The 225,205-nt window shown below is 60.4% G+C and carries 222 protein-coding genes and 2 tRNA genes (1 of these 224 cut by a window edge); 111 read left to right on the plus strand and 113 right to left on the minus strand.

Annotation, left to right across the window (positions count from 1 at the left end; all coding sequences use genetic code 11):
• Nucleotides 1–482: 482 nt before the first annotated feature.
• Complete coding sequence (locus ACTHND_RS11525; RefSeq protein WP_090650174.1) at nt 483–914, minus strand: CBS domain-containing protein; 432 nt, start codon at nt 912–914, stop codon at nt 483–485.
• Between the two features lie 93 nt (nt 915–1,007).
• Nucleotides 1,008–1,703: a rhomboid family intramembrane serine protease gene (locus ACTHND_RS11530; RefSeq protein WP_440178094.1), complete on the minus strand. Its 696-nt coding sequence runs from the start codon at nt 1,701–1,703 to the stop codon at nt 1,008–1,010.
• A gap of 245 nt (nt 1,704–1,948) precedes the next feature.
• Here ACTHND_RS11530 and hfaA point away from each other — a divergent pair, with 245 nt between their 5' ends.
• Genes hfaA through hfaD form a run of 3 tightly spaced genes read left to right on the plus strand, consistent with a single transcriptional unit; the run spans nt 1,949 to nt 4,627 of the window.
• The gene (hfaA, locus tag ACTHND_RS11535; RefSeq protein WP_440178095.1) at nt 1,949–2,401 is read left to right on the plus strand and encodes a holdfast anchoring protein HfaA; all 453 of its coding nucleotides are present in this window, start codon (nt 1,949–1,951) and stop codon (nt 2,399–2,401) included.
• Nucleotides 2,402–2,409: 8 nt separating this feature from the next.
• Nucleotides 2,410–3,456, plus strand: a complete 1,047-nt coding sequence (gene hfaB, locus ACTHND_RS11540) for a holdfast anchoring protein HfaB (protein WP_440178096.1) — start codon at nt 2,410–2,412, stop codon at nt 3,454–3,456.
• Nucleotides 3,362–4,627 carry a holdfast anchor protein HfaD gene (gene hfaD / locus ACTHND_RS11545; RefSeq protein ID WP_440178097.1) on the plus strand — a complete coding sequence of 422 codons (1,266 nt, stop codon included), beginning with the start codon at nt 3,362–3,364 and terminating at the stop codon, nt 4,625–4,627. Before hfaB ends, hfaD begins: the two co-directional genes overlap by 95 nt.
• 313 nt (nt 4,628–4,940) lie before the next feature.
• Here the strand turns inward: hfaD and ACTHND_RS11550 are convergent, their stop codons facing one another.
• Entirely contained in the window at nt 4,941–5,879 is a 939-nt protein-coding gene (locus tag ACTHND_RS11550; protein WP_440178098.1) for an intradiol ring-cleavage dioxygenase, read from the minus strand.
• 151 nt (nt 5,880–6,030) lie between these two features.
• Here ACTHND_RS11550 and ACTHND_RS11555 point away from each other — a divergent pair, with 151 nt between their 5' ends.
• The gene (locus ACTHND_RS11555; RefSeq protein ID WP_440178099.1) at nt 6,031–6,897 is read left to right on the plus strand and encodes a CPBP family glutamic-type intramembrane protease; all 867 of its coding nucleotides are present in this window, start codon (nt 6,031–6,033) and stop codon (nt 6,895–6,897) included.
• On the opposite strand, the gene virB11 is transcribed toward ACTHND_RS11555, so the two are convergent.
• From virB11 to ACTHND_RS11610, 11 genes are all read right to left on the minus strand, one after another.
• Nucleotides 6,866–7,840, minus strand: coding sequence for a P-type DNA transfer ATPase VirB11 (gene virB11, locus ACTHND_RS11560; protein WP_440178100.1), 975 nt, complete (start codon nt 7,838–7,840; stop codon nt 6,866–6,868). The genes ACTHND_RS11555 and virB11 overlap by 32 nt on opposite strands.
• Nucleotides 7,841–7,850: 10 nt before the next feature.
• On the minus strand, nt 7,851–8,945 hold the full coding sequence (virB10, locus tag ACTHND_RS11565) for a type IV secretion system protein VirB10 (protein WP_440178101.1): 1,095 nt from the start codon (nt 8,943–8,945) through the stop codon (nt 7,851–7,853).
• Entirely contained in the window at nt 8,945–9,727 is a 783-nt protein-coding gene (locus tag ACTHND_RS11570; RefSeq protein ID WP_440178102.1) for a TrbG/VirB9 family P-type conjugative transfer protein, read from the minus strand. Before ACTHND_RS11570 ends, virB10 begins: the two co-directional genes overlap by 1 nt.
• On the minus strand, nt 9,724–10,995 hold the full coding sequence (locus tag ACTHND_RS11575; protein ID WP_440178338.1) for a type IV secretion system protein: 1,272 nt from the start codon (nt 10,993–10,995) through the stop codon (nt 9,724–9,726). Before ACTHND_RS11575 ends, ACTHND_RS11570 begins: the two co-directional genes overlap by 4 nt.
• Nucleotides 10,995–13,424: a VirB4 family type IV secretion/conjugal transfer ATPase gene (locus ACTHND_RS11580; protein WP_440178103.1), complete on the minus strand. Its 2,430-nt coding sequence runs from the start codon at nt 13,422–13,424 to the stop codon at nt 10,995–10,997. Before ACTHND_RS11580 ends, ACTHND_RS11575 begins: the two co-directional genes overlap by 1 nt.
• Nucleotides 13,425–13,432: 8 nt before the next feature.
• Nucleotides 13,433–13,717, minus strand: a complete 285-nt coding sequence (locus ACTHND_RS11585) for a type IV secretion system protein VirB3 (RefSeq protein ID WP_440178104.1) — start codon at nt 13,715–13,717, stop codon at nt 13,433–13,435.
• Between the two features lie 3 nt (nt 13,718–13,720).
• Nucleotides 13,721–14,023, minus strand: coding sequence for a TrbC/VirB2 family protein (locus tag ACTHND_RS11590; protein WP_090650196.1), 303 nt, complete (start codon nt 14,021–14,023; stop codon nt 13,721–13,723).
• Between the two features lie 220 nt (nt 14,024–14,243).
• The gene (locus tag ACTHND_RS11595; RefSeq protein ID WP_440178105.1) at nt 14,244–14,465 is read right to left on the minus strand and encodes a hypothetical protein; all 222 of its coding nucleotides are present in this window, start codon (nt 14,463–14,465) and stop codon (nt 14,244–14,246) included.
• 49 nt (nt 14,466–14,514) lie between these two features.
• Nucleotides 14,515–17,073, minus strand: coding sequence for a DNA ligase D (gene ligD / locus ACTHND_RS11600; RefSeq protein ID WP_440178106.1), 2,559 nt, complete (start codon nt 17,071–17,073; stop codon nt 14,515–14,517).
• The gene (ku, locus tag ACTHND_RS11605) at nt 17,074–17,973 is read right to left on the minus strand and encodes a non-homologous end joining protein Ku (protein WP_440178107.1); all 900 of its coding nucleotides are present in this window, start codon (nt 17,971–17,973) and stop codon (nt 17,074–17,076) included.
• 86 nt (nt 17,974–18,059) lie between these two features.
• Nucleotides 18,060–18,959, minus strand: a complete 900-nt coding sequence (locus tag ACTHND_RS11610; protein WP_440178108.1) for a dienelactone hydrolase family protein — start codon at nt 18,957–18,959, stop codon at nt 18,060–18,062.
• 38 nt (nt 18,960–18,997) lie between these two features.
• On the opposite strand from ACTHND_RS11610, the gene ACTHND_RS11615 reads away from it, so the two are divergent.
• Together ACTHND_RS11615 and ACTHND_RS11620 are read left to right on the plus strand one after the other, a co-directional pair.
• Nucleotides 18,998–20,155, plus strand: coding sequence for a DNA topoisomerase IB (locus ACTHND_RS11615; RefSeq protein WP_440178109.1), 1,158 nt, complete (start codon nt 18,998–19,000; stop codon nt 20,153–20,155).
• A 63-nt stretch (nt 20,156–20,218) separates the two neighbouring features.
• The gene (locus ACTHND_RS11620) at nt 20,219–20,770 is read left to right on the plus strand and encodes an NADPH-dependent FMN reductase (protein WP_440178110.1); all 552 of its coding nucleotides are present in this window, start codon (nt 20,219–20,221) and stop codon (nt 20,768–20,770) included.
• 31 nt (nt 20,771–20,801) lie between these two features.
• Here the strand turns inward: ACTHND_RS11620 and ACTHND_RS11625 are convergent, their stop codons facing one another.
• Together ACTHND_RS11625 and ACTHND_RS11630 are read right to left on the minus strand one after the other, a co-directional pair.
• Nucleotides 20,802–21,233, minus strand: coding sequence for a RidA family protein (locus ACTHND_RS11625; RefSeq protein WP_440178111.1), 432 nt, complete (start codon nt 21,231–21,233; stop codon nt 20,802–20,804).
• Between the two features lie 65 nt (nt 21,234–21,298).
• Nucleotides 21,299–23,338 carry an OPT family oligopeptide transporter gene (locus ACTHND_RS11630; protein WP_440178112.1) on the minus strand — a complete coding sequence of 680 codons (2,040 nt, stop codon included), beginning with the start codon at nt 23,336–23,338 and terminating at the stop codon, nt 21,299–21,301.
• A 263-nt stretch (nt 23,339–23,601) separates the two neighbouring features.
• Between ACTHND_RS11630 and ACTHND_RS11635 the strand changes: the two genes are divergently transcribed.
• Nucleotides 23,602–23,880: a hypothetical protein gene (locus tag ACTHND_RS11635; RefSeq protein ID WP_440178113.1), complete on the plus strand. Its 279-nt coding sequence runs from the start codon at nt 23,602–23,604 to the stop codon at nt 23,878–23,880.
• Here the strand turns inward: ACTHND_RS11635 and ACTHND_RS11640 are convergent, their stop codons facing one another.
• The 7 genes from ACTHND_RS11640 to ACTHND_RS11670 form a co-directional block, all read right to left on the minus strand.
• On the minus strand, nt 23,881–24,309 hold the full coding sequence (locus ACTHND_RS11640; RefSeq protein WP_440178114.1) for a hypothetical protein: 429 nt from the start codon (nt 24,307–24,309) through the stop codon (nt 23,881–23,883). It lies immediately after the preceding gene.
• Nucleotides 24,310–24,426: 117 nt separating this feature from the next.
• On the minus strand, nt 24,427–24,795 hold the full coding sequence (locus ACTHND_RS11645) for a hypothetical protein (RefSeq protein WP_440178115.1): 369 nt from the start codon (nt 24,793–24,795) through the stop codon (nt 24,427–24,429).
• An 83-nt stretch (nt 24,796–24,878) separates the two neighbouring features.
• On the minus strand, nt 24,879–26,363 hold the full coding sequence (gatA, locus tag ACTHND_RS11650) for an Asp-tRNA(Asn)/Glu-tRNA(Gln) amidotransferase subunit GatA (RefSeq protein WP_440178116.1): 1,485 nt from the start codon (nt 26,361–26,363) through the stop codon (nt 24,879–24,881).
• Complete coding sequence (gene gatC / locus ACTHND_RS11655; protein WP_303829781.1) at nt 26,364–26,651, minus strand: Asp-tRNA(Asn)/Glu-tRNA(Gln) amidotransferase subunit GatC; 288 nt, start codon at nt 26,649–26,651, stop codon at nt 26,364–26,366.
• A 122-nt stretch (nt 26,652–26,773) separates the two neighbouring features.
• Nucleotides 26,774–27,151, minus strand: a complete 378-nt coding sequence (locus ACTHND_RS11660) for a UrcA family protein (RefSeq protein ID WP_440178117.1) — start codon at nt 27,149–27,151, stop codon at nt 26,774–26,776.
• A 222-nt stretch (nt 27,152–27,373) separates the two neighbouring features.
• Nucleotides 27,374–27,724 carry a UrcA family protein gene (locus tag ACTHND_RS11665; protein WP_440178118.1) on the minus strand — a complete coding sequence of 117 codons (351 nt, stop codon included), beginning with the start codon at nt 27,722–27,724 and terminating at the stop codon, nt 27,374–27,376.
• Between the two features lie 19 nt (nt 27,725–27,743).
• On the minus strand, nt 27,744–28,097 hold the full coding sequence (locus ACTHND_RS11670) for a UrcA family protein (RefSeq protein ID WP_440178119.1): 354 nt from the start codon (nt 28,095–28,097) through the stop codon (nt 27,744–27,746).
• A gap of 268 nt (nt 28,098–28,365) precedes the next feature.
• On the opposite strand from ACTHND_RS11670, the gene ruvX reads away from it, so the two are divergent.
• Nucleotides 28,366–28,842 carry a Holliday junction resolvase RuvX gene (ruvX, locus tag ACTHND_RS11675; RefSeq protein ID WP_440178120.1) on the plus strand — a complete coding sequence of 159 codons (477 nt, stop codon included), beginning with the start codon at nt 28,366–28,368 and terminating at the stop codon, nt 28,840–28,842.
• Nucleotides 28,843–29,022: 180 nt separating this feature from the next.
• The gene (locus ACTHND_RS11680; protein ID WP_440178121.1) at nt 29,023–29,961 is read left to right on the plus strand and encodes an AEC family transporter; all 939 of its coding nucleotides are present in this window, start codon (nt 29,023–29,025) and stop codon (nt 29,959–29,961) included.
• Between the two features lie 158 nt (nt 29,962–30,119).
• On the opposite strand, the gene ACTHND_RS11685 is transcribed toward ACTHND_RS11680, so the two are convergent.
• The gene (locus tag ACTHND_RS11685; RefSeq protein ID WP_440178122.1) at nt 30,120–30,932 is read right to left on the minus strand and encodes an isocitrate lyase/PEP mutase family protein; all 813 of its coding nucleotides are present in this window, start codon (nt 30,930–30,932) and stop codon (nt 30,120–30,122) included.
• Nucleotides 30,933–31,068: 136 nt separating this feature from the next.
• On the opposite strand from ACTHND_RS11685, the gene ACTHND_RS11690 reads away from it, so the two are divergent.
• The 4 genes from ACTHND_RS11690 (at nt 31,069) to ACTHND_RS11705 (ending at nt 34,665) form a co-directional block, all read left to right on the plus strand.
• Nucleotides 31,069–32,040, plus strand: coding sequence for an aspartate carbamoyltransferase catalytic subunit (locus tag ACTHND_RS11690; protein WP_440178123.1), 972 nt, complete (start codon nt 31,069–31,071; stop codon nt 32,038–32,040).
• A 130-nt stretch (nt 32,041–32,170) separates the two neighbouring features.
• Nucleotides 32,171–33,469, plus strand: coding sequence for a dihydroorotase (gene pyrC, locus ACTHND_RS11695; protein ID WP_440178124.1), 1,299 nt, complete (start codon nt 32,171–32,173; stop codon nt 33,467–33,469).
• Between the two features lie 134 nt (nt 33,470–33,603).
• Complete coding sequence (gene plsY, locus ACTHND_RS11700; protein ID WP_440178125.1) at nt 33,604–34,236, plus strand: glycerol-3-phosphate 1-O-acyltransferase PlsY; 633 nt, start codon at nt 33,604–33,606, stop codon at nt 34,234–34,236.
• A gap of 63 nt (nt 34,237–34,299) precedes the next feature.
• The gene (locus ACTHND_RS11705; RefSeq protein WP_440178126.1) at nt 34,300–34,665 is read left to right on the plus strand and encodes an endonuclease domain-containing protein; all 366 of its coding nucleotides are present in this window, start codon (nt 34,300–34,302) and stop codon (nt 34,663–34,665) included.
• A gap of 62 nt (nt 34,666–34,727) precedes the next feature.
• Here the strand turns inward: ACTHND_RS11705 and ACTHND_RS11710 are convergent, their stop codons facing one another.
• Nucleotides 34,728–35,171 (minus strand): Lrp/AsnC family transcriptional regulator, encoded by a 444-nt coding sequence (locus ACTHND_RS11710; RefSeq protein WP_440178127.1) that lies wholly within the window; start codon nt 35,169–35,171, stop codon nt 34,728–34,730.
• Nucleotides 35,172–35,291: 120 nt separating this feature from the next.
• On the opposite strand from ACTHND_RS11710, the gene ACTHND_RS11715 reads away from it, so the two are divergent.
• Nucleotides 35,292–36,032: a tryptophan 2,3-dioxygenase family protein gene (locus tag ACTHND_RS11715; protein WP_440178128.1), complete on the plus strand. Its 741-nt coding sequence runs from the start codon at nt 35,292–35,294 to the stop codon at nt 36,030–36,032.
• Entirely contained in the window at nt 36,029–37,081 is a 1,053-nt protein-coding gene (locus ACTHND_RS11720) for an aminotransferase class V-fold PLP-dependent enzyme (RefSeq protein ID WP_440178129.1), read from the plus strand. The genes ACTHND_RS11715 and ACTHND_RS11720 overlap by 4 nt, the downstream gene beginning before the upstream one ends.
• Nucleotides 37,082–37,120: 39 nt before the next feature.
• Here the strand turns inward: ACTHND_RS11720 and ACTHND_RS11725 are convergent, their stop codons facing one another.
• On the minus strand, nt 37,121–37,447 hold the full coding sequence (locus tag ACTHND_RS11725) for a cell division protein ZapA (RefSeq protein ID WP_090645799.1): 327 nt from the start codon (nt 37,445–37,447) through the stop codon (nt 37,121–37,123).
• Nucleotides 37,447–37,734 carry a hypothetical protein gene (locus tag ACTHND_RS11730; protein WP_440178130.1) on the minus strand — a complete coding sequence of 96 codons (288 nt, stop codon included), beginning with the start codon at nt 37,732–37,734 and terminating at the stop codon, nt 37,447–37,449. The genes ACTHND_RS11725 and ACTHND_RS11730 overlap by 1 nt, the downstream gene beginning before the upstream one ends.
• 168 nt (nt 37,735–37,902) lie before the next feature.
• Between ACTHND_RS11730 and tkt the strand changes: the two genes are divergently transcribed.
• Nucleotides 37,903–39,897, plus strand: a complete 1,995-nt coding sequence (tkt, locus tag ACTHND_RS11735) for a transketolase (protein ID WP_440178131.1) — start codon at nt 37,903–37,905, stop codon at nt 39,895–39,897.
• Between the two features lie 340 nt (nt 39,898–40,237).
• Here the strand turns inward: tkt and ACTHND_RS11740 are convergent, their stop codons facing one another.
• Nucleotides 40,238–40,705 carry an EF-hand domain-containing protein gene (locus tag ACTHND_RS11740; protein ID WP_440178132.1) on the minus strand — a complete coding sequence of 156 codons (468 nt, stop codon included), beginning with the start codon at nt 40,703–40,705 and terminating at the stop codon, nt 40,238–40,240.
• A gap of 254 nt (nt 40,706–40,959) precedes the next feature.
• A complete protein-coding gene (locus tag ACTHND_RS11745; RefSeq protein ID WP_440178133.1) occupies nt 40,960–41,418 on the minus strand; it encodes an EF-hand domain-containing protein in 459 nt (152 codons plus the stop codon).
• Between the two features lie 246 nt (nt 41,419–41,664).
• Between ACTHND_RS11745 and ACTHND_RS11750 the strand changes: the two genes are divergently transcribed.
• The 5 genes from ACTHND_RS11750 (at nt 41,665) to fba (ending at nt 48,240) form a co-directional block, all read left to right on the plus strand.
• Nucleotides 41,665–42,381 carry a response regulator gene (locus ACTHND_RS11750; protein ID WP_440178134.1) on the plus strand — a complete coding sequence of 239 codons (717 nt, stop codon included), beginning with the start codon at nt 41,665–41,667 and terminating at the stop codon, nt 42,379–42,381.
• Nucleotides 42,382–42,404: 23 nt separating this feature from the next.
• Nucleotides 42,405–43,988 carry a HAMP domain-containing sensor histidine kinase gene (locus ACTHND_RS11755; protein WP_440178135.1) on the plus strand — a complete coding sequence of 528 codons (1,584 nt, stop codon included), beginning with the start codon at nt 42,405–42,407 and terminating at the stop codon, nt 43,986–43,988.
• A 189-nt stretch (nt 43,989–44,177) separates the two neighbouring features.
• Nucleotides 44,178–45,200, plus strand: coding sequence for a type I glyceraldehyde-3-phosphate dehydrogenase (gap, locus tag ACTHND_RS11760; RefSeq protein WP_440178136.1), 1,023 nt, complete (start codon nt 44,178–44,180; stop codon nt 45,198–45,200).
• A gap of 536 nt (nt 45,201–45,736) precedes the next feature.
• Nucleotides 45,737–46,936, plus strand: coding sequence for a phosphoglycerate kinase (locus ACTHND_RS11765; RefSeq protein ID WP_440178137.1), 1,200 nt, complete (start codon nt 45,737–45,739; stop codon nt 46,934–46,936).
• A gap of 266 nt (nt 46,937–47,202) precedes the next feature.
• The gene (gene fba / locus ACTHND_RS11770; protein WP_440178138.1) at nt 47,203–48,240 is read left to right on the plus strand and encodes a class II fructose-bisphosphate aldolase; all 1,038 of its coding nucleotides are present in this window, start codon (nt 47,203–47,205) and stop codon (nt 48,238–48,240) included.
• Nucleotides 48,241–48,302: 62 nt separating this feature from the next.
• Here fba and ACTHND_RS11775 read toward each other — a convergent pair whose 3' ends face one another.
• From ACTHND_RS11775 to ACTHND_RS11785, 3 genes are read right to left on the minus strand one after another with little or no spacing between them, the layout of a single operon-like run.
• Nucleotides 48,303–48,797, minus strand: coding sequence for a hypothetical protein (locus tag ACTHND_RS11775; protein WP_440178139.1), 495 nt, complete (start codon nt 48,795–48,797; stop codon nt 48,303–48,305).
• Nucleotides 48,794–49,156, minus strand: a complete 363-nt coding sequence (locus tag ACTHND_RS11780) for an STAS-like domain-containing protein (protein WP_440178140.1) — start codon at nt 49,154–49,156, stop codon at nt 48,794–48,796. Before ACTHND_RS11780 ends, ACTHND_RS11775 begins: the two co-directional genes overlap by 4 nt.
• Nucleotides 49,140–49,838, minus strand: a complete 699-nt coding sequence (locus ACTHND_RS11785) for a hypothetical protein (RefSeq protein WP_440178141.1) — start codon at nt 49,836–49,838, stop codon at nt 49,140–49,142. The genes ACTHND_RS11780 and ACTHND_RS11785 overlap by 17 nt, the downstream gene beginning before the upstream one ends.
• A gap of 113 nt (nt 49,839–49,951) precedes the next feature.
• On the opposite strand from ACTHND_RS11785, the gene ACTHND_RS11790 reads away from it, so the two are divergent.
• From ACTHND_RS11790 to folB, 6 genes are all read left to right on the plus strand, one after another.
• Nucleotides 49,952–50,230: an antitoxin of toxin-antitoxin stability system gene (locus ACTHND_RS11790; protein ID WP_440178142.1), complete on the plus strand. Its 279-nt coding sequence runs from the start codon at nt 49,952–49,954 to the stop codon at nt 50,228–50,230.
• The gene (locus ACTHND_RS11795) at nt 50,227–50,505 is read left to right on the plus strand and encodes a type II toxin-antitoxin system RelE/ParE family toxin (RefSeq protein ID WP_440178143.1); all 279 of its coding nucleotides are present in this window, start codon (nt 50,227–50,229) and stop codon (nt 50,503–50,505) included. The genes ACTHND_RS11790 and ACTHND_RS11795 overlap by 4 nt, the downstream gene beginning before the upstream one ends.
• A gap of 45 nt (nt 50,506–50,550) precedes the next feature.
• Complete coding sequence (locus tag ACTHND_RS11800) at nt 50,551–51,093, plus strand: hypothetical protein (RefSeq protein WP_440178144.1); 543 nt, start codon at nt 50,551–50,553, stop codon at nt 51,091–51,093.
• A 117-nt stretch (nt 51,094–51,210) separates the two neighbouring features.
• Complete coding sequence (locus ACTHND_RS11805; protein ID WP_440178145.1) at nt 51,211–52,272, plus strand: class I SAM-dependent methyltransferase; 1,062 nt, start codon at nt 51,211–51,213, stop codon at nt 52,270–52,272.
• A gap of 65 nt (nt 52,273–52,337) precedes the next feature.
• Nucleotides 52,338–52,886 carry a 6-carboxytetrahydropterin synthase gene (locus tag ACTHND_RS11810; protein WP_440178146.1) on the plus strand — a complete coding sequence of 183 codons (549 nt, stop codon included), beginning with the start codon at nt 52,338–52,340 and terminating at the stop codon, nt 52,884–52,886.
• Nucleotides 52,883–53,236, plus strand: a complete 354-nt coding sequence (gene folB / locus ACTHND_RS11815; RefSeq protein WP_440178147.1) for a dihydroneopterin aldolase — start codon at nt 52,883–52,885, stop codon at nt 53,234–53,236. Before ACTHND_RS11810 ends, folB begins: the two co-directional genes overlap by 4 nt.
• Here the strand turns inward: folB and ACTHND_RS11820 are convergent.
• Nucleotides 53,233–53,577: a hypothetical protein gene (locus ACTHND_RS11820; RefSeq protein WP_440178148.1), complete on the minus strand. Its 345-nt coding sequence runs from the start codon at nt 53,575–53,577 to the stop codon at nt 53,233–53,235. The two genes, folB and ACTHND_RS11820, sit on opposite strands and share 4 nt — an antisense overlap.
• A 133-nt stretch (nt 53,578–53,710) precedes the next feature.
• On the opposite strand from ACTHND_RS11820, the gene ACTHND_RS11825 reads away from it, so the two are divergent.
• From ACTHND_RS11825 to ACTHND_RS11835, 3 genes are all read left to right on the plus strand, one after another.
• A complete protein-coding gene (locus ACTHND_RS11825; protein WP_440178149.1) occupies nt 53,711–54,262 on the plus strand; it encodes a hypothetical protein in 552 nt (183 codons plus the stop codon).
• Nucleotides 54,263–54,302: 40 nt separating this feature from the next.
• Entirely contained in the window at nt 54,303–54,839 is a 537-nt protein-coding gene (locus ACTHND_RS11830) for a DinB family protein (RefSeq protein ID WP_440178150.1), read from the plus strand.
• A gap of 65 nt (nt 54,840–54,904) precedes the next feature.
• On the plus strand, nt 54,905–55,324 hold the full coding sequence (locus ACTHND_RS11835; RefSeq protein WP_440178151.1) for a hypothetical protein: 420 nt from the start codon (nt 54,905–54,907) through the stop codon (nt 55,322–55,324).
• Nucleotides 55,325–55,328: 4 nt separating this feature from the next.
• On the opposite strand, the gene ACTHND_RS11840 is transcribed toward ACTHND_RS11835, so the two are convergent.
• The 3 genes from ACTHND_RS11840 to uvrB all read right to left on the minus strand — a co-directional run bounded on the left by ACTHND_RS11840 (nt 55,329) and on the right by uvrB (nt 58,980).
• On the minus strand, nt 55,329–55,967 hold the full coding sequence (locus tag ACTHND_RS11840) for a DUF3617 domain-containing protein (RefSeq protein WP_440178152.1): 639 nt from the start codon (nt 55,965–55,967) through the stop codon (nt 55,329–55,331).
• Between the two features lie 167 nt (nt 55,968–56,134).
• Entirely contained in the window at nt 56,135–56,539 is a 405-nt protein-coding gene (locus ACTHND_RS11845) for a hypothetical protein (protein ID WP_303831013.1), read from the minus strand.
• 284 nt (nt 56,540–56,823) lie between these two features.
• On the minus strand, nt 56,824–58,980 hold the full coding sequence (gene uvrB, locus ACTHND_RS11850) for an excinuclease ABC subunit UvrB (RefSeq protein WP_440178153.1): 2,157 nt from the start codon (nt 58,978–58,980) through the stop codon (nt 56,824–56,826).
• 646 nt (nt 58,981–59,626) lie between these two features.
• On the opposite strand from uvrB, the gene ACTHND_RS11855 reads away from it, so the two are divergent.
• The 4 genes from ACTHND_RS11855 (at nt 59,627) to ACTHND_RS11870 (ending at nt 63,927) form a co-directional block, all read left to right on the plus strand.
• Nucleotides 59,627–60,736 (plus strand): cell wall hydrolase, encoded by a 1,110-nt coding sequence (locus ACTHND_RS11855; protein ID WP_440178154.1) that lies wholly within the window; start codon nt 59,627–59,629, stop codon nt 60,734–60,736.
• Nucleotides 60,737–60,980: 244 nt separating this feature from the next.
• On the plus strand, nt 60,981–62,705 hold the full coding sequence (locus tag ACTHND_RS11860) for a methyl-accepting chemotaxis protein (protein ID WP_440178155.1): 1,725 nt from the start codon (nt 60,981–60,983) through the stop codon (nt 62,703–62,705).
• Nucleotides 62,706–62,924: 219 nt separating this feature from the next.
• Complete coding sequence (locus ACTHND_RS11865) at nt 62,925–63,308, plus strand: hypothetical protein (RefSeq protein ID WP_090645850.1); 384 nt, start codon at nt 62,925–62,927, stop codon at nt 63,306–63,308.
• 244 nt (nt 63,309–63,552) lie between these two features.
• A complete protein-coding gene (locus tag ACTHND_RS11870; protein ID WP_440178156.1) occupies nt 63,553–63,927 on the plus strand; it encodes a hypothetical protein in 375 nt (124 codons plus the stop codon).
• A 108-nt stretch (nt 63,928–64,035) separates the two neighbouring features.
• Here ACTHND_RS11870 and ACTHND_RS11875 read toward each other — a convergent pair whose 3' ends face one another.
• On the minus strand, nt 64,036–64,170 hold the full coding sequence (locus ACTHND_RS11875; RefSeq protein WP_281187214.1) for a hypothetical protein: 135 nt from the start codon (nt 64,168–64,170) through the stop codon (nt 64,036–64,038).
• A gap of 346 nt (nt 64,171–64,516) precedes the next feature.
• Between ACTHND_RS11875 and ACTHND_RS11880 the strand changes: the two genes are divergently transcribed.
• Entirely contained in the window at nt 64,517–65,035 is a 519-nt protein-coding gene (locus ACTHND_RS11880) for a TIGR02281 family clan AA aspartic protease (RefSeq protein WP_440178157.1), read from the plus strand.
• On the opposite strand, the gene dusA is transcribed toward ACTHND_RS11880, so the two are convergent.
• Entirely contained in the window at nt 65,019–66,071 is a 1,053-nt protein-coding gene (dusA, locus tag ACTHND_RS11885) for a tRNA dihydrouridine(20/20a) synthase DusA (protein WP_440178158.1), read from the minus strand. The two genes, ACTHND_RS11880 and dusA, sit on opposite strands and share 17 nt — an antisense overlap.
• 159 nt (nt 66,072–66,230) lie before the next feature.
• On the opposite strand from dusA, the gene ACTHND_RS11890 reads away from it, so the two are divergent.
• Nucleotides 66,231–67,340 (plus strand): site-specific integrase, encoded by a 1,110-nt coding sequence (locus ACTHND_RS11890; protein WP_440178159.1) that lies wholly within the window; start codon nt 66,231–66,233, stop codon nt 67,338–67,340.
• A 165-nt stretch (nt 67,341–67,505) separates the two neighbouring features.
• Here the strand turns inward: ACTHND_RS11890 and ACTHND_RS11895 are convergent, their stop codons facing one another.
• A complete protein-coding gene (locus tag ACTHND_RS11895; RefSeq protein WP_440178160.1) occupies nt 67,506–73,373 on the minus strand; it encodes a DEAD/DEAH box helicase in 5,868 nt (1,955 codons plus the stop codon).
• A gap of 64 nt (nt 73,374–73,437) precedes the next feature.
• Between ACTHND_RS11895 and ACTHND_RS11900 the strand changes: the two genes are divergently transcribed.
• The 7 genes from ACTHND_RS11900 to ACTHND_RS11930 all read left to right on the plus strand — a co-directional run bounded on the left by ACTHND_RS11900 (nt 73,438) and on the right by ACTHND_RS11930 (nt 79,516).
• Nucleotides 73,438–74,199: an autoinducer binding domain-containing protein gene (locus ACTHND_RS11900; protein ID WP_440178161.1), complete on the plus strand. Its 762-nt coding sequence runs from the start codon at nt 73,438–73,440 to the stop codon at nt 74,197–74,199.
• A gap of 54 nt (nt 74,200–74,253) precedes the next feature.
• On the plus strand, nt 74,254–74,889 hold the full coding sequence (locus ACTHND_RS11905) for an acyl-homoserine-lactone synthase (RefSeq protein WP_440178162.1): 636 nt from the start codon (nt 74,254–74,256) through the stop codon (nt 74,887–74,889).
• Nucleotides 74,879–75,106 (plus strand): hypothetical protein, encoded by a 228-nt coding sequence (locus ACTHND_RS11910; protein ID WP_440178163.1) that lies wholly within the window; start codon nt 74,879–74,881, stop codon nt 75,104–75,106. Before ACTHND_RS11905 ends, ACTHND_RS11910 begins: the two co-directional genes overlap by 11 nt.
• Before the next feature lie 110 nt (nt 75,107–75,216).
• Nucleotides 75,217–77,196, plus strand: coding sequence for a conjugal transfer protein TraG (locus ACTHND_RS11915; RefSeq protein ID WP_440178164.1), 1,980 nt, complete (start codon nt 75,217–75,219; stop codon nt 77,194–77,196).
• 7 nt (nt 77,197–77,203) lie between these two features.
• Entirely contained in the window at nt 77,204–77,608 is a 405-nt protein-coding gene (locus ACTHND_RS11920) for a CopG family transcriptional regulator (protein ID WP_440178165.1), read from the plus strand.
• 176 nt (nt 77,609–77,784) lie between these two features.
• On the plus strand, nt 77,785–78,558 hold the full coding sequence (locus ACTHND_RS11925; protein ID WP_440178166.1) for a type IV toxin-antitoxin system AbiEi family antitoxin domain-containing protein: 774 nt from the start codon (nt 77,785–77,787) through the stop codon (nt 78,556–78,558).
• Nucleotides 78,548–79,516 (plus strand): nucleotidyl transferase AbiEii/AbiGii toxin family protein, encoded by a 969-nt coding sequence (locus ACTHND_RS11930; protein ID WP_440178167.1) that lies wholly within the window; start codon nt 78,548–78,550, stop codon nt 79,514–79,516. Before ACTHND_RS11925 ends, ACTHND_RS11930 begins: the two co-directional genes overlap by 11 nt.
• 71 nt (nt 79,517–79,587) lie before the next feature.
• On the opposite strand, the gene ACTHND_RS11935 is transcribed toward ACTHND_RS11930, so the two are convergent.
• The 3 genes from ACTHND_RS11935 to ACTHND_RS11945 are packed head-to-tail and all read right to left on the minus strand — an operon-like array spanning nt 79,588 to nt 81,729.
• Nucleotides 79,588–80,445 carry a hypothetical protein gene (locus tag ACTHND_RS11935; protein ID WP_440178168.1) on the minus strand — a complete coding sequence of 286 codons (858 nt, stop codon included), beginning with the start codon at nt 80,443–80,445 and terminating at the stop codon, nt 79,588–79,590.
• The gene (locus ACTHND_RS11940) at nt 80,445–81,149 is read right to left on the minus strand and encodes a hypothetical protein (protein ID WP_440178169.1); all 705 of its coding nucleotides are present in this window, start codon (nt 81,147–81,149) and stop codon (nt 80,445–80,447) included. Before ACTHND_RS11940 ends, ACTHND_RS11935 begins: the two co-directional genes overlap by 1 nt.
• Nucleotides 81,079–81,729, minus strand: coding sequence for a response regulator (locus ACTHND_RS11945; protein WP_440178170.1), 651 nt, complete (start codon nt 81,727–81,729; stop codon nt 81,079–81,081). Before ACTHND_RS11945 ends, ACTHND_RS11940 begins: the two co-directional genes overlap by 71 nt.
• Nucleotides 81,730–82,353: 624 nt before the next feature.
• On the opposite strand from ACTHND_RS11945, the gene trbB reads away from it, so the two are divergent.
• The 12 genes from trbB (at nt 82,354) to ACTHND_RS12005 (ending at nt 92,078) form a co-directional block, all read left to right on the plus strand.
• On the plus strand, nt 82,354–83,319 hold the full coding sequence (trbB, locus tag ACTHND_RS11950) for a P-type conjugative transfer ATPase TrbB (protein ID WP_440178171.1): 966 nt from the start codon (nt 82,354–82,356) through the stop codon (nt 83,317–83,319).
• 24 nt (nt 83,320–83,343) lie between these two features.
• Nucleotides 83,344–83,667: a TrbC/VirB2 family protein gene (locus tag ACTHND_RS11955; RefSeq protein ID WP_440178172.1), complete on the plus strand. Its 324-nt coding sequence runs from the start codon at nt 83,344–83,346 to the stop codon at nt 83,665–83,667.
• Nucleotides 83,667–83,951, plus strand: a complete 285-nt coding sequence (locus tag ACTHND_RS11960) for a VirB3 family type IV secretion system protein (protein ID WP_440178173.1) — start codon at nt 83,667–83,669, stop codon at nt 83,949–83,951. Before ACTHND_RS11955 ends, ACTHND_RS11960 begins: the two co-directional genes overlap by 1 nt.
• Nucleotides 83,952–83,959: 8 nt before the next feature.
• Nucleotides 83,960–86,392 (plus strand): conjugal transfer protein TrbE, encoded by a 2,433-nt coding sequence (trbE, locus tag ACTHND_RS11965; RefSeq protein ID WP_440178174.1) that lies wholly within the window; start codon nt 83,960–83,962, stop codon nt 86,390–86,392.
• Complete coding sequence (gene trbJ / locus ACTHND_RS11970; RefSeq protein WP_440178175.1) at nt 86,379–87,131, plus strand: P-type conjugative transfer protein TrbJ; 753 nt, start codon at nt 86,379–86,381, stop codon at nt 87,129–87,131. Before trbE ends, trbJ begins: the two co-directional genes overlap by 14 nt.
• Before the next feature lie 2 nt (nt 87,132–87,133).
• On the plus strand, nt 87,134–88,471 hold the full coding sequence (gene trbL / locus ACTHND_RS11975; RefSeq protein ID WP_440178176.1) for a P-type conjugative transfer protein TrbL: 1,338 nt from the start codon (nt 87,134–87,136) through the stop codon (nt 88,469–88,471).
• A 2-nt stretch (nt 88,472–88,473) separates the two neighbouring features.
• Nucleotides 88,474–89,160 (plus strand): conjugal transfer protein TrbF, encoded by a 687-nt coding sequence (gene trbF, locus ACTHND_RS11980; protein WP_440178177.1) that lies wholly within the window; start codon nt 88,474–88,476, stop codon nt 89,158–89,160.
• Nucleotides 89,157–90,035: a P-type conjugative transfer protein TrbG gene (gene trbG / locus ACTHND_RS11985; RefSeq protein WP_440178178.1), complete on the plus strand. Its 879-nt coding sequence runs from the start codon at nt 89,157–89,159 to the stop codon at nt 90,033–90,035. Before trbF ends, trbG begins: the two co-directional genes overlap by 4 nt.
• Nucleotides 90,032–91,258 carry a TrbI/VirB10 family protein gene (locus tag ACTHND_RS11990; RefSeq protein ID WP_440178179.1) on the plus strand — a complete coding sequence of 409 codons (1,227 nt, stop codon included), beginning with the start codon at nt 90,032–90,034 and terminating at the stop codon, nt 91,256–91,258. The genes trbG and ACTHND_RS11990 overlap by 4 nt, the downstream gene beginning before the upstream one ends.
• Nucleotides 91,246–91,470, plus strand: coding sequence for a DUF2274 domain-containing protein (locus ACTHND_RS11995; protein ID WP_440178180.1), 225 nt, complete (start codon nt 91,246–91,248; stop codon nt 91,468–91,470). The genes ACTHND_RS11990 and ACTHND_RS11995 overlap by 13 nt, the downstream gene beginning before the upstream one ends.
• 11 nt (nt 91,471–91,481) lie before the next feature.
• Nucleotides 91,482–91,763 carry a pyocin activator PrtN family protein gene (locus ACTHND_RS12000; RefSeq protein ID WP_440178181.1) on the plus strand — a complete coding sequence of 94 codons (282 nt, stop codon included), beginning with the start codon at nt 91,482–91,484 and terminating at the stop codon, nt 91,761–91,763.
• Nucleotides 91,764–91,862: 99 nt separating this feature from the next.
• Nucleotides 91,863–92,078 carry a hypothetical protein gene (locus ACTHND_RS12005; RefSeq protein ID WP_440178182.1) on the plus strand — a complete coding sequence of 72 codons (216 nt, stop codon included), beginning with the start codon at nt 91,863–91,865 and terminating at the stop codon, nt 92,076–92,078.
• 247 nt (nt 92,079–92,325) lie between these two features.
• Here ACTHND_RS12005 and ACTHND_RS12010 read toward each other — a convergent pair whose 3' ends face one another.
• The 3 genes from ACTHND_RS12010 to ACTHND_RS12020 all read right to left on the minus strand — a co-directional run bounded on the left by ACTHND_RS12010 (nt 92,326) and on the right by ACTHND_RS12020 (nt 94,383).
• On the minus strand, nt 92,326–92,730 hold the full coding sequence (locus ACTHND_RS12010) for a helix-turn-helix domain-containing protein (RefSeq protein WP_440178183.1): 405 nt from the start codon (nt 92,728–92,730) through the stop codon (nt 92,326–92,328).
• A gap of 151 nt (nt 92,731–92,881) precedes the next feature.
• Nucleotides 92,882–94,111 carry a type II toxin-antitoxin system HipA family toxin gene (locus ACTHND_RS12015; protein WP_440178184.1) on the minus strand — a complete coding sequence of 410 codons (1,230 nt, stop codon included), beginning with the start codon at nt 94,109–94,111 and terminating at the stop codon, nt 92,882–92,884.
• Nucleotides 94,108–94,383 (minus strand): helix-turn-helix domain-containing protein, encoded by a 276-nt coding sequence (locus ACTHND_RS12020; RefSeq protein WP_440178185.1) that lies wholly within the window; start codon nt 94,381–94,383, stop codon nt 94,108–94,110. Before ACTHND_RS12020 ends, ACTHND_RS12015 begins: the two co-directional genes overlap by 4 nt.
• Nucleotides 94,384–94,729: 346 nt before the next feature.
• On the opposite strand from ACTHND_RS12020, the gene ACTHND_RS12025 reads away from it, so the two are divergent.
• The 8 genes from ACTHND_RS12025 (at nt 94,730) to ACTHND_RS12060 (ending at nt 103,417) form a co-directional block, all read left to right on the plus strand.
• The gene (locus ACTHND_RS12025; RefSeq protein WP_440178186.1) at nt 94,730–95,023 is read left to right on the plus strand and encodes a metal-sensitive transcriptional regulator; all 294 of its coding nucleotides are present in this window, start codon (nt 94,730–94,732) and stop codon (nt 95,021–95,023) included.
• A 9-nt stretch (nt 95,024–95,032) separates the two neighbouring features.
• On the plus strand, nt 95,033–97,471 hold the full coding sequence (locus ACTHND_RS12030) for a copper-transporting P-type ATPase (RefSeq protein ID WP_440178187.1): 2,439 nt from the start codon (nt 95,033–95,035) through the stop codon (nt 97,469–97,471).
• 86 nt (nt 97,472–97,557) lie between these two features.
• The gene (locus ACTHND_RS12035) at nt 97,558–97,947 is read left to right on the plus strand and encodes a hypothetical protein (protein ID WP_440178188.1); all 390 of its coding nucleotides are present in this window, start codon (nt 97,558–97,560) and stop codon (nt 97,945–97,947) included.
• A 70-nt stretch (nt 97,948–98,017) separates the two neighbouring features.
• A complete protein-coding gene (locus ACTHND_RS12040) occupies nt 98,018–100,084 on the plus strand; it encodes a multicopper oxidase domain-containing protein (protein ID WP_440178189.1) in 2,067 nt (688 codons plus the stop codon).
• Nucleotides 100,074–100,832, plus strand: coding sequence for a copper resistance protein B (locus ACTHND_RS12045; RefSeq protein ID WP_440178190.1), 759 nt, complete (start codon nt 100,074–100,076; stop codon nt 100,830–100,832). The genes ACTHND_RS12040 and ACTHND_RS12045 overlap by 11 nt, the downstream gene beginning before the upstream one ends.
• Before the next feature lie 26 nt (nt 100,833–100,858).
• Entirely contained in the window at nt 100,859–101,221 is a 363-nt protein-coding gene (gene copC, locus ACTHND_RS12050; RefSeq protein WP_440178191.1) for a copper homeostasis periplasmic binding protein CopC, read from the plus strand.
• 5 nt (nt 101,222–101,226) lie between these two features.
• A complete protein-coding gene (copD, locus tag ACTHND_RS12055) occupies nt 101,227–102,168 on the plus strand; it encodes a copper homeostasis membrane protein CopD (protein ID WP_440178192.1) in 942 nt (313 codons plus the stop codon).
• A 118-nt stretch (nt 102,169–102,286) separates the two neighbouring features.
• Nucleotides 102,287–103,417, plus strand: a complete 1,131-nt coding sequence (locus ACTHND_RS12060) for an acyltransferase family protein (protein ID WP_440178193.1) — start codon at nt 102,287–102,289, stop codon at nt 103,415–103,417.
• 4 nt (nt 103,418–103,421) lie between these two features.
• On the opposite strand, the gene ACTHND_RS12065 is transcribed toward ACTHND_RS12060, so the two are convergent.
• From ACTHND_RS12065 to ACTHND_RS12080, 4 genes are all read right to left on the minus strand, one after another.
• Entirely contained in the window at nt 103,422–103,928 is a 507-nt protein-coding gene (locus ACTHND_RS12065; RefSeq protein ID WP_440178194.1) for a DUF305 domain-containing protein, read from the minus strand.
• Between the two features lie 149 nt (nt 103,929–104,077).
• Nucleotides 104,078–104,686 (minus strand): cation transporter, encoded by a 609-nt coding sequence (locus tag ACTHND_RS12070; RefSeq protein WP_440178195.1) that lies wholly within the window; start codon nt 104,684–104,686, stop codon nt 104,078–104,080.
• Nucleotides 104,686–105,828, minus strand: coding sequence for a nickel/cobalt efflux transporter (locus ACTHND_RS12075; protein WP_440178196.1), 1,143 nt, complete (start codon nt 105,826–105,828; stop codon nt 104,686–104,688). The genes ACTHND_RS12070 and ACTHND_RS12075 overlap by 1 nt, the downstream gene beginning before the upstream one ends.
• Before the next feature lie 3 nt (nt 105,829–105,831).
• On the minus strand, nt 105,832–106,083 hold the full coding sequence (locus ACTHND_RS12080) for a metal/formaldehyde-sensitive transcriptional repressor (RefSeq protein WP_440178197.1): 252 nt from the start codon (nt 106,081–106,083) through the stop codon (nt 105,832–105,834).
• A gap of 749 nt (nt 106,084–106,832) precedes the next feature.
• On the opposite strand from ACTHND_RS12080, the gene ACTHND_RS12085 reads away from it, so the two are divergent.
• The 7 genes from ACTHND_RS12085 (at nt 106,833) to ACTHND_RS12115 (ending at nt 116,433) form a co-directional block, all read left to right on the plus strand.
• Complete coding sequence (locus ACTHND_RS12085; RefSeq protein ID WP_440178198.1) at nt 106,833–108,086, plus strand: TolC family protein; 1,254 nt, start codon at nt 106,833–106,835, stop codon at nt 108,084–108,086.
• Nucleotides 108,086–109,264 (plus strand): efflux RND transporter periplasmic adaptor subunit, encoded by a 1,179-nt coding sequence (locus tag ACTHND_RS12090; protein ID WP_440178199.1) that lies wholly within the window; start codon nt 108,086–108,088, stop codon nt 109,262–109,264. The genes ACTHND_RS12085 and ACTHND_RS12090 overlap by 1 nt, the downstream gene beginning before the upstream one ends.
• 1 nt (nt 109,265) lies before the next feature.
• Complete coding sequence (locus ACTHND_RS12095; protein ID WP_440178200.1) at nt 109,266–112,499, plus strand: efflux RND transporter permease subunit; 3,234 nt, start codon at nt 109,266–109,268, stop codon at nt 112,497–112,499.
• A 55-nt stretch (nt 112,500–112,554) separates the two neighbouring features.
• Nucleotides 112,555–112,872: a DUF190 domain-containing protein gene (locus ACTHND_RS12100; RefSeq protein WP_440178201.1), complete on the plus strand. Its 318-nt coding sequence runs from the start codon at nt 112,555–112,557 to the stop codon at nt 112,870–112,872.
• Nucleotides 112,869–113,297 (plus strand): hypothetical protein, encoded by a 429-nt coding sequence (locus ACTHND_RS12105; RefSeq protein WP_440178202.1) that lies wholly within the window; start codon nt 112,869–112,871, stop codon nt 113,295–113,297. Before ACTHND_RS12100 ends, ACTHND_RS12105 begins: the two co-directional genes overlap by 4 nt.
• Before the next feature lie 45 nt (nt 113,298–113,342).
• Nucleotides 113,343–114,311, plus strand: coding sequence for a cation diffusion facilitator family transporter (locus ACTHND_RS12110; RefSeq protein ID WP_440178203.1), 969 nt, complete (start codon nt 113,343–113,345; stop codon nt 114,309–114,311).
• Nucleotides 114,312–114,411: 100 nt separating this feature from the next.
• On the plus strand, nt 114,412–116,433 hold the full coding sequence (locus ACTHND_RS12115; RefSeq protein ID WP_440178204.1) for a heavy metal translocating P-type ATPase: 2,022 nt from the start codon (nt 114,412–114,414) through the stop codon (nt 116,431–116,433).
• Nucleotides 116,434–117,012: 579 nt separating this feature from the next.
• Here ACTHND_RS12115 and ACTHND_RS12120 read toward each other — a convergent pair.
• Together ACTHND_RS12120 and ACTHND_RS12125 are read right to left on the minus strand one after the other, a co-directional pair.
• Nucleotides 117,013–123,105 carry a DEAD/DEAH box helicase gene (locus ACTHND_RS12120; RefSeq protein WP_440178205.1) on the minus strand — a complete coding sequence of 2,031 codons (6,093 nt, stop codon included), beginning with the start codon at nt 123,103–123,105 and terminating at the stop codon, nt 117,013–117,015.
• A 5-nt stretch (nt 123,106–123,110) separates the two neighbouring features.
• A complete protein-coding gene (locus ACTHND_RS12125) occupies nt 123,111–126,488 on the minus strand; it encodes an STY4851/ECs_5259 family protein (protein ID WP_440178206.1) in 3,378 nt (1,125 codons plus the stop codon).
• Between the two features lie 203 nt (nt 126,489–126,691).
• Between ACTHND_RS12125 and ACTHND_RS12130 the strand changes: the two genes are divergently transcribed.
• Genes ACTHND_RS12130 through ACTHND_RS12140 form a run of 3 tightly spaced genes read left to right on the plus strand, consistent with a single transcriptional unit; the run spans nt 126,692 to nt 130,210 of the window.
• On the plus strand, nt 126,692–127,522 hold the full coding sequence (locus tag ACTHND_RS12130; RefSeq protein ID WP_440178207.1) for a WYL domain-containing protein: 831 nt from the start codon (nt 126,692–126,694) through the stop codon (nt 127,520–127,522).
• A 31-nt stretch (nt 127,523–127,553) separates the two neighbouring features.
• On the plus strand, nt 127,554–129,089 hold the full coding sequence (locus tag ACTHND_RS12135) for a type I restriction-modification system subunit M (RefSeq protein ID WP_440178208.1): 1,536 nt from the start codon (nt 127,554–127,556) through the stop codon (nt 129,087–129,089).
• On the plus strand, nt 129,086–130,210 hold the full coding sequence (locus ACTHND_RS12140) for a restriction endonuclease subunit S (protein WP_440178209.1): 1,125 nt from the start codon (nt 129,086–129,088) through the stop codon (nt 130,208–130,210). Before ACTHND_RS12135 ends, ACTHND_RS12140 begins: the two co-directional genes overlap by 4 nt.
• A gap of 1 nt (nt 130,211) precedes the next feature.
• Here ACTHND_RS12140 and ACTHND_RS12145 read toward each other — a convergent pair whose 3' ends face one another.
• A complete protein-coding gene (locus ACTHND_RS12145; protein ID WP_440178210.1) occupies nt 130,212–131,006 on the minus strand; it encodes a DUF3037 domain-containing protein in 795 nt (264 codons plus the stop codon).
• Nucleotides 130,996–131,841 carry a HipA family kinase gene (locus tag ACTHND_RS12150; RefSeq protein ID WP_440178211.1) on the minus strand — a complete coding sequence of 282 codons (846 nt, stop codon included), beginning with the start codon at nt 131,839–131,841 and terminating at the stop codon, nt 130,996–130,998. The genes ACTHND_RS12145 and ACTHND_RS12150 overlap by 11 nt, the downstream gene beginning before the upstream one ends.
• 92 nt (nt 131,842–131,933) lie before the next feature.
• Between ACTHND_RS12150 and ACTHND_RS12155 the strand changes: the two genes are divergently transcribed.
• Complete coding sequence (locus ACTHND_RS12155; protein ID WP_440178212.1) at nt 131,934–135,314, plus strand: DEAD/DEAH box helicase family protein; 3,381 nt, start codon at nt 131,934–131,936, stop codon at nt 135,312–135,314.
• Between the two features lie 18 nt (nt 135,315–135,332).
• Here ACTHND_RS12155 and ACTHND_RS12160 read toward each other — a convergent pair whose 3' ends face one another.
• From ACTHND_RS12160 to ACTHND_RS12170, 3 genes are all read right to left on the minus strand, one after another.
• Complete coding sequence (locus ACTHND_RS12160; RefSeq protein ID WP_440178213.1) at nt 135,333–136,019, minus strand: anaerobic ribonucleoside-triphosphate reductase activating protein; 687 nt, start codon at nt 136,017–136,019, stop codon at nt 135,333–135,335.
• A 4-nt stretch (nt 136,020–136,023) separates the two neighbouring features.
• On the minus strand, nt 136,024–138,015 hold the full coding sequence (locus tag ACTHND_RS12165) for a ribonucleoside triphosphate reductase (RefSeq protein WP_440178214.1): 1,992 nt from the start codon (nt 138,013–138,015) through the stop codon (nt 136,024–136,026).
• A gap of 217 nt (nt 138,016–138,232) precedes the next feature.
• Nucleotides 138,233–138,937 carry an alternative oxidase gene (locus ACTHND_RS12170; protein ID WP_440178215.1) on the minus strand — a complete coding sequence of 235 codons (705 nt, stop codon included), beginning with the start codon at nt 138,935–138,937 and terminating at the stop codon, nt 138,233–138,235.
• A 420-nt stretch (nt 138,938–139,357) separates the two neighbouring features.
• Between ACTHND_RS12170 and ACTHND_RS12175 the strand changes: the two genes are divergently transcribed.
• Nucleotides 139,358–139,606 (plus strand): MoaD/ThiS family protein, encoded by a 249-nt coding sequence (locus ACTHND_RS12175; protein WP_440178216.1) that lies wholly within the window; start codon nt 139,358–139,360, stop codon nt 139,604–139,606.
• Nucleotides 139,607–139,614: 8 nt separating this feature from the next.
• Here the strand turns inward: ACTHND_RS12175 and ACTHND_RS12180 are convergent, their stop codons facing one another.
• From ACTHND_RS12180 to ACTHND_RS12220, 9 genes are read right to left on the minus strand one after another with little or no spacing between them, the layout of a single operon-like run.
• A complete protein-coding gene (locus ACTHND_RS12180) occupies nt 139,615–140,259 on the minus strand; it encodes a carbonic anhydrase (RefSeq protein WP_440178217.1) in 645 nt (214 codons plus the stop codon).
• Complete coding sequence (locus tag ACTHND_RS12185; RefSeq protein ID WP_440178218.1) at nt 140,256–140,807, minus strand: hemerythrin domain-containing protein; 552 nt, start codon at nt 140,805–140,807, stop codon at nt 140,256–140,258. Before ACTHND_RS12185 ends, ACTHND_RS12180 begins: the two co-directional genes overlap by 4 nt.
• A gap of 41 nt (nt 140,808–140,848) precedes the next feature.
• Complete coding sequence (locus tag ACTHND_RS12190; RefSeq protein WP_440178219.1) at nt 140,849–141,928, minus strand: peptidylprolyl isomerase; 1,080 nt, start codon at nt 141,926–141,928, stop codon at nt 140,849–140,851.
• Nucleotides 141,929–141,932: 4 nt separating this feature from the next.
• Nucleotides 141,933–142,640 (minus strand): respiratory nitrate reductase subunit gamma, encoded by a 708-nt coding sequence (gene narI, locus ACTHND_RS12195; RefSeq protein WP_440178220.1) that lies wholly within the window; start codon nt 142,638–142,640, stop codon nt 141,933–141,935.
• Nucleotides 142,641–142,642: 2 nt separating this feature from the next.
• A complete protein-coding gene (gene narJ, locus ACTHND_RS12200; protein ID WP_440178221.1) occupies nt 142,643–143,341 on the minus strand; it encodes a nitrate reductase molybdenum cofactor assembly chaperone in 699 nt (232 codons plus the stop codon).
• A gap of 3 nt (nt 143,342–143,344) precedes the next feature.
• On the minus strand, nt 143,345–144,868 hold the full coding sequence (narH, locus tag ACTHND_RS12205; RefSeq protein ID WP_440178222.1) for a nitrate reductase subunit beta: 1,524 nt from the start codon (nt 144,866–144,868) through the stop codon (nt 143,345–143,347).
• Nucleotides 144,865–148,596 carry a nitrate reductase subunit alpha gene (locus ACTHND_RS12210; protein WP_440178223.1) on the minus strand — a complete coding sequence of 1,244 codons (3,732 nt, stop codon included), beginning with the start codon at nt 148,594–148,596 and terminating at the stop codon, nt 144,865–144,867. The genes narH and ACTHND_RS12210 overlap by 4 nt, the downstream gene beginning before the upstream one ends.
• A gap of 3 nt (nt 148,597–148,599) precedes the next feature.
• Entirely contained in the window at nt 148,600–150,009 is a 1,410-nt protein-coding gene (locus ACTHND_RS12215; RefSeq protein WP_440178224.1) for an MFS transporter, read from the minus strand.
• A gap of 11 nt (nt 150,010–150,020) precedes the next feature.
• Entirely contained in the window at nt 150,021–151,346 is a 1,326-nt protein-coding gene (locus tag ACTHND_RS12220; protein WP_440178225.1) for an MFS transporter, read from the minus strand.
• Between the two features lie 334 nt (nt 151,347–151,680).
• Here ACTHND_RS12220 and ACTHND_RS12225 point away from each other — a divergent pair, with 334 nt between their 5' ends.
• Complete coding sequence (locus ACTHND_RS12225; protein ID WP_440178226.1) at nt 151,681–152,457, plus strand: cyclic nucleotide-binding domain-containing protein; 777 nt, start codon at nt 151,681–151,683, stop codon at nt 152,455–152,457.
• Here ACTHND_RS12225 and moaA read toward each other — a convergent pair.
• From moaA to ubiT, 5 genes are all read right to left on the minus strand, one after another.
• Nucleotides 152,454–153,446: a GTP 3',8-cyclase MoaA gene (moaA, locus tag ACTHND_RS12230; RefSeq protein ID WP_440178227.1), complete on the minus strand. Its 993-nt coding sequence runs from the start codon at nt 153,444–153,446 to the stop codon at nt 152,454–152,456. The two genes, ACTHND_RS12225 and moaA, sit on opposite strands and share 4 nt — an antisense overlap.
• A gap of 193 nt (nt 153,447–153,639) precedes the next feature.
• On the minus strand, nt 153,640–154,824 hold the full coding sequence (locus tag ACTHND_RS12235; RefSeq protein WP_440178228.1) for an NnrS family protein: 1,185 nt from the start codon (nt 154,822–154,824) through the stop codon (nt 153,640–153,642).
• Nucleotides 154,825–154,889: 65 nt separating this feature from the next.
• On the minus strand, nt 154,890–155,789 hold the full coding sequence (ubiV, locus tag ACTHND_RS12240; RefSeq protein ID WP_440178229.1) for a ubiquinone anaerobic biosynthesis protein UbiV: 900 nt from the start codon (nt 155,787–155,789) through the stop codon (nt 154,890–154,892).
• On the minus strand, nt 155,780–156,784 hold the full coding sequence (gene ubiU / locus ACTHND_RS12245) for a ubiquinone anaerobic biosynthesis protein UbiU (RefSeq protein ID WP_440178230.1): 1,005 nt from the start codon (nt 156,782–156,784) through the stop codon (nt 155,780–155,782). The genes ubiV and ubiU overlap by 10 nt, the downstream gene beginning before the upstream one ends.
• Nucleotides 156,771–157,292 carry a ubiquinone anaerobic biosynthesis accessory factor UbiT gene (gene ubiT / locus ACTHND_RS12250; RefSeq protein ID WP_440178231.1) on the minus strand — a complete coding sequence of 174 codons (522 nt, stop codon included), beginning with the start codon at nt 157,290–157,292 and terminating at the stop codon, nt 156,771–156,773. The genes ubiU and ubiT overlap by 14 nt, the downstream gene beginning before the upstream one ends.
• A 194-nt stretch (nt 157,293–157,486) precedes the next feature.
• On the opposite strand from ubiT, the gene ACTHND_RS12255 reads away from it, so the two are divergent.
• Nucleotides 157,487–158,179: a DUF542 domain-containing protein gene (locus ACTHND_RS12255; protein ID WP_440178232.1), complete on the plus strand. Its 693-nt coding sequence runs from the start codon at nt 157,487–157,489 to the stop codon at nt 158,177–158,179.
• A gap of 9 nt (nt 158,180–158,188) precedes the next feature.
• Nucleotides 158,189–158,725 carry a molybdenum cofactor biosynthesis protein B gene (gene moaB / locus ACTHND_RS12260; RefSeq protein WP_440178233.1) on the plus strand — a complete coding sequence of 179 codons (537 nt, stop codon included), beginning with the start codon at nt 158,189–158,191 and terminating at the stop codon, nt 158,723–158,725.
• A gap of 42 nt (nt 158,726–158,767) precedes the next feature.
• Here the strand turns inward: moaB and ACTHND_RS12265 are convergent, their stop codons facing one another.
• From ACTHND_RS12265 to ACTHND_RS12290, 6 genes are all read right to left on the minus strand, one after another.
• A complete protein-coding gene (locus ACTHND_RS12265) occupies nt 158,768–159,379 on the minus strand; it encodes a TetR/AcrR family transcriptional regulator (protein ID WP_440178234.1) in 612 nt (203 codons plus the stop codon).
• A gap of 95 nt (nt 159,380–159,474) precedes the next feature.
• Nucleotides 159,475–159,927: a hypothetical protein gene (locus tag ACTHND_RS12270; RefSeq protein WP_440178235.1), complete on the minus strand. Its 453-nt coding sequence runs from the start codon at nt 159,925–159,927 to the stop codon at nt 159,475–159,477.
• 24 nt (nt 159,928–159,951) lie between these two features.
• On the minus strand, nt 159,952–160,833 hold the full coding sequence (aguB, locus tag ACTHND_RS12275; protein ID WP_440178236.1) for an N-carbamoylputrescine amidase: 882 nt from the start codon (nt 160,831–160,833) through the stop codon (nt 159,952–159,954).
• A 115-nt stretch (nt 160,834–160,948) separates the two neighbouring features.
• Nucleotides 160,949–161,980, minus strand: a complete 1,032-nt coding sequence (locus tag ACTHND_RS12280) for an agmatine deiminase family protein (protein ID WP_440178237.1) — start codon at nt 161,978–161,980, stop codon at nt 160,949–160,951.
• A 221-nt stretch (nt 161,981–162,201) separates the two neighbouring features.
• Nucleotides 162,202–164,571: a TonB-dependent receptor gene (locus ACTHND_RS12285; protein ID WP_440178238.1), complete on the minus strand. Its 2,370-nt coding sequence runs from the start codon at nt 164,569–164,571 to the stop codon at nt 162,202–162,204.
• Between the two features lie 343 nt (nt 164,572–164,914).
• Nucleotides 164,915–166,135 carry an OmpA family protein gene (locus tag ACTHND_RS12290; protein ID WP_440178239.1) on the minus strand — a complete coding sequence of 407 codons (1,221 nt, stop codon included), beginning with the start codon at nt 166,133–166,135 and terminating at the stop codon, nt 164,915–164,917.
• Between the two features lie 406 nt (nt 166,136–166,541).
• Here ACTHND_RS12290 and ACTHND_RS12295 point away from each other — a divergent pair.
• Nucleotides 166,542–166,631 (plus strand) — tRNA-Ser (locus ACTHND_RS12295).
• A 282-nt stretch (nt 166,632–166,913) separates the two neighbouring features.
• Here ACTHND_RS12295 and ACTHND_RS12300 read toward each other — a convergent pair.
• Genes ACTHND_RS12300 through ACTHND_RS12310 form a run of 3 tightly spaced genes read right to left on the minus strand, consistent with a single transcriptional unit; the run spans nt 166,914 to nt 171,198 of the window.
• Nucleotides 166,914–168,167, minus strand: a complete 1,254-nt coding sequence (locus tag ACTHND_RS12300; RefSeq protein WP_440178240.1) for a hypothetical protein — start codon at nt 168,165–168,167, stop codon at nt 166,914–166,916.
• 25 nt (nt 168,168–168,192) lie between these two features.
• A complete protein-coding gene (locus ACTHND_RS12305) occupies nt 168,193–170,565 on the minus strand; it encodes a putative bifunctional diguanylate cyclase/phosphodiesterase (RefSeq protein WP_440178241.1) in 2,373 nt (790 codons plus the stop codon).
• Between the two features lie 3 nt (nt 170,566–170,568).
• On the minus strand, nt 170,569–171,198 hold the full coding sequence (locus tag ACTHND_RS12310) for a hypothetical protein (RefSeq protein WP_440178242.1): 630 nt from the start codon (nt 171,196–171,198) through the stop codon (nt 170,569–170,571).
• 140 nt (nt 171,199–171,338) lie between these two features.
• Between ACTHND_RS12310 and ACTHND_RS12315 the strand changes: the two genes are divergently transcribed.
• The 3 genes from ACTHND_RS12315 (at nt 171,339) to ybaK (ending at nt 173,287) form a co-directional block, all read left to right on the plus strand.
• Complete coding sequence (locus ACTHND_RS12315) at nt 171,339–171,641, plus strand: putative quinol monooxygenase (RefSeq protein ID WP_440178243.1); 303 nt, start codon at nt 171,339–171,341, stop codon at nt 171,639–171,641.
• Between the two features lie 60 nt (nt 171,642–171,701).
• Complete coding sequence (locus ACTHND_RS12320) at nt 171,702–172,718, plus strand: threonine aldolase family protein (protein WP_440178244.1); 1,017 nt, start codon at nt 171,702–171,704, stop codon at nt 172,716–172,718.
• A 95-nt stretch (nt 172,719–172,813) separates the two neighbouring features.
• Nucleotides 172,814–173,287, plus strand: a complete 474-nt coding sequence (ybaK, locus tag ACTHND_RS12325; RefSeq protein WP_440178245.1) for a Cys-tRNA(Pro) deacylase — start codon at nt 172,814–172,816, stop codon at nt 173,285–173,287.
• Nucleotides 173,288–173,328: 41 nt separating this feature from the next.
• Here the strand turns inward: ybaK and ACTHND_RS12330 are convergent, their stop codons facing one another.
• Nucleotides 173,329–174,093, minus strand: coding sequence for a molybdopterin-dependent oxidoreductase (locus tag ACTHND_RS12330; RefSeq protein WP_440178246.1), 765 nt, complete (start codon nt 174,091–174,093; stop codon nt 173,329–173,331).
• 1 nt (nt 174,094) lies between these two features.
• Entirely contained in the window at nt 174,095–174,712 is a 618-nt protein-coding gene (locus ACTHND_RS12335) for a cytochrome b/b6 domain-containing protein (RefSeq protein ID WP_440178247.1), read from the minus strand.
• A 127-nt stretch (nt 174,713–174,839) separates the two neighbouring features.
• Here ACTHND_RS12335 and ACTHND_RS12340 point away from each other — a divergent pair, with 127 nt between their 5' ends.
• Nucleotides 174,840–175,304, plus strand: a complete 465-nt coding sequence (locus ACTHND_RS12340) for a DUF4442 domain-containing protein (protein ID WP_440178248.1) — start codon at nt 174,840–174,842, stop codon at nt 175,302–175,304.
• Here the strand turns inward: ACTHND_RS12340 and ACTHND_RS12345 are convergent.
• The gene (locus ACTHND_RS12345; RefSeq protein WP_440178249.1) at nt 175,301–175,930 is read right to left on the minus strand and encodes a glutathione S-transferase N-terminal domain-containing protein; all 630 of its coding nucleotides are present in this window, start codon (nt 175,928–175,930) and stop codon (nt 175,301–175,303) included. The two genes, ACTHND_RS12340 and ACTHND_RS12345, sit on opposite strands and share 4 nt — an antisense overlap.
• Nucleotides 175,931–175,988: 58 nt before the next feature.
• On the minus strand, nt 175,989–176,453 hold the full coding sequence (locus ACTHND_RS12350) for a DUF2269 family protein (RefSeq protein WP_440178250.1): 465 nt from the start codon (nt 176,451–176,453) through the stop codon (nt 175,989–175,991).
• A gap of 53 nt (nt 176,454–176,506) precedes the next feature.
• On the opposite strand from ACTHND_RS12350, the gene ACTHND_RS12355 reads away from it, so the two are divergent.
• Genes ACTHND_RS12355 through ACTHND_RS12365 form a run of 3 tightly spaced genes read left to right on the plus strand, consistent with a single transcriptional unit; the run spans nt 176,507 to nt 178,597 of the window.
• Nucleotides 176,507–176,902, plus strand: a complete 396-nt coding sequence (locus ACTHND_RS12355) for a DCC1-like thiol-disulfide oxidoreductase family protein (RefSeq protein ID WP_440178251.1) — start codon at nt 176,507–176,509, stop codon at nt 176,900–176,902.
• Nucleotides 176,899–177,519 (plus strand): DUF4166 domain-containing protein, encoded by a 621-nt coding sequence (locus ACTHND_RS12360; protein WP_440178252.1) that lies wholly within the window; start codon nt 176,899–176,901, stop codon nt 177,517–177,519. The genes ACTHND_RS12355 and ACTHND_RS12360 overlap by 4 nt, the downstream gene beginning before the upstream one ends.
• The gene (locus ACTHND_RS12365; protein WP_440178253.1) at nt 177,512–178,597 is read left to right on the plus strand and encodes a saccharopine dehydrogenase NADP-binding domain-containing protein; all 1,086 of its coding nucleotides are present in this window, start codon (nt 177,512–177,514) and stop codon (nt 178,595–178,597) included. Before ACTHND_RS12360 ends, ACTHND_RS12365 begins: the two co-directional genes overlap by 8 nt.
• Here the strand turns inward: ACTHND_RS12365 and ACTHND_RS12370 are convergent.
• Both ACTHND_RS12370 and ACTHND_RS12375 read right to left on the minus strand, forming a co-directional pair.
• Entirely contained in the window at nt 178,594–179,109 is a 516-nt protein-coding gene (locus ACTHND_RS12370) for a DUF1993 domain-containing protein (protein WP_440178254.1), read from the minus strand. The two genes, ACTHND_RS12365 and ACTHND_RS12370, sit on opposite strands and share 4 nt — an antisense overlap.
• Nucleotides 179,110–179,151: 42 nt before the next feature.
• The gene (locus ACTHND_RS12375; RefSeq protein ID WP_440178255.1) at nt 179,152–179,928 is read right to left on the minus strand and encodes a tetratricopeptide repeat protein; all 777 of its coding nucleotides are present in this window, start codon (nt 179,926–179,928) and stop codon (nt 179,152–179,154) included.
• A 207-nt stretch (nt 179,929–180,135) separates the two neighbouring features.
• Between ACTHND_RS12375 and ACTHND_RS12380 the strand changes: the two genes are divergently transcribed.
• The 3 genes from ACTHND_RS12380 (at nt 180,136) to ACTHND_RS12390 (ending at nt 182,158) form a co-directional block, all read left to right on the plus strand.
• On the plus strand, nt 180,136–180,720 hold the full coding sequence (locus ACTHND_RS12380; protein WP_440178256.1) for a YceI family protein: 585 nt from the start codon (nt 180,136–180,138) through the stop codon (nt 180,718–180,720).
• 15 nt (nt 180,721–180,735) lie between these two features.
• On the plus strand, nt 180,736–181,299 hold the full coding sequence (locus tag ACTHND_RS12385) for a YceI family protein (RefSeq protein WP_440178257.1): 564 nt from the start codon (nt 180,736–180,738) through the stop codon (nt 181,297–181,299).
• Nucleotides 181,300–181,360: 61 nt separating this feature from the next.
• Nucleotides 181,361–182,158, plus strand: coding sequence for a DODA-type extradiol aromatic ring-opening family dioxygenase (locus tag ACTHND_RS12390; protein WP_440178258.1), 798 nt, complete (start codon nt 181,361–181,363; stop codon nt 182,156–182,158).
• Between the two features lie 164 nt (nt 182,159–182,322).
• Here the strand turns inward: ACTHND_RS12390 and cysK are convergent, their stop codons facing one another.
• Nucleotides 182,323–183,294 carry a cysteine synthase A gene (gene cysK, locus ACTHND_RS12395; protein ID WP_440178259.1) on the minus strand — a complete coding sequence of 324 codons (972 nt, stop codon included), beginning with the start codon at nt 183,292–183,294 and terminating at the stop codon, nt 182,323–182,325.
• Between the two features lie 215 nt (nt 183,295–183,509).
• Between cysK and chpT the strand changes: the two genes are divergently transcribed.
• Complete coding sequence (gene chpT, locus ACTHND_RS12400; RefSeq protein ID WP_440178260.1) at nt 183,510–184,268, plus strand: histidine phosphotransferase ChpT; 759 nt, start codon at nt 183,510–183,512, stop codon at nt 184,266–184,268.
• A 153-nt stretch (nt 184,269–184,421) separates the two neighbouring features.
• On the opposite strand, the gene trhA is transcribed toward chpT, so the two are convergent.
• Nucleotides 184,422–185,093: a PAQR family membrane homeostasis protein TrhA gene (trhA, locus tag ACTHND_RS12405; RefSeq protein WP_440178261.1), complete on the minus strand. Its 672-nt coding sequence runs from the start codon at nt 185,091–185,093 to the stop codon at nt 184,422–184,424.
• Nucleotides 185,094–185,303: 210 nt separating this feature from the next.
• Between trhA and ACTHND_RS12410 the strand changes: the two genes are divergently transcribed.
• Nucleotides 185,304–186,473, plus strand: a complete 1,170-nt coding sequence (locus ACTHND_RS12410) for an MFS transporter (protein ID WP_440178262.1) — start codon at nt 185,304–185,306, stop codon at nt 186,471–186,473.
• A 111-nt stretch (nt 186,474–186,584) separates the two neighbouring features.
• Here the strand turns inward: ACTHND_RS12410 and ACTHND_RS12415 are convergent, their stop codons facing one another.
• Nucleotides 186,585–187,541, minus strand: a complete 957-nt coding sequence (locus ACTHND_RS12415; protein ID WP_440178263.1) for a cation diffusion facilitator family transporter — start codon at nt 187,539–187,541, stop codon at nt 186,585–186,587.
• 169 nt (nt 187,542–187,710) lie between these two features.
• Between ACTHND_RS12415 and ACTHND_RS12420 the strand changes: the two genes are divergently transcribed.
• Complete coding sequence (locus tag ACTHND_RS12420) at nt 187,711–188,946, plus strand: SGNH/GDSL hydrolase family protein (RefSeq protein WP_440178264.1); 1,236 nt, start codon at nt 187,711–187,713, stop codon at nt 188,944–188,946.
• Complete coding sequence (locus ACTHND_RS12425; RefSeq protein WP_440178265.1) at nt 188,943–190,019, plus strand: NAD(P)H-dependent flavin oxidoreductase; 1,077 nt, start codon at nt 188,943–188,945, stop codon at nt 190,017–190,019. The genes ACTHND_RS12420 and ACTHND_RS12425 overlap by 4 nt, the downstream gene beginning before the upstream one ends.
• Before the next feature lie 91 nt (nt 190,020–190,110).
• Here ACTHND_RS12425 and ACTHND_RS12430 read toward each other — a convergent pair whose 3' ends face one another.
• Nucleotides 190,111–190,491 (minus strand): hypothetical protein, encoded by a 381-nt coding sequence (locus ACTHND_RS12430; RefSeq protein ID WP_440178266.1) that lies wholly within the window; start codon nt 190,489–190,491, stop codon nt 190,111–190,113.
• Nucleotides 190,492–190,569: 78 nt separating this feature from the next.
• The gene (locus ACTHND_RS12435) at nt 190,570–190,908 is read right to left on the minus strand and encodes a DUF1491 family protein (RefSeq protein ID WP_440178267.1); all 339 of its coding nucleotides are present in this window, start codon (nt 190,906–190,908) and stop codon (nt 190,570–190,572) included.
• Between the two features lie 90 nt (nt 190,909–190,998).
• Here ACTHND_RS12435 and ACTHND_RS12440 point away from each other — a divergent pair, with 90 nt between their 5' ends.
• The 6 genes from ACTHND_RS12440 to ACTHND_RS12465 all read left to right on the plus strand — a co-directional run bounded on the left by ACTHND_RS12440 (nt 190,999) and on the right by ACTHND_RS12465 (nt 193,851).
• A complete protein-coding gene (locus ACTHND_RS12440; protein ID WP_440178268.1) occupies nt 190,999–191,976 on the plus strand; it encodes a hypothetical protein in 978 nt (325 codons plus the stop codon).
• Nucleotides 191,977–192,038: 62 nt separating this feature from the next.
• Entirely contained in the window at nt 192,039–192,362 is a 324-nt protein-coding gene (locus ACTHND_RS12445) for an ArsR/SmtB family transcription factor (RefSeq protein ID WP_440178269.1), read from the plus strand.
• On the plus strand, nt 192,359–192,595 hold the full coding sequence (locus ACTHND_RS12450) for a hypothetical protein (protein ID WP_440178270.1): 237 nt from the start codon (nt 192,359–192,361) through the stop codon (nt 192,593–192,595). Before ACTHND_RS12445 ends, ACTHND_RS12450 begins: the two co-directional genes overlap by 4 nt.
• A gap of 2 nt (nt 192,596–192,597) precedes the next feature.
• A complete protein-coding gene (locus ACTHND_RS12455; RefSeq protein ID WP_440178271.1) occupies nt 192,598–193,008 on the plus strand; it encodes a DUF1801 domain-containing protein in 411 nt (136 codons plus the stop codon).
• Nucleotides 193,009–193,018: 10 nt separating this feature from the next.
• Nucleotides 193,019–193,426: a DUF1801 domain-containing protein gene (locus ACTHND_RS12460; RefSeq protein ID WP_440178272.1), complete on the plus strand. Its 408-nt coding sequence runs from the start codon at nt 193,019–193,021 to the stop codon at nt 193,424–193,426.
• Nucleotides 193,426–193,851 (plus strand): SRPBCC family protein, encoded by a 426-nt coding sequence (locus ACTHND_RS12465; protein ID WP_440178273.1) that lies wholly within the window; start codon nt 193,426–193,428, stop codon nt 193,849–193,851. The genes ACTHND_RS12460 and ACTHND_RS12465 overlap by 1 nt, the downstream gene beginning before the upstream one ends.
• On the opposite strand, the gene ACTHND_RS12470 is transcribed toward ACTHND_RS12465, so the two are convergent.
• Nucleotides 193,848–195,692, minus strand: a complete 1,845-nt coding sequence (locus ACTHND_RS12470) for an ATP-binding protein (RefSeq protein WP_440178274.1) — start codon at nt 195,690–195,692, stop codon at nt 193,848–193,850. The two genes, ACTHND_RS12465 and ACTHND_RS12470, sit on opposite strands and share 4 nt — an antisense overlap.
• A gap of 247 nt (nt 195,693–195,939) precedes the next feature.
• On the opposite strand from ACTHND_RS12470, the gene ACTHND_RS12475 reads away from it, so the two are divergent.
• Entirely contained in the window at nt 195,940–196,722 is a 783-nt protein-coding gene (locus ACTHND_RS12475) for a sensor histidine kinase (protein ID WP_440178275.1), read from the plus strand.
• Nucleotides 196,723–196,818: 96 nt separating this feature from the next.
• The gene (locus ACTHND_RS12480; RefSeq protein ID WP_440178276.1) at nt 196,819–197,229 is read left to right on the plus strand and encodes a SufE family protein; all 411 of its coding nucleotides are present in this window, start codon (nt 196,819–196,821) and stop codon (nt 197,227–197,229) included.
• A 27-nt stretch (nt 197,230–197,256) separates the two neighbouring features.
• Here the strand turns inward: ACTHND_RS12480 and ACTHND_RS12485 are convergent, their stop codons facing one another.
• The 4 genes from ACTHND_RS12485 to ACTHND_RS12500 form a co-directional block, all read right to left on the minus strand.
• Nucleotides 197,257–197,646, minus strand: a complete 390-nt coding sequence (locus ACTHND_RS12485; protein ID WP_440178277.1) for a helix-turn-helix domain-containing protein — start codon at nt 197,644–197,646, stop codon at nt 197,257–197,259.
• 307 nt (nt 197,647–197,953) lie between these two features.
• Complete coding sequence (gene mopJ / locus ACTHND_RS12490; RefSeq protein WP_440178278.1) at nt 197,954–198,460, minus strand: motility/cell cycle regulatory protein MopJ; 507 nt, start codon at nt 198,458–198,460, stop codon at nt 197,954–197,956.
• Nucleotides 198,461–198,898: 438 nt separating this feature from the next.
• Nucleotides 198,899–199,330, minus strand: a complete 432-nt coding sequence (locus ACTHND_RS12495; protein WP_090650868.1) for a MucR family transcriptional regulator — start codon at nt 199,328–199,330, stop codon at nt 198,899–198,901.
• Nucleotides 199,331–199,619: 289 nt separating this feature from the next.
• Complete coding sequence (locus tag ACTHND_RS12500) at nt 199,620–200,927, minus strand: DUF2336 domain-containing protein (RefSeq protein WP_440178279.1); 1,308 nt, start codon at nt 200,925–200,927, stop codon at nt 199,620–199,622.
• A gap of 155 nt (nt 200,928–201,082) precedes the next feature.
• On the opposite strand from ACTHND_RS12500, the gene ACTHND_RS12505 reads away from it, so the two are divergent.
• A complete protein-coding gene (locus tag ACTHND_RS12505; RefSeq protein WP_440178280.1) occupies nt 201,083–201,778 on the plus strand; it encodes a glutathione S-transferase family protein in 696 nt (231 codons plus the stop codon).
• 104 nt (nt 201,779–201,882) lie between these two features.
• On the opposite strand, the gene ACTHND_RS12510 is transcribed toward ACTHND_RS12505, so the two are convergent.
• Together ACTHND_RS12510 and ACTHND_RS12515 are read right to left on the minus strand one after the other, a co-directional pair.
• Nucleotides 201,883–203,343 carry a methyl-accepting chemotaxis protein gene (locus tag ACTHND_RS12510; RefSeq protein ID WP_440178281.1) on the minus strand — a complete coding sequence of 487 codons (1,461 nt, stop codon included), beginning with the start codon at nt 203,341–203,343 and terminating at the stop codon, nt 201,883–201,885.
• Between the two features lie 2 nt (nt 203,344–203,345).
• Nucleotides 203,346–203,615, minus strand: coding sequence for a hypothetical protein (locus tag ACTHND_RS12515; RefSeq protein ID WP_440178282.1), 270 nt, complete (start codon nt 203,613–203,615; stop codon nt 203,346–203,348).
• A gap of 304 nt (nt 203,616–203,919) precedes the next feature.
• Here ACTHND_RS12515 and ACTHND_RS12520 point away from each other — a divergent pair, with 304 nt between their 5' ends.
• The 4 genes from ACTHND_RS12520 to ACTHND_RS12535 all read left to right on the plus strand — a co-directional run bounded on the left by ACTHND_RS12520 (nt 203,920) and on the right by ACTHND_RS12535 (nt 207,559).
• Nucleotides 203,920–205,137, plus strand: coding sequence for a multidrug effflux MFS transporter (locus ACTHND_RS12520; protein WP_440178283.1), 1,218 nt, complete (start codon nt 203,920–203,922; stop codon nt 205,135–205,137).
• Nucleotides 205,138–205,214: 77 nt separating this feature from the next.
• On the plus strand, nt 205,215–205,571 hold the full coding sequence (locus ACTHND_RS12525; RefSeq protein ID WP_090650874.1) for a PadR family transcriptional regulator: 357 nt from the start codon (nt 205,215–205,217) through the stop codon (nt 205,569–205,571).
• Between the two features lies 1 nt (nt 205,572).
• Entirely contained in the window at nt 205,573–206,100 is a 528-nt protein-coding gene (locus ACTHND_RS12530; protein ID WP_440178284.1) for a DUF1700 domain-containing protein, read from the plus strand.
• 70 nt (nt 206,101–206,170) lie between these two features.
• Entirely contained in the window at nt 206,171–207,559 is a 1,389-nt protein-coding gene (locus ACTHND_RS12535; protein ID WP_440178285.1) for an alpha/beta hydrolase family protein, read from the plus strand.
• Here ACTHND_RS12535 and ACTHND_RS12540 read toward each other — a convergent pair.
• The 5 genes from ACTHND_RS12540 to ACTHND_RS12560 all read right to left on the minus strand — a co-directional run bounded on the left by ACTHND_RS12540 (nt 207,528) and on the right by ACTHND_RS12560 (nt 211,327).
• Nucleotides 207,528–207,953, minus strand: coding sequence for a metallopeptidase family protein (locus ACTHND_RS12540; protein ID WP_440178286.1), 426 nt, complete (start codon nt 207,951–207,953; stop codon nt 207,528–207,530). The genes ACTHND_RS12535 and ACTHND_RS12540 overlap by 32 nt on opposite strands.
• A gap of 112 nt (nt 207,954–208,065) precedes the next feature.
• Nucleotides 208,066–208,881 (minus strand): enoyl-ACP reductase FabI, encoded by an 816-nt coding sequence (locus ACTHND_RS12545; RefSeq protein WP_440178287.1) that lies wholly within the window; start codon nt 208,879–208,881, stop codon nt 208,066–208,068.
• A gap of 10 nt (nt 208,882–208,891) precedes the next feature.
• Nucleotides 208,892–210,115, minus strand: a complete 1,224-nt coding sequence (fabB, locus tag ACTHND_RS12550) for a beta-ketoacyl-ACP synthase I (protein ID WP_440178288.1) — start codon at nt 210,113–210,115, stop codon at nt 208,892–208,894.
• A gap of 56 nt (nt 210,116–210,171) precedes the next feature.
• Nucleotides 210,172–210,690 (minus strand): 3-hydroxyacyl-[acyl-carrier-protein] dehydratase FabA, encoded by a 519-nt coding sequence (gene fabA, locus ACTHND_RS12555; protein ID WP_440178289.1) that lies wholly within the window; start codon nt 210,688–210,690, stop codon nt 210,172–210,174.
• A gap of 148 nt (nt 210,691–210,838) precedes the next feature.
• Nucleotides 210,839–211,327: an SH3 domain-containing protein gene (locus ACTHND_RS12560; protein WP_440178290.1), complete on the minus strand. Its 489-nt coding sequence runs from the start codon at nt 211,325–211,327 to the stop codon at nt 210,839–210,841.
• Between the two features lie 332 nt (nt 211,328–211,659).
• Here ACTHND_RS12560 and ACTHND_RS12565 point away from each other — a divergent pair, with 332 nt between their 5' ends.
• Nucleotides 211,660–212,646 (plus strand): 2-hydroxyacid dehydrogenase, encoded by a 987-nt coding sequence (locus ACTHND_RS12565; protein ID WP_440178291.1) that lies wholly within the window; start codon nt 211,660–211,662, stop codon nt 212,644–212,646.
• A 122-nt stretch (nt 212,647–212,768) separates the two neighbouring features.
• Nucleotides 212,769–212,843, plus strand: a tRNA-Gly gene (locus ACTHND_RS12570).
• A 120-nt stretch (nt 212,844–212,963) separates the two neighbouring features.
• Here the strand turns inward: ACTHND_RS12570 and ACTHND_RS12575 are convergent.
• The 8 genes from ACTHND_RS12575 to ACTHND_RS12610 form a co-directional block, all read right to left on the minus strand.
• Entirely contained in the window at nt 212,964–213,524 is a 561-nt protein-coding gene (locus ACTHND_RS12575) for an HK97-gp10 family putative phage morphogenesis protein (RefSeq protein WP_440178292.1), read from the minus strand.
• On the minus strand, nt 213,517–213,879 hold the full coding sequence (locus ACTHND_RS12580; RefSeq protein WP_440178293.1) for a phage head closure protein: 363 nt from the start codon (nt 213,877–213,879) through the stop codon (nt 213,517–213,519). The genes ACTHND_RS12575 and ACTHND_RS12580 overlap by 8 nt, the downstream gene beginning before the upstream one ends.
• A complete protein-coding gene (locus tag ACTHND_RS12585; protein WP_440178294.1) occupies nt 213,861–214,391 on the minus strand; it encodes a hypothetical protein in 531 nt (176 codons plus the stop codon). The genes ACTHND_RS12580 and ACTHND_RS12585 overlap by 19 nt, the downstream gene beginning before the upstream one ends.
• A gap of 33 nt (nt 214,392–214,424) precedes the next feature.
• A complete protein-coding gene (locus ACTHND_RS12590) occupies nt 214,425–214,763 on the minus strand; it encodes a hypothetical protein (RefSeq protein WP_440178295.1) in 339 nt (112 codons plus the stop codon).
• A gap of 35 nt (nt 214,764–214,798) precedes the next feature.
• Complete coding sequence (locus ACTHND_RS12595) at nt 214,799–215,440, minus strand: HK97 family phage prohead protease (protein ID WP_440178296.1); 642 nt, start codon at nt 215,438–215,440, stop codon at nt 214,799–214,801.
• A 10-nt stretch (nt 215,441–215,450) separates the two neighbouring features.
• Entirely contained in the window at nt 215,451–216,686 is a 1,236-nt protein-coding gene (locus ACTHND_RS12600) for a phage portal protein (RefSeq protein ID WP_440178297.1), read from the minus strand.
• The gene (locus ACTHND_RS12605) at nt 216,683–218,452 is read right to left on the minus strand and encodes a terminase large subunit (RefSeq protein ID WP_440178298.1); all 1,770 of its coding nucleotides are present in this window, start codon (nt 218,450–218,452) and stop codon (nt 216,683–216,685) included. The genes ACTHND_RS12600 and ACTHND_RS12605 overlap by 4 nt, the downstream gene beginning before the upstream one ends.
• Before the next feature lie 1,002 nt (nt 218,453–219,454).
• The gene (locus ACTHND_RS12610; RefSeq protein WP_440178299.1) at nt 219,455–219,589 is read right to left on the minus strand and encodes a hypothetical protein; all 135 of its coding nucleotides are present in this window, start codon (nt 219,587–219,589) and stop codon (nt 219,455–219,457) included.
• 39 nt (nt 219,590–219,628) lie between these two features.
• On the opposite strand from ACTHND_RS12610, the gene ACTHND_RS12615 reads away from it, so the two are divergent.
• Complete coding sequence (locus tag ACTHND_RS12615) at nt 219,629–219,937, plus strand: hypothetical protein (RefSeq protein WP_440178300.1); 309 nt, start codon at nt 219,629–219,631, stop codon at nt 219,935–219,937.
• 908 nt (nt 219,938–220,845) lie between these two features.
• On the opposite strand, the gene ACTHND_RS12620 is transcribed toward ACTHND_RS12615, so the two are convergent.
• The 3 genes from ACTHND_RS12620 to ACTHND_RS12630 all read right to left on the minus strand — a co-directional run bounded on the left by ACTHND_RS12620 (nt 220,846) and on the right by ACTHND_RS12630 (nt 222,494).
• The gene (locus tag ACTHND_RS12620; RefSeq protein WP_440178301.1) at nt 220,846–221,268 is read right to left on the minus strand and encodes a hypothetical protein; all 423 of its coding nucleotides are present in this window, start codon (nt 221,266–221,268) and stop codon (nt 220,846–220,848) included.
• A 188-nt stretch (nt 221,269–221,456) separates the two neighbouring features.
• Nucleotides 221,457–221,951, minus strand: coding sequence for a hypothetical protein (locus ACTHND_RS12625; protein WP_440178302.1), 495 nt, complete (start codon nt 221,949–221,951; stop codon nt 221,457–221,459).
• A 225-nt stretch (nt 221,952–222,176) separates the two neighbouring features.
• Nucleotides 222,177–222,494, minus strand: coding sequence for a hypothetical protein (locus tag ACTHND_RS12630; RefSeq protein ID WP_440178303.1), 318 nt, complete (start codon nt 222,492–222,494; stop codon nt 222,177–222,179).
• A gap of 364 nt (nt 222,495–222,858) precedes the next feature.
• Between ACTHND_RS12630 and ACTHND_RS12635 the strand changes: the two genes are divergently transcribed.
• Nucleotides 222,859–224,076, plus strand: a complete 1,218-nt coding sequence (locus tag ACTHND_RS12635; protein WP_440178304.1) for a TadE/TadG family type IV pilus assembly protein — start codon at nt 222,859–222,861, stop codon at nt 224,074–224,076.
• A 153-nt stretch (nt 224,077–224,229) separates the two neighbouring features.
• Nucleotides 224,230–225,205, plus strand: the 5' portion of a protein-coding gene (locus ACTHND_RS12640) for a calcium:proton antiporter (RefSeq protein ID WP_440178305.1). 107 nt of this gene lie beyond the right edge of the window; 976 of the gene's 1,083 nt are visible here — the first part of the coding sequence; the start codon lies at nt 224,230–224,232; the stop codon falls past the right edge of the window.

Raw genomic sequence — 225,205 nt, forward strand, 5'->3', positions numbered from 1 at the left:
GCCCTTATTTTTAAAATGTTTTAAAAACAAAAACCAAACCAGAAACACCTCGGAAACCCGAAAGCTCCCTCAGCAGGAGCGGCGCTTCTAAAGGAAGTGTTCGCTCCGTGTCAACCGAGATTTTCTCTTTTTCAACAGCACCGTTTCCGGCCCCATCAGAAGCAGAGAAAACGCATCCCCAATGGACAATTCCGAAGAACAATCCCTGTCAGACATGCGAGACTTAGAAGAAGCGCTGTTCTAACTCCATTTCAAATTGGCATCAAGCGTTAATTGAATTTTTACAAACCCAAAATGAATCAACTAAACTGGCCAATTCCGCCTTCGTCGCAATCTGTAAAGGACCGTAACAGCGAGGCGCGGTATCTACAGATACGATCTCGGAGTCGCAACCCCCTAATGCGTACAAAGTGAGTCTTTTCCACACCTTGCGAAAGCGGCCGTCAAAACCACACTTCTATACGCAGATGAAAAACGACGCCCTAACCGGCTGTAATATAGGCTTTCAAGGTCTGGGCCTCATATTCTGTCGCCGCGATCTTGGCCTTGACCAGGTCACCAATCGAAACGATACCAACAAGCCGCTCGCCCTCCATGACCGGCAGATGGCGAATGCGACGGTCGGTCATATGGCCCAGCAGCGCATCTATGGTTTCGCCTGGGTCGGCCGAAAAGACTTCGCGCGTCATGATATTGCTGACCGGCTGGCCCAGGGACTGACCGCCCGACGTGGCGATGGCGCGGATGATATCGCGCTCAGACACAATGCCGACAACCCGATCCGAGCGATCCAGCACGACAAAGGCGCCGACCTTGCGGGTATAAAGGAGCGCCGCGACCGAGGCGAGGCTGTCATCAGGCGTGACCGTAAAGACTTCGCGGCCTTTTGTACTCAGCAACTGGTTTATGAGCATGAAAACCACCCTCCCCGGATGATAACTGGCATTTAGACGCCTTGTGGCGTTCGCGTTAAAGGGAGACTGAGGGTGCGCTCACCCTGTGGAAAATCAATTCAAATTTCTCGTGAAGAAGTGAGGATGAAACGCCTTGAGCCAGTGGCCGATCACCAGCACACCGAACAGATAGCCGGCGACATGCGCCTGCCAGGCAATGACCACGCCCTGTCCGCCGGGCAGAAATGGCAGCAGGGCCGTGGCCAGGTTGATGCCTATCCACACGGCACCGGAACTGAGCACGCGCGAATTGGTCAGCGGCACAATGCCGCCTGAAATGCCGCGTTGCCCGGCGATGCGGCTGGACGCGCCGATCAGGCCATAGATGGCGCCCGAAGCGCCGACGACCGGAACGCTCGAAGACAGGTTGAGCAGGCAGAAGCCAAGCCCCGCCGCCATCCCGCATAGAAAGAAAAAGGCAAAGAAGGACAGAGTGGCGCCAATGCCCTTGCCGAAGGCGCGAATGACCGGCGTAGCGAAGATCAGGCAGGCCGCCGCATTGAAAAGCACATGCGTCCAACTCCCATGAAGGAAGATATGCGTAAACAGCAGTTCGAAATTGCCCTGCCGCAGCAAAAGAGGCGTCAGACCAAAACTGGCGACCAGCAACGCATTGACATCAGGCCCGTTGGAAATCTGCAGGGCATAGCAGCCGATAATCAGCAAGGGCAAAACCACGGCCATCAGCGGCGCGTTAAAGGCGGGCTCCTTGCGGGGCGCCAGGTCAGGCCGTTCGGCGTCGTCTGTCATATTTCGGGACTTCTCGGCTAATACGCAATGAAAACGGTTCATTTTGGTTATATATGACCCTGCTTTTCCCCTTTTGACAGGGGTGCGGCGATCAGCCCGGCACCAAAAAACCCATAAAATTGAATTTAATGCGTCAATTCCGGAAAAAATACACCTAATTTTTAGGGTTCCCTCCCAAAGTGGCATCCGAATTGCTGGCCATGGCTGCGTCTGCGGCGATATCGCCTCAGGCCCGGAGCGCACGAATGACTATACTGAAGACCCTGCTCATAACCAGCGCGCTGGGTGCCGCCGCTCTTTCAGGCGCGGCTCAGGCCCAGAGCATGAGCACCAGTTCGGCCTCATTCCAGGCGGGCTATGGCCTCAGCCTGCACCAGATGCAAACGGCGGTCGATCCCTCGACCCGCGACGCCAATGGCAACCGCGTCCTGGTCGACGGTATGATCGTCACCGGCACCGACAACAGCGTCTATGCCTATTCAAAGACACTCGGCGCGGGCGATGCCTATTCCGGTGCCGGTGCGCTCGGCGGAGCGACGGCGATCGGCAACAGCCTCTCGGTCGTGGTCAACGGCAGCTACAACACAGTCATCGTACACAATAACCAAACCAACAACGGCAATGTCACCGCCAATGCCAACGGCTCAACGGCCACGGGCGCGAAGGGCACGGACATCACTGGGGATCTGCAATTCTAATGGCTCACATGACACACACGAAAACCGGCAAAAAGCTGGTCGCAACGATCGCCAGCCTGGCCGCCCTCAGCGTCGCCCTCACCGGCTGCATGACCACGCCGAGCGTCAACGCTTCCGGCAATTACAAAAACCCGATCGGCAAGGCGCCGGTCACCGCCAACCCGACGGCCTATTCGGATGCCCTGGTCTGCCTGGGTTCCTACGCCCGTTCGCACCGCCTGGCCTCGCCGCGTCTCGCCGTCGGCCGCATTTCAGATTACACCGGTCGCGCCTCTCTGGACGGCGGCCGAGAAATCACCCAGGGCGCCTCCCTGATGGCGATGACGGCGCTTGCCAAGGCCGGCGCCCGCCAGGTCGAGCGCTTCGATACCTCGGTCGGCGAACTGGAACTGAAATACGCCAACAACAAGCTGATCACCGATGACGCGGTCGCCAACCCGACCCGTCCGGCCGATTACCGCAAGATCATGGCCGGTCAGGTCGCTGGCTCCGACTTCTTCATCGTCGGCGGCATCACCGAACTGAACAACAATATCCGCTCGTCGGGCGTGGATGCCTATGCCGGCGACACCAAGGACACCGGCCTCAAGGGCATGGCCTATGGCCGCACCCTGGTGATGAACGTGGCGCTGGACCTGCGCCTCGTAGATACCCGCACCCTGGAGGTGGTCGATGTGATCTCCTACCAGAAGCAGATCGTCGGCAAGGAAGTGAAGGCCGGCGTATTCGACGTGCTGAACGGCAATATCTTCGATATCTCGGGCGGCCAGGGTGCGCTGGAGCCGATGCAACTGGCGGTCCGCGCCATGATCGAACGCGCCACGCTGGAATTCATGGCCAATCTCTATGGCGCGCCGGGCCCCGAGGTCTGCCTCGATCCGCAAAACGACTTTCTCTACAATGACACGCTGGGCGCCACGGGTGGCCTGACCCCGGCCTACGACAACCTGGAGACCAACAATGCCGGTACGCGCGCCGATCCTAACCGCTGGCAGAACGTTGCCGCCGGCGAGCCTCGTCATCCTGTGTCTGCTGACGGCGACAGCCGCTACTAGTCAGGAAATCCCCGACGGCCAGATCACCAGCGATCAGACGCAGAACAATCCGATCAGCGCCGTCCAGACCCTGAACGTCGAGCAGAATGACGGCCTGACCGAGGCCGACACCTCGGCGGCCGGCAACAATCTGCAGGTCGGCAATGTCGATTACGACGCCACGCTCTATTCGTTCCAGTTCAACAAGGGACGGATAACGGCCGAGACCCACATCAACGGCGTCAATACTGGCGATGAGGATACCTCGCTCGGCACACCAGTCTACGGCACCAGCCAGGCCATCGCCAACTATGCGGCGGGCGTGACCACAGGCGGTCACCTGACCGCCAGCACAAACCAGCAATCAACCGCCGATCAGGTCATCGCCACCACGGATGTCCAGGCGCCGAACAACGCCATATATGTCAGCGGCGAAGGCGACGCCACGACCGTGGTCAACCACACGGCCTATCAGGTCACCAATGGCCGCCTCGATTCGACCTCGGTGCAGTCATCGACCACCGCCGCCCACTCCAACACCTCGGCGACCGTGCATTACTCGCCCTCGCCCAACGCCTATAACGCCACCGCGACCAACAACTATTACGGCGCCTACAGCGATGACCGCGGCTCGCAGGAACATGACATCACGCAGACGCAGTCAGCCATGACCCAGGCGCGCGCTGAGGTCTATGCCGGCAATGTCTGGAACATGCAGGCCAATGCCGCGGCTACGGGCAATGATGTCAATATCCAGAATGCCGGCGGCTCGATGGTTATCACCAACACCCAGACCCAGGCGGGCGCCGTCCAGTCCCAGGCAGTGATCGAGGCCGACCAGTATGGCGCGGCCTATGCCACCGCCACCGGCATAGGCAACAGCATGGCGGCCGGCAATAACGACAAGTATGTCCGCATCGACAACAATCAGTTGTCTTCCGGCGGCGTCGATGTGCTGGCCTCATTTGACGGCACCACGGGCTGGGACGGCTATGTCACCGCCGATGCCACGGGCAACTCGGCCATCGGCTATGCCTGCGCGGAATGCAAGGCCGACATGGGCGTCGACAATACCCAGATCAACAATTCCGATGTCAACGCCACGGCGACCGCCACGATCGCCAAGGGCCGCACCATTGTTTCGACCGCCCGCGCGGTGGGCAACAGCGCGTCCTATTACGTCGGGAACTGATTCAACGATCATCTGAAATGAAAAGCGCGCCATCAGCCGATGGCGCGCTTAGTGTTTATACCCTCCTCTAAACGCATATCGCTTTCCCCCTCTCCCCATGAACATGGGGAGAGGACGAGAGACGAGCTTGCGAAGTCGATCGGGTGAGGGGCCGTGGCCGCATGAACGGATTAGGAGCCCCTCACCCGGTCACCTGCGCCGCGGAAGCGGCTTGCTTCCCGTCCTCTCCCCGCTGCGCAGGGAGAGGGGGGGAAAATCTCAACATGCGATGCCTCCACGTCCTGGAGGAGAGTATTAGATCCAATCCCACCTCTCACGGCACCGCCACCGACACCGTGCCGGTAAAGCCGCTGCTGTAATCGCCCGTGAGGCTGACCGTCGCGGCCGCCAGTTGTGCCGAGGTGTCATCACTGAAGACATTATCCGACGCGAAACTGATGGCCGTCAGATTACTGACGCTGGCGCTGTAACCGCTGGCATTGTTGTAGACCGTCTCGCAGGTCGAGCGATCAAAGGTCAGTTGGGTGATCTTTACGCTGTTATTGGCGGTCGTGGCGGTCGACAGGCTGGTATAGACCTCGACATGGATGTGCGGCATTCGTCCGCTGTAGCAGGCCGGGAAAATCGTGGTGAAAGTGACCTGGCCATTGGCGTCGGTCACCTGGACACCGCGCAGGTAATTCTGCGCCGTGACACCGGAAGAATAGAGCGAATAGAGGCCGGAGCGATCGCAATGCCATATATAGACGGCATAGCCTTCCAGCGGCGCACAGCCCAGGCTGTAGTCTTCCACCGTAATGGTCAGGGTCAGGGGCACGCCGGCCGCCGTACCGGAATAGCTGCCGAAGCTGGTTGTGATGTCGCTGCGCACCACGCCACTCTCCGTCAGCACATTGGCGATTGCGCCGCTCACCGAATTGGTGCCGTCCGCCGGATAGGGGCCGTTGGTTTCCGTGGCCGCCAGGGTGCATTCACCGCTGGCCGACGATGAAGACGAGGATGACGAGTAAGAACTGCCGGAACTGCCGGAAGCGGCGCTTGAAGTTGAAGATGACGAACTGGAGGCTGTGCTGGAGGTGCTGATAGTTGTACCGCCGGAACCACCGCCGCAGGCTGCCAGGGCGCTGGTGGAAAGAGCGGATGCGCCCAGGAACCACAGGGCTTTTCGACGCGACGGCAGGGCGGACAGGATCAGGTCTTCGAGGCTGCCCTCTTCCTTGTGAGCCGGTTCATGGATGTGATGGTCAGGCATGGTAACTCCCCGGAGTCATTGATGAAGTCCACAGACTTACCGGGGCAATGCGGCAAAAAGATCGAAGCTTTATTACGAGAAAAACACTGTTTTTCGAGGCCGACACATTGCCAGGTTGACAAATGCGCCTGACCGGCCTTCCCTTACCTTTATGACCTATCTCGACATTGCTTCGCGCGGTAAAAACAGCCTCTGGCGCTATATTGTCGCCTGGCCGCTCGCCTTGATCATATGGCTGATCCTGGTGGTCGCCATACTCCTGCCGCTCATACTGACGCACCTGATCACGACGGATCAGTTGCAGGCTGAAGGGGCCGGTGATCACCCGATCATGTTCTTCGCCTTGCAGGGCGTGATCTTCGCCGGCCTGATCGCCGGCTTCACACTGGCGGCCTTCCTGCTCCACCGCAAAACCTTCAAAGACCTGTGCGGCAACTGGGACTGGCGGCTGGTGCAAAACGGCGCGCTGGTCTGGCTGGTGGTTCTGATTCTCTCGACCGCCATCGACTGGGCGCTGGCGCCGAAGGGCTTTACCGGCACGATCGATACGCTCAACCCCGCCATCATCCTGACCACCATTGTCTGCCTGGCCATACAGACCTTCGCCGAGGAATTCATCTTTCGCGGCTACCTGACGCAAAGCCTGCTGTTGGCGACAAAACGCCCGATGGTCGCCGCCGCCATCGCCGCCGTCGCATTCGGTTCGCTGCACATCCCGAACGGCCTACCTCAGGCGGCGAACGCCACGGTGCTGGGCTTTGTTCTGTCACTGATCGCCATTCGCACGGGCGGCCTGGCCTTCGGCTGGGGACTGCATTTTGCCAACAACCTGTTCGGCGCCATTATCGTCGTGTCCGCCAATGATGTTTTCAAAGGCACACCGGCGATCATCACGCAAAATACGCCCGGCCTGATGTGGTGGGACACCGTCTTCGGCATCGCCATCATGGCGGTGCTGGCTCTTTTGGTCCTGAAGGACGGACGGTTTATCGGTTCGGCAGCTCAATATCCGAAATAATGCGCTCGCCGCCGGTACGGGACAATTGCACCACCACATCGACCAGCGACGCGGCATAGGACAGCGTCTCGGCGCGCGTCAGTTGCGTGCCCGACTGCATGACCATCAGCGCGATCTGCTCCAGCGCCCCCTTCGGCGTGTTGGCGTGAACCGTGGTGAAGGAACCGGGGTGGCCGGTATTGATGGCGCGCAGGAAGGTCACCGCCTCCTCACCGCGGATTTCACCAACGATGATCCGGTCCGGCCGCAGGCGAAGACTGGCCTGCAACAGGTCGTTGATCGTCACGCGCGCCTCGCCCATCTCGCCTTTCACCGCTACCAGCCGCAGGGAATTGGCGTGGTTGTCGGCGATTTCCGGCGTGTCCTCGACCAGGATGATGCGCTCATTCGCCGGAATGGTCTTCAGCAGGGCGTTGAGGAAGGTCGTCTTGCCGGAAGACGTGCCGCCGGAGATCAGAATGGTCTTGCGCGCCTGCACCGCCTCCTTCAGGAATTTGACCGGCTCCTTGCGGGCAAAAGCGAGATCGTCGCGTTTGCCCTTGTGGCCGGTATCGGGGATCGGGCCGCGATCATAGGCATCGAGCGACAGGTCGACCATGCGGTGGCGGCGGATGGCCAGGGCCCAGTGCTTCGCCGCCGGCGGACCGACAAGCTGCACCCGCTCGCCGGTCGGCAATGACGCCGCCAGCAGGGGATTTTCGCGGTTGATGCCCTGGTGCGCCACGCGGGCGATCTGCGCCGCCAGGCGGCTCAGAAGCAGGTCGTCGATCTCCGGATTTTCAATCCGCTGCATATGCGGCTGGCCGGATGCCTCGATCCAGATTTCACCCGGCTGGTTGACCAGGATTTCAGTGACATCATCGCGTTCGAGAAAGGGCAGGAACGGCCGCAGATAGGTGCGTAAGTATACGCCATCCAGTGCCACCACGCTGTCTTCGGCCACGGGCATTGTCCTATTGATTGAAATCGAGATCGCGGGCGGCGAAGACCTGGATCGGTGCGCCCTGCGGCACCTTGATCGTCGGCGGGATCTTGATGTCGTTACTCAGCGCCTCGCCGATCACGCCGGAGGCATCGCTGGAGGTGCCGATGACGATGGTAGACGAGCTTTTCCCGCTGGCTATGGTGGAAAGGCCATTGACGATCGACAAAAGCATGGACGAGCCGAAGCGCTTGGCAAAGTGGGTATCGACCTTGCCCGTGGCACCCGCCTGGCCGAGATCATCGGTCGCCGGCGAGGCCAGTTGCACCGACAGGCCGTCCGGGCGGATCAGACGATCCCAGATAATGAAGGCGCGCGTTTCGCCGCTGGTCAGGCCGGACTTATATTGCCCGATGAGGCGCGAACCGCGCGGGATCAGGATATTCGTGCCGTCGAAACTGCGGATATCGCGCGAAACGATGGCGCGCGTATAGCCCGGCAAGTCGGAGTTGATCGCCGTTTCCAGCACCGCCGGAATGACCGCGCCCTGCGGCACCACGCGCGAGGGATCGCCGATCTTCCACGCCTTCTGCGATACATTGGCCGTTTGGGCGGCAAGGAAGGCATCATTGGTGTTGGCGGGCTTGGCCGCCGCCGCCGCGGCCGCCTGCTGTTGCGCCGCCTGCTGGGAGGCGGGCACACTGTTGTCGATAATCAGGGCCGGCGCGCGCGCGCCGCCATCGACAACCGGTGCCGGTGCCTGAGGCTGCGCCACCTGAACCGGCGGCTGCACCAGCAGGGACTGCGGCTCAGGCGTCTCCACCGGATTAACCGAGGGATCGATCGGCGGCAGCACGGAAGGCTGCGGCGCGGGCCGCGTAGCCTGTGGCAGCGGGGCCGGCTGAGGCCGCGGCTTCTGGTCGGACAGGCCGGCCCAGGTCAGGGCGCCCAATGCCAGCACACCGATAACGCCCAGCGCCAGACCGACGCCATCGCCCATGCCCGACGCCTTCGCCACCTGCGGCATGGCCTGGACATTGGCGGCATCGAGTTCGTCGGCATCGATCTTCAGCCGGGGGTCATTGCCCGGCGGCAAGCGCGAGCCAGCATTTTTGCTTTCCGGCATTATTTCGCACTCCCGTTCTTGCCGCGCGGCTTGGGCGACAGGCTGTCCAGCCCCTGCACGGCATAGGTGTCGTTATAAAGCACCGTCTTCAATTCGCCACGGCGCAGGACAAAGGCCGGCGCCACCTGCTCGACGACGAAATAATCACCCCGCGAGGCATAGTTGACAATGCTCTCGGTATTGTCAGAATTCAGGGCATAAACCGCCGGCGCCGTCACGCCCGTGGCCCATTTCATATAGGTCGAGATGCCGTCATCGAACACCCGGATCGGTACCAGGTCGGCCGAACCGCTGAAAGTGTAAGCGGCATTACGCTTTTCCGGCACCGGCAGGAAGGCATTGGGGTCCGGCGGCGAGGCCGGATTGACCGGCGTGCCGCTGCTCTGGGCCGGCGGGTAGCGGAAACGCAGTTCGTAGGTGATGCGGCCATGCGCGCAGTCCGATTCCGAGGCGGTGCGCAGCTCAAAACTGTAGCTGCGCTTGTCGCTGACCACCGACATATTGGTGTAGCCCTTCGGCGCGATGGCCTTGACGAAGATCAGGTTGCCGCGCTTGTTGGGCGTCACCTGCCAGGCGGCGGAATCGCCAACCCCGACATTCTCAACGTGCTCATCGGAAGCGAGCGTGATCATGGTCTGGAAATTCTGGCAGCCTTCCAGCCTGACCACGGCCGCCGGATCGTAGTCGATCGTGCGCAGACGGCTGTCCGGCTCATAGCTTTGCGCCAGGACCTGTACGGGCAGCGCCGCCATTATCATCAAAAGGAATGCTTTTTTCATCATCGCTCAGTCCCTTTGGGGACGGTGGGAGTCGTCAGGTTGGGCGTGGTGGCCGGATTGCGAAAACGCTGACCCAGCCCCTGCACGCGGCTGAAGCGGTCGGCCGAGCCCTGGCGCGCCTGCGGATCGTAAAGACCGAGCATCTCGGAGCGGCTGACCGTCCCACCGGCCACGCCTGCTGCCACATCGGCACTGCGGCTGATCGCCGTCACCATCGGGTCGGTACGGGCATAGGCATCACCGGTCGGCATCACCATCCCGCCACGCGAGGCCGGGTTAGCCGATTGCCAGATTGCCGCCTGGGTGCTTTGCGCGGTCACGGCCGTCATCGGCAGATCACCCGCCGGCTTTTCACGGATCGCCGCCTGCCAGTCACGCACCAGCGAGGCCGCGACCCACATCAGGGTAAAGAGGAAGGCGCAATAGATCACCGATCCCATGAACAGGATGACCATGGGCTGCACCGAGGTCACCGCGGCGATCGGATCATTGCCAATGGCCTCGATCAGCGGCACGAACAGCATGAGCGCCGCCGTACCACCCAGTACCGTCAGCAGAGGTGCCAGGGCAAAAACGAGGGTTGTCCGCAGCCAGCCATTGAACAGGCCCCGCGTCTGCGGAAACAAAGCAAAGATGATGAAGATCGGCCCCAGGATCAGCAGCAGGTACAGCACCAGCCGGGTCAGGATCAGAACGCCGAGCGTCGAGACCAGCAGGCACAGGCCCGACAACCAGAACAGGGTCACCGGCATGGAATGCGGCAGGATCAGCACGGGTTGCGCCGAGGTCGTCGCCACATTGCCGATATTGCGGGCAGCGCTGCCATAGGCCGGATCGAGCCGCTTGGCGATATCGGCAAAATGGACGAACAAATTATCGAGGCTCTGGGCGAAGTTCATCACGGCGCTGCCACGCTGACCGAGCAGCGCCGCCGCCACCTCGTCCGGCCCCCCCATCATCAGGCCGTAAAAAACGGCATGGTAGGCCGGCCAGAACGACACGAAGGTCAGGACCAGCACCATGGTCATGATGCGCGGGCTCATCATCACCACGGTGAGGCGCGTCCGTCCGGTCAGGAAACCGTAGGCGATCAGGCCGACATAGATGATCAGCATGGCGGTCAGGGCATAGCCGAAGGCCCCGCCCGGTCCGAACAAACGGTTATAGCCCGTCTCCACCGCCGCATTGATGTGGCAGTCCATGGCATAGAGCGACCCCGACACCGAGGTTTCGCCGACCAGCGAGATGGCGGGGCAATAACCGATCTGCATCACGCCCGTCCCTTCTTTTTCGGCGCAGTATCTTCGGGCCACGCTGTGCCGGTCAGAGGCTGCCACCAGGCTTCCGGAGCATCACCATACTGGATGCGTAAGTCATCGAGATGACGCACACTGGCTTCACGGCCCGACAATACAGTCAGGATATCGGGCATGGATGACAGATCAAGCCGCGCCACTACTGAATGGTTGCCGTGCTTGACCAGGAAGGCGCGAGCGTGCGGCGGCAAAGCGCGGATCAAGTCGAGTTCGTGCTGAGTCAGGCCGAAGCCGTCGCAATAGTCTTCAGCCTGTGCGCGGGGGTTAGGCATGAAAATCTGCGTCGCCGCCTGCTCGATGATGGCCGATGAAATCCGGCTGTCCAGCGCATCACGCGCCGATTGTGTGCCGAAACCCAGGATGGCGTTGCGCTTGCGCAGGGTCTTCATCCAGTTGCGGATGGCGGCGGCGAACACTTCATCGTCGAGCGCCTTCCAGCCTTCATCAATGATAATGATCGTCGGCGTCCCGTCCAGACGCTCTTCCACGCGCTGGAACAGGTACATCATGCAGGGCGTGCGCAGGGTCGGGTCATTGAGCAGCAGGGTCATGTCGAAGCCCAGGGTGCGAGCCTCCATGTCCAGCTCATCCTCAGCATTGTCGAACAGCCACGCATGTTCACCTTCGCCAACCCAGGGATTTAATCTTGCCGCCAGATCGCCATGGGTTGGCCGAAGGACGCCGCCCAGCAGTTCGCGGAAGAAGCGCAGCCGGCGGTATTGCGGTTCCTGCTCGAAATTGGCGTCAACCGCTTCCGAAATAATCGCCTCTTCTTCCGAATTAAGCGGCTGGTCCGGGCGATGCAGCAGTTGCGCGATCAGCGAACGCAGGAAGGCGCGATTGCCGGGATTATCCGGCAGTTGCAGCGGATTGAAGCCGGTCGGCTCGCCGGGCCGCAAGGTGGCGTAATGCCCGCCAATGGCGCGGATGAAGATTTCCGCACCGCGGTCCTTGTCGAACAATACGGTGCGCGGCTTGAACTTCTGCGCCTGTGCCGCCAGGAAATTCAGCACCACCGTCTTGCCGGAACCCGATGGCCCGATAACAGTGAAGTTGCCGAGATCAGCCTTGTGGAAATTGAAATAGTAGGGTGTACCCGAAGAAGTCTCGAAGACGCTGACCGCCTGTCCCCAGTGATTGCCTTCCGGCTGGCCGATCGGGAAACCGTGCAGAGACGCAAAAGACGCATAGGCCGCCGTCGAGATCAGCGCCTTGCGGGCGATATAGGGCTCGTTGCCGGGAAACTGCGCCCAGAAGGCGGCTTCGAGATTGATATCCTCACGCACGGCCACGGCGCCCAGATCGGCCAGGGCCGCCAGGGTCTGTGCCACCGCCGGATCGAGCGCGTTCAGCGATTTGGCCCGAACCAGCACGCTCATATGGTGCTCGCCCAGCCCCATCGAGCCGGTGGCGAGATCGTCCTTGGCCGACATCAGCCCCTGGCGCAGCGACATCGCTTCCTCGTCGGCGGCCCGCATCCGGCGCAGGGCCAGATTGATGCGCTCAAGCCCGATCTGGCGATCGACGAAGGCGAAGCTCTCGGTCAGGGTCATCTCGAACGGCAGCCGCAATATGGCGTCGCACATGCCGGGCGTGGCGTGCGGCGGATAGTCCTTCAGCGACAGGATGGCCGAAAAATCCTTGCCGTCGCCAAGGCTCGACTGTTCCAGCGCTTCCAGACCGAAACTGACACGACGATAAGGGACATATTGCCCCAGATCGCTGGCCGGACGCAGCACCGGGCGCATCTCGCCATTATACAGCGCCGACAGCAGTTCCAGCGGCTCCGAACAGCGACCATTGGCCGTTTCATAGCCGCCGAGCACACGAGGTCCATAAGCCTGCAAGGCCGCCTGAAGCGCTTCAGTCGCCGCCTGCAATTCCTTGTGGTCGCGCGCCAGACCGGCGGCCTGGCTGTTTTCGCCCATGCCACGGCCGAACAGATTGGCCACGCTCTCGGCGAAGCCAACCTTGCCCTTGGGATTGCGCCTGACAATGGTGATGAACAGGTCGTTGACAAACAACTGCCGGCTGGACAGCCGGTCCTGCCACTTCTGCTGGATCAGGTTGCAGACCGGGTCATCGAAGCTCGATTGCAGCCCGACACTGACCCGCCGGCGGATGATATGATGATAGAGCACGAACCGCGACGAGCCGATCGCGCGCAGGGCGGCGGCGCGAATGATCTGGCGGTGGTTGACCTCATCGGTATCGGCCGTCTCGAAGGCGAACCCTTCGAGATAAAGCGACTGCATCAGCGAGCCATCGCGCAGCACGATGGTCCGGTCATCGAGCAGACGATCATAAGGCAAACGATCGCCGACGCGCTGTTCCCTGGCGAACCAACTGCCGAAACCACTCAAAGTCTTTGGACCGTCAGCCATACTGTTCTTTACGGATGGTAGGAATTACAACGCCAGAACCGGTAGTTCCGGACACGCGGGCAGCGCGACACCTTTGTCAGCCACAGATCGAAGATGCGCGGCTCACGCAGGCAGGCCAGGTAGCCGACGGCATGGACGCCCAAAGCGACCGCAAACGCCCAGAAGGAGCGCGTGATCAGGAAGGCTTCGGTCGTCACCACCGCATTGATGATGAAATAGCTGTAGGTGACGCCCGCGAACATCTGCGGCTGGGTCAGCGCCTTGAACACCGGAGACTTGATCAGATCAGACATCTATCAGTTCGCCACCGCCTGGATGCCGCCGACGATCGTGGCGGCGCCGAACAGGATGAAGCAGCCGACAATGACCGTGGCGCCGAAACGCCAGTTCATCCGTCCGGTCAGCATCATGAAGCCGACAGCGGCCACGGCGATGACGGCCACGGTGGTCGCCACCTTGCCCATCAGCGTGCCCTGAATCCAGTCAAGCGCGTTGGAGATCGGCGAGGAACCCTGGGGCACCATCTGGGCGTGCGCCTGGGTGGCGAACGCCATCAGAGATGCCGAAACGGCCATCAATGTATGCGAAAGATATTTCATGGACACCTACCCTTATCGACCCTTTATCGCTGCCCCGGCAAATTCGCCTGTCACGCGCCGAAAACGCCGCCAAAGTCACCAGACGGGCGTCACTCTTGCCCAGGATTGCATTGGAATCAAGGTTTTGTATGACTATAGCGTGCGTTTCCGCCGGCATATGGGGAAGCACATATCATAATAGCGCCGTTAGCATGGCGCGGCCATGTCCATGCGGACAAAATCACGCGGCAAAAGTAACCGTAACGCCTTTTTTCTTGAAATAGGACTGCATCAGCTTGCGCCCCTGACGGTTGTTCTGCGCCAGACGGGTCGGTTCCACCACGGCCTCCTTCAGCCCCTCGGCCGCCAGAGCGGCTTTCAGATCCCTGATCGCGGCGTCGAGTTCGAGATTGTCATTGGCGAGCGAGTCATAGATTTTTTCGAGGGCTTCGGCGGTGGTCACAGGGCAGTCTCCATTGAATGCCTCCGCTTAACAACCTCTCCCGCCAAGATCAAGTGATGTCGATCTTCAGCGCCGCCAGGATATCCTCACTGATCGTCTGTTCGGTCGTCAGGAAATCCGCCCACGGATCGCTTTTCACCTGCGCCAGGCGTTCGGTTATGGTGCCGATATTGTAATCGGACGGCTTGAGCTTTACCGACAGTTCGTCCCAGAACAGCGGCGTCGCCACGCCGGCGCCTTCGCGCGCCCTGACCGAATATGGCGCCACGGCGGTGGCGGTCAGGTCATTGCGCAGGTAATCGACAAAGATCTTGCCCTTGCGTGCCGCCTTACTGGCCGTGGCGATATATCGGTCGGGATGATCATGCGCCATGGATTGCGCAATGGCGCGGGTGAAGGGCTTGACCGTGGCCCAGGTGTGTTTCGGCGTCAGGGGCACCACCACATGCAATCCCTTACCACCGGTGGTCTTCAGGAAGGATTTGAGGCGGAATTCATCCAGCCGCGTCTTCACCTCCCGCACGCCTTCGATAACATTTTCCCAGGGCGTTTCGGGGTCGGGATCGAGGTCGAAAATGATCTGGTTGGGCTTGTCCGGCGCATCCGCCATGGCGCCCCACGGGTGGATTTCGATGACGCCCCACTGGATCATGGTGATCAGGCCGGCGCGGTCCCTGATCATGATATAGTCCTCGTCGCGGCCCTTCACCTTCACGCCGGTATCGTAGATGTGCTTCATCTCACCCTTGCCACCAGGACGCGGAATGTGACGCTGAAAAAAACAGGTATCGGAAAGGCCCTCCGGGCAGCGCAGCATCGAGATCGGCCGGTTGATGATATAGGGCAGCATGCGCTCGGCGATGCTGTCATAATATTCCGCCAGTTGCCGCTTGGTGACGCCCAGGGCCGGAAAGATCACCCGATCCGGATGCGAAATGCGAATGCCCGCCACCTCGGCATCTGCTGATTTGGATTTCGTCTTCGGTGCGGGCGGCGGATCGGCTTCCATGCTTTTCTTTGTAACATGCAATGCCCGGTCGCGCCCCACCTCTTGCGCCGGTTTGTCTTCGCGCAATCCCTGGAATGAGGGATGGCGCAGACGGCCATCATCGGTCCATTCGGTAAATTCGACCTCGCAGACCAGTTGCGGCGTCACATAATGCGCGCCCCGCCTGGCATCGGCGGGCAGCTTGTCATCATACGGACTTTTGACCACTTCCAGTTTGTCGAGTGCCTTGCGCAGGGCGACCGAGGTGTCCCGGTCGAAACCCGTGCCGCACTTGCCGGCATAGACGAACTTTTCTTCTTCATAATAGCCCAGCAGGATGGCGCCGATGCCGCGCTCGGCATGGGTCGGTTCGGAAAAGCCGCCGACGACGAATTCCTGGCGCTTATGGCACTTGACCTTGAGCCACGATTTCGCCCGGCCGCTGACATAGGGGGCATCGGCGCGCTTGCAGATCAGCCCCTCCATTTCCATGTCGCAGATCCTGTTGAGGAATCCCTTGTCCGCCTCAAAAAAATGCTCGCTGAAATTGATGCGGCCATCGAAATCCTTGCCTTTCAGCAATTCGGCCAGGCGCGCCTTGCGTTCTAACAAATGCAGGCCGCGCAAATCCTCGCCATCGAGATAGAGCAGGTCGAAGACATAATATTGCAGGTCGGCGCTTTTGCCTGCGGACAGGGCGTTCTTCAGTTCGGTGAAACTCGACCGCCCCTCAGTATTCAGCGCCACAACCTCGCCGTCGATAATGGCGGATTTGACGCTTAAGTCCGCCAGACGGTCGGCCAGGGCCTGGAATTTCGGCGTCCAGTCCAGCCCCTTTCGCGTCAGCATCCGCACGCTATTGCCTTCGATATAGGCAAAGGTGCGGTAGCCATCGAACTTGACCTCGTGCAGCCAGTCCTTACCCGTCGGGATGGCGTCGGCCAGAGTGGCCAGTTCGGGTTCGATAAATTTGAGCGCCGGCGCTTTGGATGCTTTTTTCGTCGGCGTGGTCTTTTCTGCGTGGCTGGATTTCCACACCCTGCCGCCGCACTCGGCGATTTCCTCCATCGTCCGCCCGCTGGCGATGCTGGTCATATTGTCGGTCAGGATATGGTCATCGTCATCTTCAACCACATGCTCATCATGATGCTTGATCAGCAGCCAGTTATTGCGGCCCTTATCCTGCGGGCGCGGCTTCATCCGAACCAGCACCCATTCGCCCTTGAGACGTTTGCCATTGAGACGGAATTTGAAATCGCCCTTTTTGAGCCCTTCGTGGGGATCGCCAATGGGCTCCCATGTCCCCTCATCCCATAGCATCACCGTGCCGCCGCCATACTGGCCTTTCGGGATCGTGCCCTCGAAGCGGCCATAATCGACCGGATGATCCTCGACCTCGACCGCCAGGCGCTTATCGGCCGGATCGAGGCTCGGTCCTTTCGTCACCGCCCAGGATTTCAATGTGCCATCGAGTTCGAGCCGGAAATCATAATGCAGCCGGGTCGCGGCATGTTTCTGGATCAGGTAGCGATGGCCGGCTTTTTTCCTGACGATGCCTTCCGGCTCGGCGGTGATCTTGAAATCGCGCTTCTGGCGATATTTTTCGAGATTGTCAGGCATCTACCCCGCCTTTCGGGTTGGCGTCTTTTTCGGCTTGTCCGATTTCGGCGGCGTGGCCTTGCGCGTGCGTGACCTGACCGGCGCTTTACGGGCCGGCTTCTCTTTGCCAACAGCCGGTTCGTCGCCATCCTTCTCGCGCAGGGACTGCCGCAACGCATCCATCAGATTGATCACCTTGGCGGTCGGCTTGTCTTCCATCACTTCGCGCGGTTCGCGGTGCTCGATGCGGGCATTGATCAGTTCCTGAAGCGCCTCGCGGTAATGGTCATGGAACTGGCCGGCATCGAAACGCCTGGTCTTGCGCTTAATCAGTTCCTGCGCCAGTTCGACCTCCTCGCTGTCTGGCTTGCGGTCGCGGATCTCGTCGAAATACGGGTCTTCCTCGCGCAGTTCCTCTTCATAACGCAGGGTCTCCAGCACCATGCCGCTGCCGAAGGGCCGGATGCGACAAAGGCGTTCGCGGCCGCCGATCGCCAGTTGCCCCACCGCCACCTTCTTCGCCGCGCGCAGGGCATCGCGGATCACCGCAAAGGTCAGGTCATTCCCCTTGCCATCGGGCGCAATGAAATAAGGCGTCTCGATATAGACGTCGTCGATCTCGTCGATACCGACAAATTCGGCGATATCCAGCACCTTGCTGGAGGGAATTTTCAGTTCCTTGATCTCCTCCGGCTCGATCAGGACATATTCGCCCTTTTCGACCTCATAGCCCTTCACCAGGTCATCACGATCAACCTGCTTGTCGCCGGCCATTAGGGCATGATGGACGCGCTCGCCGGTCGGCTTGTAGATTTCATGAAAGGCGATGGTGCGCTGGCGATTGACCGCCAGGTACATATTGACCGGCAGGGAGACCAGCGACAGGCGGATTGTGCCGCTCCAGTAGGGACGCAGGGCCATGAGAACGCTCCTTTGTGTCCGCCCAACCTATCCTTACGCAGGTAAGAATCGCAGGAGGAAAGCCGGGAACGCCCATAAAATTGCCGTTAGGCCCTGAGCGTGCGGTTGAAAAGGTCCAGCGTCCGCGTCCAGGCCAGCTTGGCCGCCTCGGCATTGTAGCGCGGCGTGGTGTCGTTGTTGAAACCGTGCTCGACACCATCATAAACAAAGGCATGGTAGCGGATAGCGGCCGCCTTGAGCGCCGCCTCGTAGGCCGGCCATTGCGCATTGACCCGGTCGTCATTACCGGCAAAGTGCAGCAGCAGTTCGGCCTTGATATCAGGCGCGGCCTCCAGCGGCGGCGGCGCGCCATAAAACGGCACTGCCGATTTCAGTTCCGGGATGCGGGTGGCCAGCAGGTTGGCAATGCCGCCGCCGTAGCAGAAGCCAACCGCGCCCAGCGCGCCATTGCCGCCGTCGACCTTCAGGGCATATCCGGCCGCCGCAACGAAATCCTCGCGCGTCTTCGCCTGATCGAGCCTGGCGAAGGCTTCGCGCGCCTTGTCCTCGTCGCCCGGATAGCCGCCCAGCGGCGTCAGGGCATCGGGCGCAATGGCGATAAAGTTATCGAGCGCCAGACGGCGGGCGATATCCTCGATATGCGGGTTAAGGCCGCGGTTTTCATGCACCACCAGCACCACCGGCAGAGGCTTATCCGCCTTAACCGGTCTTGCCACATAGGCTTTGATCGTGCCGTAACCGTTGGGGGAATCAATTTCGACCCATTCGGTCTTGATGCGCGCATCATCCGGTTTGACCTGCTGGGCGCGGGCGAAGTCAGGCGACAGGGCCGTAAGCGTCGCCGCCGCCCCGGCGGCGCCTGCCGTATAGCGGGCACTGCGATTGAGGAAGGTGCGCCGGTCGATCAGGCCATGCACATACTTATCGAACAGTTTCAGGACTTCCGGCCTGAAATCGCTCGCCTGCGGCATATCGGATTTGGTCATGGTGGCTCCTGTGATATTGCCCCGGGCCGGGCGATACCATGCCACGGGATTTACGCCCCGCCTATAAAATTCCGCGCATCTTCCCATCGCTTTCCGCTGGCGCCTCGCGGCAGCGTATGGACATGAAAACCGCCGCCCTCCTCGATATCGATTTTACCGACTGCGAAGCCCAGGCCCGTGCGCAGGGCCTGCGCTATGTCAGCGACAGCAAGCCCGGTTTTACCCGCAAGCGCTACGGCAAGCAGTTCCATTTCTTCGATACTAGGGGCGAGCGCATCCGCGATGAGGCGGTCATCGCCCGCATCCGCAAGCTGGCCATTCCCCCGGCCTATACGAAGGTCTGGATCTGCCCCCATGCCAATGGTCATATCCAGGCGACCGGCCTCGATGCCAGGGGGCGCAAACAGTACCGTTACCATCCCGACTGGCGATCTATCAGGGACAGCTCGAAATTCAGCCATATCCTGGCCTTCGGCGAGTTCCTGCCGAAGCTCCGCGCCGTCACGGCCGAGCATATGGCGCAGCGCGGCCTGACGCGCGACAACGTGCTGGCCACGGTCGTGACCCTGCTCGAAAAGACCCTGATCCGCGTCGGCAACGGCGAGTATGCCAAACATAACAAGTCCTACGGCCTGACCACCCTGCGCCATCAGCATGTCGATGTCAGCGGCCATACCATTCGCTTTCAGTTCACCGGCAAGTCCGGCAAGGCATGGAACCTGAAACTGACGGATCGCCGCATTGCCCGCGTGGTGCGCGCCTGCGCCGATATCGACGGTCAGGAACTGTTCAAATATATCGATGACGGCGGCGTGGTGCGCGATGTCACCTCCGGCGACGTCAACGCCTACCTCAAATCGATCACCGGCGAGGCTTTCACCGCCAAGGATTTCCGTACCTGGACCGGCACGGTTCTGGCCGCCATGGCGCTGCAGGACTATGCCGTATACGATACCCAGGCACAGGCGAAAAAGAATGTGGTCGCCGCCATCGAGCATGTGGCGAAAAAGCTTGGCAATACGCCGACCGTCTGCCGCAAGTCATATATCCATCCGCAGATTATCGATGCCTATCTCGACGGCAGCCTGATCGAACAGATCACCGGCGAAATCGATAAGACGCTCCAGGCGCAGTATGAACAACTGACGCCGGAGGAGATTCTGGTTCTGGCTTTCCTCAAGCAGCGGCTCGCGTAATCGCTATTTGACGCGGAGCCACGGAGCGCCCCATAACGGATGCACACAACAGGAGCGCTTCTCATGACCGATATTTCCGTCGCCGTTATCGTCGGCAGCCTGCGCAAGGATTCGATCAATCGCAAGGTGGCCCAGGCCGTGACGCGGCTAAATGCGCCGGGTCTGACTTTTTCATTCGTCGAGATCGGCGACCTACCGCTTTATAATGCCGATTTCGAAGCCGCACCGCCGTCGGCCGTGGCGTCATTCCGCCAGCAGATCGCCGCAGCCCAGGCGTTTCTGTTTGTTTCGCCGGAATATAACCGCTCGGTCCCCGGCGTGCTGAAAAATGCCATCGATATCGCCTCGAAACCCAATGACCACAACGGCTGGGGCAACAAGCCCGGCGGCGTGTTCGGCGCCACGCCCGGCGCCATTGGCACCGCGGTCATGCAGTCGCACCTGCGCACCGTCATGGGCGGGGTCGGGGTCACGGTCTTTTCCGGCCCGGAAATCTATCTGACGGTGAAAGACGGCTTCTTTACGGAGAGCGGCGACTTCAATGACAGTACGCAAAAATTCCTGCAGGGCTGGATGGACGGCTATGCAGCGTTTGTGAAGAAGATCGTGGCCTGAAAAAAAACGCCCGCTTTCCAGCGGGCGTTTTTTAAACCTCGGTGCTTACCGGCACATGGGCCCAGAACTCGATCTCGACCGTAGCGTCATAGGCCAGGTTGGTGACACCGAAAGCCGTGCGCACCGGCAGTTGCGCCGGGTGGAAGTAGGGCTTGTAGAGGCGGTTGAACTCGCCCCACTTGGTGATGTCGGTCAGCATGACCGTGGCCTTGAAGATATGCTCCAGGCCCAGGCCGTATTTCTTCAGGATATCCGCCGTATTGCTCATGATGAATTTGACTTCGTTCTCGAAGCCCTCGGCCAGCTTGCCGTTTTCATCGAGCCCGATCATGGCGGACAGATAAAGCACCTGACCCACCTGGACGGCCTCCGAAAAGGGCGAACGCGGATGCGGATGCAGAAAATAGGTGATGCCATCGGCCGGAATGGGGTTGATGACGGGGCGGTCGGCTACATTGCTCATGACGTGGTTTTAGCGATCTTTGAGGAGCGGGAAAAGCGGGTTTTGTGCAAATTTTCGTGCGCGGCCTAAGGTCGGTCGCCGATCTTCTTCGCCTGTCCGGCGGACCACATGTAGAGGGCGACTATGATGACCAGGCCGATGCCCAGCGCCAGCCCCATGCCGAGGGCTTCGGGCGTCGGGGTCGGCATGGCAATGATATCCGGGTTCTTGGTGCCGGCGATCAGGCCGGCATAGACCACATTGAACAGGCTCTCGCCGACGATAAAGCCGGACGCCACCAGCACACCCAGGCGATCGGCGATGTCGTTCGTTTTCATCCGGGCAATCAGCTTGACGAAGATCCAGCCGGCCACCGCGCCGACCACGACCGGCGCCGTCACCGAGGCCGGCAGGTAGATGGCCAGGCCGACGCCGAGCGGGGGCAGGCTGAACTTGCCGGCGGACGACAGGCGCAGACCTTCATCAATGGCGATCAGCAGGATGCCGACCACGCAGCCGATGCCGAGATAGCCCAGCGGCAGATGGCCGCCTATGGCGCCCTTGGCCAGGGTCGAGATCAGCACGGCCTGTGGCGCATTGAGCGTGCCGCCGGCCACATCAATGGCGTGGAAATTCGGATCGCCGGGAAAACCCCAGACATTATTGAGCAGGTTCAGCACCACCGGCACGACGCAGGCGCCGGCCAGCACGCCGATGATCAGGCCGACCTGCTGCTTCCACGGCGTGGCGTCGACCAGTTGGCCGGTCTTGAGGTCCTGCAAATTGTCGTTGCCGATCACCGCCACGGCCAGCACCACGGTGGTCACCATCAGGGTAAAGGCGATCAGCGCCGTTTCCACATTCGGGCCGGTGAACTTGTAACCGATCATGCCGATGATGACGGCGGCGCCCAGCACGGTCAGGATGGCGATGCCGGAGACCGGTGAGTTGGACGAGCCGATCAGCCCGGCCATATAGCCGCAAACCGCCGCCGCCAGCAGGCCCGCCACGATGATGTAAAGCACACCGGCAATCACCAGCGGCAGGGCCAGATCCGTAAGCGGACCACCGGAGAGGAAACCGAACAAAAGCCAGCCTGCCGGCACCATGGAGAGCATTATGACGAGACCGACGATCCACACCGGCAGGTCATGCTCGGAGCGCGGCAGGTCCATCGTGCCGGCCTTGCGGGCGCGGCCGGCTTCGAGCGCCGACATCAAACCGCCCCACACCGGCACGATCAGCTTGCCGATCGTCCAGATGGCGGCCATGCCGATGGCGCCGGCACCGATAAAGCGAATCTGGTCCGCCCGCACCTGTTCGGCATAATCCGCCACCGAAAGCGCCGGATCCGGATGGGCCGCCACGAGGTGCAGTGGCCAGAAACTATCAATCTGATAGGTGGAAAGCACCGGCACACCGACGCCCCAGGCAAGGAACAGGCCGAAGAACATGGCGATGCCGACCGTGATGCCCATCAGGTGGCCTGCGCCAACCAGGGCCAGCGAGGAAGACCCGGCCATGCCGGACACACCCGTGGTCTTGCCGACCTTGAAATAGGTTGAAATTTCCGCCGCCAGAAACTTGGACGCCGCCCCGGCCGCGTAAAGCGCCGAGGTGATTGAGCCCAGAAGCACAGCCCACAGACCGGCCGAGCCTTCCGCCGCACCCTCGCGCGATGAGGTGCCGACCCGCAGGACTTCCGCCGCCGCCACACCTTCCGGATAGGGCAGGGTCGATTGCGACACCAGCGCCCGGCGCAGCGGCATGGTGTACATCACCCCCAGCACGCCGCCGATGGCGCAGGCGCCGAAGGTAATGAAGAACGGTACGTGCTGCCACCAGCCAATGATGATCAGGCCCGGCAGGACAAAGATCACCGAGGCCAGGGTACCCGCCGCCGAGGCAATGGTCTGGACGATATTGTTTTCCTGAATGGTCGCCGTCTTGGCGAACCGCAGCAGGGCCATGGAGATCACTGCCGCCGGAATCGAGGTGGCGAAGGTCAGGCCGACCTTGAGGCCGAGATAGACCTGGGCGGCGGTAAAGATCAGGGTGATCAGCACACCGAGGATAATCCCGCGAACGGTGATTTCCTTCGGATGTGTGGCGGCGGGGGTTGTCATGGCATTCTCCGGTCCCAGGCTTTTTGGCGATAGTGCCCAAAAGCGCGGCGAACACAAGCTTTAGATACAGATTCAACTAAATGCGGCTTAAGGAAACCGTCAGGGCACGGGCGGAAGATGAAAGGAAACCGCAAGCCGCGGCCCTGACCAGTCGCCTATATCCCGAAAATCGAGGGCGCACTGAATTCTTACAGCCGGACGGTTAATCTCTCTCATGACAAGGCGAGGCGGAGCCTTACAGACCTATGGCACAGAGATTAAACATGTTGGACGCAACCCACCCCGGCAGCTATTCGATTTACTGGAACCCGCCGGCCCCTCGCAAACCGGCCCGTGTGCCGGCCTATATAAATGCCCTGACCGTCAGCCTGGCCCTCTTTGCCACAACCCTGATCGGCAGCGGCGTAGCCGTGGCCAGCCAACTGGAAAAACTGCCGACGCCGGATCAGATCGCCGTCATTCCGCCGGGCGCCGAGGGCATGAATGTCTATCCGGTCGTCGAGACCGCCGATGTCTGGCTGGCCCCGCAAGCGGCCCACTAATCAGGAAATCGCGCCCGTATCGGCACTGGCCTGATCGTCGTCCATCAACAGGCTGTCGCACGTCGAATGATATTCATCGAGATTGCCCTGGCCGCTCGAAATGGCGGCCGCCAAAGCCTTGTCGACCCGCGCGATATCATCGTCTGCCGTAGCCTCGTCGCTCTGGCTGGCTTCAATATAGATGGACCGCGCCAGATCGCGGGCATCGGCGGCATCATCCGCCAGCGGACCGGAAGGCTGCTTTGCCAGTACCAGGTCATAGGTCGCCACGCACACCAGCGCCATATTGGCGACATCTGCGTCACTGGGCGCATCTGCAGCAGGATCAGCAGGGGCTGCCGCCGGTGCCTCCTGCGCCAACGTGGCATTGGCGCTCAGCAGGGCAAGCCCCAGCCACCCAACTGATCCGGTCCTGATCATACGCATCATACTTACACCGGGACTCACCCGCTCCTTTAAAGGCATCACGCCCGCGCACAGGGTAAGGCATAATCGGGAATTCCCGCAAGGGTGTGTCTTGCGCCGGTAAAACAATTGCGCCTAGCCCTACTGGCCCACTTCAGAAAAGGCCGCATCGCAATTGGCCCGCAGTTCTTTGAGGCCGGGTTGCGGATTGCGGGCCATGCGTTCCGTCAGCCTGTTGCGCATATCAGTTATATCCTGATTGACCCGCTCCGGCGACAGCCCCGTCGATTGCCGGTAATAGTCGACGGTGCTGGCGCCGCGCACCATGGCCTGGCTGAGGTCATCGCCTTTGGCCGTATCCGCCGCCATCAGATAAACCGCCGCGCACCCTTTTGCGAACTCTTCCAGTTCCTGCTTCGATGACTGCGGGACAGGTGCCGGCGAAACGGCCGTCTGCGCCTGGGCACTGCCAGCCACCAGCATCATCCCCACCACGAAACGCCGGAACATCAAAAAAGCCTCCCGCAATCCGGCGGGAGGCTTGAAAATGACCGGCCGCCATGGGGCAGCGTATCAATATTATCTGTTTTTCGCTACCACCACTTCGACGGTTTGGCTGAAAAATCCGCAGCCTTTTCCAGCACCGAGGCGATGTTCAGTACCGTGCCTTCGTCCAGCGCCTTGCCGATAACCTGCAAACCGAGCGGGAGGCCCTGGCTATCCAGTCCCGCCGGCACCGACAGACCCGGCAGGCCGGCCAGGTTGGTGGTGACGGTAAAGACGTCATTCAGGTACATCTGCACCGGATCGGCGGCCTTGGCCTGGTCGCCCAGCTCGAAGGCGGCTGACGGCGTGGCCGGGGTCAGGATAACGTCGCAAGCTTCGAAAGCTTTCGTGAAATCCTCGGCGATGCGACGGCGGACCTTCAGCGCCTTGACATAGTAGGCATCATAGAAGCCAGCCGACAGCACATAGGTGCCGATCATGATGCGGCGCTTGACCTCCCTGCCGAATCCCTCCGAACGCGACAGTTCGTAGACATCTGTCAGCGACTGCGCCGCATCGGTGCGGTGACCGAAGCGCATACCGTCATAACGGGCGAGGTTGGACGAGGCTTCCGCCGGCGCGATGATGTAGTAGCACGGCAGGGCGTATTTGGTATGCGGCAGGGAGATGCGGACAATCTCGGCGCCGGCATCCTTCAGCCAGGCAATGCCCTGTTCCCACAGGGCGTCGATCTCGGCAGGGATGCCGTCGAGGCGGTACTCATCGGGGATGCCGATACGCAGGCCCTTTACCGACTTGCCGATAAAGGACGAGAAGTCCGGGATGGCCAGGTCGAGCGAAGTCGAATCCTTCACATCATGCGAGCACATGGCCTGCAGCATAAGGGCGGCGTCTTCGACATTCTTGGTGATCGGGCCGGCCTGGTCGAGCGACGAGGCGAAGGCCACCATGCCATAGCGCGAGCAGCGGCCATAGGTCGGCTTGATGCCCACAGTGCCGGTAAAGGCGGCGGGCTGGCGGATCGAGCCGCCGGTATCGGATGCCGTGGCGGCCAGGCACAGATCGGCGGCGACGGCCGAGGCCGAACCACCGGAAGAGCCGCCCGGCGTCAGCTCGGCATTGCTGCCCCGCGATTTCCACGGATTGACGACATTGCCCCACTTCGAGGTCTCGTTCGACGACCCCATGGCGAATTCGTCCATGTTCAGCTTGCCGAGCATGACAGCGCCCTGGTCCCACAGGTTCTGTGTCACGGTCGATTCGTAGGTCGGCACGAAGTTTTCCAGAATGCCCGAACAGGCCGTGGTGCGGACACCGGCGGTGCAATAGAGATCCTTGATGCCGAGCGGCGCGCCTTCCAGGGCTCCTCCCTCGCCTTTCGCCAGTTTGGCATCGGACTCGGCCGCCTGGGCTCGCGCCTTGTCGAAGGTGGTTTCGACATAGGCATTGAGCGCCGGATTGGCGGTCTCAATGGCGCCGATAAAGGCTTCGGTCAGTTCGGTGGAGGAAAAGGTCTTCGCCTTCAGGCCGTCAATCGCGGCCTTCAGCGTCAGTTTCGTGAGTTCAGACATCTATTCAACCACCTTCGGCACGATGAAGAAGCCGTCGACGGTCTTCGGGGCATTGGCAACAATTTCGCGCACCTTGTCACCATCGGTGACAACGTCCTCGCGCATCGGCTGCGGCATTTCGATAGCCGTGGTCATCGGCTCGACGCCACTGACATCGACTTCGTTCAACTGCTCGATCCAGCCGAGAATACCATTCAACTCGCCAGCGAGCGATTGCAGGCGCTCATCGCTTTCCCGCAGGCGGGAGAGCGACGCCACTTTCTTGACGGTTGCCACATCGATGGCCATGACCAGACTCCTTAATTCTCTAAGGCAGTCCGGTTAAAGGCTGAGGACGGATTTGGCAAGAGGGGCCGCGTTCAAAAGCCCCTCTGCCTCATTCTCACCACTTCGGGCTGTTCGCGCCCGCCTTACTGATCCAATCCCGAAACGATAAGCGCCGGCCTGTCGCCACCAGTTGTGTTGCGCGCGATCAGTTCAACGCGAGGCCGCTTGCTCACACTGTTAAGCAAAGGCTTGTCCACCTGGCTTACGGCGGAATTTACCGCGTCGTCCTGGCACGCCTTGTCCGCCATCTGGGTCAGCGGGTCATAGAATTCGCTGGCGCAGACATCATAGGCGGCCGCGGTGAGCTTGGCATAGAAGAACCGCACCTGCTTCACGTCCTGAAAATTCACGCCCCTGGCAGAAACGGTCCGTTGTGCGGTGACAAGGGTCTGCGCATAAACACTTCCGGTCGTCAGGGCGGCGGCGGAAAGCAAGGCAGCATAAAACATCGATCTACGCATGATCTTTTCCTCTCCAATTTTAGTGGATACGCAACTGTGAATGCACGCGGTTTACGCGCATTCACAGTAAATGGAAATACAATTATTATGAATTTTTTGACACTTATTAAAATCATACCTGGATATTAAAATATCAAATGAAACAACAGGTAATATTACCCTTTAATTGTAACAATTATATTTAATAAAGACGTCTTCATAGAAACGATTACACAAGAAACATCAATGCTTCCTCTGCGTAATGTCTGCCAGGACCATCTGAGGGGCACCCGGCGTATAAAGCGCGGTCAATTCAGGCTTGTTCAGTTGCTGCAAGGCGCCCTGCATGGCCTCGTCCTCGCAGGCGCGGTCATCGGCGATCCGCCAGGACGGCCCCTCACCGCCTTCCGTCTGGCAGACATACTGAACCACCTTGTAAAGACGAGCATAGACCGCTTTCGTTTCGGCCGGATCGTCAAGCTGACGCGTCGGGAAAGTGACATCGACCTTAGTGGTGCCCGGTTCCTGGGCAAAAGCGGCCGGGGCGGCGGTCAGGCCCGACAGGAGGGCCAGAGTCAAAGCAATACGAAACATGGGACTTGTCCTTTCCGTTTTAGTTACGGCGCGTGGAGACGCTGCGCTCGGCATAGGCCGGGGCATGATCCGAATGACCGTGAAGCGCGCTCAGTTGCGGGGCGTCGATCTGCCTGACGGCATCAGAGACGGCCTCGCGTTCGCAGGCGGCATCGGCCATGGTGGTCATCGGATCGGAAACCTCGCTGGTGCAGACCTGTTGGGCAGCCGCATTGAGCTTGGCATAGAAGCCGCGGGTTTCGCGGGCATTGTTGAAGTCGACATGCCTGGCGGAGACATGGACCTGAGCGGCCTGGCGTTCCTGGGCGTTGGCAGCGCCGGCAGACAGGGCGGCGAATGACAGGGCGGCGGCGATAAAGATCGAACGAGACATGATGAATTTCCTTTTTGCGATTTAAGCAGATGCTGAATGAATACTCAGAAGAACTGGAGACACATCTACGCTCGTCAAAATGAAATTGAAACATGAATATTATTAAATCGGATCAATGTATTACATGAATTTCATTAATTACATTGCGGTAATTTATTACATAGATTTAATATTCAAATTCCATCGAATATTTGCACATCGAAACCATTTCAACAGCAACCATCAGACCGGGATTGACTCGGACCTTCATAGACGCCAAAGCAGGGTCATGGCTGTTATCGACATTACCGAACTGGCGGGGGCGCTTGCCCCGCGCCGCGCCCTGCTGGGGCTGGACCTGGGGGAGAAGACCATCGGCGTTGCCGTGTCGGATATTTCCCTGACCATCGCCTCGCCTCTGGAACTGATCAGGAAGTCGAAGTTCACGCTGGAGGCCGAGCGCCTGTTCAAACTGATGGCCCTGCGCGAAGCCGATGGCCTGGTGATCGGCCTGCCCGTCAACATGGACGGCACTGAGGGACCGCGCTGCCAGTCGTGCCGCGCCTTTGCGCGAAATATCCTGCGCCTGCGCGATATGCCAATCGCTTTCTGGGATGAGCGCTGGTCGTCTTCGGTGATGAACCGCTTCCTGATCGAGGAAGCCGACCTGACCCGCGCCAAGCGCGCCGAGGTCATCGACCGCTCCGCCGCCGCCTATATATTGCAGGGTGCGCTTGATCGCATGAAAGACGTGGCGAATGGCTAGGCTCTTCAAGCAAGATACCCCACCACCATCTTCGCTGCGCTCGATGGTCCCCCTCCCCGGCATAGCCGGGGAGGTACAAGAAAGGTGCCTCGCCTTATACCTCCCCAACTTGTTGGGGAGGGGAACCGCGCCTGAAAGGCGTGGTGGTGGGGTTTCTTGCTTCCTTCCTCAAATTACGCCATGAGCTGGGTCACAATACTCAACGGCATCGTGCCTGTATTCCTGTTAATCGCCCTCGGCTACAGCCTCAAGAAATCCGGCTTCCTGCCGCTCAATGTCTGGCCGCCGATCGAAAAATTCGCCGTCTACGTCCTCTATCCGGGCTTTCTGATCCCGGCCATCTGGCACGCCAACCTGTCCGGCTTCTCCACCGGCCCGATTACCATTGGCGTCGTCGGCTCGGTCATCATCGGCGCGGCCTTCGGCTTTGCGCTCAGGCCGTTCCTGAAACTCTCCGGGCCCACCTTCACCAGCGTCTTCCAGGGCCTGATCCGTTTCAATTCCTTTGTCTTCGTGCCTGTGGCGGCTTCGATCTTCGGGCCGGATGCCAATAGCCTCTCCGCCGTGGCCATCAGCGCACTTATTCCCGCCAGCAACATGATCAGCATACTGGTGCTGGCGCGCTGGGGTGAACCGGAAGGCGGGATACCCGAGCGCACACCGGTGTGGTTCGTCAAAACCCTGCTAACCAATCCGATTTTTGCCTCCTGCCTGATCGGATTGTTTCTTAATTTCCTGCAGGTGCCGGATATCACCTTCGCCGAAAAGGCGCTGAACATGCTGGGCGAGGCCGCCATCCCCACCGGCCTGATCCTGGCTGGCGCGGGCTTAAGCTTCGGTTATGTCTGGCGTCGGCCGGTCCTGGTCGGGCTGGTGTCGCTGTTCAAGATACTCGTCATGCCAATCCTGGCCTGGTCGATCTGCTGGACGCTGGGCGGCGACCGCATGGCGCAAGGGATTGCCCTGGCTTGCGGCGCGGCGCCTTGCGCAGCCGCGGCCTATGTTCAGGCGCGTCATATGGGTGGCGACGCGACCCTGATGGCAGGTATCGTGGCCCTGACCACGACCCTGAGCGCCGTCACCATGCCGTTGCTGTTGTGGCTGTTTCATCTGGTTTAACTTCTCCTCCCCTGCAAAGCGGGAACTTCGTTCCGAGGGAGGTGGCAGCGCGAAGCCCGCAGGGCTGGTGTCGCTGACGGAGGGGGCAATGCCACCGTCTGTTAGCCCCCTCCACCACTTCGTGGTCCCCCTCCCCCGCTTTGCAGGGGAGGAGAAGGCTAGCCCGCCCCCTCTTTCATCCACTGATCCATCTGCTTTCCACCGATCAGGTCCGACACATAGCCAAACGACTCATCCTGCGCGGCATTGACAAAAGCCGTCATGGCCGCCGAATGCAGCCAGCTCCCCAACGATACCCGCCGCACGCCCAGTTCCGCCAGTTCGCAGACCGACAATGGCTTGGCGCCCAATCCACCCAGCACATTGACCGGCCGATCGACGCTGCGGCAGACCGTGCCAATCTCCTCGGCGGTGGAAATGCCCGGCGCATAGAGCACATCGGCGCCCGCTTCCTGATAGGCTTGCAAACGCGCAATGGTATCGGCCAGATCAGCGCGGCCATGCAGGTAGTTCTCGCAGCGCGCCACCAGCATAAATTTGAACGGCAGGGCCTTCGCTGCTTCCGCCGCCGCCCGGATACGGTCCGCCGCCTCGGCGACCCCATAGATCCCCCGCTCGTCGCCCGTGGCGTCCTCGATCGAGCCGCCGACCAGTCCCGCCTGGCTTCCTAAGCGAATCGTCTCGGCGCAATCTTCCGGACGATGCCCGAATCCGTTTTCCAGATCGGCTGCCAGCGGCAGGTCGGTGGCCGCCGCCATATCTCGCACATGCTCAAGCACATGATCCCGCCCCGCCTGGTAATCACTGACGCCCAGCGAGCGCGCATAGCCGGCGCTGGTCGTGGTCAGCGCCCGAAAGCCCAGTCCGGCCAGCAAACGCGCCGTCCCGCGATCCCACGGATTGGGGATGACGAAACAGCCACGCTCATGCAGGCGCGCGAAATCCGCCGCCTTTTCCGTCTGTGTCTTCATAAATATGTCGCCCTTGTCTCTTGTGCTTTTCGGCATTCTCCGCCAAAACGCGGCAAAGCCCATTCCTGCTTATAGTGACAACCGTGCCGGCCATTTCTGTCAGCATGTCCCTTGGCAGGCATATAAAGACGCCACGATGACAGATGTAAATGACCTGATCCGGACACGGCTTCACGCCTTCCCCAAGCGCCATTTCCTCGGCGCGCAGGATCTCGATCCGCCCGATATCGCCAACCTGCTCGACCTGGCGGATGTGTTCGTCGATCTCAACCGGCAATCGACCAAGAAGCTGGATATCCTGCGCGGCCGCACCCTGGTCAATATGTTCTTCGAGAACTCGACCCGCACGCAATCTAGCTTCGAGCTGGCCGGCAAGCGTCTCGGCGCCGATACCATCAATATGAGCATGAAGACCTCGTCGGTCGCCAAGGGAGAAACCCTGATCGATACGGCCGTCACCCTCAACGCCATGAAGCCTGACCTGCTGGTGGTGCGCCATTCGGCCTCTGGCGCCGCGGCTCTGCTGGCGCAAAAGGTCGGCTGCTCAGTGGTCAATGCCGGCGACGGCCAGCACCAGCACCCTACCCAGGCCCTGCTCGACATGCTGTCCATCCGCCGCGCCTTCGGTCATGTCGACGGCCTGACCATTGCGATTTGCGGCGATGTCACCCATTCCCGCGTGGCGCGCTCCAATGTCATCCTGCTCAATGCCATGGGCGCGAATGTCCGTCTGGTTGGGCCGCCGACGCTGATTCCAGGTGATGCCGACCAGTGGGGCACCGAGGTCTATCACGACATGCGCGAAGGCATTGCCGGCGCCGATGTGGTGATGATGCTGCGCCTCCAGCTCGAGCGCATGGATGGCGCCTTTATCCCCTCCGCCCGCGAATATTATCGCTTCTTCGGCCTCGATCGTGAAAAGCTGGCCGTGGCCGCGAAGAATGTACGTGTCATGCACCCCGGCCCGATGAACCGCGGCATCGAGATCGATTCGGAAATCGCCGATGACCTTTCTGTCTCCCTTATTCAGGATCAGGTCGAAATGGGTGTGGCCGCCCGCATGGCTGTGCTGGCGTCGCTCGCCGCCCGTCTGGAGAACGACCGATGAGCGGCATCGTCCTTAATCTCCTCCCTAGCGAAGCTGGGGAGGTGGCATTTGCGCAGCATATGACGGAGGGGCGCCCCTCCACCACTTCGTGGTCCCCCTCCCCACTGCATAGGGAGGAGAAAGAAATTTAATGACCAAAGAAACCTGCGCCATTGCCTTCGTCAATGCCCGCCTGATCGATCCGGCCACCGAATATGACGGCCCCGGCTCGGTCATCGTCGCCGATGGCGTCATCGCCGATGTCATTCTCGGCCATGGCGCCATCACAGGCCATCCCGGCATCCAGGTCATCGATTGCGACGAAAACGCCCTCCTCCCCGGCCTGATCGACATGCGCGTCAAGACCGGCGAGCCCGGCCACGAACCCGCCGAGACGCTGAAATCCGCCAGCCTGGCCGCCGCCGCCGGTGGCGTCACCTCCTTCGTCGTCCAGCCCGATACCGATCCGTGCATTGACGAGCCGGCCATGGCCGACTTTATCCTCAGGCGAGCGCGCGACATCGAACTGGTCCACGTCTATCCGGCCGGCGCCGCCACCAAAAAGCTTGAAGGCAGGCAGATGGCGGAAATCGGCCTGATGGCCGAGGCCGGCGCGCTCTATTTCACCAATGCCGACGAACCGATCGTCAATTCCAAGATCTTCAGCCGCGTGCTGAACTATGCCAATGGGTTCAACGCCCTGATCGCCCATCGGCCGAAGGAGCCGTGGCTTTCCGAAGGCGCCGTCGCCACCTCCGGCGAAATGGCGGCGCGCATGGGGCTTTCCGGCGTTTCGCCGCTGGCTGAGCGCATCATGATCGAACGCGACTTAGGGCTGGCCGAAATGACCGGCGCGCGCTTTCTGGTCGATCTGATCTCGACCCGTGAGGCGCTCGGCTCGCTGGAACGCGCCAAGGCCAAGGGGCTGGAGGTCTTCGCCTCGGCCTCGATCAACCACCTGATGTTCAACGAAATCGACATCGGCGACTACCGCACCTTCTTCCGCCTCGATCCGCCCCTGCGCGCCGAACGCGACCGCCTGGCCCTGATCGACGCCGTCTCGACCGGTGTGATCGATGTCATCGTCTCCAACCACACGCCGGAACCGGCCGAGCACAAGCGTCTGCCGTTCTCGGAAGCCACGCCCGGCGCGCTCGGCCTGCAAACCCTGCTGGCGGCGCTGATCGGCCTGCACCACGAGAACGATATTCCGCTGATAGATCTGCTGCGTACGGTCACGCAAAACCCGGCGCAACTGCTGGGTCTCGAAGCTGGCCGCATCGCCAGGGGCGCCCCTGCCGACCTGATCCTGGTCGATATCGACTCGCCGTTTGCCTTGCGCGAAAAAGACATACTGTCGAAATCGAAGAACTCGCCCTTTGAAAATCGCACCTTACAGGGCAAGGTGCTGAAAACCCTGGTGGACGGCCGTATCGTCTACGAGAACTAACACACCGCCCTTCCTTCCCCCTCTCCCTTTACAAGGGGAGAGGGGCTTTTCTCTGGCTTCCAAGCCGCCCCTCACCCGGCCTGTCGGCCACCCTCTCCCCGCAAGCAGGGAGAGGGGGAATAACTGGAAACGCCATGTCCACCCTGCCCGATATCGCTATCTATGCACTCGCCCTGATCGGCGGTTATCTGCTCGGTTCGATCCCCTTCGGCTATATCTCTGCGAAAGCCGCCGGCATCGATATCCGCACCGTGGGCTCCGGCAATATCGGCGCCACCAACGTCTTGCGCACCGGCCGCAAGGACCTGGCCGCCATCACCTTTATCGGCGATACCGGAAAGGGCGCTCTGGCCGTCGGACTGGCCTTTGTCCTGCTGCTGCAAACCGACATTGAAACCCGCCGGACCGCCATGGCCTTGGCCGGCGCTGCCGCATTCCTCGGCCATCTGTTTCGGGTGTGGTTGAAATTCAAGGGCGGCAAGGGCGTGGCTACCTTCTTCGGCACCCTGTTCGCCGCCTGCTGGCCGATGGGCCTGATCGCCGCGGCCCTGTGGCTGCTGACCGCCTTTATCTTCCGGATATCATCGCTCGGCGCCCTGGTCGCTGCGGCCCTAGTCGTGCCGGTGGCCTTCCTGCTGCATGTCGCGCCCTACCCGTTCCTCGGCATGGCGTTGTTTATGGCGGTGCTGATCTATATCCGCCACCATGAAAACATCCGCCGCCTGCTCAAGGGCGAGGAACCAAAGATCGGCAAGAAAAAAGAATAATCTCCTCCCCATTTCTTAAATGGGGAGGTGGCGCAAAGCGCCGGAGGGGCGCGACACTGACATATGACCAGACCACCGGCAAAATACGACCTGGCTCGCAAACTGCGACAGCAAATGTCGCCAGCCGAAACGCGCATATGGGTTCGCTTGCGTAATCGTGAAACACTCGGTTTCAATGTGCGCCGATCCTATGCTTTCGGACCGTACATCCTTGATTTTTATTGCGATGATGCAAAGCTCTGCATCGAAGTCGATGGTGCTCAGCACACATTTGACGAGGCGCGGCTTTATGATGAAAAACGGGACGCTTACCTGAAGGCGCATGGAATTGAAACGCTGCGCATTCCCGCCATTCAGGTTATGGAAGATCCGGACGGCGCCTCGCAATATATAGCAGCCGAAATTCGCGTGAGGCTAACGGCGCTGTAGCGCCCCTCCGTCATTTGCTTCGCAAATGCCACCTCCCCATCGAGATGGGGAGGAGATGCTTCTTAAGCTATCAGCCGGCCATTATCCTTGATCGTCCGCATGGCCAGGGTCGTGGTGAAGCGCTCGACGCCCGGCAATCGCCACAGGGTCTGGCGCAGGAAATCGTCAAGCGCCGCCATCGATGGCATGATCACCTGCATCAGGTAGTCTGTTGCGCCGACCGTGGCATGACAGCTCAAAACCGAGGGATGCGCCGCCACGGCCTGCTCGAACGCTTCGTGCCGGTCGAACGCCACCGTCACCTGCACGAAGGCCAGAGTCGACAAACCCAGCGCGGCCGGATCGAGATCGGCACGGTAGCCGCGAATAACGCCGGACGCCTCCAACGCCTGCACTCGCTTCCAGCACGGCGATTTTGACAGGCCGGTACGTTCGCCCAGTTCGGCAAAGGACAGCCGGCCATCGGCTTCCAGTTCGCGCAATATGGCTTCGTCAAAACGATCCATTCGTTTCTCCAGGTACAAATATTTCGACAAATCGTTTCCTTTGTAGCGCAAATTATAAGCACAATAGAAACAATGTTCAGCGAAAAGCGCGCTAGGCTCGCCCCAAAAGGGAGTCACGCCATGAACCGCCAGTCCTACATCGATCAGCTATCCGCGCCCGCGAAACTCGATTACGAGCTCTATCTCAAAACCGATGCCCTGCTGACCTGCCAGAAACCATCCGCCGCGATGGTCAATGCCGATGAACTGCAATTCCAGATCGTCCACCAGGTCGAGGAATTGTGGATGAAGCTGATGGTCCACACCCTGCTCGATATCGATGATCACCTGCGCGACGGCCATGTCCACAAGGCCGTGACCCTGTTTTCCCGCTGCAATATGATCATCCGGCTGATGAGCGAGCAACTCGACCTGCTGGAAACCATGTCGCCGCACGATTACCAGCAGATCCGCCTGCAACTGGGCAATGGTTCCGGTCAGGAATCGCCCGGCTTCCGCACCCTGATGAAGATGCCGCCGGAGCTTTGGGAGACCTATGAGGCCCGCTATCTCACCGGACGCGGCCTGACCGTGCGCGATATCTACGACACGAAATATGCCCATGACGACGCCTATGTGCTGGCCGAATGCCTGATCGAATTCGATGAGCGCATGGGCAAGTTCCGCTCCAACCATATCTTCCTCATCCAGCGTTCCATCGGCATGGGCGCGGCCTCGCTGAAAGGCCGGCCGGTCGAACTGCTCGATGCCGGCGCGCGTCATCGCTTCTTCCCCGAACTATGGGCCGTGCGCCACGAGATGACCGATGCCTGGGGCGGCGCCTATGGCAAGGTCCGGCCCTCACTGAGTGCCGCTGAATGAGGGATATGTTTGAAAAGCCACCCGGTGGTCCCTATTTGCTCAGCCATTCGGCGGGCCTGCTGCCAAAAGCGGCGCGCGGTGATTTCGAGACACATTTCTTTACCCCCTGGACCGCGAACCCCGGCGAAAGCTGGCCCTTATGGATTGATGCCATCGACAATTTCCGCACGGCTTTGGCCGGCCTGCTCGGCGGGCGGATGGCGGATTACTGTCCGCAACCCAATGTTTCGGCGGCCTTGTTCGCCCTTCTCTCCGGCTTGTCTCTGGAAAAGGGCCGCGACCGGATCGTCATGTCGGTGCAGGCTTTTCCGTCATTGGGATTCGTGGCGCAACAGGCCGAACGGCTGGGCTTTCGTTTTGAGATTCTGGAAGGCGACCCTGCCGATATCGCCACCTGGGAAGCGGCGATGGCTCCCGATGTCGCGGTCATCGTGGCCATGCACGTCCATTCCAATACGAGCGTCGTATCTCCGGTGGCGGAAATCGCTTCCCTGGCCCGTGCGCGCGGCATTTTCAGCATTGTCGACGTGGCGCAATCGGCAGGCATATTATCGATCGATGCCATGGCCTGGCAAGCCGATGCCCTGATCGGTTCGTGCCTGAAATGGCTGTGCGGCGGACCGGGCGCCGGTTTTTTATGGTGTCCGCATGACCTGAAGCCGCTGAATGTCGGCTGGTTTTCGCACGAGAATCCGTTCGAATTTAATATCCGCGATTTCCGTTATGCGCCGGATGCCCGCCGGTTCTGGGGTGGCACACCGTCGGTCGCGCCCTATGTGCTGGCCACCACCGGCATTCGGACAATCAGCGATATCGGCGTGGAGACGATCCTCAGGCACAACCGCGCCCTGATCGCACAGATCGATCCGCCGGATCGTTCAGGCAAAGGCGGCACCCTGTGCTACAAACCAATGGATATCGAAAAAACGATGACCGCCCTGACCGCCGCCGGTTGCCGCTTCGACCGTCGCGGCGAGACCTTGCGCCTCTCATTCCATATCTACAACACGGAACAGGACGCCGATATCGTTGCGAGGTGTTTGGCCTAAAAAATCTCCCCCTCTTGGAGGGGGAGAGCAAGGATTACTTTACGCCCCCAGCAGGCGTTCCAGCCGGGCCGCCGCGTCGGTTATGGCGAAGGCCGCCTTGCGCTCCATTTCATGCGCACCGGCATTCATGCGGGCATTGGCCGAATTGGCCTCGTCCAGTTGCAGGCGCAAATCCTGCATTTCATCGATCATCAAAAGCGCCGCCATGAGGAACAGCCGCACCTCCCCAATCGAACCGACATCCGACACCACCATCTCGACATGCTCGTCGAACTTGCGCGCCAGTTCCTGCACACGGCCTTCCTGGCCATCGGCGCAACCGACCGTATAAGGCTTGTTATTGACGCGGACCGTGACCTCTCCCATCAGGCGGCTCCACTGACAAGCTGGCGGATATTGGCGGCGGCAGCGCCCAGGGCGGCATGGGCGGCGGAAGCGGCGGCGGCCAGTTCGGCATTGGAGGTGCGCGCCTCTTCCAGTTCGGCCAGCACCCGCTCATATTCGTCATTGGTGCCGGAGCCGGTAAATTCCGGCAGGGGCTCTCCGGATTGCAGCGCCCGAACGCGGGCTTCCAGGGCCTCCAGCGCCCGGTCCAGTCGATCGACGGCGACATTCAGGCTGCCGCCAGCCGGATGACTCTGAGAATGCTCCATAACCGTTCTCCTCCGATATGCGCCGTGCGCCCTCCGATTCGTCCGTTTCCGGACCAAAACCGGTAAGAATCGCGCGCAAAACGCATTAAATTCTACACTTAGCCGTCAAGTTCGGCTAAAGGCACGGCCAACAACGTACCTCGTTAACACTTTAATAGAGACTCACCCATGTCCACAAGCGCTGTTGCAGCCGCTCCCACAACAAAGCCCTCCGGTGTCCTGATGGCAGACGCTATCCGCGTCCTGTCGATGGAGGCGGTGCATAATGCCAAATCAGGCCACCAGGGGATGCCGATGGGCATGGCCGATGTCGCCACTGTGCTCTGGACCAGGTTCCTGAAGTACGATCCGAAGCAGCCCGACTGGGCCGACCGCGATCGTTTCGTGCTCTCCGCCGGCCACGGCTCGATGCTGCTCTATTCGCTGCTCCACCTGACCGGCTTCAAGTCGGTCTCGATGAAGGACATCGAGAATTTCCGCCAGTGGGGCTCCACCACCGCCGGTCACCCGGAATATGGTCATACCGCCGGTGTCGAATGCACCACCGGCCCGCTCGGCCAGGGCCTCGCCACCGCCGTCGGCATGGCCATGGCCGAACGCCACCTCAACGCCCGCTTCGGTGACGATCTTGTCAACCACAAGACCTGGGTGATCGCCGGTGACGGCTGCCTGATGGAAGGCGTGTCGCACGAAGCCATCTCGCTGGCCGGCCGCCTCAAGCTGAAGAACCTGATCGTCCTGTTCGACGACAACAATGTCACCATCGATGGTTACGCCACCGTGGCCGAAACCGGCGACCAGCTCGCCCGCTTCAAGGCCGCCGGCTGGGCCGTCAAGGCCGTCGACGGTCACGATCACTCGAAGATCGCCGCCGCCCTGCGCTGGGCCACCCAACAGCAGAAGCCGGTCATGATCGCCTGCAGGACCGCCGTTTCGCGCCGCGCCGGCGCCAAGGAAGGCGACAAGCACGGCCACGGCTACAACCTGATGGACGATGAAATCAAGGCCGCTCGTGAGCACATGGACTGGCTGGCCGCGCCCTTCACCCTGCCGGAAAATATCAGCAAGGCCTGGCTCTCGGCTGGCCGTAAGGGCACGAAGGTCCGTAAGGACTGGGAGGCCCGCGCCAAGGCGCATCCGAAGGGCGCCGAACTCGCCACCGCCATGAAGGGCGAATTGCCCGCCAATGCGTTTGAAGCGCTCGATGCCCACATCGCCGATGCCATCGCCACCAAGCCGGCCGACGCCACCCGCTCCTGCTCCGGCAAGGCGCTGGCAACCCTGACGCCAACCATCGACTCCATGATCGGCGGCTCGGCCGACCTCACCGGCTCGGTCAATACGCTGGTGAAAGGCATGACCGCCTTTGACGAACCCGACTATGCCGGCCGCTACGTCCACTATGGCGTGCGCGAATTCGGCATGGCCGCGGCGATGAACGGCATGGCCCTGCATGGCGGTATCCTGCCCTATGCCGGCACCTTCTTCGTGTTTTCGGACTACAGTCGTCCGGCCATCCGCCTCGGCGCGCTGATGGGCGCCAAGGTCGTTCACGTCATGACGCACGATTCGATCGGCGTCGGCGAAGACGGTCCGACCCACCAGCCGGTCGAGCACCTGGCCTCCTATCGCGCCATGCCCGGCCTGCACGTCTTCCGCCCGGCCGACATGGTCGAGGCCGCCGAATGCTGGAAGGCCGCCATCCAGGCCAAGGGCCCATCCATGCTGGTTCTGTCGCGCCAGAAGGTGCCGGCGGTGCGCACACAAGCGGGCGATCTCTCCGCCAAGGGGGCCTACGAACTGGTCGCCGCTTCCGGTGACGCCAGGGCCACCATATTCGCCTCCGGCACGGAAGTCTCGATCGCCGTCGCCGCGCAGAAGCAACTCGAAGCCGATGGCATCCCGACCCGCGTCGTCTCGACCCCTTCGTGGGATGTGTTTGATGCGCAACCGGCCGCCTATCAGGCGCAGGTCATCGGCAAGGCGCCCGTTCGTATCGCCGTCGAAGCCGCCGCCCGCTTCGGCTGGGAACGCTTCATCGGTGAAGACGGCCTGTTTGTCGGCATGTCGAGCTTCGGCGCCTCCGCCCCGGCCGATCGCCTCTATAAGGAGTTCGGCATTACGGCTGAAAACGTGGTCGCCAAGGTCAAGGCAGCGCTGTAACGAGCACCGAATTTAAAATAAAAAAGGCCCGCCTGGTAACAGGCGGGCTTTTTTATTATTCACTTTCCATATGGCGCCGATTGATACCCTCCGAAACAGGGCGACCAGCCGTGTTTCGGCAAGCGCGACCGCGCGCCGCGCACGTTTGCGCGTAATCTCTTATGTAAAAAAGTAAAGAGCCGTGACAGCGGCGGCTGTCACGGCTCCGATCTGTCATGTCCGCTCCGGGGAGATACGGACAGTACAGAAGCTGGTCAAAACTTCGATCTGGATCGAAGTTCTGATTTTTGCTTGTCGCACTTTTTAATCCGAAAAGTGTAAGGCACTTTTCTGAAAGTGCTTAGCGTCCCTGCTGGGGCGCCATATCCGGACGGTGATGTCGCCAGCCCTTATGGCCCTGCGACAGTTCCGTGGCATCAAGGAAGCCATCATGGTTGGCGTCGGCCTTGTCGAAGCGGGCTTTCGCCATGGCTTCGCTTTCGGCCCACGACACCTTGCCGTCCTTGTCGGTATCGATGCGGGCGAGCATTTTGGCCTGGCGTTCGGCGCGATGCGCCTGCCAGCCGGCCTTGAGTTCGTCCTTCGTTACCTTGCCGTCTTTATTGGCGTCGATCTCGTCAAAAGCCTTGGCGAGGCGACCTTTAGCTTCGCTCTTGTCGAGCGCGCCGTCCTTGTTAACATCGAGTGCATCAAAGCGTTGGCCGTGATGCTTATGGTTAGTCGTATCCGTAGCGGTCTGGGCCAACGCGCCGCCCACAAGGGCCGCGCCAAGCGCCATGATAGAAACAAACGTCAGTGTACGTGACATGAGTTGAGTTCCTGAGTGGATAGAACGAACAGTCCCCATTCGTGCCGTTATCCAGTCAAACGGAAGCGGTGATATTTTCCGTCGCAAAAATTTTCGCGGAATTTTTTCATAAAAAAAAGACCGGAGCTTTCGCCCCGGTCAGATGTGCCATCCACGGCATTTCTTCAGCTCAAGCCGCATGGCTCGCGCCATCAGGCGCGGCGCGCGGTCGCGCTTGCCGAAGGGCGTAGAATGCCCTTCGGAGTATTTGGAAGCTACTTCTCCGGCGGTGGCGGACCGTCACCATCCGGCCCACCTTCCGGCGGCGGTGGGGGCGCCTTCAATTCGTTTTCGTCGAGATAACCGTCCTTGTTGGCATCCATCCGGGCAAAATGCGCTTTCATCGGCGCGCTGAATTCCTCGAGACTGATCCTGCCATCCTTGTCGGTATCAAGCCGCTTCAGGTCCGGCCCATGGAAAGGCATGGCCCCCTCCCGGCCATGCGGACCGCCATGTTCGCGGCCGCGCCAGTGATCGCCATCGGGTCTTTTCGGACGGAAAGCGTCGAATTCGGCCTGACTGATCACACCGTCCTTATTGGTATCGATATCGCTGAAGGCCGGCCTTGCCGGGCCATCGGTGGTTTGGGCATCCGTTCCGTCCGCCAGGGCCGGCAGGGCGCATATGCCGGCGAGTGCCAGGGACAGACCCACCCAGTGAGCAGGCTTTAACATGCTGTTTATCCTCGTCATTTCATAAAAGAGCGACACATCAGACGCGCTCTGTGGATCATCAGGATGCGCCCGTCATATTGCCCGCTGATGTCAGGCCGATCTCGGAATCGGGCCAAAATAAGATTTATTATGACAGCGGCGACATCGGAAAGCCGTAAGCCTGCGTCATTGCGGACACAGTTATTTCCCTTATCAGCGCCCGCAATCACGAGTATCGTCGCCATGTCATCAGCCGTACAGTCCGTCATGTCCCAAACCGTCACCGCTGCCCCCACGCGCATCCTTGTCGTCGATGATGACGCTGACCTGCGCGAACTGATCAGCGGCTTCCTCAGCCAGAACGGCTTCGATGTCCAGACGGCGGCGCAGGGACGCGACATGGAAAAGATCCTGGCGCGCGGCGACATCCAACTGATCGTGCTCGATTACATGATGCCCGGCGAGGACGGTCTCTCGATCTGCAAGCGGATCAATGAACAGGGCGGCCCGCCGGTCATCATGCTGTCGGCGCGCGGCGAGGAAATCGACCGCATTGTCGGCCTCGAACTGGGCGCTGATGACTACATGGCCAAGCCGTTCCATCCGCGCGAACTGCTGGCCCGCATCCGCGCTGTCATGCGCCGCCGCGAAGCCCGTAACGGGAATGGGGAAAAGTCACCGATCACGCATTTCTTCAACTGGCAGCTCGACAATATCAAGCGCACCCTTGTCCGCCCCGACGGCATACAGGTGGCGCTTTCCAATGCCGAATTCGAACTGCTGCGCGTCTTCCTCGATCGCCCCGGCCGCGCCCTTTCCCGTGACCAGATCCTCGATTACCTGCACGGCCCCAATACCGACAGCTTCGACCGCGCCATCGACGTGCAGATTTCCCGCCTGCGCAAGAAACTGAGCGATGACGCCAATGAAGACATAATTCGCACTATCCGCGGCATCGGCTACATGTTCAAACCGCTGAAGTAACCCCTGAAATAACCGGAGCCGCCTTGAGTTCGCCGTCCGCCGCCCCTTCGCATAAACAGCTTATCTCCCTGCCGATATTCTGGCAGGTGATGGGCCTTTCAATGGCCGTGCTGGTGCTGGCCCTGGTCATCCCCGTGCTCGTGGTACTCAAGGCGCCAGAACCGCCGCCCTCGGGCTACAGCCTGGCTGAGGTTGTCACCGCGTTCAAGACCGGCGAGGTCCGCCTGCAGAACGGTCACCGGCTGAAGGCTGTGACCGTCTCCGCGCGCCCGGCCTTTATCGACAAGATGCCGCAGGCAACCGACGCCCGCGCCCTGCGGACCTATAATTTCCAGGCCGGTATCGCCCAGAAACTGGCGGCGGAACTGCATGTGCCAGCGGATACGGTCTTCGTGCACGTCCAGCCGCATCGCCGCTTCGATGGCGGCCCAAGAACCTTCGCGTTTCAGCGGGATAACCCGCGTGATAACTTCACTGGCGGCGGTCCGACCGTCATGACGTCACAGGCGCCGCCGAATGACTTCCCGCGCCCGGACCAGGCACCGGATGTACGCGAGGGGCCGGCCAGCGATATGCCGCCCGCCGATCGCACCTTCAATCCGAGCTTTGGCGGCAACCGCGTGGTGACCTTCAACGGTGAGACGCGTGCCGATATCTTCTACCCCGCCTTCAGCGCCGCCTGGCAACTCAAGGACGGCACCTGGCGGGTCATCACCCCGCCCAGGGAATTGATCGCCCCGTGGCAGGAGCGGCTGCTGCTCGGCTTCGTCCTGACCGCCCTGCTGATCCTGCCGCTCGCCTGGTGGCTGTCGCAGCGGCTTTCCCGGCCGATCATCGCCTTTTCCGAAGCTGCCTCCAAGCTGAGCGTGGAAGACAATGCGCCGCCGGTGCTTTCCGTTGGCCCGCGCGAGGTCCGCGCCGCCGCCGAGGTGCTCAATGACATGCAGGCGCGCATCCGCAAGCAGGTAGAAAGCCGCACCATGCTGATGGCCGCCATCGCTCATGACCTCAAGACGCCGCTGGCCCGGATGCGTCTGCGCATCGAGGATGTGCCCGCCCCCTTGCGCGAAAAGCTGAATAACGACATCGCCCACATGGACGGCCTGATCCGCAGCGCCATGAGCTTCACCAGCGCCCACAAGATGAACGAGACCCTGCGGCCGCTGGATTTCTCGGCCCTGGTCGATTCCCTGAGTGACGACCTGTGCGCCGTTTGCGATATGGACCCGGCGCGGATCGAGGACAATATCATGGTCAGGGGCGATGCCGTGGCGCTCAAGCGCATCCTGATCAACCTGGTTGAAAACGCTGGTCGCTATGCCGGCGGCTGCCGCATCGAACTGGCACGGCGCGGCGCGAAGGCGGAACTGCGCGTCATCGATAACGGCCCGGGCCTGCCGCCCGAGGCCCTGGAAACCGTCTTCGAACCTTTCTACCGGCTGGAATCGTCGCGCAACCGCGATACCGGCGGCACGGGCCTGGGCCTTTCTGTGGCGCGCGCCCTGACCGAAGCGCAAGGCGGGACGCTGACCGCCGTAAACCGCTATGAGGGCACCGACATCGCCGGCCTCGAACTGTTGATGGTCCTGCCGATACTGGCGCGATAAATCGTTTCAAATCCGACTATAAAAATGCCGGTGAATTCCAGGATTATAAGGCTCCGGACTGGAATCGCGGTGATAACGTTACCATATACCGATCAGCGCGAAATAAGGCTTGACTTCAAAGCCTTGAGGTTAAAAAACCACCGCGCAATTACAGCGATTGGTGCTGCTATCTCATAAAAGGATTTCCCCATGGCTTTACGTGTCGCCATCAACGGTTTTGGCCGCATCGGCCGTCTGGTTCTGCGCTCGATCATCGAGCACAACCGCACGGACATCGAAGTGGTTGCGATCAACGACCTGGGCCCGGTGGAAACCAATGCGCACCTGCTGCGCTATGACTCAATCCACGGCCGGTTTCCGGCCAAGGTCGCCGTGGAAGGCGACAGCCTGGTCATCACCGCCAACGGCAAGACCTACGCGCCGATCAAGGTGACGGCGATCAAGAACCCGGCCGAACTGCCGCACAAGGATCTGAAGGTCGATATCGCCTTTGAATGCACCGGCATCTTCACCGCGCGCGACAAGGCCGCTGCCCACCTGGAAGCCGGCGCCAAGCGCGTCATTGTCTCGGCCCCGGCCGACGGCGCCGACAAGACGATCGTCTACGGCGTCAACCACGACGTCCTGACCAAGGACGACCTGGTCATCTCCAACGCCTCCTGCACCACCAACTGTCTGGCCCCGGTCGCCAAGGTGCTGCATGACCTGTGCGGCATCGTCAACGGCTACATGACGACGATCCACTCTTACACTAACGATCAGCCGTCGCTCGACCAGATGCACAAGGATCTGTATCGCGCCCGCGCCGCGGCGCTTTCCATGATCCCGACCTCGACCGGCGCCGCCAAGGCTGTCGGCCTCGTCCTGCCGGAACTGAAGGGCAAGCTGGACGGTTCCTCGATCCGCGTGCCTACCCCCAATGTCTCGGCCGTCGACCTGGTGTTCAACGCCGGCCGCGACGTGACGAAGGACGAGATCAATGCCGCCATCAAGGCCGCCGCCGACGGCCCGATGAAGGGCGTTCTGGCCTATACCGACGAGCCGCTGGTCTCCCACGACTTCAACCACGAGCCCGCCTCCTCCACCTTCGCCCTGGCCCAGACCCAGGTCATCGAAGGCAAGCTGGTGCGCATCCTGAGCTGGTATGACAACGAGTGGGGCTTCTCGTCGCGCATGGCCGACACGGCCGTCGCCTTCGGCAAGTTCCTGTAAGCTTTAGATAAGTCGGAATTTCACCCCGCCGGATCGCTCCGGCGGGGTTTTTTCTTGTCCGAAAATCGCGGCGCAAGGGTAGTTTTCATCAAAAACCATGTTATGGTTAATGCGATCGTTGGGCCGTGTATTGGAGGGGAATGCCATGACCGAGGGACCGGTTTGCAGACGGCAGTTCATCCACTTGCCTTATCTTACAGGCCCTGTATTCGCGGGCCTTTTCACCCTTCCACTAAGCTATATTTACGTTCAGTCACTTATTCCTGAAGTCAGACGCACTCTGATCGCCATATCCCTTTTCACACTGGCGTTGAGCGTGGCTATTCACTTTTGGCGTATGCATGAAAATGCGAAAAATGCGCCCAATTGCATAACTATGCCGACTGTTTTCACGGTGATTTTGCTTCAAATCTTGCTGTTTCTGTCCGTCTCCTTGCCGATATGGCACATTTACAACCCGCATTTTCCTCGCTAGGGCTTGAATCCCCCCGCGCCCGGTCCTAAAGCCTTGGCACACACAAGCGGGAGCCCACCATATGCCTTTCAAGACCCTCGACGACCTTACCGCCCCCCTCGGATTAACTGCCGTCGTGCGCGTTGATTTCAACGTACCTATGGAAAATGGGCGTGTCACTGATGACACACGTTTGCGCGTGGCATTGCCTACTATCCGTAAGCTTCAGTCGCTAGGCGCAGAAGGGGTTGTCCTGCTGGCGCACTTTGATCGCCCGAAGGGTAGGCGTGTCGCGGAGATGAGTCTGAAACCTATCGTCGAGCCGCTTTCCGCTTTGTTAGGACAGTCCGTTGGTTTTGCAGAAGATACACCGGACCATCCCGCCTATCTTGATGCCGAAAACCTCAGCGGGGGTGCCGTTTTACTGGTCGAAAATACACGTTTCCATGCAGGCGAAGAAACTAACGATCCCAAGGTGGCTGAGCATTTTGCGCAACTCGGCGATATTTATGTCAATGACGCCTTCTCCGCCGCCCACCGCGCCCATGCCTCGACCGAAGGCGTGGCGCACATCCTGCCCGCCTATGCCGGGGAATCGATGCGCCGCGAACTGACCGCGCTCGATGCCGCCCTGGGCAATCCGCAGCGCCCCACCCTCGGCATTGTCGGCGGCTCCAAGGTCTCGACCAAGCTCGACCTGCTGAAAAATCTGGTCAGCAAGCTCGATTACCTCGCTATCGGCGGTGGCATGGCCAATACCTTCCTGTTCGCGCAAGGTTATGATGTCGGCGGTAGCCTGTGCGAAAAGGATCTGAAGGACACCGCCCTTGAGATCATGGCTGCGGCGGCCCAAGCCGATTGCCGCCTTCTGCTGCCGCTCGATGTGGTGGTGGCCCAGGAATTCAAAGCCAATGCTGCCAACCGTACCGAGGACATCGGCGCACCGCTCACTGATGCAGACAAGATTTTCGACGCCGGCCCCAGGACGGTCGATGAGCTGTGCAAGATCATGGCCTCAGCCAAGACCCTGATCTGGAACGGCCCGCTTGGTGTGTTTGAATTGCCACCGTTCGACGCCGCAACCGTCGCTGCCGCGAAATTTGCTGCGCAGCAAACCAAATCAGGTAAGCTGGTAGCCGTGGCCGGTGGCGGCGATACCGTTGCCGCGCTGAACCACGCGGGCGTGGCCGACGACATGACGTTTGTCTCGACCGCCGGCGGCGCCTTCCTGGAATGGATGGAGGGCAAGGTTCTGCCAGGCGTCGCCGCGCTGGAAGCGTAATCTGGAACAGTAATTGCAGGGTTACTGGCCTATTTAAAATTTATGTCCGGACGGTTCAAAACAGGTCAAAGACCACCCCGTCCGGACAGTTTACCGCCCCGCCACAGGGCCTTTACTACTCACCACAGGTATCGTAGCCGCTGTGGTGAGTCGAAAATGACTGGCTTCCGAGCCTCGCAGCGGAGCGTACTCAAGTACGTGAGCAGAGAAGCGCAGGAAGACGGGCATTTGCAGACCACCACAGCGGCTACGAAAAAGGGAAAATAATGGCTCGCATCAGCTTACGACAACTCCTCGATCACGCCGCCGAAAACAATTACGGCGTGCCGGGCTTCAACATCAACAATATGGAACAGGGCATCGCCATCATGGAGGCGGCGCGCAAAACCGCGTCCCCGGTGATCCTCCAGGCTTCGCGCGGCGCCCGCGCCTACGCCAACGACCTGATGCTGAAGCGCATCATCAATGCGCTGGCCGAAATCTACCCGGAAGTGCCGTTGTGTATGCACCAGGACCACGGCAATTCTCTGGGCACCTGCGCCTCAGCCATCCAGCACGGCTTTACCTCGGTGATGATGGACGGCTCCCTGAAGGCCGACGCCAAGACTCCCGCCGATTACGAATACAATGTCGATATCACCCGCAAGGTGGTCGAGATGGCCCATGCCTGCGGCGTCTCGGTCGAAGGCGAACTGGGCGTGCTGGGCTCGCTGGAAACCGGCATGGGCGAGGCCGAGGATGGCCACGGTGCCGAGGGTGTCCTGTCGCATGACCAGCTCCTGACCGACCCCGACCAAGCCGTCGATTTCGTCGCCAAAACCGGCGTCGATGCGCTCGCCATCGCCATGGGCACCTCGCACGGCGCCTACAAATTCACGCGCAAGCCGGATGGCGAAGTGCTGGCCATGCACGTCATCGAGGCCATCCATAAGCGCCTGCCCAATACCCACCTCGTCATGCACGGTTCATCGTCCGTGCCGCAGGAATTGCAGGACGAGATCAATGCCTATGGCGGCGCCATTCCGCAGACCTGGGGCGTGCCGGTCGAGGAACTGCAAAAGGCCATCAAGATGGGCGTACGCAAGATCAATATCGATACCGACCTGCGCCTGGCCATCACCGCCGGCATCCGCAAGACTATGGCCGAAAACCCCGCCGGCTTCGATCCGCGCAGCTATTTCAAGCCGGCCTACGCCCTGATGCAAAAAGTCTGCGAAGACCGTTTTGAGCAGTTCGGCACCGCCGGCAATGCCCCTAAGATCAAGCCGGTTTCGCTGCAGAATATGGTGCAGTTCTATCTGTAAAGTCTGCTTGCCTTAAGCACACGAAAGGCCACTGCTCGCGGTGGCCTTTTTGATTTAAAACGCTACCTAACACCATGCCCTGGAATAATATTCCATATGCTCCATCTATATCGACACGATGAAGCATAGTCCTTACAGTCATTATAGAGTCTACTGCACGCAAGAGGTATTTCCAAATCCTGCTTATGTCTTTCACGAGAACCAAAATTCCCACCCGTCAAGCATTGATAATATAATTTGAAGTGGTTGAGGAACATAGCTTCATCAAACAGCTTGTTTTGCTCTCGGCTAGCTGCTTTTATAGCGGCATAAATCTCGCTACGCAAATTTACCAAAGCAACGTGATCAGCGGCTTGGTATTGTTCACTAGTCCAATACCTCAGACCCAAGTCATCTGCGCGCTTCAGCAGCGTCAAAATCTCATCGATCTGTTTGTTGTATTGATCCGCGCGCCTTTTTCTACTTTCGATCCAACTTGATTGAAAGGCAGAGGATAAGGCGCCAAACAAGGCTCCTGCTGCTCCCCCTACCGTGGCTGCGAGGGAAGCGTCACTCATGCGGGACGACGCTCTCGTCCATCGGCATCATTAATATATTGCCAGATATCTGAAATATAATATTCAAATCCCGGTTTTGTTTGGATTAATTCCAATTTTTGTTGGAGTTCCCTTGCACTGAAACCACTGCTTCTTACCAGACCGCCAAAACATTCTTCTAAAAAAGAAGAGCCGTAACCGAATACCGTATCAATCACCAAACGAACTTTGTCGTTCGCTCTAAGTGCAGGAACCAAATAATCGTCGCGGAATTCCTGGCCGGAATAAGGGCCATCAAGCTTAACCCGCCCGCCAGGAAAACGGGAAAAATCGTTTCCAACGTCGATCGTTTTCTCGGACATATCAATTACCGGACTCATAGATTTCCCATGTGATCAGAGTGCCACCTATATCGTGCTTGTAAAGGCGTTTAGCAACACTGCCGTCACCGCAGTCGTAAACATAGCTGCCCCTGCCGCTGTCAACGCGCAAAGAGCCTCTCGGAAATTTATCTACCAGATTTCGCATTTCCTTTAACCCCTTTCCTCGATTTTTTTCACCGGTGGCAGACCTCGGTACGTTAAAGGCAGCCTCAATTGCGTCCGCGTCCGAAAATAGTTTGTCCGAAAATAACACTTTTAGTGTCTCAAGGGGCAGACGTCTCAAAGTTGACGGAATACCTTGACCATGGTCGTAGACGATAATGGTAAAACGTCGAAGTTCAACATTATATGATGCTAGAAACCACCACCTATCCCTAATTGTGTCCGGTATTGGAAGGCTCATATCATTATAAGCCCATTGCCTGACATTGGTGATAGCTTCGCTAACCGCTCCGACTAAATTTGGATTTGACCTGACAAACTCTTTGATTGAATCGACTTCAGAAATAAGGCTTTTGAGTGCTTTCTCCATATCGACTTCGGTGGCCGAGCGAATGAGGATACGCTTTAGTGCCTTTTCTGTTCGCTTCCGCGTTACAAGTGCCTGCTTGGCGATGTCTTTTTTCATAAAAATGTCGAAGGCTTCTATTTTTCCCTTAGTAACAACAGACAACCCCAAGATGCAACACCAAGCTTATATAGCCCACTACGAAAAAGTGGTCCGCAGCTCTGATCCTTTGCTTTGCTCGACACTCTAATTCGTATATATAAGTTATATACCGGAGCGTCCCCATGTCCAAGCAAACCCTCTTCACCATGAAGCTTGAGCCCGACTTACATGCGGCTTTCAAGGCCGAGGCTGAGGCAGCGCATCGTTCAGCCTCGCAGGTGGTGCGCGAAATGATGCGCGACTTCGTGACCAAGCAGCGTGAAGCCCGCGATTATGAGGCTTTTCTTCAGCAGAAGGTCAGGGCCGCAAGAGGATCGCTTGCCTCCGGCGAGGGGCTTTCGCACGAAGCCGTGGAGGCCGCCATGGCGGCCAGACGCCGGCAGCTTACGGATGAACGGTGAAACTGGTCTGGGCGCCTGAGGCGCTGGATGACCGTCTCAATATTTTCGATTTTATCGCCGCTGACAGTCCACGCGCGGCTGTGGCCATGGACGAATTGTTTGAGCGCGCTGCAAAAGGTCTGCTCGACTTCCCTCAACAGGGCCGTCCCGGTCTGGTGACGGGAACACGAGAGCTTATTCCCCATGAACACTACCGCCTGATTTACGAAATTCAGGCGGACGAGATTTGGGTACTCGCCCTGGTCAGCACATGGCGGCGATGGCCGCCGGCCTGAATCTATCCCCTCGCGCTTTTCTCGGTGCATTCTGTAGCGATGGCTTTGGATGACCAGACAGCACAGCAACACCTGCCCCCGGAAGAGCGGCGCGGGCTTTTGCGCGCCTTTGCCGACCGGATGCTGTTGAAGATCACCGCCATGGACGATCCCGAAGACCTGCCGGGCGTCGAGCGCGCCGTGCGCGTGGCGGCCGTTATCGAGCGCCTTTACAACCGCTGCGACCGCGCTGAACGCCAGCGCGACCACACACCCGATCCGCGTAAAGCCGAGGCCGAACGCGCCACGCATGAGGAAGCCGCCATCAAGGCCCGCGTCTCCCTGGCCGGTACACTGAAATGGGGCGAAGAGCGCCGCCGTGATCTGGGCCAATGGTGGGACGCTGCTCAAGACATTGGCCAAAATATCGCACAGACCGCACCAGCCTCCCACGCGCCGCTGGCCCATAAGGCCGCGCCCGCCGGTGGCCCCAAGGTTACCTATGTCGATTACACCGAGGCTTTCGAAGCGGCGCGCGCCGAAATGGCCCTGAAAAAAGCCGCCCAATCACCAATCAAACCCGCGCAAAAGCCTCCGCCCCCCATCTGACGTGAACCGAACCCAGCCCGCTTGCCGCGCCTTTCGGACAGGCGTACACTCCGGCAAAAGTTCCGCACTCCCTTTTTGGCGCAGAAACGAAGTGGTCCATTCACAAGGAGCACAGTCATGCGTCAACCCGATCCTCAAAAACTCGATGCACTGGTCGGCCGGATGGTCGGCGAGCTGGGCGCCGCCGTCACCGGCGCCACTGTTCTGCTGGGCGACCAGCTCGGCATCTACAAGGCCATGGCCGATGGTGTGCCCGTCACGCCCGAAAGCCTGGCGCGCAAGACCGGCTACAAGGAGCGCTACCTGCGCGAATGGCTCTCCGCCCAGGCCGCGGCCGAATATATCGATTATAACGACGAAGACGGCACTTTCAGCCTGTCGCCGGAACAGGCCATGGCCTTCGCGGAAGAGGACAGCCCGGCCTTTTTCGGCGGCGCCTTTGAAATCATGCAGTCCATCTGGCTCGATGAACCCAAGATCGCCGAAGCCTTCCGCACCGGCGCCGGCGTCGGCTGGCATGACCACAGCCAGTGCCTCTTCCGCGGCACCGAGCGCTTCTTCCGGCCCGGCTATAATGCCCACCTGATCGAGGAATGGATACCGGCGATCGACGGCCTGAAAGACAAGCTCGAGCATGGCGCCAGGGTGGCCGATGTCGGCTGCGGCCACGGCGCCTCCACCATACTGATGGCCAAGGCGTTTCCGACCGCAAAACTAACCGGCTTCGATTACCACGGCCCCTCCATCGAACGCGCCAGGGCCGCCGCGAAAGAGGCCGGGGTCGATGACCGCGTCACGTTCGAACAGGCATCGGCCAAGGACTTCCCGGCCCGTGACTACGACCTGGTCGCCATGTTCGACTGCCTGCACGATATGGGTGATCCGGTCGGTGCTGGAAAGCATGTCAGGGAAACCCTGGCGCCCGACGGCACCTGGATGATTGTCGAGCCCTTCGCCCACGATACGCTGAAGGAAAACCTCAATCCGGTCGGCCGCATCTTCTACGGCGCCTCCACCATGGTCTGCACGCCGGCCTCGCTGTCGCAGGAAGTCGGCCTCGGCCTGGGAGCACAGGCCGGGGAAATCCGGCTGCGCAAGGTGGCGATGGACGCCGGTTTCTCGCACTTCCGCCGCGCCACAGAAACGCCGTTCAACATGGTTTTCGACGTGCGCGCCTGACGTACCGATTGACTCCGGAGGCTCTATGGGATTTAGCAGGCAGGAGTTTTCCATAGGCCCCTCCCGTGCAGCTTCAGTTCAAACGCCGCTTTTCCATGGCCCATCGCCTGCGCTTCGATGCCAATTCGAAGTGCCTGACGCCGCATGGCCATAATGAATTCGTCGTTGTCAGCCTGCAGGCGAAGGATGCCGGCGCCATGCGCTGGGGTAATGCCAACTATGCCGCCAGCTTCGCCGACCTGAAGCGCCATTGGCACCGCTTTGTCGATGACAGCCTGGACCATGCCTTCCAGCTTGGCCATGACGACCCGATGATCGGCTATTTCCGCCAGCACGAGCCGGAATTGCTGCCGCGCCTGCTGGTCATTGAAGGCGACCCAACCACCGAGGCGGTGGCGGCGGCGCTCTATATGAAGCTGAACGCCATATTGGCCGCGCACCTGCCCGATTTCGAGTGCGTGCGCTTTGAGATCGAGGAAACCCCGACCAACAGCGTGGCGCTTGGGCCCGCCGATATCGCCGCCTGTCCGATCCGGCTGGCCGAGTGGTGCCACCGCGCCGATATGAGCCTGAATGATCTATTATCCCCTGAAGCCTGGGATTGCTTAGCATGAGCCTGACCTCCCGCCGTGTCTTCGTCAAAGGTCTGCGCGTCGAGGCCGCCATCGGCATCTATGATCACGAACATGGCCGCACCCAGCCGCTGATTATCGACGCCGTGTTCGATCTCGACCTGCACGCCATCCACGGCCTGAAGGACACGCTGAATTACGAACTGGTCGGCCAAATTGCGCGTGAATTCATCGACCGCGGCCATATCAAGCTGGTCGAGACCCTGGCCGAGGACATGGCGCGCACGCTTGTGGCCCTGCCGCACGTCCGCCGCGTCGAGGTCTCGGTGATCAAACCGGAAGCCCTGGACGATGCCGACCAGGCCGGCGTCTGCGTGGTGTTTGAGCCTTAACGGCCCGCAGCCGCCGGCATCAGGGCGGGGCATGATTTCGTCGTCGCCAACTGCTGCAAGCGCTCGTTTCGGGCCAACAATGCCTTGACTTCGACCTTTTGCGTGTCCGACAGATCCAGGAACAGAGGGGAAACCAACAATATGCCAATATTGTTGCCGACCTTGTCGGCTGACTCCCCCGTCAACTCAACCCTACGCTTCAGATTATTGTCGTATTCCGCCTTCAGATGATCACAGGTCAGGCTGGAATCGATATCCCTTACCAGTTGGACGGGCTGAGCGATGCGCCCGCCACAGTCCGTCAGCAGCAATAATACCATAACGACAGTTAGTCGCTTCATAACATTCCCCCCAAAGTCACGCCGGATATAATATGTCGACGTCCTCGCTTCTAAACGCAAAGAACCCGGTTGACAATAACCGGAGGTAGTGGAATGTAGTATTTTGTTACCTATAGACCTTTGGGGGGACATCATGAAAAAATTTCTCGGCGCGGCTGCGGCGTGCCTTATCCTTTCGGGCTGCGCGTCGGCATCCAACCCAGGCGCCATGGCCGTGGCCGTCACGCAGCAAAGCCTGATCGACAGCACGTCCTCACTCAATCACGCCATTGCCGCCCCGACCGTGACCGGCGGCAAGACAACCAATCCGATGTGGGTATCCAACGTTTCGAACGAGGATTTCGCCGAGGCCCTGCGCCAAAGCCTGGCGGCTAATACCATGCTGGCCACCGAAAACGCCCGCTTCAATCTTTCGGCACAGCTTGTCCAGCTCAAGCAGCCGATGATGGGCCTGGATATGACCGTCACGGCAACCGTGAAATATACCCTCACAGATACTGCCGGAAACGTGGTCTGGACCAAGGATATCGCCACCCCCTACACCGCCAAGATGAGCGACGCCTTTATGGGGGTGAAGCGCCTGCAACTGGCTAACGAAGGCGCAATCAAGGCCAATATCGAGCAACTCGTCACCGATCTGATCGCCGAAAGCAAGACCAACAGCCATATGGCTGCCCTCAACTAAGCTGTTGCGGCATGGCTCCGGCCTGAGATAGGCTGGAGCCATGCACTATAAAGACCACCTGCGCCTGATGGCGACCTATAGCAGCGTCATGAACCAGCGTCTGATGGATGTCATTGCGCCATTGCCGGATGCCGAACTGCTGGCGCCGCGCGGGGCCTTTTTCGACTCAATCCTCGGTACGCTGAACCATCTGATCGTTGCCGACCTGATGTGGCTCAATCGGTTCCGGCCTCAGCCCTATGGCGAGGTACTGGCGCCGCTCGATGCCCTGCCGAAACCGAAGGTGCTGGCCGACCTGCTCTACCCGACCCTCGCCGAGCTGAAGCCGGTGCGCGAGACCCTGGACGATCTCTACATCCGCTTCATCGATCAGTTGAGCGATGCCGATATCGCCGCGCCGCTCAGCTATCGCAACAGCAGCGGCCAGCCCTTCACGAAAACGGCCGGCCTGCTTCTCAGCCACGTCTTCAACCACCAGACCCACCACCGCGGCCAGATCACCACCCTGCTCAGCCAGATAGGCCTGGATATCGGCGTCACCGACCTGGCGCCGCTGGTGCCGAACATCGAGATTTGAATATTGCATTGCGGGATGATGCCAGCCGTACTAGGCTCCGAGGAAAGCCAGCCGGATAGATCGCCATGACCGCCAAGCCCCCTGCCGAGACGACCCTGAGCGGCCTGAAAGCCTTTCTGGCCGATCCGCGCCTGACCGCCTATCTCAACTATCTGTTGATCCTGTTCACGATCATGACCTTTGGTCTGACCGCACTGTTGGCCATGCTGGTGGCCAATTTCGCCGAGGATAAGGCGCCGGACTGGATCAGGAGCCATTACGAATTCCAGAAGCGCACCTTCTGGTACGGCATAGGCCCGGTCCTGCTGAACGCGGTGACCTATACCTTCGTGCAGAAGAACCATATCACCGCACCGGCGATCACGACTATAATGCTGCTGTTGCTGCTGTTCTGCCTGGGCTATACGGTCGGGCGCGCGGTGATGGGGTTCAACCACCTGCTGCATCAGCGTCCGATCCCCAACCCGAAAGCCTGGCTGGCGTAAAACCTTAATCCACCACATCCGGCGGAGGGGCTTCCGACGCCGGAGCTTTCGCACCACCGCGATCGACGCCGGCCATGCCGAAGAGGTTCATCTTGACGCCATCATTGATGACGTCACCCGGTTTCTGATCGGCGGCACAGGCGCCCAGACGCTTCGAGTTGACCACATAGTTGGTGACCCGGTTCATCTGGCTGCCGCCCGTCGTTTGCGAACGGACAGTCATGTCATAATGGCTGTTGAAATCACCGGTGACTGAACCGGAATATTCGGTCACCACGCCGGCGCCCATGGCGCATTCGGCCAGCACGCCCCAATTGCCCTCGCCTTGCGGACTAAAGGTCTTGGTGGTGCAGGTATCGCCGGACAGATCAGTGCCAAGGACGCCCAAGTGCTGGTCGGTGACAGCATCGATACAGATTTTGAGAACCTGCGGTTTTTCCGGGCTGCCTTCTTCCGAAACGGTCGTCTGCCACAGGCCGGGTTTGCGTGCCGGGGGAGGCGGCGGCGGTTTTGGAGCGGCCACCGGTGCCGGTGCCACCACGGGCGGCGGCGGTGTTTCCGATTTCTTGTGACAACCTGACAGCACGGCCGCGCCCGCCAGCAGGAAGAGACGGCTCATAACGCCTGTATTGACCTGGAACATGTTCCGCTTTCCCGTCCGTCTCGCATGATCGCGCATCGCAATCGTTTCCGCGGGCACGGAACATCAGGTTTCCGCCCGCGGAAGGAGAAAGACTATGGGAAAATAATCCCCGGCACCAGTCTAATAAACGGTGCCAGGGGAATTTTATTCGATGCTTAGCGCTTCTTCTAGCGCTTTCGGGAAATGACCTGGAGCGTCTGCAGTGTACGCGGCAGTTCATCGGCCAAACGCCGGCAGATTTCGCGGGCGCCGATCGAATAGACCTCGCCGCCATCGGCGATTTCGAGCGCCGCCTTGGCGGTGGCGTCGAGCAGGACTTCAAACTCGGCGATCTGTTCGCGGGCCAGCGCGCGCGCTTCTTCCTGCAGACGCCGGACACGCTGGGTGCGGGTTTCACGGACCTGCGCCACGTCTTCGGGAAAATTGGCCTTGTGGGTGACCGGCGTAGGCAAACTCATCACCTTATCGCCATCAATCATCTGACCGAGGGCGATTTCTTTCGGCGCCGGATTTGCCCCTAAAGCGACCTCCTTGGAGACCGGCGGCACCACATTCAATCTAGTCCTACGCATCTCATTAACCCCATTTGACAAACGCAACACGAGTCAGTGTTTAAAGACAACCATATGTCTCAAGCGTCAGGCTGTGCAAGAAGAATGCCAGCCCGAACCGTCCAATATTGCACCAGTCACACCGGCACACTCTGGCAGCCCACATTGAAGGGTCTCTCGAAATCAAATAAAAATCCAGTGGGAATATGGCATGAATGCGTCAAAAGCACATGATTTGTCCACAGGCGTTGCTCTTATATAACGCTATTCAGACCGGACGTTTCCACACTTCCGGGATGAACGAATTACGCGTTATCCAGCATGTCTTTTGCGAATTCCAGATCGAGCGTCTTGAGCCGCTTGATCTCGTCACGCAGCCGCGCCGCGGTCTCGAATTCGAGATTGCCGGCGGCCTCGCGCATCTTCGCTTCAAGGTCACGCAGCGTCGCCTGGAAGTTGGAGCCGAGGAAGGGTTTGGCGTCCTTTTCCGCCACGCCCATGGGCACCTGGACACGATCGGACTTTTCATATGGGCTGTCGAGAATATCGGCGATGCCGCGCTTGACCGATTCCGGCGTGATGCCATGCTCGGCATTATAGGCGAGTTGCTTTTCGCGGCGGCGATTAGTTTCAGCCAGTGCGCGCTCCATCGAGCCCGTCATCTTGTCGGCATAGAGGATGACGCGGCCATCGACATTGCGCGCCGCCCGTCCGATGGTCTGGATCAGCGAGGTTTCCGAGCGCAGGAAGCCTTCCTTGTCGGCGTCGAGAATGGCGACGAAACCGCATTCCGGAATATCTAGCCCTTCGCGCAGCAGGTTGATGCCGACCAGCACATCGAAGGCGCCCAGGCGCAGGTCGCGGATGATCTCGATGCGCTCCAGGGTATCGATGTCGGAGTGCATATAGCGGACGCGAATGCCCTGCTCGTGCATGTAGTCGGTCAGGTTCTCGGCCATCTTCTTGGTCAGAACGGTCACCAGGCTGCGATAGCCTTGTTTGGCCACCTCGCGCACCTCGGCGATGACGTCATCGACCTGGCTGAAATTGTCCTTGTGGACCGGGCGGATCTCGACCGGCGGATCGATCAGGCCGGTAGGCCGGATCACCTGTTCGGCGAAGACGCCCTGGGTGCGCTCCATCTCCCATTTGCCGGGCGTGGCCGACACATAGATGGATTGCGGTCGCATGGCATCCCATTCCTCAAACTTGAGGGGGCGATTATCCATGCACGACGGCAGGCGGAAGCCATACTCCGCCAGGATCGACTTACGCGCGAAGTCGCCGCGATACATGCCGCCGATCTGCGACACCGAGACATGGCTTTCATCGACGAACAGCAGGGCATTTTCCGGCATATATTCGAAGAAGGTCGGCGGCGGCTCGCCCGGCCCGCGTCCGGTCAGGTAACGGCTGTAGTTTTCGATGCCGGCGCAGGCGCCGGTCGCCTCGATCATCTCCAGATCGAAGGTGGTGCGCTGTTCCAGGCGCTGCGCTTCCAGCAGCTTGCCCTCGCCGTGCAACTGCTCCAGCCGCTGCTTCAGTTCGGCCTTGATACGGCTGACCGCCTGATTGAGCGTCGGGCGCGGGGTGACATAGTGGCTGGCGGCATAGACGCGGACCTCCTTCAAATCCTGCATCTTCTTGCCGGTCAGGGGATCGAATTCCTGGATGCTCTCGATCTCATCGCCGAACATGTTGATGCGCCAGGCGCGATCCTCATAGTGGGCGGGGAAGATTTCGATGACATCGCCGCGCCGGCGGAAGGTGCCGCGCTCGAACGCCTGGTCGTTGCGCTTGTATTGCAGGGCCACCAGGTCGGCGCGGAGTTGGCCTTCATCGATCGTCTGGCCGACCGTCAGGTCGAAGGTCATGGCGGTATAGGTCTCGACCGAGCCGATACCGTAGATGCAGGAGACCGAAGCCACCACGATCACATCGTCGCGTTCCAGAATGGCACGCGTAGCCGAGTGGCGCATCCGGTCGATCTGCTCGTTGATCGAGGAATCCTTCTCAATGAAGGTATCGGTACGCGGCACATAGGCTTCCGGCTGGTAATAATCATAGTAGGAGACGAAATACTCGACCGCATTATCCGGGAAGAACGCCTTGAATTCGGAATAGAGCTGGGCGGCCAATGTCTTGTTGTGCGCCATGATCAGGGCCGGCCGCTGGGTCTGTTCGATGATCTTGGCCATGGTGAAGGTCTTGCCGGAGCCGGTCACGCCCAGCAGCACCTGATCGTGCTCGTGAGCATTGATACCTTCCATCAGGTCGGCAATGGCGGTCGGCTGGTCGCCGGCCGGCTCATAGGGCGCGGCCAGGCGGAATTTCCGGCCGCCTTCCGATTTTTCCGGCCGTTCCGGCTTATGCGGCACCCAGGTCACGGGCGTTTGGGCGAAATCGGCAACAAAGGCGCCGGAATTATCGGAAAAACCGGGAGTTTGGGGAGAACGGCTCATGAACGTAACATAAGGGGAGACAAAAAAAATGAAAGGGGCGCATAAAAGTTTTGCGGCGCGTCAAACGCCCTGCTGATAACGATGTTTTGCCATATCAAGGCGTCAAAACTTGTCAGCGGAGTCATCATACAGGCGGCATTTTTTCTGGGATTCCAGCCGGTTATTTTCGCAGCCCATCTTTACGCGGACGGAAAGACGCCCGAAAATCTGTTAAGGCGGGGTTTTAATGTTTCGTTAAATTAAGCTTTTCTGAATATGAATTTGACTATAAAGCAATTCCAAATAATAAAGATTTCATATTACCGATAATCTATCGGAAAACTACTTGGCTTTTCCTGTCAATAAAAAGATTTTAAGCTGCAATCAATTCGCATGATTTTCTTATAACCGCCAAAGCATAACTGTCGCCCCTCAAGCATCCGCACAAAGCGAACACATTTCCGCCACAATTGCCTCCTAGATAGCGGCCTGCCCAGCGGGTCCTATCTGTCCTGCTGGCGTGAGTCTTTGGTCTGTTAATTGCATTGAGTAAGCGTGCATTCCTAACACCACAGGGCTTTCCCGGAGGGCACGTAACGCCCTTGTCACAGAGGACCAGATAGTCTTGATACCCATTTCGATTGCGCGCTATCGTATGCGCGCCCTCATGGCAGCGAGTGCAGTGGGCCTCCTGGTTGGCGCGTCGGTCGGCGCCGCCTGCCTGGGCAGCCACCTGGCACACGACGGCAGCGCGCCCAAGGACGCTGCCCGCCTGATGATGGCGGCACGCGATGGCAAGCTCGATATGCAGACGCTCGATGCGGCCGGAAAGGTCGATCAGAGCGCGCTCAATATCGCCATGCGCTTTTCGCAATATGCCGGCACGGGCACCGATAACAGCCTGCTCGCCCAGAACCTGACCGCCATGCGCATATCCGACGATGCCCGCAACCAGCGCGATCTCCCTGACGCCAAAATCGTCCTGGCCAGCAATATCGCCCCCGCTGCGCCCCTGGATGCCCCGACGGTGAGCGCACCCGCCATCCGTGCCGCAGCGGCCATGAAATTCAAGAACGCCAACCGCAGCGATTCCGATTGCCTGACCCAGGCCGTCTATTATGAGGCGCGCGGCGAAGGCGTTGACGGTATGCGCGCCGTTGCCCAGGTCATCCTGAACCGTGTCCGCCACCCCGCCTACCCCAAAACCATCTGCGGTGTCGTCTATCAGGGTGCTTACCAGCGCACCTCCTGCCAGTTCAGCTTCGTCTGCAACGGCGCCATGGGCGCGCCAGTGGAAAGCTGGGCCTGGCGCCGCGCCAAGACGGTGGCTGACGCCGCACTCAATGGCTATGTCATGACCTCGGTCGGCACCTCGACCAGCTTCCACACCACCGGCGTCAAGCCGGGCTGGGGCAGCACCATGGAACGCGTGGCCCAGATCGGCTCGCATATCTTCTATCAGTTCCGCGGTCGTGGTTCACGCATCGCCAATACGCTCGATGCCGTCCGGCCTTCGGATGCGCCAGCAACAGCCGCAGAAACGCCGCAGGCCAACGCCAAGACCCAGGCACTCGACAGCCAGACCGTGGCCATGCTGAACGCTCAGTCCCTGAATACATCCGCCAAGGCTCAGGCCGATGCCGCCCAGAAGCCGGTGCAGGTTTCGGCGCAGATCCATGGCAAGTCGGCCCAGGAGATCATCGCCGAGGTCGCCAACACCAAGACGCCCACGCCGACAGCTCCCGCCAAGAGCCCCGCAAAGGAAACTGGCCAGTAAAAAAACACTCCAATCTATCCGAAAAGCGCGCCAATCAGAGCGGTTGGCGCGCTTTTTTGTCTTTTCTGTGTTCCCGGACAGGCTGTTAGGATTTCAACAACCTTAATCTGACAGGTTGACGCAAAGGCTCATCTTAACCATGAGTCGCGGTCGGCGTTTGCGCGCCTGTATGCGATGAATGGATGAGACAGTCTGAAAGAAATTCAACGCCTTAATCCTATTCAAAGTTTGTCAGGGGCCAAAAATGACGAAACCCAGTACCGCTAATTCCACCGGCGGATTCAAGCTCTCGAACCTGTCGTTTACCGTAAAATTCATGGCGCCGGCCGCGGTTGCCACCGCCCTGATGGCCGTGCTGGCCTTCGGCGCCATCTATGTCATGAACGGCCAGGGCAAGACCATCGACGACATCAATAACCGCGCCCTGCCGCAGGTTGTCGAACTGGGTGACATCAAGTCCTCGATCAAGGAAGCCAACGGCCAGCTCTATAATGCCCTGACCAAGAAGGCTACCGACCCGACGGCAAATGCCTCGGCCACCGTTACCAAGGTCACCGAGGATCTCGGCAAAATCGAAACCCGCGTCAAGGCTGATGGCGGCAAGGCCACCGATCCGGCGCAGAAGAAGCTGTTGGCCGACCTGGCCAAGGAAGTGAAGACCTACAAGGAAGCCGTCGAATTTGCCGGCTCTGTCATGGATGTCGATTTCGCCTCGGTCGGTCCGATGATGTCTCAGTTCGATGACGGCTACGCCAAGATGTCGGATATCAGCGATCAGTTGATCAAGGCCAATGTCGCCGCCGCCACCAAGGCCGCCACGGACGCCAAGGCCGCCCAGACTGCGGGCATCAGCTTCCTGACCATCTTCGCCGTCATCATGGCCTGCGTCTCCGGCGCCATCGCCTTCGTTTTCTCGCGCGTCACCGTCACCGGCATCAACCGCATCGCCAAGACCACTGAGGAACTGGCCAACGGCAATCTGAATGTTGACATTTCCGCCCTTGCCCGCCGCGACGAACTTAAGTCGGTCGTCGACAGCCTCAACGTCTTCAAGTCGAACGCCGAGGAAAAGGAACGCCTGATGGCCATCGAGGCCGCCACCTCCAAGACACGCGAGGAACGCGCCCGCCAGATGGCTGAACTGGCCGAACGCTTCCGCCACGAAGCCCAGGACATGCTCGACGCGCTCAGCAATGCCGCCTCCGACCTCGACGCCAACGGTCGCACCCTGCTGACCATCGCCCAGGAAAACGAGCGCCGCTCGCAGGACGCCGTCGGATCGATCCGCAACTCGGCCGATAACGTCCAGAACGTCGCCTCGGCCACCACGGAGCTGTCGGCCTCGATCGGCGTCATCGGCGACCAGGCCGTCCGCTCGGTTGAAATCGCCGCTGAAGCCGTTTCGGAAGCCGACCGCACCAACGATTCCATGGCCGAGCTCAGCCGCGCCGCCGACCAGATCGGCGAAGTGGTCGACCTGATTAATGCCATCGCCCAGCAAACTAATCTGCTGGCCCTGAACGCCACGATCGAGTCCGCCCGTGCGGGCGAAGCCGGCAAGGGCTTCGCGGTCGTCGCCTCGGAAGTGAAGTCGCTGGCCCAGCAAACCGCCAAGGCCACCGACGAGATCCGCGAGCGCATCAAGGATATCCAGGCCGCCGCGCAGAACGGCGTCAACGCCATCAAGGGCATCGGCGAGACGATCAAGCACATGAACGAGATCGCCTCGTCCATCGCCGACTCGGTCCACCAGCAGGGCGACGCCACCAACGAAATCGCCCGCAACGTCAACGAAGCCTCGGACGGCACCTCGATGGCCTCGTCCTCGGTCTCGCAGCTTTCCGCTTCCGCCGCCGATACCGAAAAGGCCTCCACGGAAATGCTGGGCGCCGCCAACCAACTGACCCAGCGCACCGAAGCCATGAGCGAGAATATCCGCCGCTTCCTGGCGGAACTGACCGCTGCCTAAACCGCTCCAAAGCCTGCATGGCCCGCAGGCTAGGCGCTGAAAAATAAGACGGAGACACTGAAAAGTGTCTCCGTTTTTTATGAAATTTTAACCATATTGCGATGCGGGACGATTCACGCGATATTAAACCTTCGGTCGTATACAGATGGCACGGGCCTGACAGAACCTCCTCCTGGCCCTTCAGAACCCTGTTGTAAAAACCTGCGTGAAAGTTGCAAAATGCAAACCTCGACCTCCAAGGCCCTCCTGGCCGGCGCCCTCGCTCTCTCCTTCGCCCTCGTCACCACCCAAGCCTTCGCGGACTGCGATGAAGGCCAGGAAACCATGGTCGGCAAGGCCATCGCCACCGCCGCCAGCGCCAAGATCGCCCCGGTCGTGCCGACGCAGACCAAGAAGATGATCAACCTCGAAACCTGCGACGCCGCCGGTGGCGCCCTGGTTTCGGAATTCAAGTTCAACGTCATCGGTTCGGACGGCCTGTACTGGGTCACCGGCACCGCCAAGGTTTCCGGCGGCCAGGTCGCCGACATGAAGTTCAGCGGCCTGAGCCCGAACCTGGCGGCCGCCTCGACCAAGGCCGGCGTCAAGCTTGCCGCCAACTAAGCACAAGTAAGAAGGCTCCAGCCTTCATATTTGCAGAGATGAAAAAGATGCGGATTCATTTCCGCATCTTTTTTTTGTGCCTTTTGGGCCGCCCGCCATTAACTCTTGACCTGTTGGCCTCAAGGCATAGCGGCCACTGCCGTTAAACTTCCTTAAGAAAGCCTTTCCGTCTGATTTAACTGAATGTTTTCCTCTCTCGTATAACATTGGTCTTACCCTGAAGAACCTCAAGGAGAGAAACAAAATGATAAAGAAGACCCTTTTCGCTGCCGCTGCCATCCTGACCCTTTCGGCCGCCGCCGCCCACGCCTCCCCCTGCTCGGATGACCAGGAAGCCACCGCCGGTATGCTGGCTGCCGGCGTCGCCAAGACCGCCGTATCCAAGGTCGTCGCCGTCACCGGCAAGCAGATGGTCAACATCGAATCCTGCGAATTCCGCGCCGGCAGCTACCAGGTCGATTACAAGTATAATTTCCTGGCCGCCGACGGCCTCTACTGGGTTGAACTGTCGGCTAAGTTCGGTGCCGACGGGTCGGGCGCCACCACGAAGGTCAACAAGTCCAGCCCGAACATGGCCGCCGCCGAGGCCAAGGCCGGCGTCAAACTGGCCGCCAACTAAAACCTGGCCAAACGGCCTGAAGACTTTCCGACTTAAGACAAAACCCCTCGTGATGGCTCACGAGGGGTGTTGCATTTCAGACCCGATAAAAGGCGTATCGCCTTTCACCTACTTCCGATTGATCGGCTTAAAGTCCTGCGGGCGACTGACGGCGCGAGATTCCTTGCTGCGCGGACTGCCGAAAAGCCCGCCGAACAGGGCGAAGGAAGTCATGGCGTGTTGCTTCTTGTCTTGGTCTTGCATGATTGCGTCTCCTTTTCCAAATGCATGAATGGACCAGAAGACGCGGCGCAGCTCGCAGGGGTTTTCACCCTCTCAGTCGTCGTCGCGTCGTGAGTTAACTATGTCAGAAAATTATCGCATTGCAAGAACTAATCCGAACACGGAGCAAATTATTTTTACATATTTACATATCTTATTGTTTTTAAAAGTTTTAACTTTGCTTCAGGTAACCAAAATTCATACATTTTAACGGAAATGCTCTTTTCGTTTGATTCATCATAAAGCAACCCTCTTCGGATAGGATGCACACAGGGTCAAAACGACTCTCCGGCCGTTGCAGGCCGGAATGGCGCGGAGTGTCAGTTTCATGTTCAAGTCAGCGATCGTTTTGGGCAGCGCCGTCTTCTGCGCCGTCCTGGCCGGCACGGGGGTTTTGTCGCTCGGCCAACATACGCCGCAAGCCGATTTCACCGCGACCGAAGCCGCCAGCTCTATTGAAACGAACACAACCATCAATACGCATGTGACCGCCATTCCAAAGGCAAAGGATGGCCATTTCTGGGCCAATGCGACGGTCAATACCCGCGCCGTGCGCTTTTTAGTTGATACCGGCGCCACGGTCGTGGCCCTTACTCCGGCCGACGCCCAGCGTCTGGGCTTTGATTCCCAGAGCCTAGTCTATGATCGTGAGGTCACCACCGCCAATGGCAAGACCTATGCCGCAACGGTCAATCTCAGCGTGGTCGGGATTGGTCAGAGCACGGTGCGTAATGTCGACGCCATGGTCGTCAAGGACGGACTAACGACCTCCCTGCTCGGCATGAGCTATCTCGGCCGGCTGTCACGCTTTGAAGCGACGCCGTCCAGTCTTATCCTGCATCCCTGATCTGTTCGTAAGCTTCGCGGCGCGCTTCGACGGCCGCCAGGGCGTCGCGCACCGCGGCGATCGCCCGGTCCAGCACCTCAAGCCCCGCTCCCGGCGCGATCGAATCGACCGTCATGATGCGGCGGAAGGCCCTTGCGCCCGGCAGGCCATGCATGACGCCCAGCATATGGCGCGTCATGTGCGACAGCGGCACGCCGATCGCCAGTTGCCCGGCCATGTAAGGACGGTAAGCTTCCAGGGCCTCGAAGGGGCCAATATCGGCTTCGGCGTCGAAGAACAGACGATCCACCTGCCCCAGCAATGCCGGCTCATGATAGGCCGCGCGGCCGAGCATGACACCGTCAACGCCTTGGGCCAGATGCGCCTGCGCTTCTTCCAGGGTACCGATACCGCCATTGATGGCGATGGTCAGGTGCGGCTTGGCGCGCTTCAGTTCATAGACCAGCTCATAATCGAGCGGCGGCACATCGCGGTTTTCCTTGGGTGACAGGCCCTTGAGCCAGGCCTTGCGCGCGTGGACGGCGAATGAGTTCACGCCAACCTTTTCACACGCCTCCACCAGGGCAAACAGGCTGTCGCGCGGTGCCTGATCATCGACGCCAATGCGGCATTTGACGGTCGCGGGCAGGTCCGTCGCCTCGATCATGGCCTGCATACAATCGGCCACCAGTTGCGGCTCGCGCATCAGACAGGCGCCGAAAGCCCCGGACTGCACCCGGTCCGACGGACAGCCGCAATTGAGATTGACCTCATCATAGCCCCAGTCCTCGGCGATTTTCGCGCACCTCGCCAGCTCATCCGGCTCGGAACCACCAAGCTGTAAAGCCACGGGATGCTCAACTTCACTGTAGCCCAGCAAGCGCTCGCGGTCCCCATGGATCACCGCCTTGGTGGTGACCATTTCCGTATAGAGCAATGCCTGACGCGTCAGGGTGCGATGGAAGGCCCGGCAATGCCGGTCCGTCCAGTCCATCATGGGCGCCACGGAAAATCGGTAAGATTTGTTTTTTATGATTTTATCTTTTTTATCTGACATTTGTAAACTTATCAACAGAATTATTCACACCCATTTTGACCCATTTTCGCTCGTTTTTTAAGGTCGAGTACATCATATATAGACTTTTTGGCTCAATGATGTACCGATATTTGAGCCATGATGTACCGGTCCATGTAGCCTAAAAACGACGAGAATGAAATGGGAACCATTCAAACACGCAATCGAAAGGATGGCACCAAGAGTTATCAGGCTCAGTTGGTGATCAAACGCGACGGCCAGATCATGCTGCGTGAGCAGAAGACTTTTGACCGCAAGCAAGCCGCTGCCGCATGGCTTGAGCGCCGGGAGACCGAGCTCAATCGACCTGGCGGCGTTGCACGGGGCAAGGGTTCGGACCCATTCCTAGGCCAGGCTATCGACCGCTATATTGATGAATCGCTGAAAGCCATCGGGCGAACGAAGGCGCAGGTACTTCGTGCGATTAAGGACTGTGACATCGCCACGAAGCGATGCAGCGAGATCCATAGTTCAGATTTGGTGTCTTTAGCTCGACAGCTCTCACGCACCCGCACGCCGCAGACCGTCGGCAATTATATGTCTCACCTTGGAGCCATATTCTCTATCGCGCGCGCCGCATGGGATTACCCTCTCGACCCTATGACTATGAAAGATGCCCACATCGTATGCAAGCGTATGGGGCTGACAGGTAAAAGCAGGGAGCGCGACCGTCGCCCAACCATAGCCGAACTTAATCTCATAATGACGCATTACCAGGACCGCGAGAAGCGCCGGCCGTCCATGGCTCCGATGACCAAGATCATCCTCTTTGCCATTTTCTCAACGCGACGTCAGGAAGAGATCGTGACGATCCGATGGGCGGACCTCGACGAAACCCACAACCGCGTCCTGGTCCGAGATATGAAAAACCCAGGCGAAAAGATCGGCAACAATGTCTGGTGTGACCTGACGCCCGAAGCCATGAGGGTCGTCAAATCCATGGCGCGCACGGGCGAGCGCATTTTCCCTTTTACCACCGATGCGCTCTCGGCGTCTTTCACGCGGACCTGCCAGTTTCTCGGCATAAAAGACCTCCACTTCCACGACCTTCGGCATGATGGGGTCTCCAGGCTATTCGAAATGGGGAACAGCATCCCTCACGTCGCGGCAAACAGCGGACACCGGTCCTGGCAAAGTTTGAAACGTTACACCCACATCCGACAGGCTGGCGACAAATATGCAGGATGGAAATGGCTGGAGCGGATTTGCAATCAAGGTTCAGCCGATGACGATGTGACATGCGATTACTGAATTGGGGCTAAGAAATCCAACCCAACATCCGACGCGATGGGCCTATTTGTCTCTGCGTTCGTTAAGCGGATCTGCCCGAGACACCGTGATGTGTTGGAAAGCACGTGGCCGAAATGAATAAAATGGAGATGGTTAGTTCACGGGCAATATGATCCGATTAGCCCCCTAGGTTGCTCCTCTGGCCCTCTGAATTGCTTGTAAAGGCCTTCTTGCCAGCTCGAAGGTGTCGATTACCACTGCGTTCATTCCAACATGTAGTAAATCGAGGCATCTGCTACGATTCCAAAGCGGATGGACAACGACTGCCACCGTTCCCCCGCCATCAGACAAAGAAAAGGTTGGAATATCCGGCCTTCCATTGACGTGCGAGACTACGTTTCCCGGAATAAACGTGCTTGTCTGCATGGCCAGTGCCTGCGCAGTTCGGGGCCAATCGGACAATTCGAAAAAAGAACTCCAATTTCCATCCAACCCGCATTGATGGTCGGCGTCTGCCATCGCTCGAAGATATGAAAGACCAAGCCTCCAATCGAGCAATCCATGGAAGTTCCGGTTGTTGTAACGCTGGAGGCACCGATAGCAAGATGCCCCGCATTTCCCGACATGGCCGTCGACCGACAACATGCTTCGAGGCCAGGCCGTGGTTTCGTCCAAGATGCTGTCGATCAATCGCGATAATGGGAGCGAGCTGTTGCTCAGCAGGCGGCGGCAAAAGCCCGAGCCGTTCGGAAGCGCGTCCGCAATCTGCAAGTATGGTAGAACTGCCCCCGCCCGGTTTTGCACGGTGTTCGGGGCGAGAGAGTCGAACTCTTCGGGAGCGATATCGAGATCCAACGCCGCCCTTTGGATGAGAATTTCCGTTGCCGATATCGCCGCCGCCCTGACGCTGGTTTTGTCGGGGCTGCGACGCCCGAGAGAAAGCCCTACATCCATATCAGTCAGCCGCAGGTTTTCGTTGACCCGGCCGGGACCGACTTGCAGGGAATTGGTGATTTTCGGCGAGACGAGCCAACCCTTCGATGAGGCCGTATCGCTACGGAAACGGTTCTCCACATCGTCGCGCAGTACTTCGGAGCTGATCGCTTGGTCGGACAACCTCAACACAGGCTTGTTTTTGAACCAACCTATCCTAAGGGCGTGATTATCGAAGGCAGTTTGAACCTCGAAACCGCTGAATCCCAGGTCCTCCCTGAAACCGGGATTGACCACGAATATCTCCGAACGTTCGGCGAATTTGACTTCAAGGTTCCGGTCGGTTTTCTCGTCATCAGGCTTCCCTAGGCTGGCCAGAACTATCCTTTGCCCGACCTTCGCCTGTACGCTTTCGTCGGTCGGCCGGAAGTCCGTGCGATAGCTGGCCGGCGTCAAGCATTGCTGCGGTTCGTCTTCCAAGGTAGAGCCGCACGCGGAACATTCCGCCGCCACCGCGGCGTTTTTCGACCAGGTGCCGCAAACGCTACAGAACCTTAGGAAAAAGCCTTCCTTCAGCCAGGAATTGAAGGGGGCCAGAGGGAAATCGAGGTCGTCCTTGAAGGCATCCGGAGCCTTCAAGGTCCCTGTGAACCCGACGCACTTGTGGCGTAGCTTCTCGCGAGTTCGGACGTTGCCAGGCGCGAAATCGAAGATCGCCATGTCCTGGTCGCGATCGATCGTGTCCCATTCGGCCTCGTCGTTCTTTTTCTCCAGGCCAAGGTAGAGATCTCGCGATCTGGTCGGCATGCCGAAAACAGGAAACAACCCTCGTTCGGCCAACGCCGACGCGATCCCGATCTGCAGGCTACCATATTCCGTTTCGAGCCCGTCGATTTCGAGGATTACGTTTTCGACGGATACTGCCGTGCGAAGCTCTTCTGCGTCGCAGGCCGCCGCGGATGCCAGGATATTCACGAACGAAGTCCGCTCGGGAAGCGTAGCTTGGAGTGCTGCCCGCAGTTCGTCTCGCCAACTCGCGCCGGGACGGAAATATTCGTCGCAGTAAAGGAACTCGCCGTGGATGTCGCCGGGGATCATCTGATCTCCAGCCCACGCGGCGCTGTGCTGTTCCCTCAAAATCCGAAAAGCCTCGACCAGCCAGAACTTCCTCAGCAGGCGCGAAGGGATGTCGATCAGACCGGTGGTTATAAAGGGAGGCGGTGGCGCCGACCCGGTTATCTCGATCGGATGATGAAAGTAATGGATGTCATGGCTTTTGCTCCGGCAAACGGTGAGTACAGCCGAGAACGCTTGACCGCGCCGGCCCGCCCGGCCGACACGTTGCTGATAGTTGAAGCGTTGCGGCGGCATGTTACCTTGATAGACCGCTTGCAACGATCCGATGTCGACGCCGACTTCCATTGTCGTGGTCACGGACAACAGATCGGCCGTGTCGAACAACTTTCTCGCGGCGAACGTCTCGTCGTTTTCCCCGTCTTCTCTGACGAATACGCCTTTGAACTGTTGAAGTCGTTCCGCGGGGTCGCGTGTCTGCCCTGTAAGCTCCTCGCACTTCAATCTAAACGGGCTCTCGCCCTGCTGGATCGAACGCATAACACGACGACCAAGGAAGTTGGTCTGCGATATTTGGCCCGCCGTTTGCGCCTCGCTCTCGGCGAGATCCTCTCCGCAGCGCGTGCACCGGCCGAAGCCTCGGTGCAAATGGACTCGAGCACACTTTTTGCACCTCAGCGTCCGCGTATCGGCCGAGGAGGTGCGGAAAAACAAACGCGTAATATCGATCGATCCGTCGCCTCGGTCCTGCTTCAGGTCGTTCCGTAGCGTCGCCAGGAAAGCGGTGCACTCGTCGGCAGCGCGCGGGCCGAATATCCGGTCGAGCAGGCGTGCAAGTTTGTTGTCGCCACGGCCCCGCATCGATTGAGCGTCGCTCCAGACGGTGGAGGCATCTTCCTGGAACTGGTTCGGCGTGATGCGGTAGAAGTCGGAGAAAATCCGCAGCCAGGCGTCGTTTCTCGACTTTTCCGGCGTGTAGGCTTCCTGTCCGTAGAAACTCGGCCAGCCCAAACCTGTTTCCTCGAGCGCGAAATAGGTTTTACTGAAGAGGAGATCCGTCGCCTCGGGCGGCTGTTCGTCATTGATCCGATCTTTCGCTCTCTTCAATAGAGCTAAGTTTTGCTCGGTCTCGTCGGTTTTCCACCGATACTGCCCGTCGGGCAGCTTCTCGAAAAACCAATACCAGGGGCGGCCTCTAATTCGGGAGAGCCATGTGTCTACGCCCTCCACGGGCGTCGAGCCCAGGCTTAGAAGCTCCGAAAGAATAGGCCTGACGGATTCCGCCGTCTGTCCACGCATGAATTCGAACAGGCTTTCCAAGGGTACGCTGACGGGATGACCGTGAGCGTCCTTAAGTTTTTTCAACCTTTCAAGCCGGATTGCGAGGTCGGTCACACCGTTGCCCTCCCCGCCCATAAGCATGTCCATCATTTTTTTGCTGATGGCAGCCATCTCCTTTTCGTCGTCTTCGGTAAAGGTTTGATTGGCCGCGATGTGCGTGGCCGCGCCGATGAGTATTTCGCGCCGGAGGTCTCGCTGATGCTGGACCTCTACGTCGATCGCCAAATTGGCGGCGTCTTCACGACTATCGGAAAACGCCACCAACTTTCCGTCTCCACCCTGGGCCTTCAGCGACGCCACGAGTTCCGTCGCCAATAGCTGAGACGTTTTGGCGAAACCGGTCCGGAAGCTTCGGATCGGCGACTTCCGACCATCCCTTTTTGCCGAATTGGCGGCTCTGAATCGGCCGGAATAGTCGGTTCCGCAGCTGGCGCAGCAATAAGGAACTGCCGTCCCGTCGTCGCTTGAGGATCGGTTGTGGAAATCGGTCCTGCCGTTCCAATCCAATAGGTAACCTGGAACAAATCCCACGTCTTCGTCCTCTTGAACGACGCCCGTAGAGGGGTTCAAAAAGCTTTGAAGCCAGCGGTACGGCGATCCGGGTTTGATCTCGGTTTCCGGCGCCGTCCTTCCTGGCCAAAACAGCGCGAACTCCTCAAAGCTCGCATCTTCGAACCGGATCGAAGCCGCGCTCTCGGGTAACCTTTCCAAATCTTGGGGCGCCGGGAGCAGCGAAATACGCTTCCCGCCGGCTTTGCTGGCGTCGCCACGTTTGCCCCCGACGAAGAGTTCTCCGCAAGCTTCGCAGTACAGCAATTCGAAAAGTCGCCGCCGCGTGATCCCCGACGAGTCGACCTCTTCGTGATCCTGACCACGCTCGATGCCGGGATCGCCCCAGGCAAGTTGCCCATCTGCGTCGACAAAGACCGCCGCAAAGAGGCCTTCGACGTTTCTGACGAAGCAATGCATCCTAAAGCCTGGCAGTCGGGTTACCACGTCCTGACTTGGCCGCCAGGCTTGCGGCAATACCGTCGACGGCAGGTCGGGAATGGCTCGGAGAGCCAGCAATCCGCGGGCGATGTCGGCGTCGCCTTTCCCGTACAATTTCTCGGAAATTTCGAGCGTGCCCCGAGGGCTTTTCCCGTTGGGCGCGCCCACCTTCTGAAGGGCGAAATCGATCATTCTCGCTGCGACGGCCGTCGCCTGCTCCAAAGCTTCTTTCTCTGGACGGATTTCGTTGCCGGGGATGGATCGGGCGGCCGACACAAACTTGCTCAAAAGGGCTTCCGGCCTTCCGTCACGGTCGAAGGACGCTAATGCATTTGAAAGATCGCGCAGCGAATCGGCACTCGGCATTTCATCTGGAATTTCCACCTGCACAGGACGTCCGGGCACGACACTATCTTTCCAAGTCTTGTGCTGGTCCGCGGCCCCTGCAGTGCCACCGGGCCCGAACATATCCATAAGGTACTTCACGCTCGTCGGCGCATTCGCGTCGTCTACCGGAAGCGATGCCGACGACGCTAAGATGCGCAGCTTATGGGCGTTGGCAGGCGTGGTAAGTCCAAGTTTTTCGATCAGGATACGGATCAAGCCGGCCATTTCGGCGCCGGCAGACCCCCTGATAAGGTGCAATTCGTCTAGAACGAGGTAGAACCGGGCCTCGGGGTCGCTTTCGAGCCAATCCTTCGTCTGGCGAAGGATCGGATCGTCCACTTCTCTTACCAGCATCGCATTGAGGATCGACTGGTTGGTGACGAGGATGTCGGGTGGACTGGCCTGCATATCCCATCTTGAGACGAGCTCGCCGCCGTCGGTCGTGGGGAACACGTATCTAAGCTCGGGATCGTTTCCGTCCTGGACGAGCCGCTGTTGCACGGCGCGGATACGCTGAAGTTGTTTTTTGAGTTCGGCGCGCGAATTTTGAGACCGCTTTTTCCATGCCGGATCGTTGCTCATCCGTGGATGCATATGGAAGCCGGTGACGGGTGTCTTGCCGGTGTAGCGCCCGAAGAAAATTCTGTTACCGTTGAAATGCCGGTCCATGACCGAGCGCGCATCCGGGGAGTCCAGCGCTTTTCGAAGTCGAACCATCTGGTCTTCGACCAATGCGTTCAATGGATAAAGTATGAGGGCACGAACGGCTTGACGCCGGCCCGGACCTTCATTGCGACGATGAAGCCTGAAGCTGTTGCCCGCGTTCAGCCAGTCGTCATCGTACGGGGCAGACGGGGCGGGCCAGGACGCGGCTTCCTTGGCAAGATGCGCTAAGATCGGCAAAAGAAACGATTCGGTCTTACCCGAGCCGGTACCTGAAGCGACGATACCTGGGGTGCCGTCGGCGGTTCCGCGTCTCAACATTTCGATCTGATGTTCGTAGGGGCGATAGGCCCCGACATACCCCGGCTGTTTGCGGTCGCGATCGAACAATCCCGAAAGCGCCAGTTCAACGAAGGCCGTCCGCTGGGCGGGTGTGAAATTCGGGAGCGTTTTTTCCTTGTCTTCGATTAGCCCTTCCAACCCGTGGAGCCACGTCTCGTATCGGGGAACCGCCTCGAACAGAGGGTCGAGCGCGAGTTGGCCGGCGGACGCGAGCAAGCTTCGCCTCGCCGACGCGACTTTGGGATCTTTGATCCGATACGCGGTGTCGAGGTACGCAAGAAACTGATCGATCATTCTATCGAAGCCGCCGACAGGGTCGAACATCGTCACGCTCCTTTGGTTTGAAACATCTGTGTGCGGGCGTGCCGCGTGCTGAGAGAGGTGCCGCATGCCAGAGACCTTCGCCGCCCGTGGATTCATCGAATTCGCCAACGCCTCCCACGCCGTGGCCACCAAGGAAGCGCTTGCCGATCTACTAATTGCGACTTACCGGAAACTGGGCTTCGCCTACGTCAACATCTCTATGATGCGTGACTACGACCTTCCGAGCGAAATCCTGAAGTTTGCCTGGGCCTCGACCTATCCCGACGATTGGATCGCCTATTACATGACGCGCGATTGCCTGCGCTTCGACCCGGTCGCCCTGTCAGCCCGTGGCGACATAGGCCCTTTCTTCTGGGCAGATCTCAGAAGTCATTTCGCCTTGTCGCCCCTGCAGGTCAACTTCCTGGACATGGCCGAGGAGGCGGGCCTTTATAACGGCATCGGCCTGCCTTTCGTCGGGTCGCGGTCGCGGCAGGGCGGCGTCGCCCTGGCGACGCTCACGCCCACAACCGAACACTGCCGCGACCTCGACGTCCTCTGGTCGATCTCCAACCTCTTCTACAAGCGGTTGTCCGACCTTGTGGCCGGACCGCAGTTGGCGGTACTGCGCCCGATCGACCTGACCTCGCGCGAACTCGACATCCTCAACCTGTCCGTCCGCGGCCAATCCGACCGAGAGGTGGCGGCGGGCCTGGACATCACCGAGAACACCGTCAACAGCCACTTCCGGAAGATCTTTCGGCGCCTTGGCGTCAACAACCGGGTCCAGGCCTTCGTCAAGGCGGCGCGCCAGGGGATTATCGACTTGCCTAACCCGAGCGGGTGATATCGATTCAATTCAACCTATGATGAGCTTAAACCCTTCACTTTGGAGGGTATTATGCTATCGATCATTTCGTACAAGTCCATCTCGACGTCGGCCGATCTCTTCTTCGGGCAGCACCGCCTTCGCCACCAGGAATTCATCGAGCGGCAGAGCTACTCGGTGAAGGTCTTCGACGGGATGGAATTCGACGAATACGACACCCTGGCCTCCCTATATCTCGTCTACTGCGAGGATGGAAAGACCGTACTCGGGTGTAGTCGCCTAACGCCTATTCACCTCGGTTGCATGCTTAAAGATCACTTTTCCTACCTCGTCGATGACCCGTCCATCTACGCCGGTGCCAATACCTGGGAGGGGACGCGCTTCTGCATCGACAGCCGCCTGCCCGCCGACAAGCGTCTGCACATTCTCCGGCAAATCTCCGTCGGCTACCTGGAATGCGCCCTGCATTTCGGCTGGGAGCGCATCATCGGACTCATGCCGACCCTCATCCTGCGATCGGTCTTCGAGCGCAACGGCATCAACCTCACTCGCCTGGGCAAGCCGCAGGCGATCGGTGACCATTCCAAGATCCAGGCGGCCTGTATCGACGTCAGCCTGGACCAGTATCAACGCGCCTGTGTGTCGACCGGAACTTACAGTCCCCTTGGCCTGGTTGGGGCAGAGGAGACGATGAGGCATGTCGCCTGAAGACGAGTTCGCGTTCGAGAAACTGGCAAAAGCCGAGAGAGTCATAAAGGCCCTTGATGTCCTGGCGAAGGAATGCGCGGGCGAAGGCCTCGATGCGTTCGCCGACCGGATCAAGGACTGCGTCGTCCTGTGCCAGAACGACTATGTGACCCTTCATAGGACACTTTATCAACAAAATGCTGGAAGGCCCCCCAAGCCGCCCGGCACCAAGCACTGACGCCGGCCTTTCTAATTCTACGCCAGGCTTTCTAATCCTACGCCCCCCACGCAGGTGCCCTTGCGCGACAGGTCCTGGGGGTCAAGCTATCCCCGTGAAAGGGGAATGCCATGTCCGCGACTAAACTGCTATGGGGCCAGATCCTTGCTGTCCTGCTGACGGCCTTCGTGGCAATCTGGGTCGCGACGGAATGGACCGCCTGGCGGCTGGCCTTCCAGTCGGAACTCGGCACGCCTTGGTTCCGTTTTGCCGGAGTGGGGATCTACCACCCCTATGACTTCTTTCTGTGGTGGTATCATTTCGACGCCTATGCCCCTGCGATCTTCATGGACGGCGCCTATATCGCCGCCAGCGGCGGAATGCTGGCCGTCGTCGTCGCCATCTCGATTTCGATCTGGCGAGCGCGTGAAACAAAAGTTGCGAGCACCTTCGGCTCCGCCGAATGGGCCGGTCCGCAGGCTATCCGCGAGGCAGGACTCCTCGGCGCGGACGGCGTCATGCTCGGAAAATTCGACAACGACTACCTGCGCCACGACGGCCCGGAGCACGTGCTCTGCTTTGCCCCGACCCGGAGCGGCAAGGGCGTCGGTCTCGTCGTTCCCACCCTCCTGACCTGGCCGGGCAGTTGCATCGTCCACGACATCAAGGGCGAGAACTGGCACTTGGCAGCGGGCTTCCGGAGCCGCCATGGCAAGGTCCTGCGGTTCGATCCCACCGATATCAGGTCCGCCGCCTACAACCCCCTCCTCGAAATCCGACAGGGCGAATGGGAGGTCCGCGATGTCCAGAATGTCGCCGATGTTCTGGTCGATCCCGAAGGCAGCCTGGAACGGCGCTCGCATTGGGAAAAGACCAGCCACAGCCTGCTGGTCGGCGCCATCCTGCACGTGCTCTACGCCGAGGCCGACAAGACCCTGGCGGGCGTCGCCAACTTCCTGTCCGATCCGAAGCGGTCGCTGTCGGCGACCATGGCCGCGATGATGACCACGCCCCATCTCGGCGAGGCAGGGCCGCACCCGGTCATCGCCTCGGCCGCGCGGGAACTGCTCAACAAGTCGGAGAACGAACGGTCGGGCGTCCTCAGCACCGCCATGTCGTTCCTCGGTCTTTACCGCGATCCGGTCGTCGCCGCCGTAACGAGCCGGTGCGATTGGCGCATCGCGGATCTGGTCGACGACACGGAACCGGTCTCCCTTTTCCTCGTGGTGCCGCCGTCGGATATCAGCCGCACGAAGCCGCTGATCCGCCTTATGCTCAACCAGATCGGCCGACGACTAACCGAGGACCTGGTCGCACCGAAAAGGCATCGCCTGTTGCTCATGCTTGACGAGTTTCCAGCGCTCGGGCGGTTGGACTTCTTTGAAAGTGCCCTGGCTTTCATGGCCGGCTACAATATCAAGGCCTTCCTGATCGCCCAGAGCCTGAACCAGATCGAGAAGGCCTACGGCAGCAACAACGCAATCCTAGACAACTGCCACGTCAGGGTGTCGTTCGCCACCAACGACGAACGTACGGCCAAGCGGGTCTCGGATGCTCTGGGCACGGCGACCGAATTGCGGGCCATGAAGAACTATGCCGGACATCGTCTCAGTCCCTGGCTCGGCCACGTCATGGTCTCGCGCTCGGAAACACCACGTCCGCTCCTGACGCCCGGCGAAGTCATGCAATTGCCGCCGGCCGACGAAATCGTGATGGTGGCCGGCATCCCGCCCATCCGCGCAAAGAAGGCGCGGTACTACACCGACAAGCGTTTCATGGAGCGCGTCCTGCCGCCTCCAATCACGATTAAATTGCCGCCTCCACGCCAGGACGAATGGTCCAGTCGAGCAGCGATCGAACCCTTGGCGTCGATGGCCATGCCAGCGGCGGCGCGCCCGGACGGTGGCTCGATCGCCGGCCCGGAACGGCGCAAGGTGCCCGAGCTGACGCCGCCACCGAAACCGAAAACGCCCGAAACCATGCCGCTCGATTTCGGGCCGGCGAGTTCAGAACTCGAAGACCGGGTCAAGCGCCTCCAGGGCCAGCAACGCGCGCAACATCAGACAGCCCGGCAGGCAAGCCTCGACCCGAATGACGGCATCGACCTGTGAGGACACCATGAAAAAGATACGCATGACGGTCTATCTCGACCCCAGGACCTACGACCAACTCCGTGCCTATGCCGGATCGCGGCGGCAACCCCTGTCGATCATGGCCGAGGCAGCCGTGGCGGCCTTTGTCGATCCGGAGCAGAAGGAAGCCGGAACCACCCGGCGGTTGGGGCGGATCGAGCGCCAACTCGAGCGCTTGGCACGGGACACCAATATCTCGGTCGAGGCCTTCATGGTCTATGTCTGGTTATGGCTAGGCGCCAATCCGCCCTTGCCCGAACAGGTCGCCGCCGCCGCCCGTGCATCGGCGACGGAACGCTACGACCAGTTCATGGAAACCCTGGGGCAAAGGCTGGCAGCGAATACGAAGACCATATCGCGTCTCGAAGGGGGCGATAAGGTTGCACATTGACAGCAAGGCATTACCCATTTCCCGGCCTCATTCCATGCCGCCACTCGGGCTGGGTCTTGGCTGCAACCTTATTTATTTGGCCAAGGATATACCTAGGGTATATCCACGAGGAGTTTTTCAAGGCTAGGCGCGCCTTCAGACTGGCCTTACATCGAAAAATGTGCTACGGATATACCATGAGTGTATCTGGAAGCGAAAAACTAAGGCTGCTGCTAAGCCAGTGGGAGCCGCGAACCATAGAGACAACCGCGCACCTGAAGGCGCTCGGGATAACGCCCCAGCATGCCCAGAAATATGTTGCCAGCCACTGGCTCGAACGCGTGGGCCCAGGCGCCTTCAAGCGTCCAAACGAGACGCTGGCCTGGACAGGCGCCCTCCACAGCCTCCAAAAGCAACTTGGCTTGCAGGTGCATGTAGGTGGTCCCACAGCCCTGGAGGCGGACGGCTTCAATCACTATGTCCGCATAGGGGCCAACACGGCCTATCTCTATTCGAGTCCGGCCGTTTCCCTGCCAGCATGGTTCACGTCGCGGGACCTGCGCGATTCCGTCGTCCACGTCCAGACTAAGTTGCTACCGGCAGAACTTGGCCTGACGGACACGCCGCTGGATGGGTTTACCCTGACCGGGTCCACGCCGGAGCGCGCAATCCTGGAACTCCTGTATCTGGCACCCCAGCGTTTCGACCTGGTCGAAGCTTTTCAAATCCTCGAAGGCCTGCGAACGCTTCGACCCAAGCTGATGCAATCTCTGCTGGAAGCCTGCACCTCCATCAAGGTCGTGCGTCTCTTCCTCTATATGGCGGAAAGGGCCCAACTGCCGGTCATGTCTCATCTGGACCCAAGCCAGGTGAACCTCGGTTCCGGCGACCGTACCTTGGCCGATGGCGGCGCCTATGTCGCAAAATACCAGTTGATCCTGCCAAGGGAGTTGGTCGCCGATGGACATTAGGCCCCAGTACCAGGACCAGGTGAAACTGCTGCTCGATATCCTGCCTTTCGTCGCGGAGGAACCGTGCTTCGCCCTCAAAGGCGGGACGGCGATCAACCTCTTCGAATGGGACCTGCCGCGCCTGTCCGTCGACATCGACCTGACCTACGTGCCGACGCAGGGCCGCGACGAAGCCTTGGCCACGATTTCGGAAGCCCTTGGCCGCCTCAAGGTTCGGATCGAAGATAAGTTGAAGCCGACGCGCGTTACGCTCGTCCCCCAGAAGGATGGCCTGGAGGCCAAGTTGCACTGCCAGCGGCTTCGCACCCAGATCAAGGTCGAGGTCAACCCCGTTCTCCGCGGCCATCTCCTGCCAGTGCGTTCGATGGCCTGTTCCGAAAGAGTGCAGGACATGTTCGGTCGGTTCGTCGAGACACCGGTCATCAGCCGGGGTGAATTGTTCGGTGGCAAGCTGTGCGCAGCCATGGACCGCCAGCATCCCCGCGACCTTTTCGACGTCAAGCACCTTCTCGACCTGGAAGCGCCGCTGCCCAACGATATCAAGCTCGGAATGATCGCAGGCCTGGTGAGCCATGGCCGGCCCATAGCCGAATTGATAAAACCGCGCATAAAGGACAGGGAACAAAGCTTCACCTCGGAATTCGAAGGCATGTCGTTCGAACCCTTCACTTACGCCGACCACCAGGAGACATTCGAGCGGTTAAGTACTGCGGTCCAGGCTTCACTCGGAGATGCCGACCGGGCATTCCTGCTCAGCTTTGAAACCGGCGATCCGGACTGGAACTTGTTTCCTTTCGAAAGCCTACAAACCCTGGCCGGTCCGCAATGGAAACTGCGCAATTTGCGCTATCTTCGAGATACCGCACACCAGCGTCATGCCGACGGAGTCAAGACGCTGAAGGAGGTGCTTTATCCCGCCGCGAACGAAACGAGAGCCGAAATCGACGCGAAACCCTAAAATTTGATAAGCACGATAACCTAAAATTTGATTCACAGCACAGACGATCAAGCGACGCGCGCTGCCCAAGCTCAATAGTCCGACGGTTTGCTGAGATCAGCGAGTTCGAGAGCAAGCCTGAAAGGCAGAGCGGCCCCGCTGCCACGTTCAGCCATAATGCCGAAGGCCGGCGAGTCTCCCCCATGGTTCGTTGCAGCAGCAAAGCCCAGTGCGAGCAGATCAAAATCGATCATTTCAGCGGGCTGCTGCACGCGAGACCAATGAAACTCATCGGTGCGGGCGGCTTCAATCAAGTCGCGGCGCTGGATCGCCATTCCAGTAAGGCTATCAATAGCCTTGCTGTCAAAATCACCCGTAATCAGTGCATTCAGAACCTTCAGATATTGTGCGAGAGGTGTGCCCGCAGCGCCCAACGGCAAAGTACGGTAGGAAAAAAGTCTGTCCTGCACAAAATACCTGACTTCTGAACCAGTGCCGGACTTTTCCGGGGCGGCCTGAGCCAGACTCAGTAACTGACGTGGTGTCCCCGCAGATGCGATGGCAAATCGTGGCAGTTCTGCAGACGTCCCCCCGTCAGTACCGTGCGGGGTAACCATGGCGCGCTGCATCCAGTCATTAAACCATGATCCAGTTATTTTCTGACCGGAAAGACGCATGAGGAACTGGCCGTAGAAAAGTCCAAGTTGAAGGAGCGCTTCGCCGGCTTCACGAAACATGTCCCGCGCCTCAACAATTTTCCCGAGCAGGAGTGCGATAGAAGCCGCATCGCGCCTGAGTGTAGCAGCACAGGCCCGATGCATATCTGAACGGTCAGGTGTTTGACCGACCAATGCCGCCTTATCCTGTGCCTGTGCACGGATTGTCAGGAACTTAAATCGTTGAGCAAGACGGTCCGGATCAAGACCAAGTTCATCTGCGTGACCAGGCATTAAAACAACTCCCTTGCATTCAGAAGGGGTGTCGGCGCTACGAAACGTGAATTATTGCAAACATCAACAGGCGTATCCTGATGGCCCGTCACAGACAGATCCCACCACTCAACTTTTTCAATCTGATTGGCAGGTATATTGATCTTGGCCGTAATCTCGCCCTCCAGTTGGAAAGGTGACCAGCGATGATAAACATTGAGATCACGAATGCTCTCACCCACGGCGCTCAGCTCGACAGCCGGATTTAAACCGACCGGCAGCCAGCCATAGAACAAAGCCCCCGGATGTCTTCCATCCTCAGTGGCAAACGCGAGTGCCGTGTCAATCGCCGAATAAACATTGTTGCGCCCCAACAGGGCATCCCTTTCCACACAACCTGATGCGACAGAAATGAATGGCGATAGCGAACCAAAACTGGCGTAGTCGTGGACATGCCGGTTGAGATTATCGCTTGTCAGAACTGCTTCAATTTCCGGCGGAGATATCCTGTTACCCGGCTTATTACGCCACCAGTTGGAAACTATGCCGTGCCCAGCCAGGATCAGTCCTTTAGCGTCCGCCCAGGTGAAGACACCCTGACCGCCGGGGCCTGCGCTCGAAATGCCCTTCACAAACCACTGGATATACATTGTCTCACCCTCGCTTCCGGGCCAGCAGGTCCAGAACCAGATGGACCAGTTCATCTGGCCGGTCGGTAATTCCAAAAGTACCTTCCGGCAGCGTCTTCTCCGCTTTGACAGTATAAATAATGACCGGCGGTGATTTCGGATTGCGGGCAAGCTCCTTCGCAAAGTCTGTCCCGGCTGTACTCTCCTCGCCACGGCCTATATCCGAAAGGATCAGGTCATAGCGCGCCCGGCTAAGCATGGCTTTCGCTTCTTCGGTCGAAGTTGTCGTATCGACCTCGCCACCCACTTCCTCAAACAATGCTATCTCACTTGCATTGTTATCAGGATTGTCGTCAATCCACAGAATTCTTGCCCGACTAATCAGATATGCACACTTGACCAGACGTCGGGCAGCCCTCCCAATGGCGATAGCTGGCACTGCTTCCTGACGTTTCTCTGCGGCTTCCCTCAGAGCCTGTCGAAGCTCGACCTCTACGTCGCCAATCTTCACTTTCTGAAGCCTGTCCAGAAAATGAAGGATGCGGTCCCGGCCGATCCACCTCAGAAAAAATACGATGAAAAGAAGCCAGATTACGTGCGGTGTAATCGCTCCTATCGTCTCCCAAGGGATTCCAGCCTTCTCAGAGACCTCCCCCGCCGAAACTAATACATTCATCCGATATACATCCCACGTCCGCGCCGCAAGGGTTCGCGCACCGGATATTAGACACACCTGACATCCCCTCGACAGCCTGACACTACTCTTATATTTTGAACAATCAATGGTTGTTGTTGCGATTTGCTGTGAGGAAATCAATTGGAAGATGTTCAAGCAATGCTAAAGGAATACGCGAGGCACCAGCACAATCTGGACCATGAGGCGGAACTGCCATTCCGCTTGGGACCGGGCCTTGCATACACTCGCGCGCTCAAGATCCTTCAAGAAGCCCGCGTATCTCCCTCTGCCATGAAAGCCGCGACCGCGAAGGAAAAGGAAGGCTGCCCAATCTGTGACGCCGGCAGACACTTTAATACGTTGTCGCCTCGCTCCGAACGACCGTCGTTCATTCGCGTACTCGCCCCGGGATTCCCGCGATAACGCTTTGGACGCAGTCGCTTTACTATGGTCCGAACAGACCCGTATGGTCTCCGAGCCGAAGTTATCTTGTCAGAGACGGCCTATCCATTTTTTTCTATTCCTACGACATGGTACGACGGCGTCGAATTCCTGTTGCGCCCCGTAAAATCCTGGCTTTCTTACTAGACCCCATGAGTTTTCGCATGAATTCACGGGGCCGCCATGTCGCTTCACGCACAACCAGATCCTGCCACCCTCCGCTACACGCGGATGCTGCGGAGCGCCTTCGGCGGCCATATCACGGCCCTGCTGGCCGATGACGGCGTCGTCGAAGTCATGCTCAATCCCGACGGCCGCATCTGGGTCGATCGCCTGAGCACCGGGCTCGCCGATACCGGAGAGCGGCTGACCGCCGAGGACGGCGAACGCATCATCCGATTGGTCGCCCACCATGTTGGTTCCGAAGTCCACGCCACCTCGCCACGCCTGTCTGCCGAGTTGCCGGACACCGGCGAGCGCTTCGAGGGCCTCCTGCCGCCGCTCGTGGCCGGTCCGTCCTTCTCCATCCGCAAGCCCGCTTCGATGGTCTTCTCGCTCGACGACTATGTCACCGCCGGCATCATGTCCGGGGTCGAGGCGGATGCCCTACGCGGGGCCGTTGCCCAGCGCCTCAATATCATCGTCGCCGGCGCCACCTCCTCGGGCAAGACCACCCTGACCAATGCCCTGTTGGCGGAGGTCGCCCGCACCGACGACCGCGTGGTGATGCTGGAAGACACCCGCGAACTGCAATGCGCCGCGCCCAATGTCGTGAGCCTGCGCACCAAGGACGGCGTGGCCACCCTCTCAGATCTCGTGCGCTCCGCCCTCCGCCTGCGCCCCGACCGTATCCTGGTCGGCGAGGTCCGCGGCGCCGAAGCCATCGATCTCCTCAAGGCCTGGGGCACCGGGCATCCCGGCGGCGTCGGCACCCTGCATGCCGGCTCCGCCATAGGCGCGCTCCTGCGCCTGGAACAACTGATCCAAGAAGCCGTCGTCACCGTGCCGCGGCCCCTGATCGCTGAAACCATCGACCTGGTCGTGGTCCTCCACGGACGCGGTGCCCATCGCCGCGTCGCCGAATTGATGCGCGTCACCGGCCTCGCCGCCGACGGCCAGTACCAACTCACTCCCTTCACCCTCAACTGACTTCTCCTCCTGAAAGGACCTCCGATGACCCTCCGCTCGCGCCTGCGCGCCCTCCCCTTTCTCGTCCTGGCCGGATTGGCCACCCTCAGCGCCTCGCCGGCCCTGGCCTCCGGCTCGGGCATGCCATGGGAAACGCCCCTGCAATCCATCTTGTCCTCGATCGAAGGGCCGGTCGCCAAGATCATCGCCGTGATCATCATCATCGTCACCGGACTGACCCTGGCATTCGGCGATACGTCGGGCGGCTTCAAGCGCCTGATCCAGATCGTCTTCGGCCTGTCGATCGCTTTCGCGGCTTCCTCCTTCTTCCTCACTTTCTTCTCGTTCGGCGGCGGGGCGCTTCTCTGATGGCGTTCGACCCCGAGCCCGGCACCGGAGTGCCTCCCGGGTACGCCGCCCCCGTCCACCGCTCCCTCACCGACCCCATCCTGATGGCCGGCGCGCCCCGAGCCGTGGCCATCGTCAACGGGACACTGGCGGCAGCGCTTGGCCTGGGCCTGCGGTTGTGGGTGGCCGGCCTGGTGATCGGGCTCATCGGCCATACCCTTGCCGTCTGGGCGGCGCGCCACGATCCCGACTTCCTCGACGTGGCGCGCCGTCATCTCCGCCTGCCCTCCCATTTCGACGCCTGAGATAAACCATGATGAACCTTGCCGAATACCGGAAACGTCCGGCGGTCCTTTCGGACTACCTGCCCTGGGCCGCTCTGGTCGCCCCCGGTATCGTCCTCAACAAGGACGGGTCCTTCCAAAGAACCGCGAAATTCCGCGGCCCCGACCTCGATAGTTCCGTGCCCGCCGAACTGTCGGCCATTAGCCAACGGCTTTCCAGCGCCTTCCGCCGCCTGGGCGAACGCTGGACGGTCTTCATCGAAGCCCAGCGCCTGCCGGCCCAGTCCTATCCGCTGTCGACCTTCACCGATCCGGCCTCCGCTTTGGTCGAGGCTGAACGCCGGGCCGACTTCGAAGCGGAAGGTGCCCACTTCGAGTCCGCCTACTACCTCACCTTCTCCTACCTGCCGCCGGAGGACACAACCTCGGCATCCGAGGCCTGGCTCTTCGAGGGCACGGGCACCAATGTCCGCCAAGCCTGGGATTTGGTCGACACGTTCCGCGACCAGTCTGACCGCGTCCTCAACCAGTTCGAGGGCTTCATGCCGGACTGCCGCTGGCTCGACGATCCCGAGACTCTAACCTACCTGCACTCGACTGTTTCGACGCGGCGCCATGTCGTGGCCGTCCCGCATACCCCTATGCACCTGGACGCGCTACTGGCCGACGAGCCGTTGACCGGCGGCCTGGCCCCCATTCTCGGCGCCTCGCACCTGCGGGTGCTGACGATCAGCGCGTTTCCGGCCGCCACGATTCCGGGAATCCTGGATGACCTGAACCGGCTCGGCTTCGCTTATCGCTGGTCGACCCGCGCGCTCCTGATGGACAAGACCCGGGCCCAGGGCGTGCTCGGCAAGATCCGCCGGCAATGGTTCGCCAAGCGAAAATCCCTGGGGGCCATCCTGAAGGAGGTGATGACCAACGAACAATCCGCTTTGGTCGACAATGACGCATCCAACAAAGCCGCCGATGCCGATGAGGCTCTGCAGGAACTCGGCGCCGACTATGCCGGCTATGCCTGGGTAACCGCCTCCATCGTGGTGCGGGACGAGGATGCCTCGGTCGCCGACGAGAAGCTCCGCCTGTGCGAGAAAGTCATCCAGTCGCGCGACTTCACCTGCATCAATGAGAGGCTGAACGCAGTCGACGCCTGGCTCGGCACCCTGCCTGGCCAAGTCTACGCCAATGTCCGGCGGCCACCGATCTCGACCCTGAACCTCGCCCATATGATGCCGGCCTCTGCTGTCTGGGCCGGTCCCGATCGCAACCGTCACCTCGACGGCCCGCCCCTGCTGCTCGCCAAGACCGAGGGTACGACACCCTTCCGTCTTTCCCTGCACGTCGGCGATGTCGGCCACACCCTGGTCGTCGGCCCGACCGGCGCCGGCAAGTCCGTGCTGCTGGCCCTCCTGGCGCTGCAGTTTCGCCGCTATGCCGGCGCGCGCATCCTGGCCTTCGACTTCGGTCGTTCCCTGCGCGCCGCCTGCTTTGCCATGGCTGGCGACTGGCATGATCTCGGCGATACAGACAGCGATCGCGTTCACCTTCAACCGCTTCGCCATATCGATGACATGGCCGAACGGTCCTGGGCGGCGGAATGGATCGAAGCGATCCTCGTCCACGAAGGCGTAGTGGCGACGCCGGCCGTCCGCGAACACGTCTGGTCAGCCCTCAATGTACTGGCCTCCGGCCCGTCGGGCGAGCGCACCGTGACCGGCCTCTGCGTCATGTTGCAGTCGCTCGCCCTCAAACAGGCGCTGCAGCCCTATTGCGCCGGTGGCGCGCACAGCGCGCTCCTCGACGCCGAGGTGGAGACCATCGCCCTGTCGGACGTCTCCGTGTTCGAGACACAAGGCCTGGTCGGCACCTCCGCCGCCCCCGCCGTCCTGTCCTATCTCTTCCATCGCATCGAAGGGGAGTTGGACGGCCGGCCGACCCTGATCCTGATCGACGAAGGCTGGCTGGCCCTGGATGACGAGGGCTTTGCCCAGCAACTGAAGCGCTGGCTGAAGACTTTGCGCAAGCACAATGCCAGCGTCATCTTCGCCACCCAGAGCCTGGCCGATATCGGGGCAAGCGCCATTGCCACAGCCCTGATCGAGAGTTGCCCCTCACGCCTCTTCCTGCCCAACGCCAATGCCCTGGAACCCCAGATCGCCGACATCTACCAGCGCTTCGGCCTCAATGGCCGCCAGGTCCAGTTGATCGCCCGCGCCATGCCGAAGCGCGACTACTACCTGCAATCCCCGCGCGGCAACCGGATGTTCGAACTGGGGCTGGGGCAGGTCGCGCTGGCGCTCTGCGCCACCTCTTCCCCCCAGGACCAGACGGCGATCGACCGCCTCTTCGATTCCGAAAACCCGGAAGCCTTCCTCGCCAACTGGCTCAGCCACAAGGGCGTCGCCTGGGCGGCAGACCTCGTTTCCATACAAGCCGAAGGACACACTCATGACCTTACCTGACCGACGCTCCACCCTCCGCCTGCTGCTTGGCGCCGTCACAGCCGTTGGGGCCGCGTCTGCCGTGCCGGCCCGTGCCCAGTTGGCCGTCTTCGACCCGACCAACTATGCGCAGAATGTCCTCCAGGCCGCCCGCGCCCTGCAACAGGTCAACAACCAGATCACGTCCCTCCAGCATGAGGCCCAGTCCCTGATCAACGAGGCGCGCAACCTGACGAGCCTGCCCGTGTCCGTGCTCAACCAAATCCAGCAGACGGTCAACCGGACCCGCGCCCTCATCCAGCAAGCCCAGAACATCGCCTACGATGTCGGCCAGGTCGACCACGCGTTCCAGTCCCTGTACGGCAGCGTGTCGATGAGCGCGTCCGACGCGTCGCTCGTGACCGACGCGCAGAGCCGCTGGCGCAACACCGTCGCCGGCCTGCAGGATGCCATGCGCACCCAAGCGACGGTGCTCGGCAACACTAGCACCTACCAGGCACAGGTCTCGACCCTGGTCACTGCCAGCCAGGGCGCCGATGGCGCGCTAGCCGCCACCCAGGCCGGCAACCAACTGCTGGCCCTCCAGGCCCAGCAACTCAGCGACCTAACCGCACTCCTGGCTTCGCAGGCCCGGGCACAGGACCTCAAGGCTGCCGAAGACGCCACCGCCGCGGCTCAAGGAGCCGAACAGCGCCGCCGTTTCCTGCAAGGCAAGACCGGCTACCAGCCGGGCAACGCCCAGATGTTCTACGGGCACTGACCATGAACAATACCGGCGTCATCGACCATTTCCTGGAGGTCTTCACCCGCTATATCGACAGCGGGTTCGGCCTCCTGCACGGCGACGTCGCCTTCGTCGCCACCACCCTGATCGTCATCGACGTGACCCTGGCCGCCCTCTTCTGGACCTTCGATGGCGGCGGTGATTCCGAGATCATCAGCCGCCTGATCAAGAAGACCCTGTTCGTCGGCGCCTTCGCCTACCTGATCGGCAACTGGAACGGCTTGGCGGCCATCGTCTTCAATTCGTTCGCCGGCCTCGGCCTCAAGGCATCAGGCACGGGCTTTACCGTCGCCGACATGATGCGTCCCGGGAAGCTGGCGCAGACCGGCCTCGATGCCGGTGCGCCCCTGTTGTCCGCAGCCTCCGACCTCATGAACGTCACGGATTTCCTGCACAACCTCCTCCAGATCGCCTGCCTCGGTCTCGCCTGGCTGCTCGTCGTGCTGGCCTTCTTCATCTTGGCCATCCAGATGTTCGTCGTGCTCATCGAGTTCAAGCTGACGACATTGGCTGGCTTCATCCTCATCCCCTTCGGGCTTTTCGGCAAGACCGCCTTCATGGCCGAAAAGGTCCTCGGCAACGTGGTGTCGTCGGGCATCAAGGTCCTCGTCCTGGCCGTCATCACCGGCATCGGCTCGACCCTGTTCAGCACCCTGGTGCAGGACTTCAGTGCCGCCCAGCCGACGATCGAGGACGCTATGTCCGTCGTGCTCGCCGCCCTCACCCTCCTGGGCCTCGGCATCTTCGGCCCGTCCGTCGCCAACGGCCTGGTTTCCGGCGGCCCGCAAATGGGTGCGGGTTCCGCCGTGGGCGCAACGCTCGCCGCCGGCGGTGCCTTGGCCGGTGGCCTGATGGGTGCCGGAATGGCCGCACGCGGTTTGTCGGCCCTGACAGGCGGCGCCATGACTGCCGCGCATTCCGGCGCGTCCATGGCGGGTGCGGCCTCCACCGCCTATTCGCTCGGCGCCATGGGCAAACAGGGCGCTTCGGCCGTAGCGGGCGGTATCGCTAATGTCGCCAAGGCGGCCACGGCGCCCATGAACCGTGCCGCCCAGGCCACGGCCAGCGCCTTCAAGGACAGCTACCAGTCGGGTGTCCGCGGCGCATTTGCCGCGACCGGCGGCGGCTCCACCGAGGGGACCGTCAATGCGTCATCCGCTGGTCCTGTCGCCTCTTCCACTCCTGTTCCGGCCTGGGCCAGCGATCTCAAGCGCAACCAGTCCCTTCACAATGCCGTCGGCACCGCCGTCCACGTCGTGGGCCAAGGCGACGCGGCCGGTGGCGGCCACGCCGTCGATCTCAAGGAAAGCCAATAACCATGCTCAAGCGCGCTTCCACCTCCTACGGGCAGACGCCAGAACCCGAAACCCCCTACCAGCGCGCCGCCAAGGCCTGGGACGACCGTATCGGATCGGCCCGAGTCCAGGCGCGGAACTGGCGGCTGATGGCCTTCGGATGCCTCATCCTGGCCGGCGGCTTCGCCGCTGCCCTCACCTGGCAATCGACGCGTGGGACCATCGTGCCCTGGATCGTCGAGGTCGACAGGCTCGGCCAGACCCAAGCCGTTGCCCCGGCCACCGCCGGCTACCGCCCCAACGACGCCCAGGTCGCCTACCAATTGGCCGAGTTCATCTCGGAGGTCCGCGCCATCCCAAACGATCCCGTCGTGGTGCGGCAGAACTGGCTGAAGGCCTATGACTTCACCACCGACAAGGGCGCGCTGGCGCTCAATGGCTACGCCCAGGCTAGCGACCCGTTCGCAAAGGTCGGCCAGACCCAGGTCGCCGTAGAGGTCCTGAGCGTCATCCGCGCCTCCCCTGACAGTTTCCGCATCACCTGGCTGGAACGCGGCTACACGAACGGGCAACTCGTGACTACCCAGCGCTGGTCGGCCATCGCCTCCCTCGTCATCGATCCGCCGCACGACCCCGAGCGGCTGCGCCGGAACCCGCTCGGCATCTATGTCAACGCCATCAACTGGTCCCAGGAGTTCACCCAATCATGACCCGCAAATCCCTAACCGTCGCAGGCCTGATCCTGGCCACCCTGGTCACCGCGACCGCATCGAAGGCCGCGCCGCGTCCCTACCGTTCGCTGCGCCATGCGCCGCCGGCGCCATCGGCGGCCGACGACGTGCAGAAGGCCAATGCCGCCGCCCGCGTCATGCCGTCGCCGTCCACCTTCGCCAATGCCGAACAGGTCTATGCATTCATGCCGGGCGCGCTCTACCAAGTCTACACGAGCGTGGGCAAGGTCACCGACATCGCCCTGCAAACCGGCGAACGCCTTGTCGGCACGGGGCCGGTCGCCGCCGGCGATACTGCCCGCTGGGTCATCGGCACCACCGAAAGCGGCGCCGGAGACACCCGGCAGGTCCATATCCTGGTCAAGCCGACGCTGCCGACGCTCTCTACCAATCTGGTCATCAATTCTGACAGGCGCACCTATCACATCGAACTTCAGGCCCTACCCGCCACCTACATGGCTTCTGTCTCGTGGCGCTATCCGCAGGACGAACTGGTGGCGATCGCGCAGGCCGCCGACAAGGCACGGGCGCAGGCGCCGATAGCATCCGGCATCGACCCGGCGCGCCTCAACTTCAACTACCGTCTCGACGGCGACAACGTGTCCTGGAAGCCGCTCCGCGTCTTCGACGACGGCGAGAAGGTCTATATTGAGATGTCGCCTGCGACCGCCGGCACCGACCTGCCACCCCTGTTCCTGATAGGCGTCGACGGCAAGGCCGAACTGGTCAATTATCGCGTCCAGAACCAGTTCCTTGTCGTTGACCGCCTCCTTGACCGTGCCGAGCTGCGCCTCGGCGACAAAGGCCACCAGAAGGTGGTACGTATTCGCCGCGTCGGGGGACAGACATCGTGAGCACGCCAACCGATCAAGGCGATCCCGCCGCAGCCATGCGCCTGCGCGCCCAGCCGAAGCCGGTCCTGCGCCTGTCGCGCAAGGTCCTGGTCGGCGGCGGCGCCGTTGCAGCCCTCGCGATTGGGGTGGCGTTGGCTTTCGCCATGTCGCCCGCCAAGCCCAAGGCGGCGACAGACCAAAACGCCGACACCGCGCCCGTACGCACGCCCTCGGCCGGCGAAGCCCTGGCCGGCCTGCCCAAGGACTACACGGGCGTGCCGAAACTCGGACCGCCTTTGCCGGGTGACCTCGGACGCCCTCTTCTGGCCGCCAGCCAGGCGACAGGAGTTGTCGTGCCAGTCGTAGGCGCCGAACCGGTTCCGGCTTCTGCCGGCCCGGGAAATGCGGCTTCCTCGCAAGCGGGCCAACAGGCCGAACAGGCAAGGATCGCCGCGCGCACGAGCCAGGTGTTTTTCGGACAGGCCGGTGGCCATGGCGGCGACGTAGCGACGGTTTCCACAACGGCCCCTTCGCCGCCACTCGGAACCTGGCCCTTGCCGGGACAGCCAGATGCCGTCAAGTCCGACGCCGAGAAGAAGACGGCCTATCTGGACCGCACGCCGGACAGCCAAGTCACCAGTGACGCACGCTTGGTCGATCCCATCTCGCCCTATACCCTGCTGACCGGCAGTGTCGTGCCGGCCGCCCTGATCACCGGCCTGCGGTCGGACATCCCGGGGCAGGTCCTCGCCCAGGTGACCCAGGATGTGCACGACTCCCTGACGGGCCGTTATATCCTGATCCCAAAGGGATCGCGCCTGATTGGACAGTACGACAACTCGATCAGTTTCGGCCAGTCGCGCATTCTCCTGGTCTGGTCGCGCCTGATCCTGCCTAACGGGAAATCCCTCGTTCTGGACAAGGCCTCTGCAGCCGACGCGCGCGGCTTTGCCGGCCTCGCCGACAGCGTCGACAATCATTGGGCCGCCGTCGTCAACGCCGCCGCTCTCTCCACCCTGCTCGGCATGGGGGCCCAGACCGGCGATACCCAGTCCGACAGTGACTTGGTCCGTGCGCTGCGCGACGGCGCCGCTGACAGCATCAATCGCGCCGGCCAGCGCATCGTCGAACGGCAACTCGACGTCCAGCCGACCATCACCATCCGCGCCGGCATGCCCGTCCGCGTCATCCTGTCCCGTGACCTCATCCTGGAACCCTATGGAGACCCACCATGGCCAAACTAAAACTCGGCCCCCTGCTCGACGACAAGCCGGTCAAGGTGACGGCCGACCTGCCCGCCGAGGTCCATCGCGACCTCCTCGCCTACGCTGACGCCCTCTCCAAGGAAACCGGGCATGCCGTCGGGGATCCGGCGAGGCTCATTCCGGTCATGGTCGAACGCTTTATGGCGTCCGACCGGGCCTTCACCAAGTCGTCACGGCGGCCGATGGCCTGAAGGAGGCATCCATGAACACCGCATTCCTGCTGCTGGCCCAATACGATGGAAGAGCCGTGATCCCGATCGAGATGGTGTGCCGGGATTATTTCAGCCACCTGACGCCGGTGAAGCTCATCGCCAAGATATCGAGCGGCGACATCGCCATCCCGCTGGTGCGCATCGAGGGCAGCCAGAAGTGCGCCAAAGGTGTCCATCTCCAGGACCTCGCCTCCTATCTCGATGCACGGACGGAGGCCGCGCGGAAGGAGATGAAAGCCCTGTTTTCGACCGATGGCTATCGCCACCATTAAAGGCGCCGATCATGACTGTCCGTTTCAGTCCACCGTCACCCGCACGGGTGATATGCAGAACGGGGAATCCGTGATCTTCTTAAGCAATTGGAGGCCTGAATGGACGACCGGACTGCCGCATATGCCCTATACAGCCAGATCAAGCGAAAGATCGATCACCTCATCGATGGTAAGCCGAACGCCCTTATCAATGCGGCGCTATCGGAAATCATGGTCGATGTCGCCTTGAGCGGCCAGGTAGGCAAGTCACGGGCGGACGCCATGGAGATGCTTGGCACAACAATGACATTGGCCAGCAGGCAGGCCCGTCAATAGTTTGGGCCAGGTCTTCATTAACGATCCGGGGTCATCGTCCGCGCCTTTTGGGCAAGGAATTGCCTTCCTCTTCGATAGCTTCGCATCGACATAAGGCCTCTGCCGATTACTGTCTCTGGTGTACAGCCTTCCAAATTTCCTTGGCGGCATCGAGATTCGGCCAGGTGGAACCGTCGATCGAAGACCTGGGTGACGAAGCGGTCGTCCAGGACGCCTGAGGCCGCACCCGCATATGCCGCATGGCGCCTCAATCTTCCTCGGAGAGCGCCCGTACGAGGTCGAGGATCTTGCGCCGGTGCTTGGCAGACCTGATCCTGGGGAAGGCCTCGGCCAGTTCGATGCCTTCCGTTGTCATCAGGAAGCCGCGGACGAATTGCTCCGACGCGCTTTCGCTGAACCCGTCGGGCGCCTGTCCGTCGCCGTAACCTTCGAAGAAATAGGCTATGGGCACTTTGAGCGCACTCGAGATTTGATAAAGCTTCGACGCGCTGATGCGGTTCGAGCCCCGCTCGTACTTTTGGACCTGCTGGAAGGTGAGATCGAGATGATCTCCTAATCCTTCCTGGCTAAGGCCAAGGAACTTCCGCCGCATGCGAACACGGCCGCCTACATGCAGGTCGACCGGATTGGGGGCTTTGTCGTCAAACGCCATGTTTTGCTCACCATCTTAAAGGGCACCTAGACCTGTCCAATGAGCAACCTGAAACGGTACATCGAGGAGCCAATATTACGCCTGGGTGCAAAAAATGTACCGTGAAAAGGCGATAGTGCCCACAGCGGCTTGTACGGTCGCCAAGCCGATATCATCGCCCCCCGGTGCCCAGCGACTGGCGCATCCCGGTCTCCCATTGCGCCTCCATCGCGGACGCTACATCAACAAAACTCGGATCGTCACTGGCATAGGCCCGCAAGTCTCTGCGCGCTTCCGACACAGCGGTTCCGACGCGGTCCATGATCTTTGCGACTTCCTTGGGCGAAAGGCCGCAGCGCACGGTGCCGAGTCTGGTCAATTGCTTCAGATCCGGCCAATTCGGCGTACCGTCCAGCGTAAGGGCCATCGTGTCCTTCGGCAGATAGACCGTCGTCGTCACGATGTCATAGACGTCCGCCAACCTCGCCTCGCCCTCGACCTTGTCATAGGTCAAGGCGAAGTTCTTCAGGTGCGCATCGCCATTGCGCACGACGGCGTTGAGAACGAACAAGGTGAACAGCTTTTCGAGTTCGGTGCGCTGCGCTTCGGCAGGAACGAAATCCTTGAGCCGCTTGAAGACCGCCGTCTCGTAGCCGCCCTCATATTTCTTCTCGGTTCCCTTGCCATTCAGGACGCAAAAGTCCTCTATGCCCATATAGCTGCCGTCCGCGCGCAGGTCGAATCGATCCACGACCAGGGCCGACGCGTCTTCGGAAAGGCGACGGCGGGGCACTTTCAAGCCTGCCTTTTCTGCCGCAAGCAAACAGAAATATTCGTTCGCGGCCAGATGCGGATATTCTTTCGGATCCCAGAACTTCACGATGTGGGTCGCGCCCTGGACACTCTGCGACTTTCGTCCGTCCAGGACCTGGGCCGCCTTTTCGTCGCGGATCATGACCTTGGGCTGGACGCCGGCGATTCCCGAATAGGCGGCGAACCGGTCCATCATGTAGTCGAACAACTCGCCGTCGCGCCGACGCTTCAGCACGTCGTCGACGGATTGGAAAGGAACCTGATCATCGAGGGCCGCATCCGGCGCCGTATATCTCAACCGGCCGATTTGGGAGCGTCCGACGATGCTGAGGAGATCCAGGCTGTCGAATGTGCCCGTAGCCTTGGCAAAAGCCAGTCGCAGCTTTTCCTTCAGATATCCTTCGGGCAGGTTCATCTCGAAAATTGGGTGGATGCCGAATTTCTGATCCCAACTGGCCAGGCGGACCGGCATGGTCAATGAAACGGCCCTGGCCGGTGGCGCCTCCGCAGCATAGGCAAACGCAGCGCCATTGGCGCCATGCCGGTCCAGCAAACCCGCATTCAGCGCATCGCTCCAGACGCGGATCATTGCCCGCCCTCCCCCTGCAGGTCTTCCAAGGTCGGCCGTCCAGCGTTCGCTTCGGTCAGATTGAGATCGAGTTTCAGCACCGCCAGGATGCCCATGAGTTTGTTGAACCCCAGTTCTCTCTGGACCCCCGTCTCGAGTGCAGTGATGGTCGCGCGGCTGACACGGGCACGATTGGCCAGTTGCGCTTGCGTCAGGTCGCCCTGCCGCCGCCGCTCGGCTATTGTCTTGCCTATGGTTTCGAGATCCATGACCATGTCCAATATGTTAGGCACAAATTACATTTACTCGCTTTGTGCCTAACATATAAGGCATTGCCAAAATGTCAAATTTATTAGGTAATGACAGTCCAGTCTATCGAAATGACTAATATGTTTTGCATTTCGATGTCTTCGGAGCAGTGGCGGACTTGAACACCCAATGGACTTTCCGCCTGCATCCGCGCCTGTCGTCGCGGCGCCGGCGAGCCACATGACGTCCGCGTGGCGGTGATCCTGATCAAAACAGGACTCTTCTTGCCCCCAAAGGTGCGCGAGAGACAAGTCCACCTAATATGCCATCGACCGCTTGCGTTATACCCCCGGCGGGTATATATACCCCTCACGGGTATATGAGGTTATAATGCAAGTTCCTTCCGCCGAGACCAAACATCCTTCGCACGTCGAGCAGACGCCGCGCCTGAACCGCGCCATCGGCCAGCTTGAAGGCGTCAAGCGCATGATCGCCAAGGGTGAATACTGCGTGGACATCATGACGCAGCTACGTGCCGCACGCAGCGCGCTCAAAACGATCGAGCTGAGTGTACTTGAAACCCATATGCGCTCCTGCCTGTCCCGCACCAGTTGCTGCGACGACGAGAAACTGCGCGATCAGCAGGTGGGCGAAATCCTGACGCTCCTTAAGAAATACGAATAGGTCGAGCCAATGACGATGGAACCGAAGACGCCTGCCCATACCGGTGAGGCGAAGGCCGCGTGCTGCCATAATCATGACGGTCATCACCAGCAACCAGAAGGCTCGGGCAAGGTCTACACCTGCCCGATGCACCCCGACGTCCGACAGGATGGCCCGGGGAAATGCCCGATCTGCCATATGAACCTTGTGCCCGCCGACGACGCGGCAACGGCCTTACCGGATTCCAGGGATACCGCCTCCGCGGACGCCGGCCATTCGTGCAGCCATGCTTCAGGACAAGGTGAGATGGCCGGTCATAGCCACCATGGCCGCGCTAACGGCAGACCCGTTGGATCGCCAGCGCCACAGCCCAAGGCCGGCGAAAAGGTCATCTATACCTGCCCGATGCACCCGGAAATCCGTCAGGAAGGCCCAGGCAGTTGTCCGATCTGCGGCATGGCCCTCGAACCCGAGGTCGTCACGCTCGATGAGACCGAGAACCACGAGTTGAAGGATATGACGCGGCGCATGTGGATCGCCGCCGCGCTCAGCCTGCCCGTCGCCGTCCTCGCCATGGGCGCTCATTTCGGACTGTCGCGTCTGGTTCCGGACACTGTCTCGATTTGGGTGCAACTGCTGCTGTCGACACCCGCCGTCCTGTGGTGCGGCTGGCCGTTCATCGAACGGGGCTGGCAATCGCTTCAGACCCGCAATCCCAACATGTTCACCCTGATCGCGCTGGGCGTGCTGGTGGCCTGGTCCTATTCCGTGGTCGCGACGCTCCTGCCTGATGCCTTTCCGCACATGAGCGGCATGGGGCCGGACGTCTATTTCGAGGCGGCCGCCGTCATCACGACGCTGGCCTTGCTGGGCCAGGTGCTGGAACTGAAGGCGCGGTCGCAGACCGGCGACGCCATACGCGCCCTGCTGCGCCTGGCGCCCGCCACCGCACACCGGCTCCATGGCGACCAGGAAGAGACGGTCCCGCTCGAAAAGGTCGTGGCCGGCGACCTGTTACGTGTGCGTCCCGGAGAAAAGATTCCGACCGACGGCGAGGTCGTCGAAGGATCGAGCCACGTCGACGAATCGATGATCACGGGCGAGCCGATGCCGGTTAAGAAAGTCGCTGGCGACAAGGTTACCGGCGCCACGGTCAACCAGTCCGGCAGCTTCGTCATGAAAGCCACCCGAGTGGGGAATGACACGCTGCTGGCGCAGATCGTCGCCCGCGTCGGCCAGGCCCAGAGGTCTCGCGCACCGGTCCAGCGCGTCGCCGATATCGTCTCCGGCTATTTCGTTCCGGCCGTCGTGCTGGCGGCGGTCGTGACCTTCACCGCCTGGATGGTCTGGGGGCCGGAGCCCAGGCTCGGCCACGCCATCCTGGCCGCCGTCGCCGTACTGATCATCGCCTGTCCATGTGCACTCGGCCTCGCCACGCCGATGTCGATCATGGCGGGCACCGGCCGCGCCGCGCGCGCCGGCATCCTGGTCCGCGACGCCGCCGTGCTGGAGGCTTTCAAGGGCGTCGATACGCTCGTGCTCGACAAGACCGGCACGCTCACCGAGGGCAAACCAAAACTGATCGACGTCCAGACGGTTGCCGAATTCGATACCGGCCGCCTCCTGTCCCTGGCAGCCTCACTGGAGGCCGCAAGCGAACATCCGATCGCGCGTGCCATCGTCGATGGCGCCAAGGAAGAAGGCGTCGCGCTACTGCCGGTCTCCGACTTCGACTCGCCTATTGGCAAGGGCGTGACCGGCACGGTCGACGGCGTCGAAGTCAAGCTCGGCAATGCCACCCTGCTCGGCGATGCGGCCGAACTGGAAGCCTTGGCCGCGCCTTTGCGCGAGAAGGGACAGACGGTCGTTTATGCCTTCATAGGTGGCAAGCCCGCCGGTGTCATCTCTGTCGCCGATCCGGTTAAACCGTCTACGGCCGATGCCTTGAAGGTGCTGAGGGCCGATGGCCTGAAACTCGTCATGCTCACAGGCGACCACGCCGAGACCGCGCGGGCCGTCGCCCAAGCCCTGGGTATCGACGAGGTCAAGGCGAACGTCCTGCCGAACCAGAAGGCCGAGGTCGTCGAAACCCTGATCCGTGCCGGACGCAAGGTCGCCATGGCCGGAGACGGCGTCAACGACGCGCCGGCGCTTGCCGCCGCCACGGTCGGCATCGCCATGGGCAACGGCACCGATATCGCCATGGAAAGCGCGGGCATCACCCTGATCAAGGGCGATCTCGATGGCATCGTCAAGGCAAGGAATTTGAGCAAGGCGGTGATGACGAACATCAAGCAGAACCTCGTATTCGCCTTCGGATATAACCTTATCGGTGTCCCCCTGGCCGCGGGCGTGCTCTATCCCGCCTTCGGACTGCTGCTGTCGCCCATCGTCGCGTCCTTGGCTATGGCCTTGTCGTCGGTTAGCGTCATCGGCAACAGCCTGCGTATTCGCTCCGTGCGTCTTTAGGTCTTGCTGGATTTACCCCACCGGGGTATGCTGGTGGGACTCAAGGTCACATTTCCTTTTAACCCCTGTCTGGTTATATCGCCGTGATGGCAAAGCTCTGGACCCGCATTGTGATGGCGCTGATATTCGTCTTCGTGACGGTATCGTCGCCCCTGCATGCCCAGGCCATGCCCGCACATCCCGTAAAGGCGGCCGCCACGATGGCGATGGACGGGATGAGTGAAGATTGCGCCAAGGCGATGGCCGCCCAATCCGCCAAGGCCATGACCGAAAAGCACAGGTCGAGTGGCCATTCCGGCGGGTGCTGTGCCGATGGCTGCAACTGCCCCTTGAGCCACTGCCCAGCGACGCCGCCGATGCTGGCCGCAGTAATTGCAGCGCCTTTGCACGTCGACTCTACGATAGTTGGCGACCATGAGGGCCAGACACTCGTGTCCTTTCATGCGGACACATTGATCCGACCGCCCAAAGCCTGATCCTTAACCGCAGATCGTGAGCGGGCGCGGCTGCGCCCGCGTTCCTCTGTTTTTCTCCAGGATCAAAGCAATGAAACACCTTCCTTACTGGGTGTTCGCCATGACGACGGTAGCGGCCGCGCCGCTGCTCGCCCATGCCGAAACCCGCGAATATAATCTCACTATAGGCAGCCGGCCCATATCGGTCGGCGGGCATATGACGCCCAAGATCACCATCAACGGCACGATGCCCGGGCCCATCCTGCGTTTCGCCGAAGGCGACGACGCGGTCGTCCATGTCACCAACACGCTGAAGGCTGACACCTCGATCCACTGGCACGGCATGGTCGTGCCGGGCAGCCAGGACGGCGTTCCCGGCTTCAACGGGTTCGACGGCATCAAGCCCGGCCAGACCTTCACCTATCGTTTCCATATCAAGCAGTCGGGTACCTACTGGTACCACGCCCACTCGATCGGCCAGGAACAGGACGGCCTGTTGGGCGGGCTGGTCATCGATCCGGCTGCTGGATCGAAGGACGCCGCGATGACGGTTCCGGCCGACAAGGACTACGTCATCATCCTGTCGGATGAGTCGCCCGAGACCGCAGCGCAGATCCAGGCCCATCTCAAGGGCAATGCCGACTACTACCAGTATCACCGGCGAACCGTCGGCGACTATTTCCATGACGTGAAAACCATGGGCTTCGCCAAGGCAACCCAGATGGCCGGCATGTGGGGAAAGATGAACATGCGCCCCACGGATCTCGCCGATGTCGAAGGCTATACCTTTGAGATCAACGGTCTGTCGCCTCAGGAGAACTGGACCGGTCTCTTCAAGCCCGGTGAAAAGGTCAAGCTGCGCTTCATCAATGCCGGCGCCATGACCATGTTCGATGTCCGCATCCCGGGCCTGAAGATGACGGTTGTCGCCGCCGACGGCCAGCCGGTCGAGCCTGTGACGGTCGACGAATTCCGCATGGGTAACGCCGAAACCTACGACGTCATTGTCGAACCGACCGAAGACAAGGCCTACACGATCGCCGCCGAAAGCCTCGACCGTACAGGCTTCGCGCTGGGCACCCTTGCCCCGCGCGAAGGCATGCGGGGCGACGTGCCGGCGCAGCGTCCACGCGCCATCCTCACCATGTCCGATATGAACATGGCGAAGATGATGAAGGACGATCCGAACATGGACATGTCCCTGATGGATCAGCCGTCCGGCTGGTCCGACGCTCACGCTCCGGCCGGCACCAAAATCCTGGCGTACAGCGATCTGAAGTATGCTGGGGAGCAAGCCGACGCCCGGGAGCCGACGCGCGACATCAAGGTCGTGCTCGACGGCAATATGGAGCGCTACGTCTGGACGATGAACGGCAAGACCTTCGATCCGGCCGAGGGCATTCACGTCGCCTATAATGAGCGTGTCCGCCTGACCTACGTCAACGACAGCATGATGGCGCACCCGATGCACCTGCACGGCATGTTCGTGCAACTCGAGAACGGCCAGCCCGTGGACAAGATGCCGAACAAGCATACGGTCATCGTGCCGCCCGGGCAGACCGTCTCGGTCCTCCTGACGGCGGATAACGAAGGCACTTGGGCCTTCCACTGCCACCTCATGAACCACATGATCTCGGGCATGATGACCGATTTGGTCGTCGAAGAGCCAGGTGCGCCGCCGCCGGCCTCGCCGCCGCACGATACGATGCCCGGCATGGACATGCCCGGGACGAGCATGCCGGGAATGAAGATGGACAAGCCGCAACAGCCGCCGGCTGGCGCGAGCAACGACGCTATGCCGGGAATGACCATGTCCGCCCCGGATGCCGCTGGCCCATCGAACGGGCCGAAGGCGACGGGATCCGTTTCGTCCGACGCGATGCCCGGTATGGATATGAAAGGTGATGATACGACCGCGAACACCAGCGCAAAGGATCATGATCAGCACGACAGCCACGGTCCGAGCATGAACGGAATGGACATGGGGGCCAGTTCCGGTGCGCAGCCAGCGCATCCGAAAAAATCACCTCCGAAGCCCAAGAAGACAGCGCCCGCCAAACCCGCCGCAAAGCACGACATGTCGATGCCCGGAATGGACATGAGCCATATGGACATGGGCCAGACGAATACCGGAAAGGATCAGGGTCATGCGCACTAGAACCGAATGGGCACTCTCTGGAGCCGCACTCGTCTTCGGACTGGCGCTTGCCGGCACCGCTTACGCCGACCAGCCACCGGCGATGGACACGATGGCCGACATGCACAAGGCCGCGACCTATCACAATTTCATCCTGGAGACCGATCTGTCCCGCAGCCACGGCATCGATACCGGAGCATGGGATTTCGACGGCTGGCGCGGTGGCGATATCAACCGGCTCTGGCTGAAAAGCGAGGGCGAGGTCACCGACGGCAAGATCGCCCATGCCGAAGCCTGGGCGATGTACGGACGCAATATCGCTCCCTATTGGGACGCACAGGCCGGTATCCGCTACGACCTCAAACCCGACGTTCCGGGCGGCAAGGCGCACACCTACCTGGTCGGTGGCATTACAGGCCTTGCACCCTACTGGTTCGAGACGGAGGCCCATCTGTTCGTCCGCGACGATGGCGCCGTGAGCGCCCGCCTGCGCCAGGAGAATGAGTGGCTGCTGACGCAGCGGCTGATCCTGAAGCCACGCCTGGAGGTCAACTTCAATACCCGCACGGATCCTATCGCAGGTCTTGGCACCGGCATCACCGATGCGAGCCTCGGCCTCCAGGCCCGCTACGAATTCCGCCGGGAGTTCGCGCCCTATATCGACGTGACCTATCGCCAGACATATGGCGCCACGGCTGACTATGCCCGCGCTCGCGGGGAAAAGCCGGATGAAACGCGCGTCAGCGCCGGCATCCGGTGGATGTTCTAAACAACCCTCAACAGGAGACTATCATCATGAAAACCCTCATTCGTACCCTCGCCGCCGCCGCCATCCTCGCCATGCCGCTGGCGGCCACCGACGCGCTCGCCCATGCCCATCTGCTGAAGTCGATGCCCGCCGAAGGGGCCGTGACCGCCTCGCCCCAGATGATCATGCTGACCTTCAGCGAAAAGCTGACGGACAAGATGTCCGGGTTCGAAGTGGTCAAGGCCGACGGCACCAAGGTCGATGTCCAGGTCGCGATTGCTGACGGCGGCAAGGTCCTGCACGCCATGCCGTCGAAGCCGCTGGCGCCCGGCGCCTACAAGGTCAACTGGGTGGCCGTCACCGATGACGGTCACCGCATGACCGGCACCGTCACCTTCACGGTGAAGTAGGAATCATGCCGATGGACTGGGCAAGCCTGATCGCGGCCGACCTGGCGCGCCTCCTGCAATATGGAGGCGCCGTCATCCTCTTCGGAACCGCCTTGTTCACCCTGATCAGCCTGCCCCGTTCGGGCGAGGCTTCGGCCGGCCAACTGGACTGGCCGGGCCCGCTCTTCCTCGGCGCCGCGATCGCCTTGCTCGCCGGCGCCATCCTTTCGCTGCTGGCGCAGTCGGCGACCATGAACGGACTGCCGCTGGCGAAGCTCGACCTGCCCGCCATCCAAACCGTGCTATTCGACACCCGCTGGAGTCACGCCATCGCCGTGCGCATCGGCCTGGGCGTCCTGGCCTCGCTCGTCGCCTTGCGCCGTCCCGGAAACCTGTCGTTCGCCTTCCATTACCTGGTGGGGCTCCTGGCGCTGGCAAGTTTCGCCTTCACCGGCCACGGTGCCGCCGACGACGGCACGGCCGGTACCGTCCACCTCGTCAACGACATGATCCATTCTATAGCCGCGGGCGTCTGGCTGGGCGCCCTGGCCGGATTTTACGCGCTTCTGAGGCGTCCCACGGCCGTCGTCGAACCCCACCGCAGCGCCATGGCCAAGGCCCTGGCGGATTTCGCAACGACCGGCACACTCATGGTCGCCCTGCTCGTGATCACGGGCCTGGTCAACAGCTACTTCCTGGTCGGCCTGGGCGGTCTGCCACGACTGCTGACCTCCGCCTACGGCAATCTCCTGGCGCTGAAAATTGCCCTTTTCGCCGCGATGCTCGCCTTGGCCGCCAAGAACCGCTTCAGCCTGACGCCGGCCCTCAAAAATGCGACGAACCCCGCCGCTCAGGCCGGCGCCGTCTCGGCCCTGCGCCGGAGCTTGACCATCGAATCCGTCGCGGGAGTGGCCATCCTCCTGCTCGTCGCGGTCTTCGGCATGCTGGAACCGCCTGGCGCCTCATGACCGCTCTCCGCACCCGCCTTACCCGCCGGTTCTTAGGGAAGCGCCCTGGGCCCAATTCTTGCACTTTCGCTCACGAAGCGAAACGACCTCTCGCATTTGACGTATTCTGGGACACGCCATGCCGCAAAACCTGAAGCCCTTGACGGCCCTGCGCATCTTCGCCGCCATCTGGGTGGTGAGCTATCATTTCTGGCCTGACCTCGGTTCGGCCATGCCGGCCTTCGTCAGCAAGGGATATCTCGGCGTCGAACTGTTCTTCGTCCTGTCCGGCTTCATCCTGAGCCATGTCTACCTTGAGCGCTTCCGCGAACGCCGCTTCAGCTACCGGGAATTCCTGTGGGCGCGGCTGGCGCGTATCTATCCGCTGCACCTCGCCATCATGGCGGGCCTGGCGGCCCTCATCCTGTTCCTGTCCCTTGTCGGTGTCCATGCCGGCGACAAACTCATCGTCTGGTCGTCATTGCCCGCGCACCTGACCCTGACTCAAGCCTGGGGCTTGGCCCCGCACGGCGGCTGGAACCATCCGTCGTGGTCGATCTCGGCGGAGTGGTTCGCCTATCTGACCTTTCCCGCCTTCGCCCTTGCCGCCGGTGCACTTTGGAACCGCCCTCGCCTGGCGATCGGGCTCGCGGCCGCTTTGCTGGTTGGACTCTACATCGTGTTTCCGCGTGTTGCCGGCTTCGGCCTCACCAGCGCAACCATCTTCTGGGGCGCCCTGCGCATCGTACCGTGCTTCGCGCTGGGTTGCGCACTCTGGCTCGCCTGGCGTGCGGACGTCCTGAAGACGAAAGCGCAAACCCTGATCCTCGCAGGTGCCTCAGTTCTTGGCCTCGTCGCCTCCACCTCCTTTGGCCTGCCCGATTATGTCTCGGTCGCTGCATGCGCCGGCCTCATCCTTGGGCTCGGCGCCGCCGCCCGCCACGGCGCGACGATTCTGTCGCACAGCGCCCTCGTCTATCTCGGCGAGGTCAGCTTTGCGGTCTACATGGTGTGCATCCCGTGGCAGCTCGTGATCGGCGAGGGGCTGCAGAAGTTTGCGCATATGGCTCCAGGCCATATGCCGCTCCCTGTCTGGCTGGCCATGTTTACCGGCGTCGTTCCCGCCGCCATGGTGATGCATCACCTCGTTGAACGCCCGGCGCGGGACTGGATGCGCCGCCTGACCGCCGGCCGGGGTAAACGCCTCGATGTCAACAAGCGCCTGCGCTGGCCGTCCGGCCCGTCATCGAAGGCCGCGGTTTCCGACTGAGCGCTCAGCGGTCGCGGCCATCTGTCGGCGGACGCAGGTCCGGGGACTGGGAGGACGGCGGATGTTGTTTGAGGTCCTTGATAAGGCCGTTCATTTCCTTGATCTCACGAACCTGGGCATCGATGATGCCGTCGGCGAGCTTGCGCACGCGGGGGTCCTTGATGTGTGCGCGTTCGCTGGTCATGATGGCGATCGAGTGATGCGGGATCATGGCCTGCATGTAACCGACATCGCCCACCGTCGCCTGGCTTCTCACCAGCCATAAGGCAGCAATGAAGGCGATCGCGCCTCCCGCGATAATGGCCGCGTTCGCTTTCTTATTTTTGTACATAGGCCACATGAACAGCATCATAACGACGGCCATCGCCGCGCCCATCAGGACCGCCATCCATAGGCGGGTCTGGCTGAATTCGACATCGCCGAGGACATAGGTATTGAGGAACATCAGGCCGTACATGACGACGGTAGATATTCCGATCATTACGCCGAACCGGCGGTAAGACATCTCCATGTCGATCTCCATTCCCTAAGGATATGGAAATACCGCTATGCCTACTCGTGTAAGTATTCACTTCGGATATGTCTGTTTGCTGTATGAATATGGTCAGTATCAAGGGGGCGGTCAGGCCGAACATACAGATGGGTGAATTTATCCGGCTCCTAAACTTCGGCCGACTGGCGCTCTTTCCTTGCGGTTTCCCATATCTCCTTGGCCGCGTCGAGGTTCATCCACGCAATGCCAAAACCAACGACAAGGTCGGGCCAGGCCGAGTGCCAGACTAGGGTTACCGCTCCGGCAAGCATGATCGCTACATTGGCGATGGCGTCGTTCCGCGCCGACAGAAAAGCCGCCTTTGTCAGGCTGCCTTTATGGTGCCTGAAACGCGCCAGAAGGAAAGCGCAGCCCAGGTTTACAGCGAGGGCCCCGAGTCCAGTCGCCGAAAGAAGCCAGGGCTCAGGCGGTGCGAAAGTGTGGAACTTCTGCCATGCGGTCCAAATAAAAGCGGTGGCCGGAAGGAGCAAGATCAAGGCCATCGCCATGCCGGCCCGTGCCCTGAGACGCTCAGACCAACCCATCGCGACGGCGATCAAGACATTAACCGCCGCGTCCTCGAAAAAATCGACACTATCGGCGAACAGCGATACGGACCCGATATGCCGAGCGACGGTGAACTCGATGCAAAAATAGACGAGGTTAGCGGCCGCCACTACTGCCACGGCCCTGCGGAGGGCTGCGTTCTCCGCGACATCGTCGTTGCTTTGAGCCATCAGATGATCGCCCGAAGGCCGGTCCAGCCAACGTAAAGCGCGACAAACGCAATCAAAACGCCAGACAGATATGGAGCGCGGTTCGCGAGTTTTCCGAACCCTTTGAAGCGTTTGGACATGTGCCGAACGCTGACAGCCGCCAATACGCCTGACGCCACCATAGTCATCGCCAAGCCGATGCTGAAACACAGCACCAGGGTGGCGCCGAGCGCGATCCGTTTGAGCTGCAAACAGAGAAGCAAGACGGTTATCGAGGCCGGACAAGGGATCAATCCGCCGGTCAGTCCAAACATGATGATCTGCGGGGTCGTGACTGCGCGGCCTGCAAAGCGGCGTTCGATATCCTCGGCATGCTCGCGTTCGTGTGCATCCGCATATCCCTCAGCACCGGCGAATCCGGCCGTAACACCACTTGGTTTATATGCGTGGTCAAGATCATGGTCGTGTTCAGCAAAGGTCAGGGCATAGCTATGGCTGTGTCCGACATGGCCAAGCACGAGCCGCGCCGAAAAGGCATGCGGCTCAGGAATGTCGTCGATCGACTCCAGAAAGCCATGCTTCTGAACGAAGGTGAAAACCTGTGCCCTTCCGTCTGGACGCACCGTCTCGACCTGGACCTCGTCGGCTCGCCATGAATCCCCGGCCTCGCGGTAAAGTCGAAATCTCGGCGGCTGGCCTTCTTCGAAGATCTCCAACCTTACCCGCCCATGACCGGTCTCTATCCGTCGTGTCTCGTCATGTCCGTGGCTATGGTGGTGACCATGACCGTGATGATGGTGATGCCCTTTATCGATACGGCTGGACGACCATGTGCGCCAGATCATCCAAATCGCGACGCCGAGCATGATGACCGCTGACGCGACCTGAAAATAGGGTTCGATAGCCTCGCTGTTCCAAGCCTGGCCCATATAGAGGCCGCCGAGCGCAATCAACCAGACGATGGCGGTATGCGAAACCGTCGCGGAGAGCCCCAACAGCACTGCCTGCCAAATCGTTCCACGAACCGCGACGATGAAGGCGGCCATCATAGTCTTGGAATGTCCGGGCTCGAGACCATGCAGCGCTCCGAGCAGAATTGCAGAAGGAATGAACAGCCACGCATTACCTGCGCCTTGCTGCAGCAGATGGGCAAAATCGTTCACGGCTTATTTCTTCACATAGGTGTGGATGACATCGATCAGCGCTTCTTGCGCGTCGGCATCGAGCGCGCCCGGATGCTTGAGATGATCGACCAGATGGTAACGAATATGGTGTTCGATGACCTCTCCCATCAGGCCGGAAATCGCGCCACGGGCGCCGGCGATCAGATGCATGATCTTCTCGCTGTCGGCCTCGGCCTCGAACGCCCGTTCAATAGCCTCGACCTGCCCTCTGATCCTACGGACCCGAGCGAGCATCTTCTGTTTTTCGGATTCAGCGTGTGACATAGTTTGATAAATAGGATAGCCCCCTACCCTATATCAATTTGTTTGATCGTTACGCCAGCTTCCCGACCCTTCGTTTCCCTGCCACGGAAGAAATTACGTTATTAAACCAATCAAAAAGATTTGAAACATAGTAACACTAGCCCGAATGTCGAAACATATTCGTCCAATTTATAGTTTTGTTACTGGTCTTCGCCTATGTTCGTGTGTATTCAAAAGGCTCCCACTGCCTACCGGATCAACGCTTTTGTTCAGGCTGATAACCATCTTTGCCAACATCTGCCACGTGCGAAACGCGCTAGGTGTTCTGTGCGCTATGTTTGGCCTGATGATTTCAATGGCACCCCAAGCGGAAGCGTTTATCGCCCTTCAGCATGAAGCCGCTGGCGAAGTGATGGTCGCAGACGGTGGATGGGCCGACACATGTACTACCAAGACGGTCTGCAATTCAACCGACGTCGAGAGTGGCTTGGCGCATGATAGCATACCGGTTCCGCATCATCATCATTGCGGTGGATGCTTCCAGATGGGAGCGGTCGACAACTATCTGAACATTGCTTTCCCCTCGACGTTTTCCGCGCGCCTTGCGCGTCCAGGTAACGGTCCTCAGCTTGAGCAAGCCGGACCCTCGGATATTGAACAGCCTCCACGAGGCTGAGTGCGCCTGCGTCACCTGGTGACGCGATGAATCCGCACATTTTTCTCAATATCCAGAGGATCTAATGACATTCATGTCCCCAAAGCCGCTCATGGCAGCGGTGGCGGTGGCTTGTCTGTGGGGGCTGTGTTTTAACACGGCGCTCGCCGACACGGCACCGCCGTATAAAGAGTTGCTTGCTCAATCCGCCAACGCCCCTCGTCTGCGCGAAGCCAGCGCCAACGTCGATCAGGCCAACCACCTCCTGACCCAGGCACGGGCGCGGCCAAATCCGTCTTTAAACCTGCAATCGGAAAACTTCGGCGGCCGAGCCTCCTACCGCGACTTCAGGTCGGCCGAGACGACTTTCTCAATCGACCAAACGCTTGAACTGGGCGGAAAGCGATCTGCCCGAATTCAGGCAGGACGTGCGGGTGTTGGCGCCGCGCAAGCCCAGAAGTCCCAGACAGTCGCCGACTACGGTTACGACCTGGCGCTTGCCTATATTCAGGCTGAAGCCGCCGATAAAAGACTTACGCTCGCGACGGACGCCCTCACCCTGACGGAAGAGGACGACCGCCGCGTTACGGCCCTGGTCGATGCGGGCAAGGAAGCGCAATTGCGGCAGGCTCAGGCCCGAGCGGCGACCGAAGCCGCGCGCGCCGAAGTCGACGAAGCCAAGGCTGCGCGTGCCGAAGCCTTCGCCAGGCTCACGGCGATTTCTGGTTCGCCTGTGCCTTTCACGTCGGTTTCGCAAGACATTCTTGCACATGCCGATGTCAATGAAACGCCTCCGGACGTGGACCCGCTGAAGACCCCGTCCTATCTGGCGGCAAAAGCTGACGTCGACAGCGCTCAGGCCCAGATCAACGTCCAAAAAAGCCTGGGCGTTCCGGACGCAACGGTATCCTTAGGCGTCCGCAGACTTCAGGCCGATCGCACGAGCGCACTGGTGGGCGGCGTCAGCATGCCGTTCCCCGTTTTCGATCGCAATCGCGGCAATATCGCCGCCGCAGGGTCGCAACGCGACGCCGCACTGGCCCGACTTGAGCAGGCCCGCCTCGACGCGATCTCGGAAACGAGTTCCGCGATGGCATCCCTATTCGCCGCGCGTACGCACGTCACCGCGACACGCAATGCGCAGGCCACTGCCGAGGAAGCCTACCGGCTGACACGGATTGGCTACGAAAGCGGCAAGATTCCCCTTTCTGAAGTCCTCAACGCCCGCCGCGCCCTGACCGATGCCAGGTCGCAAGCCCTCGACGCTCGCGTCGAACGCCTTAACGCCGAAGCGACGCTCGATCGTCTGCAGGGCGTCGCCCCGTTCGGAGATCTCTGATGCGCAACGAAACCTTCCCGAAGAAAACGACCAACAAAGGTCTGTATGGCGGCGTTGCCGCAGCCGTGATCGTCGCCGCCTTGCTCGGTTTCGGCATCGCCAAGATGACCTCGCCGGCCACGCCAAAACCAGCCGCCGAAGAAGCCGCCGAACCTGCCGCTCCAAAAGCGCTCACGGTTAAGGCAGAGACGATCCAGCAAGCTGGCATCCTCGTCCAGACCGTCGACGCCGGAGGTTTGTCCTCCGAAATCCTGGCCCAGGGGTCCGTCATGTCGGCGCCGTCGGGCCAGGCGGTCATGACAGCCCGCGCCGGCGGCACGGTTACGCAAATATTCAAGCGTCTCGGAGACCCGGTCAAAGCAGGCGAGAGCCTTGCACTGGTTAGCAGCAATGACGCTGCCCAGATCGCCGCCGATCGGCGCTCAGCCGCCGCCAAGGCGACCCTCGCGCAGCAGACCCTCGCCCGCGAAAAGTCTCTGTTCGAGCAAGGCATCACGCCAAAGGCCGAATATGAGCAGGCTGTTGCCGAAGCCGCCGCCGCTCAGGCCGACCAAAGCCGGGCCAATATCGCCGCCAGCAATGCCGGCGTGACCTCGGATGGACGCGGTACGCGTGTGATCAGCCCGATCTCTGGCCGTATCACCGCCGCGACGGCAAGCCTGGGCGCTTTTGTCCAGCCTGAAACCGAACTGTTCCGAGTCTCCGATCCAGCCAAGACCCAGGTCGAAGCTGCGATCAGCGCCGTGGACGCGCCTCGCGTCGCGCCGGGCGACCGCGTCTCGATCGACATGGGTGACGGCCAGACCGTCGAAGGCCGGGTGCGATCGGTTACTCCGGCGCTGGACGCGGCAACGCGTACGGCCACGGCAGTGATCGACGCGCCGGGCGCCCAGCTCGTTCCGGGCCGCAGCGTGCGCGTGCGCATGTTCCTTTCCGGCGCCGCCACCGGCGGCACCTCGGCGATCGTCGTGCCGGAAGAGTCTGTTCAGTCCGTGGACGGCAAGGACGTGGTCTTCGTTCGTACGAAGGACGGCTTCAGGCCTCAGGCGGTCATTACTGGCCAGCGTAGCGGCGGCCGGATTGAGATCGTCTCGGGCCTGCCTTCCGGCTCGGCCATCGCCACGAAGAACGCCTTCCTCCTGAAGGCCGAAATCAGCAAGAGCGCAGAGGAGGAATAGGATGATCGGCAATCTCATCAACCTGTCCGTCCGCGCGCGATGGCTGGTTCTTATCCTGACGGTGCTGATCGGCGCCTTCGGGGCATGGCAGCTCACGAAGCTACCGATCGACGCCGTGCCCGACATCACAAACCGCCAGGTCCAGATCAATACGGTCAGCTCCGGCCTGTCGCCGATCGAAATGGAGAAGCGGGTCACCTTCCCGGTGGAAACGGCCCTGGCCGGTATCCCTGGGCTGGAAACCACCCGTTCCTTGTCGCGTAACGGCTTTTCCCAGGTTACCGCCGTGTTTTCGGACAAGACGGACCTGTACTTCGCCCGCCAGCAGGTCAGCGAACGCCTGACCCAGGCCCGCGACAGCCTCCCGGACGGGGTCCAACCGTCCATCGGACCGGTCACCACGGGGCTCGGCGAAGTCTACATGTATTCCGTCGACTTCACGAACCCCGGCGGCAAAGGCGCCAAGGTCGTCGATGGCCAGCCCGGCTGGCAGTCCGACGGGTCCTTCCTGACACCGGAAGGCGACCGTTTGACAACCGATGTGGCGCGCGCCGCTTATCTGCGAACGGTCCAGCAATGGATCATCGCGCCCCAGCTTCGGACCGTTCAGGGCGTGGCCGGGGTCGACTCCATCGGCGGCTACGAAAAGCAGTTCGTCGTCGAGCCCGATCCGGCGCGCATGACGGCGCTGGGTATCTCCTATTCGGAGTTGGCCAAGGCACTTGAGGCTTCGAACCTCTCGGCAGGCGCCAATTATCTCAACCGCGGCGGCGAGGCCTTCCTAGTCCGCGCCGACGCCCGTATCCGCTCCCAAGAGGAAATCTCGTCCGCCATCGTCGCCACCCGCAACGGCGTCGGTATCCCGGTCCGTGATATCGCCAATGTCTCGGTCGGCGGAGACCTTCGCACCGGCGCGGCCAGCATGAACGGCCACGAAGTCGTTGTCGGCACCACCTTGATGCTGATCGGCGAGAACAGCCGTTCAGTCGCCAAGGCGGTCGGTGAGCGTCTGGACAACGTCAAGAAGTCCCTCCCCGCCGGCATCTCGATCACGACGACCCTCGACCGTTCCAAGCTGGTCAATGCGACGGTTTCGACGGTCGAGCGCAACCTGGTCGAAGGCGCCATCCTCGTCGCCGCAGCCCTTTTCCTGCTGCTGGGCAACTGGCGGGCTTCGCTGATCGCCGTGCTCATCATCCCGTTCTCGTTCCTGATGATGGCCAGCGGCATGAACTATTTCAAGGTGCCAGGCAACCTGATGAGCCTGGGCGCCCTGGACTTCGGCCTGATCGTCGACGGCAGTGTCATCATCATCGAAAACTGTCTGCGGCGATTGGCGGAACGACAGCACCATGAAGGCCGCCTGCTGACGTTGAAGGAACGACTGGAAGAAACCATGGCGGCCGGTCAGGAAATGATCAAGCCGACCATCTTCGGCCAGGCCATCATCTTCCTCGTCTTCGCCCCCCTCTTCACCTTCTCGGGCGTCGAGGGCAAGACCTTCTCGCCGATGGCCATCACCATCATGCTGGCTCTGGCAGCCGCCTTCGTGCTGTCGTTGACCTTCGTGCCGGCTGTCGTCGCCATCCTCATCCGGGGTAAGGTTGCCGAGAAAGACGTCTGGCTTATCCGCAAGACCAAGTCCGTCTACGAGCCTTTCCTCAAGATGGCGGTCGCCAAGCCCTGGCGGTTCATCGCCGGCGGTGCGGCCGTGTTTATCCTGTCCGCCGTCGTTTACACGACGCTCGGTCAGGAATTCATCCCGCAGCTCGACGAGAAGAACGTCGCCCTGTCATCGTCGCGAGTACCATCTACTTCGCTAGAACAGTCGCTCAAGATGCAGCTCGATGTCGAAAAGGCCGTTACGGCCTTGCCGGAAGTCGAACTGATGTTCTCGAAGACCGGTACGGCCGAGGTCGCCACCGACCCCATGCCGCCCAACGTCTCGGACGGCTTCGTCATCCTAAAGGAAAAGGACAAGTGGCCCAAGGGCGTCGAGAACAAGTCTGAGGTGGTCGAGCAGATCGAGAAGGCTGCGAACGCTCAGCTCGGCAATGCCTACGAGCTTAGCCAGCCGATCCAGCTTCGCTTCAACGAACTGATTGCCGGCGTGCGCGGCGACGTCGCCATCAAGCTCTACGGCGACGACCTCGACAAGATGTCGGCCTCGGCCGCGAAGATCGTTTCGGTCTTGCAGTCGATCCCTGGCGCTGCCGACGTCAAGGCCGAACAGACCGGCGGTTCGCCGACGCTCGATGTTAAGTTCGACCGGGCGGCCATAGCGCAATACGGCTTGTCCGTTGAGGACGTCGCCGACACTGTCTCGGCCGCCATGGGCGGGCGTGAGGCTGGCCTCGTGTTCGAAGGCGACCGTCGCTTCCCGATAATGGTCCGGGTTCCTCAACAGACCCGGAACAATCTCGACGAACTGATGGCCCTACCGATTGTCCTTCCAGAGGGCAAGGGCACTATCCCCTTGAGCCAGGTGGCGCGCTTCAGCTTCACGGACGGTCTCAACCAGATCTCCCGCGAAAACGGCAAGCGCCGCGTCGTCATCCAGGCCAACGTGCGTGGTCGTGACGTCGGTTCATTCGTCGCCGAGGCAATGCCGAAGGTCGAAGCCGTGCAAATCCCTGCCGGCTCCTACCTCGAATGGGGCGGCCAGTTCCAGAATCTGAAGGCGGCTTCCGACCGCCTGATGCTGGTCGTGCCGATCTGCTTCCTGGCAATCTTTGGCCTCCTCTACCTGGCGCTTGGCAGCTTCGGACGTGCGATCGCGGTCTTCGCGGCGGTGCCGCTCGGCCTCGCCGGCGGGGTCTTCACCCTGGCGGCAACCGGCATCGCGTTCTCAGTGTCGGCGGCAGTCGGCTTCATCTGTTTGTCAGGTGTGGCGGTGCTCAACGGCCTCGTCGTCATGAGCAACATCCGAAGCCACATCGAGAGTGGCGTGGAACTGAAAACGGCCATCATCAACGGCATGTTCGAGCGGGTCCGCCCGGTCATCATGACCGGCCTGGTCCCGGCCATCGGCTTCATCCCGATGGCCTTGGCCCACGGTACCGGCGCCGAAGTTCAGAAGCCGCTGGCGACCGTCGTCATCGGCGGCCTCGTCGGCGCGACGTTCCTGACCCTTCTGGTTCTTCCGGCGATATCTGCCGTTGTCCTTGGCGCGATGCAAAAGAAGCGCACCAAGTCGGCCGCAGCGGCGCCCACCGAAGTGACCCCCCCCGCATAAGCCACAAGATCTCGGCGCCGTGATGCGCGCCGAGACACCTACAGGAGTGAAATCCATGGACACCAGCAAACTGCTGAGACTCTACACCAGTGAAAACGCCTATTCTGGCTCCACCAAGGTCTTCCAACTGATCTGCGAACGCGCCAGGGACCAAGGCATTGCCGGCGCCACGGTACTCGATGCCCGCCTCGGGTTTGGCCGAACCGCTCACCTGCGCACCAGGCACATCCTGGAAGACGAACGTTCTGTCGTTATCGAAATGATCGACGAGTACGAAAAACTCCAGGCGTTCGTGAACAGTTTGGAAGACATCAACGGCATCGCCCTCATCACCATGGAGGCGATTGCAATCTTAAGGGTGGGTGACAGATGACCCGGCGCCCCCTTCCTTTTGTCGCTGGGTTGGCGGCGATGACGGTGGCGCTTCAAGCATGCGCCACCGTCCCCACGGGTCCGTTTCCGGGTCAAAGCGTCCAGGACCCGAAAGCCCGCAGAACCTTGAGCTTTCGTTGCCAAGCCGAAGCGATCTGGCCTGCACATCAGAACGCGGACTATCGCAACGGCGGCGCCCGCCGCCGCTCCCAGATCGACAACGACCCCGGCGCCGAAGTCAGGGAGATGCGACAGCTCTGCTGGCAGATGGCTAAAGCGAACGACGCAACCGCGCCCGCTCTCATGCAGCAATGCACCGAACGACTGGCGGCGATCTCCCGCAAGTACGGTACGGCCGCCGCCGACCACATCACCCGGCAACGCAATATCTGCCAAAGCCTTACCGGGCAGGCCAGTCCCATTTAACCGGCCTGATCCAGGCAGGTCCTACGACATCGAGGAGTTTACACCGTGGCTCACACTCACGACCATTCCGATCCCAAACACTCGCATCCCCACGACCACGGGCATTCGCATGGTCCAAGTGGTCATAGCCAAACGCCCAGGGATTTCGGCTTCGCGTTCCTGGTAGGCATTCTCCTCAACTCGCTCTTCATCGGCGGAGAAGTCCTGTACGGATTGAAGGCGAATTCGTTGTCGTTGCTCGCCGATGCCGGACACAACGCCTCGGATGTCCTCGGACTGTTCGTCGCGTGGGGCGCCACCATCCTCGCGAAACGCCAGCCTTCGGGAAAATACACCTACGGTTTGCGCAGCGCCTCCATTGTCGCTGCCCTTGCCAACGCGGTTTTCCTCCTCGTGGCGGTTGGCGGTGTTGCCTGGGAGGCCATTCTACGCTTCGAGAACCCTGAGCCTTCGGCCGGCGTCACGGTTATGATCGTCGCCGGGATCGGCATCCTCGTCAACGGCTTCACCGCCCTCCTGTTCATGAGCGGGTCGAAAGGCGACCTCAACGTCCGTGGCGCATTCCTCCACCTCGCCTCGGACGCAGCCGTTTCGGCCGGGGTCGTTATCTCAGGAGCCGTCATGCTCGCTACAGGCTGGCTCTGGCTCGACCCGGTTGTTAGCCTTGTGATCGCTGTCATCATCATGCTCGGCACGTGGGGACTTCTGAAGGATTCCATGAATCTGTCCCTTCACGCCGTTCCGACCGGCGTCGATACGAACAAGGTCCGGAAATTTCTACAAGGTCAGGAAGGCGTCAGCAGCGTTCATGACCTTCACATCTGGGGGCTCAGCACGACTGACACCGCCCTGACCGCGCATATGGTCATGCCAGGCGGACACCCCGGCGACGCCTTCCTTCGTCACCTCGCCCACGAGTTGGAAGAAGACTTCGCCATAAACCACGCAACTGTCCAGATCGAACTGGGGGACACGGGTGATCAATGTGCACTCGAACCGGACACGCGCTTGTAGCACCGACCGGGCGGTGGAGAACCGGCGTCTACTCGAATTCCACGACAGATAATAGCGTCCGAAAATCCGGACGGCCTGATCTCAATCGAAAGTCTATGTCATGGCACACGATCCATTCTGCCCTCCGGACGAGGACAAGAAATTCAAGAAGACCCCTGCGGGAAAGCACGAGGTGCACCCGGAACACCAGCACGAAGACGATGAACTCGAAGGCCTGCACGGGCACGATCACGAGGAGGAAGAAGGTCCGATCTGGAAGACCGCCAAGGCGCGCCTGACGCTGCTTTGTGCCGCTGCTTTCGGAATTGCCTACTTGATCGCCAAGCTATTTCCCCAGACCGCGCCCTGGGGCTACATCGTAGCGATGCTGGTCGGCCTGGTCCCCATCGCCGGGCGCGCCTTCAAGGGCATGACCAAGGGATACCCCTTTACCATCGAAACCTTGATGACGGTCGCCGCGATCGGCGCAATCGTCATCAATGCAGCGGAAGAGGCGGCAGTAGTTATCGTCCTTTTCTTGGTCGGCGAGCTGCTCGAAGGCTTTGCCGCCGGTCGGGCGCGCGCCAGCATCAAGGCGCTGGCCACACTCGTTCCCAAGGAAGCCACGGTCGAGAGAGACGGAAAGCCGGTCAAGGTCGAGGCGTCGGAGCTGAAGCTCGATGACATCGTGATAGTCCGCCCTGGCGATCGCATCCCGGCCGACGGCCAGATCATCGAAGGCGAAAGTGCGATCGACGAAGCCCCGGTAACGGGTGAGTCCGTTCCAAAAAAGAAGGGCGTCGGCGATCAGGTCTACGCGGGCACCATAAATGACGAAGGGGTCCTGAAGGTCCGCATTACGGCAACCGCCGAGGACAACACGATCGCGCGGGTGATCAAGCTCGTTGAAGAGGCCCAGGAGTCCAAGGCCCCCACCGAACGCTTCATCGACCAGTTCGCCAAATATTACACACCTGGCGTGATGGTCTTCGCAGCGATGGTAACGGTGATACCGCCGCTCGCCATGGGCGCCCCCTGGTCGCAATGGGTCTACAAGGGCCTCGCCGTCCTTCTCATCGGCTGCCCCTGTGCGCTTGTCATCTCCACACCGGCAGCGATCGCCGCAGCGCTGTCCGCCGGCGCGAAGCGCGGGCTCCTGATGAAGGGTGGCGCCGTGCTCGAAACCTTCCGAAAGGTTTCATTCGTCGCGATGGACAAAACTGGCACGCTGACCGAGGGCAAGCCCAAGGTGACCGATATCATCGGCAAGGGCATAGACGACGTCGAGCTTCTGAAGCTGGCTGCCGCCCTGGAGTCCGGTTCGAGCCATCCTCTGGCGGTTGCTATCCTGAACGAGGCCAAATCACGAAGTATCGCACACGGGTCGGCTCAGGACGCCAAGGCCATGGGCGGAAAGGGAGTGGTTGGCAAGGTCGACGGCAAGGAAGTGGCATTGTTCTCCCCGAAGGCCGTAGAAGAGAAGGTCAGGCTGGCCCCCGAAGACAAGGAACAAATCGAGAAATTGAACGACGACAGCAAGACGGTTTCGGTCGTGCTGGTAGACGGTGAGATCGTCGGATACTTGGCCATTCGAGACGAGCCGCGTGAAGACGCGATGGCGGGTCTGGACGCGCTTAAGGACCTCGGCATCAAAACTTTGATGCTGACGGGGGACAATAAGCGCACCGGCACTGCGATAGCACAACAACTCGGCATGGATGCCCGCACCGAACTTTTACCGGAAGACAAGCAAGCCATCGTCAAGGAGTTGAAGGAAAAGGGCGAAGTCGTCGCCAAGGTCGGGGACGGAATTAACGACGCACCCGCGCTTGCTGCAGCCGACATCGGGATTGCCATGGGTGGCGGCACAGATGTCGCGCTGGAGACGGCCGACGCCGCTATTCTGCACGGCCGGGTCAAAGACATTGCCGACATGATCCGACTGTCGAAGTCCGCCATGAGCAATATCACGCAAAACATCACGATAGCCCTTGGCCTGAAAGCCGTTTTCCTGGTGACAACGATCATCGGCATCACCGGATTGTGGCCGGCGATCCTGGCGGATACGGGCGCAACAGTGCTCGTCACTCTGAATGCCATGAGGCTGCTGGCCTGGAAAGGATCGGGAAATGCCGAACTCTAGTCCGGCCACGCCCTTATCTAGTGCCGCATTCCGTCTGCAAGGGTTTCACGCGGATTTACGCCCGTTCGTTCCGATTTGCTCCGATTTGCGATGTACTTTCGCCAAATCGGAGATATAATTGTTTTGATTGGCATTTTTGATCGAGAGGTACAGCATTTAGTACATCATAAAATTTATCCACAGACTTATATATCTGTTTTTTAATTATATTTTCTGAAAGTCCGTCCAGTCCATCATGGGGGCGACAGAAAATTTATCTGGATTATCCAATTGATTTAACAGCACAATTTAGGTGATGGTCAAATTTGGCAAACTGATAACATAAAATGCGCAATATCCGAATTTAAATATCATGCAATATTTCAATGCGTTGTGGCTTTTACGGGACGCGATGATTTTCCACCAGATATGCGAAAGCCATCTGATCCAGTTCAGTGAAGTACCGTATTGATGTCCTTCACCGAGCAGAAAAGCGAGGCATGATACCTCTGTTCAATCAGGCGCGCGGCAGGGATTTACGCGTCCAGATGTGGCTGTCATGGCCTGGAAGGTGCGACAACGGACAAACGCCACGGTTCACTATTCCGCCACAGCCACGATATAGGAAAGGCTGTGGCTCTGCCTCTGCACAAGTCCATTGACAGCGCTTAGCTCCACCGCTTGCGTGTCTGGATCTGCCGTAAAACGGAAGCGCTGATCGCTGCCGCGCGGCAAGGACCACGCGCCAAATCCCTGATCCATGACGATCTGCATCTCGCGCCCCTGCGCGGTCCGGAAAAGCATGTAACGGCCATGCGGAACTCTTTGCAACTCCACCGTAAGATCGATACCCAGCCGCCGGGCATAAGCCGTGAGCCCTTCCGCGGCAGCCTCTCCGTTGCTCCATGCATGGGTAATCAGCCAGGGGGAGCCGCGGTCACTCACGGGTACGTCGGTCTTAAGTGTCACCGGGATCTTTGTGCCATTGATATCCTGCAAGGCCGCGACCGTATCCAGGAACAACCGTCCAACCATGGGACTGCGGACATAGGGATCGTAATAGGTCAGTTCTGTGATATTGCCCACCACGGTTACACCGCAGGCTTTGAACTGATCGAGCATATGTCGCGCCATGACCTTTCCCCAGCGGTCGATCATCTGATCCAGTTCAGCGGTTATCGTTTTGAACCGGGCACCTGGCTTGGGCAGCAGTGTATTGAGCACAACCGGCATGGCATCCACCTGCACAGCCAGGGTACCGCAAATGACAGGCGCATTGGGCGCCTGCCCCCAATAGGCGCTGATTTCGACCGCCTGGGCCTCGCGGCAGGCCCAGACCTGGCGGCTGGAAGGCCCCTCCACCACAGCCAGTACCGCGACGCCCTCCAGTGGCGAAGGGCCGCTCGCCAGCGAGATGTTCGATCTGAGCACAAAATCCCTCAGCGTCATGCGACTGGCGACATCCAGGGACTTCAGCCAATCGGGCGGCGCGACCAGGGTGACGGGATAGCCCCTGCGACTCCAGATTGCCAGATCGGATGCCGCCACCCACGCATTCAGTCCGGTCAGATCCGCGTCAGGCGGCAGGTAAACATAAAGACGCCGCGCCTGTGTCTCTGCCCTTAATGCGCGGTCGATTTCATTAAGAACGGATATCGACAACCGGGCATTCGGCACCAGCCGGTCTTCCGGTGCCAATTCCGCCTTATGCAGCAGATAAGCCCGAAGGTAATCCAGAGCTTCGACGCGATCGAGCGCATCTTCACGATCCGGTGCATCCGAGGTCAGCACACAGGCGGCACACGCTTTTACACACCCAGGCGTCCGGCAGTCGAGTATATCTTCGCACCCCTTCAGAACGGATTCGAGATAGTCCTCGATTGATACGGCGAAACCTGCACCACCCGCCGCCTTATCGAACAACAGCAGCGAGGGAGAAACAGCGGCATAGGGCCCAGGCATCATGCGCGTGGCAAACCCCATCTCGTCGGCCTCGATACCTAATTGTCGCGCCAGGCTTTCACGCAAGGCAATGGCCAGGGCATTGGCCGCGCCTTCGCTCATTGTCCGGGCAAGCTGCAACTCGACGACATCCGTGGTGATCTCATGTCCCAGCGCAATGTGACGTTTTATCTTCCAGGCATTGTCATTGCCCAGGCAGCGATCGTGGCTTTCGGTGCGTCCCCAGCGCAGCGGCCTGTGCTCCAGTAAGGGCTGGTGATCGCTGCCTTCCGGCGGTTCGGCTTCCGCCCGTCCGCAATGCAGGCAAAGGGCGTATTTATTCCCTTCCGGACCATGGTTGGCATAGAAGACGCGACCGGTGCGCGACTGACGCATCCGCCCGGTATCCGGCCACGGCAGGGCCCGCCATGGCGCATCGCGCGTGGACACCTCCGGAGGCCGTGCCGGCACATAGCTGATCGTATCCGTGTCTGCATGGTAATTTTCGCGTGGATCGACGGTAAAGCCCGCCGGGCGCAAAAACTCCGTCTGATCCAGGTTTGTCGATCCGCAGGCGGTACAGACATCGGGAAAGCGTTTGGTTGAATCGCTGGCGCCGCAATCGCCGCAGTGCCAGTGAATGCCGAGCGATTGCACCTCGCTCACCTTTTCCTCGGATGCCGGACGTTTCCAGTTGAGCGTGACGCCGGCGCTGCGATGCACCAACCCGTCCAGCACGATTTCGGAACCCGGTGCGTAATCACGAATGGCCAGATCCAGCGAACGTTGCGGCCCGACAGCCCGAAACGACCGCCGACCATCTGTCGCCTCCGGCGAATGCGGCGGCTTTTTCGGGATAAAGGTCACCACATGGTTTGGAAAGCCATGCCCCGGAAGAAAGCCGCGATCCGCCAGGGCACTCAACAGGAAGTCGTCGCAAAGCCGGCTCAGTTCCACGCCCATGCGTGACTGTCTGGCCGCCCCGCCTTCTTCCCTGGCCAGATCCTGAAATCCCTGCCACTCCCGAACAAATCGCGCCTCTACCTCATCGATAGCGGCTTTCGCATCGTCCAGAAGCCCGGTCTCGCCTTCGAGTACGGACCGCGCCACCAGCCCCTGGAGCGCCTCCATATGACGGTTGCGCGTATCAGGCAGCTCCAGCCATTCGCTGAAGCGGCCTACGGGACGCTCCTCCCGCTTCACCCGCGCTTCGCCAATCTGCGGCGCGCAGCCCATGAAGGCCCCGATCTTCATGCGCAGGGCATCACCTGCACGCTCAATCAGGAAGGCGCGCAGAAGACAGGCATTGACGTGCCTTTGCACGATCGGGCGGCTGGACAAGGCTACCTTCGGCGGCGCCATGCCGCGGTCCAGATATTTCAGGGGCGCTGAAAACGCTTCACGATCGAGCGGCCGATCCTTGCAATAGGTGAAAGCCAGAGACATGGCCTGCCCGCGACGACCGGCGCGGCCAACACGCTGACGGTAGTTGGCGATCGAAGGCGGAACATTGGTCATCATCACGGTGGATACCGACCCGATGTCGACCCCCATTTCCATGGTCGTCGAACAGTTGAGTATATTGATCTGGCCGTCCTTGAAGTCTTCTTCGTAACGGCGCAAGACCTTTGACGGCTGCTGCGCCGAATGCTCGGCCGAGCGGGCGTATTGCGCAAAGTGCGCCACACGATCGGTAATATTATTCCACTGCCCACCCTCCCGCAGGGTCTGGATGACAGCATCGGCGGACAACCAGTCGCGGATGGCGTCCGACGCCTCTGCTTCGCTGAATTGCCCGAGTTTCGGCATGGGGTGTGAAGGCATATCCACGGCATCCACCTTGAGCTTTTCCACTTTCGCATCGCCCTGGCCATAGGGCGTCAGGCCGAAAGGTGCGACATCAAGCAGGCGTCGGGTTTCCGGGCAGATACAGGCTTTTGTGACCGGCGCAACAAAAGCCTTTGTGAAATCGAGTCCCCGGCGATCCGGATTGCTGCTAAGCAGCATGGAGATGCGATCCCACGCCGCACGCAGACAATCATCCAGGTCATCACGGTCGCCCGTATTGGTCAGATCAAGCCCCAGTCCGCGCACCAGCATCGCCACGGGACCAGATCGGTTGCCTTTCTGACGGTGAGCGACAGGCCATTTTATGCGCGAGGTGCCGTCAAAACTCTGTCCTGGAGGCAAAAGCCCTTTCAGATATCCGGGCCTTGGCGGTTGCCCCTGCCGCGGCAAAAGCCAGTTACGATGCACATCTGCGAAATCGACACAGCGGTTGTTTCGCACGAAATGAGTCACAATCGCGGAGAGATAATTTTTCCAATCCTGTAGCGACTTTCCATGTCTTAGGAAGACATCCGGCACATGGCCGCACTCATCGATGATCGGGAAACGCAGGCGCGCCAGCCCCAGGGTTTCCACGGAGTTGGCGTGACGGGGACGGCGGGCCAGTTCTCGCAAGATGAGAAATTCTGCCAAACGACGCGGCTGGTTATAATCCGCCTCACGCCCGCCCCATACTTCGGCGATCCATTGGTGCGTCTCGATGCGCTCCGACAGCCTGTCTATCAAATCGTTCCAGGCTATCCCCTGAGTGTTCGCTTGCGTCAGACCAGCCAGCTTGCGCTGTAAGTCTTCGATCATCGCCAGCACCGGTGGAGGTGGCACAGGCACCGTTGCCAAAGCCGCCAACTGGCTGCGTATGTTTTCGGCCTCCGGCGTACTGGCCTGGGTTGCCGTCAGGGAATGCTGTACGCTGTGATAGATGAAGGAACGCACGAAGTTTCGCTCGGCTTCGGCTTGCATCCGGGCCGACATGCGCGCGGTTCCCTGGCGGCTGTCGGTAAAAGACAGCAGCCCACGCCCGCCGTATGGCGCCGAGTTGTCCGTCACTTTCGGGGCCACACCGTCGAGCAGCAGTGGCGCGGCATTACCGATCATGAAGGGCGCGCCGAAACGCAGAGGCCGGATAACGGCGCCGTTGCGGGGATTCGCCCCGCAGCATGGGCAATGGACGTCACCGTCGTTACGCAGTTCCACCCGGAAGGTCCGGATGCCCTCACCCGGCTGACCGACAATACATCCGGTGGCCAGATCGACGTGCTCTATACGCGCTGCCGCGCTGGGCTTGGCCGACATAAGATAGTGCTGACGTGAGGTAACCGGTTCATTCTCAGGCACCTCACCCGGGGACGCTTCATCATCGTCCGCCTCATCAACATCACGGGCCGCCTCCGCCGCGAACTCATCACGGCTCTCCGGGCGGCCGGGCGACACAAGCCGCCCCTGGCGACCTTCCACCGCCGTCAGCATGGGCGTACCACAATCGATACAGCTCAATATCTCCAGAGTTGGCGACCGACAGTCGGGGCATTGATCAGCGCGTTCGCTGAACAGGCGACCAAACGGCCAATCAGGAATGGACGGTCCGCAATCCGGGTTCAGGCAGGCCCATATCCCCGGCACCGAGCGTTCAAAGGCATGGATGCGCAGCGGCAATAATCGCTCGCTTTCACCCGTTGCGGGATGGCTGCGCGCGGCGCGTGAAAGCTGCGCAATAAAATCCTCCGTCTCAGTGCCATAACGCCGGGCCAGGGGCTCAAATGCCGACAAAGGCCGCGCAGCCTTGAGCAACCCTTCGACCAAAGACCAGATATCGGGGTCACTGCCCAGGCCGTCATAAAGTGCCTGCGGCGTCCGGGATGCCAGGTCGGTCAGTCCTCCGCCCCCCAACGGACGACCCGGCAGTTGACGGCCACCTTCGATGACATGAACCTGATCGTCACCTATGCCGCCGATCTCCGCCAGAAACGCCTTCAGCCGCTGAAGCGTATCCACGCCTTCCCCGATGGTGGCCGAGGTCGCCACGAAATGCACCTCCTCCGGCCTGACGTCAAACGCCAGCAGCACCCGACGCAGCAGGAGCGCGATTTCAGCCGCCGCCGCCCCGACGAACGAATGCGCCTCATCGAGGACGATCCATTTCAGCTTGCCCCTGGATTTTTCGATTATCGGCTGATCTTCAATGCGAGCCAGCATATATTCCAGCATGGTGATATTGGTCACCAGTACGGGCGGCGGGGTTTCGCGCAGGGTTTTGCGGTCGGGAACCCGCTCAGGCTCCGCCTGCAGGTTTGACCGACGCAAATCGGCCTTCAGGTCATTGTCCATGTCGCCATTGTACAGGGCATACCGCACCTTGCCATTCAGGGGTCGGGTCCATGCGGACAGACGCAGCCTCTGGCTCTCGATCAGGGCATTGAGTGGATACAGCATCAGCGCCTGCACCCCCTCCAAAGGCGCATTCTGCGCCTGCGCCTGTCGCGTCAGGTCGCTGAGAATGGGAAACAGGAAGCACTCGGTCTTGCCCGAGCCGGTGCCGGACGTCACCAGTACGGATTGCGGCTTTTTGTGATCGCTTAATGTGCGCCAGGCTTCATATTGGTGCCGGAAGGGGCGGCGTTGCCCCGGAAAGCGATATTCATCCTTTTCATCAAGACCCGATACGATCTCTACGAAACGCGGGTGGAGCACATCCGCCGGCACTTCGGCCAGTGTATTTTCCGCCGGTATGTAGGGATGCGCCGCCTCCAGGACCGGCTCCGACATCAGGCGGCCATGGGCGCCGCGAGCCCCTGAGAACAAGGCGCGCAACTCGGCCTTCAGACCGGCGTGGCTAAGGCCTGATTGCGCGATAATCGCTTCGGCCCCACGTTGATTGATGTCTTCAAGTGTCGAAAAAGGCGTCATCTGAATCACCTGTAAAGATTGAAAAAGGCCGCATAGGCCTGCGAAACATAGTCCGGCGCATCCCGCAGAACGCGCCGCAGCAAAAGCGCCTGAGCCGGGGTGATACGAAGCTTTCCCAGAGCACTGGCGGCCAGGACACCGGGGGCACAGAGCCCGCCCCAGTCTTCCAGGCTGAAACGCTCAAGGTCTTTCGGTATGTCGAGCCCCGCCTCGGCCAGTGCTTTTGGCAAGGCCGTCAGACGCAGTTCAGCCGGGTCGGGATGCTCACTGAATCGTGCGATATAGCCGCTGGCTAATGTCCTGATATCCAGCCGCGCCGGCACTGGGGTGAAGGGTATGCTAATATGGTTCAGTGTAGCGGACAGGGCCGGATCACATGCAACGACCCGATCCGCCGCCCCCCGCATCTGATCTTTGACAAGGGTCAGCCGCATCACCGGTTCGACTGCGGAAAGATCATCCAGCCACCGGCCGGCCTCGGCATGAAAGGCGGATCGCCAGGCTTCCACCGGCAAAGCCAGCCACAGAAACGGCAATTCGTTCTGCAGCCTCCATACCGCCTCGGCGCCGACTGAATCCCGTGAATGAACAAGCACTCTCGTGAGCGCTTCCGGCACCTGCCCCAGCAGTTTCAGGGCATCAAAAGCCATAGCCGGCACGCCTTTCAGCGCGGCGATATGAACATTAAAATACTCCAGATCAGCAAAATCAGCCGCCGGGGACGCAAAGCCCCGCATCACCGCACGCAGGGCCTCTTGCCGCCGGTCAAACTGGCTTTCAGTCAGCGCAGTACGCAAATGGCCGGCGGCAGGCGGCAGGTCACCTGCGCCGCTTACGGCCAACGGACGTGACAGAATATCCGGCCCGTCGCGCAGATAGACGAGCGTTGGCCCGGCGCAGGCGTCTGGCAGGATAAACCCGCCTTCTACCGGCGTCAGGGCATATTCATACCTGGGCTGGCAAACCATACGGGCGACGGGTATGCCCGCGGCCGGCAAAACGAGGGGCTTTGCCGCCTCAGGCCGCGGGTATCGATAGCGCTGCACCACCACCGGCGGTCGCGTGTCGCCGACGAATATAAGCCTGACCTGCGCGTCCTGATCGGCCGCGGCCACCAGCATTTCTTCAATGACGCCCCTGAGACTGCCAAGCGGGTATTCGTCACTGAAGTTGAGATTGAATGCCTCGCCCCTTCCCATGCTGGTCGTCGTTATCTGAAGGCGCGCCTTTCCCTGCGACACGAGCCGGGCGCCGCGCAGCTTCGCCAGGTCCAGCATCGCGCCGGGCGGCACAGCGCGCCCATCCCCTCCGATGATCATCGCCTCGCGGGCCTTGACCGGCATAATGATCGGAATGGCCGGCCCCTGCGCGGGCCGAAGCTTCATCCGCACGCGAAAAAACGGCCGCTCATGAAAACACAGGCGTGACTGCGCCGGTGTCAAAGGCTCCAGGTCAAGGCCCGGCTCATCGACGATCAACGACCAGCCCGGCACCCCGTCGAATACCACCAGGGCGTCAGTTTGAGTCTGCAGGGCCGCCCCCATCTTCGCGTCCGGCGGCAGGAGGCAGACGCACTGCTTTTCTATCTGGATGCCCGCCTGCGGATCGCGCCAGGATATCTCAACCAGACCTTCGCACCTCAGATCGTGGGCCAGCGGCTGCCATCGCTCACCCGGCCGGCGCCAGAAGATTTCACCTGATTTTACCGCCCGTTCGCGCCCGTGCGTTTCAATCCTCACTTTCAGAGGCGAATGGGCAAAGGCGATCCGGCTGTCCGCCGCTTCGATATGCGGGCTGATCGCCGGAATGATCAGGCGCTCTTCGCGCGCCGTACTGTCCGGTTCAATCCGGAATCGCGTTTCATCATCTTCCGGCGTAACATAGGCGACGGCGTCCAGCCGGTACAATGTCCCTGGCCGGCGAAGCGGGAACGCCGCGATGGGTGTCACCCCGGCGCCTTCGACCTGCCATTCGTCCGGTGCCCAGACATACAGCGTCTTCGCCGCTGAGCTGTAGGAGCCGCGCGCCTTGAGCACCAGCACGTCCGGCGTCTCACCGCGCCCTTCCCCGGCTTCGAAGACGCACAAATCCGAATTCAGCGCTTCGCCGCCGGGCCATGTCCAGGCGGTGCTTGCACCGCCCTCCACCAGATTGACCGCCACGGCCTGGCTGAATTCAAACCCCGGCAACGGATGCAGCAATTTCAGACGCGGCCTGATGCGCCAGGTGGCCTGCTCGCCGTCGGGCGGGTAGGCCACGGCGAAATCGCCCGGCACCAGGTCCGCCAGCCGCCCCGAAGGCACGATCTCCACGCGCCCCGCCGCCGAAAGGTGGGGGAACCTGTGCCTGGAAATTTCCCCGTCCGCCGCCAGGTGCAGGGCCTGCCGCCAGGTTCCCTCCTTGAACACCAGCAGCCGGCGCGCCGATACGCCCGCCGTATAGGGCGCCGTCAGTTTTTCACGCATCAGGCCGCTGAGCAGGCGGGTCAGGCCGCTGTCCTGCCCGGCCGGCACATGGATCGGCAGATCGCGCCGCCATTCCGGATGCAGGCCGTCCAGATAAACGACCGGATCGATCCCCCGCCGCGCCTCTTCAACCTGGCGCCGCCAATAGAGCAGCCGTTCGCACAGTTCGGCGCATTGCCGGATGAAGTCCTCATGGCGGTAGCTCGGCGGCAGGCCCTCGCGGTTTTCCCAGGCGACCGCCGCCAGGTGCTCCGGCGTGGCATCCTGCAGGCCGCTGCGCATGACCAGCCGCAGATAACCGCCGAGGGAGGCGCTGCTGTCTTCCAGCACCACATTGGCCGGAATGCCGCCTTCCAGCGACAGGGTAATAATAAATTCCCGGCTGCCATCCGAAGCGATCAGCAGGTCGCGCTTCCAGTATTGCAAGCCTTTCAGGGTCAGGCTGCGCTTGGCATTATCGTCAATAACGCCCAGGACGCCGGGCGCGACGTCATCCCAGCGCCGGAAGAGCGAGACGGCCTCCCGGCGGAACCATTCGGCCGCGAACAGCACGAACAGGCGCGCCGCGTGGTCTTCCTGCGCCTGCAGGCGCTTGCGGCCGTCGAAACTGGCCAGCACCTTCGCGGCGGTGGCATATTCCTCATCGCTGAGGCGATAGCGGTGCAGGGCGCGGCCATCGGGCCGGCTCAGCGTCCGCGTCAGCAGGAACTGCCGCAGCCAGGTCTCCGCCGGCGTCGTGACGCCCCGCGTCAGCCGCCGGATGGCGCCGACCACCTCTATCTGGAGATCGAGCGCCGCTTCGCTTTTGCGGTGGGTCAGCACCTGGTTGAGCGCCTTCAGCCGCGCCAGGTCATCGCCGGATTGGTCATATTTTACCCTTAGCTGGGCATCGGTCAGCGTCCTGAATTCATCGAACATTTTATCCTCCCCACCCCGGATACTCCCGAACCTTCTATACCCCAGGTTACAATATGCTTAAAATGCCCAGATAACGCGATCCCTGATTGACATCTTCTCAAATACGTATAAAAATTATACCCGTCAAGTTAATATACGTATTTTTCGAGGAGCACCGGATGGAGCCGGGTCAGTCATTACGGCGCTGGGGCGCGGAGCAGCGCATGGAGTTCATCGAATTCCGGCTGTTCTGGGAAGGCGGTATAAACCGCAGCGACCTGATCGATTTCTTCGGCGTTTCGGTGCCGCAGGCGTCGGGCGACCTCAGCGCCTACCGCGAGATGGCGGGCGATAACTTGGTCTATGACGCCAGCCGCAAGCGCTACATGGCCAGCGAAACCTTCGCGCCGAAACTCTACCGGCCCAATGCCGACCGTTACCTGGCGCAGATGAAGGGCCTCGCCGACGGCATACTGGAGGCCGGCGACACCTGGTTCCGCACCCTGCCCGAGGCCGCTGCCCTGCCGCTGCCGCATCGTCGGATCGATCCGTTCGCACTGCGGCGTTTGCTGGCGGCGATGCGCGCCGGCCAGTCGATCGAAATCTTTTATCACTCCATGAATCCGGCCGAAGCGGAACCGGTGTGGCGGCGGATCACGCCCCACGCCTTCGGCCATGACGGCCTGCGCTGGCACGTCCGGGCGCTGTGCCACCGCGATGGCCGCTACAAGGATTTCATCCTGTCGCGCTGCCGCGACCTGCGCGCCGAGGGCGACGGTATGGGGACGCCGCGGGATGATGCCCTGTGGCATGAGATTTTCACCGTCGAACTTATCCCCAACCCCGGCCTGACGCCCGGCCAGCAGGCGACCATTGCGCTTGACTACGGGATGACGAACGGCAAGGTATGCGTCCCGGTTCGCCGCGCCCTGCTCTACTATTTCGAGAAACGGCTGAGGCTGGACGTGGCGCCGGGGCAGGACAGCCTGCGGGAACGGCCCGTCGTCGTCGCCAATGCGGCCGACTTCGCAAACGCCCTCCCCAAGGCCGGGTAAGCCTCATGTCAAGTATCGGGAAAGAACAGCAATGATTACCGGCGAGATCAAGACCCAGGTCGATCAGATATGGAATGCCTTCTGGTCGGGCGGGGTATCCAATCCCCTGTCGGTCATCGAGCAGATCACCTACCTCCTGTTCATCAAGCGGCTGGACGAACTGCAAAACGTCGAGGAAACCAAGGCGCAGATGCTGGGCATTCCGGTCGAGCGCCGCATCTTTCCCGAAGGCAATGACGATCAGGGCCGGCCCTACAAGGATTTGCGCTGGTCCGAGTTCCGCAATTTCGAGCCGCGCGACATGATGGACGTGGTGGCCGACCGTGTCTTCCCATTCCTGCGCGAACTGGGCGCCGAAGGCTCCAGCTACGGCCAGCATATGAAGGATGCCCGCCTGGGCTTTTCCAATGCCGCCCTGCTGGACAAGGCCGTCCAGATGATCGACAAGATCGAGATGGGCAGCCGCGACACCAAGGGCGACCTCTACGAATACATGCTGGGCAAGATCGCCAGCGCCGGCACCAACGGCCAGTTCCGCACGCCGCGCCATATCATCGACATGATGGTCGAGCTGACGAAGCCAACCCCCGCCGATGTCATCTGCGATCCGGCGGCGGGCACCTGCGGCTTCCTGGTGGCGGCGGGCGAATATCTGCGCGCCAATCATCCGGACCTCTTCCGCAACGAAAAGATGCGCGAACATTTTCACACCGGCATGTTCCACGGCTTCGATTTCGACCCCACCATGCTGCGCATCGGCGCCATGAACCTGACCCTGCACGGCGTCGAAAATCCCGATGTCAGCTACCGCGACAGCCTGGCCCAGGAACATGACGGCGACGCCGGAACCTATTCGCTGATCCTGGCCAATCCGCCCTTTGCCGGCTCGCTCGATTACGAGGTGACGGCCAGGGACCTGCAGGCCATCGTCAAGACGAAAAAGACCGAACTGCTGTTCCTGGCCCTGTTCCTGCGCCTGCTGAAAACCGGCGGCCGCGCGGCGGTGATCGTGCCGGATGGCGTGCTGTTTGGCTCAAGCAAGGCGCACCAGACGATCCGCAGGATGCTGGTGGAAGACCACAAGCTCGATGCCGTGGTCAAGCTGCCTTCGGGCGTCTTCCGGCCCTATGCCGGGGTCTCGACCGCCATACTGATCTTCACCAGGACCGGGGTCGGCGGCACCGACAGCGTATGGTTCTACGATGTCCAGGCCGACGGCCTGTCGCTGGATGACAAGCGCAGCCCGCTGCTGCCGGATGACAAACAGGGGCCGAAAGCGACCCTGACCGCCGAAGAGCACGCGAAGAACAACCTGCCCGATGTGGTGGCGCGCTGGGCACAAAAGGACGGGAGCGAGCGCGAGCGTCCGCGCACGGCGCAAAGCTTCTGCGTTCCCAGGGCCGAGATCGCCGCCACCGGTACCTATGACCTGTCGCTCAACCGCTACAAGCAGGTCGAGCACGCAGAACAGGTGCATGAAACGCCCCAGGCCATCATCGCCGAACTGAAAGCGCTGGAAGCCGAGATCAGCGACGGCCTGGCCAAGCTTGAGGCGATGCTGGGATGAGTGTACTGGGTGAGGTTGCTGAAGTTATTATGGGGCAAGCGCCTGACGGCGAATCCTATAATTTTGCGAACGATGGGTTGCCTTTAATCGCGGGCGCCGGCGATTTTGGAGAGTTTGCTCCCGAAGCAAAGAAATACACGACCAGCCCGACCAAAATTTCAGAACCGGGCGATATTATACTCAGTATTCGCGCTACAATTGGCACCAAGGTAGTTGGCGACAAGACTTATTGCTTGGGACGCGGTGTTGCCGGGGTGCGTGCTAAAAAACATCTGGATCACCGCTATCTTTGGCACTGGTTGAGTCATATTGAACCTGTACTAGCAGCAAAGGGTAAAGGCGCAACATTCCCTCAGGTTTCACGATCTGACATCACTTCATTACAAATTTCGCTGCCGCCGCTGGACGAGCAGAAGCGGATTGCGGCGATCCTCGATCAGGCCGACAGCCTGCGCCGTCTGCGCCAGCGCAGCCTCGACCGCCTCAACACCCTCAGCCAGGCCATTTTCTATGAAATGTTTGGCGATCCCACATTACAGAGCAACACTTTGCAAGCTGTGAGGCTAAGCGACGTATGTAAGATTTCTTCGGGTTCTACACCATCTAGGGGGGAAGAGGGATATTATGGCGGGACAACTCCTTGGGTAAAAACTGGTGAAGTCAAAGGGGAAATAATTTACGATACGGAAGAACATGTTACGGAATTAGGTATCAAAGCTTCGCGGCTAAAAATTTACCCGAAAAACTCTATACTGCTTGCGATGTATGGCCAGGGGAAAACTCGAGGGAACGTCGCCCTTTTGGGATGCCCTGCTACAACAAATCAGGCTTGCGCAGTATTACAGGCAAAATCCGCTGTTATTCCAAGATTTTTGTTTGAGCAACTGAAAATATTGTACGAAGTTATCCGCCAAGGCGGACGGGGCGGCAATCAACCAAACTTAAACGGCGACTTGGTGGGTAAAGTTGAAATTATTTTGCCTGAAATCAAATCTCAAATGGCTTACGTAGAGCGCATCGAAACATTGTCTGAAGAGATGGAAAAAACATCTAAAAGTATGTCAAACTTGTATACTCTCTTCGCCTCACTTCAACATCGTGCGTTCCGGGGGGAACTGTAACCTACGGGATCAGGCGTGACCGATCATGCCGCGCTGCCTGGGCGCGGATATCCTCGAACAGGGGGCGCGAGTCCGACAACGGAAAAACCCGCGCCTCCGCATCCGCCAGGCTTTGCGCGATGACATCCAGAAGGCCGGCGTTCGGCGGCAGGTCGGCGACGACAATCAGGCGCTTGTCGCTGTGCGCCTTGAGAAGCTGCGCCTGCCCGGCGATGCGGCTGACGGCGTTCAGTTCCTGCCGTGGTGAGATCCGCACGGCTTCGATCAGGTTATAGCGGCCATTCTGATAGCCATAATCGGCGCGCAGGGGCTGTAGCAAACCGGGCAGGGCGACCGGTTCGGGCTTGCGGTCCACCAGGTCCAGAACGCCCTGCGCCTTGAACAGATCGGCCAGCTTGCGCTGCGCGCTCTTGCGGCGCGCCTGCGGCTCATCGTCCACCAGTTCGGCGAACAGGCGTCGCGCATCGGCATCGATATCTTCAACCGCGATCGGCAGGAATGGCAGGAGACGGAACAGGTTGGCGCGCGAACCGGCAAAGGCCGTCAGGCGCTCAAGCGACGGCGCCTCCTGGAATTCAAACTCCAGCCGATTGCGGAACGATGCCGCCATCAGGTTGAAATCGTGGGCGTTCTGGTCATCGAACAGCTTTTTGATGCGATGCGCATGGTCGCTCATCAGAACGCGCATCTGCCGGGCCTGCGGCCGGACGATGACGACGCCGGCATTGACGTACTCAAAGCTGGAAGGGCGGGCGCTGAACTGCACGACGCTGTAAAAGCCGCTTTTATCCGACATCCTTTCCTCCTTCCCACATCTCGCGCTGATAGATAATCTTGTCTTCAATGGTGCCGGCGACGTAACGGGCGCGCCTGAAAATCAGGTTTCGCCACGAGTGCTTCAACCGGGCGGTCACGCCCCAGTCCGGCGGGACCGCATCCAATAGGCTTTGAACCTGTCCTTCGTCAACCTGACCGAGGCGATCCGTCGCCGCTTTAATGGCCGCCTGCGTCATGTATGGTCTGAAGGCTGGAAAGAAACCGTAAACGCCATCGGCCTCGATCAATGCCTCGTCTTCCAATCCTTCATAGCCGGCATTGGAAAAGGCATGAGTATGATCGAAAACAATCAGGTCATATTTAAGGCTGCCGCCACTTTCCCGGCTGCGTGCGAACATGAGATTGTCGAGGTTCGCGGGCTTGTCGTCCAGAGAAGCTTCCGGCGGACAGCGGTCTTCGTTGCGTATCCAGGTGTCGAAAACGACGAGACGCGCGATATCTTCCGGCCGGGCCAGCTTGCCGAGAAAGGCGCCCTGGCCATCATAGGTGGCGGCGCGCAGGTAACCAGACAGGAAGGCCGGACCGTTTTCGATCGCGAAGTGTGGAGACCATTCGCGCGGCACGTCGCGCAAAGGCATCAGGGCAAAGTCGGGCGTTTTCAGGCCGAACCAGCGTGCCAGTTCCGTACCGACCAGTTCAAATGCCAGGGCCTCCGGTCCCATCGGATTGCCCATTGCTTTCATGATCGCTTCACCGCGATCGGTCACGACATGCAGGGGTTTTGTGCTGTTGGGCAGGGCTTCAACCACGCGAAGCAGCTTTTCCGGCTGCCACGTCCGGCCACAATCCATCATCAAAGCTCATGTCCCCCATAAAACTCTTGATTGAGCCGGAAACCTCGGTGACAAGGAATACAATTATTATGACACCAGGGGAATCTTTGTCCATGTCGCAGTTCGCCTTCCTTGCGCCGGAATTCGCCGCGGTCCATGACCATGCGCGCAAGGCCGAGGCGGCGGCGCTGAACGATCCGCGCGCCGCCTGTTTCTACGGGCGGCTGGCGCTGGAAACCGCCATCAAGTGGCTCTATGACCACGACCGGACGCTCAGGAAACCCTATGAAGAGACGCTGGCCGCGCTGATCCACGAGCCGAGCTTCCGCGCCCTGGCCGGCGACGGGCTGGTCACCAAGGCCAAGCTGATCAAGGACTTAGGGAATCGCGCCGTGCATGATACGCGGCCGGTGAACGGACAGAGCGCCATCACCGTCCTGCGCGAGTTGTTTCATGTCAGCTACTGGCTGGTCCATACCTATGCCAGGGGCGAAAAACCGGCGGCCTCTTTGAGCTTTTCGGCCGATGCCCTGCCGCGCACGGCGCAGGTTGATCCGCTGAAACTGGGCCAGCTCCAGGAAGCGGCGCGGCGCTATATGGAGCAGGTGGAGGCGCGGCAAAAGGCCGAGGCGGAAGCCCTGAAATCGGAGGATGCACGCGCCGAACTGGAAGCCGAGATCAGGCGACTGCAGGCCGAGGTGGCCGCCACCAAGGCCGCCAACCAGGCCCGGCCCGATGCGCACGACTATAACGAAGCCCAGACGCGCGACGCCTATATCGATCTTTTGCTGAGCGAGGCCGGTTGGCCGCTGGCCGAGGGGCGCGACCGGGAATATCCGGTCAGGGGGATACCCAGCGCCTCCGGTGATGGCTTTGCCGATTATGTTTTGTGGGGCGATGATCACAAGCCGCTGGCGGTGATAGAGGCCAAGCGCACCCGGAAAGACCCGCGCGCCGGCCAGCAGCAGGCGAAGCTCTATGCCGACGCGCTGGAAGCCGAATTCGGCGTGCGGCCGGTGATCTTCTACACCAATGGCTACGACACCTGGCTGTGGGACGACCTCAATCATCCGCCGCGCCGCGTGCAGGGCTTCCTGAAAAAGGACGAACTGGCGCTGATGCACCAGCGCCGCACCAGCCGCAAGCCGCTGGCCTCGGTGGCGATCGATGGCGCCATCGCCGGACGTTATTACCAGACGCGCGCCATCCAGCGCGTGGGCGAGGCGTTCGAGCGCGACCACCAGCGCAAGGCCCTGCTGGTCATGGCCACGGGCACGGGCAAGACGCGCACGGTCATTGCCCTGGTCGATCAGTTGATGCGCGCCAACCGGGTCAAGCGCGCGCTTTTCCTGGCCGATCGCGTGGCGCTGGTCAATCAGGCGGTGGGCGCCTTCAAGACGCACCTGCCGCATACCTCGCCGGTCAACCTGATCACCGACAAGCAGGCCGAGGGGCGGATCTATTTCTCGACCTATCCCACCATGATGGGCCTGATCGACGAGATGCAGAACGGCATCCGGCGCTTCGGGCCGGGGCATTTCGACCTGATCGTCATCGATGAGGCGCACCGCTCGGTCTATCAGAAATACCGCGCCATTTTCGACTATTTCGACGGGCTGCTGGTGGGGCTGACGGCGACGCCGCGCGATGAGATCGACCGCGACACCTATTCGCTTTTCCAGCTTCAAAGCGGCGTGCCGACCGATGCCTACGACCTGGAACAGGCGGTCAGCGACGGGTTCCTGGTGCCGCCGAAGGCTATTTCGGTGCCGCTGCGCTTCCAGCGTCACGGCATCCGCTACGACGACCTTTCCGAGGCCGAAAAGGAACAGTGGGATCTGCTGGAATGGGACGAGGACGGCACTATTCCCACCGATGTCAACGCCTCCGATATCAATAAGTGGCTGTTCAATACCGATACGGTCGACAAGGTGCTGGCGCACCTGATGACCCACGGCCTGAAGGTCGAGGGCGGCGACCGGCTGGGCAAGACCATCATCTTCGCCAAGAACAGCGCCCACGCCGCCTTTATCGTCGAGCGCTTCGATGCCAACTATCCGCATCTGAAGGGCGAATTCGCCCGGCTGATCGACTATTCCGTTTCCTACGCGCAGAGCCTGATCGACGACTTTTCCAATCCGGCCAGGGCGCCGCAGATCGCCGTGTCGGTCGATATGCTGGATACCGGGATCGATGTGCCGGAGGTGGTCAATCTCGTCTTCTTCAAGATCGTGCGCTCGAAGACCAAGTTCTGGCAGATGATCGGCCGGGGCACGCGCCTGCGGCCGGACCTCTTCGGTCCCGGCCAGGACAAGGCGCAGTTCCTGATCTTCGATTTCTGCCAGAATTTCGAGTTCTTCAACCAGAATCCGGAATATACCGAGGGCGGCGTCACCGCCTCGCTGGGACAGCGGCTTTTCACGGCGCGGGTGGACCTGATCGGGCTTTTGGACCGCCTGCCGGATGGCGATGACAGCCTGCGGCAACTGCGCGCCGATACGCAGGCGCGCCTTCACGCCGAGGTGGCCGGCATGAACCGCGACAACTTCCTCGTCCGGCCGAAATGGCGGCATGTCGAGCGCTTCCAGGCCGCCGACGCCTGGGAGACAATCGACGAGGACGCGCGGCACATTCTGAGCGATGAGATCGCCGGCCTGCCCTCGGCCTTTGAGGATGACGACCTGGGGGCGAAACAGTTCGATTATCTGGTGCTGTCGGCGCAACTGGCCCTGCTGCGCCAGGAGGCGGCGTTCGCCCGCTGCCAGGAGCGCATCCGATCGCTGGCCGGCCAACTGGAAAGCCTGAGCAATATCCCCATGGTACAGGCGGAACTGCACCTGATCATGGAGGTGCAGACCGATGACTACTGGCGCGATGTCACGCCGGCCATGCTCGAACAGGTGCGGCGCCGGCTGCGGCTGCTGATCAAGCTGATCGAGGGCAAGGCGCGGGCCATCATCTACACCGATTTCGAGGACGAGATCGGCGAAGGCGAGGAGATCGCCCTCCCGGTCGAGGTCGGGACGGACAAGGAGCGTTTCCAGCGCAAGGTGCGCCACTTCCTGAAGGACCATGCCGACCACATCACCATCCTGAAACTGCGCCGCAACGAGCAACTGACCGCGCAGGATGTGACAGAACTGGAACGGATCCTGCTGGAGCAGGCGGCCTTATCCAGCGCCGATCTGCAACAGGTGAAGGCCGAGGGCGGCCTCGGCCTGTTTATTCGCTCGCTGGTGGGGCTGGACCGGGAGGCGGCGAAGCAGGCGTTTGCCACCTTCATCGCCAGCCGGGCGCTGAATGCCGACCAGATCGAATTTCTCGACCTGATCATCAATCACCTCACCGCGGAGGGCGTGATGGAGGCCCGCCGTCTCTATGAAAGCCCGTTCACCGATATGGACGACCAGGGGGTCAGCGGGCTTTTCCAGAGCGCCGATGTGATAGCGCTCATCCACCTGCTGGAAGAGGTCAAGGCCAAGGCCGCTGCTTAGGCGATGACGCGGGTAAGATCAGAAATTACGCAACTGAATATCCAGGCCTTTACCGGCGAGTCCCGCCAGGTCGGGACGCCGGGATGGTGCGGATAGGTTGCCAAGCGTCGGCCCCATCCGGAAATTTTGCAGGGCAAATGTCCCGCGAAAACCGATGTCCTCCAGAAGGCCGATCATCGCCTCTATATCGGCGCGATCGAGCAGGTCGGCGTGGATCGTGGTCCGCACTTCCTTATTCGTCGGCGCTGCCGCCACAAGCCTGAGCGAGTGCAGAAAATCAGCCCATTTGGTCATGCCGGTTATCGACTCGAACTTCGTTTGCGGCGCTTTGAAATCCAGGGCGATAAAATCGACCAGACCGTCATCCAGAAGTCGCTCCAGCATGGCGGGGCTGGTGCCGTTGGTGTCGATCTTGACCTTATACCCCATGTCTTTCAGATATCGCGCCAACTGCGGCAATGCCGGGGACAGCGTACATTCCCCGCCTGACAGGACGACGCCTTCCAGCCGGTCCCGGCGCGAGGCCAGGAACCGCTGGATTTTCTCCGCCGGCAACCTGGCCAGCGTGCCCCTTACCAGTTCCGGGTTATGGCAATAGCCGCACGCCATATTGCAGCCGGAAAACCACAGGATGCAGGCCGTATGCCCCGGATAGTCCTGGAAGGTGAAAGGCGTCAGACCGGTGATGGGCAGTTTGCGCCACATGGCCTTAGCCGGCCGCCTCGCCGCGGAAGAGCGGCAGGTTTGACGCCCCTTCCCTGAAATGCAGCCGTTCCTTGTGCTCGCCCTTCTTGCCGAGATTGAAACTGGCGACCGGCCGGTGATAGCCCATCACCCGTGTCCAGACGAGCGTTTCCTTATGGCAGGTCGGGCAATGCGGCTGTTCGCCGGCGAGGTAGCCGTGGGTTTCGCAGACCGAAAAGACCGGCGTGATGGTGATATAGGGCAGCCGGTAATTCTCGATCACCTTGCGCACCAGGCGCTTGCACGCCTCGCCCGACGAGATGCGCTCGCTCATATAGAGGTGCAGCACCGTCCCGCCGGTATATCTGCATTGCAGGTCGTCCTGCAAATCGAGGGCTTCATACGGGTCTTCGGTGAACCCGACCGGCAACTGGCTGGAATTGGTGTAATAGATGTTGTCATCGAAGCCGGCCTGGAGGATGCCTGGGTAATATTTTGCATCCTCCTTGGCAAAGCGGTAGGTCGTGCCTTCCGCCGGCGTGGCCTCCAGATTGTAGAGGTGGCCGGTCTCTTCCTGATACAGCTTCAGGCGGGCACGCATCACGTCGAGAATGTCCCGGCACAGGGCAATGCCGCGCGGATCGGTAACATCATAGGCGTCGCCGGTGAAATTCCGCACCATCTCGGTCATGCCGTTGACGCCGATCGTGCTGAAATGATTGCGGAAATGCGGCAGGTAACGGCGCGTATAGGGGTAAAGGCCGCGATCATACATCTCCTGCACGAAGACCCGTTTCTTTTCCAGCGAGGCCCGCGCCAGGTCCATCAGCCTGTCGATTTCGGCCAGCAGGCCGGGCCTGTCGCCTTTGAACCGATATCCGAGACGCGCCATGTTCAGGGTCACCACCCCGATGGAGCCGGTCATCTCGGCGGATCCGAACAGGCCATTGCCACGCTTTTGCAGTTCGCGCAGGTCCAGTTGCAGCCGGCAGCACATGCTGCGCACGGCATGGGGCGCATAGGCGTCCGGATTGGGTTCGCGCTCGCCCTCGGCATTCAGCCGGTACTGGCTGCCGATGAAATTCTGGAAATAGGAACTGCCAATCTTGGCGGTATTTTCAAACAGGGCTGCCGCCACCGGGCTGTCCCAGTTGAAATCCTCCATGACATTTACGGTCGGGATCGGAAAGGTGAAGGGCTGACCCCGCGCATCTCCCTCGGTCATCACCTCATAATAGGCGATGACAATCTGCTCCATTTCGGGCTGGAAATGGATATAGGTCATGTCTTCGAGCGCCGCCGCGCCCCGGCGCCTGGCCTCGGCCAGAAGGTCCGGGTCTTCGATGCCCTTGAACAGGTGGAGCGTATCGGCTGTCGGGAAGTTGTCGCGCAGGTCCGGCGGCACGGTGATATCCAGGGTGATATTGGTGAAGGGACTTTGCCCCCAGCGCGCCGGCACATTCAGATTATAGACAAAGCTCCGGATGGCCTTCTTGATGTCATTGAACGACAGGCGATCCTTGAAGACATAAGGCGCCAGATAGGTATCGAACGAGCTGAACGCCTGGGCGCCGGCCCATTCGGATTGCAGGATGCCGAGGAAGTTGGCCATCTGGCCCAGCGCTTCGCGGAAATGCCGCGGCGCCCGGCTGGCAACCTTGCCCGGAACGCCATTGAAGCCCTCATCAAGCAGGGCGCGCAGGCTCCAGCCGGCGCAATAACCGGTCAGGCAGTCCAGATCATGAATGTGCAGGTCGGCGCGGCGGTGGGCCTGGGCTTCTTCGGGGCCATAGACATGATCCAGCCAGTAATTGGCAATGATCTTCCCCGCCGCATTATTGATCAGGCCGGCATTGCTGTAGGCGGTATTGGCATTGGCGTTTACCCGCCAGTCCTGCCGCAGGATATATTCCTCGACCGTCTGTTTGCAGTCGACGAGACCTTCGGGGATGCCCGATCCCGAGCGGGGGGAAAACAGGAAATCAAGGGGGCGCAGGACGCTTTCGCCGTCAGCCATGGAAACCTCCAGAATCAAAATATGGACGCAATGTTTGCGATAGCCACCATATATTGATGCGGATGCCCGGCATTGATCCCTGTCAAACAGGGAAATGACATTCTCGGGTGCCGCTGCAAAAGCGCGCAGTCCAGTCGGGCAATTGTCCCGTTTCATCCGGCAAAAAAGTGCCCGCCTGAAAGCGGGCACTGTCACGACATAGAGGATGGGACCGGTTTCAGGCGGCTTCTTTCCGGGAAAGCCCGACGATTTCGAGATCGTGCTCCGGATAAGGGGCGATCACCTGGGCGGCGGGGGCTACGCCTTTCAGCTCGTTTGAAAAGCCATGATTGACGTCACGATGGTGGGCCTCATCGGCACGCACCAGCAGCACAACGTCCCGCAGGGTGGCATTGGCCGGCATCTTCCAGTAGCGCAGGGCGATCGCCGGCGCCGGCACATTGGCGCTGCGCCCTTCATCGATCTCCGCCAGATAATGGGTATAGCTGATGACCGCTTCCTCCTCGAAATAGCCGACGACGCGGTGTGCGGTTTTCGCAGAGACGAGGTACAGAAGGAAGAAGGCGACGTAGAAGACCCATTGAACGGCGATGATGACAAAGCGCTCGAACAGGGTCGGCCGGGCGATCTCCACGAAGGTCATCAGGTGCATACGTTCGTTTTCGGCCTCCTCCATCAGGGTCCGGATCCAGCCATTGTCATCGGTCATGCGGCGCAGGCACTTCAGGTGATTGATCGTGGCGCCCACCATGCCGGGCACCGCCGCCACCGTTTCGAGCACCACGGCGCGATGGCCATAGCGCTTTGCGAAAAAGGTATCGGCGCAAAAACGCAGCAGCTTGGTGAAGCCCAGGGCGAAGTGATCGGAAAAGCCACGGGGCTGATGGTGGACAGAAAGGTCGATGAAAGGTTCGTTCGTCATGTCAAACTCCTGAATAACATGACGTTTGTATAGAGGCTGCCGAACCGCCGCGCATTGACATTACAGATACGCGGCCGGCAAGATCGTCAATCCAAAGATCGCATTTCTTGACGCCGGAATTGATATTTATCAATTATTTGACGCCCTAAACCCGGAAGCGCCTGCTTTGCCGGCAATCAGCATAAAACCCTGTGCCGCGCCAGGTTTGGCTCGATCACTTGCCGGGCTGCGCAGGCTTGATATTCGTCAAATCTGGCGCTGATCACAAAACGGCACCCGACATATGTCAATCACCCGCCCCAAATGCCTGTGCGGCCGGCTTGATCCTCTTTAATGCCGGCCTGTCAAAACAGGCCATATTGCGGGCATCTCGCCGCGCGGCACACGGGCTGCCTGCACATCACACTTTTTTGGAACGCCATGATCGATATTCTGTTTTTTGGCCGCATGGCGGACCTCATGCGGAAACGACGCGCACGCCTCGACCTGACCGATGCCCGCGGCACCCTCTTCCGGCTTCGGGAAGAGATTTTTCAGGATTTGGTGGACAATGGCCGGATCACGCCCGGCCTGATCCGCATGAGCGTCAACCAGGTGGTGACGCACAGTGATCAGCCTCTGTCCGATGGCGACGAGGTTGCCTTCTTTTCGGTATTCTCTGGCGGCTGAGGCGTGCTTTAAGGCGCCGTCATCATGTCCGCCGACGCCGTACTGGCTCTCCTGGAGGGGCGCGGCGTTCTGGGGCCGGCAATGCCGGGATCCCTCAGCAGGCCATCCCGCGCCGACCACATAGCCCCGTCAATCTTGAGGCTGCCCACTGCCAGACGCGCCTCGACCAGCGGATGTTCAGCCAGGTTGCGGACCTGTATTCGGACATTCAACTCGCAAAGGGTCTGGATCTGCGCCTCCTCGCTGACGATCTCGTCAAGCTGGCGCCGGTGCTGCCGGAACAGGCTGCGGATGGGGCTGATCCAGTAGTCGGCCGCGCCCAGCGCCTTGCCGCGCAGGACATGCCTAAGGCAATGGCAGCCATAGTGGCCGCACACGACAATGCGCTCGATCTGAAGGCTGTCAATCGCATAGGCGAGCGTTGCCAGCAGGTTTGCATCCTGCGCCGAAACCTGATTGCCGAGATTTCGGTGGACCAGGCAGCCCTCCTTGCCGAAGGGAGCTATTTCCAGTGATGAATGCGGATTATCGCTGCAACCGATCCATAAGATGCGCGGATCAGGTGTCTTGCCGATGCCGGTGAAAACGTGCGGGTCCGCCTGGGTCTGTTCGGCGACCCAGGCCAGGTTTTTCCTGAAGATCGGGCTGCTCATTCCTTTTCCCCGTCGAGAAGACGCCCGCGACGCGCGGCCAGGCGCGCGCTCAGGGCCTGAAGGTCGCAAGCTTGCAGGCGCAGCCGCGCTATCGGCAGGATGACGGCATTTTCCAGCGCGATATGCTTACGCTCATGCACCGCGAATTCGGTCAGAAGCGTTCGCAGGCCCGCATTCAGGGCCGGAGATTTCCGCTCTGACCGCGCCCTGACCAGGGCCGCCAGGAGGGTGGAAACCCGGTCGCCATCCGACTGGTGTTCGCCGCTCAGCACACCGAGCACATGTTCGAGATCATCATCGGGCACCGCGCGCCGGCGAAGCAGCGGAAACAGGTCCTCCTCCTCATCCAGCACATGCAGCGGCATGTCATGTTCCAGAAAAGCGATGACCTCGTTCATGCCCTCTTCGTTATAAGCCGCCGCTGTCGCCAGACTGTCGATAAGCCGGCACAATTGCCGGTGACGGTAATGTTCGGCGAACAGCCAGTTCAGCGGCTCGTGAATCAAGGAGTCCGGCAGCTTTTCGATTTCCGTTTCCTGAGCGTCCATAACTGTGTCTCCAGATAATTAGCAGCCAGAGCCATAATTCATCAGGCTTTCCTGATGAGAGAGAAGGTCTTCCTGACCGGCGTCAGGCGCTTTTTCAGAACGCAGGTCACGCTGGCCAGCAGGGGGTCTTCCGCGCCCTGGGCGGCCGATACGAGCTGGGTAAAGGACTCGTCATCGGCATTATCCAGGAAATCGCGCACCTCATGCCGGACAAAGTCGGCAACGGAGGCGCCCTTGAGATCGGCGGCGGCCGCCACCTTGTCCGCCAGTTCCGGGTCGACAGCGGCCAGCCACGGCGCGATCCGCCCGGCAAGGGTGTCGTCATCGATCATGGCGCCCAGGGAAAGGCTTGGCCGTTGGACCTCACCGGCATCACCCATGCGCAGGGCGATACCCTGGCTGCGGGCCGCCTCGACAAGCGTCTCGACGTATCGGGCCGATGCGGCGATCCACGCGCGGCTTTCCAGATGCATCCGGATACGGTCCCGCACGGCTTCATAGGGCAGCCGCTGGCGCGCCACCCGGCGGTCCAGCCGCAGGATATGCCAGCCGAAACGCGAGGCGACCGGTTCGGGATAGATGGCGCCAGCGGGCATGGACAGCAGGGTTTCCTCGACCTCAGCCACCAGGTCGCCGATCTGCAACTGGCCCAGCGAACCGCCGACCTCGGCCGAGGGGCACTGCGACAGCGCCCTGGCCAGGCCTTCAAACGCAGTGGGTTCGCCCAGAAGCTGCTTCACCAGGTCGAATGCCACATCGCGCGCCGATTCCTGGATGAGGATGTGCGAGGCTTCGTAAAGTTCGGGCGTGAAGAAGTGCTGGGGCCCGGCGTCGAAGAAGCGCCGGCATTCCGCCTCCGTCGGCGCGGCCGGGCTCAGCTCGCGGGCAAAGAGCTGACGGATCAGCGCCTCCTCGGCGGTTTCCATCCGGCCGCTGTCATCGCTTTCCGGCGCCGGTTCAAGTCCCAGTGCCGAAGCCCGGTTGAGCAGCAGCGCCTTGACGGCCAGGGCATGGGCCGCCTGTTTGTGCGCCTCGGCCGAGGTCGGAGCGGGATGGTTCGGCATCTCGTCGCGGATCAGCTTTTCGGGGATTTCCACTCCGTCTATGACAAAAACGTCCATAAGCCTATCTCCGCTTGGGTTGCGTCATGTCGCGGCGGGTGCGCACGAGTTGCCAGCCGCGGCGGTTGAGATACCAGACCGGGGCCGACAGCATGTGGACCAGGCGGGTGAACGGGAAGACCAGCAGGATGGTCATGCCGAGCAGCAGATGCGCCTTGAAGACCAATGACACATCGCGGACATTGGCCGCGGCGCCGCTCTGGAAGCTGAATATGCCCTGCGCCCAGGTCATGAACTTCACCATTTCGCCGCCGTCGAGATGCTGGGCGGACACCGGGATAGTGGCCAGGCCGAGGCAAAGCTGAACGGTCAGAAGCGCCAGTATGGCGATATCCGCAAAACTCGATGTCTTGCGGATGCGGGCGTCAAACAGGCGCCGATGCAGCAGCAGAAGCGCGCCCATCAGTCCGAACACGCCCGCAATGCCGCCGACGATCATGGCCAGCAATTGCTTGGCCATGTGCGGCACGCCGAAATATTCAAAAACGGCAATCGGCGTCAGCAGGCCAACCAGATGACCGAAGAAAATGACCAGTATGCCGAGATGGAAGAGCACCGATCCGGCGACGAGCTGCTTGCGGCGCAGAAGCTGAGACGAGCCAGAACGCCAGGTATATTGTTCACGGTCGAAGCGCAGGATCGAGCCCAGAGCCAGCACCGACAGGGCGATATAGGGATAGACCCCGAACAGGAGGTTATTGACGGTTTCCATGATCACTCTCCTCTGGCGATAGCGGGTTTAGGGGGGACGCGCATGGCCTCAACCAGCGCTTCGGCCTTGGGACAGCCGGCCTCGCCCGGTCCGAAGGTTACCGCGCTTTCTTCCCAGGTTTTGTCGAGCGCTTCGAGATCGTCGGGGTCCTGTTCCGGTTCCGCCAGCAGGGCGGCCACCACGCCAGCCTCGGCGCGGACACCGGCCAGGGCCACAAGACTGTCGAAAACCGCCTGATAACGGCTGTCGCGCTTCTTCAGCCGGGCCGCCATGGCTTCGAGCACATGCACGGCCTCCACCAGGAAGGACGCCGCCTCGGCCTGGGGCAGGATCGACAGGAACTCCAGGAAGACCGGCAGAAAGTCAGGCAGTTCATTAGCGTCGAGCTCAAGCCCCCGGCTGCGGTACAGCTCAAGCAGGGCCACAATCGCCTGGCCGCGTTCGCGGCTTTCGCCGTGGACATGCTCATAGAGGTTGAGGGACAGGGAGCGCGTTCTGTCGAAGATATCGATATAGCGCTCCTGCAGGTCGTAAAGGTCGTCCGCCGCGATTTCGGCGATCAGGGCGTCAACCGCCTTTCGGTTTGCCGCCGGCAGGAGATTTTCCTCGCGCAATGCCAGCGAGACGGCATCGACGGTCTCCTTGACCGCCGGTGTCGGGTAGGACAGCAGGCAGGCCAGTCCTCGGTAGGTAAGGGCCATGGCTTACGCCTCCTTCGCAGTGGGCACGGCGGCCGGTTTCTTGATCTTGCCGAACAGGCCGAACTCGGTCTGGCCGCCGGAACAGCCATTGCCAAAGGTGAAGCCGCACGACCCGCGCAGGTCATAGGCATCTTCCGCCGCCTCGCGGTGCGTGGTCGGGATGACAAAGCGATCCTCGTAATTGGCGATCGCCATGATCCTGTACATATCCTCGACCTGGGCGACCGAGAGCCCGACCTTTTCGACCAGGGGCGCGTCGATGCGGCCTTCTATCGTCTTGGTGCGCATATAGCAGCGCATGGTCATCATGCGTTGCAGGCCGGTGATCACCGGCGCCTCGACACCGGCCGTCAGCAGGTTGGCCAGGTATTTCGCCGGGATGCGCAGCGAATGGACATCCGGCATTTCGCCGTCCATTTCCAGCGCGCCCGCCGAGGCCGCCGACTGAATCGGCGACAGGGGCGGCACATACCAGACCATCGGCAGGGTGCGGTATTCCGGGTGCAGCGGGAAGGCGATCTTCCAGTCCATCGCCATCTTGTAGACCGGGCTGTGACGCGCCGCCTCCAGCCAGGCTTCGGGGATGCCGTCGAGGCGCGCCTGGGCGATCACCTTCGGGTCATGCGGATCGAGGAAGACATCGAGCTGGGCCTGGTAAAGGTCTTCATCCGGCACCGAGGCCGCCGCTTCGATACGGTCGGCGTCATAGAGCAGGACGCCGAGATAGCGGATGCGGCCGACGCAGGTTTCCGAGCAGACGGTCGGCAGGCCGACCTCGATGCGCGGGAAGCAGAAGGTGCATTTCTCCGATTTGCCGGAACTCCAGTTGTAATAGATCTTCTTGTACGGGCAGGCCGAAACGCACATGCGCCAGCCGCGGCACTTGTCCTGGTCGATCAGGACGATGCCGTCTTCCTCACGCTTGTAGATGGCGCCTGACGGGCACGCCGCGACGCAGGCGGGATTGAGGCAGTGCTCGCACAGGCGCGGCAGGTACATCATGAAGGTGTTCTCGAATTCGCCGTACATGGCCTTTTCGATGCCTTCGAAATTGTAGTCCTTCGAGCGCTTGGAAAATTCGCCGCCGAGGATTTCCTCCCAGTTCGGGCCGCGCTCGATCTTCTCCATGCGTTCGCCGGTGATCTTCGAACGCGGACGCGCTGTCGGGAACGCCTTCAGTTCAGGCGCCGTTTGTAAGTGGCCGTAATCGAAATCGAACGGCTCGTAATAGTCGTCGATTTCCGGCAGGTCGGGGTTGGCGAATATCTTCGACAGGATGCGCCATTTGGCGCCCATGCGCGGCTCGATCCTGCCATTGGCCTTACGTACCCAACCGCCGTTCCACTTCTTCTGGTTCTCCCACTCTTTGGGATAACCGACGCCGGGCTTGGTTTCGACATTGTTGAACCAGGCGTATTCGACGCCTTCGCGGTTGGTCCAGACGTTCTTGCACGTCACGGAACAGGTATGACAGCCGATGCACTTGTCGAGATTGAGCACCATGCCGATCTGGGCGCGTATCTTCATTGACCGGCCTCCTTCTTGCTGAGTTTCTTTTCGAGCCAGTCGACTTTCTTCATCTTGCGCACGACGACGCATTCGTCGCGGTTGGAACCGACCGTGCCGTAATAGTTGAAGCCGTAGGCGAGTTGGGCATAACCGCCGATCATGTGGGTTGGCTTGGGCACCACGCGCGTGACCGAATTGTGGATGCCGCCGCGCTGTCCGGTGATCTCCGATCCCGGTGTGTTCACGATCTTCTCCTGGGCATGGTACATGAAGATCGTGCCTTCAAGCATCCGCTGCGAGACGACCGCCCGCGCGGTCAGCGCCCCATTGGCATTGAACACCTCCACCCAGTCATTGTCCTCGATCCCGACCTTGCGGGCGTCGGTTTCCGACAGCCAGACGACCGGGCCGCCCCGGTTGAGGGTCAGCATCATCAGGTTGTCGGAATAGGTCGAGTGAATGCCCCATTTCTGGTGCGGCGTAATGAAGTTGAGGACGATTTCCGCTTCGCCATTGCTTTTCTCGCCCTTGACCCAGGTCGTTTTCAGGTCGACCGGCGGCTTGTAGACGCTTAAGGACTCGCCGAAGGCCCGCATCCACAGATGGTCCTGGTAGAGTTGCTGGCGGCCGGTCAGGGTCCGCCATGGGATCAGTTCATGGACATTGGTATAGCCGGCATTGTAGCAGACATGCTCGCTTTCGATGCCCGACCAGGTGGGCGACGAAATGATCTTGCGCGGCTGGGCCACGATATCGCGGAAGCGGATCTTTTCGTCCTCCTTCGGCAGGGCCAGGTGATCGTGCTTGCGGCCGGTCTGCTTTTCGAGCGCCCGCCACGACTTCACCGCAACCTCACCGTTGGTTTCCGGGGCCAGCATCATGATCGCCTCGGCGGCATCGATATCGGTTTCGATGCGCGCCAGCCCTTCGCTGATGCCCGCTTCCGTCACCCGGCCATTGAGATCCTTCAGTGCATGAACCTCGTGTTCGGTGTTCCAGCCGATGCCCTTGCCGCCATTGCCGGTCTTTTCCAGCAGGGGGCCAAGCGAGGTGAAGCGCTTGTAGAGATTGGGATAGTCACGCTCGACGACCGTGACCTGCGACATGGTCTTGCCGGGGACGGGCTCACATTCGCCCTTATACCAATCCCTTACGTCGAACGGCTGGGCCATTTCGCCGGCCGTATCGTGCTGGATCGGCGTCAGGACCACATCCTTTTCCACGCCCAGCACCTCGGGGGCCACAGCCGAAAAGGTCTTCGCCAGGCCCTTGAAGATCGCCCAGTCGGAGCGTGCTTCCCACGCCGGATCGACCGCCGCCGTCAGCGGGTGGATGAAGGGGTGCATGTCCGAGGTATTGAGGTCGTGCTTTTCATACCAGGTCGCCGTCGGCAGGACGACATCGGAATAGACCGCCGTGGTCGACATGCGGAAATCGAGGGTCACGAGCAGGTCAAGCTTTCCCTCCGGCGCATGATCGTGCCAGACGACATCCTTCGGCTTCTGCTTGCCGGTCTGGCCCAGATCCTTGCCCTGTACGCCATGGCTGGCGCCCAGCAGGTGCTTGAGGAAATATTCATGCCCCTTGCCCGATGATCCCAGCAGGTTCGAGCGCCAGACAAACATGTTGCGCGGCCAGTTGACCGGATTGTCCGGGTCCATGCAGCTCAGTTTCAGCGAGCGGTCCTTCAGCGAACTGGCGACATAGTCCTTCGCATCGATGCCAGCCTCGGCGGCCTGTCTGGCGATCTCCAGCGAATTGGTTTCCAGGGCCGGGGCCGAAGGCAGCCAGCCCATGCGCTCGGCGCGGACATTGTAATCGATCAGCGAGACGTTCCAGTCGCCTTCCGGCGCGGTCGGCGACAGGAGTTCGCTGGTCGATACGGTTTCATAACGCCACTGATCGGTGTGGGCATAGAAGTAGGAGGTGCCGTTCTGCTGGCGCGGCGGCTTTGCCCAGTCGGTGGCGAAGGCGATCGGCGCCCAGCCGGTTTGCGGCCGCAGCTTTTCCTGGCCGACATAATGCGCCCAGCCGCCGCCGGACTGCCCCACGCAGCCGCACATGACCAGCATGTTGATGACGGCGCGATAGTTCATGTCCATGTGGAACCAGTGGTTCATCGCCGCGCCGATAATGACCATGGACCTGCCGTTGGTCTTTTCGGCATTGGTGGCGAAACCGCGCGCCACGGCGATGATCTTGTCACGCGACACCGTGGTAATCTTTTCGGCCCAGGCCGGCGAATAGGGCTGCGGGTCGTCGAAATCCGTCGGCATGTAGTCGCCGCCGAAGCCCTGGTCGACGCCGTAATTGGCGAGGAACAGGTCGTAGACGCTGGCGACGATCGCCTCGCCTTCCTTCAGTTGCATCCGCTTGACCGGCACGTTGCGCACCAGCACATCCGGGTGATCGGTCGAGGCGAAACCATTGCTGGCCGAATTGGCGAAATACGGGAAGCCGACACCGGCAACCTCATCGTGCGCGCCCTTCAGGCCCAAACGCAGGCGGGTTTCAGCACCGTTTGCGGCCTTTTCTTCGAGGTTCCACTTGCCATCCTCGCCCCAGCGGAAGCCGATCGAGCCCAGCGGCACCACGACCTGCCCGGTCGTTTCATCGATAGCGACCGTCTTCCAGTCGGGGTTGTTGGCTTCGGCCATGTCACCGATAAAATCGGCGGCGCGCAGCAGGCGTTCCGGGATCAGGTAACCATCCTTCTTCACCAGGCGGACCAGCATCGGCAAGTCGGAATATTTGCGCAGGTAATTGCGGAAATACGGCACCTGGCGATCCTGATGGAACTCTTTCAGGATGACGTGACCGAAGGCCATGCCGAGCGCCGCGTCCGTGCCCTGCTTGACCGCCAGCCAGATGTCGCCGAACTTCGACGCCTCCGAATAGTCGGGGCAGATGACCGCCGACTTCACGCCCTTGTAGCGGGCCTCGGTGTAGAAATGGGCATCGGGCGTGCGGGTCTGCGGCACGTTCGAACCCCACAGCAGCAGGAAACCGGAATTATACCAGTCGGCCGATTCCGGCACGTCGGTCTGTTCACCCCAGGTCTGCGGCGAGGACGGCGGCAGATCGCAATACCAGTCATAGAAGGAGCCGCAGACCCCGCCCAGCAGTTGCAGATAGCGGGCGCCGGCGGCATAGGAGACCATCGACATGGCCGGGATCGGCGAGAAGCCGAACACGCGGTCGGGGCCGTAGCGCTTCACCGTATAGGCATTGGCGGCCGCAATGATCTCGTTGACCTCATCCCAGTTGGCCCGCACAAAACCGCCGGCGCCGCGCATCTTCGTATAGCTGTCGCGTTTCTTCGGGTCGCGCTGGATCGATTCCCAGGCGGCGACCGGCGCCAGCTTCGCCCTCGCCTCACGCCACAGCTTCAGCAACCGCGAGCGGACGAGCGGGTATTTCACGCGGTTGGCCGAATAGAGATACCAGCTATAGCTGGCGCCGCGCGCGCAGCCGCGCGGTTCGTGGTTCGGCAGGTCCGGCCGGGTGCGCGGATAATCGGTCTGCTGCGTCTCCCAGGTGACGATCCCGCCCTTGACGTAGATCTTCCACGAACACGAACCGGTGCAATTCACGCCGTGGGTGGAACGCACGATCTTGTCGTGGCGCCAGCGGTCGCGGTAGGCTTCCTCCCAGGTGCGGTCGTCATCGTTAAGGACGCCGTGCCCGCTGGAGAACAGTTCGGTCTTGCGTTTGAAAAAGGCGAGACGGTCAAGAGTATGTGACATGGTTTATTCCGCCGCTTTGAGGGTGGTGGGAGACTGGGCTCCACTGAGGATGGAACCCTTGCGCACATAGGTGGCCCAGTTCAGGACCGCGCAGGTGATGTAGAAGGTCAGGAAGACGACCAGGGCCGTGTTGGCGTTGCCGGTATCTTTCAGCGACTGGCCGAACGCCATCGGGATGAATACGCCGCCAAAGGCACCGAAGGCCGAGGTGAAGCCGACAATGGCCGCGCTTTCCATTTCAGCCGACTGGAGGCGTTCGGCCGGTGTCGCGGCCGGCATCAGGCGGGCCATGCTGGCGCGTACAATCGCCGGGATCATCTGGAAGGTCGAGGCGTTACCGACGCCGGTCCAGAAAAAGAGCCACATGAAGCTGGCGAAAAATATCTGGAAGTTCGCCGGCCCGCCAAAGGCGCCCACGCCCCTGAGCGTACAGACAACGCCCAGGATCAGCGCGCCAAAAGTGACCTGGGTCACATTCTGGCCGCCCCACCGGTCGGATATCCAGCCGGTCAGGGCGCGCGACAAGGCGCCGACAAGGGGCCCCAGGAAGGCGATCTTCAGCACCAGCACATCCGGAAACAGGGTCTTGGCCAGGAGCGGAAAGGCCGCCGAAAAGCCGATGAAGGATCCGAACGTGCCAAGGTAGAGCCAGCACATGATCCAGTTGTGGCGGCGGCGGAAAACGACCGACTGAGCCTTGAACGATGCCTTCGCGGTGGAGATGTCGTTCATGCCGAACCATGCGGCGGCCGCGGCGGCGAGGATAAACGGCACCCAGATAAAGGCGGCGTTTTGCAGGTAAAGCTGGCTGGCCACGCCCTTGTCATGGATGGTGAGGCCGGCGCCGAAGACCGGGGCGAAAAGACCGCTGGTTATGATCACCGGCACGACGAACTGCATGAGGCTGACGCCGAGATTGCCGAACCCGGCATTGATCGCCAGCGCGTTACCCTTCTGCGCCTTCGGGAAGAAGAAGCCGATATTGCTCATTGAGGAGGCAAAATTGCCGCCGCCGAACCCGCACAGCAGGGCGAGAAGGACAAACATCGCATACGGCGTTTCCGGGTGCTGGACGGCGAGGCCGATCCCCACCGCCGGCACGGCCAGCGACAGGGTGGTCAGCACCGTCCACAGCCGCCCGCCCAGGATCGGCACGATAAAGCTGTAGAAGATGCGCAGCGTGGCGCCGGAAAGCGCCGGCAGGGCGGTCAGCCAGAACAACTGGTCGGTCGTGAAACGGAACCCGACGAGCTTCAGCTTGGCCACGACCATGGACCAGACCATCCAGACGGCAAAAGCCAGGGTCAGGTTGGGCACGGAGATCCACAGGTTGCGCGCCGCGATGCTGCGGCCCTTGCCTTGCCAGTAGTCCGGATCTTCGGGCTTCCAGTCGGTGAGCAGATGATTTGCCATTGAGTGTCTCCTTAAGACTTGGCGGCGGGCGCCTGGCCCATGCCGACCAGTTCAGGCAGTTCGGGGAGTGTGGACATGCCGGGAAAACGGGCCTGCTCCATGCGGCGGATGGCGAAGTGCATCCACAGAAGCGCCGAGCCGACCAGGACGAAGAGCAGCATGAAGCAACTCGTCCAGATACCGGTAATGTCGTTGAGGAAACCGAAGGTAATCGGCAGGATGAAGCCGCCAAGACCACCCACCATGCCGACCACGCCGCCGACGGCGCCGACGCGATCGGGGTAATAGACAGGAATGTGTTTGTAGACCGCGGCCTTGCCCAGGCTCATGAAGAAGCCGAGCACGAAAATGATCATCGTGAACGGCACCAGCCCGGTCGCTATCCGGAAGCTGATGGGGCCCTTTACGCCATCCACCACATAGCTGGCCGACGGATAGGCGAGCAGGAAGCAGCAGATGAGGCTGACTCCGAAGGTCAGATACATGACCTTGCGCGCGCCGATCCGGTCAGCCAGCCAGCCGCCGACAGCCCGGAACAGGGACGCCGGAATGGAATAGGCTGCTGCGAACAGGCCCGCCGTCCGGACATCCAGGCAGTAAACACCGACCAGGTAATGCGGCAGCCACAGAGCGAGCGAAACGAAGCCGCCGAACACAAAGAAATAGTAGAGGGCAAAGCGCCACACCTGCAGGTTCCGCAACGGCGCGAGCTGGGTCTGCATAGGCACGGCCTTCACGCCGCTTTTCCGCCGCGACACCAGGTCCGGGTCATCCTTGGTGGTAAAGAAGAAGACGAGCGCCATGACGAAGAGTCCCAGGGCCCAGAACTGCGCGACGGCGGTCCAGCCCAGGGCCACCATCACCATCGGCGCGACGATCTTGGTGAAGGCCGAGCCGATATTGCCGGCGCCGAAGATGCCGAGAACCGTGCCCTGCCGGCTTTTCGGATAGAAACGCGAAACATAGGCCACACCGACGGCGAACGATCCGCCGGAAATACCCACGCCCAGAGCGGCCAGCAGAAATTGCGGATAGGTGTGGGCAAAGGACAGAAGATAGGTGGCGGCCGCAGCGGCCAGCATGACCAGCAGGTTGACGACTCGGCCGCCAAACTGGTCGGTCCAGACGCCGAGGAACAGCCTGACCAGCGAGCCGGTCAGGATCGGCGTGCCGGCCAGCAAACCGAATTCAGCATCGTTCAGATGCAGGTCAGCCTTGATCTGGATGCCGATGATGGCAAAGATCGTCCAGACCGCAAAACAGGCCGTGAATGAGAGGGTACTCACCCAGAGTGCGGCAAAGGCGCCCGGTGCGGGTTTGTCGGAATCGGAAACCATACATCTACCCCTGAAGACAGACCAAATAGTGTTGTCACGGCAGGAATACGGGAGGGAAAGCAGAATTCACTTGATGATTATCAAGTTTTAAAACCATGTCTGTCAGGCGGAAACTATAATCACCCACAGACCAATACTCATTTGCCTTGTTTAAACAGTTTAATTGCTATTTTTGTTTCGGTTGATTGACAATTATCAACCCAATGCCATCACCAGGCGACTATTCAAAGGGCAGTAAACCGCACAGTGAAACTTGCGATTTCGGCTTGACATTTATCAATTGCGGCAGCAATGCTGAGTTGAACTCCCCAGCTAAAACGAGTCAGTCCCGCCAATGAGAGATGTCGATCTTAACCGCATTCGCGGCCTGCAATTATTCGCCGGCATGAGTGACGCCCGGTTCACGGACGCGACGGGCGGCGCCTTCCTACAGAACTTTCCGGCCAATGCCACGCTGCTCTATGAGGGCGATCCGGTCGATTTCCTCTATATTCTGCTGGAGGGTACGGTTGAACTGCAGGGCACCTGGAAGGACAAGGAAAGCACGCTTGCGATTCTCAGGCCCGTTTCGACCTTCATCCTGGCGGCCGTGGTGCTGGACGCCAATGCCCTGATGTCGGCCCGCACGCTGGAAAAGTCGCAGATACTGATGCTGTCGGCCGAGTCGCTGCGGCGCGCGATGAATGAAGATCCCGCTTTCGCCGTGGCGGTCGCCCAGGAAGTCTCCGGCTGCTATCGCGGCCTGGTCCGTTCCATCAAGAACCAGAAGCTGCGCAGCGGCGCCGAGCGGCTGGCCAATTATCTGCTGACGCTTCAGGTGCGCCAGGGTGGCGTGGAAACGGTCACCCTGCCTTATGAAAAGCGCACCCTCGCCTCGCTGCTGGGCATGACGGCCGAAAACCTCTCGCGCGCCTTCGCCACCCTGTCGGATTACGGCGTCGAAGTGCAGGGCGCCGAAGTCAGACTGGCCCGGCCGGTGCCGCTCAGGCGTCTGGCGGCGCCCAGCCCGCTGCTTGACAATCACATGCCGCCCGGCCAGGGCACGACCGGCAAGGCCGCCAAGGAGATGTGGCCGCCTTCTGAGCGGTCATGCAGCGCCGAAAGAAGCTAACCCCCTAGTTCCGCCAGATGCCGGAGGTCGCCAGGCAGGTTGTCGTTCAGCCTGTGGCCGGCCGGTTTGCCGGTCAGGGCGCCGGATATCCGCTCAATGAGCGCAGGCCGGTCATCCGCCCGTTGCAGCAGGTCACGCAGATCGCAGCCCCCTTCCCCGAAGAGGCACAGGCGCAGCTTGCCGCGGGCCGTTACCCGCAGCCGGTTACAGCCGTCGCAGAAGCCAGCGGCATAGGGCGCGATCAAGCCGATGCGGCCCGCATAGTCGGGATGGGCATATTCATTCGCCGGCCCGCCATCCTTCAGTTTGGGCTGCAATTGCCAGCCTGACGCCTCAAGCCAGTCCGTAACGACGCTGCCCCTGACGTGATTGGCGGCAAAATAATCGGCATTATCGCCCGTACGCATCAGTTCGATGAAACGCACAGCGATCGGCCTGTGACGAACGAATTCCGCCCAGACATTAAGGCCGGCCTCGGCCGTACTCTTAAGCAAGACCGCGTTGAGTTTTATCGAGGCGAATTCCAGGCCGAGCGCCCTGTCAATCCCCACCAGAACGGCTGGAAGCCTGTCATGCCCCGTAATCTGTTGAAACCGCTCGCGGTCCAGCGAATCGACGCTGACATTCAGATGGCTGAGCCCGGCATTGCGCCACTGCGTCACCCGGCGATCCAGGTTCCAGCCATTGGTGGTCAGGGCGATCTTCGTGATACCATTCACCGCCGCCAGATGCGCGATGATCTCGGCCAGGTCAGGCCGAACACTGGGCTCTCCCCCGGTCAGGCGAATTTTCGACACGCCGACCTCGGCGAATGCGGCGGCCAGGTTTGCTGTTTCAGCGGGGGTCAGGAAGCTGAGCGGCCCGGTTTTCTTCCACCCGTCCGGCAGGCAATAGGTGCAGCGGAAATTGCAGACCTCTGTGACGGAGAGCCGCACATAGGAGAAGCGGCGACCAAACCCGTCAGACAGATTGCGAGCCTCGAAGGCCATGAAAACTCCCTCGCAAAACAAAGAGCGGCAGGTCACCCCGCCGCTCTGACCGGTGCATTCAGGCGAATGTCCGTGATCTGCCGCGACGCAGTGGCGAAGGGGAACGCGCCACCGGTGCGGCGTCACAGACCTTAAGGCCGGCACCCGGCCGCGTCATTGACAGGTCCGTCGGGCCGGCTTGACATTCATCAATTCAAACCCGCAGGCGGGCCGTAACCAGCCTGGGTCCATAGACCAGGACGAACCCGCCGAACGCCGCCATCCACAGTATGGCCGAGAGGATCAGGCCGGACATATAGACTTGAGGCATCAGGGCCGCCCCCACCCGCACCAGGGCCGCCGCATTGACCAGAAGGTAGATGATGAGCGTTCCGCGACCAGCCGTCAAAGGTCGCCCGGTGTGTCCGAGGCTGGACCGCGTCATGACGGCCAGGGTCATCACGCCGATGGCGCCGGCGGTCAGTGCGTGCAGCCCCGCCTGCATCGGCACCGCGCCCGGCGGATTGACCGCCTGCCCCAGCGCCGCCAGGCCCAGCAAGACCAGGCCGATGACCAGCCAGGCGTAACCGACATGCAGGATCCACAAAAGCGGTTCCTTGTGCGTGGCCAGCCCCCGCCACCGGCTGAGGCGCCAGCCATTGAGTCCGCCCGCCGCCAGGAGCGCTCCGCCGCTCCATATCGAGGCGGGTACGACGGCCCAACCCAGCAAAGCCACTGCCGTCATGACCATGACGAGCAGATCCCGGCGGTTGAAAGCCGGTGGCATGAGGGCCATGCCGGCCTTTTTCAGCCAGTTGGTGGTGAAACTCGGAATGATGCGGCCGCCGATCAGCGCAACCAGGGTCAGAATAACCCCAAGCGCCAGGCGGATCGTCACCTGCGTCTCACCGATGTGGAAGGCTATATTGGCCAGGGCCAGCAGCGACACCATGACCGCGACCGGCAGGTTACGCCAGTTCTTCCCGGTCAGTATCTCGCGCCAGATCACCACGGCAAACACGCACAGGAAGGCACAATCGGCAAGCGCTGCCGTCAGGCCGTCATGGGCCGGGGACAACATGGCCATCCGGCCGATGGCCCACAGCCCGAAAAGCAGGGCCAGCGGGATGCCCGTAACCGGCAGCCTGCCCGTCCAGTTCGGCACAGCGGTCAGCAGGAAACCGGCAATGATGCCGCCGATATAGCCAAACAGCATCTCATGGGCGTGCCAGGCCACATCGATCCGCAAAGCAACCCTCTGGCCACCGGAATATATCCATATCCACAGCGGCACCATGAGCGCCGACCATGCGGCCGCGAACAGATAGAAGGGCCTGAAGCCCGCGCTGAACAGGGACAGTCCCCTGAAGGCTCTCATTTGTTGCGCAGTCGTCGCCATGACGCAAACTCCGGGTTTTCATTCATAATAATGCCTATCACTCGCAGTCAACAGGTGACAGAGTGTCACGCGCTTCGAGCGGCCTGACTGCCCGGCTTCCCGAACAGATAACCGGAAACGAGGGGCCCCGGCAGCGCCAGCGCCTTCAGGCGGGCATTCAGTTCGCTGACCTCCATGGCGTTCGAGGCAAAGGCATCGAACAGTCGGGCGACCGCGATCATATCCATGGAATGCGGGCTGAGCCTCAGGGTCGTCACGCCGGCCGCCGTCAGCCTGTCGATGGAAACGCCCGGCACATGGACGCCGTTCGACAGGGTCTGGATGCCGTTGATGGCCAGGAAATCCTGGCCTTCGACGGTCTGGACGGATCGTCCGTCCGGGTCGCGGTCACAGACGAACTGACAGGCGTCCTTATGCAGATTGTGGGCACGTGCGTGATAGCACCGCCCGGAAAGCGCCAGCGGCAGCCGCCCAAAGGCATGGATTTCAATGGGCAGGTCCGGGACGCTTTTGTGAATGGCGCCGATGGCATCGAGCGACAGTTCTATATTGGCGCACAGCCGGATACACCCCATCGCCACAAGCTGCCTCGCCGCCAGTTCGTTATAAACATTGAGAAACGGCCCCGCGACGAAGGGCCGCCGGCCGCGCCTCAGGAGGACCGACATGTCATTGACCTCGATCTCGTCTTCGACGGCGGCCAGGGCACCCGACATGGACTGTTCCCGCTCGGTTGCCGGCAAGGCCAGGCTGGAAAAGACCACGGTCTTGCCGGCGCCGATCAGGCGCTCGGCGGCACGCGCCAGGACGGGCCCGAGAAACGGTATCCTCTTGGAGCATACGATTTCCCCCAGATAGATGCGATCGAACGGGCTTTCATCGGCTATGCGCGCGTAAAAAGCCTCCGTTACTTCAGGAGACCAGTTGAATAGCAAGGGGCCCAGGCTCAGTTTTGCTACCGCCATGATTTTCTGTACGCTCCAGACGTTTCCTTTCGCCCCTCGGCGAGATCGGCCAGCATATCGGCATAGGGCGTGGTCGGCCGGCCCGCTTCGAGGGCGTCTATCGCCTGCCTGAACGCCTGCGCCACGCGCGATACATATGCCTTCCCCCGTTGCCGCCCTTCGACCTTGACGGCGGTGACGCCGGCGCGCTTCAGGCCCGCCAGCATATCCATGGCATTGAGGCTGACCGGGTCTTCAAACAGATAGGCGGGCGTATCGTCTATGACAAAACGGCCCTTGCACAGGGTGGGATATCCGGCCGGTTCGCCCGGCGCGTGGCGGTCAATGGCGAAATCGCCCAGCCGAGCCGTCGTCACGCCCTGGGATTCAACAAAGCGGACGGAATCAGGCGGCGAACATACACCTGTCAGATTGGGCGATCCCGGCGCGGCGTAGGACGACAGCGCGCAGCGGCCCTCGGCCATGACGCACAGGCCGCCATAAACGAACGCCTCGACTTCCACATCGACCGCTCGGGTCAGGCGCGTAACCTCCTCAGCGCTGAGCACGCGCGGCAGCACCACACGCTTGACGCCAAAGGTCTCGGCATAGAAGGCGATTGCCTGGGGTGTGCCCGCTGCGGCCTGGACGGAGAGATGAAGCCGCAAATCCGGCCAGACCGAATGCGCATAGGCGAGGACGCCCACGTCGGCGGCGATGACCGTATCCACCCCGGACCGCGCCGCGCAGTCAACGGCCCTTTGCCATGCCCCCGTATCGCCGGCCCTGGCAAAGGTATTGATGGCCAGCAGGAGCTTGCCGCCCTTTTCGTGTGTCCAGTTGACGGCCGCCGCCAGTTCGGCGGCATCCAGGTTCAGGCCGGGAAAGTTCCGGGCATTGGTCTCGTCGCGCAGGCCGCAATAAACACTGTCGGCGCCGCCTTCGATGGCCGCGCGCAGCATGGGCGCCGATCCGGCGGGGCATACCAGCTCCAGCTTCCGTTTAGGCGGCGCCATGGCGCGCCCCGAAAGGCAATCCGGCGACCAACCTATTGAAGGCGGGTTTCAGTCTGGCCGGCAGTCCCAGAATATCTCCCGGTCCCAGTTCGGCGGCCTCCAGGGCATTGTGCAGCGCCAGCGCCGCCTCGGTTGCGCCGTCCATTTTTATATCGCCGCCGAAGAAGCTGGAATCCGCGTCAATCGTTCCGTCGAACAGGCCAAGGAGCGTCTTGAGATTTCCGCTGATCCTGACGGAATAATCCTTGTCCGCCTGCACCGTGACGATTTCGACAACGCCCTGCCGCGCCAATGGCTTCAGCCTGAAGGCAAAGGGCATATCCCTCGGCGTGATCAGGAAGACGGCATTCTGGAAGCGGCCAAGTTTTTGAAAGACATCAGGCCGTTCCCTGACCACCCGCCTGAGTGATGTCGTCAGAAGGGCATTGAGCGGCAGGGCTGCCGTTTTAAAAAGCCAGAGCGGGGGGACTGGCAAGGCCAGGAACGAGCCGAGGAATTTGGGACGCATAAGACTGGCGACTTTCCGCAGGTGAATGCCGCAGGCTTCGCAATATTGCCGCGGCAACGGCAAGCTTTGCCGACATGCCGCACCCCCGAAGTTTATCAAGCGGATGCCTGAAAAGCCTTGGGTGGCGGATTGACAGCCTTTAATGCCCCCATGCGCCGGGGCGGCTATGGACATCCGAGTGAAGGAGTTTCGATATGACCATGCCAGATACCCTAGTCCCGGATACATTAGTCCCGGACGCATTAGTCAAAGACATCGCCGTGGCAGTGCCAGGCGCCACCGCCGTCTTCCGGCGTTACAAGATAGATTTCTGCTGCAAGGGCGGTGTGCCCCTCAGCGAGGCCGCGGCCACCCGCGGCGTCGACCTGGCGCTTGTACTTAGTGATCTTTCGGCCCTCAAGGGGGATGAAACCGAAGCGCCGGATGCGACGGAAGCGCTTATCCCGTACATCATAGAGCGATACCACGAGGTTCACCGCGCCGAGTTTCCCGAAGCGATCCGAATGGCGCGCCGCGTCGAGGCCGTCCACCGCGACAGCCCTGACTGTCCGCACGGGCTCGGCGATCTTCTGGCCATCATGGCCCATGAACTGGACGAACACCAGGTCATCGAGGAGCAGATGCTCTTCCCCGCCATGCTGGGCGGCCAGTACGACCTGACCCATCCGGTGGCGCGCATGATGAGCGATCACGAAGATCTCGGCGAGCAGCTCGAAACCCTGGCGCGGCTGACCACGGATTTTGTGCCGCCCCACGGCGCCTGCACGACCTGGCGCGCGCTCTATGCCGCCTGCCAGAAACTGGATACGGATTTGCGCGTCCACATGCATCTCGAAAACAACATCCTGTTCCCCCGCTTCGCGGACCCGTCCCTCGTGACAGCCTGAGGCAGCGCCATGGCCGGTATCAATCCAGACCTCCCCTTTTATCCCCTCAATGTGGCCGTCCTGACGATTTCGGACACCCGCGACATGACAACAGACACCTCCGGCGCCCTGCTGGCGGAACGTCTGGTCGCGGCCGGCCACACCCTGTCAGACCGCGTCATCGTGGCGGATGATGTCGATGCCATCCGTGGCCAGATCGGCCAATGGGTGGCCGATGACGGTGTCGACGTCGTCCTGACGACCGGCGGCACGGGTTTCGCCCCGCGCGACGTGACCCCGGAGGCCATCCGCCCCCTTTTCCGGCGTGAAATGGAAGGCTTCGGCGTGGTGTTTCACCATGCCAGCCTGACGACCGTCGGCGTGGCAACGCTCCAGTCGCGCGCCTTCGCCGGCCAGGCGGGAGATACCTTCATCTTCTGCCTGCCCGGCTCGACCGGCGCCTGCCGGGACGGCTGGGACCTGGTGCTGGCCATGGAGCTCGACAGCCGCTTCCGCCCCTGTTCCTTGGTCGGCCAGATACCGCGCTATCGCGGGATTTGTCCGTAAGTACCCGCAAGGGACTTGTTCTTTAGCATACATCCATATGGCTCACGCCAATCCGTGCGTATCCAGGATGGCCGCGCAGGTTGATTTCAGCAGGGCGGCGACCTCCGAAGGTGTCCGGCTCTCGATCAGGATGCGGAACATCGGCATACTGGTGGCGCCGAACAACAGGTCGGTGGCGTCGGTCCTGGCCTTGTCCTCGCCGCTCATGCGCGCCAGCAAATTGGCGAACAGCAAACGGCGGCGTTCATTGCGGGCATTGATCGCCTCGGCAAATTCAGGATCTAGCCCGGCGGCGCTGTGCAGCTTGGTGAACCCCGGATGGCTGCCCCAGAATTCGCACATCAGGTCGATACAGGCAAAAAGCGCCGCCCTGGGATCGGGTAATTGCATCAGTTCCCGCAGCCGCATAAGACCGCCCTTTTCGGCATTGGCGTCAAACACGGCTTCCAGCAGGCCCCGCCGCGAACCGAACTGCTTGTAGACCGTCAGGCGCGTGACCCCCGCCGCCTTGGCGACCGCCTCCATGGAGACCATGGCCGGGCCGTCGTTCAGCAACTTACTGGCGGCTGCAATCACCGCCTCGCGCTTTTTCGCGGCGGCCGCCTCGCGCTTGGCGCTGACATAAGGACGGGACTCGGCAGGAATGGCACGCATAGGACAAGACTTCAGATTATTTCCATAAGTTTGCCATGCAAAATCCAATTGGCCTAGCAATTAGACTTCCGATTTTGGCAATCCGACCTGCAAACTCAGGTAATGAGCAAGGTCTCATCACTGACAATCACCCATTTGTCGCCTTTCCGTTCGAGAGTGTGGCGCATCCGCGACCTGAAAAAAGGAGCCACGAAGTTTTCTTCTTCAATCTCCGCCAGTCCATCAGACTTAAATATTGGACGGGTAAAACTCATAGAACTGTATCCGGAGCTTGCCGCTTCTTCCGTCTGGGGAGCTGGGGCATAGACAGCCAGATGTGCCTTTAGAAATGCCGAACCACAGTCCAAAGGGGGGCGTGGATCAGCATCATAGACACCCAGTACGGGCCAGACATTTGAGTTTTCTGCATTCGGGTGTGACGAGATTATCGCCAGAACGATATCGCACTCTTGCTGTGTCGCCGCTGTAACGGTTTCAATATCGCCTGGAATTTCTGCGGGCGCTGTATTGTTAGACAAGAAGGCGGCAAGGATAAGCCATTTGTGCATGAAAGTCTCCCTGCCGAAGACGTATCACGCCGGGCGCGGGCTGGCGAGCGCCGTGTAGAGTTCCGGGCGGCGATCGCGGAAGAATCCCCAGGCGGCGCGGTGGGTATTGAGATAATCGAGATCGAACGACGCCACCAGCACGCCTTCTTCCCCTGCGCCGAATTCCGCCACCTTGTCGCCGCGGTGATTGGCAATGAAGCTGTGGCCGTAGAAGGTCTGGCCGGCACCATTTTGCGGGGAGATCAGGCTTTCGGTGCCGATGCGGTTGGAGGCAATCACCGGCATAACATTGGCCACGGCATGGCCCTGCATGATGCGCTGCCAGGGCGCGGCGGTATCCAGTTCGGCATCATGCGGTTCGGAGCCGATGGCAGTGGGATACATCAGGATTTCCGCGCCCAACAGGGCCATGGCGCGCGCCGCTTCCGGATACCACTGGTCCCAGCAGATGCCGACGCCGACTCTCGCATATTTCGTATCCCACACCTTGAAGCCGGTATCGCCGGGGCGGAAATAGTATTTTTCCTGATAGCCGGGGCCATCGGGGATATGGCTCTTGCGATAGACGCCCAGCAGGTCTCCGCCGGCATCAATCATGACCAGCGAATTGAAATAGTGCGGGCCTTCCTTTTCATAGATCGAGGTCGGGATAACGACATTCAGTTCGGCCGCCAGCTTTTGCATGGACAGAACGCAGGGGTGTTCGCGCCAAGGAAAGGCGGTGGCGAACCAGCGCTCTTCCTGGGAGACGCAGAAATATTCGCCCTGGAACAGTTCGGAGGGCAGGATGACCTGGGCGCCTTTCGCGGCGGCTTCACGCACGAAGGCTTCGGTTTTGGCGATATTGGCGGCCATATCGGGACCGTACGAGGTCTGGATAGCGGCGACGGAAACGGTACGGGTCATGGACTTCTCCAATTCCAAAATTCATAAATTGAATTTTGGCAAGGCCAAGTGGCCGCCGCGCACGTTTGCGCGTAAAGCCATGCGGCGTTTGAGCTCTAAGAATAGCTTACTAAAGCTACGCTTTGATAAGCGGAACTTGCTGGCTGATACAGTGGAACGAACCGCCGCCGGTCAGGATGGCGCGCGACGACAGGCCCAGCACCTGGCGTTCGGGGAAGAGGCTTTGCAGGGCCTCCACCGCCAGTTCGCCGGGGCGTTCCTTGTAGATCGGCACCACCACACAATCATTGGCGATCAGGAAGTTCATATGGGAGGCCGGCACGATTTCGCCATCCTCATCCAGCACTTCGCCGGGTGACGGTATGCGTACCACCTGGATCGGCTGGCCACGCGAGTCATGCTGGGAGGAAAGCAGTTTTGCCGTGGCGTCATAGACATCGGCATTGGGGTCTTCGCGGCCGAACGCCACCGGACAGGCCACCACGCCCGGCGCCACGAAACGCGCCAGGTTATCGACATGGCCGTCAGTGTGATCGTTCAGCAGGCCGTCGTCGAGCCAGATGACCTTGCGGATGCCAAGCGCCTGAAACAGGGCCTTTTCGGCCAGGGACTGGGTCCAGCCGGGGTTGCGGTTCGGATTAAGCAGGCACTGGCGCGTGGTGAGGGCCGTGCCGTGGCCGTCATGATCGAGCGCGCCGCCTTCAAGGATGAAGTCCTGCAATTCCTGCGGAAATCCATCGGCGGTGCTGATCTGGAGCGCCACCTCATCGTCATGCTTCAGGTGGTATTTGCCGCCCCAGCCGTTGTTCTGGAAGCTGACCGGCAGGGCCTGGTGCAGGTCGTCATCATCGGCATCATCGCTGACATAGATCGGGCCGGTATCGCGGAACCAGATATCGCCGAAGCGGCCATCTATGATTTCAAGCTTGCTCAGGTCACCGAGCAGTTCCTCGGCTGCGGCGCGGGCCTCCGGCCCCATGACCATCAGCTTGACATGCTCGTCGCCCAGTTCGCACAGGGCGCGCACCAGCGCCGCCACCTCGGCCTGCGCCGGGATCAGGTCTTCCTGCCACAGGTTTTCATGGCTGGGAAAGCCCACCCACATCGCCTTGTGCGCTTCCCATTCCGCCGGAACACATCGTGTCATTCTGGATATCCCAAACTGCAATCCGATAAGGTGGGCACCACTTTTCGGATAAATTGCGCGACAAAGCAAAAACCCGACTGGCCTCTACGGTAACCATTCCGCTGCGGCGCCGACCAATAGTCTGGCCTATTAGCACAGCCCTTCCCGATTTGGCCACCGCCCGCACAAAAAAACGGCCCCCGCAAGGAGGGCCGTTTCTCTGTTTCTCAAGACAATAATCTTTAGAAAGCGGTGTGCAGCGATAGCATGACGGTGCGCGGCGCGCCGACATTGAACGATGGCTTGTTCGAGGCCGCAACCGTGCTGCTGATCGAGCCGAAATAATATTCGTCGGCCAGGTTGATCACGTTAAGCTGTGCATAGGTGCCTTGCTTGAGGAAGGCCAGGCCCGGCAGATCCCAGCGCACCGAACCGTTCCACACCGTATATTCCGGTGTTTCCAGGTCGTTCAGGTCGGTGGCGAAGCGCTTGCCGACATATTTGCCGCTCAGATTAAAGGTGAAGTCGCTGAGCTTGTAGGTCATGCCCAGGGTCGCCATCCAATCCGGTACTTCCGGCAGGGCCTTGCCCTTGGTGTTGACCGTCGCCGTAGCCCCCGACGCGTAATCGCTGAGGATCTCGGTGTCGGTATAGGTCAGGCCGCCGAAAAGCGACAGGCTGGAGGTCGGGGCCCAGGCCGCCGAAGCTTCGAAGCCCTTCAGATCGACGTTGCCCACGTTACGGTCGAAGTAGCTATCCGAGTCCGGATCATAGGACGACACGATGCGGTTTTCGTACTTCTGCGCCCAAACGTCTGCCGTGGCGGTGAAGGTCGGAGACGTGAAGCGGTAGCCGAGTTCGATCGTCTTGTTGGTTTCCGGCAGCGGATTGGCCGGCTTGACCTCGCCGTTCAGGAATACGACGGCGTAATAGTTGTCGGTGCGCGGCGCCGAAAGGGCTTCCGAGTAATTGACATAGACCTGGTTGGCGTCGGTGATCTTGTAGGTCAGGCCGAGGCTGGGCAGGGTCTTCGAGAAATCGACCGTGGTGTGGTAGGGCTTGATATAGTCGACGCCGTTGAAGGTAGCCGTGCCGTCGCCATTGTCGACCGCCGGGGCCGTCGTGGTACAGAACGGCGCATAGGAGCCCGCACCATCCTCCGGCGAGTAGCAGTACTGGTTCAGGTCACGTTCCATCTTCTGCTGCTTGATGCCGAGCGAGACGAAGAGCTTGTCTTCGAGGAAGCTGCCACGATATTCGATGAAGAAGGTATCGACATTGGCCAGCGAAAAGCGATAGCGACGCTCATGGACCGAACCGTCCTTACCTATAATGCGCAGGCTTTCGTCTTCGCGGCCACCGAACGGATCGATATAACGGCCGTCTGCATTCAGCAGAGTGCTTTCGCCGGACTGGCGGGTACGGCCTCGGTCGAACGAGGCACCAAAGCGGAGCACATCGCCGCGATCGAAGGTATAGACGCCAGTCGAGGTCAGCGAATAACGGTTGGTGACGGTCGTATTCGGGTTATAGATGCTCACGCTGGTGTCAGTGGCATCACCATCGCCGTTGATATCGACGCCGGCGAGTTCCGAATAATAGTAGGTGTGCCCGGAAACCGACATCTTGCCATCGACTTCGCTGATACCGCCCGTGCCACCACCGTTGGCCATGACGTATTGATAGGTCGGGTCAACCGTGAAGAAGAAGTGGTCGTTGATCACCCATTTCGAATAGCCGCGGATATTGCCGGTATTTGAAGGGTTAACGTTATTGGCACCAGCGCTGTTGTAATACTTGCCATTCTTGGCGAAGTTCGACAGCGATTGCCCAAAGATGAAGCGGTTGCGGTTTTCGTTATAGTTGCCGCGCACGCCGAAATAGCTGCCATTGGCCAGTGGTTGGTAGATGTTGAAGTTGTATTGCTGCTTCTTCAGCTTGCCATTGTCCGGACTTTCGATCGTGAAGGTGTCGTAGTTCTGGTTAGACGCCGCAAAAAGGGCTCTAGTGCCGAAGGGACCGAAGGCACCGGTGTTCACCATCACGAATTGACGGTTATAGTTGAAGCTGCCGGTCGAGATCGTGGCCTCAACGCCAAAGTCATCCGATGGCTTGCGGGTGGTGTAGCTGACCGTACCACCGGAAGCCGAGGCGGTCATGGAGTCCACATCGGTCGCGCCTGTGATGACGGTGGCCGACTGGATCAGTTCCGGATCGAGTTGCTGGTTGGTGTAGATGGCGTAGTTGCCGGCATCGTTGAGTTGCACGCCGTCCATGGTCAGAGACACGCGCGAACCGTCCAGGCCGCGCAGACGGATATTGCCGCCGGATGAGCCGTAAGGGTCGTTATTGGTGAAGTTATAGCCAGGCGCCAGGTTGAGGGTTTCGGCGATCGTCTGGCCGGCGGATTGCGCACCGATATAGGACTGATCGATGGCGGTCTTGGTCTTGGTGCCGGTTTCCTTGTTGATCGGGCCAAGACCTTTTCTCGCGCCCTTGACAACGACAACTTCGACTTCCTCGGTGGCGGTCGATTGCGCCAGGGCGGCAGAGGCCACAAACAGGCCCGTCAGGGCCGTGCCGGCCAGGATGATGGATTTGGTGAATTTCATCGGGAGTATCCCCTCTCCGGGTTAAAGAACAAAGCAATTCCGATCCCGTGAGAGCGCAGTTCCCCGTCGCGCAAGGCGGCGGTTTTCACCGTCCTGCACGCTGCTGCCTTCTGCGGATCGTTTTTGCTGCCTGTCCTTTTAGAGGCGTCTATGTCGCTTTTTTTACAAGACGCGCGAACCTTTTGTGACAGTCGTCACTGTTGCAACCATTGTTGTTTCACGGTCACAGGTTACTTTACGTTAGGCTCTGGAAAGAGACAAAGCGAGGAGGCAAAGAAAAAGCCCGGCCTGATTGCTCAGGCCGGGCTTTATCTTGTTTTCGACTTTACGTCGCGTTCTGAAATTAGAACGTGATGTCGATGGTCGAACGACGGTTCAGCGGTTCCTTTACGCCGTCGCCGGTGGCGACAGCCGGGGCCGATTCACCCTTCCAGTCGACAGCCAGCTTGGAGCCGTCAACGCCGAGGCCAGCGAGGGCATCAGCAACGGTCTTGGCGCGGCGTTCCGACAGCTTGATGTTGTAAGCGGCCGAACCGGAAGTATCCGTGTGACCGACAACCACGATGCGGGCGGCGTTACCGGCCTTGGCGTAGTCAGCGGCAGCCGAGACAACCGATTGCGCGTCAGCGGTCAGGTCCGACTTGTCGAATTCGAAGTACACGATGAACTCGCGGGCTTCATAGACAGGAGCGGCAACCGGCGGCGGCGGAGGCGGAGGAGGCGCTTCAACTGGCGGCGGGGGCGGCGGGGGCGGAGGCGGAGGCGGCGGAGGCGGAGGCGTAACGCCGAAGGCCCAGCGCAGACCGACCGTCAGAGTTTGGTCGCTGAACTTGCCGGTGAAGGTTTCCGGGTCTTCCCAGCCACCGTTCGGCTCGATACCGGCATTGAACTTGGCCTTGCCGGCGTCCAGGTAACGATAGGTGACGTCGAGGCTCAGGCGATCCGAGAGCGCCCAGGCCACACCGGCCAGCAGTTGGTAAGCCCCAACCGTGTCCTTGCCAACCATGCTCAGGTCGGAAACCGTACCAGCCGGGCTGGTGGACAGTTGACCGAGCATCTTCGCCTTCACGCTGTCGAGACCGACACCGGCGCCGACGAACGGATGGAACTGCGACTCAGGCAGGAAGTCATAGTACAGGTTGACCATGACGGTGGTTTGCTCGAAGGAGCCCTTCGGCGAACCGCAGGGATCGCCGGCAGCGCGGATCACGCCGGTGGTGCAGATCGCGGTGTCAACCAGAGCGGCCGAACCCGGATAGGTGCGCGGGAAGCCAACAGCCGAGCTGATGTCGCCGGGGCGATAGCCGCCTTCGAATTCAACGCGCCAGTTGGGGCTGTAACGATAGCCGAGACGGGCAAAGCCAGCCCAGTCATCGTCGGTCGCCACGTCGTAGACATAGGCGCCACCGTCAGGCATGGCGCCTTGCGAACGAGCCTTGTAGTCCGACTTCCAGTTATAACCCAGGTCAGCGGCTGCATACCAGCCGTTAGCCTGTTCAGCAGAAGCGGAACCCGCTACTGCCATCGCAGCGAGAGCAGCGCTCGCCAGCAGAATGTGTTTCATGTTATTGCCCTCTCATGGCCATCCAACGAACAGCCGATCATCTCGACTGAAACCTTAGTACGACGCTTCATAACTTTACCAGCCCGTTTTGCATAGCACCCAAATGCAACTTTGGTTAAATTCGTGCTGTTTTTTAGCCTCTTTGGCGATAACTGACACCAGAAAGACACGCTTATCCGAGTGAAGCCGTACAATGCCCCATATAGGTCAAACTTGACCGTTAAAAAGCTATAGCGCCCCACAAACGCATTATAAAAATATCATAAAGAATATAAAAGGGCTTGCGGTTTGCACGGGCTTTCAGTAGAGACACGCCCTCTGATCGACCCAGGCAGCTCAGGCAGCTCAGAATCAGGCGCAAGAAACCCTTTGTCTTAAATGGTTTTTTTGCGCAATTCCCCCTTAAGGAGAGGTGGCAGAGTGGTCGAATGTACCGCACTCGAAATGCGGCGTAGGTGCAAGCCTACCGTGGGTTCGAATCCCACCCTCTCCGCCATACCACAGCAAAACGGCTCCCCGGACCATGGGGAGCCGTTTTGCTGTGGTATTTTAGCCGCTCCAAATAAGGTCAGCCGCAGGACATAATGCGCAGGTCAATCCCCTTTGCGTTAACGCCTCCGCTTTTCCGAATTACGAATCACCACCACCCGTTACCGCATTCAGATGGTCGCACAATGATCCCACATTGCGTTGTTTTTGAAAATTTATCGCGCCGCAACATATGCACCTGCGAATCAAAAGCGCCCATCCACAAGCCAGAAAGTCGCCGCCCCCTTCGTTAAAGATGCCACTTCAGCGCGATCTGGAGCTGGGTCTGGGCTTGCTTCGCCGCAAGCGCCTGGGTTTGCCGTGCCGGGCGGTCACTGATCACATGCAGGGCCTCGATGCCCAGATCAAAATAGTCACTGACCGGTTTCATCCATGCCAAAGTGGCGCTGTAGCCGGTTTCACTGTTATCATCCACCGCCCGCCGCAAATGATCTTTCACGGCGAAATAATCCACCCGTCCGGTCAATCGCGCGCCGTCGTCACACCTATGCGACATCAGCAGATACGCCGACTCGAAACCGGTATCGACCACGCGATGCCCCTGCCCCACCGGCCAGCCGGTGGCGGTCTGCCCGGTCATGTACTGGCTGAGCCATTCATCTTTCGCGGTCGTACGCAAGGCCAGACCAAGATTATAGAAGCGCGTCGCCCAGCCCCACTGGCCATTGCGCAGGGCCATCGGATCGCCCTGATTGTCGTAGACTTCGAAATTGACCGCCACCGGCGCCGGCGGGCGCCAGTCCAGCCGGGCATAATAGCCCAGCCGGCCGTCCAGTTCGACCATAGGCTTGCTGACCGCCGCCTGGTTGTCGTCGAATATCCGATACCAGCCCTGGTTTTCACCCTCGGGCAGTTTCAGCCGGGTGTTTTCGGCCGAGGACATATCGTGCAGCGCCCAGCCGCGCCAGCTCAGCAGCGTGCCCGCCGTATCGTCCCGTGTGAACCCGCCCAGGGTCAGCCCCAGCCTGTGACCGGCGAAGGTTTGCTGCGTATTGACCTCCAGCCCGCGCACCAGCACTTCCTCGCCGATCCACGAATTGATGGCCGAAGGCGTCAGGCTGCGCGGCGTCGTCCAGCCCGTGCCGTCGTGTTCCATGGAGACCGGCGGGAAAATCTGGCCGAGCCGCAGACCAAAGCGAAAACCGGACTTCGGCACCGGCTTCCATTGCAGATAGGCTTCCTCGACGCCGACCGGGACTTCGGCGTCGGAGACGCCCTGAAGCAGGACATAGCCGGAAAAGGTATCGGTCAGTTGCGGTTTCCACAGCACCGCCGCCTGGGCGACATCAGCCGCTGTTTCGTTACCATGCCTGAGCTTGCCGAAGCCGCCGTCAAGCCAGCCGCGTTCGCCGTTCGCCTGGCTGAGGCGCAGGTCGATCCAGGCGGTATAGTTGGCAGGGTCAAAGAGGCTGGTTTCCGCATGGGCCGTGGTGACGTGCGCCGTGCCTGCCAGCAGCAGGAGGGAGGCCAGGGCCGGCGCCATTCTTCCCCGGAATGCCTTCATGCGGTCAGACCGCCTTTCGATTGCGATAGGTTGGCATTTGCGTCTTCGTCTCCGACATACCGCTGAAATCGTTCAGGAAGAGAATCAGGTCACCGAAGGGCATGGGCTTGCCGATCCCGTAGCCCTGGGCGATATCGCAGCCCATGGATTGCAGCAGGGTAAAGGCCGCCGCCGTTTCCACGCCTTCGGCTGTCACCTTCATGCCGAGACCATGGGCCAGATCGATCGCCGAGCGCACCAGCAGGGCGTCGCGCTGGCCGCTTTCGATCTCCATGATGAACGAGCGGTCGATCTTCAGTTCGTGCGCCGGGATCTGCTTGAGATAGGCCAGCGACGACAGGCCGGTGCCGAAATCATCGATGGAGATTTCCAGCCCGCGATCGACAAAGGTATTGATCGCCGCCAGGCCGATCCGCGGATCCTCGATGACCGCCGTTTCGGTGATTTCAAGGCATATCTGGCCCACCGCCTGGTCGCATATAGTGAGCGCATGGGCATTATAGGCTTCGTCGCTGAGCAGGCGGCCGGAATAATTGATGCTGATATCGAGGTCGAAACCGGCCGATTTCAGGCGCCCCTGGTCGGCGATGCAGGTGTGCAGAACCTGGGTGGTCAGGTCGCGGATGGCGCCGGTTTCCTCGGCGATCTGCACGAAGCGCTGCGGCGAGACGTAGCCCCGTTCGGCATGGTTCCAGCGCACCAGCGCCTCCACCGAGATGATCCGGCTTTCCCGATAGCTGAACTTGGGCTGATACCAGACCTGCAGGGCCTTGCTGGCCAGGGCGGCGTAGAGCTGGTCGGTCAGCAGCAGGGTATCGGCCAGCTCGGAATAGATGCGCGGGTCGAACAGGGCGATCCGTGTCTTGGCGGCGCGGGCCTGGTCAAGCGCGATCAGGGCGCGCTCGATCATTTCATCGGGCGTCGGGCGGGCATTGGCCATATGGTAGACACCCAGGCTGACCATGACGTCGAGGCTCTGGTCCTCGGTGACCTTAATGCGCTTGTCGAGGCGGGCGGCGATGGCGCGGGCCAGCGGCAGGGCCTGGTCGACCTCGCACGGGTGGAGGCACAGACCGAGCGTATCGGCCGACAGGCGGGCGATATAGGCATTGGCGAAAATGCGGACCAGAATGTCCTGCAAACGGGCGATCAGCGTATGGGCGTAGGACACGCCCCACACGGCGCGGATATGGGCGTAGCGGTCAATGCCGATACAGACGACCACCACACCGCTGTCGATGCCCTTGTCACGCAAACCGGCAATGTGATCCTCGAAGGCCGAGCGGTTCGGCAGGCCCGTGGCCATGTCGCTCTTGGCCAAAAGGGTGATATCGCGCTCACGGTCCTCAATCGAAATCGCCATGTCGTTGAAGGCGGAGGCCAGGTCGGCCATTTCATCCTGGGTGGTGATCCGAACCTGGCCGGGCCGGCCGTCACGCAGGGCGAAAGCGGCATCCTTCAGCGCCAGGATCGGGCGGGTCAGGTTGCGCGCCAGGTAGAGGCTGGCGGCCACCACCATGCACAGGCCGAACAGGCCGATACCCAGCAGCGCGGTCAGCAGGGGCTGATAGGATTTCAGCGCCGCGCTCAAGGGATAGCTGAGCAGCAGTACGCTCTTCTGCTGGCTGTCAAGATTCGGCAGGGGCGTGGCGACGGCGATCATGGTGCCGCGGCTGGAATGGACCATGCTGGCAGCTTTGGTTTGCAGGCTCTTGTCGATGAAGAAGCTGAGTGAACTCGGCTTGTAGTCACGGGTCTGTTCCTGCGGCCCCAGCCACAGGCCGCCGCGCGTCTGGGTCAGGATGCCGGCCTTGATGGGAATCGATGACAGTCCCTGCAGGTTCTGCATTTCGTTGTCGTCGAGCCGCTGGGCGAAAACAACCCAGCCGAGGCGATCCGGGGCCATGACGGGTGCCGCCACGGCCTGATAGGGATGCGTGTCTATGGCGATGATACCATTAATGGCGCCAAACTCGTCCTTGCGGCTCAGGGCCTCGGCCAGGGTCTGGCCCAGGGAGCCCCGTTCGCCCGCCATCGGCTGGCCGTCACGGCCTATGATCAGGCCGGTTTCGATATTCAGCCGTCCCTGGAGATTGTCGAAGGCCGATTCGACCGTGGCCGTGTCGTGCGTCGCCAGGGCGGATTTGAAGCCGAAATCACGCGACAGCAGGACGGCATTGGTTTGCAGGGCGTCCGATTTCAGGGTCCAGATACGCTTGAACACACTGGCCGATGCCTGCAATTCCTTCTGGACCGACGCCCGCGCGTAGGAAACCACCGCCATATAGCTGGCCAGCGCGATCAGCAGCAGGGCCAGGGCGAAAAGCCCGCCGAACATCACGGCCAACCGGGTACTGAGGCGTTTGAAAATAAGCATAATCTAGTACTGGCCCGCCGTTGGCGCGACCTGGCGCACCTTGATACTGAAGGTCTGGACAGCGTTCGCCTTGCCGACCGTCATATTTTTTGCTGTTTGCCGCTCAGGCGCTTCCTGGTTCGGTTGCCAGACAGCCAGACTGCCGGCGCCTTCCGGCACGCTCAGGGTGACGCGGCCATCAGCGCCGGTCGTGGCATAATAGGGCGTATCGACCACGCGGATATAGGCGCTCATCGAATCGTGGATATTGCAGCCGAGCGCCACCGTGCCCGGATGGTCGAATTTCATCGTGCGGCTCTTGCCCTTGCCATAGAGGGGAAACTGAAAGGGCTGGGCCGGCGAAAAGGAATAGACATGGTGATTGACGCGATCCATGTTCGGAAAGGCCACCGTGGCGCCGGTCGGCACGGCCAGCACATATGGGGTGAACTGCACGTTCTTCTGCGCCATGACAAAGGCCCGGCCCTTTTCCGCGGCCGGTATGACGGCACCACCGGCCGGCGTCCAGGTCACCACGGCAAAGGCGACCGGCCGGCCCGACGTGTTGTTGACCGCAACGGCCAGGTCCGCGGCCATGGCGGCGGTGCCAGGCGCGAACAGAAGGACAGCCAGGACAGGAAATACATATTTCATGCGCCCGGATTATCACAACAGTTATAAAACTCGGTTAAGCGCGTATTTAAATTAAAAGTAATGAAAACCGGTTTGAGACGGTAAACTGTACCTTTGCAAAAACTGCCGAAGTATAGAATTTTCAATAGAGGAGGGCGTGCATGAGCATTATGAGATTGAATGAATTCAAAGCCTTGCCGGGAAAATTCGAGGCGCTGGTCGGCCTGTTCGAGAAGATAGTGGCGCAGATTCGCACAGTAGAAGGCAATGAGCGCTGCGAACTTTACCTTAAGGTTGCGGACGGTATTGATGAAGACGATAAGTTGATTGTTCTGGAAGTCTGGAAGAATATTGCAGCGCACAAGAACGCCGTTTCGGCAATCGATCCGAAACAGTTCGAGGCGGTCATGGCCCTGCTCAGCGAACGGCCTTCGGGGCAGTATTATACGGCGACCGAGCGTTAAGCCCTTCCCCCGGCTTCGTGCAGATTCTATAGGAAACGATCACCTATCGAAGAGTTTCCCATGGCCAGTTTCGCTAGCGACAATACCGCCCCCGTCCATCCGAAAGTGATGCAGGCCCTCATCAACGCCAATAGCGGCTATATGCCGGCCTATGGCAATGATCCGGTCACCGAAAAATTGCAGGAAACGGTACGCCTGACCTTCGGCGCACCACAGGCCCGGCTGTTCCCGGTATTCAACGGCTCAGCCTGTAACGGCCTGGCTCTGGCGCGGATGATCCGGCCTTATGAGTCGATCCTGGCGCACCGTCAGAGCCACATCAATAACGATGAATGCGGCCTGCCGGAGTTCTTCACCGGCGGCAGGATCATTGGTCTCGACGGCGATCATGCCAAATTGACCGTGGCCTCGATCGGCGACCTGATCGAGCGCACGCTCGAACACGCGCCGCATACCTCACGGCCAAAAGTGATCAGCCTGACGCAATCCACCGAACTGGGCACGGTCTATTCGCTGACCGAACTGAAAGCCCTGTCTGATTTCGCAAAGGCGCATGGCCTTTACATCCATATGGATGGCGCCCGCCTGGCCAATGCCGTGGCCTCGCTTGGCTGCACACCGGCGGAGGTGGTGGCCGGGGTCGATATCCTGTCCTTCGGCGGCACCAAGAATGGCGCCATGCTGGCAGAGGCGGCGATCATTTTCAATCCGGAACTGGTCGCCGATTTCGCCTATATCCACAAGCGCGCCGGGCAATTGCCATCCAAGGCGCGTTATGTCTCGGCGCAGTTACAGGCCCTGCTGGAAAGCGACCTATGGCTCGATCTTGGGCGTCATGCCAATGCGATGGCCAAGGCCCTGCGAGACGGCCTGATCGACCGCGCGGGCGTCGGTCTGCTGCATCCGGTCGAGGCCAACGAACTGTTCGTGACCCTGCCAAAATCAACCGCCGACCATTTATTCGCCAAAGGACATCGCTTCTATAACTGGCCGAACGAAGGCCCCGACGCCTATCGCCTCGTCACCAGCTTCGTCACCACCGAAGACGATGTAAAATCCTTCCTCAACGACTGCTAACCTCTTATACCTCCCCATCTTTGATGGGGAGGGGGACCGCGCCGCCCTTGCGGCGGGGTGGTGGGGTTTCTTACTTTTTAACGCGCACAAATACCATGTCCAAAACCACGCCCGGCACCCTGATGCTGACCAAGCTCGGCATCGCCTTCGACCTGCACCCTTACGCCTACGATCCGGACGCACCGCGCGTCGGATTACAGGCGGCCGAAGCGCTGGGTGTCGATCCATCACAGACCTTCAAAACCCTGATGGCCGAGGTGGATGGCAAGCCGGTCTGCGTGGTGGTGCCGTCGGATTGCGAGGTCAGCATGAAGAAGATGGCTGCCGCCTTCCATGGCAAGTCCGGCCACATGATGAAGGTGCCCGACGCCGAACGCCTGACTGGCTACAAGGTCGGCGGCATCTCGCCCTTCGGCCAGCGTAAAAAAACGCCGACCGTGATCGATGAAACCGCGCAACTGTTCGACACGATCTATATCAATGCCGGTCAGCGCGGACTGTTGCTGAGCATCTTACCAGACGATGCAGCGCGATCGCTGGATGCGCCATTTGCCGATTTGACGGCATAACTTTCTCCTCCCCATTTCTTAAATGGGGAGGAGAAGTAAGCCTAACTTCCGCCGAACCAGTTATAACCCAGATCTTCCCAATAGCCGCCGGGATAGACATTGGTGACGAAGATCTCGACAATATGCTTCGGGTTCTTGTAGCCGAGCTTGGTCGGCATCCGCAGCTTCATCGGAAAGCCGTATTTCGCCGGCAGCAACTGGCCGTCAAAGGTAAAGGCCAGCAGGGTCTGGCTGTGCAGGGCGGTTGGCATGTCGATGCTCGTGAAATAGCCATCAGCGCACTTGAACCCGACATATTTGCAGGTGGTATCGGCCCCTACCCGCTTCAAAAATTCGGAAAACACCACCCCGCCCCAGCGACCGATGGCGCTCCAACCCTCAACACAGATATGGCGCGTGATCTGCTCAGTGTGCGGCAGGGCATAGAGCTGCGGCAAATCCCACGGCCGGCGATCGGCGATCTTGCCCGAAAGCTGAAGCCGGAAGCTGCCGGGATCGACCACCGGCGCCTTGTCGACGCTGTAGAAGGCGTTGAACGGAAACGGTTGCTTTATATCCGCTTCAGTATAGGTCGGGGCCAGGTTATTCGGGTTGAAGATCACGCCTTGCGCGCCGTCATTAAAGCGCGACACCGCCTTCAAAATCTCTTTGACCGAGCCATAGTGATTGAGCGCAATACCGGTGGCCAGCGAAAGCCCGCCGAGCGTCAATACGTTGCCGAGCAAACGGCGTTTGGCGGGGTCTTTCAGCAGGCCATTGGCCTCCTTCAGAATGGCGTCTTCGTCTTTTTTGATTTCCGGGTCCATATCAGCGCCCCCACAACATGGCTTTGATTGTCTTAGGCACCAGCAGGGCCATGACCACATGAACGACGATAAAGGCGACGATCGCCGCCATGGCATAGAAATGGATGTAGCGCGCCACCTCATAGCCGCCGAGCAGGACACGCAGCCAGCCGAACTGAACCGACTTCCACAGCACCAGGCCGGAGGCGATCAGCACCACCAGATCGGCCATGGCGAACAGATAGGCCAGTTTCTGGATGGTATTGTACTGGCGGATATCGGCATGACTCAAATGACCCTTCAGGAATGCCTTGATATCGCTCCATAATCCCCGCGGCGTCAGTGGGAGGAATTGCCGGCCGCGCTTTGAAACCACAAACAGGACCGCATACAGGATGGCGCTGACGAACAACACCCAGATGGCGGCGAAGTGCCACTGGATCGCCCCGCCCAGCCAGCCGCCCAGTGTCCATTTCGCCGGGAACAGCCGTTCGTGAGTGAAGGGCACATTGAGGTGCAAAAAACGCGTGGCGTTATAGATGCGCCAGCCGCTCATGATCAGGATCACCACCGCGGCCGCATTGGCCCAGTGGATAATCCGCAACCACAACGGATGGATACTGGTCCGGTCATCATCCATGCGCGCCTCCCTGTCTTGCCTCAGCTTAACATGTATACGGCATGACACCAAAACAGGTTACAGGCAGGATGAAATATTGACTCGTCGACGCGCATATGTTGACGTGAACGGAAACAAAGGATTACGCATGGCCGGCCTGGATATCCGTCGCTTCAAGAAGATCAACTGGTATCCGCCGCTGATCGGCGCCGGTATCCGGGTCATTGAAACAGCGCCGGATTTCACCGCCATCACAGTCGAGATGAAGCTGCGCTGGTGGAACCGCAATGTCGTCGGCACCCAGTTCGGCGGGTCGCTCTACATGATGTGCGATCCGTTCTTCATGGCCATACTGATGACGAAACTCGGCCGTGACTATATCGTCTGGGACAAGGCGGCCTCGATCCGCTTCCTCAAGCCGGGCCGAAAGACGGTGCGCGCGCATTTCCATATCCCGCCTGCGGAAATCGCCCGCGTGAAACAGGCAGCCGATACATACGGCAAGTGCGAACCGGAATATGAGGTCGATGTGGTCGATAGCGACGGCGTCATCGTGGCGAAGGTCCACAAGACGCTCTATGTCCGCCGCAAGGACTTCAACCGCACCACTTAAGGCAGCTTCATGCCACGCATAACCGCCGGGCGGCGGCCGACTTCGGCCAGCCAATTGGTGATGAACGGACGCGCCTGGATCAGCGGCTCGACATGATCGGGCACGCGCGTGCGGTACTGCTGGAGCCACGGATAGATGGCGATATCGGCGATGGAATATTCCGCGCCGCCGACATGCTGCGATTCACTCAGGCGCTTTTCCAGCACGTTGAACAGACGCTCCACCTCGGCGGCATAGCGATTGACGCCGGTGGGAGTCTGCCCCTTGTCCGACACCACAAACCAGCCAAGCTGGCCCATCATCGGGCCTAAGCCGCCCATCTGCCACATCAGCCACTGGATCACCGTATAGCGCTCATGCGGCAGGGTCGGCAGGAAACGGCCATACTTATCCGCCAGATAGATCAGGATGGCGCCCGATTCAAACAGGCTCAGCGGCCCGCCATCGGCCGCGTCATCAACGATCGCCGGTATCTTGTTATTGGGCGAGATGGCGAGGAATTCGGGTTTGAACTGCTCGTCCTTGCCGATATTGACCGGGTGGCTTTCGTAAGGAACACCCAGTTCCTCCAGCATGATGGTGGCCTTGCGACCGTTCGGCGTGCCCCAGGCATAGAGATGTATCATGGTCCGTTCCTCTCAATAATTACCGTATAAGATGGGCGCCGGTATGGCCTGTGCAAGCCTAGCCGGGCTTAAAAACCATCAGCCAGAAGATGGCCACCACCGCCGGAAAGGCCAGTGATCCCAGCCCGATCCACCAGGCATTCAGCCGCCAGTAGGCCGCCGGCAAATCGGTCCCGCCGGCGAGCGCTTCGGCCGCCAGCCGCTTCATGCGGATCTGCATCCATACAACTGGCAGCCAGCAGGCGCCGGCGAAGACATAGAGCGCAAGGGCGGCGGCCAGCCAACTGCTTTCCATTGTAACGCCGGTAAGGTGCATCAGCATCAGGCCACTCAGGGGCTGAAAAAAGACGGCCGGCGTGGTGAAGCACCAATCGGCGATTACCACCGCGCGCGTGGCAAAGGCAATGGCGCGGACATCCTTGCCGAGATTGGCCATCAGCATGAAGAAAGCCGTGCCGATACCGGTGCCGAACAGCACGGTCGATGACAGGATATGCAGCCATTTGACGCAGAGATAAAGCATTGCCGTCGATACGCCCTGTGGTAAGATTTTGCGAACCAGAACTTAGGCCCCCCATGCCAGCGCCGCAATCACAACCTGATGAAATCTGGCTGGTCTATGACGGTGATTGTCCGTTCTGTTCGGCTTCAGCGCGTATGGTGCGCATCAAACAGGCGGTGGGCCGGCTTCATATTCTTAATGCACGGGAGGCCGCCGATCATCCGTTGATGTCCGAGATCGCCGCACAACAGCTTGATCTTAACCAGGGCATCGTCGTCAGGTTTCAGGACCGCCTCTATCATGGCCGTGACGCCCTGCACCTGCTGGCACTGATCGGCTCGGAAACGGGCTGGTTGAACCGGCTGAATGTAGCGTTGTTCCGCAACAAAAGAACGGTTGATTTCGCCTATCCTTTCCTTAGAGGCGTGCGCAATCTGGCGCTGAAGACGCTGGGGAAAAAGCCGATATGACCGAACCCATCTTTGCCGATATCTTCGCCGAACAGTGGGATATATTGCCGCCGGCGCTGAAAGCCCATTACGCCAACCGGCCATTTTCACATGATCGCGTCACCGTGTCCGGCCAACTGACCATTCGCATGGGCCCCTTGCTGCGACTGGCTTCACCGCTGCTGAAGGCCCTGAACATGCTGACGCCCTGGTCTGGCGAAGATGTGCCCTGCACGGTCACCTTTCTGAGCGAGCCGGACAGCCGCGCCTTTATCTTCGAGCGACGGTTCCATTTTCCGGGCCGTGCGCCATACGTTTTTCGCTCGAAAATGATCCCGCAGGGACCGCATGAAGTGATCGAATATATGGCCGGCGGTATCGGCTGGCACTGCGGTTATATGTATGAGAACGACCGGGTATTGTTACAGCATCTCGGCTATGTCTGGCGGGTTTTCGGCGCCGATGTGCCTCTGTCATGGCTCGGTGAATGTCTGCTTGGCCGGGGGGATGCGTTTGAAGAAGCCACGGGAGAAGACCGTTTCCGGATGCGCATGACACTTTCCGGGGGGCTGTTCGGCCGTCTGACCGAATACAGCTATGAAGGCGAGTTTACCGTGACGGAAATCGCCTGTGGCTGATGATATCCTGATCCTGGGCGGTTATGGCAATTTCGGCAAGCGCATAGCCCGCGCCCTCTCCCGGCACGGCCTGCCCCTGGTTATTGCCGGGCGCGATCTCTTTAAAGCCGAAGCCTTGTGCCGGGAACTGCCGAATGCACGACCGCTGCGGCTGGATATTCACGCGGGACTGTCCAAGGTTTTGGCGGCGGAAAAGCCGTCGGTTGTCGTCCATACCAGCGGGCCGTTCCAGGGCAGCGACTATGCCGTGGCTCGGGCCTGCATCGCCGCCGGCATCCATTATATCGATCTGGCCGATGGCCGGGATTTTGTCGGTGAATTCAGCCAACTCGACCGTGAGGCGAAGGCGGCCGGCGTCACGGTAATCAGCGGCGCCAGCACCGTGCCGGGCCTGTCATCCGCCGTGGTCGAGAATCTGAAATCCGCTTTCGCCCGCATGGATGCGCTCGATTTCGGCATTTCACCCGGCCAGAAGGCCGAGCGCGGCCTGGCCACCACGCGCGGTATACTGAGCTATGTCGGCAAGGCCCTGCGGCCTTTTGCCGGACACCCAAAGCCCTATGGCTGGCAGGATTCGCACCGCCAAACCTATCCGGTGATGGGCAAGCGCTGGCTGGCCAATTGCGATATCCCCGATCTCGATTTGTTGCCGGCCGCTTATGGCTTCACATCGGTCCGTTTTGGCGCCGGGCTGGAACTAGGCGTCCTTCATTTCGGCCTCTGGAGCTTGTCATGGCTGGTACGCGCCCGCTTCCCCCTCAAACTGCCGACGATGGCCAAACCCCTTCTGGCCGCCAGCGACGCATTCAATTTTATGGGCAGCGATATCGGCGGGATGCACGTCACGATCAGCGGCATCGATCACACCGGCGCGACGCTTACCCGTTCGTGGTTTATCGTGGCGAAATCGGGCGACGGCCCACAAATCCCCTGCGTGCCAGCCATACTACTGGCGAAGCGTCTGCATGAAAAAGACCCCGCGCTTGCGCACGGGGCCTTGCCTTGCGTCGGTCTGGTCAGGCTCGAAGATTATCTGAGCGAACTCCGGCGCTTCGATATCAAGACCTTTGAGGCTTAACCGCCGAGGAAGTCGCTCTTGCCGAGCGGCACGCCGGAATGACGCAGGATGGCGTAGGCCGTGGTCACATGGAAGAACATGTTGGGTATGGCGAAACCGGTCAGGTAACTCAGGCCGGTGAATTCCATGGTACGGCTGGGGAATTTCAGCACGACTTCGCGCGTCTCCGAACCGGCAAAACCCTTGGCATCAACCGATTTGACGAAATCGATCGTCTTTTGCAAACGCCCGTGCAGTTCGGCGAAGCTCGCCTCGTCATCGGCATAGGACGGATTTTCAACACCGCCGAGACGCGCCGCCACGCCCTTGGCCGTATCGCTCACCAGTTGGATCTGCTTCGAGAAGGGCAGCATGTCGAGTGCCAGTCGCGCATTCAGCACGGTGGCGTCCTTGATGTTCTTTTCCGCCGCCCAGGCCTCGGCCTTGCCAAGAATGGCCTTTAGGTTGGTGAGCGCATTGAGCACCACCGGCACGGACGCCTTGTACATATCGATTTGAACCGCCTCAGACATATTACCCTCTCAGTTTGTCAGTCAGGAGCCCCGCATATGGGGTCAGTTGGCCGCCTTGGAAGGTCTGGTCTGCGCAATATATTCAAGTTCGCCCTGGGCAGTCTCGTTATCCGGTTCCAGCTTCAGGGACTCCTTGTAAGCGGCCTCGGCCTCGTCCCAGCGTTCCAGTTCGACCAGCACATAGCCGCGCTTACGCAGGGCATTGGCCATCATTTCATCCGGCAGGTCGGGGTTGCGCGCCAGATAGGCGTCAAGCTGGGCCAGAGCTTCCGGGCTGCGGTGCAGCGCCGCCAGGGCCAGAGTGTCTTCGAGGATCAGGGAATGGTAATTCGGGTCGTTCTTCAGCCCTTGGGCATAGGCGTCATGCGCCGACTGGAAATCCTTGTCCTCGAAATAAATCCAGCCGACGACGAAGCCCAGCAGTGGATAGGGCAGAGCTTCCCGCTGCTCGACCTTCGTGGCGCCGAACTCTTTTTCATGTCCCTGGATCATGGCCGAAAGGGTCATAAAATCACTTAGCTCATCCGAATAGACAATGACGCTGTCGCCGCAGTGTTCGGGATGGGAGACCACATCCGGCGCATGGCCAAGCGCTGTTTTCAGATCGGGCAGCATGGCGTTCAGCTTGTCGATATCATGCGCCTGCATGAGATCGAGCGCCGACATCGCCAGGGCCATATCGGCCTTTTCCTGCGCGGCATCATGGGTGCGGCAGTCGACGATCTGTACATCAGGCAGGCGCGGCGCGGCCTCATCCGCCAAGGCCGGCGAGGCCACGAAAAAGACAGCCGCCAAAAGACCCGCAACACGTATCGTCATGATGAATATCCCCCTGCTGTGCCCCGCAAGCAGACCACACTTTCCGTCCCCAGGCAATTCCCGTTTCGGGTCATCCGCCGCCGCAATTACGCCGTATAACCGGGTGATGAATTTCGCTCGAATTATGCCGGGGGCCACTTGAAATTCATAACGGTAACTACTATTGTTACGTTTCTGATTTTGTTTCACCTCCGTAAGAGAGTTCCCATGACCAAGTTCGCTATCAAGTCCCTTTTCGCCGCCTCCGTCTTCGCCCTGGTGGCGTCTACCTCGACCTTCGCCGCCGATACCTACAAGCTCGACGCCGGCCACACCTCGGTGACCTTCCAGTATACCCATTTCGGTTTCTCGCACCCGACCGGCAAGTTCATGAATGCCGTTGGCTCCGTCACGCTCGATGACGCCACCCCCGCCAACAGCTCGGTCGAGGTCTCGTTCGACATCAACGGTCTCAATACCGGCGTGGCCGCGCTTGACACCCACCTCAAAAGCGCCGACTTCTTCGATGCCGCCAAGTTCCCGACCGCCACCTTCAAAAGCACCAAGGTTGTCCAGACCAGCGCCACCACGGCTGACGTGACCGGCGACCTGACCATCCACGGCGTCACCAAACCGGTGATCCTGAAGGTGACGCTCAACAAGAAGGACGTCCATCCGATGATGAAGAAGGTCGATGCCGGCTTCACCGCCACGGGCACGATCAACCGTTCGGACTTCGGCATGGGCAACTATGTGCCGGCCGTCAGCGACCAGGTTGACCTCTATATCGAAGCGGAAGCCATCGCTCAGTAAGGGAAGGGGGTTCGAATGTTCAGGTTAGCTACATTCTGCGTGGCTTTCGGTCTCATGGCCGCGCCGGCATTTGCCGCTGAAACCCTTACGTTCGAACCCGACCACACTTCGGTCGTCTTCCAGTATCCTCACTTTGGGATGTCGCACCCCTCAGGCAAGATCATGGGTGCCACCGGCACGCTTGTGCTCGACCGCGATGCCCCGGCCAACAGCACGGTCGATATCACGCTCGACATGAAAACCCTGACGACCGCCCTCCCCGATTTCGATACCCTGCTCAAAGGCGAAAAGTACTTCGATATCGCGCAGTTCCCGACCGCGACCTTCAAAAGCACGCAGGTGGAGATAACCGGCGAAAACACCGCTAATGTCACCGGCGACCTGACCATACACGGCATCACGCAGAGTGAAGTCCTGGCCGTCACCTTCAATAAAAAAGCCTTCAATCCCGCTCTGTTCAAGACCGGCTACGGCTTTTCCGCCACCGCGCATCTGAGCCGCAAAGCCTTCGGACTGGGTAATCTGGAGCCGATCGTCGGCGATGAAATAGACCTCATTATAGAGGCCGAGGCATATTAGCCGCTAAGGCGCGCTTTGTACTTTCCAAACCGGATCAGGTTTGGGGACAGGAGACTTCACCATGACCAGAACCCCGACCGTCTATATCCCCCACGGCGGCGGACCGTGCTTTTTCATGGAGTGGAACCCCGCCGGCATATGGGACGAAATGGGCGCTTACCTGAAGCGCCTGCGCGCCGATGTCGGGGAAAAGCCGAAAGCCCTGCTGATCGTTTCGGCCCACTGGGAAACGCCGGAATTTACCGTCATGACCAAGCCGGCGCCCGGCATGTTCTTCGACTATTACGGCTTTCCGCCGCATACCTACGAACTGAACTATCCGGCGCGCGGCTCGGAAGCCGTAGCGGCGCGCGTCCAGGCCCTGGCTGCCGAGGCCGGCATTGCCGTGGTGGCCGACAGCGAACGCGATTTCGACCACGGGGCCTTTATCCCCATGCTGATGGCCTGGCCCGATGCCGATATCCCGACCCTGCAACTGTCGCTGAAACAGGGTTTGAGCCCGCAGGAGCATATCGCTCTGGGCAAGGCTCTGGCCCCCTTGCGTGACGAAGGCGTGCTGATTATCGGTTCGGGGATGAGCTTCCATTCGATCCCGCGCCTGATGGGCCGTGGCTCCGGAAGCGGCCCGGCCTCCCATGCTTTTGATGACTGGCTGACCCGGACGGTAGCCGGCGATATCAATGGCCTGAATGACTGGGCCAGCGCCCCCGGCGCTCATGAGTGCCATCCGCGCGAAGAACACCTGATCCCGCTGATGGTGGTAGCGGGTGCGGCGGAGGGCGATACCGGACGCCGGACCTATCACGAGGATAGCCTCGGCAATACCGGCATCGCCATCAGCGCGTTTCAGTTCGGATGAATGAAAATAACCCTCCCGTCCAAGAGGGGAGGTGTCGAGCAACGCGCGGACCGCAGGTCGCAGCGCGTCGAGACGGAGGGGTAAAGCCACGCACAACAAACGCCGGTTGTTACCCCTCCACCGCTTCGCGGTCCCCCTCCCCTCCAAGAGGGGAGGATTTTTATCTACAGTCCGTCGAATAGCGCCGTCGAGAGATAGCGCTCGGCGAAGGACGGGATGATCGCCACGATCGTCTTGCCGGCATATTCCTCCTTTGCCGCCAGGCGGAAGGCGACTTCCAGCGCGGCGCCAGAGGAAATACCGACCGGCAGGCCCTCGACCTGAGCCGACTTGCGCGCCATGGCGAAGGCGGCGTCATTGGAAACCGTTTCCACGCCATCGATGATGCCGCGATCGAGAATGCCGGGAACGAAGCCGGCGCCGATGCCCTGGATCTTGTGCGGACCCGGTTCGCCGCCCGAGAGGATTGGCGAGGCTTCGGGCTCGATGGCAATCATCTTCACCGACGGTTTCTTCTTTTTCAGTGTATGGCCGATGCCGCTGATCGAACCGCCGGTGCCGACGCCGGAGACCACTACATCGACCGCGCCATCGGTATCATTCCAGATTTCCTCGGCCGTCGAAATTTCGTGAATATAGGGATTAGCCTCGTTCTCGAACTGCTGAGGAATGACCGCGCCCGGCGTCGCTTCCAGCAACTCCTGCGCCCGGTTCATGGCGCCGCGCATCCCCTTTTCGGCCGGCGTCAGTTCGAGCTTGGCGCCCAGCAGCAGCAGCATCTTGCGGCGCTCAATCGACATCGATTCCGGCATACACAGGATAACCTTGTAACCCTTGGCGGCGGCTACGAAAGCCAGCGCAATGCCGGTATTTCCGGAGGTCGGCTCGATGATGGTGCCGCCCGGCTTCAGCTTGCCTGAGGCTTCCAGTGCCGCGATCATCGAGATGCCGATCCGGTCCTTGACCGAGGCCATCGGGTTGAAGAATTCGAGCTTGGCCAGCACGGTCGCCTTGGCGCCATAGGCTTCCGAGAGGCGCGGCAGGCGGACGAGCGGCGTATCGCCCATGGTGTCGAGAATCGAATCAAAGATCTTGCCGCGGCCCTTGCGGGCGAGTTTGGATTGTGCGTCGGCCATGTGGGGTCTCCAGTTGTGGACTTTGTGGCAGGTTGTTACGTGTGAAATCCGGGGAACTATAAAGGATTTGCGATCCGCGGCCCAGGCGCCCGTGCGCTTTGTAAACCGGTCGTTAAACTTTATGAAAACATCTTAGCGCTTCCCGCCTTCAAGTTTAAGGCAAATCACCTCACACTTCGGATCAGCCAACCTAAACTGACCAGCAGGACTTCAAGATGAGCATGGATGATCTGTCAACACCGAACCTGACCCGCAGCGCCAGCGAACCGCCCGCGCATGTGGAGACCGCGCCGGCTGTTGGCGAAGCCCCCGCTGACGAAATACAGGCGACGGAAGGCTTCGAACTTAGCCCGCACGACCTGGCCACGCAACTGGTCGGCAAGCTGTGTCATGATTTCATTTCGCCCGCCGGCGCCATCATGTCGGGCCTCGACCTGCTGGAAGATCCCTCCGCCCAGGACATGAAACAGGAGGCGCTCAACCTGATCGCCGCTTCCGCCAAGAAGATGGTGACCCTGGTGCATTTCGCTCGCGTGGCCTTCGGGGCTGCCAGCACATCGGAAGCCTTCAGCGGCGCCCAGCTTGAGAAAATCCTCGGCGATGTGTTTTCGACCATGCGCGCCGAACTCGATTTCGCCATCCCGGCCGATACCCTGTTCCAGAAACCGGCTGCCCGCGCCCTGCTCAATCTCGGCCTGCTCGCCGGCAATTCGCTGCCGACCGGCGGCAAGGCGACCTTGACCGCCGTGACCGATGACAATGGCCTGACCCTGACCGCCGACGCCGCCGGTCCGCGCGCCCGCCTCAAGGCCGAAGCCGTCGAGGGCCTCAAGGGCCTGCCGCTGGGCGACGGCCTGAACGGCCAGTGGATTCAGCCGCACTGGCTGTGGTCGACCGTGCATGAAGCCGGCGGCACGCTCGACTTCTCGGTCGAGCCCGATCATCTGGTGCTGACGGTGAAACTGCCGGATTAAACGATCTCCTCCCTACGCTTGCGTGGGGAGGTGGCAGCGCCCAGTTCTTTGGGCGAAGGCCGAAGGGCTGGTGTTGCTGACGGAGGGGTGCCCCTCCACCACTGCGTAGTCCCCCTCCCCATTAAAGAAATGGGGAGGAGAGAGACAGCCAAGCTAATTCGAGCCCACCAGCACGACACCAACCAATATGGCGACATAGTGCAGGACCGCGCCGGTCAGGACATGGCCATGCCAGATGGCGCGGCGGAACTTCAGCTTTTTCATGGCGTAGAAGATGGTGCCGACGCTGTAGGCCACGCCGCCGAGCGCCAGCAGGATCATGGCTGGCAGCGGCACTTCGCGCACCATCGGCTTGATGGCGATGACCACCAGCCAGCCGAGAATAAGATAGAGCGCGATCCAGAACCCTTTGCCAAGGCCCGGCAGAAGCAGCTTGGCCAGAATGCCCAGCGCCGCCAATGACCAGACGCCCACGCTCATCCACAGGGCCCAGCCGCCTTTCAGCGCCTGGGTGGTGAAGGGCGTATAGCTGGCGGCGATCATCAGGAAGATGCCGGCATGATCGAGCCGGCGCAGGAAGGGCTGCCAGCGCGGTACGGCGAAATTATAGGCGGTGGAAAAGGCCAGCATGGCAATCATGCCGATGGCATAGATGGTGATGGCCGCCACCTTGCCGAGCAGGCCGTGGCTGACCGCCAGTCCCAAGGCCACGCCCCCGCCAAACAGGGCAAAGGCCAGGGCCACGATATGCACGATCAGGTCAGCATGGCGTGCCCAGCGCGTGGGGTAGTGTGACAGCTTTTCAGTGAATTGCTCTATGGTCATGTCTGTAGTCTAGGCCTCGAAAGGCGGCCTTCCCAATCACGATTTTGCGTTTGCGAAGACTGTAAAAATCTTACGTTTACGTAAGAGGTAAATCCGGCAAAGTAAAGGTCAAGACTCTTCAAGACAGATTACCGGTTCTTACGCTTGTTTCGGTAACTGCCATGGTTATATATCGCGGCAGACGCTTCCCCTCGTCGTGAAAGTTCCCCCATGACCGCTTCCAAACCCCTTACGCCTGGCCTCGTTGGTCTGTTCGCGCTGGCCTGCGGCGTCATCGTCGGCAATCTCTATTACGGGCAGCCGATCATCGCCCTGATCGCGCCGGATGTCGGGCTATCGAAAGAGACGGCGTCCCTGATCGTTTCCCTGACCCAGATCGGCTATGGTCTGGGCCTTTTGTTTATCGTGCCGCTGGCTGACCGCACCGAAAACCGCCGCCTGACCCTGATTCTGTTGGCGGCGGCGTTCCTGAGCCTGCTTCTGGCGGCCATCGCCACCAGTGGCGCCCTGTTCCTGATCGTGTCGCTTTTGATTGGCCTCGCTACCGTGGCGGTGCAGGTGCTGATCCCTCTGGCGGCGCACATGGCAACGGATGAAAACCGCGGCCGGGTGGTCGGCAATATCATGGGCGGACTGGTGCTCGGCATCCTGCTGTCGCGGCCGCTGTCGAGCCTGATCGCCGATCATTTCGGTTGGCGCGCCGTCTATTTCACCGCCGCTGGCTTCATGATCCTTATGGGCGGGCTTCTGGCCTTTACCTTGCCGTCGCGCCAGCCTGAGCATAAGGTCACCTATGTTCGGCTGATCCACTCCCTGACCGTGCTGTGGCGCGCGCATCCGGCCCTGCGACTGCGCACACTATTTCAAGCCTGCATGTTCTGCGCCTTTTCCTTGTTCTGGACGGTGGCGCCGCTCGAACTGGCCAGCCGCTTTCACCTGTCGCAGAGCCAGATCGCCCTGTTCGCCCTGGTGGGGGCTACCGGTGCCCTGGCCGCCCCCTTAAGCGGCCGACTGGCTGATGCGGGGCACACGGTGAAGGCCACCTTCGGCGCGCTGGTCGTGGGGGCAGCCGCCATGCTGATCACGCTTTTGCCCGCCATGCGTGGCGTGATCGTGCTGGCCCTGCTCGGCGTAGTACTCGATTTCTGCGTCCAGATGAACATGGTGCAGGGCCAGCGCGCCATCTATGCGCTCGATCCCTTAAGCCGCGGCCGCGTCAACGGCATCTATATGGCGGGCATCTTCACCGGCGGTGCGATTGGCTCAGCGGTGGCCAGCACGCTGTATGAAACCGGCGGCTGGGAATATGTCGCCCTGGCCGGCGGTCTGGCTCCGCTGCAGGCACTGGGCGTTTTTGTGACGAATTATAAGAAGGCCTAATCTCCTCCCCATCATGATGGGGAGGTGGCATTTGCGCAGCAAATGACGGAGGGGCGCCCCTCCACCGCTTCGCGGTCCCCCTCCCCACTTCGTAGGGAGGAGATTTTTTTGTTACACCACCTCATCCGGCGCTAATGCACACGGGTGCGCGCCATCGCTCATTTCGATCTGGATGGTGGTGTGGATAATGCCGTGGTGGTGCTCCAGTTCCTCAGCCACCTCATGCAGGAAGGCGTCGCCCGGATGCCCCCCCGGCATGGTCAGGTGCGCCGTCAGGGCCACCTCGGTCGTGCTCATGCCCCAGATATGCAGGTCATGGACATCGGTGACGCCCGGCTGCTCCGCGAGGAAGGTCTTGACCTTGCCAAAGTCAATATGCGGCGGCACGCCCTGCAAAGACAGACGCACGGAATCGCGCAACAGGCCCCAGGTGCCCCAGACGATGACGGCCGAAACAACGATGCTGAGCAGCGGGTCGAGCCAGGCCCAGCCGGTCAACAGCAGGACCAGACCGGCCACCACCACCGCCGCCGAGACCACCGCATCGGCCGCTAGGTGCGCGAAAGCCGCCTTGATGTTCAGATCGCTTTGCCCTTGCGCGAACAGCCAGGCGGTAAAGCCATTGACCAGGATGCCGGCGCCGGCCACCCACATGACGAGATCACCCTGCACCGCCTCATGCGATGAAAAGCGCTGCACGGCTTCCCACACAATACCGCCCACCGCCACCATCAGCAGGATGGCGTTGAAAAGCGCCGCCATGATCGAGGCGCCGCGATAGCCGTAGGTGAAGCCGGCCACCGGCTTCTTCTTGGCCAGCCACCACGCCGCCCAGCTCAGGATCAGCGAAATCACATCGCTGAAATTATGGCCGGCATCGGCCAGCAGGGCCAGTGAATTGGCCTTCAGGCCGTAGATGATCTCGGCCAGGATAAAGGCAGCATTGAGCGCCGCCGCCCACAGGAAACGCGTGCCGAAGTCAGTCGGGGCATGGGAATGGCCGTGTCCTCCATGTCCGCCATGCGCGTGGCCGTGGTCATGAGAATGGGCGTGGTGATCGTGGGCCATGGGCGGGTCTCGGCTGTAACTATACCGCCAGCTTAGAAGTCTTGCGCGGCCAAGACCAGTGGCACGCAAAAATAAATATCCAAATCAACACGTTAGAATATTATAACATCACATTTGACGGACTATTCCGGCTGTGCGATTGCTGCGGGCGTATAACAGGGACACCGCCATGCTTCACACCACCCGCCGCGCCGCGCTTTTCAGCCTCGCCCTGCTGGCGGCCATGCCCGCCCTGCCGACTATGGCGAAGGATCATGCGGCTAAATGGATTCCCACCTGGTATGCCTCGCCAGAGCCCTCCGGTGTCGACGCGAAAATCAGTGACAAGACCCTGCGCCAGATTGTGCGGATCAGCGCCGGCGGCACATCGGTGCGGCTGCGCCTCTCCAATACCTATGGCGCCGCCCCGCTGAAACTGGAGGATATCCATGTGGCGAAGCGCCTCACCAGCAGCCGTATCGATCCGGCCACGGACAGTGCCGTCACCTTCAACGGCCGCGCCAATGTCACCATCGCGCCCGGTGCCTATGTGCTCAGCGATCCCCTGCCGATGACGTTGGCCGCCGACAGCGATCTGGCGATCAGTCTTTATGTGCCTGAAGAAACCCCACTGGTGACGGTTCACGATATCCAGCGCGGCGTGCTTTATGTCGCCGATGGCCGTGCCAGCAGCGCGCCTGAGATACCGGAGGCGAAGACCGATATCGGCATTGGCAATGCCTTCCCCTGCCTGGCCGAGGTCGAGGTCTCCGGCTCGCCGGCGAAGGCCGCGCTGATCACCTTTGGCGACTCGATCACCGATGGCTACGGCATTACCCCCGACCAGGGCCGCACCTGGCCTGAGCTTTTGAGCCGCCGCCTGCACGAGGCAGGCATCAGGCTCAGCGTCGTCAATGCCGGTTTGAGCGGCAACCGCCTGCTGCATCACGGCCAGTGGGCGCGCTTCGGCGAGGGCGGGCTGTCGCGCTTCGACCGTGATGTGCTGGCCCAGCCGAACGCTGGCGCGGCCATTGTGCTGATCGGCATCAACGACCTGGGCCATGCGCAAGGGCCCGGTTCGGACGGTTACGTCTCGGCCGATGATCTGATCGACGGCCTGAGCCAGACGGCGGCGCGCGCCCACGAACGCGGCCTGAAAATCTATGCCGCCACCCTGACACCTTTCCGCGATACGGTTTTCGAAGGCTATTTCTCCGAGGAGAAGGAAGCCTCGCGCCAGGCAATCAATGCCTGGATACGGAAACAAACCGTCTTCGATGGCGTGATCGATTTCGACAAGGCGGTGGAAGACCCTGCCGCGCCGGGTCATCTGCGGACCGAATACGATGTCGGCGATCACCTGCATCCAAATGATGCCGGTGCGGCGGCCATGGCGGCGGCCATTCCGCTCGGCCTGTTCAAATGACCGCCTGGAAAGACCGTCGGATACTGGACTTACTGGGGATCGGCCTGCCGATCATCCAGGCGCCGATGGCCGGCGCCAATGGCGCGGAGATGGCGATTGCGGTCAGTCAGGCCGGCGGTCTGGGCTCCCTGCCCTGCGCGTTGTTATCGCCCGAACAGGTGCGCGAGGCGGTGCAGCATATCCGGACGCAAACCGCCGCCCCGTTCAACCTGAACTTCTTTTGCCATGCCGCGCCAGATCCGGACGATCCGGCCGTGAAAGCCCGACTGGCGGCCTGGCGGCGGCACCTGACGCCCTATTATGAAGAGGCCGGCCTGTCCGCCGATACGCCGGCGCCGCAGTCAGGACGCGCACCGTTCGATAATGCCTGGTGTCGCGCGGTCGAGGATATCCGGCCACCCGTGGTCAGCTTCCATTTCGGCCTGCCGGCCCCGGACCTGCTGGCTCGCGTGAAAGCCACCGGCGCCAAAATCCTGTCCTCGGCCACCACGGTTGCCGAGGCACGCTGGATTGAGACGCGGGGCGTGGATGCGGTCATCGCCATGGGCGCCGAAGCCGGCGGCCACCGGGCGTCTTTTCTGCAAATGGACATGTCGCGGCAGGTCGGTACTTTCGCGCTGGTGCCGCAGATCGCGGATGCCGTATCCGTGCCGGTCATTGCCGCCGGTGGTATTGCCGATGGCCGGGGCGTGGCCGCCGCGCTTGTGCTGGGGGCTTCGGCGGTTCAGGTCGGCACGGCCTATCTGCTGACCAGGGAAGCGACGATCAGCGACACCCATCGCGCGGCGCTTATGAGCGCCACGGACGACGGCACGCAGATCACCAATATCTTCACCGGGCGCCCGGCGCGCGGCATCAGCAACCGCGCCATGCGGGAACTTGGCCCGCTGTCGGACCTGGCGCCGGATTTTCCCCTGGCCGGCGGGGCACTTGCCCCGTTGAAAGCCAGCGCATCACTGAATGGTGCCGCCGAATTCAGCAATCTGTGGGCTGGACAATCCGCGGCATTGGCCAGACCTACCGACGCGGCCACCCTGACCAAGGCACTGGCGGCGGAGGTATTGGCGCGATAACAATAACGGATTACGATAGAAAGAGCCCCCACCACCCCGCTCTTCGAGCGCGGTCCCCCTCCCCGACAGGCGGGGAGGTACAAGAATGGCCTTAGGCGGCCATGCGGTGCCAGACCTCGTTATCGACCTTGCGGGTGTCGAGTTGGCCTATCTTCTGTTGTGCGAACATCAGTTCCATCGCCATCTCGTTCAGCGACTTGAAGCTGGCATCCACGCTTTCCAGCCCGCCGCCGGTTGAGGTGACGAAAAACTGGGCCGCATTGATGCGCGGCATCTTCAGGTGGATCAGGTAGGCCAGTCTGCGGGCGCGTTCGGGATTATTGCGGTGCGCCTGGACATCCTCGGTGAACATTTCCTTGCCCAGTTGCGCGATGTAATCGGCACTGAGCGCGGAAAAGCGATCGGCGTCCAGCGGCTGCATCATGCGCGTGGCGTCGATATCGAGGATGAGGTCATTCAGTAAAAAATACAAAACGCTACCTGTACTTGGTTGTGGTCGATGCTCACCCTAACCCAGAGGTTTTGTTATTCCGTTGAAAGACAAGGTAAATCAGCGATTCATCATATCCTCGACCTTCTCGGTCAGGAAATGGCGGCCCTCCGGATCCTCGATTTCGACTACCCAGATATCGGGATCATACCGGGCCTGCCGCGCGATCCAGGCATCGAGATCGGCCTCGTCCTTCGTCTCGACCGGGCGCATCCACACGCTTTCCTCACCTTTCTGGGCCTCGCGCAGCACATAGGTGTCGCGCGTCCGCAGGTTCAGCACCTTGACCAGCACGGCACCGAACGACTTCTCCCCCCGCCGCGCAATAAAGGCGAAACTGCCCGCCTGCTCGACCCGGCGCGTAAGCGCGCTCACCCAGAGATCGCTTGATAGTAACATTTGGCTAACCCTGATTGGAAACGCCGTCTAAAGCCTGATGGTCTATAAAGGATGAAAAGACATTCCTGACAGTCCCTGTAAAGCCGTTTTATGAACCTCCGTCCTTATGTCAAAAAGCTTGTGCTTGCGGCCACTGCTGCCACAGCCTGCATAACGGCGCCTCTCGTGGCCCAGACGGCGGACGACTATACCCTGCCGGTGGTCAAGCGGTACTTCATGGTGCAGGCCGATGCGCGCTGCCACCTGCTCGATGGCCCGACCAGCCAGGCGCTGAAGGCCGGATATCTGCAAGCCCGGAACGACGCCCTGCGCGCCGGCCTCAGCATGGCCTATCTGGCGCCCTGGCTGGAAAAGGCCAAGGCCGCGGCAGATCAATCCGATTGCGCCGCGCCGTCACTGATGGCCGAGGTCAATACCGCCGAGGGCGGCTTCCGCCGCTTCATGGCCGTGCCGCATCTCGAACTGGCCTCCGGCCGCACCGAATGGCGCGCCAACCGCGCCTATGGCGACGACCAGGTGTGGCGGCTGGTGCAGTATCAAAACAGCGACCAGGCCGATATGGCCTTTGGTCTTTATGGCGGACTGCACCAGAACCGGTTCAGCCTGATGGCAAGGTTCAAAGACGGGACACGGCCCTACAGCGCCCGCCTGCTGGTGCGCAATACCGATATCCTGACATCGGGCCTGATCAACCGCGCCCCGTATGGACTCAGCGACAGCCTGCCCATCGGCTTTTCCGATTACAGTTCACTGAGCTTCATGGCCAGCGGCATCAGTGATATCGCCATCGACCTGCGCCCTGCCGTGAGGACCAATATCGCCGGCTTCACCCTGACCGGCGCCTATGCCGGCACGCAGGCACCGGAAGCCGCCCAGCGTTTCGATTTTCCGAGCCGCGCCTGGCTGGCGATCGCCAAACTCGATCCGCGCGAAGATATCGTGGTCGAGTTTTCGACCGATAAGGGCCCGCTCTATGCCCGCTTCGAGGTCGGCGATTTTATCACCGGCCTGAGCTATGTCGCCCTGCCGGCGCCCTATACACACAACCAGGTCAATACGCGCCTCTGATTTGGCTTGACTCATTCATAGCCAAATAGCTATACGTCAATCCATAGCCATTGAGGTATGAATTGACACCCTCGCCCGACATTCTGTTCCGGACCCTGGCCGACCCGACACGGCGCGCGATCTTCGAGCGCCTGTGCCGAGACGGTGAAACGACGGTCGGCGGCCTGACCGAGCAGGCCGGCGTTTCCCAGCCCGTTGTTTCCAAACATCTCGGCCTGCTGAAAGAAGCCGGCCTGGTGCGCGGTCGCGTCGATGGCCGCCAAACCCATTACAGTGCCCGGATCGGCGCGCTGTCTCCGCTGATGGAGTGGACCAGCCAGATGGCCGGCTTCTGGGAAAGCCGCTTCGATGATCTTGAAAACCTGCTGAACAGGATGGACCAATGAATATCCCAAAAAACTGGAGTGCATGGATACGTCAGAGCCACCGCTGGGTATCGATCGTTTTCACCCTGCTGGTCACCGGCAACTTCGTAGCGATGGGGCTGAAGCATCCCATGACCTGGCTGACCTATGCGCCGCTGCCACCGCTTTTTTATCTGTTGTTCACCGGCCTTTACATGTTCGCTTTGCCTTATATTAGGCCACGCGCGCCAAAAAACGCTATTGCCGGGAACTAATAATGTCAGACGCGCCACGCCTGCTTTCGGGCGGCAATCCGCAGATCAGTAAGGGCGAAGGCGATGCGCCGGTGCAAGCCTATATCTCCGCCATGCCCGGCTGGAAAAGCGAGGTCGGAAAGCGGCTGGACGCCCTGATCGAGCGCACGATCCCCGATGTGCGTAAGGCGGTCAAATGGAATTCGCCCTTTTACGGCACGTCGGAAAAGGGCTGGTTTCTCAGCCTTCACTGCTTCACGAACTATATCAAGATCGCCTTTTTCAATGGCGCGCATCTCGATCCCCTGCCGCCCGGCGCCTCTAAACAAAAAGAGGTTCGGTATCTCGATATACGAGAGACTGACGCCATGGATGAGGCGCAACTGGCTGACTGGATCAGGCAGGCCAGCCACTTACCCGGCCAGAAACTATAAGGAAACGTCCATGAAAAAACCGCTGAAGAGCACCGCCGGCATTCCCGCCGCGCAACTGATCGACGAAAACATCGCCGAATACCCGGACTGGCGCGGCGATACCCTGGCCACCTTGCGCCGGCTGATAAAAGAGGCCGATCCGGAGATGGTCGAGGAATGGAAATGGAATATTCCGGTCTGGTCGCATGACGGCATCATCTGCACCGGCGAAACTTACAAGGCCGCCGTCAAGACGACCTTCGCCAAGGGGGCATCGCTGGCTGATGCGGAGGGCCTGTTCAATTCCAGCCTGGAGGGCGCCACCCGCCGCGCCATCGACTTCCGCGAAGGCGACGCCATCAATGAAGCGGCCTTCAAGGCGCTGGTTCGTGCCGCCGTTGACCTGAATGCCAGCAAACTCAAGAAGGGCAAAGCCTGATGACCGCTGTCGAAACCCGTTCCGTCGTCGTCGAGCGTGACTTTCCGCATTCGCCGGAAAAGCTGTGGCGCGCCCTGACCCAGCCGCACCTGATGGAAGACTGGCTGATGAAAAATAATTTCCACCCGGTGGTCGGCCATAAATTCAACCTGCGCGGCGACTGGGGCGGCGTACTGGATTGCGAAGTGCTCACCATCGAGCCAGGCAAGACCCTGGCCTATAGCTGGGACTTCGCCAACGAAAATCCGGCTTTTGATCTGAAAAGCGTGGTCACCTTCACCCTGACGCCGACCGATACGGGAACGCATCTGCGCGTGGAACAGGCCGGTTTCCGTCCGGACCAGAAGCAGGCTTTCGGCGGCGCCCAACATGGCTGGCAGGGTTTCCTGGGCAAGCTGGAAACAGTCGTTTCTGAGCTAGACTAGCTCTTCGGCGGGCGGATCACGAAGTCGCTGAACCGGCTTAAAGACTCCGGCGTGTGGCTGATGTCCTCCAGCGGATTATGTATCGCATACCTGGTGGCGTTTTGGGCCGCCCGCGCGAAGGCTTCCAGCGACTGAACCGCGCCTTGCGGTTCCGGCTGGACGGATCGGTTATTAACCGGCATGGGCATGGGCAATTCGGGCTGCTCGTCTGCCTGCACCACCGGCAGGGATACCGTCACGGTCGTGCCTTCGCCCAGGGTGCTGGAAAGCGTCAGGCTGCCACCCAGCAGGTGCGCCATGGCCTTGACGATCGACAGGCCGAGCCCCGTGCCCATGGCCCTCTGTTCCGCCGGCCCGGACTGTTCGTAGGGCTGGCCGATCCGGTTCAGGTCTTCGGCCGAAATACCGATGCCGGTATCGGTAATGATGATATCGACTACGTCTTCCCGCTGGCTGAGACCGAGCCGTACATCCCCGCCCTGCGGTGTGAATTTCACCGCGTTCGACAGCAGGTTCAGGCAAATCTGCTTGATGGCGCGCTTGTCGGCGCTGACCAGAAGCGGCATTTCCGGCATCTGGCTGATGATATCTATCGCCTTTTCATGCGCCTGGCCGCGGATCAGACGCAGCGCTGCCGAAACGGGCTCACGGATATCGAAACTTTCCAATGCCAGTTCATATTTCTGCGCCTCGATCTTCGACATATCGAGCACGTCATTGATCATGTCGAGCACATGCTGGCCGGATTCCCAGATCAGTTGCGCATATTCGGCATATTTCGGCGGCAATTCGCCGAACATCTTCAGGCGCATGATATCCGAAAAGCCGATCACGGCATTGAGCGGTGTGCGCAGTTCGTGGCTCATACTGGCCAGGAACTGCGTCTTGCCCTTGTTCAGGTTTTCGGCCTCGATGCGCGCCGCCTCCAGCGAGGCTTCATGGGCATGTGACAGCGAGGCGTCGTGCATGACGCCGTAGACGCGGCCATCCAGCCCCCGACGCAGCGACAGGAGCACATAATGATCCATGGCGGCGTGGGGCGTAAAACCGACATCGGCTCGTCCTTCCATTACGGCGGTTTCGATCGCGGCCTTGACCGCCATACGGTCCGGCACATGCGCCGAAGCCGGCAGGCCCAGTTGCAGCAGCGCCTTGAGGTCCAGCCCCGCCGGCGCCTCGCCATAGGCCGCCACCACCCGGCCGTCGCCATCGAGACAGATCAGCAGGCCGGGCTGCTCCGTCAGGAGTTTCAGCAGGCGGTCGCGGGCCTCCTCGGCCTCGCTGGCGCGCTCGGAGCGCATCCGCAGGGCCGGCAAAACCGCCAGTCCCAGCCCGGCGACAATCGAGACATTGGCGATGACCGACAACCAGAAACCTTCCTGTTCGTCGGGCAGTTTGATACCGTGCCACACGCTGATCATGATGCCGAACAGGGTGACGCCGAAAGCCAGGGAGGCCCCAAGCGTGATAAGGGTACGCTGGTTAAGCACCACGGCCGCCAGCAGCGGCAGGGTACACCATACGGCCAATGGCCCGGATATACCCCCGGTAAAGGCCACGGCCAGCAGGGCGCCGACCGCCCAGACCCACATCAGGGCCTGGCGCATGAACTGGCTGTCACGGCTGAGCAGGATCACACAGGCTGCGCCGGGCACGGTGATGACCACCAGCGCCGCGATCACCAGAGGCGAGGCCGGCAGCAGCAGCAGGCCCATCAGCCCGAAGAGCGTGTAGCCCGCCCAGCACAGGTGCCAGACTACGACGCTTAACCGCAGACCGGGCAGGCGTCCGCCTTCAGCGGCATTCGGGCCCTCATCCTGAAAGTAGGCTTTAAGCGACACGCCTGCGTATTTCCCTAAAGACGAACAAAAACATCCCGGCCTATATAATAAGCATCTGAATTTTAGCCAGAAATGTGACATTGCCCACGGATATCCCTCACAGCGGGAGATTCCGGGCGTCCCATATTACAAAACCGGGTCTTTTTAACTATGGCACGGGTCGGGGTAACCGATGTTTAATACCCCCTGCCTAGATTGACATTTTGTGCCGCGCGTCCTGACCACCGCGCCGCCTTCAGGGTGTTGTATGTCTTTCCCGCAGCCGGCAGAAGCGCCAAACTGGCCCCTGGAGGCCGCCCGCGACGCGGCGGCGGAAGCGGCGGCGAAGACATCCGGCCAGGATGATTTCGGCAGGCGCGCCTTCCTTCGCATGGTCAGCCACGAACTGCGCACCCCGCTCAACAGCATTATCGGCTTTTCCGACATCCTGAACCAGGAGCTCTACGGCCCCCTCGGTTCGCCGCAATATGTCGAATATGCCGGCATTATTCGTGACAGCGGCAAGAAACTCCTGAGCCTGTTCAATAATGTGCTCGATATCGTCCGCCTCGAAGGCGGCGGCGGTCTGGCGCCGATGAACGAGCCGGTTCTGCCGATCATCGAGGAAGCCATCGCCAAGCTCCGCCCCCAGGCCACGGCGGGCAGCGTCACCCTCTATAACCGTGTTGCTGACGAAGACCTGCACGCCTGGCTGGACCCGCGCGGACTGGCCTCGTGCCTCGATCATCTGCTTCGCAATGCCATCGAATTCAGCCCGGCCGGTGAGATTGTCGAAATCAATGCCCGCCAGGCGGACGGCCATGTCATCCTCACCGTCTTCAATCGCGGCAACGCCCCCGACCAGGGGGAGGTCGAGCGGCTGATGAAACCCTTCGAGCAGGGCGAGAACGCCGAGAACCGCCGCCATGAAGGCGCCGGCCTGGGCTGGGCCGTCGTCCGGCTCAATGCCGAGGCCATGGGCGGCGCCTTCGGCGTTGTATCGCGCAAGGGCGAGGCACTGAAAGCGATAATCCGCCTGAAGGCGATTTAAAGCCGATCGAACCTCATCCGGGACTATTGCAACTTCACGCCTTGATCCTGATGCCCTAAGCCGACATATAGACGAAAGTCCACCACGAGCGCCCCTATGTCAGAATTCCAAGCCCGCCTGAATGATCTGCTCGACGAATTCGAACTGTTCGATGACTGGGAGGAACGTTACCGGTATATCATCGACCTCGGCAAGGATCTGGCGCCGCTGAAGCCGGAAGAAAAGACCGAGGCCACCAAGGTTCTGGGCTGCGCTTCGCAGGTCTGGCTGGTGATGGATAAAGGCCCGGAAGGAATCCTGCGCTTTCGTGGTGAGTCCGACGCCTTTATCGTCAAGGGACTGATCGCTGTGCTGATCCGCCTGCTCGACGGCCTGGCCTACAGCGAAATACAGGATTTCTCCATCCGTGACACGCTGGCGAAACTGGGCTTGAACGAAGCGCTTTCGTCTCAGCGCACCAACGGCCTGATGTCTATGGTCGAGCGCCTGAAAAAGGCGACGGCCTGAGCCGTAACCTTTCTCTGCATCCTCAACTCAGACCACCATTTCCATCAGGTTGGTGCTGAGCAGCTTGACATCAAACGGGTCCGGCGCGCTCTTCAGGCATTTTTCCAGGTGTTCCAGCCGGATATCGAAGGCCCGGTCATCACGCAAATCCTCCACCAGGCGGCAGGCATAACCGGCCGTCGTGCGATCGCGACCGAAAGCCGCGCCGATACGTGCCAGCGGCCATTCAAAACTGACATAGGCCAGGTACATGGCCACCTGCCGCGCCCGCGCCGCACGGGCCTGGCCACGGGTCGCGCTGCGGATCTGGTCCGCCGGAACGCCTGTCGCCAGCGCCACAAGGTCCATGACAAACAGGGCACGCGCCACATCGCGCCGCAAGCCATCGCCGCGCCCCTGCGCCCGGCTGTCACGCATAAAATTATCCGCTGTATTTTGTGCCTTTATCATCTGAACTCCCATCGCCTGTGAGCCGTGTGTAACCCACGGACAAAATCATAGGCGCGCCCCAGGAAGAGAGGATAACTTTCCTATCCAAAAACGTGAATAGGTATAATTTCCTTTTTAAAACACGTTAATGGTGTTATTTTTGTTTAAATTTATCAAAAGTTGCATCCGCCACTTGTCCAAAAAAAGGGCATAGATGATTTAAACGTTCAGGGATAAAGGGATGAAGCACGGCCCGTCGACTGTTTCCGTCAGGATATGTGCCCGCCGAACAGGCTTACGAAGCGGACCTTATGCCCGACTGCACCAGATCGACCTTGCCGATCAGGGCGTCATGGCCCAGGATCATATCGACATTGACGCCATCGGATGCCAGGGGCAGACGCAGCCAGAACAGGCTGAGTCCCTTGGCGCCGCGCCAGGCCATGGAATGCAGGCCGACATTGGGCTTGCCGGTCTCGACGACAAAGGTGAGGTGTTCGGCCCAGTATTGCGCTTCCGGTTCGGTATAGATGCTGTCGAGCCGCTTGCCGGTGATTTCCTCGCCATAGGCCGCAAAAAGCTCAGTGCCGGCCAGGCGCTGGCGAAAGACTTCGGGATTGTTTTCAGGATTGGGGGACAGCACATCGATCAGGCTGATAGTCGGCAGGCGGCGCTTGATCGCCACCGGATCGAGGTCTTGCCGCGAGGGCAGCCTGCCGCACCGGCGCAGACTCTTCCAGTAACGAAAGATATCTTCGTGCGAGCGCAGGGCCGCCAACATATCCGAAGCTAAACCAGCCATAAGTAAAAGTTTGTCTGCCCCTTCGCTAAACCCCGTTCCACTGGAAAAACCAAGGATAAGGTCTTCGCATACACACCTACAAAATGGAACAAGACGCGAACACTTGAATCAAGTCTGTATAAAACAGTCCATGCCCGCGAATCACCCAAATTCACCTTCTCTTAACTGGTGAATCCTTGGCAAGCAAAAAAGGGTTAACGCAGACTTTATCCAGAACGCGCTAATCCGCAGTTTCATGGGGATTAACAGGCATCGGCTAAGATATACGGACCTTTGCGGGGGCTTCCCCAGCGTCAAACTTTGGTCAATTGAGTCATATTGGCCACACGAATATACTGCCGCCGCTCTGTATAAAAATGCGATCCGTATGATGATCTGGAAATAAAAAGCCCCGGCTTATGCAGCCGGGGCCTTTGGTAATCTGAGTGAAGCACAAGCTTATGCCTTGCTGGCGCGGCCCTTGCGGGTGACCTGGCGGCCGCCCTGGCCCAGGCCCATCTGTTTGGCCAGGTCCGAACGCGCCTTGGCGTAGTTCGGCGCGACCATCGGATAATCCTTCGGCAGGTTCCACTTGGCGCGATAGTCTTCCGGGCTCATGCCGTACTTGGTGCGCAGGTGGCGCTTCAGCGACTTGAACTTGCGGCCGTCTTCGAGACAGACAATAAAATCGGAAGAAATTGACTTCTTGACTGAAACAGCCGGCTCCTTGGGCGCTTCGACCTTGGTTTCTTCGCCGGAAGAAATAGAGTTGAGCGCAGCATAAACGCTTTGGATCAGCGAGGGCAGTTCGCTGGCCGGCACGGAATTATTACCGACAAAGGCAGAAACGATATCCGCCGTCATGTCCAGGGTGTCCGTCTTGCTTTCCATTATATTGTCCTTTGCACTTTGTGGACTTTACCTATGACAGCAGACTGCAATATTCAAGCCTTATCGTCAAAAAAAACGCACAGACCACAGATGTGAGTGATGAATTACTTGATATACGCCAATTAAAGACAGTTCAGACCTGTTTAGGCGAATCACTGACTGCGTCTATATCCGGAATGCGCCGTCACTCAGCTTTTTAAATCTTGGGCAAAGGCAAGCATGGGCGCTCAAGCAGCGGAGGGGCCGGCCATCCGGCGGTAGCGCGATCAAAAAGCCATGCGGACTATCGTCACCCTTTTAAATCTTGCGCAAAGGCCAGCATGGCCGCGCGTTGCGGCACGCTCAGCGAGTCAAGATCAACATCCTCGCCGTTGGAGATCGCCCGCAGCATGACATGGGTCAGGGCCGAGGAGAGCGACCAGTTCCAGTAACGCAGCACGGTCTGGGCGCGATCGACCGCCAGGATATCATAGGTGATCAGCACTTCGGCCAGGTGCGGGTGCATCAGCCCCTCAGGTGTGCGCAGGGGCCGGCGCAGCGCCTTCCACAGGGCCTTGAGCGCCTTTTTCGACAGGCCGGTCGCCTTGCACAGCACGGCCAGCCCTTCGCCGCCGCGGTCGCGCATCAGCTTGGCGCCGGTGGCCGGTTTGATGCCCGACATGTAGGAGATTTCCTCGGCCATATGACGTGTCATGCCCAGGCGCGCGGCCTCGGCAATGGCGGCCTCCAGCGAGGTATAGGGGCTTTTCTCCAGCGCCTCGCGGTTGCGCTGACGGCGTTCGATGAATTGCAGCGCCTTGCGCGCCAGCGGATCCTGCCATTTCTCGACGGCCATCATGGCGAAGACATCCGAGGCCATGTCCTGCATGATTTCGCGGTTGACGCCGAACCGGGTCAGGATCAGGCGCCGGGAATCGGCTTCTGCCCACCAGAACAGGACATAGGCCGAAGAGGGCCGCAGTTCGGTGCGCTTCATGATCAGCGGAATGAGCTGCGGATGAGTCTGGCTCATGGCCACCGCCGCTTCCAGCGCCGGCTGAGACAGACGGGCCCGCTGGTTTTTCAGCAGGGTCTCGATGACCGGAATATTTTCGGTATCGACCAGGTATTCGCACAGAATGCTCGACAGTTCCTTGCGCGTGGCCAGAAGCATATGATGATGGTGATTGCCGAATTTCGCGCAGTAATAAAGGTCTGCGTCGCTTAAGGATTCGCAGTCCTCGATCAGCGCGCGCGCCACCTCGGCATCGTCGGTGATCAGCATCCGGATCAGCGAATTGGGGATTTCGCCCAGAATACTGACGCGTTTGGCGACCCGTATCCGCTCATGCAGGACCGATTCCCGCAGCATCTCGACCAGCAGGTCGGCGGTGACCGCGCGTTCAAAGGCGTTGATTCGGCTTTCGGGCAGGCAGACCACATCGGCCAGGCGCTTCAAAAGGACATGCCGGGCCTGGTTTTTCGGCGGTGGCGCCTCGGCGATGATATCGTCGAAAATCTGGTCCAGTTCCGAGCCTTGCGCCCCTTCAATGCCTTCGCCCGCCGCGAAATCATCGGTTTCGGCAGGGGAATCGATACGGGCGGGGGAACTGACCATGCCGGCATCATCGCCTGCATCCGTTAATCTTTTGTATAAGATCGGTTTTGGCTAAAAATCGTTGCCATTTGGCAGGAAAACCCTCTGGAGATTTTACGACCATTGCGACATTTTCTGCGCATTGTCAGCGCTCAGAGATCACGGAAGGTGCTCCCATGCCAAACGCCCCATACGAACTGCATATCGGCAACAAGAACTATTCCTCGTGGTCGCTGCGCCCCTGGGTATTGCTGAAGGCGCTGGATATTCCCTTCACCGAGCACCAGCATTACTTCACGCCCGACAACAGTGCCTTCAAGTCCTTCTCACCCACCGCCCTGGTGCCGGCCCTGATCGACGGCAAGCAGACGATCTGGGACTCGCTGGCGATCGCCGAACACGTCTATGAAGACTATCCTGCCGTATGGCCCGCCAACCGCGAGGCGCGCAGCTTCGCCCGCTCGGCTGCGGCGGAAATGCACTCCGGTTTCAGCGCCCTGCGCAGCCTGTGCTCGATGAATATCGGTATCCGAGTCAAGATGTTCGACACGCCGCCGCCCCTGATCCGCGACCTGGCCCGCATAGATGACATCTGGCGCTATGGCTTCACGAATTTCGGCGGCCCGTATATTGCCGGCAGCACCTTCACGGCGGTGGACGCCTTCTATGCGCCGGTCGTCTTCCGCATCCAGACCTATGGCGTGGGCTTCGATCTCAGCAAAGAAGCGCGAGCCTATGTCGATTTCATGCTGCAACACCCCGCCATGAAAGACTGGTACGAAGCCGGCATCGCTGAAACCGAACGCGACGCCCCGCACGAGGCCGAAATCGCCGCGGTGGGCGAGGTGATCGCCGATTATCGCGCGAAATAACCTCCAAAATTCGGTTTCGAATTTTGGCAAGCGCAAGCGCGTGCCGTCGCTTATGCGGCGTATCTCTAAAAAAACTTGATTGGAACGTCCGACAGGACGGCTGATCAAGCCGCCTTTACGTCCGAGAAAAAGGTCTCGATTTCGCTGCGCATGTCCGCTGAAGCGGCCAGCAAGGTGTCGGACATGGTCTTGAGCTGTGCCGATACCGCTTCCGATTTGTCGGCCGTCGCGTGGACGGTCTCTATGCTTTCCGTGACACGCGAGGTGCCGCGGGCTGCCCGGTGGGTATTGTCGGCGATATCGCGCGTCGACATGCCCTGCTGCTCCACCGCACTGGCGATAGATGCCGTGGCATCGCAGATGCTGTTGATCGTCCCCAGAATGGCGGAGATCGATTCAACGGTCACCTCGGTGGAATGGCGGATATCGCTGACGGATGCCTCAATCTCATCGGTCGCCTTGGCTGTCTGCGCCGCCAGCGTCTTGACCTCGGTGGCCACAACGGCAAAGCCCTTTCCCGCTTCTCCCGCCCTTGCGGCTTCAATCGTGGCGTTCAATGCCAGCAGGTTGGTCTGGCTGGCAATGGCGCGGATCAATTCGATAACATCGCCGATCTTCTGCGCCGCCAGGGACAATTGCGCCACGTTCTGCTGGGTGCTGACCGCTTCGCGCGCCGCAACCTGCGCCACTTCGGCGGAATGATGGACCTGCGACTGAATTTCACGCACCGAAGCCGCCAGTTCCTCGGCACCGGAGGCGACCGTCTCGACACTGTGCGAGGTGGCACGGGCCTCTTCGACTACCGATTGCGCGACATGCGTGGTGTCGTGGACAGCCTGAGACAGGATGTCTGCCGTATTCGCCAGATGTTCGGAATCGCTGCGCAGGCCCTGGATGCGTCTCTGCATACGAGCAATGAAGGCTTCCGACAATGTATTCTGGCGGGCGTGTTCCAACGCTTCATGTTCGCGGGCGGCAATCTGTTGTTGTGTCAGATTTTGCGCGGCTTCCTCGGCGGCCTGGGCGGCGGCCAGGGCGTCATCGGTGGACTGGAAACGGATTTCGAGATTGCGCACCACCCAGATCAGCACACCAGTCTGGAGGACAAGCACAACGGCGTGCAGCAAGACTCGTGAAATTTCGCTGCTGGCGCTGGGGAAAACGGCCGCGGGCAGAAGATAGTTCAGCGCCAGGTGATGCACCGCCACCACGCCGGCAAAAGCCACCAGTGCCCGCCATTCGCACCAGCCGGCAATCAGCGCCAGGGCGGCAAAGAAATACATGTGCATGTCGATCTGGAATGGATGCCCCTGGAAGGCGAACACCAGAAGGCAGATCAGTCCGGCCAGCGCCATGGAGGTGATCACCCGTGTATTGACGCCGGCCCGATGGCGCAGCCAGTAGAAGGTCGCTCCTGCGGCCAGGATGACCGCCCCGCCTGTGGCGACGGCGGCATTGGCGTGATGCAGGCTCAAGGCCGCAGCCGTAATGAGTGCGACATTGAACCAGATAAAGCCGATCAGAAACGTGCCGAAGCGGCGGCGCAGATCATACAGACCCTGCATGTTCAACCCTTTTTGAAACAACCGGCCATGACGCCCGGATTAAAGACAATGAGCGCGCCGGCCTTGTATAGTCGGGCGGAAAAATTGACGTCATGATTTGCCACCGGACGGGCCAGCAGAATGAACGGCCAGCGACCGCTGTCGACCACCAGGCCGTCAGCCCGCGCCACAGCGTTACCTGCCGCCGCACGACCGGCGAAGGGCGACACAAGGACGGCCACATCGGAATCGGCGCGCGGCATGAAATAGGCAGCCAGGATGACAAGGGTCAAAATGAGGCCGTAAACAAACGGCGCACCATATCCACCGGCAGAGTGACTTCCCTCGACATGGAACCGGCTCATTTTTATGCGACTCGACCGTTTTTAAAACAGACTGCCGTTATCTCAAGCTCACCTTAATGGCTGGTTACTGACCGCGGCCCGCCGCGATGGTATAGCCTGCAAAAATATTGTGCATTTTAAGCTGCCGAAGAGCGTAATTACCCCTGCCTCTTTCCGGTGATTAAGTGGGTTTTGTTGTTTCCGGCATCAATTCCCCTCGCAAGCGCAATATAAAGCGCCTATAGGCTGCGCCATGTCGTCCGTAACCGCTGAAACCAGGAAGCCCCACTTCGCCGAATTTGTCGCGCTCATCGCCTCCCTGATGGCGCTGGGGGCGCTCGGCATCGATTCCATGCTGCCGGCCCTGCCGGTCATCGGCGCCGATCTGCATGTGACGATCGAGAACCATCTGCAATGGATCGTCTCGATCTATTTCCTCGGCATGGGACTGGGTCAACTGTGCTTCGGGGTGCTCTCCGACTGGCTGGGCCGCAAGCGCGTCCTGATCGCCGGGGTGATGGTCTATGTCATCTTCGGCCTGATAGCCGCCACCAGCCAGAACTTCGCCTTCCTGCTGGTTTTACGCCTCTTCCAGGGCTTCGCTGTCGCCACCACCGGTGTGGTGACGCGCTCGATCATCCGCGATCTTTACAGCGGCCCGCAAATGGCCAAGGTCCTGTCTATCAGCTTTGTCGTCTTCCTGCTGGTGCCGATCCTGGCGCCGAGCCTGGGCCAGCTTGTGCTTCTGGTCTGGCCGTGGCGCGCCATCTTCCTGATCATGGCCGGCCTGGGCGCCGCTACCGCCCTCTGGGCCTGGATACGCTTGCCGGAAACCCTGAACCCGGACAATCGCCACCGCCCCGACCTGGCGCATCTGAAACGGGTCGGCTTCTTTGTCATCACCGAGCCTGGCTCGATCTTCTATTCGCTGGCTATCATGACCCTGATAGGGGGATTGCTGGCCTATGTCTCGCTGATGCCGCAGATCTTCGCCGAAGTGTTTCACAAACCGCACCTGATGGCCGGCATTTTCGCCGCCTGCGCCGGCACCATGGGGGCGGCCTCGGCGCTTAACGCCTCATTGGTCGAGCGGCTCGGCACCAAGCGTATTTCGCATACGGCCCTGACCGGTTATCTGGTGGTCACGGCCATTCACCTGGCCTGGGCGTGGAGCGGCCGCGAAACCATCCTCAGCTTCACCCTGCTGCAGGCCCTGACCATGGGCCTGATGTCGCTGTCGACCTCCAACTTCTCGGCCGTGGCCATGGAAAAGGTCGGGCATGTGGCCGGCACCGCCGCGTCGCTGCAAGGCGTGATCACCACGGTGGGCGGTGCTTTCGTCTCCGGCTTTATTGGTGCAGGCTGGACCGGCCATATCTACTGGCTGCCCCTGGCGGCACTGATCTGCGGCGTGCTGGCCTTCATCCTGATCGCCATTGCCGAAAATGGCCGCCTGTACAAAAACCAGTAATGCCACAAATGACTTGCCTGAAACACCATTCGGGCATATACCTTGCATGACAAAGTAATTGGTCATGAAAGACTCAAGTGCCGCCCGCCGCTGACAAGACACCGGAAAGCCGCCGCACCCAGATGTACAAGGGCGTGCTCGAACTGGCCCTGATGCGCCTGTTGCAGGATGGCGCGCAATACGGCCTGAAAATTCTCGATGGCCTGCATGAGGAAGCCGGTCTCGACCTGTCGGAAGGTACGCTTTACCCGCTGCTGCACCGTTTGGAAAAAGCGGGCCTGATCAAATCGGAATGGCGCCATGAGGCCGAGGCCAGTCATCCGCGCAAATATTACGGCCTGACGCCGGCAGGGGCGACGGAACTAAAGGCCCAGGGCGATATCTGGCTGGAAATGACCGAACGCCTGAATGCCTTTCTGAAGAGGGGAAACTGAAATGGGTGCGCAGGACGAAACCGACATCAATACCTGGCTGGGCTATCTCGAACAGGTGCTGGCCCCTCTGCCCGCATCAGAACGCGAGGATATCGTTTTCGAGGCACGCGCCCATCTGGAGGAGCGCGTCGCCGCCGGCCTAAGCGCCACATCCGCCCTGGCAGGTTTCGGCAAGGCCGAACACTATGCCCGCGCCTTTCTCGACGATCACGCCCTGACCCAGGCGCTGGACAGCCGCCGCGCCCTGACAATGGCCAAAACCCTTTTTGGCGTAGCCGGGCAAAGCCTGATCGCCACGCTGGGCCTGATTGCCTTCCTGGTATTCGGCGCCACCACGATCGGCGCCATCGCCTGCCTGCTGCTCAAATTCGCCCGGCCGGAACTGATCGATCTCTGGCCCGGCTCAGAGCGTCTGGGAAACTGGGCCTATCCGGCACTGGTCGCTGTCGCGGTCATCGATGCCTGGCTGGCACGGTTCAGCCTGGTCCTGGCGCTCAAGGGTCTCAAGGGACGCCCTGACCGGGAATAGAAGCATCGACCCCATGGACAACCCCCGATTAATTTGGTACACGCCGAAATATATCGGGAGGGGAATGTCCATGAAAAAGAGACTATCGCTGGTCAGTGCCGTTATGACCCTGGTTTTTGCCGTGCCCGCCTTCGCGGAAGAGCCTGCCGGCGACTGGGGCGGGCTGCTGATGGGGCAATTACACATCATCGTTCACGTCAAAAAGGACGATCAGAGCCAGTACAGCGCCACCCTGGAAAGTCCGGATCAGGGCACGTTCGTCTTGCCGGCCGATACAGTGACGGCTGCGCCGGATCACCTCGCTTTCGCCATCAGCAGGATCAATGGCAGCTATGACGGCCAGTGGGACGAGACGAAACAGGCCTGGGTCGGCACCTGGACGCAAGGGCAACCCATGCCGCTGCTACTGAAGCGGCTGGTCGACGGCAAGGTGGTCGCCGATGCGCCGAAACGTCCGCAGGAAGACGCCATCACGGCCGGTCCCCGCCCCTACACGGTTTCGGAAGTCGCTTTTGACAGCGTAGCCGGCGTCAAACTGGCCGGCACGTTCAGCGTGCCGGAGGGACATGGCCCCTTCCCCGCCGTCGTGCTGATCGCCGGCTCCGGACCGCAGACGCGTGTCGAAAACGTCTTCGGCCACAAGGTGTTTCTGGTGCTGGCCGATGCGCTCAATCGCGCCGGCATCGCCGTGCTGCGCTATGACAAGCGCGGCATTGGCCAATCCACCGGCGACTATGCGACGGCAACAACGACGGATTTCACCACCGACGCCATCGCCGCCGTGAACTGGCTGAAGGCACGCCCGGAGGTCGATAAGGCGCATGTCGGCCTCATTGGCCATTCCGAAGGCGGGCTGATCGCACCCGCCGTGGCTGTGAGCGATCCATCGGTCGGCTTTATCGTCCTGATGGCCGGTCCCGGCCTGCCCGGCGATCAGATCCTGCTGTTGCAGCAGGCCGCCATCGCCCGCGCTGCCGGACAGCCGGAAGCCAACATCGCCGGCGCCCAAAAGTTCAACAAGGCGGCCTTTGACATGATCAAATCGGCGCAGAGCCTGGATGACGCGAAAACAAAAGCCGCCGCCATGGCTGCCGATCTGGTCGCCGGCGGACAGATGACGCAGGCCCAGGCCGATGCGGCCTTCGCCAGGGTCACAACACCCTGGTTTTACGAATTCATCCGCTCTGATCCCCGGCCCATGCTGGAAAAGATCAGGGTGCCGGTACTGGCAATCAATGGCGCGCTCGACACGCAGGTGCCGCCGAAAGAAGACCTGACGGCGATCCGCGACGCATTAAAAAATAACCCGGACACCACCGTCACCGAACTGCCCGGTCTCAATCATATCTTCCAGACCGCCACAACCGGTGCGCCTTCGGAATATGAAGGCATCGAGGAAACCATGGCGCCGACAGCGCTGAAAGCCATCACTGACTGGGTGAAGGCGCATACCCGCTAGGCTTTTTCAGCTCCGTTTCCAGCCACTCCATATCTTCGTCGCTCAGGCCGAAATGATGGCCGGCCTCGTGGACAAGAATATGGCTGACAAGATCAGTGAGTGTGACGCCGCCGTCCGCCCATTCATCGAGGATCGCTCGCCGGAACAGGCGGATCATCGGCGGCAGGTCGCCGGTCATGGCCTCAAGTTCCGCCGGACGGCCGGTATAGAGCCCGGTTAGTTCGTAAAGGTCTTCGATTTCGAGCTGGTCGAGGAGGTCTTGGGACGGAAAGTCCTCGACGATCAGCACAACGTCTTTCAGATAGCCCGCAAACGGTTCGGGCAGCCGCGCGAGGGCTGCCCTGGCGATCATTTCGACATCATCCAGCGTTGGCGCGAAACCGTACTCGCTCATAATGTCCTCCGTAAAATTGTGATAGGCGAGCCGAATAGCCGGAGGCTAGCGCCGCCCGTATTTAAATACGGGCCAGCGACGCCGACGCACTAGGCGGCCGCCTTGCGCAATTTTACCCTTCGATGTCTTCGGGCAGGCCGACAACATGGAAACCGGCATCGACGTGAACCACTTCGCCGGTGGTCGAGAAACCGAGATCCGAGGTCAGCCAGAGCGCCGCGCCGGCTACGCCTTCCATCGAGGTTTCCTGCTTCATCAGCGAAAACTGACCCGACTTGGCGTGCAGGCCACGACCGCCGGAGATACCGGCCAGCGACAGAGTGCGCATGGCGCCGGCTGAGATGGCGTTGGCGCGGATGCCCTTGGGGCCGAGGTCGCGGGCGATATAGCGGGTCGAGGCTTCCAGCGCCGCCTTGGCCACGCCCATAGTATTGTAATTCGGGATAACGCGCTCGGCGCCGAGATAGGTCAGCGTCACCAGCGAGCCGCCATTCGGCATCAGTTCGGCGGCGCGACGCGATACATCGACGAACGAGAAGGCCGAGACATTTAACGCCAGCAGGAAGCCTTCGCGCGTGGTGTTTTCGACGAACGAACCCTGCAGTTCGTTCTTGTTGGCGAAAGCAACCGAATGGATGACGAAGTCGATCTCGCCATAGACGTCTTTCAGCTTGGCGAAGGCGGCGTCCATCGATTCGTCCGAGGTGACGTCGCACTCGATCAGGTGCTTGACGCCGATCGATTCCGCCAGCGGGCCGACGCGGCGCAGCAGGCTTTCACCCATATAGGAGAAGGCCATATCGGCGCCCTGAGCGGCCAGTTGCGAGGCTATGCCCCAGGCGATGGACTTGTCATTGGCCACGCCCATGACCAGGCCCTTCTTGCCCTTCATCAGGTCGCCCTTGGGGAAGTTCCATTCGTCAGCCATGAGGTCGTCCTTAGAGATCAGTTTGAGATAAGATGATGCTGCCGTTGGTGCCGCCAAAGCCGAACGAGTTCGACATGATCGTGCCGATCGGACCGTCATGGCGTTTGCGCAGGATGTTCATGCCGTCAAAGGCCGGATCGAGATTTTCGATATGGGCGCTCTCGGCGGCGAAACCGTTCTGCATCATCAGCAGGCAGTAGATGGCTTCCTGCGCACCGGCAGCCCCCAGCGAGTGGCCCGTCAGCGACTTGGTGGAGGAAATCATCGGGCTGTTGGCGCCGAAAACATCGCGCACCGCGCCCATCTCCTTTTCGTCGCCCACCGGCGTCGAGGTGCCGTGCGGGTTGAGGTAGTCGATCTTGCGGCCCTTGGCATCGGCCAGGGCGATCTTCATGCAGCGCGCCGCCCCCTCACCGGAAGGGGCGACCATGTCGTACCCATCCGAGTTGGCGGCGTAACCGACCACTTCGGCGATGATATTGGCGCCGCGGGCTTTCGCGCGTTCATATTCTTCCAGAACCACCATGCCGGCGCCGCCGGCGATGACGAAGCCGTCGCGGTCGCGGTCATAGGCGCGCGAAGCGATAGCCGGGCGGTCGTTGAAATTGGACGACATGGCGCCCATGGCGTCGAACATGTCGCTAAGCGTCCAGTCGAGTTCCTCGGTGCCGCCGGCGAACATCACATCCTGCTTGCCCATGATGATCTGCTCGGCCGCAGCACCGATACAGTGGACGGACGTGGCGCAGGCCGAACTGATCGAATAGTTGATGCCGCGAATCTCGAACCAGGTCGCCAGAACGGCCGAAGGGCCAGACGACATGGCCTTCGGCACGGCGAATGGCCCGATGCGCTTGGGCGAGGTCTTTTCGCGCGTTACATCCGCCGCCGCCACGATGGCGCTGGTGGAGGGACCACCGGCGCCAAAGATGATGCCGGTACGCTCGTTGGAAATGTCATTCTTTTCCAGGCCCGACGAGGCGATCGCCTGCTCCATGGCGATATGGCCATAGGCCAGGCCGGGCGACAGGAAGCGCGCGGCGCGGCGGTCGATCAGGGCCTGCCAGTCATCAACCTTTGGCGGGGCGTGGACCTGGCACTTGAAGCCCAGGCGCGCATAATCTTCAGCGGCAACAATGCCGGAGCGTGCCTCTTTCAGCGACTGCGTGACCTCATCGGCGCCCAGGCCAATGGAAGACACAATCCCCAGCCCTGTAATCACGACTCTACGCATGTAATATCCTACCTGTTAGTCCTGCAGCAATACGTACGGCCTCTTGTGCGTGAGGCTCAACCCAGTTCCTTGGCATCGAACAGGCCAACGCGCAGACCCGATGCCTGGTAGATAAGCTTGCCATCGGCTTCGACAACCCCGTCGCCGATACCCATGATCAGTTTGCCCGACATGACGCGCTTCATATCGATCTTGTAGGTCACTTTCTTGACATCCGGCGTCACCTGGCCGGTGAACTTGACCTCACCGACGCCGAGCGCACGGCCGCGACCCGGATTGCCCTTCCAGCCGAGGAAGAAGCCGACGAGTTGCCACATGGCGTCCAGGCCCAGGCAGCCCGGCATGACCGGATCACCGATGAAGTGGCAGGCGAAGAACCACAGGTCCGGATTGATGTCGAGTTCGGCCTCGATATAGCCCTTGCCGAAAGCGCCGCCGGTTTCGCTGATCTGGACGATGCGGTCAAACATCAGCATCGGCGGGGCGGGAAGCTGAGCATTGCCCGGACCGAACATATCACCGCGCCCGCAGGACAGCAGGTCTTCATACGAAAAGGAGGAAGGGCGTTCGGTCATCAGTTAAAGGGCTCCGCAGCATCGACCTGACCAATCCGCCATCGCCAATGCGTGTAACATTAAAAAATGATGCGTTACATGATGCGGCGCGCCGGCTCAACCCTTTTGAGGGAATTACGAACGGTTACCGGGCAATTTAATCGGGTATCTAACGCGCCGCGAAGGGATCCGGCCGCTTGCAGACAGCGGCGGTTTGCGTGCCCCACAGGGATTGTTCGGGCACCCAGCCGGTCTGGCCGGCGGCGGAAATGCGGCACCAGCCTTTTTTGCACTTGTCGAGGGAAGCCAGCGCCCGTGGCTTCAGTATGGCCTTGATGTCGGCCTTTTCGTCCGGGCTTTGCCGCATCTGAAGCTTCTGCCCGGCCGGACTGAGCACGGTTTTCTGCGCCTGAAGCATGGTGCGGCTGACCCATGCGACGCCGCCATCCGGATCGCAGACCAGGCGCCAGTCGCGCGTTTCGGAAATGATCTGCACCGGCAATTGCGCCTGACGATAGGTCCATACGACGCGATTATCCTTGCTGGGGCCATTGCGGGCATAGACCTCGTTACGACGCAGCATGGCCCAGCGCGGCACCTGCAGGCCGGAGGGCGTGTCGAAAGCCTGGTCCCCGGCATGAACCGGTTCGCTCACCATGCCTGTGCCCAAAGCCGCAACCGCCGCCCACATAAGCACGCGCCGCCGCCAAAACGCTTGAAAAGGCCGGGAGAAAACGTTTATGTCGGGAAAACCTGTGAACACGGACGGACGCATATCTGACTGAGTTTATGGGGGTGGGATGGTTTCACGGCCTGGCCGGAGATATCAGACCCGCATGATTGCCCCGAAGGGTTCAGATTTGGTTAACCGAATATGAATTCGCCGGGCAAACAGATAACATACGCGGGCATCCAAGCCCGGCGGCGGCACAGGGTTTCGGGAAAGAATTCTGCGGCGCCGACGATAACCTGAAACGAATAAAGGCATTTATGAGCGCTGCAAAACTCAAGGTCGTCCTTACCATCAAGCTGCCTGACGCGGTCGAAACGCGGATGCGCGAGCTGTTCAATACCACATTATGGCTGCACATGACCCCCATGCCGCCGGAACAGATTCTGGAGGCCGCCAAAGATACCGATGTGCTGGTCACCTCAATCAATGACCGGATCGATGCCGACTTCTTCGCCCATTGCGGCGACCGCCTCAAGATGATCGCCAATTTCGGTGTCGGCCACGAGCATATCGACATCCGCGCCGCCACCGAACGCGGCATCATGGTCACCAACACGCCGGGCGTGCTGACCGAAGATACCGCCGAAATGACCATGGGCCTGATCATGGCCGTGTCGCGCCGCTTCGTCGAAGGGGCCGAACTGGTGCAGAAGGGCGAGTTCTCCGCCTGGTCGCCCACCTTCATGCTCGGCCGCCGCATCTTCGGCAAGCGCCTCGGCATTGTCGGCATGGGCCGTATCGGCCAGGCCCTGGCCCGCCGCGCCCGCGCCTTCGGCATGAGCGTGCATTATCATAACCGCAAGCCGGTCTCGGCGCGCATCTCTGATGAACTGGGCGCCACCTACTGGGACGATCTCGACCAGATGCTGGCGCGCATGGATGTTATCTCGATCAATGCCCCCGGCGGCGAGGGCACAAAGCACCTGCTCAGCGCCGAACGCCTGGCGAAGCTCCAGCCGCACGCTATCCTGGTCAATACGGCGCGCGGCCAGATAGTCGACGAACAGGCACTGGCCGCCATGCTGCGCGCCAAGCTGATCGCCGGCGTGGGGCTTGATGTCTATGAGCGCGAACCGGCAATCAATCCGGAACTGATCGGCCTGCCCAATGCGGTCCTGCTGCCGCACATGGCGTCTTCCACCATCGAGGCGCGTCAGGACATGGGCGATAGGGTGATCCTCAACATCAAGACGCACCAGGATGGCCACCGCCCCCCCGACCGCGTTATCCCGGCTATGCTGTAAACTTCGCAAAAGTTTTTCACAGGATTCCGCAAAAAGGCGCTTGCAATGAAAACGGCCTTCCGTCTATAAGGCCGCTCTCCCGGCGAGACACGGTCTTCGGACACGGACTTGCCAACGGATAAGCGGGCGTAGCTCAGCGGTAGAGCGCGACCTTGCCAAGGTCGATGTCGAGAGTTCGATCCTCTTCGCCCGCTCCAATCCTTTTCTGTTTACAATCAAACGGTTGTCTTCAGAAAAGGATTGGCATTATCCAACCCCATTGACGTTGGGGAAGCAAGGGGGAAGCACTGGAAAAGCCCAAAAATTTGCAGTCAGTTTTATCCGAATGCGCCGTATATGGTGCGATTTCGATAGATTGTTGTCGACACCCGGTTGAACAAATGCAGAACGCATGTAAGTGTGCTCTTAGGCTTCTCGCTTTCAACTGGGACTATATCCATGCACTCGTCCTGCTTTTCGTCCCATGCCGGGCGCATGTACGGTTTCGGGGCGGAATGCTCCGTTCCGAACTCGGCAAAGTGCGCGTAGAATTGTCTTTCGAGAGGCCCGACAAAGACCTCTGAAAATGTCGCCGGGTTCTGCTTGCGCGCCTCGCGCATGGCCGCTACCGCCACCTGCTTGTTCGCAGTCTCCCGCATCGTCTTGTTGTAGGCGATCTTGCCCGCGTCGTAGTTCTTCGGCTTCTTCGTCGTGACGCTGATGCCAAGCTTCAGGTCGCCACTTAGGACCGGTGCCTTTTCCTGCGCAGCGACCTTCATCGGTTCCGCAGCGGCCTTGAGCGTCCGGCGTGTCGCACCCTTGGCCATCGACTTCGACAGAAGGCTAAGGTTCTTTTCAAGTTCCCTCAGTCCTTTGACCTCAACCGTGCGCTTAGGCATGTGCCGGGCCATCGGCGCGGGCCGTGGCGCTGAATTCCAGCCCTTCGCGCCGGCCGATTTCCTTGGGTGGCGCGACAATCTCGAAGGTGCGGCCTTCGTACAGGATCTGCGCTGTGGCACCGACGCGAGCGACGCGGGCAGAATAGCGAACCTGAAACCTGTGGGTGATGACGGCCTCAGCCTGAGCTGCCCTCATGCGTTCGCCATCGCTGACGGGCGTCACCGCTGCCCATACCGGGCCAATGGGGTAATCCTTCATCTGGGCATCGCCAAAGCCATCGGTGGTCCCCGGTGCCTTCACCACGAAGGTGATACGACGATCAAGCTTGCCCGCCATCATTGCGACTGCACCCATTTGCGGGTCGGGGCGCCGAACAGCGCCCTTGTCCATCCCGACATTGAACGAATATTGGCATCCTCTGACTTCGCTTGTTCAAAGCCGGGGCGGTACAGGTTCGGATCAGACCAGTTGCCGGGCCAATGGATATGTCCGGCCTCTGATTCCATCGGTACTCCGCACAGGATAGCGCCCGTAGCACCCAGGGCCTGGAGAGCGACTTGCGCCATGTAGAGGCCAGAAGACCCGTTCCACGTCTGCGATACGACCTCACCGGGGCTGTTGCAGCGCCGGGCCTGACCGAAGACACGGTAATCGGTATTGCGCCCCGCCTCGGCACGCTCTGCCATCCACGGGCGCAGGCGTTCAGGGTGAAGACTGACCCATGCGTCGATGCGCCCGTCATACTGAATGCCGGAATAATTGCAGGCGACCACGATATGGCGGGTGTCACCGATCAGCTTTTGAGCGCGGGCCAGGTCGTCCCACACTGAGGGCGCACCACCGAGGCAGAGGGCAATCAAGGTCACACCCTGATCTGCTTGTAGGGCCAGAGCAGGCGCTCAACGGTCGGCAAGACACTGAATGACTGAGCCGTTGAAGCTACCGGCCTGATAGGACTTGAAGCGGTCGGATTCGACAAGTTGCGCACCGTATGAGCGGACTTCCTCGCCATCGGCGCCGGGCTTGCGGGCCATCTTCTGTTCGATTTCCGCAAGCTGTTCCTTGATGGTGTTGATGTCCAGCAGCGCCTTGTCGGCTACGGCCTTGGTTTCGGTCGTCAGCGTGCCGTTCTTTTCGGCTTCGCTCAGCGCTTTTTGGGCGATTTCCTGAACCTGTTCCTGCTTCTGGTTGAAGTCCTTCTTGATGTCTTCCGCCAGTTTTTCGATTTGATCTGTCATGATTTTACCTTGTGATGCGCCCGCTGAGGGCAGGGTTAGCCGCGTAGGGCCTGTAGAAATTTGAGGGGGTCATTCGTCTCGGCCCCAGGATCGCCCTGGCGGAAAGCGCCCTTGCCCAGCGAGACGAACGCGGTAGCGAGGGAGTCAGGAAACCCACCATCACGGAGGTGTTTCTCGATTAGGGAAAGCGATGGCTGTTCGCCTCGCTCAAAGATTTCGCGCAACTCTTCGACCGCCTTAAAGCCGGTGATGAGCGACTTCTGGTTCATCGGAATGGTGACCAGACTGATTTCGTGAAGCATGATTTCGGCCAGGTGGCGCGCCTTGCCGACCACCTTTTCCTTGACGGCGTTGAAGCCGATCGACAGGCCACCGATGGCGCCATCCTTTACCAGCCCGTGCGCTTCCTTGCCGGCGCGTGTGGACATGGAGAACCTGCCCTTGACGAATAGACCTTCTGGCTTTTCTTCAAACGAATTCCACACGCCTGCGGGGCGCTTCTGATCGTGGAACATCAGCATGGGTACGGACTTGCGACCGCTCAGAGACTTGGCAAGAGCGCCCGGAAGGATGATGTCACCACCCAGGTCAAGGTTGCCGTACCCGGCCGCAAGGCCCTCGACATAGCCGTCATCGTCCAGCGCCTTGGTCTCAAGGCTGAAGTCAAGCTCGTTCATAGTGATATTCCTACTTCTCGTCGTCCAGCGGAGGACCGCCGTTGTGTCCCATTTGGGTAAGCGGAACGTCCTGCATTTGAACGCGGATGATGTCACCGCCCTCCACAGGCGGCAGGTTCTCAAGTGCCCTGCACTCATTTCTGGTCATGATGCCGCTGCGGATCATGATCTCGTAGAAGGCGGCCCGTGCCGCGCTGTCACCGCGCAGCAGCCCCTCGATATTGAACTCTACGGTCACGCCCTGGGCGCGATCCTCTGCTGTGAGCAACTGCTGTTTAATCGCTTGTTCGATGCGCACCAGACGCACACGGAGCGCGAATTTATAATAAGCGCTGATTACCTCCTGAACGCCGGTTCCCCAGCTGCTCGTCTTCTCACCGCGCCCGATCATGATGGGTGGAACGCCGTAAATGCTGCAAATTTCCCCGACGCTGAAGTCGCGCGATTGGAGCATTTGCGCGTCTTCGGGCGAGAAGGACAGATTGTGCGGGATCATCCCCCCTTCGAGCAGCAGGGGACGGCCGGCGTTCATCACGCCTTGGTGGCGAACGGCAAGGCCCTCTTCAATTTCTTCCCGCTTGTCTCCCAGAATTTTGTCGGTAGTCAGAGCAAGTGAAGGGCGGGCGCCGTTCCTGAAGTGCGATGTTGCGGCGGTATTGACGGCCGTGGCGAGCGCGTAGACCGGCCGGCAATATTGCAACGGCGACATGCCGCCAAGCGGCGTCGAGCCGAAGCCCCTAACATGGAAAACGTTCTCTTGCGGCTCGTCGTAAGACTTTCCATCCTGATTCCACTGATAGCGGATCGATCCGGAGCTTGTGCGGGTGACGAGCGGATTACAGAACGGGAGAAGCGCGCTCACGCGCTTGCCTGTCATTTCCTTTCGGGCGAACATGCTCCCGCGAAGTTCAAGGCCAATCTGCCCTCCCTCCCAGAAGTCGATTGCTGTCTGATCGTAGTTAGGACTGTCATGCAGCAAGCGATACAGGGGATGGTCCCTTGCAGGCTGGCGCTTACCGTCGCTATCGGTGCGATAGACCATCAGTGGCAACGAGCCGACAGTCCCCGCGTTGAGATTTACGCACGCCCATGCGGACGAGAGGGCAAGCACAGACCTTTCATTGACGGGGGCGTCACAGTCGTTGCGGCTAAAACCTACAGTGACCGTTGAAACGCCAGGCGTAGTCACCGGCGGTGGTGCCGATTTCTTTTGGAGAGAGGCCAGAAAGCCGTTGAAAATATTCATGCCTTCTTTCCAAAGCTGGAGAGGTACGCGAAATATTCATCCATTCCAGCCTCCTCTTTCGCTGTGTATGTTGCGGCGCCAACCGCCATGGCGAGGGTTACAAGCCCATCGATCCGGCCGCGTGAGCGGGCCTTGTCGAAAGCCCGGTTCTTCTGTCCATCTTCGATAACGAGCGCGTTGCCGGCGCACATGTAGGTAACCGGCGACATATCGACGGTGATGTTTTTGGTCAGGATCGCGTCTTCAAGCCGCTCAATCGAGCGCGGCATACAAAGCTGACGGTCCTCGAAAACGATGCGTGTCCCCTGGGCATGAGAGACGAGCTTGAGGCCCGTTCCCTCATCCTTGCCGACACCCTCCCACTTCCAGACCGGGAAGCCGATCTGCTCACAGGCGGACATGAAATCCGCGATGCCAGCCGGGTCGAAAGCCAGAAACTTCACGTCATGAACGGCGCAAATATCTGCAATCTGAGCAGCGATAAACGTCTTGTCGATGACAGCCCCGTTGACCGCTGTCAGGTCTACGGCTGGATCATCAACCCACTCTTCGTAGGGCGCGCCATCCTTTCGGGCGCGGTCAGCCAGGCCGTCTTTTGTGGTCCAGTACCAAGTCTTGGCGTAGAGCCGCCCATCTTTCAGCCAGACGGCAGTCAGGGCGGTCAGGTCGTTCTTTTTCGACAGGTCAAGAGACAGCCAGCAGGGGCAACCCTTGAAGTCGTCCGGATTGAACTCGCCCTGGACCTCTACCCAGGCCGCTTCATCAATCCAGAAATCCACCGCGCCGGTCGGGATGCCGAAATAAAGCCGCTTGACCGACATGGCCTTTGACAGCATCACCCGTGCGGTGTTGACCTCGCCCCGGATATTCTCAATCGGGAAGGTCACACCAAGAGCAGGCAAGGACTTTGCCCAGGCCGCTTCGTTCTCGAATATGGTTTCCCGATCAGCCTTATCGACGCGGGCGATGAATACAAAGGCCTCGTCGTCGCTAACCTCACCCTTTGCGACCTTCTGGTAAAACTCGCTGTACTGCGTGCCGACAATTTGGGTCGATGCCGGCGTATTCGTGCCCAGCAGCATCATGGCATCACCGGGCGCCTTAGCAATCGCGGCCTGCCAGGTCTCGATAGATGAACTCGACTTGAATTCGTGTATCTCGTCTGCCAGCACCGCGACGGGGCGCGGGCCAGACACCTCTTCACCGTTTGCAAGAGACTGAAAGATCGATCCGGATTCCGGGTGCTCAATTTTCCAGCAATTGTCCAGTTCGCCGCGCAAAACCACGTCGCCGCGACTCTCAAGCGTCTCCCTGGCCTCCTCGTAAACGTCCTCTTGCCCCGGAATTTGCGCCCTGCACATGGCCGCCGCATCCCGAAACAGCACGTTTGCGGTCGCCCGGTTTTGTCCGATCGAATAAACCTGGGCACGTTTCACGCCATGCCAGCCCATCAGGTACAGCCCGATGGCCGCCATCAGCGGTGATTTCGCCTGGCCCTTGCCTGTTTCAAGCCAGCCACGACGGAACCTGAGCCGCCCGCTTGCTGTTTTCCAGCCGAACAAAGACCCGACCGTGAAGGCGTGCCAGGGCAGCGGGTGGAAAGGCTGCCCTTCGCTGGCACCCGCCGTGATACTCAGAACGGCTGGAAAGAAACCCATGTCGTCTTGCCGGCTCCCGGAGGTCCACACACCAACATGACGGGAATAGCCGATGGCTCCACCCTGAACGGTATACTGAACGCGGGCCTTTGATTGGGCCTGTTCCAAGGGTGCGCAGTATCAACCGGCCTGCCCTTGTTATCGCTGCCCGGCTCATAGCCCAGCGCCTCAATCTTTTGCTTACGGCTTGAGTGACAACGCCATGGGGCGGCGTCACACAGGGACTGCAATTCACCCTCGTAGAACAGACGCTCGTCACCCCTGTGTGGGATGATGTGGTCAGCTACCGTTGCCGCGGTGATCCTGCCCGCTGCCTTGCACATGCGGCATAGTGGCTCTTTGGCCAACTGGGTCAGACGCCGGCCGCTTGGTCCCTTCCATGCCGCGCTGTTGTAGAGGTAACGATAGGCCTGCGCTTCTGCTGACCGATAGCCGAAGCTGTTAGTCAAGTGACTGGCTCAGAAAATGTTGTCTTCGGCATGCTAACTACCCATATTGGGATGACAGAACAGGGAGAGCGACGTTGCCATTTTCTAGTTTATTCACACCTAAAGAATTCCGAGATGTACAACAGGGGGAGCTATTCGATTTTAAAACGCATACAGGCGTGGCTACCGGCATAGCCATAGAAGCACCCGATCAAGCAATCGTAGTTGCCGTGCTGAAGCACGCAGAGAACAGGGCGCCCCACTACGTCTCGTTGCCACGAAGCGGATTGGTTGTCGCATCTTACGGCAGTGCTTGGAAAATGAGACCTCTATCTCAGCACCTAGATTCCCACAAATCCGGGTACGTGAAAGAAATATCGGGCTGTGTAGCCGTGGGCGTGATGGGGCCCATCATGTTCTTGAGGTCGGTCACTAATGACCAGAACGACATTTGGATCAATATCGATGAGTGTGCAATCATATCTGAATCAACACAGAGCGCGGTATTCGTTGATAACTGGGAAGTGTCTGTCGATGCCCCTGGCGGGCTATTTGCCGACCGTCACGTCTTGGTCAAATATTCCAAGCCAGAATAGAATAAAGGCCCGCCGGTTTCCCGATGGGCCTATTTTTGTGCCGCCTCTTGCGACTATGACGAAAATCACATTATTCGCGGTCTACGTCAATAGCCGTACATCTCTTTCATGCGGGCAAAATGCACCCGCAGATTTTCCAGCGAGGTCATGACGATGGCAGCCAGAACCTTGGCCTCTCGGTCTGAATTCGTGTCGACGCTACGACAGTAGACGCGGCGCACGATAGTCCTTAGTCAGGTTCAGAAATAAAAGTTATCAAAATGATGGAAAAGTTTTATTCGGATATGCGTAATGTGTATATGACACATTATGCAAAACGCAATCATACAAAAAGATTGCCAAAGAAAAAGATACTTGAATTTTATAAAACGTATTGCAAAAAAGACGATATTCCACATGGAATGATGGGGCTTGCAATTGATTATATTTCGACGGAAATGGCAATAAGACGTTTCAAGCGTCAATCAGACGAAAACAAGATTAAGTGGATACTTGTAGATGGGGAGCCTGTTCATGAGAAGGGAACTTTATTTGCATTAAAAGTCCTGGGCATCCCTCAGATGAATTAAATTTGCCCGCCCGACGCCATTCTGAATAATTAAATTCTATGGAAATGGCGTGATAAATAGATGTGGAGGCGCGTTAAGGACAGTCCTGTAAAGCCGGGTTCAAGACCGGACATTCTGGACGCTTCGCCAAGCCTGCCTCCATTCTTTACATAGCTTCCTTATTCAAGGGTCGGCGGGAACATGACCGCACCATCAGCCGAAGCAGCGACCCGAATTGCGAAGGGGGTTAAAAACATCGCAATCAAAGATCGTTTCGCGTGGTTTTCAGAGTTCCACGCACCGACTTCACCATTGCCGAAAATGCGTAATCGGACCTCATGAAGAGTCATCCGGGCAACCCCAAGGAACTGGAAGATGGTGAAGGCTTCTCAGCAATGAGATAACCGAGAGTTCGCAAGAACATTGGACCGGAAGGACAAGGGCACGGGTCTCCCCCTTGTGATGATGTTGGCGCACAGCACCTCCGGACGTTTCCTGACATGATGGTGAAAGCCAATCTGCCCATTCCAACCCCCGCTTCACGGAAATAGCACCCGCCAGACCGGCAGGAGACATGCGTTCCGTGCGGCGGGGGGATTAAAAACCCCTGACAATCCGATGAAACTGCCGATGAACAGGTCTTTTGAAAAAGCTTTGAAATGACGAAAAGCAATGCCAAGCAAAAGGCGAGCAGACTTGCACGTAAGCCAGTTTGCGAAGTGTCATTCTCGGAACAGTGATACGCAGTGAGGTATTTCGAAGAGAAGTGAGTCGCTTACGAAGAAAAAGATTTAGCTGACTCGTGTTTATCATTGAGAGCAGATGACTGCTGTGAGTACGCTTAAATCCTTTTGAACTATTTTGTATTCTGATCACAATCTCGAATCATACTATATTGAAGCATGAAATCAACTTATTACGTCCAAAAACTACATCGTGTCGGGCGGCGCATAGGACACCGTGCATTCATAATTATCATTGAAGAATGCCTCAACACCACGACCGATAATGAGTTGATGCACCCGCTGCGCACCCCCGGCATGAACGAGTGTTAACTCAACAAAACGGTCATGAAAGTCGTCGTCGCGTGATCGCCTCAATCTTCTTTTCAGAGTCAGAGCAGGCCTCCCTCCCGACATTTGGGCCGAAAATAACTCCCCAAACTTTCTACGCGCATATTGCTCCAAGGCGTCTAACTCGATCTTCAGCCCGCGCCCATACTGATCCGTGAAGGTGTGATTAAATTCATCGCGCTTGAGGATTGCCCGCAACTCTTTTGGTACAACTTTACGCACCTTAAAGACACCGTTTGGCTTTTGCCCGAAGCCTTCGGGCCACCTATTCCTTTTCATCCGGCACCTTCATTTGTATCGACTTTGTATCGAATATTTGTACCGGCACAAAAATTATCCCTTACAAATCAATAAAATATTAAATCCATTACATAATATTTTTTCTGATCAAGTCCCTCTTCGCCCGCTCCAATCCTTCTCGGATTGACTTTCAAAAGCAGCCTTCGGGCTGCTTTTTTGCTTTTGGATCACAGCGCCTGTAAACAGACCGGCCCACCTGCACAGCCTTGCGGCGGCACGGCATCGGGCGCCGGGCATAATGTCCGGCCATTACGCGCCAGGCATTTACCCAGATCGGCCACTGCCTCATATAGCGGCTCAGGCCGGCCCTTTCCCATCAGCCAGCGCGCGTGCGCCAGGCAACGCGCTTCATCACCGCTTTGCGCGGCTGCAAATAGCGCCAGAAGGCTCAGTTCATCATGCGTCATATGGACATGCCCCGGCCGGGCCAGGATGATCGGCCGCGTGCCCTTCGCCAGGGCCAGCAAGACCCGCTCGAACGCCTTGGCGCCCGCCTCGACATGCGGACCAAAGGCATGGCTGAATTCGCGGTGGATCATGCGGCATTCCGGCGCACAGGCAACCGCCGTCCGCATCACCCAGACGATGAAATGCCCGGCATAGCCGAGATTGCGAATATCGTTTGGCAAGGTTTCCGGTGATGGAGTTTCCGCTACAGACATGGCTCGACTCAAGAATTATATTGCGAATAATTCTCATTAGCATTATGATGGTGCTATAGCAAGCATTGGAAAGGCAGCGCATCATGACCTGCACATTTACCGAACCCACCCTGGATGATCTGCTGGCCGATCCTGTGGTTCATCTGGTCATCAGAGCGGACGGCCTGAGCCGCACCCTTGTCAGGGAATGGATGTAGACGATCCGGCAGACGCGGGCAAGAGGGCCTAGACCCAGTGAACGTCGCGCTTAGCCGCCTGCAGATAGAATACAGCATTGAGCGCGGCGATGCGCTTCTTGATATCGTTAGTCAGCACAGCCAGGCCGGGGCCAGAAAGCCGGCGCTGCAACGACATATCCATGAAGTGATTGAAGGCGCCCAGCTCCGCCGGCAGGCTTGAGGCATAATGCGATCCGACCAGTTGCTTGATGGCCGCGAAAATGACTTCCGGCTCAGCCACCCTCTGTTCGATACGTTTCATCAGACGGTCGACTTCCCGATCCAGATCCATAGCGCGCTCCAGGGTCGCGGGCTTGAAACGCATACGCGTCTTCAAACCGGGCAACCGGTTAAAAATGTCAACATGGGGATGCAAAAACACAGGAGCGAAACCACTGGTCCCGGGCCGCTCGTTACTATGGAGACGAAGCTATCAGCCGGAGGCGAAATGTAAACCCCGGAAGAGGGTAAACGCTAAATTTACCCATATTATTCGCTTCAAAAACCTATTTTACAACGTATATTTTAAATATATATAATTCATAAGTTTAAATATATCCATTATGCGAAATATAAATCCATTTCGCAATTTGTATATTTGATGCGAATTTCAGCTAAAACCCATGATTTATATATAGTTATTATATTTACTATTACATGACAATTTCCATAATACTTATGGAGACGGCATGATATCGGAAATTATAAAACAATGGATCGCCGATTGTCGCGGCAATGTCGCCATTATTGCCACCTTGACGACCATTCCGCTGATGTTTGCCGCCTTCGGCATCATTGAACTGAGCAGCGTTTCCACGGAACGGGCCAGTCTTCAGGAGGCCGTCGACGCCGGTGCGCTGGCCGGCGCCGGGCGCCTCTCCATGGCCAATACCGCCGCGCAAACGCCGATCGACACCGCGATTACCGTGGCGCAACAAAGCGCTGCCCGGTCCCGCCTCCGTTCCAGGGCCACTTTCAGTGCCGCCATTGACGGAAAGGCCAGCGCCATAACCGTGACGGCGGCAGCCGACCACAAGGCGCTGATCGGCTTTCTTGGCTTCGGCGACACCACACTCACCGCCAGGGCCACCGCCGAAAATCTGGGCTCCGTGCCTCTGTGCGTCCTCCAGACGGGCGCGGGCGGCATTACCCTTGAAAATACCGCCCGCATTCGCGCCACCGGCTGCGCAATCCACGCCAATCAAAATATCAGGGTCAAGAGCTCGGCCATGATCCAGGCGGAACGGACACAGGCCGTCGGGACGGTCGAGGGGCCGGTCTCACCGGCGGGCAATGGCGGCGCCCTGCCCATTTCCGACCCGTTTGCGGCCCTCTCCCTCACCCCGCCGCAGGATTGCGTCGGCAAGCCGGAACGGATCACCCAGAAAAAGGGCGAAACCCTGATCCTGCCGCCCGGCGTCCATTGCGAGCACTACATGATCGACAAGGATGCGACCCTGATCCTGCAACCCGGCGATCATTACTTCATGGACGACCTGGAGGCGCACGAAAACGCCGTCATCAAGGGCGACGACGTAGCGCTGATCTTCGGTTCGACCAAGAAGATCAATTTTGCCGACAGGGCCACGGTCCAGTTGAGCGCCCGCAAGAGCGGTCCCTTCGCCGGTTTCCTCATCATCACCACCCGCGATAACCATCAGGTCTTCAGCATCGCATCGGACAATGTCAGCAAGCTGCTCGGCACGATCTATATTCCCGACGCCGAACTGAATATTGCCACAACTGGCAATGTGGCCCAGGATTCCGCCTGGAGCATCATCGTGGCCGATACCCTGACCCTGACGAAAAATCCGGTCCTGGTCATCAATAACGGCTATGCCGGTTCCTCGGTACCCGTGCCTCAGGGCGTTGGGCCGGGCTACAGCGCGCCAGTGCTCAGCCATTAGAGCGTTTACACATCTGATTGGTTTAGATCGGCGCTCTAATTTTATGTTTTAACGCACTTTTTGGCCCTAAAAGTGCGTCACACTTTTCGGAAAGTGCTCCAGACTTCCCACCCGGTTGCATCTTGACTTTCAACCGCGCGCCGTAGTCTACGCATGATCATGTCCGCCATCCTGAAATCCGAAAAATTCCTTATCCTCGGCACGCTGATCGCCGGCGCCGCTTTCCTTAGCGAACACCTGATCCTCGAAAGCGGTCAGACGGCATCGCTGATCGCCGGGCTCTGCCTGATCGCCGTCATCATCATGGTGTCGCTGCGCGTGGCACACCATGCCGAGGTTCTGGCCGAAAAGGTGGGAGAGCCGTACGGCACCATGATCCTGACGCTTTCGGCCGTGCTGGTCGAGGTCATCATCCTGATCATGATGCTGAGCCACACCTCATCGCCGACGCTTGCGCGCGACACCATCTATTCCGCCGTCATGATCGACATGAACGGCATACTGGGCCTGGCGGCGATCCTTGGCGGCCTGCGTCATGGCGAACAGCCCTATAATGTCGATTCCGGCAATACCTACATCGTCATGATCCTGACCGGCATGGGCATTTCCATGGTGGTACCGGAGTTCATTCCCTCGCATCACTGGCAGGTGTTTTCGGTCTTCACCATTTGCAGCATGTTGCTGCTCTACGGCATTTTCCTGCGTCTCCAGACCACGCGCCACAGCTATTTCTTCAGCTACACCTATGCCGAGACCGGCGATACGGAGCATAAGCACCACGGCAGTACGGCCGGCTCGGTTACCGCCCTCGTCATCGGCGTCGTGCTGATCGGCATACTGGCCGAGGTCATGGCGAAAACCATGGACCGCGGCCTGACCGGCACCGGGGTGCCGCCGATCGTCGCCGCCATACTGGTGGCCGCCATTTCCGCCAGTCCGGAAATCCTTACCGCCCTGCGCGCCGCGCTCGCCAACCGGATGCAGCCCGTGGTCAATATCGCGCTTGGCGCCTCGCTTTCCACCGTCATCCTGACCGTGCCGGTGATCGAGATCATGGCCCTGGTCACCGGCCATCCGGTGCAGATGGCGCTCAGTGCGCCGCAGACTGTCATGACCGTGCTCACCCTGA

The organism is Asticcacaulis sp. (genome assembly GCF_051954415.1).
Classification (GTDB): Bacteria; Pseudomonadota; Alphaproteobacteria; order Caulobacterales; family Caulobacteraceae; genus Asticcacaulis.

What these genes read in the sequence shown, in the direction of transcription:
- ACTHND_RS11525 (WP_090650174.1), bottom strand. Translation starts at nt 914, where the DNA reads ATGCTCATAAACCAGTTGCTGAGTACAAAAGGCCGCGAAGTCTTTACG.
- ACTHND_RS11530 (WP_440178094.1), bottom strand. Translation starts at nt 1,703, where the DNA reads ATGACAGACGACGCCGAACGGCCTGACCTGGCGCCCCGCAAGGAGCCC.
- hfaA (WP_440178095.1), top strand. Translation starts at nt 1,949, where the DNA reads ATGACTATACTGAAGACCCTGCTCATAACCAGCGCGCTGGGTGCCGCC.
- hfaB (WP_440178096.1), top strand. Translation starts at nt 2,410, where the DNA reads ATGACACACACGAAAACCGGCAAAAAGCTGGTCGCAACGATCGCCAGC.
- hfaD (WP_440178097.1), top strand. Translation starts at nt 3,362, where the DNA reads ATGCCGGTACGCGCGCCGATCCTAACCGCTGGCAGAACGTTGCCGCCG.
- ACTHND_RS11550 (WP_440178098.1), bottom strand. Translation starts at nt 5,879, where the DNA reads ATGCCTGACCATCACATCCATGAACCGGCTCACAAGGAAGAGGGCAGC.
- ACTHND_RS11555 (WP_440178099.1), top strand. Translation starts at nt 6,031, where the DNA reads ATGACCTATCTCGACATTGCTTCGCGCGGTAAAAACAGCCTCTGGCGC.
- virB10 (WP_440178101.1), bottom strand. Translation starts at nt 8,945, where the DNA reads ATGCCGGAAAGCAAAAATGCTGGCTCGCGCTTGCCGCCGGGCAATGAC.
- ACTHND_RS11570 (WP_440178102.1), bottom strand. Translation starts at nt 9,727, where the DNA reads ATGATGAAAAAAGCATTCCTTTTGATGATAATGGCGGCGCTGCCCGTA.
- ACTHND_RS11575 (WP_440178338.1), bottom strand. Translation starts at nt 10,995, where the DNA reads ATGCAGATCGGTTATTGCCCCGCCATCTCGCTGGTCGGCGAAACCTCG.
- ACTHND_RS11580 (WP_440178103.1), bottom strand. Translation starts at nt 13,424, where the DNA reads ATGGCTGACGGTCCAAAGACTTTGAGTGGTTTCGGCAGTTGGTTCGCC.
- ACTHND_RS11585 (WP_440178104.1), bottom strand. Translation starts at nt 13,717, where the DNA reads ATGTCTGATCTGATCAAGTCTCCGGTGTTCAAGGCGCTGACCCAGCCG.
- ACTHND_RS11590 (WP_090650196.1), bottom strand. Translation starts at nt 14,023, where the DNA reads ATGAAATATCTTTCGCATACATTGATGGCCGTTTCGGCATCTCTGATG.
- ligD (WP_440178106.1), bottom strand. Translation starts at nt 17,073, where the DNA reads ATGCCTGACAATCTCGAAAAATATCGCCAGAAGCGCGATTTCAAGATC.
- ku (WP_440178107.1), bottom strand. Translation starts at nt 17,973, where the DNA reads ATGGCCCTGCGTCCCTACTGGAGCGGCACAATCCGCCTGTCGCTGGTC.
- ACTHND_RS11610 (WP_440178108.1), bottom strand. Translation starts at nt 18,959, where the DNA reads ATGACCAAATCCGATATGCCGCAGGCGAGCGATTTCAGGCCGGAAGTC.
- ACTHND_RS11615 (WP_440178109.1), top strand. Translation starts at nt 18,998, where the DNA reads ATGCCACGGGATTTACGCCCCGCCTATAAAATTCCGCGCATCTTCCCA.
- ACTHND_RS11620 (WP_440178110.1), top strand. Translation starts at nt 20,219, where the DNA reads ATGACCGATATTTCCGTCGCCGTTATCGTCGGCAGCCTGCGCAAGGAT.
- ACTHND_RS11625 (WP_440178111.1), bottom strand. Translation starts at nt 21,233, where the DNA reads ATGAGCAATGTAGCCGACCGCCCCGTCATCAACCCCATTCCGGCCGAT.
- ACTHND_RS11630 (WP_440178112.1), bottom strand. Translation starts at nt 23,338, where the DNA reads ATGACAACCCCCGCCGCCACACATCCGAAGGAAATCACCGTTCGCGGG.
- ACTHND_RS11635 (WP_440178113.1), top strand. Translation starts at nt 23,602, where the DNA reads ATGTTGGACGCAACCCACCCCGGCAGCTATTCGATTTACTGGAACCCG.
- ACTHND_RS11640 (WP_440178114.1), bottom strand. Translation starts at nt 24,309, where the DNA reads ATGATGCGTATGATCAGGACCGGATCAGTTGGGTGGCTGGGGCTTGCC.
- ACTHND_RS11645 (WP_440178115.1), bottom strand. Translation starts at nt 24,795, where the DNA reads ATGTTCCGGCGTTTCGTGGTGGGGATGATGCTGGTGGCTGGCAGTGCC.
- gatA (WP_440178116.1), bottom strand. Translation starts at nt 26,363, where the DNA reads ATGTCTGAACTCACGAAACTGACGCTGAAGGCCGCGATTGACGGCCTG.
- gatC (WP_303829781.1), bottom strand. Translation starts at nt 26,651, where the DNA reads ATGGCCATCGATGTGGCAACCGTCAAGAAAGTGGCGTCGCTCTCCCGC.
- ACTHND_RS11660 (WP_440178117.1), bottom strand. Translation starts at nt 27,151, where the DNA reads ATGCGTAGATCGATGTTTTATGCTGCCTTGCTTTCCGCCGCCGCCCTG.
- ACTHND_RS11665 (WP_440178118.1), bottom strand. Translation starts at nt 27,724, where the DNA reads ATGTTTCGTATTGCTTTGACTCTGGCCCTCCTGTCGGGCCTGACCGCC.
- ACTHND_RS11670 (WP_440178119.1), bottom strand. Translation starts at nt 28,097, where the DNA reads ATGTCTCGTTCGATCTTTATCGCCGCCGCCCTGTCATTCGCCGCCCTG.
- ruvX (WP_440178120.1), top strand. Translation starts at nt 28,366, where the DNA reads ATGGCTGTTATCGACATTACCGAACTGGCGGGGGCGCTTGCCCCGCGC.
- ACTHND_RS11680 (WP_440178121.1), top strand. Translation starts at nt 29,023, where the DNA reads ATGAGCTGGGTCACAATACTCAACGGCATCGTGCCTGTATTCCTGTTA.
- ACTHND_RS11685 (WP_440178122.1), bottom strand. Translation starts at nt 30,932, where the DNA reads ATGAAGACACAGACGGAAAAGGCGGCGGATTTCGCGCGCCTGCATGAG.
- ACTHND_RS11690 (WP_440178123.1), top strand. Translation starts at nt 31,069, where the DNA reads ATGACAGATGTAAATGACCTGATCCGGACACGGCTTCACGCCTTCCCC.
- pyrC (WP_440178124.1), top strand. Translation starts at nt 32,171, where the DNA reads ATGACCAAAGAAACCTGCGCCATTGCCTTCGTCAATGCCCGCCTGATC.
- plsY (WP_440178125.1), top strand. Translation starts at nt 33,604, where the DNA reads ATGTCCACCCTGCCCGATATCGCTATCTATGCACTCGCCCTGATCGGC.
- ACTHND_RS11705 (WP_440178126.1), top strand. Translation starts at nt 34,300, where the DNA reads ATGACCAGACCACCGGCAAAATACGACCTGGCTCGCAAACTGCGACAG.
- ACTHND_RS11710 (WP_440178127.1), bottom strand. Translation starts at nt 35,171, where the DNA reads ATGGATCGTTTTGACGAAGCCATATTGCGCGAACTGGAAGCCGATGGC.
- ACTHND_RS11715 (WP_440178128.1), top strand. Translation starts at nt 35,292, where the DNA reads ATGAACCGCCAGTCCTACATCGATCAGCTATCCGCGCCCGCGAAACTC.
- ACTHND_RS11720 (WP_440178129.1), top strand. Translation starts at nt 36,029, where the DNA reads ATGAGGGATATGTTTGAAAAGCCACCCGGTGGTCCCTATTTGCTCAGC.
- ACTHND_RS11725 (WP_090645799.1), bottom strand. Translation starts at nt 37,447, where the DNA reads ATGGGAGAGGTCACGGTCCGCGTCAATAACAAGCCTTATACGGTCGGT.
- ACTHND_RS11730 (WP_440178130.1), bottom strand. Translation starts at nt 37,734, where the DNA reads ATGGAGCATTCTCAGAGTCATCCGGCTGGCGGCAGCCTGAATGTCGCC.
- tkt (WP_440178131.1), top strand. Translation starts at nt 37,903, where the DNA reads ATGTCCACAAGCGCTGTTGCAGCCGCTCCCACAACAAAGCCCTCCGGT.
- ACTHND_RS11740 (WP_440178132.1), bottom strand. Translation starts at nt 40,705, where the DNA reads ATGTCACGTACACTGACGTTTGTTTCTATCATGGCGCTTGGCGCGGCC.
- ACTHND_RS11745 (WP_440178133.1), bottom strand. Translation starts at nt 41,418, where the DNA reads ATGTTAAAGCCTGCTCACTGGGTGGGTCTGTCCCTGGCACTCGCCGGC.
- ACTHND_RS11750 (WP_440178134.1), top strand. Translation starts at nt 41,665, where the DNA reads ATGTCCCAAACCGTCACCGCTGCCCCCACGCGCATCCTTGTCGTCGAT.
- gap (WP_440178136.1), top strand. Translation starts at nt 44,178, where the DNA reads ATGGCTTTACGTGTCGCCATCAACGGTTTTGGCCGCATCGGCCGTCTG.
- ACTHND_RS11765 (WP_440178137.1), top strand. Translation starts at nt 45,737, where the DNA reads ATGCCTTTCAAGACCCTCGACGACCTTACCGCCCCCCTCGGATTAACT.
- fba (WP_440178138.1), top strand. Translation starts at nt 47,203, where the DNA reads ATGGCTCGCATCAGCTTACGACAACTCCTCGATCACGCCGCCGAAAAC.
- ACTHND_RS11775 (WP_440178139.1), bottom strand. Translation starts at nt 48,797, where the DNA reads ATGAGTGACGCTTCCCTCGCAGCCACGGTAGGGGGAGCAGCAGGAGCC.
- ACTHND_RS11780 (WP_440178140.1), bottom strand. Translation starts at nt 49,156, where the DNA reads ATGAGTCCGGTAATTGATATGTCCGAGAAAACGATCGACGTTGGAAAC.
- ACTHND_RS11790 (WP_440178142.1), top strand. Translation starts at nt 49,952, where the DNA reads ATGTCCAAGCAAACCCTCTTCACCATGAAGCTTGAGCCCGACTTACAT.
- ACTHND_RS11805 (WP_440178145.1), top strand. Translation starts at nt 51,211, where the DNA reads ATGCGTCAACCCGATCCTCAAAAACTCGATGCACTGGTCGGCCGGATG.
- folB (WP_440178147.1), top strand. Translation starts at nt 52,883, where the DNA reads ATGAGCCTGACCTCCCGCCGTGTCTTCGTCAAAGGTCTGCGCGTCGAG.
- ACTHND_RS11820 (WP_440178148.1), bottom strand. Translation starts at nt 53,577, where the DNA reads ATGAAGCGACTAACTGTCGTTATGGTATTATTGCTGCTGACGGACTGT.
- ACTHND_RS11825 (WP_440178149.1), top strand. Translation starts at nt 53,711, where the DNA reads ATGAAAAAATTTCTCGGCGCGGCTGCGGCGTGCCTTATCCTTTCGGGC.
- ACTHND_RS11830 (WP_440178150.1), top strand. Translation starts at nt 54,303, where the DNA reads ATGCACTATAAAGACCACCTGCGCCTGATGGCGACCTATAGCAGCGTC.
- ACTHND_RS11835 (WP_440178151.1), top strand. Translation starts at nt 54,905, where the DNA reads ATGACCGCCAAGCCCCCTGCCGAGACGACCCTGAGCGGCCTGAAAGCC.
- ACTHND_RS11840 (WP_440178152.1), bottom strand. Translation starts at nt 55,967, where the DNA reads ATGTTCCAGGTCAATACAGGCGTTATGAGCCGTCTCTTCCTGCTGGCG.
- ACTHND_RS11845 (WP_303831013.1), bottom strand. Translation starts at nt 56,539, where the DNA reads ATGCGTAGGACTAGATTGAATGTGGTGCCGCCGGTCTCCAAGGAGGTC.
- uvrB (WP_440178153.1), bottom strand. Translation starts at nt 58,980, where the DNA reads ATGAGCCGTTCTCCCCAAACTCCCGGTTTTTCCGATAATTCCGGCGCC.
- ACTHND_RS11855 (WP_440178154.1), top strand. Translation starts at nt 59,627, where the DNA reads ATGGCAGCGAGTGCAGTGGGCCTCCTGGTTGGCGCGTCGGTCGGCGCC.
- ACTHND_RS11860 (WP_440178155.1), top strand. Translation starts at nt 60,981, where the DNA reads ATGACGAAACCCAGTACCGCTAATTCCACCGGCGGATTCAAGCTCTCG.
- ACTHND_RS11865 (WP_090645850.1), top strand. Translation starts at nt 62,925, where the DNA reads ATGCAAACCTCGACCTCCAAGGCCCTCCTGGCCGGCGCCCTCGCTCTC.
- ACTHND_RS11870 (WP_440178156.1), top strand. Translation starts at nt 63,553, where the DNA reads ATGATAAAGAAGACCCTTTTCGCTGCCGCTGCCATCCTGACCCTTTCG.
- ACTHND_RS11875 (WP_281187214.1), bottom strand. Translation starts at nt 64,170, where the DNA reads ATGCAAGACCAAGACAAGAAGCAACACGCCATGACTTCCTTCGCCCTG.
- ACTHND_RS11880 (WP_440178157.1), top strand. Translation starts at nt 64,517, where the DNA reads ATGTTCAAGTCAGCGATCGTTTTGGGCAGCGCCGTCTTCTGCGCCGTC.
- dusA (WP_440178158.1), bottom strand. Translation starts at nt 66,071, where the DNA reads ATGTCAGATAAAAAAGATAAAATCATAAAAAACAAATCTTACCGATTT.
- ACTHND_RS11890 (WP_440178159.1), top strand. Translation starts at nt 66,231, where the DNA reads ATGGGAACCATTCAAACACGCAATCGAAAGGATGGCACCAAGAGTTAT.
- ACTHND_RS11895 (WP_440178160.1), bottom strand. Translation starts at nt 73,373, where the DNA reads ATGTTCGACCCTGTCGGCGGCTTCGATAGAATGATCGATCAGTTTCTT.
- ACTHND_RS11900 (WP_440178161.1), top strand. Translation starts at nt 73,438, where the DNA reads ATGCCAGAGACCTTCGCCGCCCGTGGATTCATCGAATTCGCCAACGCC.
- ACTHND_RS11905 (WP_440178162.1), top strand. Translation starts at nt 74,254, where the DNA reads ATGCTATCGATCATTTCGTACAAGTCCATCTCGACGTCGGCCGATCTC.
- ACTHND_RS11910 (WP_440178163.1), top strand. Translation starts at nt 74,879, where the DNA reads ATGTCGCCTGAAGACGAGTTCGCGTTCGAGAAACTGGCAAAAGCCGAG.
- ACTHND_RS11915 (WP_440178164.1), top strand. Translation starts at nt 75,217, where the DNA reads ATGTCCGCGACTAAACTGCTATGGGGCCAGATCCTTGCTGTCCTGCTG.
- ACTHND_RS11920 (WP_440178165.1), top strand. Translation starts at nt 77,204, where the DNA reads ATGAAAAAGATACGCATGACGGTCTATCTCGACCCCAGGACCTACGAC.
- ACTHND_RS11925 (WP_440178166.1), top strand. Translation starts at nt 77,785, where the DNA reads ATGAGTGTATCTGGAAGCGAAAAACTAAGGCTGCTGCTAAGCCAGTGG.
- ACTHND_RS11930 (WP_440178167.1), top strand. Translation starts at nt 78,548, where the DNA reads ATGGACATTAGGCCCCAGTACCAGGACCAGGTGAAACTGCTGCTCGAT.
- ACTHND_RS11935 (WP_440178168.1), bottom strand. Translation starts at nt 80,445, where the DNA reads ATGCCTGGTCACGCAGATGAACTTGGTCTTGATCCGGACCGTCTTGCT.
- ACTHND_RS11945 (WP_440178170.1), bottom strand. Translation starts at nt 81,729, where the DNA reads ATGAATGTATTAGTTTCGGCGGGGGAGGTCTCTGAGAAGGCTGGAATC.
- trbB (WP_440178171.1), top strand. Translation starts at nt 82,354, where the DNA reads ATGTCGCTTCACGCACAACCAGATCCTGCCACCCTCCGCTACACGCGG.
- ACTHND_RS11955 (WP_440178172.1), top strand. Translation starts at nt 83,344, where the DNA reads ATGACCCTCCGCTCGCGCCTGCGCGCCCTCCCCTTTCTCGTCCTGGCC.
- ACTHND_RS11960 (WP_440178173.1), top strand. Translation starts at nt 83,667, where the DNA reads ATGGCGTTCGACCCCGAGCCCGGCACCGGAGTGCCTCCCGGGTACGCC.
- trbE (WP_440178174.1), top strand. Translation starts at nt 83,960, where the DNA reads ATGATGAACCTTGCCGAATACCGGAAACGTCCGGCGGTCCTTTCGGAC.
- trbJ (WP_440178175.1), top strand. Translation starts at nt 86,379, where the DNA reads ATGACCTTACCTGACCGACGCTCCACCCTCCGCCTGCTGCTTGGCGCC.
- trbL (WP_440178176.1), top strand. Translation starts at nt 87,134, where the DNA reads ATGAACAATACCGGCGTCATCGACCATTTCCTGGAGGTCTTCACCCGC.
- trbF (WP_440178177.1), top strand. Translation starts at nt 88,474, where the DNA reads ATGCTCAAGCGCGCTTCCACCTCCTACGGGCAGACGCCAGAACCCGAA.
- trbG (WP_440178178.1), top strand. Translation starts at nt 89,157, where the DNA reads ATGACCCGCAAATCCCTAACCGTCGCAGGCCTGATCCTGGCCACCCTG.
- ACTHND_RS11995 (WP_440178180.1), top strand. Translation starts at nt 91,246, where the DNA reads ATGGCCAAACTAAAACTCGGCCCCCTGCTCGACGACAAGCCGGTCAAG.
- ACTHND_RS12000 (WP_440178181.1), top strand. Translation starts at nt 91,482, where the DNA reads ATGAACACCGCATTCCTGCTGCTGGCCCAATACGATGGAAGAGCCGTG.
- ACTHND_RS12005 (WP_440178182.1), top strand. Translation starts at nt 91,863, where the DNA reads ATGGACGACCGGACTGCCGCATATGCCCTATACAGCCAGATCAAGCGA.
- ACTHND_RS12010 (WP_440178183.1), bottom strand. Translation starts at nt 92,730, where the DNA reads ATGGCGTTTGACGACAAAGCCCCCAATCCGGTCGACCTGCATGTAGGC.
- ACTHND_RS12015 (WP_440178184.1), bottom strand. Translation starts at nt 94,111, where the DNA reads ATGATCCGCGTCTGGAGCGATGCGCTGAATGCGGGTTTGCTGGACCGG.
- ACTHND_RS12025 (WP_440178186.1), top strand. Translation starts at nt 94,730, where the DNA reads ATGCAAGTTCCTTCCGCCGAGACCAAACATCCTTCGCACGTCGAGCAG.
- ACTHND_RS12030 (WP_440178187.1), top strand. Translation starts at nt 95,033, where the DNA reads ATGACGATGGAACCGAAGACGCCTGCCCATACCGGTGAGGCGAAGGCC.
- ACTHND_RS12035 (WP_440178188.1), top strand. Translation starts at nt 97,558, where the DNA reads ATGGCAAAGCTCTGGACCCGCATTGTGATGGCGCTGATATTCGTCTTC.
- ACTHND_RS12040 (WP_440178189.1), top strand. Translation starts at nt 98,018, where the DNA reads ATGAAACACCTTCCTTACTGGGTGTTCGCCATGACGACGGTAGCGGCC.
- ACTHND_RS12045 (WP_440178190.1), top strand. Translation starts at nt 100,074, where the DNA reads ATGCGCACTAGAACCGAATGGGCACTCTCTGGAGCCGCACTCGTCTTC.
- copC (WP_440178191.1), top strand. Translation starts at nt 100,859, where the DNA reads ATGAAAACCCTCATTCGTACCCTCGCCGCCGCCGCCATCCTCGCCATG.
- copD (WP_440178192.1), top strand. Translation starts at nt 101,227, where the DNA reads ATGCCGATGGACTGGGCAAGCCTGATCGCGGCCGACCTGGCGCGCCTC.
- ACTHND_RS12060 (WP_440178193.1), top strand. Translation starts at nt 102,287, where the DNA reads ATGCCGCAAAACCTGAAGCCCTTGACGGCCCTGCGCATCTTCGCCGCC.
- ACTHND_RS12065 (WP_440178194.1), bottom strand. Translation starts at nt 103,928, where the DNA reads ATGGAGATGTCTTACCGCCGGTTCGGCGTAATGATCGGAATATCTACC.
- ACTHND_RS12070 (WP_440178195.1), bottom strand. Translation starts at nt 104,686, where the DNA reads ATGGCTCAAAGCAACGACGATGTCGCGGAGAACGCAGCCCTCCGCAGG.
- ACTHND_RS12080 (WP_440178197.1), bottom strand. Translation starts at nt 106,083, where the DNA reads ATGCTCGCTCGGGTCCGTAGGATCAGAGGGCAGGTCGAGGCTATTGAA.
- ACTHND_RS12085 (WP_440178198.1), top strand. Translation starts at nt 106,833, where the DNA reads ATGACATTCATGTCCCCAAAGCCGCTCATGGCAGCGGTGGCGGTGGCT.
- ACTHND_RS12090 (WP_440178199.1), top strand. Translation starts at nt 108,086, where the DNA reads ATGCGCAACGAAACCTTCCCGAAGAAAACGACCAACAAAGGTCTGTAT.
- ACTHND_RS12095 (WP_440178200.1), top strand. Translation starts at nt 109,266, where the DNA reads ATGATCGGCAATCTCATCAACCTGTCCGTCCGCGCGCGATGGCTGGTT.
- ACTHND_RS12100 (WP_440178201.1), top strand. Translation starts at nt 112,555, where the DNA reads ATGGACACCAGCAAACTGCTGAGACTCTACACCAGTGAAAACGCCTAT.
- ACTHND_RS12105 (WP_440178202.1), top strand. Translation starts at nt 112,869, where the DNA reads ATGACCCGGCGCCCCCTTCCTTTTGTCGCTGGGTTGGCGGCGATGACG.
- ACTHND_RS12115 (WP_440178204.1), top strand. Translation starts at nt 114,412, where the DNA reads ATGGCACACGATCCATTCTGCCCTCCGGACGAGGACAAGAAATTCAAG.
- ACTHND_RS12120 (WP_440178205.1), bottom strand. Translation starts at nt 123,105, where the DNA reads ATGACGCCTTTTTCGACACTTGAAGACATCAATCAACGTGGGGCCGAA.
- ACTHND_RS12125 (WP_440178206.1), bottom strand. Translation starts at nt 126,488, where the DNA reads ATGTTCGATGAATTCAGGACGCTGACCGATGCCCAGCTAAGGGTAAAA.
- ACTHND_RS12130 (WP_440178207.1), top strand. Translation starts at nt 126,692, where the DNA reads ATGGAGTTCATCGAATTCCGGCTGTTCTGGGAAGGCGGTATAAACCGC.
- ACTHND_RS12135 (WP_440178208.1), top strand. Translation starts at nt 127,554, where the DNA reads ATGATTACCGGCGAGATCAAGACCCAGGTCGATCAGATATGGAATGCC.
- ACTHND_RS12140 (WP_440178209.1), top strand. Translation starts at nt 129,086, where the DNA reads ATGAGTGTACTGGGTGAGGTTGCTGAAGTTATTATGGGGCAAGCGCCT.
- ACTHND_RS12145 (WP_440178210.1), bottom strand. Translation starts at nt 131,006, where the DNA reads ATGTCGGATAAAAGCGGCTTTTACAGCGTCGTGCAGTTCAGCGCCCGC.
- ACTHND_RS12150 (WP_440178211.1), bottom strand. Translation starts at nt 131,841, where the DNA reads ATGATGGATTGTGGCCGGACGTGGCAGCCGGAAAAGCTGCTTCGCGTG.
- ACTHND_RS12155 (WP_440178212.1), top strand. Translation starts at nt 131,934, where the DNA reads ATGTCGCAGTTCGCCTTCCTTGCGCCGGAATTCGCCGCGGTCCATGAC.
- ACTHND_RS12160 (WP_440178213.1), bottom strand. Translation starts at nt 136,019, where the DNA reads ATGTGGCGCAAACTGCCCATCACCGGTCTGACGCCTTTCACCTTCCAG.
- ACTHND_RS12165 (WP_440178214.1), bottom strand. Translation starts at nt 138,015, where the DNA reads ATGGCTGACGGCGAAAGCGTCCTGCGCCCCCTTGATTTCCTGTTTTCC.
- ACTHND_RS12170 (WP_440178215.1), bottom strand. Translation starts at nt 138,937, where the DNA reads ATGACGAACGAACCTTTCATCGACCTTTCTGTCCACCATCAGCCCCGT.
- ACTHND_RS12175 (WP_440178216.1), top strand. Translation starts at nt 139,358, where the DNA reads ATGATCGATATTCTGTTTTTTGGCCGCATGGCGGACCTCATGCGGAAA.
- ACTHND_RS12180 (WP_440178217.1), bottom strand. Translation starts at nt 140,259, where the DNA reads ATGAGCAGCCCGATCTTCAGGAAAAACCTGGCCTGGGTCGCCGAACAG.
- ACTHND_RS12185 (WP_440178218.1), bottom strand. Translation starts at nt 140,807, where the DNA reads ATGGACGCTCAGGAAACGGAAATCGAAAAGCTGCCGGACTCCTTGATT.
- ACTHND_RS12190 (WP_440178219.1), bottom strand. Translation starts at nt 141,928, where the DNA reads ATGGACGTTTTTGTCATAGACGGAGTGGAAATCCCCGAAAAGCTGATC.
- narI (WP_440178220.1), bottom strand. Translation starts at nt 142,640, where the DNA reads ATGGAAACCGTCAATAACCTCCTGTTCGGGGTCTATCCCTATATCGCC.
- narJ (WP_440178221.1), bottom strand. Translation starts at nt 143,341, where the DNA reads ATGGCCCTTACCTACCGAGGACTGGCCTGCCTGCTGTCCTACCCGACA.
- narH (WP_440178222.1), bottom strand. Translation starts at nt 144,868, where the DNA reads ATGAAGATACGCGCCCAGATCGGCATGGTGCTCAATCTCGACAAGTGC.
- ACTHND_RS12210 (WP_440178223.1), bottom strand. Translation starts at nt 148,596, where the DNA reads ATGTCACATACTCTTGACCGTCTCGCCTTTTTCAAACGCAAGACCGAA.
- ACTHND_RS12215 (WP_440178224.1), bottom strand. Translation starts at nt 150,009, where the DNA reads ATGGCAAATCATCTGCTCACCGACTGGAAGCCCGAAGATCCGGACTAC.
- ACTHND_RS12220 (WP_440178225.1), bottom strand. Translation starts at nt 151,346, where the DNA reads ATGGTTTCCGATTCCGACAAACCCGCACCGGGCGCCTTTGCCGCACTC.
- ACTHND_RS12225 (WP_440178226.1), top strand. Translation starts at nt 151,681, where the DNA reads ATGAGAGATGTCGATCTTAACCGCATTCGCGGCCTGCAATTATTCGCC.
- moaA (WP_440178227.1), bottom strand. Translation starts at nt 153,446, where the DNA reads ATGGCCTTCGAGGCTCGCAATCTGTCTGACGGGTTTGGTCGCCGCTTC.
- ACTHND_RS12235 (WP_440178228.1), bottom strand. Translation starts at nt 154,824, where the DNA reads ATGGCGACGACTGCGCAACAAATGAGAGCCTTCAGGGGACTGTCCCTG.
- ubiV (WP_440178229.1), bottom strand. Translation starts at nt 155,789, where the DNA reads ATGGCGGTAGCAAAACTGAGCCTGGGCCCCTTGCTATTCAACTGGTCT.
- ubiU (WP_440178230.1), bottom strand. Translation starts at nt 156,784, where the DNA reads ATGGCGCCGCCTAAACGGAAGCTGGAGCTGGTATGCCCCGCCGGATCG.
- ubiT (WP_440178231.1), bottom strand. Translation starts at nt 157,292, where the DNA reads ATGCGTCCCAAATTCCTCGGCTCGTTCCTGGCCTTGCCAGTCCCCCCG.
- ACTHND_RS12255 (WP_440178232.1), top strand. Translation starts at nt 157,487, where the DNA reads ATGACCATGCCAGATACCCTAGTCCCGGATACATTAGTCCCGGACGCA.
- moaB (WP_440178233.1), top strand. Translation starts at nt 158,189, where the DNA reads ATGGCCGGTATCAATCCAGACCTCCCCTTTTATCCCCTCAATGTGGCC.
- ACTHND_RS12265 (WP_440178234.1), bottom strand. Translation starts at nt 159,379, where the DNA reads ATGCGTGCCATTCCTGCCGAGTCCCGTCCTTATGTCAGCGCCAAGCGC.
- ACTHND_RS12270 (WP_440178235.1), bottom strand. Translation starts at nt 159,927, where the DNA reads ATGCACAAATGGCTTATCCTTGCCGCCTTCTTGTCTAACAATACAGCG.
- aguB (WP_440178236.1), bottom strand. Translation starts at nt 160,833, where the DNA reads ATGACCCGTACCGTTTCCGTCGCCGCTATCCAGACCTCGTACGGTCCC.
- ACTHND_RS12280 (WP_440178237.1), bottom strand. Translation starts at nt 161,980, where the DNA reads ATGACACGATGTGTTCCGGCGGAATGGGAAGCGCACAAGGCGATGTGG.
- ACTHND_RS12285 (WP_440178238.1), bottom strand. Translation starts at nt 164,571, where the DNA reads ATGAAATTCACCAAATCCATCATCCTGGCCGGCACGGCCCTGACGGGC.
- ACTHND_RS12290 (WP_440178239.1), bottom strand. Translation starts at nt 166,135, where the DNA reads ATGAAACACATTCTGCTGGCGAGCGCTGCTCTCGCTGCGATGGCAGTA.
- ACTHND_RS12300 (WP_440178240.1), bottom strand. Translation starts at nt 168,167, where the DNA reads ATGGCGCCGGCCCTGGCCTCCCTCCTGCTGCTGGCAGGCACGGCGCAC.
- ACTHND_RS12305 (WP_440178241.1), bottom strand. Translation starts at nt 170,565, where the DNA reads ATGCTTATTTTCAAACGCCTCAGTACCCGGTTGGCCGTGATGTTCGGC.
- ACTHND_RS12310 (WP_440178242.1), bottom strand. Translation starts at nt 171,198, where the DNA reads ATGAAATATGTATTTCCTGTCCTGGCTGTCCTTCTGTTCGCGCCTGGC.
- ACTHND_RS12315 (WP_440178243.1), top strand. Translation starts at nt 171,339, where the DNA reads ATGAGCATTATGAGATTGAATGAATTCAAAGCCTTGCCGGGAAAATTC.
- ACTHND_RS12320 (WP_440178244.1), top strand. Translation starts at nt 171,702, where the DNA reads ATGGCCAGTTTCGCTAGCGACAATACCGCCCCCGTCCATCCGAAAGTG.
- ybaK (WP_440178245.1), top strand. Translation starts at nt 172,814, where the DNA reads ATGTCCAAAACCACGCCCGGCACCCTGATGCTGACCAAGCTCGGCATC.
- ACTHND_RS12330 (WP_440178246.1), bottom strand. Translation starts at nt 174,093, where the DNA reads ATGGACCCGGAAATCAAAAAAGACGAAGACGCCATTCTGAAGGAGGCC.
- ACTHND_RS12335 (WP_440178247.1), bottom strand. Translation starts at nt 174,712, where the DNA reads ATGGATGATGACCGGACCAGTATCCATCCGTTGTGGTTGCGGATTATC.
- ACTHND_RS12340 (WP_440178248.1), top strand. Translation starts at nt 174,840, where the DNA reads ATGGCCGGCCTGGATATCCGTCGCTTCAAGAAGATCAACTGGTATCCG.
- ACTHND_RS12345 (WP_440178249.1), bottom strand. Translation starts at nt 175,930, where the DNA reads ATGATACATCTCTATGCCTGGGGCACGCCGAACGGTCGCAAGGCCACC.
- ACTHND_RS12350 (WP_440178250.1), bottom strand. Translation starts at nt 176,453, where the DNA reads ATGCTTTATCTCTGCGTCAAATGGCTGCATATCCTGTCATCGACCGTG.
- ACTHND_RS12355 (WP_440178251.1), top strand. Translation starts at nt 176,507, where the DNA reads ATGCCAGCGCCGCAATCACAACCTGATGAAATCTGGCTGGTCTATGAC.
- ACTHND_RS12360 (WP_440178252.1), top strand. Translation starts at nt 176,899, where the DNA reads ATGACCGAACCCATCTTTGCCGATATCTTCGCCGAACAGTGGGATATA.
- ACTHND_RS12370 (WP_440178254.1), bottom strand. Translation starts at nt 179,109, where the DNA reads ATGTCTGAGGCGGTTCAAATCGATATGTACAAGGCGTCCGTGCCGGTG.
- ACTHND_RS12375 (WP_440178255.1), bottom strand. Translation starts at nt 179,928, where the DNA reads ATGACGATACGTGTTGCGGGTCTTTTGGCGGCTGTCTTTTTCGTGGCC.
- ACTHND_RS12380 (WP_440178256.1), top strand. Translation starts at nt 180,136, where the DNA reads ATGACCAAGTTCGCTATCAAGTCCCTTTTCGCCGCCTCCGTCTTCGCC.
- ACTHND_RS12385 (WP_440178257.1), top strand. Translation starts at nt 180,736, where the DNA reads ATGTTCAGGTTAGCTACATTCTGCGTGGCTTTCGGTCTCATGGCCGCG.
- ACTHND_RS12390 (WP_440178258.1), top strand. Translation starts at nt 181,361, where the DNA reads ATGACCAGAACCCCGACCGTCTATATCCCCCACGGCGGCGGACCGTGC.
- cysK (WP_440178259.1), bottom strand. Translation starts at nt 183,294, where the DNA reads ATGGCCGACGCACAATCCAAACTCGCCCGCAAGGGCCGCGGCAAGATC.
- chpT (WP_440178260.1), top strand. Translation starts at nt 183,510, where the DNA reads ATGAGCATGGATGATCTGTCAACACCGAACCTGACCCGCAGCGCCAGC.
- trhA (WP_440178261.1), bottom strand. Translation starts at nt 185,093, where the DNA reads ATGACCATAGAGCAATTCACTGAAAAGCTGTCACACTACCCCACGCGC.
- ACTHND_RS12410 (WP_440178262.1), top strand. Translation starts at nt 185,304, where the DNA reads ATGACCGCTTCCAAACCCCTTACGCCTGGCCTCGTTGGTCTGTTCGCG.
- ACTHND_RS12415 (WP_440178263.1), bottom strand. Translation starts at nt 187,541, where the DNA reads ATGGCCCACGATCACCACGCCCATTCTCATGACCACGGCCACGCGCAT.
- ACTHND_RS12420 (WP_440178264.1), top strand. Translation starts at nt 187,711, where the DNA reads ATGCTTCACACCACCCGCCGCGCCGCGCTTTTCAGCCTCGCCCTGCTG.
- ACTHND_RS12425 (WP_440178265.1), top strand. Translation starts at nt 188,943, where the DNA reads ATGACCGCCTGGAAAGACCGTCGGATACTGGACTTACTGGGGATCGGC.
- ACTHND_RS12435 (WP_440178267.1), bottom strand. Translation starts at nt 190,908, where the DNA reads ATGTTACTATCAAGCGATCTCTGGGTGAGCGCGCTTACGCGCCGGGTC.
- ACTHND_RS12440 (WP_440178268.1), top strand. Translation starts at nt 190,999, where the DNA reads ATGAACCTCCGTCCTTATGTCAAAAAGCTTGTGCTTGCGGCCACTGCT.
- ACTHND_RS12450 (WP_440178270.1), top strand. Translation starts at nt 192,359, where the DNA reads ATGAATATCCCAAAAAACTGGAGTGCATGGATACGTCAGAGCCACCGC.
- ACTHND_RS12455 (WP_440178271.1), top strand. Translation starts at nt 192,598, where the DNA reads ATGTCAGACGCGCCACGCCTGCTTTCGGGCGGCAATCCGCAGATCAGT.
- ACTHND_RS12460 (WP_440178272.1), top strand. Translation starts at nt 193,019, where the DNA reads ATGAAAAAACCGCTGAAGAGCACCGCCGGCATTCCCGCCGCGCAACTG.
- ACTHND_RS12465 (WP_440178273.1), top strand. Translation starts at nt 193,426, where the DNA reads ATGACCGCTGTCGAAACCCGTTCCGTCGTCGTCGAGCGTGACTTTCCG.
- ACTHND_RS12475 (WP_440178275.1), top strand. Translation starts at nt 195,940, where the DNA reads ATGTCTTTCCCGCAGCCGGCAGAAGCGCCAAACTGGCCCCTGGAGGCC.
- ACTHND_RS12480 (WP_440178276.1), top strand. Translation starts at nt 196,819, where the DNA reads ATGTCAGAATTCCAAGCCCGCCTGAATGATCTGCTCGACGAATTCGAA.
- ACTHND_RS12485 (WP_440178277.1), bottom strand. Translation starts at nt 197,646, where the DNA reads ATGCGTGACAGCCGGGCGCAGGGGCGCGGCGATGGCTTGCGGCGCGAT.
- mopJ (WP_440178278.1), bottom strand. Translation starts at nt 198,460, where the DNA reads ATGGCTGGTTTAGCTTCGGATATGTTGGCGGCCCTGCGCTCGCACGAA.
- ACTHND_RS12495 (WP_090650868.1), bottom strand. Translation starts at nt 199,330, where the DNA reads ATGGAAAGCAAGACGGACACCCTGGACATGACGGCGGATATCGTTTCT.
- ACTHND_RS12500 (WP_440178279.1), bottom strand. Translation starts at nt 200,927, where the DNA reads ATGGTCAGTTCCCCCGCCCGTATCGATTCCCCTGCCGAAACCGATGAT.
- ACTHND_RS12505 (WP_440178280.1), top strand. Translation starts at nt 201,083, where the DNA reads ATGCCAAACGCCCCATACGAACTGCATATCGGCAACAAGAACTATTCC.
- ACTHND_RS12510 (WP_440178281.1), bottom strand. Translation starts at nt 203,343, where the DNA reads ATGCAGGGTCTGTATGATCTGCGCCGCCGCTTCGGCACGTTTCTGATC.
- ACTHND_RS12520 (WP_440178283.1), top strand. Translation starts at nt 203,920, where the DNA reads ATGTCGTCCGTAACCGCTGAAACCAGGAAGCCCCACTTCGCCGAATTT.
- ACTHND_RS12530 (WP_440178284.1), top strand. Translation starts at nt 205,573, where the DNA reads ATGGGTGCGCAGGACGAAACCGACATCAATACCTGGCTGGGCTATCTC.
- ACTHND_RS12535 (WP_440178285.1), top strand. Translation starts at nt 206,171, where the DNA reads ATGAAAAAGAGACTATCGCTGGTCAGTGCCGTTATGACCCTGGTTTTT.
- ACTHND_RS12540 (WP_440178286.1), bottom strand. Translation starts at nt 207,953, where the DNA reads ATGAGCGAGTACGGTTTCGCGCCAACGCTGGATGATGTCGAAATGATC.
- ACTHND_RS12545 (WP_440178287.1), bottom strand. Translation starts at nt 208,881, where the DNA reads ATGGCTGACGAATGGAACTTCCCCAAGGGCGACCTGATGAAGGGCAAG.
- fabB (WP_440178288.1), bottom strand. Translation starts at nt 210,115, where the DNA reads ATGCGTAGAGTCGTGATTACAGGGCTGGGGATTGTGTCTTCCATTGGC.
- fabA (WP_440178289.1), bottom strand. Translation starts at nt 210,690, where the DNA reads ATGACCGAACGCCCTTCCTCCTTTTCGTATGAAGACCTGCTGTCCTGC.
- ACTHND_RS12560 (WP_440178290.1), bottom strand. Translation starts at nt 211,327, where the DNA reads ATGGTGAGCGAACCGGTTCATGCCGGGGACCAGGCTTTCGACACGCCC.
- ACTHND_RS12565 (WP_440178291.1), top strand. Translation starts at nt 211,660, where the DNA reads ATGAGCGCTGCAAAACTCAAGGTCGTCCTTACCATCAAGCTGCCTGAC.
- ACTHND_RS12575 (WP_440178292.1), bottom strand. Translation starts at nt 213,524, where the DNA reads ATGCCTAAGCGCACGGTTGAGGTCAAAGGACTGAGGGAACTTGAAAAG.
- ACTHND_RS12580 (WP_440178293.1), bottom strand. Translation starts at nt 213,879, where the DNA reads ATGGGTGCAGTCGCAATGATGGCGGGCAAGCTTGATCGTCGTATCACC.
- ACTHND_RS12590 (WP_440178295.1), bottom strand. Translation starts at nt 214,763, where the DNA reads ATGACAGATCAAATCGAAAAACTGGCGGAAGACATCAAGAAGGACTTC.
- ACTHND_RS12595 (WP_440178296.1), bottom strand. Translation starts at nt 215,440, where the DNA reads ATGAACGAGCTTGACTTCAGCCTTGAGACCAAGGCGCTGGACGATGAC.
- ACTHND_RS12600 (WP_440178297.1), bottom strand. Translation starts at nt 216,686, where the DNA reads ATGAATATTTTCAACGGCTTTCTGGCCTCTCTCCAAAAGAAATCGGCA.
- ACTHND_RS12615 (WP_440178300.1), top strand. Translation starts at nt 219,629, where the DNA reads ATGATGGAAAAGTTTTATTCGGATATGCGTAATGTGTATATGACACAT.
- ACTHND_RS12620 (WP_440178301.1), bottom strand. Translation starts at nt 221,268, where the DNA reads ATGAAAAGGAATAGGTGGCCCGAAGGCTTCGGGCAAAAGCCAAACGGT.
- ACTHND_RS12625 (WP_440178302.1), bottom strand. Translation starts at nt 221,951, where the DNA reads ATGTCTGTAGCGGAAACTCCATCACCGGAAACCTTGCCAAACGATATT.
- ACTHND_RS12630 (WP_440178303.1), bottom strand. Translation starts at nt 222,494, where the DNA reads ATGCGTTTCAAGCCCGCGACCCTGGAGCGCGCTATGGATCTGGATCGG.
- ACTHND_RS12635 (WP_440178304.1), top strand. Translation starts at nt 222,859, where the DNA reads ATGATATCGGAAATTATAAAACAATGGATCGCCGATTGTCGCGGCAAT.